At 68.6% G+C, this 230,686-nt stretch carries 191 protein-coding genes and 5 tRNA genes (2 of these 196 only partly in view); 76 read left to right on the forward strand and 120 right to left on the reverse strand.

All coding sequences use genetic code 11. From position 1 onward, the window contains the following. The 3 genes in view from A5705_RS13655 to A5705_RS13665 are tightly spaced (each overlapping or abutting the next) and all read right to left on the reverse strand, a layout consistent with a single transcriptional unit that may run on beyond the window. Positions 1-451, reverse strand: the 5' portion of a protein-coding gene (locus A5705_RS13655; protein ID WP_067876470.1) for a transglutaminase family protein. The gene continues 389 nt to the left of window position 1, outside the view; only the first 451 of its 840 coding nucleotides appear in the window; the start codon lies at positions 449-451; its stop codon lies beyond the left edge, outside the window. Continuing rightward, positions 451-1,428: an alpha-E domain-containing protein gene (locus tag A5705_RS13660; RefSeq protein ID WP_067876467.1), complete on the reverse strand. Its 978-nt coding sequence runs from the start codon at positions 1,426-1,428 to the stop codon at positions 451-453. The genes A5705_RS13655 and A5705_RS13660 overlap by 1 nt, the downstream gene beginning before the upstream one ends. Next, a complete protein-coding gene (locus A5705_RS13665; protein WP_067876463.1) occupies positions 1,428-3,125 on the reverse strand; it encodes a circularly permuted type 2 ATP-grasp protein in 1,698 nt (565 codons plus the stop codon). The genes A5705_RS13660 and A5705_RS13665 overlap by 1 nt, the downstream gene beginning before the upstream one ends. 148 nt (positions 3,126-3,273) lie before the next feature. Between A5705_RS13665 and rpsT the strand changes: the two genes are divergently transcribed. Next, on the forward strand, positions 3,274-3,534 hold the full coding sequence (rpsT, locus tag A5705_RS13670; RefSeq protein WP_067876460.1) for a 30S ribosomal protein S20: 261 nt from the start codon (positions 3,274-3,276) through the stop codon (positions 3,532-3,534). Between the two features lie 25 nt (positions 3,535-3,559). On the opposite strand, the gene holA is transcribed toward rpsT, so the two are convergent. The 3 genes from holA to A5705_RS13685 form a co-directional block, all read right to left on the reverse strand. Further along, positions 3,560-4,528: a DNA polymerase III subunit delta gene (gene holA, locus A5705_RS13675; protein WP_255400436.1), complete on the reverse strand. Its 969-nt coding sequence runs from the start codon at positions 4,526-4,528 to the stop codon at positions 3,560-3,562. Between the two features lie 113 nt (positions 4,529-4,641). After that, on the reverse strand, positions 4,642-6,144 hold the full coding sequence (locus tag A5705_RS13680) for a ComEC/Rec2 family competence protein (protein WP_082956482.1): 1,503 nt from the start codon (positions 6,142-6,144) through the stop codon (positions 4,642-4,644). A gap of 56 nt (positions 6,145-6,200) precedes the next feature. Beyond that, on the reverse strand, positions 6,201-7,058 hold the full coding sequence (locus A5705_RS13685; protein WP_068278134.1) for a ComEA family DNA-binding protein: 858 nt from the start codon (positions 7,056-7,058) through the stop codon (positions 6,201-6,203). A gap of 149 nt (positions 7,059-7,207) precedes the next feature. On the opposite strand from A5705_RS13685, the gene A5705_RS13690 reads away from it, so the two are divergent. The 5 genes from A5705_RS13690 to A5705_RS13710 all read left to right on the forward strand — a co-directional run bounded on the left by A5705_RS13690 (position 7,208) and on the right by A5705_RS13710 (position 10,698). Further along, positions 7,208-7,618 (forward strand): phage holin family protein, encoded by a 411-nt coding sequence (locus tag A5705_RS13690; protein WP_067876453.1) that lies wholly within the window; start codon positions 7,208-7,210, stop codon positions 7,616-7,618. Continuing rightward, complete coding sequence (locus A5705_RS13695; RefSeq protein ID WP_068278136.1) at positions 7,605-7,853, forward strand: DUF3618 domain-containing protein; 249 nt, start codon at positions 7,605-7,607, stop codon at positions 7,851-7,853. The genes A5705_RS13690 and A5705_RS13695 overlap by 14 nt, the downstream gene beginning before the upstream one ends. A gap of 126 nt (positions 7,854-7,979) precedes the next feature. After that, positions 7,980-9,149 (forward strand): acyl-CoA dehydrogenase family protein, encoded by a 1,170-nt coding sequence (locus A5705_RS13700; protein ID WP_067876449.1) that lies wholly within the window; start codon positions 7,980-7,982, stop codon positions 9,147-9,149. A 7-nt stretch (positions 9,150-9,156) separates the two neighbouring features. Then, positions 9,157-10,263 carry an acyl-CoA dehydrogenase family protein gene (locus A5705_RS13705; protein ID WP_068278138.1) on the forward strand — a complete coding sequence of 369 codons (1,107 nt, stop codon included), beginning with the start codon at positions 9,157-9,159 and terminating at the stop codon, positions 10,261-10,263. A 3-nt stretch (positions 10,264-10,266) separates the two neighbouring features. Then, positions 10,267-10,698: a PPOX class F420-dependent oxidoreductase gene (locus A5705_RS13710; protein WP_067876444.1), complete on the forward strand. Its 432-nt coding sequence runs from the start codon at positions 10,267-10,269 to the stop codon at positions 10,696-10,698. A gap of 13 nt (positions 10,699-10,711) precedes the next feature. On the opposite strand, the gene A5705_RS13715 is transcribed toward A5705_RS13710, so the two are convergent. Continuing rightward, positions 10,712-21,886 carry a type I polyketide synthase gene (locus tag A5705_RS13715; RefSeq protein ID WP_082956470.1) on the reverse strand — a complete coding sequence of 3,725 codons (11,175 nt, stop codon included), beginning with the start codon at positions 21,884-21,886 and terminating at the stop codon, positions 10,712-10,714. Between the two features lie 440 nt (positions 21,887-22,326). Between A5705_RS13715 and A5705_RS13720 the strand changes: the two genes are divergently transcribed. The 7 genes from A5705_RS13720 to A5705_RS13750 all read left to right on the forward strand — a co-directional run bounded on the left by A5705_RS13720 (position 22,327) and on the right by A5705_RS13750 (position 34,408). Continuing rightward, positions 22,327-23,748: a condensation domain-containing protein gene (locus A5705_RS13720; RefSeq protein WP_067876440.1), complete on the forward strand. Its 1,422-nt coding sequence runs from the start codon at positions 22,327-22,329 to the stop codon at positions 23,746-23,748. Positions 23,749-23,817: 69 nt separating this feature from the next. Then, entirely contained in the window at positions 23,818-26,817 is a 3,000-nt protein-coding gene (locus A5705_RS13725) for an RND family transporter (protein ID WP_068278140.1), read from the forward strand. Positions 26,818-26,855: 38 nt separating this feature from the next. Then, the gene (gene pe / locus A5705_RS13730) at positions 26,856-27,986 is read left to right on the forward strand and encodes an acyltransferase PE (protein ID WP_067876434.1); all 1,131 of its coding nucleotides are present in this window, start codon (positions 26,856-26,858) and stop codon (positions 27,984-27,986) included. Positions 27,987-28,025: 39 nt separating this feature from the next. Beyond that, positions 28,026-29,774: an AMP-binding protein gene (locus tag A5705_RS13735; RefSeq protein WP_082956471.1), complete on the forward strand. Its 1,749-nt coding sequence runs from the start codon at positions 28,026-28,028 to the stop codon at positions 29,772-29,774. 62 nt (positions 29,775-29,836) lie between these two features. Next, the gene (locus A5705_RS13740) at positions 29,837-30,898 is read left to right on the forward strand and encodes a dihydrodipicolinate reductase (protein ID WP_067876428.1); all 1,062 of its coding nucleotides are present in this window, start codon (positions 29,837-29,839) and stop codon (positions 30,896-30,898) included. A gap of 76 nt (positions 30,899-30,974) precedes the next feature. Beyond that, entirely contained in the window at positions 30,975-31,478 is a 504-nt protein-coding gene (locus tag A5705_RS13745) for an MmpS family transport accessory protein (RefSeq protein WP_197516919.1), read from the forward strand. Continuing rightward, entirely contained in the window at positions 31,475-34,408 is a 2,934-nt protein-coding gene (locus A5705_RS13750; RefSeq protein ID WP_067876424.1) for an RND family transporter, read from the forward strand. Before A5705_RS13745 ends, A5705_RS13750 begins: the two co-directional genes overlap by 4 nt. Here the strand turns inward: A5705_RS13750 and A5705_RS13755 are convergent. From A5705_RS13755 to nadD, 5 genes are read right to left on the reverse strand one after another with little or no spacing between them, the layout of a single operon-like run. After that, on the reverse strand, positions 34,391-35,227 hold the full coding sequence (locus A5705_RS13755; RefSeq protein WP_068278142.1) for a DegV family protein: 837 nt from the start codon (positions 35,225-35,227) through the stop codon (positions 34,391-34,393). The two genes, A5705_RS13750 and A5705_RS13755, sit on opposite strands and share 18 nt — an antisense overlap. A 4-nt stretch (positions 35,228-35,231) precedes the next feature. Further along, positions 35,232-35,999 (reverse strand): diglucosylglycerate octanoyltransferase, encoded by a 768-nt coding sequence (gene octT, locus A5705_RS13760; RefSeq protein WP_067876418.1) that lies wholly within the window; start codon positions 35,997-35,999, stop codon positions 35,232-35,234. After that, entirely contained in the window at positions 35,989-36,669 is a 681-nt protein-coding gene (gpgP, locus tag A5705_RS13765; RefSeq protein WP_067876415.1) for a glucosyl-3-phosphoglycerate phosphatase, read from the reverse strand. Before gpgP ends, octT begins: the two co-directional genes overlap by 11 nt. A 7-nt stretch (positions 36,670-36,676) precedes the next feature. Further along, positions 36,677-37,075, reverse strand: coding sequence for a ribosome silencing factor (rsfS, locus tag A5705_RS13770; RefSeq protein WP_067876412.1), 399 nt, complete (start codon positions 37,073-37,075; stop codon positions 36,677-36,679). After that, positions 37,072-37,716, reverse strand: coding sequence for a nicotinate-nucleotide adenylyltransferase (nadD, locus tag A5705_RS13775; RefSeq protein ID WP_082956472.1), 645 nt, complete (start codon positions 37,714-37,716; stop codon positions 37,072-37,074). The genes rsfS and nadD overlap by 4 nt, the downstream gene beginning before the upstream one ends. Positions 37,717-37,787: 71 nt before the next feature. On the opposite strand from nadD, the gene A5705_RS13780 reads away from it, so the two are divergent. Continuing rightward, positions 37,788-38,021, forward strand: a complete 234-nt coding sequence (locus A5705_RS13780) for an AbrB/MazE/SpoVT family DNA-binding domain-containing protein (RefSeq protein ID WP_082956473.1) — start codon at positions 37,788-37,790, stop codon at positions 38,019-38,021. Further along, complete coding sequence (locus tag A5705_RS13785; protein WP_067876403.1) at positions 38,005-38,433, forward strand: type II toxin-antitoxin system VapC family toxin; 429 nt, start codon at positions 38,005-38,007, stop codon at positions 38,431-38,433. Before A5705_RS13780 ends, A5705_RS13785 begins: the two co-directional genes overlap by 17 nt. A 22-nt stretch (positions 38,434-38,455) precedes the next feature. On the opposite strand, the gene A5705_RS13790 is transcribed toward A5705_RS13785, so the two are convergent. The 5 genes from A5705_RS13790 to A5705_RS13810 all read right to left on the reverse strand — a co-directional run bounded on the left by A5705_RS13790 (position 38,456) and on the right by A5705_RS13810 (position 45,632). Further along, complete coding sequence (locus A5705_RS13790; protein ID WP_067876400.1) at positions 38,456-39,898, reverse strand: VWA domain-containing protein; 1,443 nt, start codon at positions 39,896-39,898, stop codon at positions 38,456-38,458. Continuing rightward, on the reverse strand, positions 39,898-40,773 hold the full coding sequence (locus tag A5705_RS13795) for a MoxR family ATPase (protein ID WP_067876397.1): 876 nt from the start codon (positions 40,771-40,773) through the stop codon (positions 39,898-39,900). The genes A5705_RS13790 and A5705_RS13795 overlap by 1 nt, the downstream gene beginning before the upstream one ends. Before the next feature lie 36 nt (positions 40,774-40,809). Beyond that, a complete protein-coding gene (locus A5705_RS13800; protein WP_067876394.1) occupies positions 40,810-42,057 on the reverse strand; it encodes a glutamate-5-semialdehyde dehydrogenase in 1,248 nt (415 codons plus the stop codon). A gap of 111 nt (positions 42,058-42,168) precedes the next feature. Then, complete coding sequence (locus A5705_RS13805; RefSeq protein ID WP_067876390.1) at positions 42,169-43,572, reverse strand: mechanosensitive ion channel domain-containing protein; 1,404 nt, start codon at positions 43,570-43,572, stop codon at positions 42,169-42,171. Then, the gene (locus A5705_RS13810; protein ID WP_369803312.1) at positions 43,572-45,632 is read right to left on the reverse strand and encodes an adenylate/guanylate cyclase domain-containing protein; all 2,061 of its coding nucleotides are present in this window, start codon (positions 45,630-45,632) and stop codon (positions 43,572-43,574) included. The genes A5705_RS13805 and A5705_RS13810 overlap by 1 nt, the downstream gene beginning before the upstream one ends. Before the next feature lie 340 nt (positions 45,633-45,972). Here A5705_RS13810 and A5705_RS13815 point away from each other — a divergent pair, with 340 nt between their 5' ends. Both A5705_RS13815 and A5705_RS13820 read left to right on the forward strand, forming a co-directional pair. Further along, positions 45,973-46,866 (forward strand): PfkB family carbohydrate kinase, encoded by an 894-nt coding sequence (locus tag A5705_RS13815; protein WP_067876638.1) that lies wholly within the window; start codon positions 45,973-45,975, stop codon positions 46,864-46,866. Between the two features lie 53 nt (positions 46,867-46,919). Then, positions 46,920-47,537 (forward strand): isoprenylcysteine carboxylmethyltransferase family protein, encoded by a 618-nt coding sequence (locus tag A5705_RS13820; protein ID WP_068278349.1) that lies wholly within the window; start codon positions 46,920-46,922, stop codon positions 47,535-47,537. Here A5705_RS13820 and A5705_RS13825 read toward each other — a convergent pair. After that, on the reverse strand, positions 47,534-48,352 hold the full coding sequence (locus A5705_RS13825) for a GntR family transcriptional regulator (RefSeq protein ID WP_067876384.1): 819 nt from the start codon (positions 48,350-48,352) through the stop codon (positions 47,534-47,536). The two genes, A5705_RS13820 and A5705_RS13825, sit on opposite strands and share 4 nt — an antisense overlap. Before the next feature lie 75 nt (positions 48,353-48,427). Here A5705_RS13825 and A5705_RS13830 point away from each other — a divergent pair, with 75 nt between their 5' ends. The 6 genes from A5705_RS13830 (at position 48,428) to A5705_RS13855 (ending at position 54,329) form a co-directional block, all read left to right on the forward strand. After that, positions 48,428-49,858: an MmgE/PrpD family protein gene (locus A5705_RS13830; protein ID WP_067876381.1), complete on the forward strand. Its 1,431-nt coding sequence runs from the start codon at positions 48,428-48,430 to the stop codon at positions 49,856-49,858. A gap of 10 nt (positions 49,859-49,868) precedes the next feature. Then, the gene (locus tag A5705_RS13835) at positions 49,869-50,753 is read left to right on the forward strand and encodes an oxaloacetate decarboxylase (RefSeq protein ID WP_067876378.1); all 885 of its coding nucleotides are present in this window, start codon (positions 49,869-49,871) and stop codon (positions 50,751-50,753) included. Continuing rightward, positions 50,744-51,991, forward strand: coding sequence for an aconitase/3-isopropylmalate dehydratase large subunit family protein (locus tag A5705_RS13840; RefSeq protein ID WP_067876364.1), 1,248 nt, complete (start codon positions 50,744-50,746; stop codon positions 51,989-51,991). Before A5705_RS13835 ends, A5705_RS13840 begins: the two co-directional genes overlap by 10 nt. Beyond that, the gene (locus A5705_RS13845; RefSeq protein WP_067876362.1) at positions 51,988-52,557 is read left to right on the forward strand and encodes a 3-isopropylmalate dehydratase; all 570 of its coding nucleotides are present in this window, start codon (positions 51,988-51,990) and stop codon (positions 52,555-52,557) included. The genes A5705_RS13840 and A5705_RS13845 overlap by 4 nt, the downstream gene beginning before the upstream one ends. Next, positions 52,557-53,102: a YbhB/YbcL family Raf kinase inhibitor-like protein gene (locus tag A5705_RS13850; protein WP_068278144.1), complete on the forward strand. Its 546-nt coding sequence runs from the start codon at positions 52,557-52,559 to the stop codon at positions 53,100-53,102. The genes A5705_RS13845 and A5705_RS13850 overlap by 1 nt, the downstream gene beginning before the upstream one ends. A gap of 129 nt (positions 53,103-53,231) precedes the next feature. Further along, positions 53,232-54,329, forward strand: a complete 1,098-nt coding sequence (locus A5705_RS13855; protein WP_068278350.1) for a diguanylate cyclase — start codon at positions 53,232-53,234, stop codon at positions 54,327-54,329. Positions 54,330-54,344: 15 nt separating this feature from the next. Here A5705_RS13855 and A5705_RS13860 read toward each other — a convergent pair whose 3' ends face one another. Further along, complete coding sequence (locus A5705_RS13860) at positions 54,345-56,411, reverse strand: NAD(+) synthase (protein WP_068278146.1); 2,067 nt, start codon at positions 56,409-56,411, stop codon at positions 54,345-54,347. Between the two features lie 57 nt (positions 56,412-56,468). On the opposite strand from A5705_RS13860, the gene A5705_RS13865 reads away from it, so the two are divergent. Next, complete coding sequence (locus A5705_RS13865) at positions 56,469-57,008, forward strand: cysteine hydrolase family protein (protein ID WP_068278148.1); 540 nt, start codon at positions 56,469-56,471, stop codon at positions 57,006-57,008. A 90-nt stretch (positions 57,009-57,098) separates the two neighbouring features. After that, positions 57,099-57,932, forward strand: a complete 834-nt coding sequence (locus tag A5705_RS13870; protein WP_067876352.1) for an NAD-dependent deacetylase — start codon at positions 57,099-57,101, stop codon at positions 57,930-57,932. Here the strand turns inward: A5705_RS13870 and A5705_RS13875 are convergent. Next, complete coding sequence (locus A5705_RS13875) at positions 57,929-59,197, reverse strand: cytochrome P450 (protein ID WP_068278154.1); 1,269 nt, start codon at positions 59,195-59,197, stop codon at positions 57,929-57,931. The genes A5705_RS13870 and A5705_RS13875 overlap by 4 nt on opposite strands. Before the next feature lie 102 nt (positions 59,198-59,299). Here A5705_RS13875 and A5705_RS13880 point away from each other — a divergent pair, with 102 nt between their 5' ends. The 3 genes from A5705_RS13880 to A5705_RS13890 all read left to right on the forward strand — a co-directional run bounded on the left by A5705_RS13880 (position 59,300) and on the right by A5705_RS13890 (position 60,970). After that, complete coding sequence (locus A5705_RS13880) at positions 59,300-59,950, forward strand: TetR/AcrR family transcriptional regulator (RefSeq protein ID WP_067876345.1); 651 nt, start codon at positions 59,300-59,302, stop codon at positions 59,948-59,950. An 89-nt stretch (positions 59,951-60,039) separates the two neighbouring features. Then, positions 60,040-60,531: a MarR family winged helix-turn-helix transcriptional regulator gene (locus tag A5705_RS13885; protein ID WP_067876342.1), complete on the forward strand. Its 492-nt coding sequence runs from the start codon at positions 60,040-60,042 to the stop codon at positions 60,529-60,531. A gap of 19 nt (positions 60,532-60,550) precedes the next feature. Further along, the gene (locus A5705_RS13890; RefSeq protein WP_067876339.1) at positions 60,551-60,970 is read left to right on the forward strand and encodes a DUF5313 domain-containing protein; all 420 of its coding nucleotides are present in this window, start codon (positions 60,551-60,553) and stop codon (positions 60,968-60,970) included. 4 nt (positions 60,971-60,974) lie between these two features. On the opposite strand, the gene proB is transcribed toward A5705_RS13890, so the two are convergent. From proB to clpX, 18 genes are all read right to left on the reverse strand, one after another. Then, positions 60,975-62,078: a glutamate 5-kinase gene (proB, locus tag A5705_RS13895; protein WP_067876336.1), complete on the reverse strand. Its 1,104-nt coding sequence runs from the start codon at positions 62,076-62,078 to the stop codon at positions 60,975-60,977. Next, complete coding sequence (gene obgE, locus A5705_RS13900) at positions 62,075-63,517, reverse strand: GTPase ObgE (RefSeq protein WP_068278155.1); 1,443 nt, start codon at positions 63,515-63,517, stop codon at positions 62,075-62,077. The genes proB and obgE overlap by 4 nt, the downstream gene beginning before the upstream one ends. A 63-nt stretch (positions 63,518-63,580) precedes the next feature. Next, positions 63,581-63,847, reverse strand: a complete 267-nt coding sequence (gene rpmA, locus A5705_RS13905; protein WP_067876332.1) for a 50S ribosomal protein L27 — start codon at positions 63,845-63,847, stop codon at positions 63,581-63,583. Between the two features lie 13 nt (positions 63,848-63,860). Beyond that, positions 63,861-64,172 carry a 50S ribosomal protein L21 gene (gene rplU, locus A5705_RS13910; RefSeq protein WP_067007977.1) on the reverse strand — a complete coding sequence of 104 codons (312 nt, stop codon included), beginning with the start codon at positions 64,170-64,172 and terminating at the stop codon, positions 63,861-63,863. Between the two features lie 209 nt (positions 64,173-64,381). After that, positions 64,382-67,102 (reverse strand): Rne/Rng family ribonuclease, encoded by a 2,721-nt coding sequence (locus A5705_RS13915; RefSeq protein WP_068278158.1) that lies wholly within the window; start codon positions 67,100-67,102, stop codon positions 64,382-64,384. A gap of 340 nt (positions 67,103-67,442) precedes the next feature. Further along, positions 67,443-67,853 (reverse strand): nucleoside-diphosphate kinase, encoded by a 411-nt coding sequence (gene ndk, locus A5705_RS13920; RefSeq protein WP_067876326.1) that lies wholly within the window; start codon positions 67,851-67,853, stop codon positions 67,443-67,445. A 35-nt stretch (positions 67,854-67,888) separates the two neighbouring features. Continuing rightward, a complete protein-coding gene (locus A5705_RS13925; RefSeq protein ID WP_067876322.1) occupies positions 67,889-68,248 on the reverse strand; it encodes a DUF4233 domain-containing protein in 360 nt (119 codons plus the stop codon). Further along, positions 68,245-69,687: a folylpolyglutamate synthase/dihydrofolate synthase family protein gene (locus A5705_RS13930; protein ID WP_067876319.1), complete on the reverse strand. Its 1,443-nt coding sequence runs from the start codon at positions 69,685-69,687 to the stop codon at positions 68,245-68,247. The genes A5705_RS13925 and A5705_RS13930 overlap by 4 nt, the downstream gene beginning before the upstream one ends. Beyond that, the gene (locus tag A5705_RS13935) at positions 69,684-72,341 is read right to left on the reverse strand and encodes a valine--tRNA ligase (protein ID WP_067876316.1); all 2,658 of its coding nucleotides are present in this window, start codon (positions 72,339-72,341) and stop codon (positions 69,684-69,686) included. The genes A5705_RS13930 and A5705_RS13935 overlap by 4 nt, the downstream gene beginning before the upstream one ends. A 90-nt stretch (positions 72,342-72,431) precedes the next feature. After that, complete coding sequence (locus A5705_RS13940; protein WP_067876313.1) at positions 72,432-73,043, reverse strand: LysM peptidoglycan-binding domain-containing protein; 612 nt, start codon at positions 73,041-73,043, stop codon at positions 72,432-72,434. A gap of 172 nt (positions 73,044-73,215) precedes the next feature. After that, positions 73,216-73,779 (reverse strand): DUF937 domain-containing protein, encoded by a 564-nt coding sequence (locus A5705_RS13945; protein ID WP_067876310.1) that lies wholly within the window; start codon positions 73,777-73,779, stop codon positions 73,216-73,218. An 89-nt stretch (positions 73,780-73,868) separates the two neighbouring features. Then, positions 73,869-75,125, reverse strand: a complete 1,257-nt coding sequence (locus A5705_RS13950) for a trans-acting enoyl reductase family protein (protein ID WP_067876307.1) — start codon at positions 75,123-75,125, stop codon at positions 73,869-73,871. A gap of 74 nt (positions 75,126-75,199) precedes the next feature. After that, positions 75,200-75,736: a transglycosylase family protein gene (locus A5705_RS13955; protein ID WP_068278159.1), complete on the reverse strand. Its 537-nt coding sequence runs from the start codon at positions 75,734-75,736 to the stop codon at positions 75,200-75,202. 947 nt (positions 75,737-76,683) lie between these two features. Then, the gene (gene mobA / locus A5705_RS13960) at positions 76,684-77,277 is read right to left on the reverse strand and encodes a molybdenum cofactor guanylyltransferase (protein ID WP_067876626.1); all 594 of its coding nucleotides are present in this window, start codon (positions 77,275-77,277) and stop codon (positions 76,684-76,686) included. Between the two features lie 13 nt (positions 77,278-77,290). Next, on the reverse strand, positions 77,291-78,379 hold the full coding sequence (locus A5705_RS13965; RefSeq protein ID WP_067876302.1) for a 2-oxoacid:ferredoxin oxidoreductase subunit beta: 1,089 nt from the start codon (positions 78,377-78,379) through the stop codon (positions 77,291-77,293). Continuing rightward, positions 78,376-80,340: a 2-oxoacid:acceptor oxidoreductase subunit alpha gene (locus A5705_RS13970; RefSeq protein ID WP_156738302.1), complete on the reverse strand. Its 1,965-nt coding sequence runs from the start codon at positions 80,338-80,340 to the stop codon at positions 78,376-78,378. Before A5705_RS13970 ends, A5705_RS13965 begins: the two co-directional genes overlap by 4 nt. Positions 80,341-80,570: 230 nt before the next feature. Then, on the reverse strand, positions 80,571-81,827 hold the full coding sequence (locus A5705_RS13975) for an MFS transporter (RefSeq protein WP_067876296.1): 1,257 nt from the start codon (positions 81,825-81,827) through the stop codon (positions 80,571-80,573). A 44-nt stretch (positions 81,828-81,871) separates the two neighbouring features. Beyond that, positions 81,872-83,152: an ATP-dependent Clp protease ATP-binding subunit ClpX gene (gene clpX, locus A5705_RS13980; protein WP_067876293.1), complete on the reverse strand. Its 1,281-nt coding sequence runs from the start codon at positions 83,150-83,152 to the stop codon at positions 81,872-81,874. Positions 83,153-83,428: 276 nt separating this feature from the next. On the opposite strand from clpX, the gene mmuM reads away from it, so the two are divergent. Further along, positions 83,429-84,349 (forward strand): homocysteine S-methyltransferase, encoded by a 921-nt coding sequence (gene mmuM, locus A5705_RS13985; protein ID WP_067876290.1) that lies wholly within the window; start codon positions 83,429-83,431, stop codon positions 84,347-84,349. Between the two features lie 21 nt (positions 84,350-84,370). On the opposite strand, the gene clpP2 is transcribed toward mmuM, so the two are convergent. The 4 genes from clpP2 to A5705_RS14005 form a co-directional block, all read right to left on the reverse strand. Continuing rightward, positions 84,371-85,015 (reverse strand): ATP-dependent CLP protease proteolytic subunit ClpP2, encoded by a 645-nt coding sequence (gene clpP2 / locus A5705_RS13990; protein ID WP_067876287.1) that lies wholly within the window; start codon positions 85,013-85,015, stop codon positions 84,371-84,373. Further along, complete coding sequence (gene clpP1, locus A5705_RS13995; RefSeq protein WP_067876284.1) at positions 85,012-85,602, reverse strand: ATP-dependent CLP protease proteolytic subunit ClpP1; 591 nt, start codon at positions 85,600-85,602, stop codon at positions 85,012-85,014. The genes clpP2 and clpP1 overlap by 4 nt, the downstream gene beginning before the upstream one ends. Before the next feature lie 126 nt (positions 85,603-85,728). After that, entirely contained in the window at positions 85,729-87,210 is a 1,482-nt protein-coding gene (gene tig, locus A5705_RS14000) for a trigger factor (protein WP_068278163.1), read from the reverse strand. Between the two features lie 38 nt (positions 87,211-87,248). After that, positions 87,249-87,325: transfer RNA gene (locus A5705_RS14005), tRNA-Pro, on the reverse strand. Between the two features lie 143 nt (positions 87,326-87,468). On the opposite strand from A5705_RS14005, the gene A5705_RS14010 reads away from it, so the two are divergent. Together A5705_RS14010 and A5705_RS14015 are read left to right on the forward strand one after the other, a co-directional pair. Continuing rightward, positions 87,469-87,539, forward strand: a tRNA-Gly gene (locus A5705_RS14010). A 31-nt stretch (positions 87,540-87,570) separates the two neighbouring features. Further along, positions 87,571-88,764 (forward strand): serine hydrolase domain-containing protein, encoded by a 1,194-nt coding sequence (locus tag A5705_RS14015; RefSeq protein ID WP_068278353.1) that lies wholly within the window; start codon positions 87,571-87,573, stop codon positions 88,762-88,764. A 52-nt stretch (positions 88,765-88,816) separates the two neighbouring features. Here the strand turns inward: A5705_RS14015 and A5705_RS27250 are convergent, their stop codons facing one another. The 4 genes from A5705_RS27250 to A5705_RS14030 form a co-directional block, all read right to left on the reverse strand. Then, entirely contained in the window at positions 88,817-89,083 is a 267-nt protein-coding gene (locus A5705_RS27250) for a hypothetical protein (protein ID WP_082956475.1), read from the reverse strand. 133 nt (positions 89,084-89,216) lie between these two features. Beyond that, a complete protein-coding gene (locus A5705_RS14020; RefSeq protein WP_068278165.1) occupies positions 89,217-90,023 on the reverse strand; it encodes an Fpg/Nei family DNA glycosylase in 807 nt (268 codons plus the stop codon). A gap of 2 nt (positions 90,024-90,025) precedes the next feature. Further along, a complete protein-coding gene (locus tag A5705_RS14025; RefSeq protein ID WP_068278167.1) occupies positions 90,026-90,505 on the reverse strand; it encodes a ribose-5-phosphate isomerase in 480 nt (159 codons plus the stop codon). Positions 90,506-90,542: 37 nt separating this feature from the next. Then, positions 90,543-91,154: an Rv2466c family mycothiol-dependent reductase gene (locus tag A5705_RS14030; RefSeq protein WP_068278169.1), complete on the reverse strand. Its 612-nt coding sequence runs from the start codon at positions 91,152-91,154 to the stop codon at positions 90,543-90,545. 90 nt (positions 91,155-91,244) lie between these two features. Here A5705_RS14030 and pepN point away from each other — a divergent pair, with 90 nt between their 5' ends. Next, a complete protein-coding gene (gene pepN / locus A5705_RS14035; RefSeq protein ID WP_068278171.1) occupies positions 91,245-93,827 on the forward strand; it encodes an aminopeptidase N in 2,583 nt (860 codons plus the stop codon). Between the two features lie 67 nt (positions 93,828-93,894). Here the strand turns inward: pepN and A5705_RS14040 are convergent, their stop codons facing one another. Genes A5705_RS14040 through A5705_RS14050 form a run of 3 tightly spaced genes read right to left on the reverse strand, consistent with a single transcriptional unit; the run spans position 93,895 to position 95,289 of the window. After that, positions 93,895-94,362 (reverse strand): DUF5130 domain-containing protein, encoded by a 468-nt coding sequence (locus A5705_RS14040; protein ID WP_068278172.1) that lies wholly within the window; start codon positions 94,360-94,362, stop codon positions 93,895-93,897. Further along, a complete protein-coding gene (locus tag A5705_RS14045; RefSeq protein WP_067876263.1) occupies positions 94,349-94,585 on the reverse strand; it encodes a hypothetical protein in 237 nt (78 codons plus the stop codon). Before A5705_RS14045 ends, A5705_RS14040 begins: the two co-directional genes overlap by 14 nt. A gap of 56 nt (positions 94,586-94,641) precedes the next feature. Further along, positions 94,642-95,289, reverse strand: coding sequence for an HNH endonuclease (locus tag A5705_RS14050; protein ID WP_067876260.1), 648 nt, complete (start codon positions 95,287-95,289; stop codon positions 94,642-94,644). 133 nt (positions 95,290-95,422) lie between these two features. Here A5705_RS14050 and A5705_RS14055 point away from each other — a divergent pair, with 133 nt between their 5' ends. Continuing rightward, on the forward strand, positions 95,423-95,812 hold the full coding sequence (locus A5705_RS14055; protein WP_068278173.1) for a globin: 390 nt from the start codon (positions 95,423-95,425) through the stop codon (positions 95,810-95,812). A 24-nt stretch (positions 95,813-95,836) separates the two neighbouring features. Continuing rightward, positions 95,837-97,399, forward strand: a complete 1,563-nt coding sequence (locus tag A5705_RS14060; RefSeq protein WP_068278174.1) for a glycoside hydrolase family 13 protein — start codon at positions 95,837-95,839, stop codon at positions 97,397-97,399. 13 nt (positions 97,400-97,412) lie between these two features. Here A5705_RS14060 and A5705_RS14065 read toward each other — a convergent pair whose 3' ends face one another. From A5705_RS14065 to A5705_RS14085, 5 genes are all read right to left on the reverse strand, one after another. Beyond that, complete coding sequence (locus A5705_RS14065; RefSeq protein WP_068278176.1) at positions 97,413-98,093, reverse strand: hypothetical protein; 681 nt, start codon at positions 98,091-98,093, stop codon at positions 97,413-97,415. Next, positions 98,078-98,494: a thioesterase family protein gene (locus A5705_RS14070; RefSeq protein WP_068278178.1), complete on the reverse strand. Its 417-nt coding sequence runs from the start codon at positions 98,492-98,494 to the stop codon at positions 98,078-98,080. The genes A5705_RS14065 and A5705_RS14070 overlap by 16 nt, the downstream gene beginning before the upstream one ends. Beyond that, complete coding sequence (locus A5705_RS14075) at positions 98,491-103,329, reverse strand: NAD-glutamate dehydrogenase (RefSeq protein WP_068278181.1); 4,839 nt, start codon at positions 103,327-103,329, stop codon at positions 98,491-98,493. The genes A5705_RS14070 and A5705_RS14075 overlap by 4 nt, the downstream gene beginning before the upstream one ends. A gap of 76 nt (positions 103,330-103,405) precedes the next feature. Further along, entirely contained in the window at positions 103,406-105,082 is a 1,677-nt protein-coding gene (gene ettA, locus A5705_RS14080) for an energy-dependent translational throttle protein EttA (RefSeq protein ID WP_068278182.1), read from the reverse strand. 79 nt (positions 105,083-105,161) lie between these two features. Next, the gene (locus A5705_RS14085) at positions 105,162-105,644 is read right to left on the reverse strand and encodes a single-stranded DNA-binding protein (protein ID WP_068278183.1); all 483 of its coding nucleotides are present in this window, start codon (positions 105,642-105,644) and stop codon (positions 105,162-105,164) included. Between the two features lie 139 nt (positions 105,645-105,783). Here A5705_RS14085 and A5705_RS28555 point away from each other — a divergent pair, with 139 nt between their 5' ends. Together A5705_RS28555 and A5705_RS14095 are read left to right on the forward strand one after the other, a co-directional pair. Beyond that, the gene (locus A5705_RS28555) at positions 105,784-106,221 is read left to right on the forward strand and encodes a helix-turn-helix transcriptional regulator (RefSeq protein ID WP_231982439.1); all 438 of its coding nucleotides are present in this window, start codon (positions 105,784-105,786) and stop codon (positions 106,219-106,221) included. After that, entirely contained in the window at positions 106,211-107,512 is a 1,302-nt protein-coding gene (locus A5705_RS14095; RefSeq protein WP_068278186.1) for a type II toxin-antitoxin system HipA family toxin, read from the forward strand. Before A5705_RS28555 ends, A5705_RS14095 begins: the two co-directional genes overlap by 11 nt. 68 nt (positions 107,513-107,580) lie before the next feature. Here the strand turns inward: A5705_RS14095 and A5705_RS14100 are convergent, their stop codons facing one another. From A5705_RS14100 to A5705_RS14125, 6 genes are all read right to left on the reverse strand, one after another. After that, the gene (locus A5705_RS14100) at positions 107,581-108,363 is read right to left on the reverse strand and encodes a PhzF family phenazine biosynthesis protein (protein WP_068278189.1); all 783 of its coding nucleotides are present in this window, start codon (positions 108,361-108,363) and stop codon (positions 107,581-107,583) included. A 117-nt stretch (positions 108,364-108,480) separates the two neighbouring features. Continuing rightward, positions 108,481-110,505 (reverse strand): cytochrome c oxidase assembly protein, encoded by a 2,025-nt coding sequence (locus A5705_RS14105; RefSeq protein WP_067876227.1) that lies wholly within the window; start codon positions 110,503-110,505, stop codon positions 108,481-108,483. A 27-nt stretch (positions 110,506-110,532) separates the two neighbouring features. Beyond that, entirely contained in the window at positions 110,533-112,884 is a 2,352-nt protein-coding gene (locus A5705_RS14110; protein WP_067876224.1) for a glycerol-3-phosphate 1-O-acyltransferase, read from the reverse strand. Next, complete coding sequence (locus tag A5705_RS14115; protein WP_067876222.1) at positions 112,881-114,551, reverse strand: HAD-IB family hydrolase/lysophospholipid acyltransferase family protein; 1,671 nt, start codon at positions 114,549-114,551, stop codon at positions 112,881-112,883. The genes A5705_RS14110 and A5705_RS14115 overlap by 4 nt, the downstream gene beginning before the upstream one ends. Further along, positions 114,548-116,017: a wax ester/triacylglycerol synthase family O-acyltransferase gene (locus A5705_RS14120; RefSeq protein ID WP_067876219.1), complete on the reverse strand. Its 1,470-nt coding sequence runs from the start codon at positions 116,015-116,017 to the stop codon at positions 114,548-114,550. Before A5705_RS14120 ends, A5705_RS14115 begins: the two co-directional genes overlap by 4 nt. Positions 116,018-116,159: 142 nt before the next feature. Then, positions 116,160-117,407, reverse strand: a complete 1,248-nt coding sequence (locus tag A5705_RS14125; protein WP_068278190.1) for an alpha/beta hydrolase — start codon at positions 117,405-117,407, stop codon at positions 116,160-116,162. Positions 117,408-117,591: 184 nt separating this feature from the next. Between A5705_RS14125 and A5705_RS14130 the strand changes: the two genes are divergently transcribed. Further along, a tRNA-Arg gene (locus tag A5705_RS14130) sits at positions 117,592-117,665 on the forward strand. A 106-nt stretch (positions 117,666-117,771) separates the two neighbouring features. On the opposite strand, the gene A5705_RS14135 is transcribed toward A5705_RS14130, so the two are convergent. After that, entirely contained in the window at positions 117,772-118,923 is a 1,152-nt protein-coding gene (locus tag A5705_RS14135; protein WP_156738300.1) for a cytochrome P450, read from the reverse strand. Between the two features lie 313 nt (positions 118,924-119,236). Here A5705_RS14135 and A5705_RS14140 point away from each other — a divergent pair, with 313 nt between their 5' ends. The 3 genes from A5705_RS14140 to A5705_RS14150 all read left to right on the forward strand — a co-directional run bounded on the left by A5705_RS14140 (position 119,237) and on the right by A5705_RS14150 (position 122,040). Continuing rightward, positions 119,237-120,499, forward strand: a complete 1,263-nt coding sequence (locus A5705_RS14140; protein ID WP_067876213.1) for an AarF/ABC1/UbiB kinase family protein — start codon at positions 119,237-119,239, stop codon at positions 120,497-120,499. A 126-nt stretch (positions 120,500-120,625) separates the two neighbouring features. Beyond that, positions 120,626-121,219 (forward strand): TetR/AcrR family transcriptional regulator, encoded by a 594-nt coding sequence (locus tag A5705_RS14145; RefSeq protein ID WP_067876210.1) that lies wholly within the window; start codon positions 120,626-120,628, stop codon positions 121,217-121,219. After that, entirely contained in the window at positions 121,216-122,040 is an 825-nt protein-coding gene (locus tag A5705_RS14150) for a hypothetical protein (RefSeq protein WP_067876206.1), read from the forward strand. Before A5705_RS14145 ends, A5705_RS14150 begins: the two co-directional genes overlap by 4 nt. A gap of 44 nt (positions 122,041-122,084) precedes the next feature. Here A5705_RS14150 and A5705_RS14155 read toward each other — a convergent pair whose 3' ends face one another. Further along, positions 122,085-122,423: a hypothetical protein gene (locus tag A5705_RS14155; protein WP_231964261.1), complete on the reverse strand. Its 339-nt coding sequence runs from the start codon at positions 122,421-122,423 to the stop codon at positions 122,085-122,087. Between the two features lie 133 nt (positions 122,424-122,556). Here A5705_RS14155 and A5705_RS14160 point away from each other — a divergent pair, with 133 nt between their 5' ends. Then, the gene (locus tag A5705_RS14160) at positions 122,557-122,838 is read left to right on the forward strand and encodes a hypothetical protein (protein ID WP_156738299.1); all 282 of its coding nucleotides are present in this window, start codon (positions 122,557-122,559) and stop codon (positions 122,836-122,838) included. A gap of 147 nt (positions 122,839-122,985) precedes the next feature. After that, positions 122,986-123,417 carry an Hsp20/alpha crystallin family protein gene (locus A5705_RS14165; RefSeq protein WP_067876200.1) on the forward strand — a complete coding sequence of 144 codons (432 nt, stop codon included), beginning with the start codon at positions 122,986-122,988 and terminating at the stop codon, positions 123,415-123,417. A 19-nt stretch (positions 123,418-123,436) separates the two neighbouring features. On the opposite strand, the gene A5705_RS14170 is transcribed toward A5705_RS14165, so the two are convergent. After that, entirely contained in the window at positions 123,437-123,781 is a 345-nt protein-coding gene (locus A5705_RS14170) for a hypothetical protein (protein WP_067876197.1), read from the reverse strand. A 510-nt stretch (positions 123,782-124,291) separates the two neighbouring features. Between A5705_RS14170 and A5705_RS14175 the strand changes: the two genes are divergently transcribed. Further along, the gene (locus tag A5705_RS14175; protein WP_067876193.1) at positions 124,292-124,744 is read left to right on the forward strand and encodes a hypothetical protein; all 453 of its coding nucleotides are present in this window, start codon (positions 124,292-124,294) and stop codon (positions 124,742-124,744) included. Here A5705_RS14175 and A5705_RS14180 read toward each other — a convergent pair. Continuing rightward, the gene (locus A5705_RS14180) at positions 124,685-125,320 is read right to left on the reverse strand and encodes a cutinase family protein (RefSeq protein WP_067876190.1); all 636 of its coding nucleotides are present in this window, start codon (positions 125,318-125,320) and stop codon (positions 124,685-124,687) included. The two genes, A5705_RS14175 and A5705_RS14180, sit on opposite strands and share 60 nt — an antisense overlap. Before the next feature lie 129 nt (positions 125,321-125,449). Here A5705_RS14180 and A5705_RS14185 point away from each other — a divergent pair, with 129 nt between their 5' ends. Beyond that, positions 125,450-126,142, forward strand: a complete 693-nt coding sequence (locus tag A5705_RS14185; RefSeq protein WP_304442249.1) for a cutinase family protein — start codon at positions 125,450-125,452, stop codon at positions 126,140-126,142. Between the two features lie 166 nt (positions 126,143-126,308). Here the strand turns inward: A5705_RS14185 and A5705_RS14190 are convergent, their stop codons facing one another. The 3 genes from A5705_RS14190 to A5705_RS14200 all read right to left on the reverse strand — a co-directional run bounded on the left by A5705_RS14190 (position 126,309) and on the right by A5705_RS14200 (position 137,696). Continuing rightward, positions 126,309-127,061, reverse strand: a complete 753-nt coding sequence (locus A5705_RS14190; RefSeq protein WP_067876616.1) for a DUF732 domain-containing protein — start codon at positions 127,059-127,061, stop codon at positions 126,309-126,311. Between the two features lie 274 nt (positions 127,062-127,335). Then, on the reverse strand, positions 127,336-136,938 hold the full coding sequence (locus tag A5705_RS14195) for a type I polyketide synthase (RefSeq protein WP_068278192.1): 9,603 nt from the start codon (positions 136,936-136,938) through the stop codon (positions 127,336-127,338). A 191-nt stretch (positions 136,939-137,129) separates the two neighbouring features. Continuing rightward, positions 137,130-137,696 (reverse strand): TetR/AcrR family transcriptional regulator, encoded by a 567-nt coding sequence (locus tag A5705_RS14200; protein ID WP_067876612.1) that lies wholly within the window; start codon positions 137,694-137,696, stop codon positions 137,130-137,132. Between the two features lie 95 nt (positions 137,697-137,791). On the opposite strand from A5705_RS14200, the gene A5705_RS14205 reads away from it, so the two are divergent. Then, positions 137,792-138,220 carry a nitroreductase family deazaflavin-dependent oxidoreductase gene (locus tag A5705_RS14205; protein WP_067876608.1) on the forward strand — a complete coding sequence of 143 codons (429 nt, stop codon included), beginning with the start codon at positions 137,792-137,794 and terminating at the stop codon, positions 138,218-138,220. Here A5705_RS14205 and A5705_RS14210 read toward each other — a convergent pair. Then, entirely contained in the window at positions 138,217-138,465 is a 249-nt protein-coding gene (locus A5705_RS14210; RefSeq protein WP_067876182.1) for a hypothetical protein, read from the reverse strand. The genes A5705_RS14205 and A5705_RS14210 overlap by 4 nt on opposite strands. 125 nt (positions 138,466-138,590) lie before the next feature. Between A5705_RS14210 and A5705_RS14215 the strand changes: the two genes are divergently transcribed. Then, positions 138,591-139,361: an enoyl-CoA hydratase gene (locus A5705_RS14215; protein WP_067876179.1), complete on the forward strand. Its 771-nt coding sequence runs from the start codon at positions 138,591-138,593 to the stop codon at positions 139,359-139,361. A gap of 87 nt (positions 139,362-139,448) precedes the next feature. Here the strand turns inward: A5705_RS14215 and A5705_RS14220 are convergent, their stop codons facing one another. From A5705_RS14220 to A5705_RS14265, 10 genes are all read right to left on the reverse strand, one after another. Beyond that, positions 139,449-140,588, reverse strand: a complete 1,140-nt coding sequence (locus A5705_RS14220) for a dihydrolipoamide acetyltransferase family protein (protein ID WP_068278196.1) — start codon at positions 140,586-140,588, stop codon at positions 139,449-139,451. Next, complete coding sequence (gene bkdB, locus A5705_RS14225; protein WP_067876174.1) at positions 140,585-141,607, reverse strand: 3-methyl-2-oxobutanoate dehydrogenase subunit beta; 1,023 nt, start codon at positions 141,605-141,607, stop codon at positions 140,585-140,587. The genes A5705_RS14220 and bkdB overlap by 4 nt, the downstream gene beginning before the upstream one ends. Next, entirely contained in the window at positions 141,604-142,695 is a 1,092-nt protein-coding gene (gene pdhA, locus A5705_RS14230) for a pyruvate dehydrogenase (acetyl-transferring) E1 component subunit alpha (RefSeq protein ID WP_068278198.1), read from the reverse strand. Before pdhA ends, bkdB begins: the two co-directional genes overlap by 4 nt. A 126-nt stretch (positions 142,696-142,821) precedes the next feature. Continuing rightward, positions 142,822-143,646 carry a CoA ester lyase gene (locus tag A5705_RS14235; protein WP_068278200.1) on the reverse strand — a complete coding sequence of 275 codons (825 nt, stop codon included), beginning with the start codon at positions 143,644-143,646 and terminating at the stop codon, positions 142,822-142,824. Further along, positions 143,646-144,152, reverse strand: a complete 507-nt coding sequence (locus A5705_RS14240; protein WP_068278208.1) for a MaoC family dehydratase — start codon at positions 144,150-144,152, stop codon at positions 143,646-143,648. The genes A5705_RS14235 and A5705_RS14240 overlap by 1 nt, the downstream gene beginning before the upstream one ends. A gap of 52 nt (positions 144,153-144,204) precedes the next feature. Beyond that, positions 144,205-145,368, reverse strand: coding sequence for an acyl-CoA dehydrogenase family protein (locus A5705_RS14245; protein WP_068278216.1), 1,164 nt, complete (start codon positions 145,366-145,368; stop codon positions 144,205-144,207). Continuing rightward, a complete protein-coding gene (locus A5705_RS14250; protein ID WP_068278219.1) occupies positions 145,365-147,353 on the reverse strand; it encodes an acetyl/propionyl/methylcrotonyl-CoA carboxylase subunit alpha in 1,989 nt (662 codons plus the stop codon). The genes A5705_RS14245 and A5705_RS14250 overlap by 4 nt, the downstream gene beginning before the upstream one ends. Positions 147,354-147,357: 4 nt before the next feature. After that, on the reverse strand, positions 147,358-148,944 hold the full coding sequence (locus A5705_RS14255) for a carboxyl transferase domain-containing protein (RefSeq protein ID WP_068278223.1): 1,587 nt from the start codon (positions 148,942-148,944) through the stop codon (positions 147,358-147,360). Further along, positions 148,941-149,585: a 3-oxoacid CoA-transferase subunit B gene (locus A5705_RS14260; RefSeq protein ID WP_068278225.1), complete on the reverse strand. Its 645-nt coding sequence runs from the start codon at positions 149,583-149,585 to the stop codon at positions 148,941-148,943. The genes A5705_RS14255 and A5705_RS14260 overlap by 4 nt, the downstream gene beginning before the upstream one ends. Beyond that, positions 149,582-150,328, reverse strand: coding sequence for a CoA transferase subunit A (locus A5705_RS14265; protein ID WP_068278227.1), 747 nt, complete (start codon positions 150,326-150,328; stop codon positions 149,582-149,584). Before A5705_RS14265 ends, A5705_RS14260 begins: the two co-directional genes overlap by 4 nt. Before the next feature lie 168 nt (positions 150,329-150,496). Here A5705_RS14265 and A5705_RS14270 point away from each other — a divergent pair, with 168 nt between their 5' ends. Next, on the forward strand, positions 150,497-151,138 hold the full coding sequence (locus A5705_RS14270; RefSeq protein ID WP_068278229.1) for a TetR/AcrR family transcriptional regulator: 642 nt from the start codon (positions 150,497-150,499) through the stop codon (positions 151,136-151,138). 69 nt (positions 151,139-151,207) lie between these two features. Next, on the forward strand, positions 151,208-151,996 hold the full coding sequence (locus A5705_RS14275) for a hypothetical protein (protein ID WP_068278355.1): 789 nt from the start codon (positions 151,208-151,210) through the stop codon (positions 151,994-151,996). Between the two features lie 8 nt (positions 151,997-152,004). Here the strand turns inward: A5705_RS14275 and A5705_RS14280 are convergent, their stop codons facing one another. Beyond that, the gene (locus A5705_RS14280; RefSeq protein WP_068278231.1) at positions 152,005-153,321 is read right to left on the reverse strand and encodes an MFS transporter; all 1,317 of its coding nucleotides are present in this window, start codon (positions 153,319-153,321) and stop codon (positions 152,005-152,007) included. Between the two features lie 43 nt (positions 153,322-153,364). On the opposite strand from A5705_RS14280, the gene cmrA reads away from it, so the two are divergent. Next, a complete protein-coding gene (cmrA, locus tag A5705_RS14285; protein ID WP_067876143.1) occupies positions 153,365-154,171 on the forward strand; it encodes a mycolate reductase in 807 nt (268 codons plus the stop codon). Positions 154,172-154,174: 3 nt separating this feature from the next. Here cmrA and A5705_RS14290 read toward each other — a convergent pair whose 3' ends face one another. Beyond that, a complete protein-coding gene (locus A5705_RS14290) occupies positions 154,175-155,722 on the reverse strand; it encodes a helicase HerA-like domain-containing protein (RefSeq protein WP_067876140.1) in 1,548 nt (515 codons plus the stop codon). Positions 155,723-155,820: 98 nt separating this feature from the next. Here A5705_RS14290 and orn point away from each other — a divergent pair, with 98 nt between their 5' ends. After that, complete coding sequence (orn, locus tag A5705_RS14295; protein WP_067876137.1) at positions 155,821-156,468, forward strand: oligoribonuclease; 648 nt, start codon at positions 155,821-155,823, stop codon at positions 156,466-156,468. Between the two features lie 46 nt (positions 156,469-156,514). Then, positions 156,515-156,590: transfer RNA gene (locus tag A5705_RS14300), tRNA-His, on the forward strand. Positions 156,591-156,633: 43 nt separating this feature from the next. Here the strand turns inward: A5705_RS14300 and A5705_RS14305 are convergent. From A5705_RS14305 to A5705_RS14330, 6 genes are all read right to left on the reverse strand, one after another. Next, complete coding sequence (locus A5705_RS14305) at positions 156,634-157,014, reverse strand: MmpS family transport accessory protein (protein WP_067876134.1); 381 nt, start codon at positions 157,012-157,014, stop codon at positions 156,634-156,636. A gap of 42 nt (positions 157,015-157,056) precedes the next feature. After that, the gene (locus tag A5705_RS14310) at positions 157,057-157,374 is read right to left on the reverse strand and encodes a hypothetical protein (RefSeq protein ID WP_156738298.1); all 318 of its coding nucleotides are present in this window, start codon (positions 157,372-157,374) and stop codon (positions 157,057-157,059) included. A 170-nt stretch (positions 157,375-157,544) separates the two neighbouring features. Beyond that, positions 157,545-157,868, reverse strand: coding sequence for a hypothetical protein (locus A5705_RS14315; protein WP_067876128.1), 324 nt, complete (start codon positions 157,866-157,868; stop codon positions 157,545-157,547). A 67-nt stretch (positions 157,869-157,935) separates the two neighbouring features. Continuing rightward, complete coding sequence (locus A5705_RS14320) at positions 157,936-159,159, reverse strand: Ig-like domain-containing protein (RefSeq protein WP_156738306.1); 1,224 nt, start codon at positions 159,157-159,159, stop codon at positions 157,936-157,938. A gap of 92 nt (positions 159,160-159,251) precedes the next feature. Then, a complete protein-coding gene (locus tag A5705_RS14325; RefSeq protein WP_068278233.1) occupies positions 159,252-160,145 on the reverse strand; it encodes a DMT family transporter in 894 nt (297 codons plus the stop codon). Continuing rightward, the gene (locus tag A5705_RS14330) at positions 160,138-162,528 is read right to left on the reverse strand and encodes an MMPL family transporter (protein WP_068278235.1); all 2,391 of its coding nucleotides are present in this window, start codon (positions 162,526-162,528) and stop codon (positions 160,138-160,140) included. The genes A5705_RS14325 and A5705_RS14330 overlap by 8 nt, the downstream gene beginning before the upstream one ends. Positions 162,529-162,688: 160 nt before the next feature. Here A5705_RS14330 and A5705_RS14335 point away from each other — a divergent pair, with 160 nt between their 5' ends. Together A5705_RS14335 and A5705_RS14340 are read left to right on the forward strand one after the other, a co-directional pair. Continuing rightward, positions 162,689-163,927 (forward strand): GNAT family N-acetyltransferase, encoded by a 1,239-nt coding sequence (locus tag A5705_RS14335; protein WP_068278236.1) that lies wholly within the window; start codon positions 162,689-162,691, stop codon positions 163,925-163,927. 145 nt (positions 163,928-164,072) lie between these two features. Further along, a tRNA-Lys gene (locus A5705_RS14340) sits at positions 164,073-164,145 on the forward strand. A 37-nt stretch (positions 164,146-164,182) separates the two neighbouring features. Here A5705_RS14340 and A5705_RS14345 read toward each other — a convergent pair. The 3 genes from A5705_RS14345 to A5705_RS14355 all read right to left on the reverse strand — a co-directional run bounded on the left by A5705_RS14345 (position 164,183) and on the right by A5705_RS14355 (position 168,533). After that, on the reverse strand, positions 164,183-167,128 hold the full coding sequence (locus tag A5705_RS14345) for an RND family transporter (protein WP_068278237.1): 2,946 nt from the start codon (positions 167,126-167,128) through the stop codon (positions 164,183-164,185). Beyond that, positions 167,125-167,547, reverse strand: a complete 423-nt coding sequence (locus A5705_RS14350; protein ID WP_197516917.1) for an MmpS family transport accessory protein — start codon at positions 167,545-167,547, stop codon at positions 167,125-167,127. Before A5705_RS14350 ends, A5705_RS14345 begins: the two co-directional genes overlap by 4 nt. A gap of 758 nt (positions 167,548-168,305) precedes the next feature. Then, on the reverse strand, positions 168,306-168,533 hold the full coding sequence (locus tag A5705_RS14355; protein WP_067876598.1) for a DUF3618 domain-containing protein: 228 nt from the start codon (positions 168,531-168,533) through the stop codon (positions 168,306-168,308). Positions 168,534-168,638: 105 nt separating this feature from the next. On the opposite strand from A5705_RS14355, the gene bcp reads away from it, so the two are divergent. Both bcp and A5705_RS14365 read left to right on the forward strand, forming a co-directional pair. Then, a complete protein-coding gene (gene bcp / locus A5705_RS14360; RefSeq protein WP_068278238.1) occupies positions 168,639-169,112 on the forward strand; it encodes a thioredoxin-dependent thiol peroxidase in 474 nt (157 codons plus the stop codon). A gap of 158 nt (positions 169,113-169,270) precedes the next feature. After that, entirely contained in the window at positions 169,271-170,683 is a 1,413-nt protein-coding gene (locus A5705_RS14365) for a PE domain-containing protein (RefSeq protein ID WP_068278240.1), read from the forward strand. A gap of 65 nt (positions 170,684-170,748) precedes the next feature. Here the strand turns inward: A5705_RS14365 and A5705_RS14370 are convergent, their stop codons facing one another. The 5 genes from A5705_RS14370 to A5705_RS14390 form a co-directional block, all read right to left on the reverse strand. Then, positions 170,749-172,143, reverse strand: coding sequence for a dipeptidase (locus A5705_RS14370; RefSeq protein WP_197521271.1), 1,395 nt, complete (start codon positions 172,141-172,143; stop codon positions 170,749-170,751). Beyond that, positions 172,140-172,532: a holo-ACP synthase gene (locus A5705_RS14375; protein WP_067876104.1), complete on the reverse strand. Its 393-nt coding sequence runs from the start codon at positions 172,530-172,532 to the stop codon at positions 172,140-172,142. The genes A5705_RS14370 and A5705_RS14375 overlap by 4 nt, the downstream gene beginning before the upstream one ends. 28 nt (positions 172,533-172,560) lie before the next feature. Further along, positions 172,561-181,788, reverse strand: a complete 9,228-nt coding sequence (locus tag A5705_RS14380) for a type I polyketide synthase (RefSeq protein ID WP_068278243.1) — start codon at positions 181,786-181,788, stop codon at positions 172,561-172,563. A 494-nt stretch (positions 181,789-182,282) separates the two neighbouring features. Continuing rightward, positions 182,283-183,002, reverse strand: coding sequence for a DUF1906 domain-containing protein (locus A5705_RS14385; protein WP_067876097.1), 720 nt, complete (start codon positions 183,000-183,002; stop codon positions 182,283-182,285). 60 nt (positions 183,003-183,062) lie between these two features. Then, entirely contained in the window at positions 183,063-183,935 is an 873-nt protein-coding gene (locus A5705_RS14390) for a MerR family transcriptional regulator (protein ID WP_068278244.1), read from the reverse strand. A gap of 40 nt (positions 183,936-183,975) precedes the next feature. Here A5705_RS14390 and A5705_RS14395 point away from each other — a divergent pair, with 40 nt between their 5' ends. Next, entirely contained in the window at positions 183,976-185,118 is a 1,143-nt protein-coding gene (locus A5705_RS14395; protein ID WP_068278248.1) for an aromatic ring-hydroxylating dioxygenase subunit alpha, read from the forward strand. Here the strand turns inward: A5705_RS14395 and A5705_RS14400 are convergent. Beyond that, positions 185,084-186,436 (reverse strand): secreted hydrolase, encoded by a 1,353-nt coding sequence (locus tag A5705_RS14400; RefSeq protein ID WP_068278250.1) that lies wholly within the window; start codon positions 186,434-186,436, stop codon positions 185,084-185,086. The genes A5705_RS14395 and A5705_RS14400 overlap by 35 nt on opposite strands. An 82-nt stretch (positions 186,437-186,518) precedes the next feature. On the opposite strand from A5705_RS14400, the gene A5705_RS14405 reads away from it, so the two are divergent. Beyond that, positions 186,519-187,985 (forward strand): aldehyde dehydrogenase, encoded by a 1,467-nt coding sequence (locus A5705_RS14405; RefSeq protein ID WP_068278252.1) that lies wholly within the window; start codon positions 186,519-186,521, stop codon positions 187,983-187,985. A gap of 10 nt (positions 187,986-187,995) precedes the next feature. On the opposite strand, the gene A5705_RS14410 is transcribed toward A5705_RS14405, so the two are convergent. From A5705_RS14410 to A5705_RS14430, 5 genes are all read right to left on the reverse strand, one after another. Further along, positions 187,996-188,436: a MaoC family dehydratase gene (locus A5705_RS14410; RefSeq protein WP_068278254.1), complete on the reverse strand. Its 441-nt coding sequence runs from the start codon at positions 188,434-188,436 to the stop codon at positions 187,996-187,998. After that, entirely contained in the window at positions 188,433-188,906 is a 474-nt protein-coding gene (locus A5705_RS14415; protein WP_197521279.1) for a MaoC family dehydratase N-terminal domain-containing protein, read from the reverse strand. The genes A5705_RS14410 and A5705_RS14415 overlap by 4 nt, the downstream gene beginning before the upstream one ends. Before the next feature lie 70 nt (positions 188,907-188,976). After that, on the reverse strand, positions 188,977-189,402 hold the full coding sequence (locus tag A5705_RS14420) for a nuclear transport factor 2 family protein (protein ID WP_068278258.1): 426 nt from the start codon (positions 189,400-189,402) through the stop codon (positions 188,977-188,979). A 63-nt stretch (positions 189,403-189,465) separates the two neighbouring features. Beyond that, complete coding sequence (locus tag A5705_RS14425; RefSeq protein WP_067876072.1) at positions 189,466-191,031, reverse strand: AMP-binding protein; 1,566 nt, start codon at positions 191,029-191,031, stop codon at positions 189,466-189,468. Next, positions 191,031-192,158 carry an aromatic ring-hydroxylating dioxygenase subunit alpha gene (locus tag A5705_RS14430; protein WP_197516915.1) on the reverse strand — a complete coding sequence of 376 codons (1,128 nt, stop codon included), beginning with the start codon at positions 192,156-192,158 and terminating at the stop codon, positions 191,031-191,033. The genes A5705_RS14425 and A5705_RS14430 overlap by 1 nt, the downstream gene beginning before the upstream one ends. A gap of 96 nt (positions 192,159-192,254) precedes the next feature. On the opposite strand from A5705_RS14430, the gene A5705_RS14435 reads away from it, so the two are divergent. Next, on the forward strand, positions 192,255-193,493 hold the full coding sequence (locus tag A5705_RS14435; RefSeq protein ID WP_067876066.1) for a cytochrome P450: 1,239 nt from the start codon (positions 192,255-192,257) through the stop codon (positions 193,491-193,493). 1 nt (position 193,494) lies between these two features. Here A5705_RS14435 and A5705_RS14440 read toward each other — a convergent pair whose 3' ends face one another. Both A5705_RS14440 and A5705_RS14445 read right to left on the reverse strand, forming a co-directional pair. Continuing rightward, complete coding sequence (locus A5705_RS14440) at positions 193,495-193,686, reverse strand: ferredoxin (RefSeq protein WP_046185638.1); 192 nt, start codon at positions 193,684-193,686, stop codon at positions 193,495-193,497. A 19-nt stretch (positions 193,687-193,705) separates the two neighbouring features. Next, on the reverse strand, positions 193,706-196,093 hold the full coding sequence (locus A5705_RS14445; protein WP_068278260.1) for a CoA transferase: 2,388 nt from the start codon (positions 196,091-196,093) through the stop codon (positions 193,706-193,708). A gap of 59 nt (positions 196,094-196,152) precedes the next feature. On the opposite strand from A5705_RS14445, the gene A5705_RS14450 reads away from it, so the two are divergent. Continuing rightward, complete coding sequence (locus tag A5705_RS14450; RefSeq protein ID WP_067876060.1) at positions 196,153-196,986, forward strand: FadR/GntR family transcriptional regulator; 834 nt, start codon at positions 196,153-196,155, stop codon at positions 196,984-196,986. 5 nt (positions 196,987-196,991) lie between these two features. Further along, complete coding sequence (locus A5705_RS14455; protein WP_067876596.1) at positions 196,992-197,711, forward strand: SDR family oxidoreductase; 720 nt, start codon at positions 196,992-196,994, stop codon at positions 197,709-197,711. Here the strand turns inward: A5705_RS14455 and A5705_RS14460 are convergent. Then, entirely contained in the window at positions 197,674-198,540 is an 867-nt protein-coding gene (locus A5705_RS14460) for an LLM class flavin-dependent oxidoreductase (RefSeq protein WP_068278261.1), read from the reverse strand. The two genes, A5705_RS14455 and A5705_RS14460, sit on opposite strands and share 38 nt — an antisense overlap. A 70-nt stretch (positions 198,541-198,610) precedes the next feature. Between A5705_RS14460 and A5705_RS14465 the strand changes: the two genes are divergently transcribed. The 5 genes from A5705_RS14465 to A5705_RS14485 are packed head-to-tail and all read left to right on the forward strand — an operon-like array spanning position 198,611 to position 204,360. Next, positions 198,611-199,675, forward strand: a complete 1,065-nt coding sequence (locus tag A5705_RS14465; protein ID WP_068278262.1) for an acyl-CoA dehydrogenase family protein — start codon at positions 198,611-198,613, stop codon at positions 199,673-199,675. Further along, positions 199,672-200,778 carry an acyl-CoA dehydrogenase family protein gene (locus A5705_RS14470; protein WP_067876050.1) on the forward strand — a complete coding sequence of 369 codons (1,107 nt, stop codon included), beginning with the start codon at positions 199,672-199,674 and terminating at the stop codon, positions 200,776-200,778. Before A5705_RS14465 ends, A5705_RS14470 begins: the two co-directional genes overlap by 4 nt. Then, a complete protein-coding gene (locus A5705_RS14475) occupies positions 200,775-201,932 on the forward strand; it encodes an acyl-CoA dehydrogenase family protein (protein WP_197521272.1) in 1,158 nt (385 codons plus the stop codon). The genes A5705_RS14470 and A5705_RS14475 overlap by 4 nt, the downstream gene beginning before the upstream one ends. Then, complete coding sequence (locus tag A5705_RS14480) at positions 201,929-202,864, forward strand: acyl-CoA dehydrogenase family protein (RefSeq protein ID WP_067876046.1); 936 nt, start codon at positions 201,929-201,931, stop codon at positions 202,862-202,864. Before A5705_RS14475 ends, A5705_RS14480 begins: the two co-directional genes overlap by 4 nt. Beyond that, positions 202,861-204,360, forward strand: a complete 1,500-nt coding sequence (locus A5705_RS14485; protein ID WP_067876042.1) for a class I adenylate-forming enzyme family protein — start codon at positions 202,861-202,863, stop codon at positions 204,358-204,360. Before A5705_RS14480 ends, A5705_RS14485 begins: the two co-directional genes overlap by 4 nt. Before the next feature lie 120 nt (positions 204,361-204,480). Here A5705_RS14485 and A5705_RS27265 read toward each other — a convergent pair whose 3' ends face one another. From A5705_RS27265 to A5705_RS14500, 4 genes are all read right to left on the reverse strand, one after another. Continuing rightward, the gene (locus A5705_RS27265) at positions 204,481-204,897 is read right to left on the reverse strand and encodes a barstar family protein (RefSeq protein WP_082956479.1); all 417 of its coding nucleotides are present in this window, start codon (positions 204,895-204,897) and stop codon (positions 204,481-204,483) included. Positions 204,898-205,183: 286 nt separating this feature from the next. Further along, complete coding sequence (locus A5705_RS14490) at positions 205,184-205,600, reverse strand: barstar family protein (RefSeq protein WP_197521274.1); 417 nt, start codon at positions 205,598-205,600, stop codon at positions 205,184-205,186. Positions 205,601-205,693: 93 nt separating this feature from the next. Continuing rightward, positions 205,694-207,730 (reverse strand): ribonuclease domain-containing protein, encoded by a 2,037-nt coding sequence (locus tag A5705_RS29180; RefSeq protein ID WP_082956480.1) that lies wholly within the window; start codon positions 207,728-207,730, stop codon positions 205,694-205,696. Positions 207,731-207,746: 16 nt separating this feature from the next. After that, positions 207,747-208,046 (reverse strand): PE domain-containing protein, encoded by a 300-nt coding sequence (locus tag A5705_RS14500; protein ID WP_068278267.1) that lies wholly within the window; start codon positions 208,044-208,046, stop codon positions 207,747-207,749. Positions 208,047-208,194: 148 nt separating this feature from the next. On the opposite strand from A5705_RS14500, the gene A5705_RS14505 reads away from it, so the two are divergent. The 4 genes from A5705_RS14505 to A5705_RS14520 all read left to right on the forward strand — a co-directional run bounded on the left by A5705_RS14505 (position 208,195) and on the right by A5705_RS14520 (position 212,526). Beyond that, positions 208,195-209,706, forward strand: coding sequence for an HNH endonuclease signature motif containing protein (locus A5705_RS14505; protein WP_068278269.1), 1,512 nt, complete (start codon positions 208,195-208,197; stop codon positions 209,704-209,706). A 94-nt stretch (positions 209,707-209,800) separates the two neighbouring features. Next, positions 209,801-210,163 (forward strand): hypothetical protein, encoded by a 363-nt coding sequence (locus A5705_RS14510; protein WP_156763122.1) that lies wholly within the window; start codon positions 209,801-209,803, stop codon positions 210,161-210,163. Positions 210,164-210,211: 48 nt separating this feature from the next. After that, positions 210,212-211,240, forward strand: coding sequence for a hotdog fold thioesterase (locus tag A5705_RS14515; protein WP_068278273.1), 1,029 nt, complete (start codon positions 210,212-210,214; stop codon positions 211,238-211,240). Positions 211,241-211,320: 80 nt separating this feature from the next. Beyond that, the gene (locus A5705_RS14520) at positions 211,321-212,526 is read left to right on the forward strand and encodes an amidohydrolase family protein (protein WP_067876022.1); all 1,206 of its coding nucleotides are present in this window, start codon (positions 211,321-211,323) and stop codon (positions 212,524-212,526) included. On the opposite strand, the gene A5705_RS27825 is transcribed toward A5705_RS14520, so the two are convergent. After that, positions 212,518-212,664: a hypothetical protein gene (locus A5705_RS27825; protein ID WP_197521275.1), complete on the reverse strand. Its 147-nt coding sequence runs from the start codon at positions 212,662-212,664 to the stop codon at positions 212,518-212,520. The genes A5705_RS14520 and A5705_RS27825 overlap by 9 nt on opposite strands. 152 nt (positions 212,665-212,816) lie before the next feature. On the opposite strand from A5705_RS27825, the gene A5705_RS14525 reads away from it, so the two are divergent. Next, complete coding sequence (locus A5705_RS14525; RefSeq protein WP_068278274.1) at positions 212,817-214,805, forward strand: SpoIIE family protein phosphatase; 1,989 nt, start codon at positions 212,817-212,819, stop codon at positions 214,803-214,805. Here the strand turns inward: A5705_RS14525 and A5705_RS14530 are convergent. Then, the gene (locus tag A5705_RS14530; RefSeq protein ID WP_067876016.1) at positions 214,765-216,009 is read right to left on the reverse strand and encodes an acyl-CoA dehydrogenase family protein; all 1,245 of its coding nucleotides are present in this window, start codon (positions 216,007-216,009) and stop codon (positions 214,765-214,767) included. The genes A5705_RS14525 and A5705_RS14530 overlap by 41 nt on opposite strands. Beyond that, positions 216,006-217,157, reverse strand: a complete 1,152-nt coding sequence (locus tag A5705_RS14535; RefSeq protein WP_068278275.1) for an acyl-CoA dehydrogenase family protein — start codon at positions 217,155-217,157, stop codon at positions 216,006-216,008. The genes A5705_RS14530 and A5705_RS14535 overlap by 4 nt, the downstream gene beginning before the upstream one ends. Positions 217,158-217,311: 154 nt before the next feature. On the opposite strand from A5705_RS14535, the gene A5705_RS14540 reads away from it, so the two are divergent. After that, positions 217,312-218,064, forward strand: coding sequence for a hypothetical protein (locus tag A5705_RS14540; protein WP_067876010.1), 753 nt, complete (start codon positions 217,312-217,314; stop codon positions 218,062-218,064). After that, on the forward strand, positions 218,061-218,675 hold the full coding sequence (locus A5705_RS14545) for a hypothetical protein (RefSeq protein WP_067876008.1): 615 nt from the start codon (positions 218,061-218,063) through the stop codon (positions 218,673-218,675). Before A5705_RS14540 ends, A5705_RS14545 begins: the two co-directional genes overlap by 4 nt. 4 nt (positions 218,676-218,679) lie before the next feature. Here A5705_RS14545 and A5705_RS14550 read toward each other — a convergent pair whose 3' ends face one another. From A5705_RS14550 to A5705_RS14565, 4 genes are read right to left on the reverse strand one after another with little or no spacing between them, the layout of a single operon-like run. After that, positions 218,680-219,639, reverse strand: a complete 960-nt coding sequence (locus A5705_RS14550; RefSeq protein ID WP_067876591.1) for an alpha/beta hydrolase — start codon at positions 219,637-219,639, stop codon at positions 218,680-218,682. Between the two features lie 13 nt (positions 219,640-219,652). After that, positions 219,653-220,795 (reverse strand): amidohydrolase family protein, encoded by a 1,143-nt coding sequence (locus A5705_RS14555; RefSeq protein WP_067876006.1) that lies wholly within the window; start codon positions 220,793-220,795, stop codon positions 219,653-219,655. Then, the gene (locus tag A5705_RS14560; RefSeq protein ID WP_067876004.1) at positions 220,792-221,844 is read right to left on the reverse strand and encodes an amidohydrolase family protein; all 1,053 of its coding nucleotides are present in this window, start codon (positions 221,842-221,844) and stop codon (positions 220,792-220,794) included. Before A5705_RS14560 ends, A5705_RS14555 begins: the two co-directional genes overlap by 4 nt. 5 nt (positions 221,845-221,849) lie before the next feature. Next, positions 221,850-222,209 carry a Rieske (2Fe-2S) protein gene (locus A5705_RS14565; RefSeq protein ID WP_068278277.1) on the reverse strand — a complete coding sequence of 120 codons (360 nt, stop codon included), beginning with the start codon at positions 222,207-222,209 and terminating at the stop codon, positions 221,850-221,852. 124 nt (positions 222,210-222,333) lie between these two features. On the opposite strand from A5705_RS14565, the gene A5705_RS14570 reads away from it, so the two are divergent. Together A5705_RS14570 and A5705_RS14575 are read left to right on the forward strand one after the other, a co-directional pair. Further along, positions 222,334-223,560, forward strand: a complete 1,227-nt coding sequence (locus A5705_RS14570) for a cytochrome P450 (RefSeq protein ID WP_067875999.1) — start codon at positions 222,334-222,336, stop codon at positions 223,558-223,560. Next, entirely contained in the window at positions 223,557-224,714 is a 1,158-nt protein-coding gene (locus A5705_RS14575; protein WP_067875996.1) for a Zn-dependent alcohol dehydrogenase, read from the forward strand. Before A5705_RS14570 ends, A5705_RS14575 begins: the two co-directional genes overlap by 4 nt. On the opposite strand, the gene A5705_RS14580 is transcribed toward A5705_RS14575, so the two are convergent. Both A5705_RS14580 and A5705_RS14585 read right to left on the reverse strand, forming a co-directional pair. Further along, positions 224,692-225,444: an SDR family NAD(P)-dependent oxidoreductase gene (locus tag A5705_RS14580; protein WP_067875993.1), complete on the reverse strand. Its 753-nt coding sequence runs from the start codon at positions 225,442-225,444 to the stop codon at positions 224,692-224,694. The two genes, A5705_RS14575 and A5705_RS14580, sit on opposite strands and share 23 nt — an antisense overlap. After that, on the reverse strand, positions 225,441-225,881 hold the full coding sequence (locus A5705_RS14585; RefSeq protein ID WP_067875990.1) for a VOC family protein: 441 nt from the start codon (positions 225,879-225,881) through the stop codon (positions 225,441-225,443). Before A5705_RS14585 ends, A5705_RS14580 begins: the two co-directional genes overlap by 4 nt. On the opposite strand from A5705_RS14585, the gene A5705_RS14590 reads away from it, so the two are divergent. Next, on the forward strand, positions 225,880-226,317 hold the full coding sequence (locus A5705_RS14590) for a DUF6264 family protein (protein WP_369803309.1): 438 nt from the start codon (positions 225,880-225,882) through the stop codon (positions 226,315-226,317). The two genes, A5705_RS14585 and A5705_RS14590, sit on opposite strands and share 2 nt — an antisense overlap. On the opposite strand, the gene A5705_RS14595 is transcribed toward A5705_RS14590, so the two are convergent. The 4 genes from A5705_RS14595 to A5705_RS14610 all read right to left on the reverse strand — a co-directional run bounded on the left by A5705_RS14595 (position 226,314) and on the right by A5705_RS14610 (position 229,770). Beyond that, complete coding sequence (locus A5705_RS14595) at positions 226,314-226,562, reverse strand: dsRBD fold-containing protein (protein ID WP_067875985.1); 249 nt, start codon at positions 226,560-226,562, stop codon at positions 226,314-226,316. The two genes, A5705_RS14590 and A5705_RS14595, sit on opposite strands and share 4 nt — an antisense overlap. A gap of 107 nt (positions 226,563-226,669) precedes the next feature. Continuing rightward, complete coding sequence (locus tag A5705_RS14600) at positions 226,670-227,497, reverse strand: SDR family NAD(P)-dependent oxidoreductase (RefSeq protein WP_067875982.1); 828 nt, start codon at positions 227,495-227,497, stop codon at positions 226,670-226,672. Between the two features lie 18 nt (positions 227,498-227,515). After that, positions 227,516-228,736: a cytochrome P450 gene (locus A5705_RS14605; RefSeq protein ID WP_067875979.1), complete on the reverse strand. Its 1,221-nt coding sequence runs from the start codon at positions 228,734-228,736 to the stop codon at positions 227,516-227,518. An 11-nt stretch (positions 228,737-228,747) separates the two neighbouring features. Then, positions 228,748-229,770 carry an LLM class F420-dependent oxidoreductase gene (locus tag A5705_RS14610; protein WP_067875976.1) on the reverse strand — a complete coding sequence of 341 codons (1,023 nt, stop codon included), beginning with the start codon at positions 229,768-229,770 and terminating at the stop codon, positions 228,748-228,750. 70 nt (positions 229,771-229,840) lie between these two features. Here A5705_RS14610 and A5705_RS14615 point away from each other — a divergent pair, with 70 nt between their 5' ends. Next, positions 229,841-230,686: the 5' portion of an acyl-CoA carboxylase subunit beta gene (locus A5705_RS14615; protein WP_067875974.1), read on the forward strand. It continues 651 nt past the right edge of the window; 846 of the gene's 1,497 nt are visible here — the first part of the coding sequence; its start codon is at positions 229,841-229,843; its stop codon lies off the right edge, out of view.

Here is a 230,686-nt window from a genome sequence, read left to right on the forward strand (position 1 = left end):
GCTCGCCGCGCACCCACTTGCCCGCCGCGACGACGGCCTCGGCCGGATCGTAGGACTTGGCGATCTTCTTGGCCACGGACGCGACGCGCTTGCTGGTCGGGGTGTGCGGCGTGGGACGCAGCAATTCGTCGAAGCGATCGATCACCGCCGCGGAGTGCAGGTCGCTCCAGCTGACCCCAGCCACCGCCGGCTCGCCGCGTTCGGTCTCGACCACCGAGGACGACGTCACCGTGAGGTCGGTGTGCGGCGCGTGCAGGTCGAACGCCGTGACGGCGGTGCCCCAGTAGTCGATGTAGCGGTAGGACCGCGTCGCGGGAATGGTCTCGACCCGGTTGAGGATGACGTTCTGCCTGGCGTCCGAGCGCGGGGTCAGCCGAGCCTCGTTGTAGGAGGCGGTCACCGGCGATTGGTAGGCATAGCCGGTGGTGTGCACGACGCGTAGCCGCCACATCAGGATTCGCCCGGCCTGCTGACCAGCCGGGCGCGCTGGCCCGCGTCCGACCATGCCACCCACGGGGTGACGTGAAAGTACTGCAGCGACAACGCTTCTCCGACATCGCTACAGGTCCGCTGCAGGGCCGCCAGACGGCTCTCCAACGACTCGAGCAGCACGCCGGGTTGCACGAATTCCAGTTCGCTGCGCGCCTTCCCGAGCAACCGCTGCGCCTCGGTCGTGGACCCGATCCGGCTCTGCGGATTGTGCAGCAGTTCCTCGAGATTGTGTTCGGCCAGCCGCAGCGAGTAGAACACCGAACGCGGAAACAGCCGGTCCAGCAACATGAATTCGACCACCCGGCCGGCGTCCAGCACCCCGCGGTAGGTGCGCAGATAGGTGTCGTGCGCGCCCGCCGAACGCAACAGCGTCACCCACGCCGGCGACGACGCGCTGTCCCCGACCCGCGACAGCAGCAGCCGCACCGTCATGTCGACCCGCTCGATCGCCCGGCCCAGCAGCATGAAGCGATATCCGTCGTCGCGCGACAACGTCGAGTCGGCCAGGCCGGCGAACATCGCCGCGCGGCCCTCGATGAACGACAGGAATTCGTGTGGCCCAAGGCGTTTGGCGGCACGCTCGCGTTCGGCCAGGGCGTGGTAGGTGGTGTTGAGACATTCCCAGATCTCGATGGACGTCACCTCCCGGGCCGACTTCGCGTTTTCCCGCGCCGCCGTGATGGCGTCGACGATCGAACAGCCTCCCGAAGCGTTGGTGCTGAAGGCCACCATGTCGGTCAGCGACCAGACATCCAGGTCGTGGTCGGGGGGGTCGATGCCCAGCACCCGCAGCAGCAGCCGGGACGCATGGTCCGGGTCGACGCTGGAATCCTCGAGCAGTTGGTGCAGCGCGACGTCCAGGATCCGTGCCGTGTCGTCGGCGCGCTCGACGTAGCGACCGATCCAGTAGAGCGCCTCGGCGTTGCGGGCGAGCATCAGTGCAGCCTCTGCTGTTGCTGTTGCTGGGGTTGTTCGTCCGGGACCTGGGTCGGCTGCGTCTGCTGCTGCGACAACCGCGGCCCGCCCTCGAGCACCGGGTCGGGAATGGATTTCGGCAGCGCGCGCACCACCTCCGCGCGGCCCAGCTCCCGCGGGCCGGACGCGGCGCGCGGCGCCAGCACCCAGGTGTCCTTCGACCCGCCGCCCTGGCTGGAGTTGACCACCCGCGAGCCCTCGACCAGGGCGACCCTGGTCAAACCCCCGGGCAGGACCCACACCTCGTCGCCGTCGTTGACCGCGAACGGCCGCAGGTCGACGTAGCGCGGCGCCAGCGTGCTCCCGACCTGTGTCGGCACGGTGGACAGTTCCATCATCGGCTGCGCGATCCAGCTGCGCGGGTCGTCGCGGATCTTCTTGGCGACGGCGGCGAGCTCCTTGTCGGACGCCTCCGGTCCGAAGACGATGCCGTAGCCGCCGGAGCCCTCGACCGGCTTGAGTACCAGCTCGTCGATGCGGTCCAGGACCTCTTCGCGTTCGTCGTCCAGCCAGCACCGGTAGGTCTCGACGTTGGCCAGCAGCGGCTTCTCGCCCAGGTAGTACTCGATCATGGTCGGCACGTAGGTGTAGACGAGCTTGTCGTCGCCGACGCCGTTGCCGATCGCGCTGGAGATGACGACATTGCCGGCGCGGGCGGCGTTGACCAGGCCCGCCACCCCCAGCACCGAGTCCGCGCGGAATTGCAGCGGGTCCAGGAAGGCGTCGTCGATGCGCCGGTAGATGACGTCGACCTGGCGCTCGCCCTCGGTGGTGCGCATGTACACCTGGTTGTCGCGGCAGAACAGGTCGCGGCCCTCGACGAGCTCGACGCCCATCTGCCGGGCCAGCAGCGAATGCTCGAAATAGGCCGAGTTCGCAACGCCCGGCGTCAGGACGACGACGGTGGGGTCGGCCTCGTTCGTCGCCGCCGAGTTGCGCAGCGCGCGCAGCAGGTGCGACGCGTAGTCGTCCACGGCGCGCACCCGGTGGGTGGCGAACAGGTTGGGAAAGACCCGCGCCATCGTGCGCCGGTTCTCCATCACATAGGACACGCCCGAGGGGGAGCGCAGGTTGTCCTCGAGGACACGGAAGTTGCCCTTCTCGTCGCGGATCAGGTCGATGCCGGCCACGTGGATCCGGACGCCGTTGGGCGGGACGATGCCGAAGGCCTGACGGTGGAAGTGCTCGCAGGAGGTGATCAGGCGGCGCGGGATGATGTCGTCGTTCAGGATTTCCTGGTCGCCGTAGATGTCATCGAGATACAGCTCGAGGGCTTTGACGCGCTGGGTGATGCCGCGCTCCAACCGGCTCCACTCGGCGGCGGAGATCACCCGCGGCACCAGGTCGAGCGGGAACGGCCGCTCCTGGCCGGACAGCGAGAACGTGATGCCCTGGTCGATGAACGCGCGGCCCAGCGCCTCGGCGCGGGCCTTCAGGTCGGAGGCGTCCGACGGCGCAAGCTCGGCGTAGATGCCCTTGTACGGACCGCGCACGGTGCCCTGCGCGTCGAACATCTCGTCGAAGGCCTTCGAATAAACGCCGGCGTAGGCGTCCGACTCGTCATAGCCGCCGAAGATGCGCTCGGCACGCGCGTCCGGGCGCCCCGAAGCGCCGCGCGGTCCCCGCCTGGTTTCCTCAAGCTGGCTCGTAAGACTCACTCGCTAGATGGTGCCTCAAAATGACGTTCTGGCCGGCCACGGTTTCCCCTTTTGGGAGAAAACGTAACCGACTGCTAACCTGGGCAGTCGCAATCGGGTGTGGGGCGCCCGAGCAAAGCAACGACTTTTTTGACGAAGGAACTCACGCGTGGCCAACATCAAGTCGCAGCAGAAGCGCATCAAGACGAACGAGCGCGCCCGCCTGCGCAACAAGTCGGTAAAGTCCTCGCTGCGCACGGCCGTGCGCGCGTTCCGCGAGGCCGCCCACTCCGGCGACAAGGAGAAGGCCGCCGAGCTGCTGGTGTCGACCAACCGCAAGCTGGACAAGGCGGCCAGCAAGGGCGTGATCCACAAGAACCAGGCGGCCAACAAGAAGTCGGCGCTGGCGCGGGCCCTCAACAAGATCTGAGCCCGTTCGGGTCCCTCTCGGCCGTTCAGCGGCCCCGGTCGGCCAATTCGGCGACCTGTCTGACCGCCGATTCCAGCGCGTAATCCGCATCGGCGACGGCACCCTTGACGTTGGCGTTGAGCGTCGCTACCACCCTCATCGCGGTCGCGACGGTGTCACGCGACCAGCGCCGCGCCTGTTTCTGCGCCTTCTGCACGCGCCAGGGCGGCATTCCCAGCTGTGCGGCCAGGCGGTACGGGTCGCCGGACAGCGGGCCCACCCGGCCGATGCTGTGCACGGCCTCGGCCAGCGCGTCGGCGAGTACCACCAGCGGTTCGCCGCGCAGCATCGCCCACCGCAGCGACTCGGTTGCGCCCGCGACGTCGCCGGTCACCGCCTTGTCGGCGATGTCGAAGCCCTTCACCTCCGCCTTGCCGCTGTGATAGCGGCGCACCGCGGCGGCATCGACCTGACCCGCGGTGTCGGCGACCAGCTGTGAACACGCGGCGGCCAGCTCGCGCACGTCGGAGCCGACGGCGTCCAGCAAGGCGGTCACGGTCTCCTCGTCGACCTTGACCCGCAGCTCGCGGAACTCCCTGCGGATGAAGTCGACGCGCTCGCTGAGCTTGGTGATCCGCGCACACGGATGCACCTGGGCGCCCAGTGACTGCAGCTGGCCGGCCAGCGCCTTGGCCCGCCCGCCGCCGGAGTGCACGACCACCAGCACCGTGCCGGTCGGGACGTCGGCGGCGGCCGCGGCGATCATCGTGGCCGCGTCCTTGCCCGCTTCCCCAGCCGCCTCCAGCACGACGATGCGTTCGTCGGCGAACAGCGACGGGCTCAGCAGTTCGGCGAGTTCGTAGGTGCTCACGTCGCCGGCCCGCATCCGGCTGACCGGAACATCGTCGGTGCCGGCGCGTGCGCGCGCCGACCGCAGCACGTCGCCGACCGCCCGTTCGACCAGCAGTTCCTCGTCGCCCAGGACCAGGTGCAGGTGGTGCGCATCCTCGCTCACCCCACGATGGTGTCACGTGGGTGCGACGGGTTTGATGGTGGCGACCCGCAGCACCCGGCTACGCCGCGCTCGCGATCGCCACGAGGTTGATGGTGGCGACCCGCAGCGCCCGGCTACGCCGCGCTCGCGATCGCCACGAGGCCCGAAATCGACCAGGCCAGCCACGACAGGACGACCGCCGACCCGGCGAGCCCGAGCGCCCCACGAAACCAGCGCCGGCGCCACAGCAGCGCCGCCGCCAGAATCGCCAGCGCCGTGCCGGCGCCGACCACCACCACGCCGGGCGCACCGGCCGGCACGGGCACCGTCGCCGCGGGCACGTCGGCCGACCACTGCGCCACGCGCAACACCCACCACAGTTCGGGCCCGCTGAACCGAATCAACAGCTGCGCACCGGCGGGCCACAGCAGGCAGCCCACGGCCGCCGCGCTGCCGAGCACGGTGATCGGCGCTACCACGGGAGCCACCGCGAGGTTGGCCACCGCGGCCACCAGGCTGAACCGGCCCGAGATCCCCGCGACCAGCGGGGCGGTCACCACGTGGGCGGCGCACGCAACGGCGAACGCGTCCGCCAGCGGTTTGGGCCAGCCCCTGCCGACCAGGCGCCGCGACCACGAGGGCGCGATGACGACCAGCGCGGCCGTCGCCAGCACCGACAGCGCAAAACCCACGTCGACGGCCAGATGCGGAGCGAGGGCCAGCACGATCAGCACCGTGGCGGACAGTGCCGGAATCGCTTGCCGCCGGCGCGAAGACAGCATCCCGGTCAACGCGATCGCGCCCATCACCGCCGCGCGCAGGACGCTCGCGGTCGGCTGCACGACGATGACGAACGCCACCAGGGCGACGGCCGCGAGCACGACGGCGGCGCGGGGGCCGATCAACCGCGCTGAGAACAGCACCGCCGCGCACACGATCGTGACGTTGGCCCCGGACACCGCCGTCAGGTGCGTCATGCCCGCGGCCCGAAACTCCCGGCTGGTCTCGCTGGCGACCGCCGCGGTGTCGCCGAGGACCAGCGCCGGCAGCATCGCGGCCTCGTCCGCGGGCAGTGCGTCGCGGGCCGCGGCCGCGAACCGGCGGCGCACGGCGTGGGCGGCCCGCTGCACCGCACCCGCGGTCCCCATGGTCGGCCGGCCCGTCGCGTTGAGCACCGCGACCGTCAAGTCGCGGTGGCCCGGGCGGCTGATGCGGGCGGTGAAGCGCACCGGCTGTCCGACCATCAGGCCGCCGAAGTCCGACGCCCGGGCGAAGACGACCACCCTGCCGGACATCTCATCGTCACGCAGGCGCTGCAGGGTGGCGCGAAACATCAGCCGGCCGGAGCCCAGCGACAGCGCGGTCTCGGTCGGGGTGACCGTTACGGGGGCGGCCGTGCCGAACGCCGCAGTGATCGGGTGGCGACCTACCGCGTCGGCGCGCAGCGCGATCGCCAGCCCGAAACCGGCGCCCACCACGCCGATCGCCACCAGGCCCGCGCCGACCGCCGGAAGCCGCGGCGTCCGGCCGGAGCGGCGCGCGGCGTAACCGGCCGGCGCGCCCAGGGCGGCCAACACGAGGCAGCCGCACGCCACCACGCGCCCGACCGGCCACCAGATCCCGGCGGCGGTCACCATCCAGGCGGCGAGCGCCGGTGCCACCAGCCGCACATCGACGTGGCGGCGCACCGGTGTCAGACACGGACCAGCGGGCGCAGTTTCTCCAGCCGCGCCGGGCCGATGCCGTCGACGTCGGCGAGCTGGTCGACACTGGTGAACTTGCCGTTCGCCTGCCGCCACGCCACGATCGCGGCGGCGGTGACCGGTCCCACGCCCGGCAGCGCGTCCAGCTGCTCGACGGTCGCCGTGTTGAGGTCGAGCACCTCACCCGGCTTCGGCTTCACCGTCCCCGAGCCCGGCCCCGGCGCCCCGGACGCAGGCGCGCTCCCGGAGGCCACCGAGCTGCCCAGCGCCGTCGGCTGCCCCGCCGCCGGAGCCAGGCCGACCACGATCTGCTCCCCGTCGCCCACCGGGCGGGCCATGTTGAGCCCGATGGTGTCGGCGCCGTTCACCGCGCCCCCGGCGGCCTGCAGCGCGTCGGCGATGCGAGCGCCGGGCGCCAGGGTCACCAAACCCGGGGTGTGCACGAGGCCGACGACGCTCACCACCACAGGTCGGTCGGGCGCGGCCGGCTGGCCGGCACCCGGGCTCGCCGAGGATCTCGCGCCGGCGGTGGCGGCCTTGTCCACGGGTGGCAGCTTGGCCGACATCACCGGCGCGGGGCGGTCGCGGATCAGGGTGAACACCGTCACCAGCACGGCCAGCGCAGCCACGACCGCCAGCGCGATCGCACCGGCGCGGCCGGGGTCGGCGCGCATCTTCGCCAGCCACCCGCGGCCCTCTCCCGCATCCGGAACCCACCGCGGCAGCAGCGAATTCTGGTCATCCTGGATCTCGGGGTCCGATCCGTCCGCGGCCCCGGTGTCCGAATCGGCCTCTGGGTCCGCTCCGAGCCTGCGTTGCAGGCGCGCGGCGGGCAGTTCTGTTCGCATGCGCCGACCGTAGGCGCGTCGACCGCCGAAACGGCCGTGCGACGGTGTGTACCGCGCCCGGCTGTGGAGCGAGGCGGGGCTGTGCAATACGCGGGCGCCGGGGGTGTCCGCCAGGTTTGGCGTCCGCATGCGGGGGTAGCCAGCCGCGTATGAGCACGGAGGCAAAGCCGACGTCCGACGCCTCGATCGGCGAGCTGATGAGTCAGCTTTCGTCGCAGCTGTCACGGCTGGTTCGCGACGAAATGCAGTTGGCGCAGAAGGAAATCGAACGATCGGCGAAACACGCGGGCGTTGGCGCGGGACTGTTCGGTGCGGCCGGGATACTCGCGCTATCGGGCCTTGCCAGCCTGATCGCGGCGGCCATTGCCGCGGTGGCGCTGGCCGTGCCGGTGTGGGCGGCCGCCCTGATCGTCGGCGCGGCGTTGTTCGCCGCGGCCGGGGCGGCGACGCTGCTCAGTAAGCACCAGGTCGAAGAGGTCGCACCGGCGGCGCCCCTCACCGTCGCCAATGTCAAGAAAGACGTCCAGAAAGTGAAGGACGCCCGCCATGACCCGAGCTGAACGGCCACGGGGTCCCGGCACCCCCGCAGTCGGGCCTGACGCCAGCATCCATGACCTGCAGGCCGACATCGAGCAGACGCGCGAGCAACTCGGCGCCACCGTCGAAGCGATCGCCGGCAAGGCCGACAAGGCGAGGTCCGCGGCATCGCGCCTGGCGATAGCGGCCGTCCTCGGCGGGATCACGATCACCTGCTTTGCCTGGTGGCGGCGCCGGCGGGGGACAGCCCCGCGGTGACGGGGCTGCGCCCCGCGCCCCCGATTAAAGTTGAATGGCGTTCTGCGCTTAACGTGCAGGACGAGACCCCCGGTCCCCCGCTGACAGCTGCGCCCCTCCGGTGGTCCCCGACGACAGGAGGCTGCCATGCAGTTGGCACTCACACCGGAGGAAGCCGCGTTCCGCGATGAGCTCCGCACCTTCTACACCACGAAGATCCCCGAGGAGCTGCGCGAGCGGGTGCGCGCGGGCTCGGCGTCGGTGCGCCGCGAGGACATCGTCACCAGCCACAAGATCCTGCACGAGCACGGCCTCGCGGTGCCGAGTTGGCCCGTCGAATGGGGTGGCAAGGACTGGACGCCCACCCAGCACCAGATCTGGGCCGACGAAATGCAACTGGCGTGCGTGCCCGAGCCGCTGAACTTCAACACCAAGATGGTCGGGCCGGTGATCGCCGAATTCGGTTCCGAGGAGATCAAACAACGGTTCCTGCCGCCGACGGCCAGCCTCGACATCTGGTGGTGCCAGGGATTCTCGGAGCCCGAGGCCGGCTCGGACCTGGCGTCCCTGCGCACCACGGCGGTCCGGGACGGCGACAGTTACATCGTCAACGGACAGAAGACCTGGACGACGCTGGGCCAGTACGCGGACTGGATTTTCTGCCTGGTGCGCACCGACCCGCAGGCCCCCAAGCGCCAGGCCGGCATCTCGTTTCTGCTCTTCGACATGAAGACGCCGGGCATAACGCTGCGGCCCATCAAGACCATCGACGGCGGCCAGGAGATCAACGAATTGTTCTTCTCCGACGTCCGGGTGCCCGCCAATCAGCTTGTCGGACAAGAGAATCAGGGCTGGACCTACGCGAAGTTCCTGCTGGGCAACGAGCGCACCGGCATCGCCGGCGTCGGACGGACCAAGGTGCGCCTCGCCGAAGTGAAGAAGCGCGCCGCCGAAACCGGGCTGCTCGACGATCCCCTGTTCGCGGCGCGGCTCGCCGAGGCCGAGAACGAGGTGCTGGCGCTGGAACTCACGCAGTCGCGGGTCGTCTCGGACTCCGCCGACGGGCAGCCCAACCCGGCGTCCTCGGTGCTCAAGCTTCGCGGCAGCCAGCTGCAGCAGATCGCCACCGAGCTGCTCGTCGAGGTGGCCGGTCCCGACGCGCTCCCCGCCGACGGTGACGGAGCGATCCAGATCGCGTCTCCCGAATGGGCGCAACACAGCGCGCCGCACTACCTCAACTACCGCAAGACGACGATCTACGGCGGCAGCAGCGAGGTGCAGCGCAACATCATCGCGTCCACCATTCTGGGATTGTGAGGCAGCAATGGACTTTCAGTTGAGCGACGAGCAGGCCCTGCTCCGCGACACCACCCGCGACCTCCTGTCGCGCACCTACGACCCGGAGAGCCGCAACAAGGTGATCGGCTCCGAGCTCGGCTGGAGCCGTGACGTCTGGAGCCAGCTCGCCGACACCGGGATCCTGGGGCTCGGGTTCGAGCCGGACGAGGCGGGTCAGATCGAGATCATGGTGGTGCTCACCGAGGTCGGCCGCCGGTTGGCCCCCGAACCGATCCTGCACGGCGCGCTCGCGCCGGGCGCGCTGATCGCCGAGCTGGGCAGCGACGCCCAGAAACAACAGCTCGACGAGGTCGCGGCCGGGCAACGCCTGCTCGCCTTCGCGCACCTGGAACCCGGCCAGCGCACGCCCACCGCCGCGGTGACGACTCGGGCCGTGCCGCAAGGCGATTCGTGGGCGCTGACCGGACGCAAGAACCCGGTGCTGGCCGGCGACTCCGCCGACGCGCTGGTAGTCAGCGCCGCGTTGCCGGACGGCGGGACCGGCCTGTTCCTGGTCGAGGCGGCCGCCTTGCGACGGCACCCCTACCGCACGTTCGACGGTCAGCGCGGCGCCCAGATCGACCTGGACGCCGCGACCGCCGAACCCCTCGGCGAAGCGGTCGATGTCTCGCTTGCCATCCGGAACGCCGTCATCCGCATCCAGTCGGCGTTGTGCGCCGAAGCCGTCGGGGCGATGGAGGAGGCGCTGCGCCTGACCACCGATTACCTCAAGACGCGTAAGCAATTCGGCGTCACGCTGAACAAGTTCCAGGCGCTCACCCAGCGGGCCGCCGACATGTACGTGTCGCTGGAAGTGGCGCGCAGCATGAGCTTCTACGCCGCGTTGTCGATCGCCGACGGCAACCTGGACCCGCTGATCGCGTCACGCGCCAAGGTGCAGATCGGCCGGTCCGGCCGGCACATCGCGCAGGAATCGATCCAGATGCACGGCGGAATCGGCGTGACCGCGGAGTATCCGGTCAGCCACTACGCCGCACGGCTCACCGCGATCGAGCACACCCTGGGCACCTCCAGCGACCACCTGCACAACCTGATCGACCACCTCGGCGACTACGACCTGGCCCGGCTGTAGCTCATGGCCGAGCCCGCGAAACTGACGGAGCGGGTGGTCGGGTTCCTCTCGCAAGGCACGCGCACCGGCATGCTCGGTTACGTCGCCGCCGACGGCCGGCCGCTGGTGGCGCCGGTGTGGTTTGTGGTCGACGATGGCCAGCTGGTGTTCACCACCGGCCGGGACACCTCGAAAGGCCGTGCGCTGAAACGTGATTCGCGGGTCGTGATGTGCGTCGACGATCCGCATCCGCCGTACTCGTTCGTCCAGGTCCAGGGCCTGGCGTCGGTGGGCGAGGACGCCCGCGACGTGCTGGACGTCGCGACGCGCACCGGTGCGCGCTACATGGGCGCCGAGCGCGCCGAGGAGTTCGGCCGCCGCAACGCGGTTCCCGGCGAGCTGGTGGTGCGGGTGCGCCCGACGAAGGTCATCGCCGGATTCGACATCAGCGACTGACCCAAGCCGGGCGTCAGCTCGACTGTGCCCCCGCCGCCGATTCGGGGCTCGACTCCGCCTGCGCCGCAGGGGCTTCCGGCTCGGCCGCCTCCGCTTGCGGCTCGGCCGCCTCCGCTTGCGGCTCAGCCGCCTCCGCTTCGGGCTCGGCCGCCTCCGTTTCCGGCCCGGCCGCCGCGGGTTCCGCCTTGGCCGAGTCGGACTCCGGCAGCTGACCGGCGAGGTACTCGGCGAGTCCCCCGATGGTCGGATAGTCGAAGACCGCGGTTGCATTGATCGTGAACGCGCCACCGAACTGGCTGTGCAACCGGTTGCGGAGTTCGACCGCCATCAGCGAATCCGTGCCCAGGTCCAAGAACCGACTGGTCGCCGCGGGCGGTTGCGCGAGCCGCAGGAAGCCCTGCACTTCGCGCTGCAGGAATTCGGTGATGAAACCGGCGCGCTGCGCCACCGGTATCTCCTGCAGCTGCCGGAGCAACTCGCTGTCGCCGGCGGCCTCCGTGGCGGCGCTGGGCAGCACGAGGTCGAGAATCGGTGGGCGGGAACTGCCCAGCACCTTCGCGGCACGCTGCCAGTTGGCCTTGATCACGGTCGCCTGCGCGGACCCGTTGGCGACCGCCTCGGCCAGCGCGCTCAGCGCCGCCGACGGCTCCAGCGGAATGAGGCCTTGCGCACTGATATTGGCGCGCGCGGCCTCCGACGAGGCCATGCCGCCCTTGGCCCAGGGACCGAAGTTGACGCCGGTCGCCGGCAGGCCGTGCGCCTGTCGTTCCGCGACCAGCCCGTCGAGCAGCGCGTTGGCCGTCGAGTAGTTGGCCTGGCCCGGCGAACCGAGCAGGCTGGACACCGACGACGACACGATGAAGAAGTCGAGATCGTCTTCCCGAGTCAACCGGTCCAGGTAGCACGCGCCGAACGCCTTGGGCGCCAACGTCGTCCGGAAGCGCTCCAGGCTCTGCTGGGCCAGCAGCGCGTCGTCGAGCACACCCGCCAGATGCACCACTCCCCCGAGCGGCGGCAACTCCGCGCGGATCCGGGCCAGCAGCTCCTCGACCTGCGCCTCGTCGCCGACGTCGGCCGCGAAGGTGTGGACGCGGCACCGGTAACGCTCGGTGATGTCGTCGATCGCCCGCTGCGCGTCCGGGTCGGGCGCGCGCCGGCTGGTCAACACGATGTCACCCGCGCCGAGTTGGGCCAGATACGACGCCGTGTGCAGGCCGATCGCGCCGAGCCCACCGGTGACCAGATAGCTCCGATCACCGCGCGGATGCAGCGGATTCGGCATCCGCAGCACGATCTTGCCGATATGGCGCGCCTGCTGCATGCGGCGAAACGCCGTCTTCGCCTCCGTGAGCGGGTAGATCTCGGCGGGCAGCGGGGTCCACTCGCCCCTGGCCAACCCGTCGGACACCTCGCCCAGCAAGCCGCGGATGCGCTCGGGCTCTTGGAAGGTGACCGTGTCCAGCGCGACGATCTCGTAGGCGATGTCGGGACGGGCCGCCGCCATCTGCTCGTGCGTCCAGATGTCCCGCTTGGCGATCTCGGCGAACCGGCCGTTCTGGGCGGTGGCCCGCACGGTCGCCTCGACGAAGCCCTCGTTGGTCAGGCTGTTGAGCACCACGTCGACGCCGGCGCCGTCGGTGTCGGCGAGGATCTGATCGGCGAAATCCGTACTGCGCGAATCGTAGACATATTCGACACCCAACTTGCGCAGTGTCGCGCGCTTGTAGGTGCTCGCCGTGGCGAAGACGGTCGCACCGTGCTGCTGCGCCAGCTGGATGGCGGCCAACCCGACGCCACCGCTGGCGGCGTGGATGAGCACCCGGTCACCGGGCTTCAGCTGCGCCCAGTCGAAGGCGAGCCGGGCCGTCAGCGCCGCGGCGGGAATGGTCGCGGCGTCCACCGCGCTCACCCGGGCGGGAACCGGCGCCACCAACTGGGCGGGCACGTTGAACCGGCTGGCGAACGCGCCCTGCATGAAGCCGTAGACGCGCTGGCCGACCTCGAGTCCGGTGACGCCGCTTCCCAATTGGGTTACGGTGCCGGCGAAGTCGCCGCCGATCGGACCCGGATCACCCGGGTAGAGGCCCAACACGTTGAGCACATCCCGGAAGTTCAACCCGGCGGCCTCGACCCGGACCTGCACATAGCCATCGTCCGGCGGCGGCACCTCCGCCTCGGTCAGGCGCAGGTTGTCGATCGCGCCTCGTTCGGTGGGCGCCAGCACGTAATCGGCTGCCCGCGGCACCGCGAGGTGACCGCTGCGCGACCACTGCAGCAACCGGGACGCCAAGAATTTGCCTTGGCGCACAGCGAGTTCGGGTTCGTCAATCGGTTCACCGAGCAAGCCGGCCAGCGCGCGCACGGCCTGCTCCGATCCGTCGCAGTCGACCAACCTGCAGCGCAGACCGGGCTCCTCGTTGACGATGGTCCGGCCCAGCCCCCACAGTGCCGCTTGCACCGGGTCGACCGGCTCGCCGGACTCGGTCGCCACGGCCCGTTCGGTGACGATCCACAGCCCGCCGGGCAGTTTCACCGCCCCGTCACCCTGCAGGGTGTGCACGGCACTGAGCAGCTGCGCGATCTCGGTCTCCAGTCGCGCGACGGATTCGGCGCCCGACTCCCCGGCGCCGGCTCCGGTGGCGCGCCAGACGATGCCGGAGAACGGCATGCCCCGCTCGTGAGCCTGTGCCAACAGCTGTCCCAACGGCTCCGGGTCCGCATTCCTATCGAACGAGACGCACCCCGGCACGGTGGCCGCGAGGTCCTCGAATCCGGCGATTAGCCAGGTGCCGATCGCGTTTGGGGCCCCCTCGCCATCGTCGCCCGATGCCGGCGGCGGCAGCTCGTGCCAGCCGAGGCTGTAGAGCAGCCGCGTGGCATCGCCGCCGAGCCCGCGCAGCAACGCCTCTCGGGGCGCGCGTTTGACAGTGAACTCGCGAATCCCGCCCAGGCGGCGGCCATCCCGGTCGACGAAGTCGAGATCGAAGACCTGTGTCTCGCTGTCCAGCCCGCTGGTGTGCCACCTCGCGCGGCAATAAAACCGCCTCGGCATCTTCTCCCGCAGCTCCACCCGCCCGTACCGCAGGGGCAGGAACAGATCGTTCACTCCCTGTTCCGCGGCACGAAGCGCCGGGAACGCGGGGAAGGCGACGCCGGTGCACAGGTCGAGCAGCACCGGGTGCATCGGCTCGGTGCCGAGATGCTCGGCGAGTTCGTCGCCGACGGTGATGTCGCCGATCGCCTCACCCTCGCCCAGCCACAGCGACTTCAGGGAACCGGACCAGTTGGGCCCCCAGGCCAGCTCCATGTCGGCGAAGGTGTCGAACAGCTCCTGCGGGCGCATGCGGTTCATCCGCTCGATCACCGCGTCGATGGGATCCGCGGAGTCCGCCGGGTCGGGCGACGGCTCCGCCTCGATTCCGGTGACGACCGTGCCGTCGGCGTTCAGTGACCATTCGGCGTCCCGGACACCGTACGGGCGGCTGTGCACCCGGAAGCTCCAGCCGCCGTCCTCCAGCGGATGCAAGGTGAGCTGCACCTCGCGAGAAGCCTTCTCGGGCAGGATGATCGGCTCGTAGAAGAAGACGTCTTGCACCCGCCCCGGCGTCCCCACGGCGGTCAGGGCCATCGCGGCATACGTCGCCCCGGGCACCACAACGGTGCCGTAGATGACGTGATCGGAGAGCCACGGCTGCGACTTGACCGACAGCCGGCTGGTGTAGACCGAGTCCCCTGAGGCGAGATCCTTTGCGCTACCGAGGATTCCGGATACGGCGGCGCCCTGTCCGTCGATGCCGCTGATACCGGAAGTCTTCGGCCAGAAGCTTCGCCGCTGGAACGGATAGGTCGGCAGTTCGAGTTTGCGGCGAGGCTGACGATGCAGCGCAGCGAACCTGGGTCGATGACCGCTGACATAGGCTCCGGCCAGCGCCTCGGCGATCTGGCGCCGGTCGGCGATGCCCTTGCGCAGGGAAACGATCGCCCGCGGCGCGGCCAGGTGTTCCGGCCAGACCTGCACCGCGGCCCCGGTCAGAACCGGTTGCGGACCGATCTCCATCAACACCGAGCAGCCCAGCGCCGCCACGGTGCGCACGCTTTCGGCGAACTGCACCGGCTGGCGGGAATGCCGCCGCCAGTATTGCGCGTCCAGCGGGGTTTCCGCCGTGAGCACGGCGCCGGTGCGGTTGCAGACCAAGGGCAACGTCGGCACGGCGAACTGCAGACGCGCGGCATACGACTCGAACTCGTCGAGCACCGGTTCGAGCAACTCGGAATGGAATGCGTGGCTGGTTTCCAGCCAGCTGCACCGGATCCCGTCGTTGCCGCCCCTGGCGACGATTTGTTCGAGATCCGCACCGGGACCCGACAGCACTGTGTTGGGTCCGTTGTAGGCGGCGACCGACACCCGGGGGAACCCGCCCGCGATCTCCTCGACGTACTTGGCGTCGGCGAATACCGCCACCATTCGTCCCCCGTCGGGCAGGCTGCCGAACAGCCGGCCACGCTCGGCCATCAGCCGGGCCCCGTCCTCGAGGCTGAACACCCCGGCGACGCACGCCGCCGCGTACTGGCCCACGCTGTGCCCCAACACGACGTCGGGTGTGACGCCCCACGACTGCCACAACCGGGCCAGGCCCATCTCGATGGCGAAAAGCGCGGGCTGCGCAAAAGAGGTGTGCCGCACCGCTTCCGCGGTTTCCCTGTCGGTCGCGAACAGCACCTCGAGCAGCGGGCGCGGCAGCATGCCCTCGACCGCTTCCGCGCAGCGTGTCACGGTGTCAGCGAAAACCGGCTCGGTGTCGAACAACTCGCGCGCCATCCCCGGGTACTGGCTGCCCTGCCCGGTGAACAACCACGCCGTGGTCGGCGGGTCGGTGCACTCGCCGCGTACCACCCCCGGCCGTATCCGGTTCTCGGCCAACTCGGCCAGCACCTCGCGGGCGCCCTGAACCGAATCGACCACCAGCGCGGCCCGGTGCTCGAAGTGCGTGCGCCCCACCCCGGCCGTGAAGCACACGTCCGCGACATCGACCTTGGGGTGGGCGTTGAGCCACTCCTCGTATCGCCGCGCCAACGCCACCAGCGCCTCCGGTGTCCGGGCGGACAGCGGCAGCACGTCGACCAGTTCCTCTTGAGCGTCCGACTCCGGCGCCGCGGCGGCGTCGGGCAGGACCGCGCCGGTGGAGTATTCGTCGGGGGTCGCCGGTTGCGCCGGCGCCTCCTCGATCAGCACGTGCGCGTTCGTGCCGGTGAACCCGAACGAACTGATGCCGGCACGTCGCGGTTTGCCATTGGCCTGCCAGGGAGTGGCCTTGTCGACGACGCGCACGGGCAGCGAGTCCCACGGGATATGCGGCGACGGCTTCTCGAAATGCAGGCTCTGCGGCAGCATTTCGTGCTGCAGCGACAACACGACCTTGATCAGGCCGGCGACGCCGGACGCCGACTCGAGGTGGCCGATGTTGGTCTTCACCGATCCCATCAGCAACGGTCGGTCCGCGTCACGGGCGGCACCGTAGACGGCACCGGCCGCCTGCACCTCGATCGGATCACCCAGCGGGGTGCCCGTCCCGTGCGCCTCGAGGTAGTCGACGTCTCCGCCGGCAAGGCCGGCGCGGGCCAGCGCCGCGCTGATAAGCCGTTGCTGCGCACCACCATTGGGCACCGTCAAACCGCTGGAGGCGCCGTCCTGGTTGACCGCGGTGCTTGGGATGACGGCGCTGACCCGATCGCCGTCGCGGACCGCGTCGCTGAGCCGCTTGAGCACCAGGATGCCGCAGCCCTCGCTGCGCACGTAGCCGTCAGCGGAGGCGTCGAAGGTCTTGCATCGCCCGACGGGGGACAGCATCCTGGCGCGCGATGCGGCGATGATGGACACCGGGCTGAGCAGCACGTTCACCCCGCCGGCCAGCGCGAGATCGCAGTCACCGGCGTGCAGCGCCTGGCAGGCCTGGTGGACCGCCACCAGCGACGAGCTGCATGCCGTGTCGACCGCGACCGCCGGTCCCTCCAGCCCGAGCGCGAAGGCCACCCGGCCCGAGATCGCATTGAGCGCATTGCCGGTGATGAAGTGCGGCTCGAGCTTCTCCACGGAGTCGGAGGACAGCAGGTGCGAGTACTCGTTGGCGCCCACACCCACGAAGATGCCGCTGCGGCTGCCGCGCAACGCCCCGGGGGAATACCCGGCCCTTTCCAAGGCCTCCCAGGCGGTTTCCAGCATCAACCGCTGCTGCGGATCCATCCAGATGGCCTCGCGCGGCGAGATGCCGAAGAATTCCGGGTCGAATCCGTCGATCTCGTCGAGGAATCCGCCGAAGCGGCTGTAGATCTTGCCCGGGGCGTCCGGGTCGGGGTCGTAGTACTCGTCGATGTCGAAGCGGTCCTCCGGGACTTCCCGGATCGCGTCGACACCGCCGGACAACACCTCCCAGAAGGCTTCGGGATTGGACGCGCCGGGGAAGTGGCACGCCACCGCGACGATCGCGATCGGCTCATCGGTGCGCGTCGTCACCGCCGAGGCCGGCTGCGGCCCCGACGGGGCCACCTCGCCGAGGCCGAGCACGTCGCCCAGCAGGTAGTCGACCACGTCGGACAGCCGTGGGTGGTCCATCGCCAGGGTGGCCGGCACCTCCTTGCCCACCGCTTGCTCGATGCGCCGCCGCAACTCGACGGCCATCAGCGAATCCATGCCGAGATCGAAGAATCCCGCGTCCTCGCGGATCTCGGCGGCGTCGACCCGCGTCACCTCCGCGACCGCGTCGCGCAGGTAGTCCGTGAGCAGTTTCTTGCGCTGCTGCACCGGGGCGTTGGTGAGTCGCTCGACCAGTTGGGTCTTCCCGGACGGCGCCACCCCCGTGGTCTCGGTGGGCACCTCGCGCTCCAGCTCCGCCAGGAAAGCCCGCCGTCCCGCTTGGGAGTAGAGCGGCAGGAAGCGGTCCCAGCCGATCCGGGCCACCACCCCCTGCGCTGACGAAGCCGCCAGCAGATCCGCCATGCCCGCCAGCGCATCGGCGGGCGACAGCGTCCGGACCCCGCGCTGATCCAGCCGGGCGCGGGCCTGCTCGTCGGCCATGCCGGCCGACCAGGGACCGAAGTTGGCGCTGATTCCGGGGACGCCCTGCTCGCGCAGCCGCCAGGCCAACCCGTCGAGGAAGGCGTTGGCCGCGGCATAGGCGGTCTGACCGAAGCCGCCCCAGACCGAAGCGATCGAGGAGGTGCTCAGGAAGAAGTCCAGCTGCAAGTCGGCAGTCGCTTCGCTCAAATGCCAAGCGCCCCAAACCTTCCCGGCGAACACCCGATCCACCTCGGCGTCTTCCAGGCTGCGCAGCGGGGTGGTGCCGATCTCGCCGGCGGCATGGACGATGCCGGCAAGCGGTGGCAGTTCGTCCTGCACGGTGGCCAGCAGGCGCGCGACGTCGTGCGCATCGGCAACATCGGCCGTGACCACCCGGACTTCGCAGCCGTGCTGGTCGCGGATGGCTTCGATGCGCGCCTGCGCGGCGGCGCTGGGCGTGCGGCGGCCGGTCAGCACCAGATGCCGGGCGCCGTGCGCGGCCAGGTATCCGGCGATTTCCAGTCCGACCGAACCCAGTCCGCCGGTCACCAGATACGTGGCGTCGTCGCGGAGCGCGGGCGGCGTCGCGATCGGCTGCCCGACCCTGCGCACCAGCCGCGGCACGTAGACCGCTTGGTCCCGCACGGCCAGTTGGTCTTCGCCGACGGCCGACCCGCCCGGGGTCGCCGACACCTGGTCGATCAGCCGCGACCATTCCGCAGTCGTCGACACGGCGGTTCCTGCGGCCAGATCCGCCAGTCCGCCCCACACCTGGGGGTGTTCCAGCGAAGCGGCGCGGCCGAACCCCCACAGGCAACTCTGGTCCGGGGACACGGTATCGGCATCGATGACTCTTTGCGCGCCGCGGGTGACCATCCAGATCGGGCGGCGCAGCTCGGTGGCGACGGCCGCGCGGAAGAGCCGACGCGTTCCTCCGAGGACCCGGTGTTGCATCCGCAACAGCGACCGCATCGACGGCGCGGAGCCGGAGTCCAGCGCCGCGACATGCAGTATCCGGAGCTCCGGGTCGTCCGCCGCCGCGGCGAGCAATGTGACCTCGAGCTGTTCCTCGTCGGCGTCGGTCACGGGCAACCCGACGATCCGATGCTGGTGCCCATGCGCGGTCAGGGCGTCGACCAGTGGCGCAAGTATGTCGGCGTCGTCGCCGATGAGGAGCCAGGACGAGCCCTCCCCGGCGCCGGCAGCTGAGACCGCCGCCGTGGACTTCTCCCAGCTGATCTCGTAGCGCGCATCGGCGATCGACTGGGTTTTGCGCTGTTGATTGTGTTGTGCGGCAAGCTTTGTCAGCACAGTCAGGGTCTGCTGGTCGGCACCCGCACCGTCGATCAGCGCGGCGAGTTCCTCGATCCGGCCGTCCTCGAGCAGCCGGACCGCCTCGGTGCTCGCGACCTCGTTCTGATGTTGGTTGGGCCGGACGCGATTGTCCCGGTACCAATACTGGCGATGCTGGAACGGGTAGGTGGGCAGGTCGAGCTTGCGCGCCGGTCCGGCGGCGGCGCCGAAGTCGGGCAGGTGGCCCAGGACGTACGCGTCGGCGAGAGCCTCGGTGAGCTGGCGGTGGTCCGCGGTGTTGCGGCGCAGTGACGCGATCGCCCGCGGCGCGGTGGCCGGGTCGGGCCAGGCGCGCAGCGCGGCGGCGGTCAGCACCGGCTGGGGGCCGACCTCGAGCAACACCTTGCAGCCCAGGTCGGCGAGCGTGCGAACGCTCTTGGCGAATTCCACGGGCTGGCGCGCGTGGCGGCGCCAGTACGCGCCGTCCAGTTTCACGCTCCTGCCCAGCGCGGCACCGGTGCGGTTGCACACCAGCATCCGTTGTGGCGGAATGAAATCGAACCGGTTCGCGTACGACTCGAACTCGTCGAGGATCGGATCCAGCAGCGCCGAGTGGAACGCGTGGCTGGTGTCCAGCCACTCACAGCGGACGCCGTCGGCCGTCAACCCGGCCACCGCCTCGTCCAGATCCTGCGCCGGTCCCGACAGCACGGTGTTGGCGCCGTTGTAGGCGGCAACCGACAGACTCGGGAACTCGTCGGTGAGGCCCTCGACCCGCTCGGCGGCGGCGAAGACCGCCACCATCCGCCCGCCGGCGGGCAAGCTGCCGAACAGGCGGCCGCGCTCGGCCATCAGCAGCATTCCGTCCTCGAGGCTGAACACCCCCGCGACGCAGGCCGCGGTGTATTGGCCGACGCTGTGGCCCAGCACCACGTCGGGTTCGAAACCCCAGGACTGCCAGAGCCGGGCCAGGCCCATCCCCACCGCGAACAAGGCGGGCTGCGCGTAGGCGGTCTGCCGCAACGTTTCGTCGCCGTCCGGGTCGAAAATCACGTCCAGCAAAGGCTTTTCGAGCACGTCCGCGACCACCGCCGCGCAGCGGGTCACCGTCTCGGCGAACACCGGTTCGGTGTCGAACAACTCGCGGGCCATGCCCGCGTACTGGCTGCCCTGACCCGTGAACAACCACGCCGTCTTCGGCGTGTCGTCGGATATTCCGCGCACCAGACCGGGCGCCGGGCGGTCGTCTGCGAGGGCACCGAGCAACTCACCGGCCGATTCCTTCGAATTGACCACCAACGCGGCCCGGTGCTCGAAGTGGGCCCGCCCCACCCCGGCGGTGAAGCACACGTCGGCCAGGGTGGCCTGCGGGTGCGCGCTCAACCAGCTGCGGTAGTCGTCAGCGAGTTGCGCCAGGGCGGTGGGCGTGCGCGCCGAGAGCGGAAGAAGGCGGAACCGCCGGTCGGCCGGCGCCTCGACCGGACCCGGCGCGACGGCGGCCTCACCGGCCTGCTCGGGCGCCACCGGAGCTTCTTCGAGGATGACGTGCGCGTTGGTCCCGGCGAACCCGAACGAGCTGACGCCGGCGATGCGCGGCCGGCCATTGCGTTCCCAGGCGGTGGCCTCCTGCACCACCTGAACGGGAAGCCGGTCCCACGGGATGTGCGGCGACGGGTTGCGGAAGTGCAGGTGCTGCGGCAGCAGCTCGTGCTCGAGCGACAGGATGACCTTGATGACGCCCGCGATCCCCGCGGCCGCTTCCAGGTGCCCGATGTTCGTCTTCACCGAGCCGATCAGCAGCGGCCGGCTCGCCTCGCGCCCGGCGCCGAGCACCTCCCCCGCCGCCTGGGCCTCGATCGGATCGCCCAGCGACGTCCCGGTCCCGTGCGCCTCCAGGTATCCGACGTCGCCGGGTGCGATGCCGGCACGCTTCAGCGCCGCGGCAATAACCCGTTGCTGGGCAACGCCGTTCGGCACGGTCAGACCGCCCGATGCGCCGTCCTGGTTGATCGCGCTGCCGCGGATCACGGCCCGGATCCGGTCGCCGTCGCGGATCGCGTCCGCGAGCCGCTTCACGACGATGACACCGCAACCCTCGCCGCGCACATAGCCGTCGGCGGCCGCGTCGAACGTCTTGCACCGGCCGTCGGGCGCGAGCATGTGCGCGTGGGAGAAGGTGATCATGGTCGCCGGTGTGAGCAGGACGTTCGCGCCGCCGGCCAGCGCGAGGTCACATTCGCCCAGGCGCAGCGCCTGGCACGCCTGATGGATCGCCACCAACGACGAACTGCACGCGGTGTCCACGGCGACCGACGGGCCCTGTAGCCCCAACCGGTAGCTGATCCGGCCCGCGGCGGCGGCATTCGACGTCCCGATGGCCATGTAGGCCTCGATCTCGGGGTAGGTCAGCTCGTCCGATGCCATCCCCAGGTAGTCGTGGGTGGCCAAACCGACGAACACACCGGTGTTGGTGTTCGCCAAAGCCGTTGGCGCGGTACCGGAATGCTCCACCGCCCGCCACGCCGTCTCGAGCAAGAGGCGGTGCTGCGGGTCCATCAACCTGACCTCGCGCGTGGACATGCCGAAAAATGGCGCGTCGAAACCGGTTACGTCCTCGACGAAGCCCGCTCGACGGGTCACCACCTTTCCCGGCGTGTCGGGATCGGGGTCGAAGAATTCGTCGGCGTCCCAACGCTCCGCGGGAACCTCCGATATCGCGTCCCGGCCTTCCCGCAGCACCTGCCAGAATTCGTCGGCGTCGGCGGCGCCGGGAAAGCGCGCCGCGTAGCCGACGATCGCAAAACTCGATGCCCCCCGCATCGGGTCTTCGGCGGATGTCATGGGGTTGTCCTCCCTGTTCGGCTCGGAAGATTCGATGCCCGCGGAGGCCTCGCGGCGCCGGGGTGGTGGTTGCTGTTTAACCACGCGCTTGGCCGCTACGGCACACACCAGGACCAGACCTGGCGGAATTCCCCCCGGCGTACTGCCTCCAGCGACCGTCGTGGCGAATGTACACATGCCGGACCGGTTGCCGCAGCCGAATCACCTCCGACGGCAAGTATGCCAAGTACGGGGCCTTGCGGCGGCGCATCGGGCAAGTCTCGTCCGGCGTGGCGGCCGGTCGCCGGGCCTGCCCGCGACCACGCCCGCCGCGTCGATGAGCCGTTGCGGCCCCTATCCGCGCATGTCGGCGCCGGTGCCAGCCACAAGGGTTATCTTGGTGTCGCTACAGCGCGGCCGAACCGCAGCCACGGGATGCCGCAGAAACCGGGGAGAAAATATTGCGAATCGGGAAGATCACGATCGGCTCACTAGGGGATTGGGCGCCGATCCCAGGAGCAGTCATCTCCTGGCACCCGACAACCACGTCCGCCGACAAGGTCCGGCAGGCGCCGGCCAGTCCCGTACCGGTCAGCTACATGCAGGGCCAACATCTGCGTAACTATCACGAACGGACGGCCGCGGGCCTCGACTTCTCCCGGCAGATCATCGCGACCTGTGAAGTACCCGGTCAGTGCGATCTCTCTGCGATGCACCACGCCGTCAACGCCTACCTGCGCCGGCATGACACATTCCGCAGCTGGTTCGACCACGCCGGTAATGGCGAGTTCGTCAGGCACACCCTCACCGATCCCGCCGACATCGAATTCGTCCCGATCGAACACGGCGCCATGACGGTCGACGAGATACGCGCTCACGTCGTGGCCATACCGAATCCGCTGGAGTGGGGCTGCTTCACCTTCGGGATCGTCCAGAACGAGGATCATTTCACTTTTTTCGCCGCCATGGATCACGTCCACGGGGACGCCACGTTGATCGGCACGACGATGCTCGAGGCGAATGGGATGTATGCGGCGTTGAGTGGGGGCGGTGAACCACTTGCGCTTCCCGACGCGGGCAGTTTTGACGATTTCTGCGCCCGCGAGCGCCACTACACGTCGACGCTGACCGTGGATTCACCCGGGGTTCGCGCATGGATCGACTTCGCGGAGAACAACAATGGCGGCTTCCCCGAATTCCCGCTTCCGCTCGGTAACCCGTCGGAGCCGGCCGGCAGCGAATTGATCTCCGAACTGTTGATGGACGCCGCCCAGACGGAGCGGTTCGAAGCGGCCTGCACCGCGGTCGGCGCACGGTTCATCGGCGGGCTGTTCGCCTGCTTTGCCCTGGTAGAGCACGAGTTCACGGGTGCCCTCACCTATTACGGCCTCACCCCCAGGGACACCCGCAGGACTACCGACAACTTCATGACGCAGGGCTGGTTCACCGGCCTGGTCCCGATCACCGTGCCGATTGCCGCGGCCTCTTTCGGCGACGCCGCATGGGCTGCGCAGTCGTCGTTCGATTCCGGCCTGCACCTGGCGAAGGTGCCGTATTACCGCGTGTTGGAATTGGCGCCGTGGTTGGACTGGCCGCGGCCGAATTTCCCGGTGTCGAACTTCTTGCACGGCGGCGCCGCCCCGCTCAACGCCGTTCTCGCGGCGGCGGACCTGGGCTATGCGAACAATATCGGGATCTACTCCGACGGCCGGTATTCCTATCAACTGACCATCTATGTGTTCCGGTACGGCGAGGGTACCGCGATGGCGGTCATGTACCCCGACAATCCGGTCGCCCAGAAATCGGTTGTCCGCTATATGGAAGCGATGAAGTCCGTGTGCGCGCGGGTCGCGGCGAGCGGGCATTGGGGGCGCGTTGCGTAGCGCGGGCCGATTCGATGGCTTCTAGATGGCTGCGGGTGCGAAATTGCGCGATGTGAGGGTGAGGGCGAAATGCGACGGCTAGCCGATTTCGTGGTGCGGTGGCCCTGGGCGGTGATCGCGGTGTGGGTCGCGATCGCGGTCGCCCTCCCGCTCAGCCTTCCCTCGCTGGGCGAAATGGCCCAGAAGCATCCGCTGTCCATCCTGCCCAGCGATGCGCCGTCGAACGTCACCGCCCGAAAGATGACCGAGGCGTTTCACGAATCGGGCTCGGACAACCTCCTGTTGGTCGTCCTGACCGATGACAAGGGGCTTGGCCCCGCCGACGAAGCCGCGTACCGCAAGGTGGTGGACGCGCTGCACCGGGACACGCGCGACGTCTTGATGGTGCAGGACTTCGTCAGCACGCCGCCGCTGCGTTCGGTCGTGACCAGCAAGGACAACAAGGCTTGGGTGCTGCCGGTCGGCCTTGCCGGCGAGTTGGGCACGCCGCGGTCGTTCGACGCCTTCAACCGGGTCGGTGACATCGTCAAACGCGCCCTGAATCCGGCACCGGCGGGGGCGCATCTGACCGCGAACATCACCGGCCCCGCGGCGACCGTCGCCGACCTCACGGTCGCGGGCGACCGGGACCGGCTGCCGATCGAGCTGGCGATCGCCGTTCTGGTGCTCATCGTCCTGCTGGTGGTTTACCGCAGCGCGGTCACGATGCTGCTGCCGTTGATAACGATCGGGTTGTCCCTGGTGATCGCGCAGGCGGTCGTGGCGGGCTACTCGCAGGTGACCGGCTCGGGCGTGTCGAACCAGTCCATCGTGTTCCTCAGCGCGATCATGGCCGGCGCGGGAACGGACTACGCCGTCTTCCTCATCAGCCGCTATCACGACTATCGACGGTCGGGCGAGGATTTCGATCAGGCGGTCAAGCGGGCGCTGATCTCGATCGGAAAGGTGATCGCAGCGTCTGCGACCACCGTGGGAATCACTTTCCTGCTCATCAGCTTCGCCCGCATGGGCGTGTTCGAGACGGTCGGGGTGTCGTCGGCGATCGGGATCGGCGTGGCGTTCCTCGCCGCGGTGACGCTGCTGCCGGCGATTTTGGTGCTCGCCGGGCCGCGCGGCTGGGTCAAGCCGCGGCGCGAACTGACCGCTCGGTTCTGGCGGCGCTCCGGCATCCGCATAGTGCGCCGGCCGAGGGCCCATCTGGTTGCCAGCGTGCTCGTGTTGATCATCCTGGCCAGCTGTGCCGGCCTGGTGCGTTACAACTACGACGACCGCAAGGCGCTTCGGCCCTCCGCGCCCAGTTCCGTCGGGTACGCCGCGCTGGATCGCCATTTCAACGTGAATCAGTCCATCCCGGAGTACATCCTCGTCCAGTCACCGCGGGACCTTCGCACCCCGCAGGCCCTCGCGGACTTGGAGCAGATGGCGGACCGGGTCAGCCAGCTGCCGAACGTCGCCGTCGTCAGCGGCATCACCCGTCCCACCGGGAACGTCCCAGAACAATTCCGGGCCACCTACCAGGCCGGCGCGATCGGCACCATGCTGGCCGGCGGCTCCAACCTGATCAACGACCACACGGGCGACCTCAACCGGCTGGTCGACGGGGCCGGCACGCTGGCCAACAGCCTCCGCGAAGTGCGCGGCCAGGTCAGCCAGCTCACCGCCAGCGTGGAGGAACTTCAGAACGCCTTCTCGTCGACGAAGAACCAGTACAGCGGCGACACGCTGGTCAAAGAGGTCGATCTGGCGGCCCAACTCGTCGACCACGTCAACGCGCTCAGCAATGCCATGGGCTGGAACTTCACGGCCGCCAAGAACATGTTCGCCTGGATGGGCCCGGTGCTGACGGCGCTGCAGGGCAACCCGGTCTGCGACGCCGATCCGTCGTGCAGCGCCACCCGCGGCACGTTCGAGCAGCTGACCGGTGGGCGCGACCAGGCAGACCTCGACGCGATCAATGACCTGGCCCACCAGCTGCAGGAATACCAGGACAAGCGGGCCCTCAAAGCGTCGACGGAACGGCTGCGCGTCGCCCTGACGAAGCTCACCAACGTCCTGCACTCCATGGGAATCGACCAGCCCGGCGGCCTGCAGGCGAACCTGAACAGCCTGCAAAACGGCGCCGACCGATTCGCCGGTGGGAGCCGGCAGGTGGCCGACGCGGTCGCCCAGCTCGTCGACCAGGTCAAACAGCTGGGTGCGGGCCTCAGCGAATCGGCGGAGTTCCTGTTGTCGCTGAAACAGGACGCGGCACAACCGGCGATGGCCGGCTTCAACATCCCGCCGCAGCTGCTGCATTTGAAGGAGTTCCAGCAGGCCGCCAAGGCGTTCATTTCGCCGGACGGCCACTCGGTGCGCTACCTGGTGCAGACCAAGCTCAACCCGTTCAGCACCGACGCCATGGACCAGGTCAACGCGATCAGTGCGACGGCCCGGGGAGCCCAGCCGAACACCACGCTGTCGGACGCCACGGTGTCGATGGCCGGATACACCGTCGGCCTGAAGGACACGCGCGATTACTACGAGCACGACATCCGGTTCATCATCGCGGTGACACTCCTCGTCGTGTTCCTGACCTTGGTCGCGCTGCTGCGGGCGATCGTCGCGCCGCTGTATCTCGTTGCGTCCGTGGTGATTTCCTATTTGTCGGCGGTGGGTATCGGCGTCGTGGTGTTCCAGTTCCTGCTCGGACAGCACCTGCATTGGAGCGTGCCGCCGCTGGCGTTCGTGGTGTTGGTCGCGGTGGGGGCCGACTACAACATGCTGCTCGTCTCGCGGATGCGTGACGAGTCTCCGCGCAGCGTGCGTTACGGCATCGTTCGCACGCTGGGTTCGACGGGCGGGGTGATCACCGCGGCGGGGCTGATCTTCGCCGCCTCGATGGGCGGGCTGTTGTTCTCCAGCATCGGTACCGTGGTCCAGGGCGGCTTCGTGATCGGCGTGGGAATCTTGCTGGACACCTTCCTGGTCCGCACCATCACGGTGCCCGCGGTCGCCGCGCTGTTGGGGCGAGCGAACTGGTGGCCGTCGCGGGCGGCTATGCGCCGCAACCCGGTGAGGACGCGCGCTTGACGTATGTGAGACTAGAGGCCGAGGGGTCAGGGGTAGGGATGAAGAAACTACTCGCAGGAGTGACGGCGCTGGTAACTGTCGGCGCCACAGGATTTTTCGGCGCGGGGAGGGTCTCCGCCGACGACACCCCCGTCGGCGGTCCGCCGACCCCCGGCGCGCCGGGGGACCAGACCGCGTTCGCCCTCGGGGGCGCTCACGTTCTGGGCATCCCCTACGACGAGTACATCCGCCAGGAGGGCGCCCAGTGGTTCCCCGGCCAGAAGCGCGAGATCGTCCGCTACCCGGCGGGCCAGGTTCAGGGCCATGTGCTGGAGCGGCTCTTCCCGGGCATCGGCAAGATCGGCGACGAGACCTTTCCGGGCCTGGGTCTGGACGGCCCCAGCGTCGGGGAGTCGGTCGACGTGGGCGTGGACAACCTCCTCTCGGAGCTCAAAACCGGTCGCCCGGGTACGGCGATCGGCTTGTCCGAGGGCGGCTTCGTGGTGGATGGAGCGCAGGCTCGGCTGGCCGGTGACCCCACCGCTCCGCCGCCGAACACGCTGAACTTCGCCACGTTCGGCGATCCGATCGGGCATCACGCCTTCGGTCAGAGCTTCTTGACCGCGATGTTCCCGGTCGGCAGCACGGTTCCCGCCCTCGACTACACCATGCCGCCGCCCTACGAGAGCCAGTACGACACCAACCGGTTCGTGGCCGCGTACGACTCGATCGCGGACTTCCCGGACCGGCCCGACAACTTGTTCGCCTTCGCCAACACGCTGATGGGCCTTGCCACCGGTCACACCGCGGTGGCCTTCACGAACCCGAGCATGGTGCCGCCGCAGAACATCAGAACCACCATCAACTCCCGGGGTGCGAAAGACACGACGATCATGGTCCCGGAGAAGCACCTCCCGCTGGTCATGCCGCTGAAATACATCGGGATCCCGGAAGACACGCTGAACAAACTCGACGCGATCCTGATCCCGCGGGTGAACGCCGGCTATTCGCGCAACGACGATCCGGCGACGGCCCCCATTCAGGTGGACCCGGTGCACGGCTTCGACCCCGCGGAGGTCACCGCGCCGGCCAACCAGGCGACATTCGGCGGCGGCGCCGACCCGTTCTCGCAGATCCTCGCCGGTGCCACGTCCGTGTTGTCCCACGGCGCGGGACAGGCTGACCACTGAATCCGACGCACGCATCGGACAGATCAGTACGGAAGTAACGTGACACCACCGCCTCAGTCCTCCGTGCTCTCGATGCTGCACGCGCGCGCCAGCCTGCGGCCGAACGACGTAGCGTTCACCTTCACCAACTACGACGACGATTGGGCCGGCGTACCCGAGAGGCTCACGTGGTCGCAGTTGTCCCGCCGCACGTTCAACGTGGCGCGCGAACTGGCCCACCATGGCGCTGCCGGAGACCGGGCGGTGATCCTGGCGCCCCAATCCCTCGATTACATCGCGGCGTTCCTGGGCTCCATGCAGAGCGGGCTCATCGCCGTCCCGCTCCCGTTGCCGCACCGCGGGGCGACCCATGAGCGGGTGGGCGCGGTCCTTGCCGACACGTCACCCGCCATCGTCCTCACGACGTCGGCGGTCGCGGAAGACATCGCCGAATACGTCGATCAGGCACGCCTGGAGGCCGTCCCGAAGATCCTGGAAATCGACGCGCTGAATCTGGACGCCGATGGCGGAACGGGCAGTCGGACAGCCGATTTGCCGAGCACGGCCTATTTGCAGTACAGCTCGGGTTCCACCCGGCTGCCGACCGGGGTGATGATCTCGCACCGCAACCTGCAGGTGAACTTCGAGCAGTTGATGCGCAGCTTCTTCGCGGACTCCAACGTCAAGGTCCCGACGGACACCGCGATCGTTTCGTGGTTGCCCTTTTACCACGACATGGGTTTGGTGCTGGGGGTCTGCGCCCCGATCCTCGGCGGCTATCGCGGCGAGCTGACGAGTCCGGTCGCGTTTCTGGAGCGCCCGGCCAGGTGGGTGCAAGCATTGGCGAGGAACCCGCACACGTTTTCCGCGGCGCCGAACTTCGCGTTCGACCTGGCCGCCCGCAAGACCACCGACGCCGACCTGGCCGGGCTCGACCTCGCGGGGGTGCTGGGCATCATCAGCGGTGCCGAACGGGTGGAGCCGGCGACGTTGCAGCGCTTCGTTGACCGGTTCGCCCACTTCAACTTTCGGGACCACATGGTGCGTCCGTCGTATGGCTTGGCGGAGGCGACCGTCTTCGTGACTGCCGGCACCTGGAGCGACACGTCGGGCGCGGTTGAGTTCGACGCCGAGGAACTGTCCGCCGGCCGCGTCCGGCCGTGCGCGGCCGGGACCGGCACGGCGCTGGTGAAATACACAGTGCCGCAATCGCCCACGCTGCGCATCGTCGACGGCGACACCGGTCGCGAGTCCCCACCTGGCGCGGTCGGTGAGATCTGGATACACGGCCCCAACGTCGCCGACGGCTACTGGCGCAAACCGCCCGAGGAGCAGCGCTGCTTCGGCGCCGTGCTCGTCGACCCGTCGCCGGGCACCCCCGACGGTCCCTGGCTGAGGACCGGCGACCTCGGGTTCATCTTCGAAGGGGATCTGTTCATCGTCGGCCGCATCAAGGATCTGCTGATCATCCGCGGGCGCAATCACTACCCGGAGGACATCGAGGCCACGGTCCAAGCGATCACGGGTGGTCGGGTCGCGGCGATCTCGGTCCCGGTGAACAGCACCGAGACGCTGGTCACGGTGATCGAGCTGAAGAAGCGCGGCGCTTCCGACGAGGAGGCGATGCGCTGGCTCAGCAGCGTCAAGAGCGACGTCACCTCGGCGATATCCAACGCGCACGGGCTGAACGTCGGGGACCTCGTCCTGGTGCCACCGGGGTCGATTCCCACCACGACGAGCGGCAAGATCCGGCGCGCCGCGTGTGTCGAGCAGTACCGCCAGGACCAGTTCGCCCGATTGGACGCCTAGGCCCGAAGTCCGGAGCGCGGTTGCACATAATGAGTCAACCGCACCGGCAAAGGAGCCCCCCGATGAGCACAGCCACCACCGCAGACCGTCCGTTTCGCGTGATCCAATGGACGACCGGCAACATCGGGCGGCGATCGCTGCACGCCATCATCGGCCGGCCGGACATGGAACTGGTCGGGGTGTACGCGCACGGCGCCGAAAAGGTGGGCGTCGACGCCGCCGACCTGTCCGGGTGGCCGGAGCCGACCGGGGTCAAGGCCACCGATGACATCGACGCGCTGCTGGCACTGCGGCCCGACGCCTGTTGCTATAACCCGTTGTGGCCCAACGTCGATGAGCTCGTGCGGTTGCTGGAGTCGGGCGTCAACGTGTGCACCAGCGCCGCCTGGATCACCGGCGGCAAGCAGACTCCGGAGGACCGCAGGCGCATCGTCGACGCCTGCGAACGGGGCGGTTCGACCATATTCGGCAGTGGGGCGCACCCCGGGATGACGAACATGGTCGGCATGGTGCTGTCCGCGTCGTGCGAGCGCGTCGACGAGATCCGCATCACCGAGTCCGTGGACTGCTCCACCTACGAGTCGGCGGAAACCCAGACGGCGATGGGGTTCTCGCAGGATCCTGACACACAGGGGCTGGCCGAGAGCGTCCGGCGAGAGAGCGAGGTCTTCGCGGAATCGGCGGCGATGATGGCCGACGCGATCGGCGCCAAGCTGGACCGGATGACGTTCGACGTCACCTTCACCGCGGCCACCGCCGACTCCGATCTGGGCTTCATGAAGATCCCGGCCGGAACGGTCGGCGGCGTCTACGGCTACCACCGCGGCTGGGAGGGTGACCGCAACGTCGTCAGCGTCGGATTCAACTGGACGATGGGCAATCACGTGGTGCCGCCCAAGCCCCTCGAACACGGCCACGTCATCCAGGTGTTCGGGCTGCCCAACATGCGCACCGTGCTGCACTGCCTGCCGCCGAAGGATTGGCCGGAGCCCGGATTCATGGGGCTGGGCATGATCTACACCGCAATGCCGGTTACCAACGCGGTGCCGGCCGTCGTCGCCGCCAGGCCCGGGATCGTCACGCTCGCCGACCTCCCACCGGTCACCGGCCGGGTGGCCCGCTGACCGGTGTCGGTCGTCACAAAGGCGGCACCCACAGGAACGGTTCCGTGCACTACGGTTTACGATGCTTAGCTGAGCAATGTATCGGCGAACCGGCGTTGTCGGTGACGCCGGCGGTCCGCAGGGCGAGCGGAAGGCGGTCAAGGTGAAGGCCCTAACCCGGGCGCTCAGACGAGCGTGGATTCCGCTGGTGTTGGTGGTCGTGCTCGCCGTCTCGACCCTGGTCGTCTCGCGCCTACACAGAATCTTCGGGTCCCAGGACCTCAACGCGAATGCCGGCAAGGGAATCGAGATCGTGCAGTTCAACCCGAAGGTCGTCGTCTACGACGTCTCCGGCCCGCCGGGATCCACCGCGAACATCAACTACTGGGACGAGAACGCCAACACCCACCAAATCAACAACGCCCCGCTGCCCTGGTCGACCACCATCTCCACCACTCTTCCCTCGGTGAGCGCCAACATCATGGCGCAAAGCGACGGCAGCCGGATCGGTTGCAAGATCACCGTGGACGGCATCGTCCGCGACAGCCAGAATTCCGACGGCCACAACGCCCAGACCTTCTGCCTGGTGAAGTCCGCATGACCGACATCGAAAAGGATTCCGGCGCCAGAAGCGCCGCAGACGACGAAGTCACGGGTCCCATCACGACCAAGAGGCCCAGCATGGCGGATCGCGGCCACCGCCCCTATCTCCCCCACGCGATCCGCATCTTCGCGATACCGATCATCGTGGCCTGGGTGGCCATCACCGTGTTGGTGAACGTCATCGTTCCCACGCTGGAAAAGGTCGGCGAGGCGCATTCGGCGCCGATGGCGCCGCTGGACGCGCCGTCGATGAAGGCGATGATGCGGATGGGCCACAACTTCCGCGAATTCGATTCCAACAGCACGGTGATGATCGTCCTGGAGGGCCAGCAACCCCTTGGGCCCGACGCACACCAGTACTACGACAAGCTGATTCGACAGCTCCGCCAGGACCCCAAGCACATCGAGCACATCCAGGACTTCTGGGGTGACCGGTTGACGGCGGCGGGCGCACAGAGCGCCGACGCCAAGGCCGCCTATGTGCAGATAAACCTTGCCGGTAATCAAGGCACCACCCTGGCCAACGAGTCCGTGGACGCCGTCCGCAAGGTGATCGACGAGAACAGGGCGCCACCCGGCGTGCAGGCCTACGTCACCGGTCCCGCCGCGCTGTCCGACGACATGCACATCATCGGCAACGCCAGCCTGGCCAAGATCACGCTGTTCACGCTGGGCGCCATCGCGATCATGTTGCTGCTGGTGTACCGGTCCATCGTCACCACGCTCGTGCAGCTGTTCATGACCTTTGTCGCCCTGGCGTGTTCGCGGGGAGTGGTCGCTGTTCTGGCCTACCACAACGCATTCGGGCTCACCACCTTCGCCGCCAACATCCTCACCATGCTGGCGATCGCCGCCGGAACGGACTACGGCATCTTCCTCGTCGGCCGCTACCAAGAAGCATTGGCCGCCGGTGAGGATCGAGAAAGCGCGTACTACACCACATTCAAGGGCGTGGCTCCCGTCGTCTTGGGCTCGGGCCTGACGATCGCCGGGGCGACCTATTGCCTGAGTTTCTCGCGGTTGCCCTGGTTCAACACCATGGGCGCCCCCGTGGCGATCGGCATGCTGGTCGTGGTCGCGGCCGGGCTGACGCTGGGGCCCGCCGTTGTCTTCGTCGGCAGCCGCTTCCACCTCTTCGAAAGGCAGGCCAAGCGTGGCCGGCTGTGGCGGCGGGTGGGCACCGCGGTTGTGCGTTGGCCCGCACCGGTTTTGGCCGTCAGTGCCGCGGTCGTCCTGGTCGGCATGATCGCCCTGCCGAGCTACCACACGAGCTACAACGACCGCCATTACCTGCCGTTGTCGGCCCCGTCCAATCAAGGGCAAGAGGCGGCGAACCGGCATTTCTCCGAGGCGCGAATGAATCCCGACCTCTTGATGGTCGAGTCCGACCACGACATGCGAAACCCGGCCGACATGCTGGTGCTGGACCGGGTGGCCAAGAACGAGATGCGCACGCAGGGCATCGCCATGGTCCAGGACATCACGCGGCCACTGGGGATCCCGATCCAGCACAGCTCGATTCCTTTCCAGAACAGCATCCAGAGCCAGACGACGATGCAGAACATGAGCTTCCTCAAGGAGCGGATCGCCGACATCCTGAGGATGGCCGACGATCTGCAGACCCAGATCGACACCACGCAACGCCAGTACGAGGTGTCGCTGGACCTGGCCAACGCCGCCGACGACAGCGCAAAGACCACCGAGGTGACCTCGCAGATCACCGACAAGTTGCGCGACCACATCGCGGATTTCGACGACACCTTCCGGCCGATACGTAGCTACTTCTACTGGGAGCGGCACTGCTACGACATCCCGTTGTGCATCGGCATACGGTCACTCTTCGACACGTTCGACGGCTTCGACCAGCTCGCCGAGCAGTTCCACTACCTCACCGCCGACATCGCGCACACCGCCAAGGCCACACACGACCTGAATGCGCTGTTCCCCGTACTGATCTCGACGCTGAAGAACACCAGGGCCATCACGCTGACGCTCTACCAGACGTTCAAGGCGATGATCGATCAGATGGAGGCGATGAGCAACACCGCCATCGTGATGGGGCAGAGCTTCGATCAGTCCAAGAACGACGACTTCTTCTATTTGCCGCCGGAGGCCTTCGACAACCCCGACTTTCAGACGGGCCTGCGCATGTTCCTGTCGCCGGACGGTAAGTCGGCCCGGTTCTTCATCACCCATCAGGGCGATCCGATGACGCCGGAGGGCATCGCACGGGTCGACGCCGAACGCACCGCAGCGCAGGAGGCGTTGAAACAGTCCTCGCTGTCGGACGCCCGGGTGTATCTCGGCGGAACCGCCGCGACGTTCCGGGACATGGCCGACGGCGAGAAATACGACCTGATGATCGCCGTGGTGTCGGCCCTGACGCTGATCTTCATGATCATGCTGCTGCTCACCCGCAGCGTGGTGGCCGCGCTGGTGATCGTCGGCACCGCGGCCAGTTCGATCGCCGCATCATTCGGGCTCTCGGTGCTGATTTGGCAGGATCTGTTCGGCATCAGGATTCACTGGATCGTGATGGCGCTGTCGGTCATCATCCTGCTGGCCGTCGGATCTGACTACAACCTGCTGCTGGTGTCGCGGTTCAAAGAGGAAATTCATCACGGGCTCAAGACGGGGATCATCCGATCGATGGCCGGCACCGGCGGGGTGGTGACGGCCGCGGGCCTGGTGTTCGCCTTCACGATGGCGTCCATGCTCGGCAGCAACCTACGGGTGCTGGGGCAGTTCGGGTCCACGGTGTGCATCGGTCTGCTGCTCGACACCCTGATCGTGCGCACCCTGCTGATGCCGTCGATCGCCACCCTGCTCGGACGCTGGTTCTGGTGGCCGCTCGTTGTTCACCCGCGCGGTGACTACGGGCGTCCCCGAGCCGTGACGGCGCCGGTGGCGTCAGCCGCCAGGAGCTAGTTCCACGCACACGGCGACGGCGCCGGTGCCGACGTGCAGCGCGAGCACCGGACCCAGCGGGGTGATGATCGCCGGCTCACACGCCGGTAACCGCTCCGCCAGCGCCGCCGCGACCTCCTTCGCGCCGTCCGGATTGGCGACATGGTGCACCGCCAGGGCGGCGGCGCCGTCGCCGACGAGCTCGCAGACCCGGTCGATCATCGCCGACGTCGCGTGGGTGACGGTGCGAACACGTTGGGCCAGAACGAGTTTCCCGTCATCGATGCGCAGCAGCGGCTTGAGCGCCAGGGCGGTGCCGAGCCACGCCTTGGCCCCACCGATCCGCCCGCTGCGACGCAGGTTGTCCAGCCGGTGGACCACCACGAAGGCGTGCCCACGCGACACGGCGGACGTCGCGGCGCCGGCGACCGCCTCCAGGCCGCCGCCCGCGGCCGCCGCGCGGGCGGCGGCCAGCGCGACGAAACCGGTGCCCATCGCCGCCGAGCGCGAGTCGACGACGCGCACTTTCGGGTCGAGGTCGGCGGCCGTCCGCTGGCCGGCGCCACAGGTGCCCGACAGCGCCGAGGAGATGTGCACCGCCACCACACCGTCGCCCGCGCTGTCGGCCAGCGCCTGCTGGTAGGCGTTGGCCAATTCCGCGGGGGTGGCCGCCGCGGTGGTGGCGTGCTGCTTGTAGATGTCCTCGGGGACGTCGTCGATGCCGTCGCGCAGATCGCGACCGTCGAGCAGGATGTGCAGCGGAACCACTCGTATCGACCACTTTTCGAGCAGGTCGGCGGGCAAGCGCGCCGACGCGTCGGTCACCACCACGACGGACATGGCGCTACCCGCGAGGCTTCTCGTTCGATACTTCAGCTTTCTGCAATGCTCCGGCCAGCGCCTTGAGCATCAGCTCGGCGACCGCCTGGTGTGCTTCGAAATTCCAATGGATGCCGTCGGGATTGCCGCGGCCGCTCATGACGTGTTCTGCCACAGCGGCTTTGAGATCGACCAGCGGGATATCGTGTCGCTCCGCCCATTCGGTGATCGCGGCCACCGTCCCGGGCCGGCCGTGATGCGCCTTGCCGTAGGTCTCGGCGATGTGCACCGACGGCAGCGACGCCACGATCGGGATCCCTGGGCGATTGAAATCGATTGCACCGCGGGTCTGTTCGAGGTATTCGGCGCTCAGGTGCGGCGGCAAGGCCGGCCTCGCCACCGGCGAAAGCCGAGGCTGCAGCCAGGCGTAGCCATCGCGGGCCCAGCGGCGCAGCCACGGCGGCCGCACATAGCGGATCAGTTCGCGCAACGCGGTCGGCAATACCGACGGCAGCGAATCCATCCCGCCGGTGGCGAAGATCACCGCGCCCGCCCTGGGCAGCGCCGCCCACGCCCGCGGGTCCTGGGTCGCCGCCCACCAGATGTCACGGCAGGTCCAGCCGATGCGGCCGATCAGCTCGACATCCCAGTCCAGTTGTGCGGCAACGATATTGGGCCAGATGCGCGGATCGTCGGCGGGCAGCCCGCCGGTGGGCCCGTAGTAGGCCAGTGAGTCGGCGAACACCAGCAGGGTGGGCCGGGACCCGCGCTCGGGGGAAGGCTCAGAGGACATCGTTGGACACCTGCGCCGAAGCGTTCCATACATCCAGACGCCAGCGGATGGCATCGAAATCGGCGCCGGCCCCCCAATCCTCGGAGTGGCCGGACAGCTGCACCCAGCTCGCGTTGCCCATGCCGCCCAGAATCGGCCAGTTGGCGACGGGAAGCCGCAGCAGCGCGGCCGACAGGGCGGCGATCAGCCCCCCGTGAGCGACCAGCACCACCGGCCGATCCGGGTGGTTCGGGTCGCCCCACTCCGACTCCCCCGAGACCAGTTCGGCGACCAACGGCAGGCTGCGGGCGGCCACGTCGACCCTGCTCTCCCCGCCGTGCGGCGCCCTCGTCGCGTCCTCCCGCCAGGCCAGTCGGGCACCCGGGGCCTCGACGTCGATCTGCCCGTGCGTCAGGCCCTGCCAATCGCCGAGATGGGTTTCGCGCAGCCGGTCGTCCACCCAGACCTTCAGCCCGGTGCGCTCCCCCAGCCTGATCGCGGTGTCGTAGGCGCGCCGCAGGTCCGACGAAACGATCAGCAGCGGCTGCAGCTTGCCCAGCACCTCGGCGGCGGCCACCGCCTGCGCGCGGCCCAGGTCGCTGAGCTCGGTGTCCAGCTGGCCCTGCATCCGGCTCCCGAGATTGAAATCGGTCTGCCCGTGCCGCAACATCACCAGCCGTCTGATTCTCATTGCGCCCTCACTGCGCGCTCGCCGACTCGTCGGGGCCCCGGTCGGCCTCGTCCAGGTCCACCGGCACCACCGGGCAATCGCCCCACAGCCGGTCCAGGGCGTAGAAGTTGCGATCGTCCTGATGCTGGATGTGCACGACGATGTCGCGGTAGTCCAACAGCGTCCAGCGCCCCTCCCGGGCGCCTTCGCGGCGCGCCGGGCGGTAGCCCGCCTTGCGCATCTTCTCCTCGACCTCGTCGACGATCGCGTTGACCTGCCGTTCGTTGGACGCCGAGGCGATGACGAAGCAGTCCGTGATCACCAACTGGCCCGACACGTCGATGACCAGCACGTCGTCGGCCAGCTTCGAGGCGGCAGCGCTGGCGGCCACGGTCGCCATGTCGATCGCTTCCCGGGTGGCGGTCACGTGTCGTTCCCGGCGGCCAGGGTGGTTTGGCGCGTGCGGTACAGCCGGCGCTTGGAGACGTACTGCACCACACCGTCGGGCATCAGGTACCACAGCGGGCGGCCGTCCTCGGCCCGGGCGCGGCAGTCGGTCGACGAGATCGCCAGCGCCGGGATTTCGACCAGGCTCAGCGCGTCCTCGGTCAGTTCGCCGAGCACGCCGGTGATGTGTTCGCGCCGCAGGTCGTAGCCGGGCCGGCTGACGCCGACGAAGCGCGCCAGCCCGAACAGCTCTTCCCAGCCCTGCCACGACAGGATGGATTCCAGGGCGTCGGCGCCGGTGATGAAATACAGCTGCGATTCCGGGTTGAGGGCGTGCAGATCCCGCAGGGTGTCCCGGGTGTAGGTGGGACCGCCGCGGTCGATGTCGACCCGGCTGACCGAGAACCGGGGATTGGACGCGGTCGCGATCACCGTCATCAGATACCGGTCCTCGGCGGCGGAGACGTGCCGGCTCTTCTGCCACGGCTGGCCGCTGGGCACGAACACCACTTCGTCGAGGTCGAACAGGTCGGCGACCTCACTCGCGGCAACCAGGTGGCCGTAATGGATGGGGTCGAACGTCCCACCCATCACCCCGAGCCTGCGAAGCTGCGTTTGCACGATGTGCCAGCTTACTTGAGCGTTCGAGTCCGGCTCGGATGACGTCAGCCGGACAATGGTAATCTCTGGGCATGCGCGCAACCATCGATAAGGCAGGTAGATTGGTTATCCCCAAGGTGCTGCGCGACCATCTCGGGCTGCAACCCGGCGAAGTGGAGGTGACGGCCGACGGCGCCGGTCTGCGCGTCGAGCCGCTGGCCGATGGCCCCCTGGAAGAGCGAGACGGGCGTCTTGTCATACCCGCGGGCGGCGTCGACATCGACGACGCCCTCGTGCAGGCATTGCGCGATGCCGACCAGCGCTAGCACCACCGCGGTGCTCGTCGACACCAGCGTCGCCGTCGCCCTGGTGGTCGCGGACCACGAACATCACGAGGACACCTTCCAGGCGCTGCGCGGCCGCGCCCTCGGTCTGGCCGGCCACGCCGCATTCGAGACCTTCTCCGTGCTCACCCGGTTACCGCCCCCGGCGCGGCGGACCCCCGCGACGGTCACGCAGCTGCTGACCCGAACGTTCCCCGAGACGAGGTTCCTCGGGGCTCGCGCCGCCGCAGCGCTGCTCGCGGCGCTCGGATCAGCCGGGATCGCCGGCGGCTCGGTTTACGACGGGCTTGTCGGCGCGGCCGCCAACGAGCACCGGCTCACACTCGTGACCCGCGACCGGCGGGCACTCGAGATCTATCGCCGGCTCCAAGTCGAGGTCGAGCTACTGGCCTGACGCGGCGCCGCTGGCGTGCACCTCACACGGGCAGCAGCTGGTCGATCACCGCGGCCAACTGCTTGGCGGACCGGCATTCGTGCATCGTGATGACCTCTTGGTAGCGCGGCACCGCCGAGTCGCCGCTGCCCCACAGGTGCCTGGGTTCGGGGTTGAGCCAGTGCGCGTGCCGGCTCGCGGTCACCATGTGCGCCAGCAGCTCGGTCTCGGGATTGCGGTAGTTGGTGCGGCCGTCGCCGAGCACCAGCAACGAGGCGCGCGGCGACAGCACGTTGGGGAACGCCTGCGCGAACGACGCGAACGCGTTGCCGTAGTCGGAATGCCCGTCGCGGCTGTACACCCCGGCCTCCCGGGTGATCCGCTGGATCGCCACGGCCAGGTCGGCCTCGGGCCCGAACATGTGGGTCACCTCGTCGGTGGTGTCGATGAAGGCGAACACGCGGACCCGCGAGAACTGTTGGCGCAGCGCGTGCACCAGCAACAGGGTGAAGTGGCTGAACCCCGCGACCGACCCCGAGACGTCGCAGAGCACCACCAGTTCCGGGCGCGCCGGGCGGGGCTTGGCCAGCACCACGTCGATCGGCACCCCGCCGGTGGACATCGATTTGCGCAGCGTCTTGCGCAGGTCGATCACCCCGGCGCGCGAGCGTCGCCGGCGGGCCGCCAGCCGGGTCGCCAGGGTGCGGGCCAGCGGCGCCACCACCCGTTGCATCTGGCGGAGTTGTTCGCCCGAAGCGCGCAGGAACTCGACGTTCTCGGAAAGCTGTGGGATGCCGTACATCTGGACGTGGTCGCGGCCGAGCTGTTCGGCGGTGCGGCGTTTGGTCTCGGCGTCGACCATCTTGCGCAGCTGCGTGATCCGCTGCGCGGCAAGGGCTTTGGCGATCTGCTCCTGGCTGGGGGTGGGCTCGTCGCCGTACGGGGCGAGCAGGCCCGCCAGCAGCTTGCCCTCCAGTTCGTCCAGCGCCATCGCCTTGAGCGCCTGATACGACGAGAACGACGGGCCGCGGCTGGAGCTGTACTTGCCGTAGGCCTCCACGATCCGCGCGACCATCGCCACCAGGCGCTCGTCCATGTCCGCGAGGTCGGGGTTCTCGTTGAGCAGGTCCAGCAGCATCTGGCGCATCGCTTCGACGTCATCGGCGGGCAAGGAGTCGTCCTGCGCCCCGCCGGCGTCCTCGTCGGTCACGACGGCGCGGGCGCCCAACGCCGCGGGGAACCACAGGTCGAACATCGCGTCATAGGTGTCGCGATGATCGGGGCGGCGCAACACCGCGCAGGCGATGCCCTCGCGCAGCACCTCGCGATCGGACAGGCCGAGGGTGGCCATCACCCGGCCGGCGTCCACGGTCTCCGACGGCCCCACCGAAATCCCGGCCCCGCGAAGGGCTTCCACGAACCCGACCAGGTGGCCCGGCAGCCCGTGCGGGGCCAGCGGGCGGGTGGGGCGGATGCGGCGGGCCACTAATTGAGCCTCAGTTCCCCGGACGCGCGCTGCTGATCGGACTGGTGCTTGAGGACCACGCCCAGCGTGGCGGCGACGACCGCGTCGTCGATCGTGTCCAGGCCCAGCGCGAGCAGCGTGCGGCCCCAGTCGATCGTCTCGGCGATGGACGGCACCTTCTTCAGTTGCATCCCGCGCAGCACGCCGATGATGCGCACCAATTCCTCGGCCAGGTGCGCCGGCAGCTCGGGGACGCGCGACAGCAGGATGCGCCGCTCCAGGTCGGGGCTGGGGAAGTCGATGTGCAGGAAGAGGCACCGCCGCTTGAGCGCCTCGGACAGTTCGCGGGTGGCGTTGGACGTCAGCAAGACGAACGGGGTCCGCTCCGCGGTGATGGTGCCCAGCTCCGGGACGGTCACTGCGAAGTCGGACAGCACCTCGAGCAGCAGGCCCTCGATCTCGATGTCGGCCTTGTCGGTTTCATCGATGAGCAGCACCGTGGGCTCGGTGCGCCGGATCGCGGTCAGCAGCGGCCGCTGCAGCAGGAATTCCTCGCTGAACACGTCGTCCTTGGTCTGATCCCAGTCCCCGGAGCCGGCCTGGATACGCAAAATCTGCTTGGCGTGGTTCCACTCGTACAGCGCGCGCGCCTCGTCGACGCCCTCGTAGCACTGCAGGCGCACCAGCCCGGAGCCGGTGGCCTGCGCCACGGCGCGGGCCAGCTCGGTCTTGCCGACGCCGGCGGGCCCCTCCACCAGCAGCGGCTTGCCGAGCCGGTCGGCCAGGAACACCGCCGTCGCGGTGGCGGTGTCGGGCAGATAACCGGTGTCGGCCAACCGCCGCGAGACATCGTCGATGTCGGCGAACAGCGGCGCCGGCCGGGCGGGCACACTCACAATCTCAGTTCTCCTCGAGCCTTGGTTCGGAAGGCGTTACGCCGGGCGGATCTGCCCGTCTCCCCACGCGATCCACTTGGTGGAGGTCAGTTCCGGCAATCCCATCGGGCCGCGCGCGTGCAGCTTCTGCGTGGAGATGCCGATCTCGGCGCCGAAACCGAACTGCTCGCCGTCGGTGAACGCCGTCGACGCGTTGACCATCACCGCGGCGGAGTCGACGCCGTCGGTAAAGCGTTGGGCCGCAGCCATGTTCGTGGTCACAATGGCTTCGGTGTGTCCGGTGCCGTACTCGTTGATGTGCGCGATCGCGGCGTCGACGCCGTCGACCACCGCCACCGCGATGTCCATCGACAGGTATTCGCGGCGCAGGTCTTCCTCACCCGCGTCCAGATGCACCGTCACCCCGGCGTCTTCCAGCGCGCCGACCAGCCGGGGCATCGCGGCACCTGCGATCGCGGCGTCGACCAGCAGCGTCTCGGCGGCGTTGCAGACGCTGGGCCGCCGGGTCTTGGAGTTCAGCAGGATCCGTTCCGCCACGTCGAGGTCGGCGGCCTCGTGGACGTATACGTGACAGTTGCCGACACCGGTCTCGATGGTGGGCACCCGGGCGTCGCGGACGACCGCGTCGATCAGGCTCGCTCCCCCGCGCGGGATCACCACGTCGACCAGCCCCCGCGCCTGGATCAGGTGGGTGACCGTGGATCGATCGGCGGCCGACAGCAACTGAACCGCGTCGGCGGGCAGATCCTCACCGATCAGCGACGCGCGCAACACGTCGACGAGGGCCTGATTGGACTTCGCCGCCGACGAGCTGCCGCGCAGCAGCACCGCGTTGCCGGACTTGAGCGCCAGGCCGAAGGCGTCGACGGTGACGTTGGGCCGGCCCTCGTAAATCATGCCGACGACGCCGAGCGGTACCCGTTGCTGGCGCAGATGCAGGCCGTTGGGCAGCGTGTAACCGCGTAGCACCTCCCCGACCGGGTCGGGCAAACCGGCGACCTGCCGCAGGCCGGCCGCGATCCCGTCGACCCGCTGGTGGTCCAGCGCCAACCGGTCGAGCATCGCGGTCGCGGTGCCCGCGGCCCGGGCGGCCTCGAGGTCCTCGGCGTTGGCCGCCAGGATCCGATCGGTGTGGGCGCATATCGCGGCGGCCGCCGACTGCAAAGCGGCGTCCTTGGCAACCGTCGGCAACAACGCCAGCGCGCGGGCCGCGACCCGGGCACGGCGAGCGGCGTCGTGGACATCCCGGCGCAAGTCAGGACGCGAGGGAGCTTGCAGACTCATTGAACCAGGGTATCGGGCCTGCGCCGGCGAAGTCAGGCGACCCGGAGGTCCGATGGTGTCGACCCGCTTCGCCCGGCTACGCCGCGCTTGCGATCGCCCCTCGCGCCCGCCTCAGCCCACCCGTTCCCCGCGCCGCGCCTGACGCACCTTGTTCTGCCGCTCGTCGAGGATGTGGCCGAAGTTCTGCAGCAGCAGCGGTTCACGCGTCACCAGGTGCTCGATGTGCTCCCGGTCGATCTCCAGCGCGGTGACCTCCTCGAGCGCGTACGCGCTCGCCATGTTCGGTTGCCGAGTCAGCGCGGTCAGCCCCAGGAACGAGCCCTCGACCAGCGTGCTGATCGGCACGATCGAGCCGTCGTCGGCCATCGCCGTCAGCTGCACGCGCCCGGCGACCAAGAAGGTCATCCCGCGCGGCACCTGACCGGCGTACTCCACCGTTTCGTCGGCGCCGTAGCGGACGAGTTGCGCGCTCGCCTGCAGCGACCGCTGCTCGTCGGCGTTGAGCCGCAACGCCGGAGCCACCACGGTGCGCAACGCCTTCTCCACCCGTTCGGGGGTCGAGTAGTCGTCGTCGCAGTTGTCCAGGTGCAGGCCGTCCCGTCGCGCCGCGTACCAGACCCAGCGCAGGAAAGTCGACTTCGCGGCGCCGTCGTCCGCGGGTGAGCTCAGCCCGAACGAGGTGCGGTATTCGCCGGCGCCCACCGGTACCGAACGGGGCACGCCGTCGGGCGTGAGCTGCGGCAGCCCGAGGGCGACGCGCGACAGCATGGCGCACACCCGGTCGGGCGCGTCTGCGGGCGCGAACGTCGTCGTGATCGCCAGTTTGTGCGTACCGGCCGGACGGCTGAGATTGGTGAACGCCGTGGTGGCCAGCACGGAGTTGGGCGTCACCCGCATCCCGCTGCCGGTGTCGATGTGCACCGCCCGCCAGTTCACTTCGACGACGCGCCCGCGTGCGGTCCCGGTGTCCAGCCAGTCGTTGATCCGGAACGGTTGCTCGAACAACATGAACAGGCCGGACACGATCTGACCGACGGAGTTCTGCAACATCAGTCCGATGACGACCGAGGTGATGCCCAGCGCGGTGAACAATCCACCGACCCGGACACCCCAGATGTAGGACAGGATCACGACCAGCCCCACGCCGATCACCGCGAAGCGGGCGACGTCCAAAAAGATGGTGGGCAGGCGCGAGCGCCAGCTGTCTTCGGGCGCGCTCTCGAACACGGCGACGTTGAACCCCGACAGCACCAGCACCAGCACCAAAAAGCCGAACACCGTGGTGAGCAGCCGCACCGGGACCTCCCCGGCCGGGACCTGGGATGCCTTGACGAGCAGCAGCAAGAGCGCGGCGAGCGGCAGCAGGTAGTTGCGCACCAGGCCGACCTGCTTGGCCAGGCGGCTGTTCCTGCGGACGAGCGCGTGGTGCAGCTCGGTGAGAAAAATCAGCCCGACGGGAAATCCGATCGCGATGCCGATCGCCCAGTAGAACCACGAGGAGTTCCACGCGTTCATCATCGCTCCGACAGCCGATACATGGGCTGATCGGTTCCGCCGACCGAGATCGTTCCGGCGGGGGTGAACTGCCGCACGTCACGCATCGCCTCATAGACCGGGGCGCTGACATAGATGCCGGGCTGTGGTGCGCCCCTGTGCATTTGGTAGGCCAGGCTCACCGCGGCGCCCCACATGTCGTAGACGAGGCTCGAGCGGCCCACCAGCCCGCTGACGACGTTGCCGGTGTTGATCCCGACCCGAAGGCCCAACTCGTGACCGGTCTGGTGGTTGAACCGGTCGATGATGCGGCGCATCTCGATCGCGAAGTCAACGGTTCGGTGGATGCTGTCCAGTCGCGGGGTGATCACCCCGCAGGTCGCGAGGTAGCCGTTGTGGAACGTCCGAATCCGTTCGACGCCAAGGGTTTCGGCGGCCGAGTCGAATTGCCGGAACAGGTCGTCGACGATTCCCACCAGTTCGTCGCCCGAGAGGACGTTGGACAGCTCGTCGAGCCCGGAGATGTCGGCGAAGATGATCGCGACGTCCTGATGCTTCTGCGCGATGGTTGCCTCGCCCTCGCGATACCGCTGGACGATCGACTCGGGCATCAGCGCCAGCAGCAGGCGGTTGTTCTCGTTGCGCTGCTCGTTGAGCAGTTCCTCTTTGATCGCGAGATTGCGGCTCATCTCGTTGAAAGCCGCGGTGAGATCGCCGATCTCGTCGCGCGACAGGACAGGAATGTTGATCTCGTAGTCGCCGGAGCTGATCTTGCGCGTGCCCTCCTCGAGGCGCCGGACCGGCCGCATCGCGGCCTGCGCGATGAGCATCGAGGCCACGCAGATCACGAACACCAGGGTGGCCACCGCGACCACCAGTGTCTTGCTGAACCTGCCCAGCCGCGCGAAAGCGTCCGAGTCGTCGCGCGTGGCCAGGATCGACCAGTGCAGGTCAGAATGGGCAATGTCCAGCGGCGCGTACGCTTCCAACTCCTTGTTGCCCAGGTAGTCGGTGGCGCTGATGACGCCGGTCTCCCCGCGCTGTGCGGCTTTGAAACCCGCGGTCGCAACCGGCTGCACCAATGTCGTGCCACCCAATCGGAGCGCCCTTTCCACGACGTCGGGCGCGGTGCCGGCGGCGATGGCGTCGCGGCGGTATTCCTCGGGATCTTCGAGGAATTCCCGCGAGTCGGAACGCATCAGGCCGTCCGGGCCCGCCAGGTATGTCTCGGTCGAGGGGCCCATGCCGGCGGCCTCCCAGTGCTTGTTCGCGGTCATGATGTTGTTGATCTTCGCGATCGGCACCGGGAAGGCCATCACACCAACCACTTTGCCGTTCATCCCGACCGGTGAGACCACCCACGCGGTGGGCGCGTCGAGCGCCGGCTGATACGGCTGGAAGTCGGTGACCCAGACGAAATCCACGTCGTTGGAGCGCAGCGCCTTCTGATAGGCGTCCCGCAGATTCGATTCGCGATACGGGCCGGTGAGGATATTCGTCCCGAGGTCGGGTCCCTTCCGTACGGAATAGACGATATTGCCCTGCATGTCCAACAGCAGCGCGTCGCGATAATCGAAGCGGGTGACGATGCCGCGGATGTAGAAATCGAAGCGGGCATTGGCCGCCGTCCATGCACTCCCGTCGCCGGCGTCTTCGACGGGTAGCGAATCGGCGTTCGGCCTCGGCGGCGCCGTGTAGTAGGCCTGAATGTATCTTTGCGCCGGCGAACTCGGCAGAACCGCATGGAGGTCGATGGCGTCGCCCGTCGCCCTCTTGATCGGTGCGATCATCTGGTTCTCGTAGTAGTCGACCAGCGACTGCTGCTGGGCGGGACTGATCGTCGAGTTGGCCAGTTGGTCAAAGCCCGTGGTGAGCGATGTCGTGGCCTCGTTGATGCTGAATCCGCCGCTGTAGACGATCAGGGAATTCGTCACCTCGCGGAACAGCGCCTGGACCTGCCTTTTCTGCGACTCGCGCAACTCGATCAACCGCTCGGACTCGACTTGCCGCAGCGCGTTGCGGCCGGAGATGGCCCCGATGAGTCCGATCACGCTCACGCCGAGGATGCCGGACAGCAGCATCGCCACCAGGATCTTGGACTGGATGCCGAACCGGAAACGGTGCCAGACCAGGGGCCCGCGCGTTTTCTTGCGCGCCTTTTCCCCCGGGCCGGATTCCGGGCCGGATTCGGGCGCGTTTTCAGGCTTGTTCGCCGTTCCCGAGTCAGCGGCCGCGTCGGCCGCTTTCAGCTGGGTCGATGTCAATCGCCTTTCCCTCCCTGTGACGGGATGCAGCACCGATCACGCAGCAGACTAACGCGCCTGCATCACGATATTGGCGATTGCCGCAAAAGGATCGGCGTCAATATGCCGAGCGTGGGGGTGCTTTGTGCCGGAATCCGGCCCGGCTAACCTCGCCGTCATGGCACGGGTCTGCGTCGTCGGCAGCGTGAACATGGACCTGACGTTCGGCGTCGATGCCCTTCCGCGCCCGGGCGAGACGGTGCTGGGGTCGACGTTGAGCTCCGCGCCCGGCGGCAAGGGCGGCAATCAGGCCGTGGCCGCGGCGCGCGCCGGCGCGCGCGTGCAGCTCGTCGGTGCCCTCGGCGACGACGCGGCCGCCGCACGCTTGCGGACCCACCTGAAGGCCAACGGTGTTGGGCTCGACGGGACGGTCATGCTGCCCGGGCCGAGCGGCACGGCGGTCATCGTGGTCGATGCCAACGCCGAGAACACCATCGTGGTGGCGCCCGGCGCCAACGGGCGGCTGACGCTGGCCGCCGCCGGTGCGCGCGAGGTGATCGCGGGCTGCGATGTGCTGTTGACCCAGTTGGAGATTCCGGTGCCGACGGCGGTGGCGGCGGCGCACGAGGCCCGCTCGGTGGGGGCGGCCGTCATCGTCAACGCCTCCCCCGCCGGCCGGGACGACCGCGGCTTGGCCGAACTCGCCGCCGCCGCGGACGTGGTGATCGCGAACGAGGCCGAGGCCGAACAGTGGCCCTGGCGGCCAAACCATTTGGTGGTCACCCTCGGCGCGGGCGGCGCCCGCTACGCCGGCGCCGACGGCGAGTTCGTCGTGCCCGCCCCGGCGGTCAAGGCGGTGGACACCACTGGTGCCGGCGACGTCTTCGCCGGGGTGCTGGCAGCGAACTGGCCGAGCGGCCGGGACCCGGATCCGGCCGCACGTGCCGAGCGGCTGGCGGCGCTGCGGCGCGCCTGCGCCGCGGGCGCGCTGGCCACCCTGGTGCCCGGCGCCGGCGACTGCGCGCCGCGGGCCGAGGCGATCGACGCGGCCCTGCGGGAAGGCTTTCGGTGACCAACGCCGGTGATGTAGCCTCGCTGGCGATGACTGCGGTCATGGGAGTTCGCATGCCAGCGACAGCCGCCGCCGACATGGCCCTGGTGCTCTTCGCGATATTCGGAGTGCTCGGATTGGGCTGGCGCAGCTGGCTGCAGTATCGGCGCACCGGATCTACCGGCTTTCGCGGGATCAAGGCCGGTGGCTTGGTGGAACGCGTCGCCGGGATCGGCTTCGTCGTCGCGCTGGCCGTCGCGGTGTGCGCCCCAATCCTGCAGGAGGCCAAGGTGGTTGGCCCCCTGCGCATTCTCAACGAGGTGTGCATCCAGACCGTCGGCATCGTGGTGGCGACGGCCGGCATCGCGGCAACGGTGTACGCGCAACTCGAGATGGGCGATTCCTGGCGGATCGGGGTCGACACCAAAGAGACCACCACGCTGGTGCACACCGGCGTCTTCGGCCGGATACGCAATCCCATCTACGCCGCCATGTTCATCTTCGGCATCGGGATCGCCCTGGTGACGCCGAACGTCGTTGCCCTGGCGGGCGTTATCCTCCTCGTCGCCACGATCGAGCTGCAGGTCCGTCGCGTCGAGGAGCCATACCTGCTGCGGACGCACGGCGACGCCTACCGCGCTTACGCCGCCGAAGTCGGTCGATTCGTCCCGGGGGTCGGACTCCTCCGCTAGCGCGGCGTGGCCACGTCGTGGGCGATCGTCAAACCATCGGCCATTTCCAGTTCGTCCGCCGTCTGCGTGAGCAGCAGGCGGCTGCGGTTCGGCGATAGCAGGACCGACAGGTGGTGATGCGGCGCGTCGGCCACGAACGCCAGGCGGTTGACGCGCAGGAGCGCAGCACCGATCGGCGAGTCGAGCAGATGCGCATTGCGTGGGCCCGCGATCTCGGCGGTGATTTCGTGCCGGATGCGGTCCACCACAATGCCGGCGTCCGCCAGCAACCCGTAGAGCGGCGACCGCCGCAGCGCGGACTCGGTCAACGCGCCGGCCAATTCGGGCGGTAGCCACGCGTCACTGACCATCAACGGCTCGCCGGTCCTGCGCTGCCGGCGCACCCGAACGATCTGCAGCAGCTCGCCGGGCGCTTCGAGCGCCTCGGCTACGGCCCGCGGGGGACGTCGCGTGCCGAGTTCGACCACCTCGACATCGGTCTCGAATTGCGTCTGGCGCAGTCCCTCCATGTACGAGCCGCCCACCGCAGGATCCGACGGACTGTGGTCGCGCACGAACGAGCCGACGCCGTGCCTGCGCTCGATGTATCCCTGATCGGCCAGGTCCGCCAGCGCCCGGCGGACCGTGATGCGGGAAACGCCGAACTGATCGCACAGCGTCTGTTCGGTGGGCAACGCCTCGCCGGGCGCGATGACGCCCCGGTCGATCTCGTCGTGCAGCACCAGGAACAACTGCCGGTGCAATGGCACCCCGGCAACGGCGGACACAGGCCCCGCCTTGCCGCCGCCGCCCCGCACGGTCGTCAATGCTTCCACACCGCCTCCCTTGCGCCCGGCCGATCAGTTGTTATATGTATATAACAACTGATCCCAACCGCGCAGGGAAGGCCGATGACCGCCGTGCAACAGCAGCCCGCCACCGATCCGGCGGGGCCGACCGGCCGCCTGGCCACCTGGGTCGCCGGTCTCACGCTCGACGATGTCCCCCAGGCCGTCGTCGAGCGTGCCAAACACCTGCTGCTCGACGGCCTCGGTTGCGCGCTGGTGGGGGCCCAACTGCCGTGGTCACGCATCGCGACTGCGGCCGTACTCGGCCTGGAGGGCCCCGGCGACACTGTGCTCATCGGGACCGGACGCACCGCCGGCGCACCCGCGGCCGCCGTCCTCAACGGCACCTTCATCCAGGGCTTCGAGCTCGACGACTTCCATCCCCTGGCCCCGCTGCACAGCTGCTCGCTGCTGATCCCGGCGCTGCTGTCGACGGCGTCGACGCGGCCGGCAGCCACGCGGGGCGCCGACCTACTGCTCGCGGCGATCGCCGGCTTCGAAGTCGGCCCCCGCGTCGGTTACACGCTGCACGGCACGCAGATGCTCGACCGCGGCTGGCACTCGGGCTCGGTCTTCGGTACCCACCCGGCGGCCATGGCGTCCGGCAAGCTGCGCGGGCTGTCGCCCGCGCAACTCGAGGACGCCCTCGGCCTCGCCGGCACCCAGTCGGCGGGCCTGATGGCCGCGCAGTACGAGGCCATGAGCAAGCGCATGCACCACGGCCTGGCGGCGCGCAACGGCTTCTACGCCGCGGGTCTCGCGGCGGCCGGCTATACCGGCATCAAGCGGGTGTTCGAACGCGAATACGGCGGGTTTCTCAGCGTTTTCGGGGAGGGCCACGACCCCGACGCCTCGCTGCTGACCGGGCAACTCGGCCAGCGGTGGGAGACCACCATCATCATGGTCAAGTCCTACGCCGCGATGGGCGGGCTGCACGGCGCGATCGACGCCGCCAAATTGCTGCGCAGTTCGGTTGCGCCACAAGATATCTCGAAGATCGACATCACCGTCGGCGAAACCATCTACAAGCATGGTTGGTGGCGCCCGCAGCGGCCGCTCAGCCCGATCGGCGCCCAGATGAACATCGGTTACGCGACGGCCGCGGCGCTGCTCGACGGCGACGTGCTGCCCGAGCAGTTCACCCCCGGCCGCCTGGATGCCGACGACATCTGGTCACTGATTGCGGCGACGACCGTGCACCTGGACGAATCGTTGACCGACGCCGATATCACCGAGAAGTTCCGCACGGATGTCGCGGTCACCACGCGCGACGGTGCCGTGCACCGCGCCCGGGTGGACCTGCCGCACGGCGCGCCCAACGATCCGGTCACCAACGACGAGCTCGTCGCCAAGTTCCATGCCCTGGCCGACCGCGTCACCAGCCGAGGTCGCGCCGAAGCGATCGAGCGGGCAGTGGTGCGGCTCGACGAGCTGGACGACAACGACAACCTCGTAGACCTGCTCGCCGCCCCCGTCGCGGGGGCGCTGGACTGAAAGGACGGACATGGTCACAACCCCCGCCCGCCAGCGGCTCCAAGACCTGCTGGCCAAACGCGAACTCATTGTTGCGCCAGGTGTTTTCGACGGCATCTCCGCGCAGCTGACCAAACGGACCGGCCACATCGCGGCGTACATGACCGGCGCCGGCGTCGCGGCGTCGGGCTTCGGGCTGCCCGACATCGGGCTGGTCACCGCCACCGAGATGGCCGACCGGGCCCGGATGATCACCGGCGTTTTGGGCGACGTTCCGCTGATCGCCGACGCCGATACGGGCTACGGCGCCGCCATGAACGTGGTGCGCACCGTCCGGTCCTACGACGCGGCCGGGGTGGCGGCGATCCAGTTGGAAGACCAGGTGTTTCCCAAACGGTGCGGTCACCTGCCGGACAAGCAGGTCGTCGACGCCGCGGTGTTCGAACAGACGCTCGCCGCCGCGTTGGACGCCCGGTCGGATGAGGGGCTGCTGGTGGTCGCCCGCACCGACGCGCGCGCCCCGCTGGGCCTGGACGCCGCCATCGAACGCGCCAACCGGTACGCGCAAGCCGGGGCCGACGTCATCTTCGTCGAGGCGCCCCGGGACGCCGGCGAAATCGAGCGCATCGCGCGTGAAGTGGACGCTCCCCTGCTGATCAATCTGGTGCTCGGCGGCATGACGCCGCTGCAGTCGGCTGCACGGCTGCAGGAGTTGGGTTACGCGATCGCGATCCATCCGGGCAACCTGCTGATGCAGGCGACATTCGGAATGCTGCAAAGCCTTTGCGAACTCAACGGCACGGACATCACCCCGCACCTGCCTGCCGGCCCCGGGGACTTCTTCAACCTCGTCGGCATGGCGGAGTGGCTGGAACTGGACACCAGGTACGCGCGTAGGGACCCGTCATGGGCATGACCGTCATCGAGAAGATCCTCGCCCGCAAGGCCGGCCGCGACTCGGTGTCACCGGGCGACACCGTCGTGGTCGACGTCGACATGACCGTCCTGATCGACCTGCAGTTCGCCACCATGTGGATACCGCCCAACCGGATCCACGACCCCGACAAACTCGCGGTGGTCATGGATCACGCCGTGCCCGCGCCGACGATCAGGGATGCCGCCGGCGGCGGACACGCGCGAAAGTTCGTCGCCGACTTCGGCATCGAGCGCTTCTACGACGTCGGGCGGCACGGCATCTGCCACCAGGTCATCGCCGAGAACGGGCTGGCGCGCCCAGGCGAGATCCTGGCCTGCACCGACTCCCACACGTGCGCCGCCGGCGCCTACAACACCGCGGCCCGCGGGCTGGGGCCCGCCGAGGTGTACTCGATCATGTGCACCGGCACGACGTGGTTCCAGGTCGCGCCGACGATCCGCTACGAGCTCGACGGCGTCAAACCAAAAGCGGTGAGCGGCAAGGACATCTTCCTGCACATCGCCGCCGAGTACGGCGACGCCGCCAACCTGAACCTGGAGTTCGGCGGGCCCGGGCTCGCCGGCATCCCGATGCACGACCGTCGCACCATCGCCACCCAGGGCGCCGAGGTGTCGGCCGATTTCAGCACCTTCGAACCCGACGCGGTCCTGGACCGCTTCCTCAACGACGCCGGCGTCACCGGATACGACGCTGCGGCACCGGATCCCGACGCCGCTTACCGCGACGTCCGGCGCGTCGACCTTGCGACGCTGGAACCCTACGTCGCGCGGCCGGGCACCGTCAGCCGCAACGGGCTGCCCGTCTCGCAGCTGGATCGGCAGAAGGTGGACCAGGCGTTCATCGGGTCCTGCGCGAACGGCCAACTCGAGGACCTCGAGATCGCCACTGAAGTGTTGCGCGGCAACACCGTCGCGCCCGGCGTGCGGCTGCTCGTCACGCCCGCCTCACAGGCGGTGTACCGGGAGGCCATGCGGCTGGGCTACCTGCAGGACCTCGCGGACGCCGGCGCGGTGATCACGAACTCGACGTGCGGCGCGTGTTTCGGCTACCACATGGGTGTGGTGGGCCCCGGCGAGGTGTGCATCACGTCCAGCACCCGCAACTTCACCGGCCGGATGGGCAGCACCGAGGCGGAGATCTTCATGGCCTCGCCGGCGACCGTTGCCGCGTCCGCCGTCACCGGATACATCACCGACCCGAGGAACGTGACGGCATGACGATCCGCTCGCTGAAATTTCACGGCAAGCTCTGGGTGTTCGGCGACAGCCTCAACACCGACGCCATGTACCCGGCCTTCGCCATGAAGATGGATCCGCCCGAGGCGGCCAAGCACATCTTCTACGAGGTGCGCCCCGGCTGGACCGAGCAGGTCTCGCCGGGCGATATCGTCGTGGCGGGCAAGAACTTCGGGGTGGGCTCGTCGCGCCCTGTCGCGGCGTTGTTCACCGAGCTCGGCGTCGCCGGTCTGGTCGCCGAGGAATTCAATTCGCTGTTCTTCCGCAACGCCGTCAACGCCGGCCTGCCGGCGATGACCGTGCCCAACGCCACCGAGGTGTTTCGCGAGGGCGACACCGGAACCTTCGATCTGGCCGCCGGCACCTGGCGAAACGACACCACGGGAGCCTCGGGCAATGTCCCCCCACTGCCCGATCTGATCCTCGAGATCATCGAAAGCGGCGGCGTGCTCCCCCGGTTGGCCGAACAGGGATACCTGCCGGCCGAACTCGGGGACGCCCTGCGGTCGAGCACGGTCGCCATGCGCGGCGCCGGAAGCGGCGCCTGATGGCGCTGCTGGGACCGCTGCTGCGGGGCGTCCGGGCGGGCGCCCGGCGAAGCCCGTTGGCCGGCGGCGCTTTCGACGCGCCTGAGTCCCTCATCGTGAGCAGCACGGCGTTCGCGGACGGCGGCGCGATGCCACGGGCCACGGCGGGAAAGGGCGTCGGCGACAACGCCTCGCCGCCGTTGCGCTGGAACGGCCTGCCGCCTGGCGCCCGGCAGCTGGTGCTCATCATCGACGATGTCGACGTTCCGCTGCCGCGACCCCTGCTGCACACCATCGCGGTGCTGGAACCGACGCTTGACGGCTTGGCGCCCGGCTCCTTGCGGCCGGGAACCGCCGGGATCCGGTTCATTCGGGCGGACCTGGGTCGCCGCGGCTACGCGGGACCACGCCCTATTCCCGGCCACGGGCCGCACCGCTACCGGTTTCAGGTGTTCGCGATCGATGAGCGCGTCTCCGACACCGTCACCACGGCCAGGGCGTTGCTTTCCACGATGAGCGGCCACGTGCTGGCCCGCGGCACGCTGACCGGCACCTACGAGCGCTAGCCCGCTAGCGCCGACCTGCGCGCGGCCCCTAGGCGCTAGAACCCGGGCGGCGACTGCGATTCCGGTAAACTGGGCGGCCTGCTTGTCGGCAGCTGGCTGGGGGTGTGGCCGGTCTCCACGGAGGTGCGCATGAACGCCCAGCTCATGAGGTCATCGCCGGCCGTCCCCCGGGGCGGCGGCTTCGGCGATGCCGACTACGTCCGCGGCATGGAACGCCTGCTGCACGCCGTCCAGGAACTGTCGCTGGCGCGCAGCCTGCACGACATCCAGCGCATAGTCAGCGCCGGCGCGCGCGAGCTCACCGGGTGTGATGGCGCCACCCTGGTGCTGCGCGACAACGACGAGTGCTACTACGCCGACGAGGATGCGATCGCCCCGTTGTGGAAGGGGAGCCGATTCCCCATGGCAGCCTGCATCAGCGGCTGGGCGATGCTGCACCGCGAAGCGGCCGTGATCCCTGACATCTACCGCGACCCGCGCATCCCGCACGCCATCTACCGCCCGACGTTCGTGCAGAGCCTGGTGATGGTCCCGATCCGCAAGCTCGACCCGATCGGGGCGATCGGCAACTACTGGGCTGAGCGCCATCAGCCGTGCGGCCAGGAGGTGTCGTTGCTGCAGGCCCTGGCCGATTCGACCTCGATCGCGATCGAGCACGTCCGGGTCTACTCCGAACTCGAACAGCGGGTACGCGACCGCACCGCCGCCCTCGAGCACGCCAACGAGGAGATCCACCAGCTTTCCGTCACCGACGAACTGACCAAGCTCAACAATCGCCGCGGCTTCTACCTGCTGGCCGAGCCGGCGCTCGACGCGGCGCGCCGACGTGGCAGCGATTTCCAACTCGCCTTCCTGGATGTCGACGGGCTCAAGCGGGTCAACGACGAACACGGCCACGACGTCGGCGACATGCTCATCGCCGACGTGGCCGGGGCGCTGCGCGACACGCTGCGCGAGTCCGACATCCTCGCCCGCATGGGCGGCGATGAATTCTGCGTACTGCTCACCGAGCCCGAGGACGACCCGGCGACGCTGAAAAAGCGGCTCGTCGAAGCGTTTCGGCGCTTCAACGACCCCGGCGACCGCCCCTACCGGCTGTCGGCCAGCATCGGCATCGTGCAGGGACCGGCCACCGAAGCCAGCTGCGTCGACGCGCTGCTCGCGCGCGCCGACGAGCTGATGTACCAGGAGAAGAAGGCCACTCCCGGTGCGCGGCTGAGGAACTGACCCGCCAGGCTCCCGCTAGTCTTCGGGGATGTCGCGCTGGATCTCGTCGAGCCAGATGCGTGCGGACATGTCCGATGGGGCGCGCCAATCCCCGCGCGGCGACAACGCGCCGCCGTGCGACACCTTGGGCCCGTTGGGCAACGCCGATCGCTTGAACTGACTGAACGAGTAAAACCGCTGCACGAAGACCCCGAGCCAGTGCCGAATCTCCTTGAGCGAGTAAGACGGTCGCTTGTCCTCGGGGAATCCCGCCGGCCAGTTGCCCTGCTCGGGGTCACTCCACGCATGCCACGCCAGGAACGCGATCTTCGACGGCCGAAAGCCGAACCGCAGCACGTGGAACAGCGAGAAGTCTTGCAGTGCAAAGGGTCCCACCTTGGCCTCGCTGCTCTGCAGCTCCTCCTCCTCGCCGCTGGGAACGAGCTCCGGGGTGATCTCCGTGTCGAGCACCGACTGCAGCACATCGGTCACGTCGGATTCGAACTGCCCGGACGAGATCACCCAGCGGATCAGGTGCTGGATCAGCGTCTTGGGCACGCCCCCGTTGACGTTGTAGTGCGACATCTGGTCGCCGACCCCGTAGGTGGACCAGCCCAGCCCCAGCTCGGAGAGGTCCCCGGTGCCCAACACGATCCCGCCGCGCTGGTTGGCCAGCCGGAACAGGTAATCGGTGCGCAGCCCGGCCTGGACGTTCTCGAAGGTGACGTCGTACACCTTCTCCCCCCGGGAGAACGGGTGGTCGATCTCCTTGAGCATCAGCTTGGCGGTCTCGGTGATGTCGATCTCGGCGAAGGTGACGCCGAGCGCGCGGCACAGCTCGATCGCGTTGCGCTTGGTACGGTCGCCCGTCGCGAAGCCGGGCAGCGTGAACGCCAGGATGTCGCTGCGCGGCCGTCCTTCGCGGTCCATCGCGCGCGCGGCGACGATCAGCGCGTGCGTCGAGTCCAGCCCGCCCGAGATGCCGATGACGATCTTCGGGTAGTCCAGGGCGCGCAGCCGCTGCTCGAGCCCCGAGACCTGGATGTTGTAGGCCTCGTAGCAATCCTGTTCCAGGCGTTGCGGATCGGCCGGCACGAACGGGAAGCGCTCGATCTCGCGGCGCAGGCCGATGTCGCCGCCCGGCGGGTCGAGCCGGAACTCGATGCGCCGGAACGACTCCGCGGTCGCCCGGTGGTGGCGCCGGTTGTCGTCAAAGGTCCCCATCCGCAGCCGTTCGGCGCGAAGCAGGTCCATGTCGACGTCGGCGACGCTGCGTCGCTCCCCCTTGGGGAAGCGTTCGGACGAGGCGAGCAGGACGCCGTTCTCCCAGATCATGGTCTGCCCGTCCCAGGCCAGGTCGGTGGTGGACTCGCCCTCCCCCGCGGCGGCGTAGACGTAGGCGGCCAGGCAGCGCGACGACGCCGAGCGGGCCAGCAGGCAACGGTCCTCGGCGCGGCCGATCGTGATCGGGCTGCCCGACAGGTTCGCCAGCACCGTGGCCCCCGCCAGCGCCGCCTCCGCGCTGGGCGGGATCGGCACGAACATGTCCTCGCAGATTTCGACGTGCAACACGAAGCCGGGCAGGTCGGATGCGGCGAACAGCAGATCGGGACCGAACGGGGCCTCTATCGAGCCGGACCCGTCGCCCATGCGGATCAGGCCGCGCTCGTCGTCCCCGGGCGCCATCTGGCGGCGCTCGTAGAACTCCCGATAGGTGGGCAGGTACGACTTGGGGGCGACACCGAGTACCGCGCCGCGGTGGATCACCACGGCGCTGTTGTAGATGCGGTGCCGGTGGCGCAGCGGGGCGCCGACGACCAGCACCGGCAACAGGTCGGCCGACGCCGCGACGATGTCCGTGACGGCTGCTTCGACGTCGTCGAGCAAGAGGTCTTGCAGCACGATGTCCTCGATCGAGTACCCGGACAGCGTCAATTCCGGGAACACGGCCACGGCGACGCCGTCGTCGTGGCATTCGCGTGCCAGCCGCAGCACCGACTCGGCGTTGGCCGCCGGGTCGCCGAGCGTGGTGTGGTGGGTGCACGCGGCGACGCGGACAAAGCCCTGGCCGTAGCTGTTGTAGAAGTCCTTGGAAGACACCATCCCTCCCATTGTCGCCCGAGCAGTGTCAACCCCTGCCCGTCGGGTATCCCCAACGGTATGAGCGATACCGCTGTCCTAGTGGTCGACATGATGAACACGTATCAGCATCCCGACGCTGAAGAACTCATACCCAATGTCGAGAAAATCATGGACCCGCTCGCCGACCTGGTCCGCCGCGCGCGGCAGGCCGACGGCGTCGACCTGGTCTACGTCAACGACAACTACGGCGATTTCACCGCTCAGTTCTCCGACATCGTCGGCTCCGCACTCGACGGGGCGCGGCCCGATCTGGTCAAGCCGATCCTGCCGTCCGACGAGTGTCGGGTCATGACCAAGGTGCGCCACAGCGCCTTCTACGCGACGGCGCTGGCGTATCTGCTCGGCCGCCTGGAAACCAAGCGGTTGATCCTCACCGGCCAGGTCACCGAGCAGTGCATCCTCTACACCGCGCTCGACGCCTACGTGCGCCACTTCCCCGTCGTGATCCCCACCGACGCCGTCGCCCACATCGACGCGGACCTGGGCCAGGCGGCACTGCGGATGATGGAGCAGAACATGTCCGCCGGGCTCACCACCGCGGCCGACTGCCTCGGCTGACGATCCGCCGCGAGCGTGCGCACAATGCCGGCTTCGTCGGCGTGTCGGCGGACGAACACGCACGCTCGCCCGGGGCACTACCCTCGAGGCGTGGACGCTCCCGAACTCGTCGCGCTGCTGACCGGTCGCCGGGTCGCGGTGCTGACCGGGGCCGGGATGTCGACCGACTCCGGCATTCCCGACTACCGCGGTCCCGATTCGCCGCCGAGCAATCCCATGACCATCCGCCAGTTCACGTCGGATCCGGTGTTCCGGCAGCGGTATTGGGCGCGCAACCACGTCGGGTGGCGGCACATGGACGAGACCCGGCCCAACGCCGGGCACCGGGCGCTGGCCGCGCTCGAGCAGGCGTCGATCGTGACGGGCGTGATCACCCAGAACGTCGACCTGCTGCACACCAAGGCCGGCAGCCGAAACGTCGTCAACCTGCACGGCAGCTACGCACGGGTGGTCTGCCTGGGCTGCGGGTACGCGCTGAGCCGCGCCGCGCTCGCCACGCAACTCGAGGCGCTCAACCCCGGATTCGTCGAGCGCGCCGAGGCCGTCGGCGGGCTGGCGGTGGCTCCCGACGCCGACGCCGTCCTCGCCGACACCGCGTCGTTCCGCTACCTCGACTGCCCGCGCTGCGCGGGCATGCTCAAGCCGGACATCGTCTACTTCGGCGAGAGCGTTCCCAAAGATATTGTGGCCGAGTCGTTTTCGCTGGTCGATCGGTCCGAGGCGCTCCTGGTGGCCGGCTCGTCGCTGACGGTGTTCTCCGGCTACCGATTCGTGCGCCATGCCGCGGCGCGGGGCATGCCGATCGCCATCGTCAACCGCGGTGCCACCCGGGGCGACGACCTGGCCACCGTCAAGGTCGACGGCGGTTGCTCGGAGTTGTTGACCCTGCTTGCCGACGAACTGGCGCCGCTGGCCGTCCGCTAGAACGTGCAGGGCATGCTACGCACGGCGTGGATGAAATTGCCTGCCACGTAGGTCGGATCGCCCGCCTGAATGCCCGGCAGCTGACGGAGGAGTTCGCCGAAGATCGCGCGCAGCTGCGCGCGGGCGACGTGGGCGCCGAGGCAGAAGTGCACCCCGCCACCACCGAACCCGACGTGCGGGTTGGGGTTGCGGCTCAGGTCGAAACGCTCCGGATGGTCGAACGCCTCGGTGTCCCAGTTGCCCGACGGGTAGAACATCACCACCTTCTCGCCCGCGCGGATGGTCTGGCCGCCCAGCTCGAAATCCGTTGCGGCCGTGCGGCGAAAGGTCATGACCGGCGAGGCCCACCGGACGAATTCCTCGACCGCGGTGCCGATCCGGTTGTCGAAATCCTCGAGCAGCCATTCCCTTTGCTCTCCGAAGTCGGTGAGCGCCCTCAGCGCGTGGCTGGTGGTCTGGCGGGTGGTGTCGTTGGCCGCCACGGAGAGCAGCACGAAGAACGCCGCCACGTCGGCGTCGGACAGCCGGTCACCGTCCACCTCGGCGTTCACCAGGCCGCTGATCAGATCGTCCCCGGGGCGCTCACGGCGCTCCGCGGCGAGGGCGCCGGCCACCTGATGCACGTACGTCTGGTTCTCGACCAACACCTGCATCGGGTGGCGGCCGTCGAGATAGTCGGGGTCGGCCCACGACACCATGGCGTCGGTCGCGTGCGCCATGAGCTCGCGTTCGGATTCCGGGATCCCCACCATGTCCGACAGCGTGCGGATGGGCAGTTCCTTGGCGCAGCGGTCGACAAAGTCCGCCCCGCTGCCGGCCGCCCGAAGCTCCTCGACGATGGTCCTGGCGTTCGCCCTGATCGAATCCTCGATGCGGCGGACCTGCCTCGGGGTGAACGCGGCGCTGACGAGCTTGCGCAGCTTGGTGTGCCGCGGCGGGTCCATCGCCAGGAAGGACTGCGACGCCTCGAGCAGCTCCACCGGGATGCTCTCGAACATCACGCCCCTGCCGGACAAGAACGCGTCGTTGTTGCGGCTGACCGTGACGATGTCGGAGCGCCGGGTGACGGCCCAATATCCCGCGTCGTCCGGGTCGGGCATCAGCGCGTCTTCGACGGGAGGATGCCAGCTCACCGGCCGCTCGGCCCGCAGCACGGCGAACGAGCGTTCCCGCTCCGCCGCGGTCGTGGACCAGAACGCGCGCGACGACAGATCGATCGGGTCGTACGCCCGCGGACCGCCGGACCTCTCCACCAACACCGCCATCGCTGCTCCTCCTCGTTATGACCCCGGTCACAGACTGTGAATGACAGTATGCCTAGACATGATGTCTAGTCAATGCGTCGAGTGCTGGACTATGCTGGCCGAATGCCGTCGGTCACCCGAAAGGCGCAGGCCAATCGCGAGCAGGGACGCCAGCAGCGGCGGGAGCAGCTCGAGCGGCGGTTGCTGGACGCCACCGAGCGGCTGATGCGCGACGGCGCCAGTTTCACCGAGCTCAGCGTCGACCGGCTCTCGGGCGAGGCCGGCATTTCGCGGGCCAGCTTCTACATCTACTTCGAGGACAAGGGCCACCTGCTGCGCCGGCTGGCCGGTCAGGTGTTCGCCGACCTCGCCGACCGGGCCGACCGCTGGTGGAGCGTGGCGTGGCGGCACGACCCCGCCGACGTCCGCGCCGCGACGGCGGGCATTGTCGCCGGGTATCGGCGTCATCAACCGGTGCTCGTCGCCCTGAACGAGATGGCCGGCTACGACGCGGTGGTCGGGGCGACCTATCAAAACCTGCTGACCGCCATCACCGGGCGGGTGACCCGCGTCATTCAGGACGGCCAGGCGGACGGCTCCATCCGGCCCGAGCTCCCCGCGACCGCCACGGCGAGCGCGCTGACGTGGATGGTCGAGCGCGCATGCCAGCAGAATCTTCCGACCGCCCCGGACTCCTACGATGCCGAGCTGGCCGAGGCGCTGGCCCAGATCATCTGGGGCAGCCTGTATCTGACGGCGATGCCGCCGGCCTGACGCATCGGCACGCTGCGGTCGCATCGCCACCAAATCCAGTGATCAACGCAACATAGTTAGGGCCCTAACTATTAGCGTACGGTGAAAGTGTGGCCGCACCGACCGCCCCCGAAATCGACCCGCTCGCCCTCGAACAGCAGGTCTGCTTCGCACTGAGCGTGACCAACCGCGCCGTGTTGGCCGTCTACCGGCCGCTGTTGGAACCGCTGGGACTGACCCATCCCCAGTATCTGGTGATGCTGACCCTCTGGGATCATCAGAAAACACCAGCGGGACGGCAAAAACCGCTGGCGGTCAAGGAGATCGCGGCCACGCTGCAGATGGATTCGGCCACACTGTCGCCGATGCTCAAGCGCCTGGAGGCGCTCGGGCTGATCACCCGCACCCGAAACGCCGTCGATGAGCGCTCGACCGACGTCAGACTCACCGCCGGCGGCACCGCGCTGCGCCGGCGCGCGCTGCAGATTCCGCCCGCCGTGGTCGAACGCCTGGGCGTCGACATGGACGAACTGCGGCACCTGCACCGGGTGCTCAGCCGGATCAACGCGGCCGCCCTGGCCGCCGGTGCCCTACAGACCTGACCCCCGAAGGAGCGCCACCATGGCCAGCACCAGACCCAACCTCTGGCAATACATCGCCTACTCCTACGGGCGATGCCTTCCCGACTCGATGCGCGACTGGGTCGCCAACGACCTGGCCGGCAAGGGAGCCGTGCGCCGGCACATGATCCGGTGGGCCATACCGCCGCTGTTCGTCCTGGCGCCCTTCTGGCTACTGCCCGCCTCGCTGTACGTGCACAGCGAGATGACGGTGCCCCTCTACATCTGGGCCCTGCTGATTTCGCTTGCGCTGAACAAGGTCTGGCGCCGGCACCGGCTGGCGCAGCATGGCCTCGACCCGAACCTGGTCGACGTGCTCAAGAACAAGAAGCAGGCCAAGATGCACGAGGACTACGCCCGCCGTTACGGACCGCGTCCCGAATCGGCCGCGTGGCAGGACAACAGCAACCCCTTCACCTGACCGGCTACACGGCCACCAGGTCGTCGGCGTGCACCGCCGGCCGGCGCAACTCGCCGGGCAGGTCGGACGTCGACCGGCCCATCATGGTGGCCAGCTCGCCCGCGTCGTAGGCGACCACGCCGCGGGCCACCATGGTCGCGTCCGGTCCGCGCAGTTCGACAACGTCCCCGGCGTAGAACCGCCCCGAGACCGTGGTGATGCCCGCGGCCAGCAACGAGCGGCGTTGCCGCAGCACGGCGCGCACCGCCCCCTCGTCCAGCGTCAGGGAACCGGCCGCCTCGGCGGCATAACGCACCCAGAACCGCCGGGCCGACATTCGATCCGGCCGCGCGGCGAACACCGTCCCGGTTGAGGCGTCGGTGAGCGCGGTCGCGGCGTCGGTGGCGGCGGCCAGCAGCACCGGGACCCCGGCGTCCGCGGCCAGCAGCGCCGAGGACATTTTCGAACCCATGCCGCCGGTGCCCAGGTCGCTGCCCGGGCCGGCGACCACACCGTCGAGATCCGCGGAGCCGGAAACCTCGGGGATGAACCTGGCGCCCTTGGTCTTTCGCGGATCGGAGTCGTAGAGCCCGTCGATGTCCGAGAGCAGCACCAAAGCCTCGGCTCCGACCAGGTGGGCCACCAGCGCCGAGAGCCGGTCGTTGTCGCCGAAGCGGATCTCGTTGGTGGCCACCGTGTCGTTTTCGTTGACGATCGCCACCGCGTGCAGCGCGCGCAGCCGGTCCAGGGTGCGCTGAGCGTTGGTGTGCGACGCGCGCACCGAGACGTCGTGCGCCGTCAGCAGCACCTGCCCGACCGTGCGCCCGTAGCGGGCGAACGCCGCGCTCCACGAGTTCACCAGCGCGACCTGGCCGACGCTGGCCGCGGCCTGCTTGGTCGCCAAATCCTTCGGGCGACGAGGCAATCCGAGCGGCTCGATGCCGGCAGCGATGGCGCCCGACGACACGATGACCACGTCGGTGCCCGCCTTCATCCGCGCCTCGATCGCGTCGGCCAGCCCGGCCAGCCGGCCGGCGTCGAACACCCCCGACGGCGTGGTCAGCGCGTTGGTCCCGACCTTGACCACGAGACTGCGCGCGGTCCGGATGGCTTCGCGGTGGGCGCTCACGGCTGGTCACCACGTTCCCGGCGCTGACGGCGGGCGGCCTTGCGCTCGGCGGCGCCGGGCCGCTCGGTGCGCTCCAACCGCGCATCGGTGCCCCGGCCCGACAACGCGACGTGCTGGCCCGCCGGAGTCTGCGGCTCCCAGTCGAACGTCATCTCCCCGATGGTCACCGCGCAGCCCGGCCGCGCGCCCAGCCGCAGCAGTTCCTCCTCGACTCCGAGGCGCGCCAGCCGGTCGGCCAGATAACCCACCGCTTCGTCGTTGTCGAAGTTGGTCTGGCCCACCCAGCGCTCGGGCCGCGCGCCGGTGACCACGAAGCCACCCTCCCCGTCCGGCTCGACGGCGAACCCGCTGTCGTCGACGGGGACCGGACGGATCACCGGGCGGCGTGGCACGATCTGCGGCCGCGACGCGTTGTAGTCCGAGATCATCTTCCACAGCCCAAAGATCAAGGGCTGCAGGCCCTCCCGCGCGACCGTCGACACCAGATACACCGGCCAGCCGCGCTCGGCGATCTCGTCGCGCACGAATTCGGCGAGCTCACGGCCCTCGGGGACGTCGATCTTGTTGAGCACCACCGCGCGCGGCCGCTCGGCGAGGTCGCCCAGCGCCGTGTCGCCCTGCAGCGTCGGGGTGTACGCGGCGAGTTCGGCTTCCAGCGCGTCGATGTCGGAGATGGGGTCGCGGCCGGGTTCTGCCGTGGCGCAGTCGACGACGTGCACCAGCACGGCGCACCGCTCGATGTGCCGGAGGAATTCCAGCCCGAGGCCGCGGCCCTGGGACGCGCCCGGGATCAGGCCCGGCACATCGGCGATGGTGAAGGTGTGCTCCCCCGCCGAGACGACGCCGAGATTGGGCACCAGCGTGGTGAACGGGTAGTCGGCGACCTTCGGTTTGGCCGCCGAGATCGCGGACACCAGCGAGGATTTGCCGGCCGAGGGGAACCCGATCAGGCCGACGTCGGCGACGGTCTTGAGCTCCAGCGTCAGGTCACGTGACTGGCCCGGCTCGCCGAGCAGCGCGAAGCCCGGGGCCTTGCGGGCGCGCGACGCCAGCGCGGCGTTGCCCAGGCCGCCGCGGCCGCCGGCGGCCGCCTCAAACCGCGTGCCCGCGCCCACCAGATCGGCGAGCAGCCGGCCGTTTTCGTCCAGCACCACGGTGCCGTCGGGAACCTTGACCTCCAGGTCCGCACCGGCGGCGCCGTCGCGGTTGTTGCCCATCCCCTGTTTGCCCGAAGGGGCGGTGACGTGCGGATGGAAATGAAAGTCCAGCAGGGTGTGCACCTGCGGGTCGACGACCAGCACAATGCTGCCGCCGCGGCCCCCGTTGCCCCCGTCGGGTCCGCCCAGCGGCTTGAATTTCTCGCGGTGAACCGAGGCGCAGCCGTTACCGCCGGAACCCGCCCGAGCGTGGATGACGACGCGATCGACAAACCGAGGCATCGAGGGTCCTCTCAACTACCGCGGGCGTGATGCGGGCCGCGCATCCGGCCCGGGCGTCGACGCCTAGTCGGCGGTCTGTCCGGCCGCGACGATGCTGACGGTCTTGCGTCCGCGCTTGACCCCGAACTCGACGGCTCCTGCTTCCTTGGCGAACAACGTGTCGTCGCCGCCGCGCCCGACGCCGGCGCCGGGGTGGAATTTGGTGCCGCGCTGGCGGATCAGGATTTCGCCGGCCTTGACGACCTGGCCGCCGAATCGCTTCACGCCCAGCCGCTGTGCGGCGGAGTCGCGACCGTTGCGCGAGCTGGAAGCGCCCTTCTTGTGTGCCATGTCTGTCGCCTTACTACTTGATGCCGGTGACCTTCAGGACCGTCAGCTGCTGACGGTGGCCCTGACGCTTGTGGTAGCCGGTCTTGTTCTTGAACTTGTGGATGCGGATCTTGGGGCCCTTGGTGTGCTCGAGCACCTCACCGGTGACCGCGACCTTGGCCAGCGCGGCCGCGTCGCTGGTGACCTTGGCGCCGTCGACGACAAGGGCCACCGGCAGTGTCACGTTCGAACCCGGCTCGGAGTCCAGCTTCTCGACCTTGACCACGTCTCCGACGGCGACTTTGTACTGCTTGCCGCCGGTCTTGACGATTGCGTAGGTCGCCATCGTTGCTCCTGCCTCTTTCTGCTGGCCGCGCGCGTGCCACCGGCCTGCGCGGGGTGGGTCTGGGGTGCGGGTCCGCCCCCGGCAAAAACCCGGGCCCGGCGGTCCCGCCGCCGCCGGCCACGGTCGGCCTGACGACAACTGTCCAAGGGTACTTGACCAGCGGCTACAGGGTCAAACCGGCCCTCGGAAAGGCCCGGCGTCGGCGCAGGTCAGTCCACGTGGATCGGCGGGCCGGCCGGCCTGCCCGCGGCGCGGCGGCGGCGTGGGTGTCCCCCGGGCGAGCCGCCGTTTCCTGCGGAGTTCCGTGTGGTCTCGTCGTCGGAGTCGGCGTCCTCGTCGTCCAGATCGTCTTCGTCGTCGTCCAGGTCCAGGTCCTCGTCGTCGCCGAGATCCTCGTCGTCGAGGTCGTCGTCGCTGTCGTCGTCGCTGTCGTCGTCCGCGTCGAACTCGTCCTCGTCTTCGTCGGCATCCTCGAAGTCATCGGTGTCGGTGTCCTCGAGGCCGGCGGCACCCCGCTCCTCGGTCTCCTTGTCGACGGTAGCGGTGAGCACCTCGCCGGCCTCGTCGGGCTCGCCCTCGCCCTCGTCGTCCTGGCCGGCACCGGACGAGCCGGCGGCCATCGCCTTGAACATCGGGTGTTCGCCGGGTGCGTGCGCGGGCACCTTCGCCACGGTGGGCTGGTCGGCGGCCTCTTCGGTCCCCTTCTTCTTCGAGCGCCGGCCCCGTCGACCACCGGACTCGGACTTGCGGCCGTTCGACGGGGCGGAATCGACCGGGTCGCTGTGCAGCAGGATGCCGCGGCCGCCGCAGTTGGGGCACGACGACGAGAACGCCTCGATCAGCCCCGTGCCCAACCGCTTGCGCGTCAGTTGCACCAGGCCCAGGGACGTCACCTCGGAAACCTGATGGCGGGTGCGGTCGCGCGCCAGCGCCTCGGTGAGCCGCCGCAGCACCAGGTCCCGGTTGGACTCCAGCACCATGTCGATGAAGTCGATGACCACGATGCCGCCGATGTCGCGCAGCCGTAATTGGCGCACGATCTCCTCGGCCGCCTCGAGGTTGTTCTTGGTGACGGTCTGCTCGAGGTTGCCGCCGGACCCGGTGAACTTGCCGGTGTTGACGTCGACCACCGTCATGGCCTCGGTGCGGTCGATCACCAGCGTGCCGCCCGACGGCAGCCACACCTTCCGCTCCATCGCCTTGGCGAGTTGCTCGTCGATGCGGTGCACCGCGAACACGTCCGGGCCGCTCGCATCATCCGGGCCGGAGGCCGGCTCGTACTTGGTCAGCTTCGAAACCAGCTCCGGGGCAACGGAATTCACGTACTCGTTGATCGTGCTCCAGGCCTCGTCGCCGGAGACGATGAGGCCGGCGAAGTCCTCGTTGAACAAGTCGCGGATGACCTTGACCAACACGTCCGGCTCTTCGTAGAGCGACACCGCGGCACCCGCGGCCTTTTCCTTGGTCTCGGCCGCCTTGGCTTCGATCTGCTGCCAGCGCTCCTGCAGGCGGGTGACGTCCTTGCGGATGTCGTCCTCCTTGACGCCCTCCGACGCGGTGCGGATGATCACTCCGGCGTCGGACGGCACCACCTCGCGCAGGATCTCCTTGAGCCGCTGGCGTTCGGTATCGGGCAGCTTGCGGCTGATCCCGGTCGACGACGCGCCCGGCACATAGACCAGGTAGCGACCCGCCAGCGACACCTGCGTGGTGAGCCGGGCGCCCTTGTGCCCCACCGGGTCCTTGCTGACCTGGACGACGACATAGTCGCCGGGCTTGAGGGCCTGCTCGATCTTGCGGTCGGACCCGCCCAGTCCGGCGGCCTCCCAGTTGACTTCGCCGGCGTAGAGCACGCCGTTGCGGCCGCGACCGATGTCGACGAACGCCGCCTCCATCGAGGGCAGCACGTTCTGCACGATCCCGAGGTAGATGTTGCCCACCAGGGACGCCGACGCCGCCGAGGTCACGAAGTGCTCGACGACGATGCCGTCCTCGAGCACCGCGATCTGGGTGTAACGCGCGCCGGGGTGCGGCGGCTCGGTGCGCACCCGGTCGCGGACGACCATCACCCGTTCGACGGCCTCGCGGCGCGCCAGGAATTCGGCCTCGGTCAGCACCGGCGGGCGGCGCCGCCCGGCGTCCCGCCCGTCGCGGCGGCGTTGCCGCTTGGCCTCCAGCCGGGTGGAGCCGTCGATGCCCTTGATCTCGGCGTTGCCGGAGCCCTCGCCGTTCTTGCCGGCGCGCGACGGCCGCTCGTGCACCACGGTGTTGGGCGGGTCGTCGGGCGACAGCCCCTCGTCGTTGTCGTCACCGGCTGCCGATTTGCGCCGCCTGCGCCTGCGGCGGCGGCGAGTGGCCCCGTCCGGCGAACCGTTCTCGTCGTCGGAGTCGTCGTCGGACTCGTCGGAGTCGCTGTCCTCGTCGCCGGTGTCGTCGTCGCCGTCGGGTCCGCCCTGTTCGCCGCGTCCGCGGCCACGCCCCCGACGCCCGCGGCGCCGGCGGCGGTTGGCCGGTCGATCGGCCTGGTCATCGTCTTCGTCGTCGGCTTCGTCCGAGTAGTCGCTCTCGTCGGCGGCAACGCCGGGACCGACCTCCACCGGCTGCGGCGCCACGAACAGCGGCAGATACTCCGCCGGCTCGGTGGAGCTCCGCAGCAGCAGCGGTTGCTGTTTGGCCGCCGCATGGCTGAACCCCGGGATGTTGGGCAGGGGTTTGGCGAAGATCAGGTCACGGACCCGGAGAGCGTCCTCGCGGTCGACGCCGGAATGCACGTTGCGGGTGCGCCCGTCGAGCGCGGTGAGCGCCTCGAGCACCTCTCTGTTGGTGCTGCCCAGCGCTCGCGCCAGCTGGTGCACCCTCAGGCGGTCCGGCAGGTCCTCGTGCTGCGCCGGCTCGTTGGCGGGATTCGAAGGCGGTGCACTGTCTACCACGTACTCTCCTCAAGCCCCCGGGCGCGTCGTTTCGACGCGGCCACGCGAGGGCTTCACTATGGGCCCGGGTCGCTTCTCCCAGGCTTGTGATGGTCTTGCCCCGAGCGGCTCGGGGAGAACTCACTCGGCGCCGTGCTGAATGTCGGCCTGACATGCGGCGCAACATCGCGGCGATGGCGATGGTCGCGCTTGTCCAAGTCTTCATTCGGGTGTCCGAAGCCGGTCCGGCGACGTTCACCCGCTGTCAGTATCCCACATCACCGCCCGTGCCCAACCGCAGCCGATACACGAACCTCAGCAAACGCCGTCGGGAGCCCGTGCGGCGGCTATCCCGCCAGCGCTAAATGCCTGGAAACCAGAGGCCGATCTCGCGCTTCGCGGAATCGGCCGAATCGGACCCATGCACCAGGTTGAACTGCGTTTCCAGCCCGAAGTCGCCCCGGATCGTGCCCGGGGATGCCTTGTCGACCGGGTCGGTACCCCCGGCGACCTGCCGGAATGCCGCAATCGCCCGCGGCCCCTCCACGACCGCGGCCACCACCGGCCCCGAGGTGATGAATTCCAGCAACGATCCGAAGAACGGCTTGCCCTCGTGTTCGGCGTAATGCTGGGCCGCCAGTTCTTCGCTGACGTGCCGGAGCTCCAGCGCCGCGATGGTGAGGCCTTTTCGCTCGATGCGGCTGATGATCTCGCCGATCAGGTGCCGCTCGACGGCGTCGGGCTTGATCAGTACCAGGGTCCGTTCGGTCACGGCGCACAGCGTACAGAACCCTTTGCCGATCGGCCCTACTCCTGCCTGCGGCGGACCTCGGCGCGGAAGTAGGCGATCAACGCCCACAATGCGGTGAAGAGCACCCCGATGAACCCCACCCCGGGGTAGACCGCGAAGCCGGCCAGCAGCACCACCTGGACGCCCAGGTTCACCCAGATCGCCCAGGGCCTGCGCTGGACCGCGGCAAGCAGGATCAGCACGACCGCCAGGCCGATCAGGTAGGCCAGCGACGCGGCGGTCAGTCCGCCACCGACGGCGCCCACCACCGGTATCGCGAGCAGCACCACGATCGCCTCGAGGATCAGCGTCGCGGCCATCACCGCGGCGAAGCTGCGCCACGGGTCGGCGGGCGGGGCCGGGTTCTGATCGGTCATTCCGGATCCCTGCCGAACAGGGTCCGGGCGGCCCCGGCGGTGACGACGGAACCGGTGACGACGATCCCGGTCCCCGAAAACGATTCCGCCGCATCACTTTCCGTGGCCGCCTCGTCGACCAGTGCGGTCGCGACGTCGATGGCGTCGCGCAGGTTCTCGGCGGTGGTGACGCGGTCCGGCCCGAACCGCTCGCCCGCGGCCAGCGCCAGCGCCTCGACGTCCAGGGCCCGCGGCGAGCCGTTGTGGGTGACGACGACGGAGTCGAAGGCCGGCTCCAGCGCGGCGAGGATGCCGTCTACGTCTTTGTCGGCCATCACGCTGATCACCCCGACCAGGTAGCGGAAGTCGAACTCGTCGGCCAGCGTCTGCGCCAGCGCCGCGGCGCCGGCGGGGTTGTGCGCCGCGTCGATGAACACCGTGGGCGCGCTGCGCATCCGCTCCAGCCGCCCGGGGCTTTTGACGGCGGCGAAGCCGGCCCGTACCGCGTCGACGTCGAGCTGGCGCTGCGCGCCGGCGCCGAAGAAGGCCTCGACCGCCGCCAGGGCCACCGCCGCGTTGTGCGCCTGGTGTTCGCCGTGCAGCGGCAGGTAGACGTCGGAGTACACCCCCCCGAGGCCCTGCAGCTGCAGCACCTGGCCGCCGATCGCGACCTGACGGCCCAGCACCGCGAACTCCGAATCCTCGCGGGCGACGGCGGCGTCGGCGCGCACGGCCTGGGCCAGCAGCACCTCCATGGCCTCGGAGACCTGGCGCGCGATGACGGCGACGGTGTCCGGTGCGCCGTCGGGCGCTTTGCCGATGATGCCGGCCTTCTCGCCGGCGATCCCGGCGATGTCGTCGCCGAGGTAGTCGACGTGGTCGATGCCGATCGGGGTGATCACCGCCACCGGCGCGTTGACCACGTTGGTGGCATCCCAGCGCCCGCCCATGCCGACCTCGACGACCGCGACGTCGACGGGCGCGTCGGCGAACGCGGCGAACGCCATCGCGGTGAGGACCTCGAACTTGCTCATCGCCGGTCCCCCGTCGGCCTGCGATTGCGCGTCGACCATCTGCACGAACGGCTCGATCTCGCGGTACGTCGCCACGTACCGCGCGGGGCTGATCGGTTGCCCGTCGATCGCGATGCGCTCGACGGCCGATTGCAGGTGCGGGCTGGTGGTTCGGCCGGTGCGCCGACCCAGCGCGGTCACCAGCGCGTCGACCATCCGCGCCACCGAAGTCTTGCCGTTGGTGCCCGCGATGTGGATCGACGGATAGCCCAGTTGCGGCGACCCGAGCAGGTCCATCAGGGCGCTGATCCGGGTCAGGCTCGGCTCGATCTTGGTCTCGGGCCAGCGTTGATCCAGCAGATGCTCGACCTGCAGCAGGGACGCGATCTCATCCGGTGTGGGATCCGCGCTGATGCGCGGTCCCCACTCGGGCTGCTCCAAAGTCATTGCAGCGCAGCCAGCCTCGCGTTGATCCGGTCGGTTTCCTCCTGGGCCACGCGCTGGCGGTCGCGGATCTTGGCGACGACCTGCTCGGGCGCCTTGGCCAGGAAGTCGGCGTTGCCGAGCTTGTCGGCCGTCGACGCGAGCTCCTTTTGCGCTGCGGCCAGGTCCTTTTCCAGGCGGCGGCGCTCCGCGGCGACGTCGATGGTGCCCGAAGTGTCCAGCTCGACGACGACGGTGCGGTCCATGGCGGGGCCCAGCCGAACCTCCAACGAGACCGAAGCGCTGAACTCGGGGGTGGGCTCTGTGAGCCACGCCAGTGCCGTCACCGCGCTCACCTGGCGGTCCAGGTCCGCGCTCCCGATACCGCCCAATCGGGCCGGCACCTTCTGCCGGTCGGCCAAGCCCTGTTCGCTGCGAAACCGGCGAACCTCGGTGACGAGCCGCTGCATGTCCGTGATCCGCTGCGCCGCAACGGGATCCAGAGCGACACCCGAGGGTTTCGGCCATTCGGCGATCACCAGCGACTCCTGGCCGGTCAACGCCTGCCAGAGCGCCTCGGTGAGGAACGGGATGACCGGATGCAGCAGCCGCAGCAGCGTGTCGAGCACCGCGGCCAGCACCGCGGTGGTGTGAGTGAGCCCATCGGCGAGCTGCGTCTTGGCCAATTCGACGTACCAGTCGCAGAATTCGTCCCAGGCGAAGTGGTAGAGCGATTCGCAGGCCCGGCTGAACTCGTAGCCGTCGAAGGCCGAATCGACCTCGGCGCGAACCTCTTCCAGCCGGCCGAGGATCCAGCGATCGGCGTCGGTGAGCCCGGCGCGCGCCGGTAGTGGCGCCGGCGCGGCGCCGTTCATCAGCGCGTAGCGGGTGGCGTTGAACAGCTTGGTGCAGAAGTTGCGCGAGGCCCGGACGGCGTCCTCCCCGACGGACAGGTCACCGCCGGGGCTGGCGCCGCGGGCCAGCGTGAACCGCAGGGCGTCGGCGCCGAACGCGTCAATCCAGTCCAGCGGGTCGATGACGTTGCCCCTGGACTTGCTCATCTTGCGTCCGTATTCGTCCCGGATCAGCCCGTGCAGAAAGACATCGGTGAACGGCACCTGCGGGCCGCGGCGGCCGCGGAGCGTGATGGCTTCGTCGTCGCCGACAAACGTGCCGAACATCATCATCCGCGCAACCCAGAAGAACAGGATGTCGTACCCGGTGACCAGAACGCTTGTCGGATAAAATTTTTCCAGCTCCGGGGTCGCTTCGGGCCAGCCCAGTGTGGAGAACGGCCACAGCCCGGACGAGAACCAGGTATCCAGCACGTCGGGGTCCTGCTCCCAGCCCTCCGGCGGCGCCTCGTCGGGACCGACGCACACCTGTTCGCCATCGGGCCCGTACCAGATCGGGATGCGGTGGCCCCACCACAGCTGGCGCGAGATGCACCAGTCGCGCATGTCGTCGACCCAGCCGAACCAACGCGGTTCCAGGCTGGCGGGGTGAATCACGGTGTCCCCGTTGCGAACCGCATCGCCGGCGGCCTTCGCCAGCGATTCGACCCTGACCCACCATTGCAGCGACAGGCGCGGTTCGATGACTTCACCGCTGCGCTCCGAATGTCCGACGCTGTGCAGGTAGGGCCGTTTCTCCTGCACGACGCGGCCCTGCGCGGCCAGTGCTTCGCGCACCGCGACGCGGGCCTCGAATCGGTCCATGCCGTCGAATTCGGTTCCCGTGCCGGTGATGACGGCCCTGGTGTCCATGATGCTCGGCATCGGAAGGTTGTGCCGCAGCCCGATTTCGAAGTCGTTGGGATCATGCGCGGGCGTGACTTTGACCGCACCGGTGCCGAACTCGGGGTCGACGTGCTCGTCGGCGACGATGACGAGCTCGCGGTCCACGAACGGGTGCGGCAGCCTGGTCCCGACCAGATGTGTGTAGCGCTTGTCGTCGGGATGCACGGCGATGGCCGTGTCGCCCAGCATGGTCTCCACCCGGGTGGTCGCGACCACGATGTGCGGCTCGTCGTCGCGCATCGACCCGTAGCGGAACGAGACCAGCTCGCCCTCGACCTCCTCGTGTACGACCTCGATGTCGGAGATCGCCGTCTGCAGCACCGGAGACCAGTTCACCAGCCGCTCGGCCCGATAGATCAGCCCGGCGTCGTAGAGCCGCTTGAAGATGGTGCGCACCGCCCGCGACAGGCCCTCGTCCATGGTGAACCGGTCGCGGCTCCAGTCCACGCCGTCGCCGAGCCGGCGCATCTGCCCGCCGATGGCGCCCCCGGACTCGCGCTTCCAGTCCCACACCTTCTCGACGAACAGCTCCCGGCCGAAGTCCTCCTTGGTCTTGCCGTCGACCGCGAGCTGCTTTTCCACCACGCTTTGCGTCGCGATGCCCGCGTGGTCCATGCCCGGCTGCCACAGCACCTCGAAGCCCTGCATGCGCTTGCGGCGGGTCAGCGCGTCCATCATCGTGTGTTCCAGCGCGTGGCCCATGTGCAGGCTGCCGGTCACGTTCGGCGGCGGCAGGACGATCGAATACGCCGGCTTCGCGCTGCTCGCGTCCGCCGTGAAGTAGCCCGCGTCCAGCCACCTCTGGTAGATGGCGCCCTCCATCGCGGCCGGATCCCACGACTTGGGCAGGTCGGCGGTGGGGCGGGGGCTGGCGGTCACCGGTCAATTCTAGGGAGACACGTTTGCCCGCGTGTAAGCGGCCGAATCCGCCTGGTCACACGGATTCGACCGCTGTCACCGCCCCGACGGTCAGGGAATGGTCAGCACTTGACCGGGCTGAATCAGGTCCGGGTTGGGGACACCGCTGGCATCCGCGATCACCTGGAATTTGCTTCCGTCACCGTAGAAGCGCTCCGCGATGGCCCACAGGCTGTCGCCCGGCTCGACGGTGTACGTCCGAACGGCGGGCTCTTCGGGCACGGCGGGCTCTTCGGCCGCGGCTTCGGCGACCGGTTCCTCGGCGGCGGCTTCCTCGGCTGCCGGCTCCTCGGGGGCCGTGGCGGCCTCGGGCGCCGGCGGCGGCGGGGCGTCCGTCTCAGTCTTTGTCGACCAGGCCGGCCCGTCGGCGGCGTACAGGACCAGATTGCGATCGTCCTGTAGCACCAGTTTGACGTCCTTCTTGCCCTCGGTGTCGCTGTGCCACACCGGTTTGTCCGCGGTGTACACCACGAAATTGCCGTCGGGCTGCACCTCGGCGCGCACGACGTCCTGGCCGTCGGTCCCGGTGGCCCAGAGCGCCTGGCCGCGAGATGCCAGCACCAGGTTGCCGTCGTCTTGCAATGTGAGGGTGTAGGCACCGTTGTGCGAGGTGAGCGACTCCCCTCGCACCAGCTTCTGCCCCGCGGTGAGCGTGTCCGACATTGCATTCCCCTCTCGTCGTCGTCCGGCCGATTGGGGTCAGACGTCATTTGCCTTGTCCGATAAGGACGAACCTACTCATCTTGGTTCGTTTAAGGCAGCCCCGAAATCGACGCAATCGAAACCATCCGCTAAGTGCCCGTGAACAATGCGGACAATTGCGATGGGAGCCGCGCTACTTCTTGCCGCCGAGCAGGCTGCCGAGGAGATCGCCGAGCGCGCCCCCCTTGCCGCCTAACACGTCGCCGAGAATTCCGCCAAGGGATTTGTCACCGGAGCCGCCACCGAGGATGCTGCCCAGCACCTCGCCGAGCCCGCCACCGGAGGCCGCCTCCGTCGGTTTCGATGCGCCGGCCTCGCCGCCTGGGCCGAGCCGTTTTCCGATGTATGCCAGCACGATTGGGAGCACTATCGGCAGCAACTGCTTGAGCAGGTCACGGTTGCCGGCCCCCCGATCGGCCAGCGCGGATGCGACCTGGTCGGCATCGGCACCGCCGAAGAGCGTCGCGACCGCCTGCTGACCGCCGCCGACGTCGAGCAGGCCCGGCGCGGCGTGACTGGTAGCCATGGATTCGATCCTGCTCGCGTGCTCGGGGTCTTGGGAGTTCTGCTGCAGGCCGCCGAGCAGGAGCGGCACCAACGTGTGAACGGCGTTGTCGACGTCGTCTTCGTCGGCGCCCAGCCTGCTTGCGATTTCAGAAGTGGGAATCTGGGCGTAGAGATCGTCGAGACCGGCCATCGGTGTGTCCACCTTCGTTGAGTAGAGCCAAGTCGCTTATGACAGTAGACCCATCAGGTGGGGACCGAAAGCCGTTGGGGCGGCCCGGGTCAGCCCAGCCGTTCGGTCTGCAAAGACACGCCGGCGGCGGGGAATCGCGCCAGCAAGGCGTCGCCCATCGCGGCCGCCGGGGTCAGCACGCCGAGCAGGTCGGAGAGTGTGTCGCGATCCAGCGCGAGCGCCAGGCCGCACTCGCCCAGCAGCACCGCGGTCGCCTTGTAGCCGGGGTCTCCTTGCTGCTCCATGCGCGCGACGTAGCGGGCGCCGGTGGTCGTGGTGGTGTAGGTCTCGATGCGGTAGTACCCGCGCTCGCGGGCCGCCTCGCTCGGACCCGTACCCGGTTTGGGCAGAACCCTCTCCACCAGGCGGCGCGGCAGGAACCGGAAGTAGCGGCTGCCCAGGCCCAGCATCGCGTTGCCGACGCCGCTGACGAGGGCCGAGGCCACCGGCGCGAGCGCGGACGACCCGACGCTCATGTTCTCGTCGTAGCGGAACCGCCGGCCGTACGCCCAGTCCAGCAGCGCGTTGCTGCGCCGCACGATGCGAGTGTTGTAGGGCGCCATCATGAATCCCGCGGTCCACACCCCGCCCAGCTCCGGCGCGATGTATCGACCGCGACGCCAGGGCAGATCCGGCTGCCGGCCGAGTTCGGGTTCCGCGCCGCGGTCCGTGGACAACGTGTAGGGGTCGGCGAGCTGGCGGCGCGCCTCGGGGTCGCGCGACGCGGTGTCCATGATTTCCACTCCGGACGCGATGGTGCCGCCGGACAACCCACCGGACAACGAGCGCACCACCAGGTGCGTGTCGGCGAGCTCGCCCGTGTCATCCCGCCGTGTGGCCCGGTACAGCGCGTATACGGTGAGATCCGAGGGGACCGAGTCGAAGCCGCAGGAGTGCACGATGCGGGCGCCGGTATCGGCGGCCTGCTTGTGGTGGCGATCGATGCTTTCCCGCACGAACGTCGCCTCGCCGGTCAGGTCGGCGTAATCGGTGCCCGCCGCGGCGCAGGCGGCGACCAGGGGCAAGCCGTAGCGGCTGTAGGGCCCGACGGTGGTGATCACGACCCGCGTCCGAGTCGCCATCTCGTCCAGCGTCGACGGCTGTGCGGCGTCGGCGGCCAGTATCGGCCAGTCCCGGGCGGATTCGCCCAGGGTGTCGCGGACGGCGCGCAGCCGGTCCGGCGACCTGCCGGCCAACGCGATCCGCGCGCCCGCGCCGGCGCGGGCCAGATAGTCGGCGGTCAGCTTCCCGACGAAGCCGGTCGCGCCGTACAGCACGATGTCGAACTCGCGCGGCGTTGCGGTCACCGGCCCGACGCTACCCGCGGACAAGTAATGCCGGGCGCAAGGCCCGGCATTACTTACCCCTCAAGAGGTGATGGTCAGCCGCGCCGACCGCACACCGGCCACGCGCCGATGCCCTGCGTGTGCAGCACGTTCTCGGCCACCCGGATCTGCTCCTCGCGGCTGGCGCTGGCCGGCGACCCCGACCCACCGTTGGCGTGCCAGGTGCTCGAGGTGAACTGCAGGCCACCGGCGAAGCCGTTACCGGTGCTGATCCCCCAGTTGCCGCCCGACTCGCACTGCGCGATGGCGTCCCAGTTCACGCTGTACGCCTTGTGCACCGGCGGAGGCGGCGGGGCGTCCGGCGCCGGGGGCGGCGGCGGAACGTTCGGGTCGAAGCCGACCGGGGCCGGCGGCGGGGCGTCCGGCGCCGGGGGCGGCGGCGGAACGTTCGGGTCGAAACCCGCGGGCGCCGGCGCGGGAGGCACGTCAACCGGCGCCAGGGCGTCCGGCACCGGGGGGGGGGGAACGTTCGGGTCAAAGCCCATCGGTTCCGCGGTGGCGGTGGCGGAGGGCACCGTCACCAGCGTGCCGGTGATCGCGGCGAGGATGAGCGTCTTGCGGACGTTCTTCAAATTTCTTCCTTTCGCGGTGCGCGCGCGCCAAAGCAGACCCACCGGGGTGGGTCGAAGGTCGTGATTGGTGCTCGAAGGTGCTCTAGGGACGTGCCGTCTCGTTCTGGCACGACAGCGGCGGGCGCTCGATATGCCCGGCGGGGTAGAACCCCGGGCCGCGGCGCGGCGCATGCCGCCCGCAGCCCCGCTCGCACGCGGGTCCGTGATTCGATTGTTGATTACTTTTCCGTCAACCCGTTTTCGGGCTACCAGGGACCGTACGAAACCTGGCCGCGTTCGTCATCTTCGGAAAATCGATATCTCGGATCGATAACGAGCCGATCACACAGCGATCGCATAATCGAATCCGCAGGTCAGCAATGCGTTTTTGGCCGGTGCCCAGTACTGGCCATAACAACCAGATCGTGAGCCGAATCACGGCCTTTTTGTGACCTGGCACACGCGCTTGCGGCGGCCACCGCGGGTCGACGGAACCGTCGACGACATTCATGCGCCTGCGGCGAACCGGCGCAAAATACAACAAGATACGCATCGCGGAGGGCCGACATGCCGGAAAAGAGTGAACGGGGCGATGGTTAGGACGAAAGCGTCTGCGCCACCAGGGTTTCCGCCAAATACAGCTTGTCTTAACTCGAATTAGCTTATCTATCAATGCCTTTCAGATGCGCGGCAAATCGCCGCACGACTGAATCGTCCGCTCCCGGCAGATGTTTCCCAACGTTCCGTCGGCGCTCCTTTTCCGCGCGTCGGGGCCGAAAAGCGCGCTGCGGCAAGGCGATACGGCACACCGATAACGGCCGCCGGCACTTCGCCATTATCGAGACGGCCGAAAAGTAAGTGTTGTAAATGGCCTTAACATTCAAAAGAATGGCAGAGACGAAAAAATTGCCCGCCCCACATGATCAATGGGACGGCTTGAGCCGATGCAACAATGCGGGCGCCGGCGCTCAGGCGCCGGTTCCCACCGCCGCGCGCAGTTCGGCGTCGGTGTTGACGTTGGTCAGCGGGCGCGAATCGGGCAGCACGATCTGCTGGGCGTCGGATGCGTCGATCAGGGCGCTCATCTTGCGCTCGCCGGCGGCGACCAGCGCCTCGATCCGATCGGCCAGGTCGGTGCGATACACCGCCGCCAGGTAGTGGCTGCGACCGTCCCACGGCAACACCACCTCGGCGTTGGTCTCGGTGGCGAGGCGGACGAGGTCGTCGATCACATCGGCGCTCAGCAGCGGCATGTCGACGGCACACACGAAGGCCAACCGCGCGCCCGCCTCCGCGGCCGCGCGCAGTCCCCGCCCGGTGGCCGGCAGCGGTCCCAGCCCGCGCACGTCGTCGCGGATGATCCGGGCCTGCAGGGCCGGCAACGGTTGTCCCGGGGCGGCCATCACGAACACCGGTTCGCAGCGCTGCGCGACGATGCCGACGACATACTCGGCCATCGTGGCGGTTCCCCCGGGGCCCGGCAAGGTGGCCTTGTCGCGGCCCATGCGCCGCGACTCTCCCCCAGCGACTATCACCCCGGCCAGTGACACTGCGTCGGGCATCTGCTCGCCCACGTCAGTCGACGGTCCAGGTGTCGCGCCCGGTCAGCAGCGACTGCAGGGCGGCGGAGTCGAACGGCTTCGATGCCTGCGCGGCGCGGACCTGGGAGCGTGCCGCGTCGTCGTAGGTGGGCCGGCTGATGTTACGGAAGATGCCCAGCACGGTGTGGTCGAGGTTCTGATCCGACAGCCGCGACAGGGCGAACGCGTAGGCCGAGTCGTCGGCGTGCGCGTCGTGCACGACGATCTCGTCGACGCTCACGTCGGCGGTTTTGGCCACCTCCAGGCTGAAGCCGGACTTGACCACGCAGTATTCGCCGTTGGCGCCGAACACAATTGGCTCGCCGTGGTGGACGTTGATCACCCGCTCCTCCGCGCCCTCCTTGCGCAGCGCGTCGAAGGAGCCGTCGTTGAAGATCGGGCAGTCCTGCAGGATTTCGACGACCGCGGCGCCGCGGTGTCCGGCGGCGGCGCGCAGCACCTCGGTCAGCCCGGTGCGGTCGGAGTCCAGCGCGCGACCGACGAACGTCGCCTCGGCGCCCAGCGCGAGTGACACCGGGTTGAACGGCTGGTCGAGCGAACCCATCGGCGTCGACTTGGTGACCTTGCCGACCTCCGAGGTGGGCGAGTACTGGCCCTTGGTCAGGCCGTAGATCCGGTTGTTGAACAGCAGGATGGTGATGTTGACGTTGCGGCGCAGCGCGTGGATCAGGTGGTTGCCGCCGATCGACAGCGCGTCGCCGTCGCCGGTGACCACCCACACCGACAGGTCCTCCCGGGCCAGCGCCAAACCGGTCGCGATCGCCGGCGCGCGGCCGTGGATCGAATGGAACCCGTAGGTCTCCAGGTAGTAGGGGAACCGGCTGGAGCAGCCGATGCCGCTGATGAAGACGATGTTCTCGCGGCGCAGCCCGAGGTCCGGCAGGAAGTTGCGGATCGTGTTGAGGATGACGTAGTCACCGCAGCCCGGGCACCAACGCACCTCCTGGTCGCTGGTGAAGTCCTTGGCCTTCTGGGGCGGGTCCCCGGCAGACACCGTCGGAACCCCGTCGTTCTTGGTCAGCCTCGGGGTGACCCCGAGGTCTGCGCCAACCAGGTCGGTCATTCGCTAGCTCCCGCTCCCACCGTTGCTGCCGCCATTCTGGCGACCATCTTCTTGTCTTGCTCGATTTCGGCCAACGTGCCGCCCAGCGCGGCTCGGATGAGGCGCCCGATCTCGTCGGCGAGGAACGCGACGCCCTGAACCTTGGTGACCGATTGCACCTCGACCAGGTACTTGCCGCGCAGGATCAGCGCCAGCTGGCCCAGGTTCATCTCCGGGCACACCACCATCGGGTAGCGCCGCAGCACGTCGCCGAGGTTCGCCGGGAACGGGCTGAGGTGGCGCAGATGGGCGTGGGCGACCTTGATGCCCTTGCGCCGCGCGCGCCGGCAGGCCTCGCCGATCGGACCGTACGAGCTGCCCCAGCCGATCAGCAGCAGCTCGGCGTCACCGGTCGGGTCGTCGACCTCCAGGTCGGGGACGGCGATGCCGTCGATCTTGGCCTGGCGGATGCGAACCATGAGGTCGTGGTTGACCGGCTCGTAGGAGATGTTGCCGGAGCCGTTGGCGGCCTCCAGCCCGCCGATGCGGTGCTCGAGCCCGGGGGTGCCCGGGACGGCGAACTGCCGGGCCAGCGTCTCCGGGTCACGGTTGTACGGCTGGAAGGGCTCGCCGGGCTTGGCGAAGGTGTGCGTGATGGGCTGCAGCGAGCCGACGTCCGGGATCCGCCACGGCTCGGAACCGTTGGCGATCGCGCCGTCGGACAGCACGATCACCGGCGTGTGGTACGACACCGCGATGCGCACCGCCTCGATGGCGGTCTCGAAGCAGTCCGACGGCGACCGCGGCGCCACCACCGCGACGGGCGATTCCCCGTTGCGGCCGTACAGCGCCTGCAGCAAATCGGCCTGCTCGGTCTTGGTGGGCAGCCCCGTCGACGGCCCGCCCCGCTGAACGTCGATGACCAGCAGCGGCAGCTCGGTCATCACCGCCAGGCCCAGCGCCTCGGATTTCAGCGAGATGCCGGGTCCCGACGTGCTGGTGACGCCGAGGGCTCCGCCGTAGGAGGCGCCGATCGCCGCGCAGATGCCGCCGATCTCGTCCTCGGCCTGGAAGGTGATCACGTTGAAGTTCTTGTGCTTGGACAGCTCGTGCAGGATGTCGGAGGCGGGTGTGATCGGGTAGCTGCCCAGCACGACCTGGATGCCGGCCAGCTGACCGGCGGTGACGATGCCGTAGGCCAGCGCGGTGTTGCCGGAGATCTGGCGGTATTCGCCCGACGGCAGGGACGCCCGGGAGACCTCGTAGGTGGTGCCGAACGCCTCGGTGGTCTCGCCGTAGTTCCAGCCCGCCTTCAGCGCGAGCACGTTGGCCTCGGCGATGTCGGGCTTGCGGGCGAACTTCTCGCGGATGAATTTCTCGCTGGCTTCGATCGGCCGCCCGTACATCCACGACAACAGGCCGAGGGCGAACATGTTCTTGGCCCGCTGGCCGTCCTTCTTCGACGCCCCGATCGTCTCGACGGCGCCGAGCGTCAGCGTCGTCATCGCGACGGAGTGCACGACGTAGTCGGACAGCTCGTCGGACTCCAGCGGGTTCGTTACGTAGCCCACCTTCGTCAGGTTGCGCTTGGTGAACTCGTCGGAGTTCGCGATGACCATTCCGCCGCGGGGCAAGTCGCCGATGTTGGCCTTCAGCGCCGCGGGGTTCATGGCGACCAGCACGTCGGGGCGGTCGCCGGCGGTCAGGATGTCGTAATCGGCGATCTGGATCTGGAAGGACGAGACCCCGGGCAATGTGCCTGCGGGGGCGCGGATCTCGGCGGGGTAGTTCGGCTGGGTCGCCAGGTCGTTTCCGAACAGGGCTGCCTCCGAGGTGAACCGGTCACCGGTCAGCTGCATGCCGTCGCCTGAGTCCCCGGCGAATCGAATGACGACCTGTTCTATGCGCTGACGATCGGACGACCCATTCCCAGAGGAGCCATTGCGAGAATCAGACCCGGCTCCGCTGCCGTTCGGATCCACGTATCCGCCTTCCATTCGTTATCCGGATAGGCACCGCGCTGGAGCTTCACGTTACGCGCCATTTTGGCCGCTCCCGCGCCGTCAAGCTTGTGTGTCACTAGTAGTACCAATTATGGCACTCCTTTTAGGCGAGCATGGACGTCTCGAAAGCATTGCACGCAGCGGTTTTGCACCCGATGCCGAAGTCAGCCAGCGCCGGCGGTGCGGTCAGGCCAAAACTGTGGTATTGGTCACGTTCGTTGCGCGGAAGCGACGGCTGGTTGCCGGGGGGCCGTCTCCGGCATCGCGACGAGATAGAGGACGAACCCCGCGGCCGCCAAGACGCCGAGGAAGGCGAAGGCGGCGTTGTAGCCGGCCGCGACCACGATCGAGCCCGCGACGAGGTTCGACACCGAGGCGCCGATGCCCGTCGCGGCCGTCACCGCCCCCAGGCTGACGTTGAACCGGCCGGTCCCGTGCGTCACGTCCTGCACGACGAGCGGAAACAGCGCGCCGAACACACCGGCGCCGACGCCGTCGAGCAGTTGCACGCCGACCAGCCAATAGGAGTTGCCCGACAGCGTGTAGAGGAAGCCGCGCGCGGCGAGCACCGCGAATCCGGCCAGGAAGATCGGCTTGCGCCCCCAGGAATCGGCCTTGGCCCCGGCAACGTAGGCGACCGGCACCATCACCACCTGCGCGGCCACGATGCAGCCAGCCATCAGCGCGGTCCCGACGTCCTTGTTGTGCAGCGCCAGCAGCTGACCGACCAGCGGGAGCATCGCCGCGTTGGCGAAGTGAAAGGCGACGACCGTCGCGGCGAAGATCAGCAGCCTGCGGTTGTGCAGCAGCACGGCCAGCCCGGACGGTTGCCGGTGCGGCTCGCCGGGGGCGTGGTCCATGCCGCGCGCGACGTCGTGATCGATCGCGTCGGCCGGGATGCGCAGCGTCGCGATCACGCTGCCGGCCGCCATCGCGGCAAGCACCCAGAACACCACGACCGGTCCGAAGAAATAGGCCAGGCCGCCGGTGACAGCCGCCGCGGACGCGTTGCCGGTGTGGTTGAACGCCTCGTTTCGGCCGACCCGCCGGGAGAAGAGGCGGGGACCGACCACGCCCAGGGTGATCGCGGCCAAGGCCGGCGCGAAAACCGAACCGGCGATCCCGGTCAGGGCCTGTAGGACCGAGATCGAGTAGAAGCCGGGGAACAACGGCATCGCCAGCGATCCGGCGGTGACCGCCAGCGCGCCGGCGATGATCACCGCCCGCTTGGCGGTCGTCCGGTCCACCAGCGCGCCGGCCGGCGCCTGGGCGATGATCGCCCCGATGCCGCCGACCGCCATGACGAACCCGATCGAGCCCTGGTCCCAATGGTGGGTCAGCAGAAGGTAAATGGAGAGGTACGGGCCCAGCCCGTCGCGAACGTCGGCCAGCAGAAAATTCAGTACGTCCAGCGCGCGCGCCAGTCGGCGCGGAACTGCGACGGGGTGCTCAACACCGGGCGGCATGCGCATCTAATACCCAGATGCGCGGCCCGCCGACCGGCGAGTTGTCAGGCGCTCTTGTCGCGGCGCTCGCTGCGCGACGGCTTGCGCGGCACGATCGTCGGCAGCACGTTGTCCTGCACGGTCTCCTTGGTCACCACGACCTTGGCGACGTCGTCGCGGCTCGGGATGTCGTACATCACCGGCAGCAGGACCTCTTCCATGATCGCCCGCAGGCCGCGCGCGCCGGTGCCGCGGTGGATCGCCTGATCGGCGATGGCCTCCAGCGCGTCGTCGGTGAATTCCAGTTCCACGCCGTCCATTTCGAACAGACGGGTGTACTGCTTGACCAGAGCGTTCTTCGGCTCGGACAGGATCTTGACCAACGACTCCATGTCCAGGTTGGTGACCGACGCGACGACCGGGAGCCGTCCGATGAACTCGGGGATCAGGCCGAACTTGATCAGGTCCTCGGGCATCACTTCGGCGAAGTGATCGGTGGTGTCGATCTCGGCCTTGGAGCGGACCTCGGCGCCGAAGCCCAGGCCGCGCTTGCCGACGCGCTCGTAGATGATCTTTTCCAGCCCGGCGAACGCACCCGCGACGATGAACAGCACGTTGGTGGTGTCGATCTGGATGAATTCCTGGTGCGGGTGCTTGCGGCCGCCCTGCGGGGGCACCGACGCCTGGGTGCCCTCCAGGATCTTCAGCAGCGCCTGCTGGACGCCCTCGCCGGAGACGTCACGGGTGATCGACGGGTTCTCGCTCTTGCGGGCGATCTTGTCGACCTCGTCGATGTAGATGATGCCGGTCTCGGCGCGCTTGACGTCGTAGTCGGCGGCCTGGATGAGTTTGAGGAGGATGTTCTCGACGTCCTCGCCGACGTAGCCGGCCTCGGTCAGCGCGGTGGCGTCGGCGATGGCGAAGGGGACGTTGAGCATCTTGGCCAGCGTCTGCGCCAGGTAGGTCTTGCCGCAGCCGGTGGGCCCGAGCATCAGGATGTTGGACTTGGTCAGCTCCACCGGCTCGGACCGGGAGTCGCGGCCCTTCTCGCCGGCCTGGATCCGCTTGTAGTGGTTGTAGACGGCGACGGCCAGCGTGCGCTTCGCGGTGTCCTGCCCGATGACGTAGCCCTCCAGGAATTCCCGGATCTCGGCGGGCTTGGGCAGTTCGTCGAGCTTGACGTCGTCGGCGTCGGCGAGTTCCTCTTCGATGATCTCGTTGCAGAGGTCGATGCACTCATCGCAGATGTAGACACCGGGGCCAGCAATGAGTTTCTTTACCTGCTTTTGGCTCTTCCCGCAGAAGGAGCACTTAAGCAGGTCACCGCCGTCTCCGATGCGCGCCATGGTGCTGAGGGCCTACTTCCTTATTCGCCGTTCGTCTTGCTGTGCCGCATGTATTCCCCGACGCTACCCGCTTGCTCGTGCCCCCCGCGACCATTACCGCCGAATCGCGTCGTTGATATTCGAGGGAGTTCGTGGGACCTTCATGCTCTTCTGTCTGAAGAAACATATAGCCAGACGGCCCCCGTCACTCGCCGAGACGCGCATTCCGTGCCTTTGGCGTGTCGCGGTCGTGACCCGAGCGAGTCCGGTCCGCTCCAACAACCCTACATTTACCGGGTGGGGTTGGCAGTCGGGTTTGGCGAGCCCAGCGAGTCCGTGGTCATCAGCGACGGCGGGTTGGCCACCGAGCTGGAGGCGCGCGGTTTCGACCTTTCCGACCCGCTGTGGTCGGCCAGGCTGCTGGCCGACGCGCCACGCGAGATCATCGCCGCGCACGCCGCGTACTTTCAGGCCGGCGCCACGATCGCGACGACGGCCAGCTACCAGGCGTCGTTCGCGGGCTTCGCGGCGCACGGGCTCGGCCGGCGCGAGGCCGAGACCCTCTTGCGCCGCAGCGTGGAGCTCGCGAAGGCCGCGCGCGAGCAGGCCGGCGCCGACGGGCTCGTCGTAGCCGCGTCGGTCGGCCCGTACGGCGCCGCGCTGGCCGACGGGTCCGAATACCGGGGCCGCTACGGCCTGTCGGTCGCGGACTTGACGCGGTGGCACCGGCCCCGGCTGGAGGTTTTGGCGGACGCCGGGGCCGACGTGCTGGCGTGCGAAACGGTGCCCGACGCCGACGAGGCCGAGGCGCTGGTGAACCTGGTCCGCTCCGCGGGCGTGCCGGCCTGGCTGAGCTACACGATCGACGGGACCCGGACCCGCGCCGGCCAACCGTTGGCCGACGCATTCGCCGTGGCGGCCGGGGTCCCCGAGATCGTCGCGATCGGCGTCAACTGCTGCGCGCCCGACGACGTGGTGCCGGCGATCGGCGTGGCCGCGAGCGTCGGCAAGCCGGTGATCGTCTACCCGAACAGCGGGGAGCGCTGGGATGGCCGTGGTTGGGTTGGTGCGCGGCGCTTCTCCGCGCAGCTGGCGCGGGAGTGGGTGGCGGCCGGGGCGCGGATTGTCGGCGGATGTTGCCGGGTGGGCCCCTCTGATATCGCCGACGTTCGCCGAGCGTGTCGTCAGGGCGAAAAATCAGCCGAAAACTCGCCGTGAGTTCACGCTCGGCGAATGTCGCTAAGCGGTTTGCGCCGAGAGCTTGCGGTACTCCAGCACGGTGTCGATGATCCCGTAGTCCTTGGCCTCTTCGGCGGTCAGGATCTTGTCGCGGTCGGTGTCCTTGCGGATGGTCGCGGCGTCCTTGCCGGTGTGGCGGGCCAGCGTGGTCTCCATCAGCGTGCGCATGCGCTCGATCTCGGCGGCCTGGATCTCCAGGTCGGAGAACTGTCCCTGGATCACGCCCGACAGCGACGGCTGATGGATCAGCACACGCGCGTTGGGCAGTGCCATCCGCTTGCCGGGGGTCCCGGCGGCCAGCAGCACCGCGGCGGCCGAGGCGGCCTGGCCCAGGCACACCGTCTGGATGTCAGCGCGCACGTACTGCATGGTGTCGTAGATCGCCATCAGCGACGTGAACCCGCCGCCGGGCGAGTTGATGTACATGGTGATGTCGCGGTCGGGGTCCAGCGACTCCAGCACCAGCAGCTGCGCCATGATGTCGTTGGCCGACGCGTCGTCGACCTGCACGCCGAGGAAGATGATGCGTTCCTCGAACAGCTTGTTGTAGGGGTTCGACTCCTTCACACCGAAACTGGAGTGCTCGATGAACGACGGCAGGATGTACCGCGCCTGGGGCTGGAGCTGAGGGTCTAGAGGATTCACTGGGCTTCTCCGTTGGTGAAGTGAGCGGCGCGGGTGATGATGTGGTCGACGAAACCGTATTCGAGGGCTTCCTGCGCGGTGAACCAGCGATCGCGGTCGGAGTCGGCCTCGATTCGCTCGATCGGCTGCCCGGTGAATTCGGCGTTGAGCCGGAACATCTCTTTCTTGATGACGGCGAATTGCTCGGCCTGGATGGCGATGTCGGCCGCGCTGCCGGTCACCCCGCCCAGCGGCTGGTGCATCAGGATCCGGGCGTGCGGCAGCGCGTACCGCTTACCCTTGGTGCCGGCCGCCAGAAGGAACTCACCCATCGAGGCGGCCATGCCCATCGCGTAGGTGGCGATGTCGCAGGGCGCCAAGACCATGGTGTCGTAGATGGCCATCCCGGCGCTGATGGACCCGCCGGGCGAGTTGATGTACAGCGAAATGTCCTTGTCCGCGTCCTCGGCGGCGAGCAACAAGATCTGCGCACACAGCCGGTTCGCGACCTCGTCATTGACTTCCGAACCCAGGAAGATGATGCGCTCGGAGAGCAAGCGCTCATAGACCGAGTCCGTGAGGTTGAGACCCTGCGAGGGCGAACGCATGTCAGTCACGACTGGGTTACCTGCTTTCTCGAGTTCTTCTCTGTTCCGACCCTAACCAACCAGGTCCGCTGTTGGGCGGCCGCGCAGCCCTGAAATGGGCGCGTTCGCTCACAGCGTCATGACGGGTCACTCCGCTTCGTCGTCGGCGGCGCCGGCCTCCTCGGCCTTAGCCTCCTCGGCCTCCGCCTCCTCCTCGGCCTCCGCCTCCGGCTCGGCCTCGTCGCCCTCCGGGCCCGATTTGTCGGCCTCCTCGGCCTCCGCCTCCGGCTCGGCCTCGTCGCCCTCCGGGCGCCTGCCGAAGAACTCGCTCGTGTCGATGGCGTTGCCGTCGGTGTCGGTCACCGTCGCGGCCTCGACGACGGCGGCGATGGCCAGCCCGCGGCGCACGTCGGCGAACATGGCGGGCAGCTGGTTGTTCTCCTGCAGATAGGCGAACAGCTGCTGCGGCTCGATGCCGTACTGCCGGGCGGTCATCAGCAGCCGCTCGGTCAGGTCCTGCTGGCCGACCTGGATTTCCAGCTCGTCGGCCACCGCATCCAACAAGAGCTGCTTCTTGACGTCCGACTCGGCGGCGTTATGGGCGTCGACCTCGAACTGCTGGCGTGACTTGCCCTGCTCGCGGAGCGCCTCGGCGAACTTGGCCTCGTCATGGTCGAAGCCGTGCAGCGCGTTGTGCACGGCGGTGTCGGCCTGGGCCTGAACGATCGACTCGGGCAGCGGAACGTCGACCCGCTCGAGCAGGGCGTCGATCGCGGCGTCGCGAATCTGCTCCGCCTGCTGGGCGCGCTTGGCTCGCCCGACCTGCTCGCGCAGGTTGGACCGCAGCTCGTCGATCGTGTCGAATTCGCTGGCCAATTGGGCGAATTCGTCGTCGGGCTCGGGAAGTTCGCGTTCCTTGATCGACCTGACCGTGACGGTGACCTGCGCGTCTTTGCCGGCGTGCTCGCCGGTCGCCAACTGCGCGGTGAATACCCGTGACTCGTCGACGGACAGGCCGACCAGTGCGTCGTCCAGGCCCGCGATGAGCCGTCCGGAACCGACCTCGTGCGAGAGTCCCTCGGCGGTCGCGTTCGGCACCTCCTCGCCGTCGACGGTGGCCGACAGGTCGATCGAGACGAAGTCGCCGTCGGCCACCGGCCGCTCGACCCCCGTCAGCGTGCCGAACCGGGCGCGCAACGACTCCAGCTCGGCCTCGACGTCGTCTTCGCTGACGTCGACCGGGGCGACCGACACCTTCAGCGAGCCCAGGTCCGGAAGGGCGATCTTGGGGCGGACGTCGACCTCGGCGGTGAACGTCAGCTCCCCGCCGTACTCCTTCTTGGTGACCTCGATCTCCGGCTGTCCCAGGGGGTGGACTTCCGACTCCGCGACCGCCTGCCCATACCGAGCGGGCAAAGCGTCGTTGACGACCTGGTCGAGCATCGCCTCCCGGCCGAACCGGGCCTCGAGCAGCTTCGCGGGCGCCTTGCCGGGCCGGAACCCGGGCAGCCGCACCTGCTTGGCCAGCTCTTTGTAGGCCCGCTGGAAATCGGGCTCGAGCTCGGTGAACGGCACCTCCACGTTGATGCGCACCCGGGTGGGGCTCAACTGCTCGACGCTGCTCTTCACGGGTTTGCTCCTCGGTGTTTCGGTGGATCGGCGCAGTGTGGTCGGGGTGACAGGATTTGAACCTGCGGCCTTCCGCTCCCAAAGCGGATGCGCTACCAAGCTGCGCTACACCCCGCGCTGACCTCGAAATCCTACGGCCCGGGGGCGTCGGCTTCGCAGGGGACCTGCACGAGCCCCGGACCTCACGGAGCCATCACGAAACCGCTTCGATTAGATTTGATGTTCGCCGCCAGATACAGTCTCGCTCGACTAAAGCTTGCGGGCGTAGCTCAATGGTAGAGCCCTAGTCTTCCAAACTAGCTACGCGGGTTCGATTCCCGTCGCCCGCTCGGGAAGGTACCTGTGCAACCGGGGGAGGCCATGCGCCACGCCGACATCCATGGCTCGTGCGCGACCGACTTCGTCGGGGTCCGCGACGCATTCGAGCGCAACTTTGCGCAGGGCAAAGAGGTCGGCGCGGCCGTGGCGGTGTGGGTGGACGGCGACCTCGTCGTCAACCTCTGGGGCGGCTGGGCCGACGCCGCCGGCACCCGGCCCTGGCGACAAGACACCCTGACGACGGTGCTGTCCGGCACCAAGGGCCTGTCGGCCACCTGCGTGCACCAGCTGGCCGACCGCGGCGAGCTGGACCTGCACGCGCCGGTGGCGCGCTACTGGCCCGAGTTCGGTCAGGCGGGCAAGGAAGCCATCACGTTGGCGATGGTGATGGGCCATCGCTCCGGCGTCATCGGGCCGCGCACCCGCATGCGCTGGGAAGACGTCGCCGACTGGGACTTCGTCTGCGAGCAACTGGCCGCTGCCGACCCCTGGTGGGAGCCCGGCACCGCACAGGGCTACCACATGACCACGTTCGGCTTCATCCTCGGCGAGGTCTTCCGCCGCGTAACGGGCCGCACCATCGGCCACTACCTGCGCACCGAGATCGCCGAACCCCTGGGCGCCGACGTCCACATCGGACTGCCCCTTGCCGAGCAGCGCCGCTGCGCCGAGCGGGTGAACAAGCCGCACGCTAGGGACCTGCTGGCCGAGGCACAAGCCCCCGGCTACCCGACCAGCCTGGCCGAACACCCGAAGGCGGGGCTGTCCATCGCGATGGGGTTCGCGCCCGACGACGAACTGGGCTCTCACGACCTGGGGCTGTGGCGTGAGCTGGAGTTCCCCGGCACCAACGGCCAGGTGTCGGCGCTGGGGTTGGCGACCTTCTACAACGCGCTCGCGCAGGAGAAGCTCCTCAGCCGTGAGCACATGGAACTGGTCAGGGTCGCGCAGGGCGGTTTCGACACCGACTTGGTGCTGGGCCCGCGGGTCGCCGACCACGGGTGGGGTCTGGGCTACATGCTCAACCAGCGCTGCGTCAACGGACCCAACCCCCGGATCTTCGGTCACGGTGGCCTCGGCGGTTCGTTCGGGTTCGTCGACCTGGAACACGGGATCGGCTACGCCTACGTGGCGAATCGCTTCGACGCCACCAAGGCGAATGCCGATCCGCGCAGCCTCGCATTGAGCGACGAGGTCTACGCCGCGCTCGGCCTCGTCGAGCGCGCCTCGGCATAAACCCGCGCCCTGCCGAACGGTCATCGGCAGGGCGCGGTTGATCGGATAAGTGTCAGCGATGATCCCAGCCGGGACCGCCCGGACCGCCCGGTCCGCGCCAGGGCTCGGGGTGCGGGTTCGGGCCGGGACCGCGCCAGTTGTCGTGGCAATGCCCGCGGTCCCAGTTGTCGCCCCAGCCCGGATCCCAGAAGTCGCCGGGGCACCATTGCGGGAACGGCCCGGGCTGCGCGTGGGCCTCGGTGGCGGCGCCGAGGCCGCCCAGCCCGAGACCGACGATTATCGCGAAAACGGTTGCAGCTAAAAGTGGAAGAGGTTTCACGGTCGCTACCAATACCCCCGCCGGAGCGGCCCTCAAACAATAGACGCCAGCGTTTCTTGCTGAGCGTTTCCTGTCAGCCGGCGCCGGCCCCGCCGACCTGGCGATTCCTCGATCCGCGCCGCGGTGAGGTTGGTCACGTCTGGCAGGCCGGGCACCAGAACACGTTTCGCCCCTCCAGCACCTCCGTACGGATCGGGCCGCCGCACACCCGGCAGGCCTCCCCCGCGCGCCGGTACACGTATGTCCGTGGCCGCCCCGGCCGGTATGACGGCGGACCGTGGTCGTGTTCGGGCAGCACCACGACGATCTTGCCGCGGCGCAGGCCGACCTTCATCAACGCCACCAGATCGGTCCAGGCCGCGTCGAACTCCGCCTCCCCGATCCCCCGGCCGGGCCGGAAGGGATCGATGCGGTGGCGGAAGAGCAACTCGTTGCGGTAGACGTTGCCCACGCCGGCCATGACCGTCTGGTCCATCAGCAGTGCCGCAATGGGCCTGCGGGACTTGGTGATTCGCGCCCACGCCCAGGACGGGTCGGCGTCGCTGCGTAACGGGTCGGGACCGAGCCTGGCCACCACGTCGCTGACCTGGCCCTCGTCGATGACTTCGCACACGGTCGGACCGCGCAAGTCGGTGCCGTAGCCCTCCCCGACCATCCGCATCCGCACCTGCCCGACCGGAGGGGGTGGCGGCTCCCCGGCGGCGCGCTCCCACTCGGTGAATGCGCCGTAGAGGCCCAGATGCACGTGCACGATCGGGCCGCCCTCGTAGTGATGAAACAGGTGCTTGCCCCAGGCGCTGGTCCGTCGCAGCACCCGGCCGTCCACGACGGCCGCCGCTCCCGCGAACCGGCCCTGCGGGCTCGACACCGCGACCGGCGCGCCGCCGTACCGCCGTTGATGCAGCCGGGCCAGCCGGTGCAGGGTGTGCCCCTCGGGCACGCTCAGCCCGGCGCGCCGGGCACCGGCGGCGCTTGGTGGGTGCGTTCGTACTCCGCGAGGATGTCGATACGGCGTTGGTGGCGTTCAGCTTTCGACCATTGCGCGCTGAGGAAGGCGTCGACGATCTCCAGCGCCTCGGACACGGTGTGCATGCGGCCGCCGATGCCGATCAACTGCGCGTTGTTGTGCTCGCGGGCCAGCGTCGCGGTCTCGACGCTCCACGCCAGCGCGCAGCGGGCCCCCGGCACCTTGTTGGCCGCGATCTGCTCACCGTTGCCCGAACCGCCCAGGACGATGCCGAGGCTGTCCGGGTCGGCGACGGTGCGCGTGGCTGCCGCGATGCAGAACGCGGGGTAGTCGTCCTCGGCGTCATAGGTGAAGGCGCCGCAATCAATCGGCTCGTGCCCGGCCTCTTTGAGATGGGAGATGATCTGCTGCTTGAGCTCAAATCCGGCGTGGTCGGAGCCGAGGTAGACGCGCATGCCCGCAATCCTTACACAGCGGCGCCCACCGCATCGGCTAGTCGAATTCGGGCTTCTCGGTGCGGGTCCGCTTGAGCTCGAAGAAGTGCGGGTACGACGCGAACGTCACCGACGCGTCCCACAGCTTGCCGGCCTCCTCGCCGCGCGGGATCTTCGACAGCACCGGCCCGAAGAACGCCACCCCGTTGACGTGGATGGTCGGCGTGCCGACGTCGTCGCCGACGGCGTCCATGCCGGCGTGGTGGCTCTTGCGCAGGGCGTCGTCGTAGGCGTCGCTGTGCGCCGCCTCGGCGAGCTCGGCGGGCAGGCCTGCGTCGGCCAGCGACAGCTTGATGACCTCGTCGAGGTTCTTGTTGTCCTCGTTGTGAATCCGGGTGCCCATCGCGGTGTACAGCGGGTCCAGCACTTTGGCGCCGTGAGCCTGCTCGGCGGCGATCGCCACCCGCACCGGGCCCCAGGCGTGCTTCATCATCTCGCGGTATTTGTCCGGCAAGCCTTCGCGGTTCTCGTTGAGGATCGCGAGGCTCATCACGTGGAAGTGCACGTCGATGTCCCGGACCTTCTCCACCTCGAGGATCCAGCGCGACGTGATCCAGCACCAAGGGCACAGCGGATCGAACCAGAAGTCGGCTCGGTTCTTCTCGGGCATAGCGCAGTCCTTTCGTCGGTCAAGACACCTTCAGCACAACCGTAGGCCGCTCGCGGCTGTTCCCGTCCTGCGCGGGACTAAGTTGTACGCGTGGCCCTTCCTAATCTGACCCGGGACCAGGCCGTCGAACGCGCCGCCCTGATCACCGTCGACAGCTACCAGATCGCCCTCGATGTCACCGACGGCAAGGGGGCGCCGGGCGAGCGAACCTTCCGGTCCACCACGACCGTGGTGTTCGACGCGCTGCCCGGTGCCGACACGTACATCGACCTGGCCGCCGAGACGGTGCGCAGCGCGACACTCAACGGCCGCGAGCTCGACGTGTCCGGATACGACGAGTCGCTCGGCATCCCGCTCACCGGGCTCGACAAACGGAACACCCTCGTCGTCGACGCCGACTGCCGCTATTCGAACACCGGCGAGGGGCTGCACCACTTCGTCGACCCGGTGGACGACGAGACATATCTGTATTCGCAATTCGAAACCGCCGACGCCAAGCGCATGTTCGCCTGCTTCGACCAGCCCGACCTCAAGGCGACGTTCGACGTGCGGGTGGTCGCCCCCCGGCATTGGAAGGTGGTGTCCAACGGCGCGCCCGAGTCGGTGCAGGACGGCGTGCACACCTTTGCCACCACGCCGCGAATGAGCACCTACCTGGTGGCGCTGATCGCCGGGCCGTACGCGGAGTGGAGGGACAGCTACACCGACGAGCACGGCGAGATCCCGCTGGGCATCTACTGCCGGGCATCGCTGGCGCAATACATGGACGCCGAGCGATTGTTCACCCAGACCAAGCAGGGATTTGGCTTCTACCACAAGAACTTTGGCCTGCCCTACGCGTTCGGCAAGTACGACCAGCTGTTCGTCCCCGAGTTCAACGCCGGCGCCATGGAAAACGCCGGGGCGGTGACCTTCCTCGAGGACTACGTCTTCCGCAGCAAGGTCACGCGCGCCTCGTACGAGCGGCGCGCCGAGACCGTGCTGCACGAGATGGCGCACATGTGGTTCGGGGACCTGGTCACCATGACGTGGTGGGACGACCTGTGGCTCAACGAGTCGTTCGCCACCTTCGCGTCGGTGCTGTGTCAAAGCGAGGCAACCGAATTCACCGAGGCCTGGACGACGTTCGCCACCGTCGAGAAGTCGTGGGCGTACCGTCAGGACCAGTTGCCGTCGACGCACCCGATCGCCGCCGAGATCCCCGACCTGGCCGCCGTCGAGGTGAACTTCGACGGGATCACCTACGCCAAGGGCGCTTCGGTACTCAAGCAGCTGGTCGCCTACGTCGGGCTGGAGCACTTCCTGGCCGGGCTGCGCGACTACTTCCGCACGCACGCCTACGGCAACGCCACGTTCGACGATCTGATCGCCGCGCTGGAGCAGGCGTCCGGTCGCGACCTGTCCGATTGGGGCCGGCAGTGGCTGAAGACCACCGGGCTCAACACGCTGCGACCCGACTTCGACGTCGACGCCGACGGCAGGTTCACCAGGTTCGCGGTAACTCAGAGCGGCGCCGAGCCGGGGGCCGGTGAGACGCGGGTGCACCGGCTGGCGGTGGGCATCTACGACGACGACGCTTCAAACGGCGCCGGCAAGCTGGTGCGCGTGCACCGGGAGGAGCTCGACGTCGAGGGTGCACAGACGGAAGTCCCTGCGCTGGTTGGGGTTTCGCGGGGCAAGCTGATCCTGGTCAACGACGACGACCTGACCTATTGCTCGTTGCGGCTCGATGCCCAGTCGTTGCAGACCGCGCTGGAGCGCATCGCCGACATCGCCGAGCCGCTGCCCCGCTCGCTGGTGTGGTCGGCGGCCTGGGAGATGACCCGCGAGGCCGAGCTGCGCGCCCGCGACTTCGTGGCACTGGTCTCCGGCGGCGTGCCGGCCGAAACCGAGGTCGGGGTGGCCCAACGGCTGCTGATGCAGGCGCAGACGGCACTGGCGTCCTACGCCGAGCCGGGGTGGGCGCGCGAGCACGGCTGGCCGCAGTTCGCCGACCGGCTGCTGGAGTTGGCGCGCGCGGCGCAACCGGGATCGGATCACCAGCTCGCGTTCGTCAACACGCTGTGCACGTCGGTGCTGTCCACCAAGCACGTCGTGGTGCTGGCCGACCTGCTCGACCGCGACCCCGCCGACCTCGGCCTGCCCGGCCTCGACATCGACACCGACCTGCGCTGGCGGATCGTGACCGCGCTGGCCGCCGCCGGCGAGATCGACGCCGACGGGCCCGCCACACCGTTCATCGACGCCGAGGTGCGGCGCGACCCGACCGCCGCGGGGAAACGCCACGGCGCCCAGGCGGCGGCGGCGCGGCCCCAGCTGGCGGTCAAGGAGGAGGCCTGGACCACCGTGGTCGAGGACGACACCCTGGCCAACATCACGGCGCGCTCGATGATCGCCGGCATCGCGCCGCCCGGGCAGCACGAGTTGCTCGAGCCGTTCACCGCGCGCTACTTCGCGGCGATCCTCGGCGTCTGGACGCGGCGATCCAGCGAGGTCGCCCAGACCGTGGTGATCGGGCTCTACCCGCACTGGGACATCAGCGAGGCCGCCATCGCGGCCGCCGACCAGTTCCTCGCCGACCCGGATATTCCGCCCGCGCTGCGCCGCCTGGTGCTGGAAGGCCAGGCCGGGATCAAGCGTTCGCTGCGCGCCCGCCAGTTCGACGCGTCCTGATCGAGCCTGCGCTCAGCGTGTCGAAAAGGAGCCAACCTTCGCTCTGGTCGCAGTCTCGGCGCCGGAACTAGGCCGGCGAGATGCCGGCGCTGAGCACCCGGATCGCGCTGACCAACCCGTCTACAAGGCTGCCCTGCTCGAACGCCGACGCGGCGGCGGCGACCCCGAGCGGCACGGCCGACTCGGCGCCGCGCCCCCGGACCGCCGACCCGTAGACCACCTCGATGGCGCGCTGGTTGGGCGAGACGGCGAGCAGCACCGCGTTGTCGGGCGTCGGCACGTCGGCCAGGATCTCGCGGGCCCGCGCGGCGGTGTCGTTGCCGAGGTCGCCGAGGTAGATGGCGAACCGCGCCCGCGACGCCCGCGAGCCGTACTTCAGCGCGTCGTCGATGGCCACCAGGTCCTTCGTCGGGAACGGGTAGTGCACCGACAGCTCGCCCGGCTCGGTCACGGCCGAGACCCGTCCGCTGGTGGTGATCACCGAACCCCGGGGCAGCCCGGCGTGCTCGACCGTCGCGACCTCACCACGTGCCACTGGCGCCACCTCCAACCGAGAACTCCGATGCCCCGTGACCGCCGTGCGCGCGCCCGACGTCTTCGTCGATGGCGGCCCACAGGATCGGCGGGTGGGTCCACTTCTCCGACATCTTGTACGTCGCGGGGTGGGGTCCCTTGTGCGACCAGATCAGCGCCGACAGCACGACGACCAACACCAGCGGAATCCCGATGAAGTACAGGTGAATCTCTGCAAGGCTCACGACGCAAACCGTATCCCACCGGGTGAGCCGCCCGCACACTCGGACATGAGATTTGGTCAGGCCGCGCCTTCGCCGAGGTACCGGGCCCAGGCCGGGTCCAGTTCCTTGACCGTCGACAACAGCCGCCAGTGCTGGCCCGTCGGCGGCAGGGGCGCCCGGCGCAGCGTCCAGCCGAGCTCGGCGAGCAGCTTGTCGCCCTTGCGATGGTTGCAGGTCGAGCAGCACGCGACGCAGTTCTCCCAGGAGTGGTCGCCGCCGCGGCTGCGGGGCACCACGTGGTCGACGGTGTCGGCCTTGGCCCCGCAGTAGGCGCAGCAGAAACGGTCGCGGTGCATGAGCGCGGCGCGGGTCATCGGCACCCGCGCCCGGTACGGGACCCGCACGTAGGACCGCAGCTGGATCACCGACGGCACCACGATCGACGTGCTGGCCGAGTGGATGACCGGCGCGGCCGGGTCGTCGTGCACCACGTCGGCCTTGCCGCAGATCACCATGACGATGGCCCGCCGCATCGGCAGCGCGGTCAGCGGCTCGTAGGTGGAGTTCAGCAGCAGCACCCGCCGTCGGCTCCAAATCGAGGCGCTGTCGTGGCGGGTGGGCGGATGGGTCTCGACGCTGTGCAGGCACGACGCGGTTGGGGGCCCGGTCAACCCTGCCGCGGCACCGGAACTGCGGTGGCTGCGGCGTCTCTTGCCATGCGCCATAGATCCTCCGCGGATAGTCCACCATGATTCGCCGCCAAACGCACCCTTATTGCTGGTGCGCGCCGTGTCAATCCGGTGAACACAAGGGGCGGCCCGCGGTTGCCCTCGGGGCGATGCACCACAATGGTGGGCGATGGACCAGGTGAGCTTTTACGACGCTGTCGGCGGTGCCGAAACCTTCAACGCGATCGTGTCGCGGTTTTACGAGCAGGTCCCCGAGGACGAGATCCTGAGTCGGCTGTATCCCGCGGACGACCTCGCCGGCGCCGAGGAGCGACTGCGGATGTTCCTCGAGCAGTACTGGGGTGGGCCCCGCACCTACTCCGAGCGCCGCGGGCACCCGCGGCTGCGGATGCGGCATGCCCCGTTCCGGATCACGCCCATCGAGCGCGACGCCTGGCTGCGGTGCATGCACACCGCGGTCGCCTCCATCGACTCGGAAACCCTCGACGACGCGCACCGTCGCGAGTTGCTTGAATACCTCGAAATGGCCGCGCATTCCTTGGTCAATTCATCGTTCTGACGCCCAGTTACCGAACGGAGCAGTATGAGCCACGAGCCGTGGTGGTCGAGCGCGGTCTTCTACCAGGTCTATCCGAGGTCGTTCGCCGACAGCGACGGCGACGGGATCGGTGACCTGGACGGCCTGACCGCACGGCTGGAACACCTGTCGTACCTGGGTGTCGACGCGATCTGGCTGAACCCGGTCACCGTCTCGCCGATGGCCGACCACGGCTACGACGTGGCGGATCCGCGTGACATCGATCCGGTGTTCGGCGGCATGGCCGCGGTCGAGCGACTGATCGCGGCGGCGCATCAGCGGGGCCTCAAGGTCACCATGGACGTGGTGCCCAACCACACCAGCTCGCAGCACCCCTGGTTTCAGGCGGCGCTGGCCGCGGGGCCGGGCACCGACGCGCGGCAGCGCTATTACTTTCGCGACGGCCGCGGTCCCCTCGGCGAGCTGCCGCCGAACAACTGGACGTCGGTGTTCGGCGGACCGGCCTGGACGCGCATCGTCGAACCCGACGGCAACCCGGGCCAGTGGTATCTGCACCTGTTCGACGCCGAGCAACCGGACCTGAACTGGGAACACCCGGAGGTGTTCGACGACTTCGAGAAGACGCTGCGGTTCTGGCTGGAACGCGGCGTGGACGGCTTCCGCATCGACGTCGCGCACGGGATGGCCAAGCCGTCGGAACTTCCCGACGCGAAGGACGACATCAAGGTGTTGAGCCACAGCGACGACGACCCGCGCTTCAACCACCCGAGCGTGCACGAGATTCATCGCGGCATCCGCGCGATCGTCGACGACTATCCCGGGGCGGTGACCATCGGCGAGGTGTGGGTCATGGACAACGCCCGGTGGGCCGAGTATCTGCGGCCCGACGAACTGCATCTCGGCTTCAACTTCCGGCTGACCAAGATCGACTTCGACGCGACCCAGGTGCACGACGCGATCGACAACTCGTTGGCGGCCACGGCCATCGAAGACGCCACACCGACGTGGACGCTGTCCAACCACGACGTGGGCCGGGAGGTCACCCGGTACGGCGGCGGCGAGGTCGGCCTGCGCCGGGCGCGGGCGATGGCGATGGTGATGCTCGCCCTGCCGGGCGCGGTGTTCATCTACAACGGTGAGGAGCTTGGTCTGCCCGATGTAGACCTGCCCGACGAGGTGTTGCAGGACCCGACGTGGGAACGCTCCGGGCACACCGAACGCGGCCGCGACAAGTGCCGGGTCCCGATGCCCTGGTCGGGTGACGCGCCGCCGTTCGGGTTCTCGACGTCGACCGACACCTGGCTGCCGATGCCGGCGGACTGGGCGGCGCTGACCGTGGAAAAGCAGCGCGAAGATCCCGACTCGACGCTGTCTTTTTTCCGGCGCGCAATCGGAATGCGCAGGGAGCGGGCCGAATTCGAGGGCGGCGGCCTGGATTGGCAGGCGGCGACGCGCGACACGCTGATTTTTCGGCGGCGCGGTGGCCTGGTGTGCGCCCTGAACGCCGGCCGCCGCCCGATGGTGTTGCCACCGGGCGAACTCCTGCTGGCGAGCGCGCCGTTGGTGGACGGCAAGTTGCCGCCCGACGCGGCGGCCTGGCTGGTCTGAGCGTCGCAGCAAGTCAGCGCACCACGAGCGCCGCGTGGGCACGGCGCCGGTACACCGAGCCGAACTTCGCGTCGACCCGCAGCCACGACGGCACTACCCGCACCCGCACCATCTCGTCGGCGCCGATCGCGTCGGGTGAGGTCGGCAGGAAACCCATTGCGGTCAAAGCGAACACGCAGCGCATCGGCAGCCCGACGCTGACATTGGCCCCTTCAGAGGCCGCGCTGACCCGGACGACCTCTTGGTCGAGCAACGAAACCGGCGGGCCGTGCGAACTGCCGTGTTCCTTGGCGAGTCGCGCGCCGCGCTGCGCCAGGTCCAGCATCACCCGGGCCGGCAGGTCTTCGAGGTGGGTGAACCCGGATTCGGGGGGCAGCGCGCCCCGCCACGCGGAGTCCATCGCGAAGCCCGGGTCGACGTAGCCCGAGGCGTCCGCAGCCGACAGGCCGCGCGCCAGCGCGTCCGCGGCCACCGACAGGTCGTCGGGGCGCACCCGCCCGACGACCACCCGGCTGGCCAGCACGTCGAAACCCGTTGCCACCCAGGCGGTAAGCAGGCCGGACGATCGGGCCCGCAGCCGGATGACCGCGGCGTCGTCGAGGCGCATCGCGTGGTCGACGAACGCGGCGAGGTCCGCGCGGTGCGCCGTATCAGGCAACCACAGGCCGCGCTCGGCGGTCACTCCCTGAGCCATCGTTGCAAGTACTCCCGATGGTGCGGCGAGAGTCGCACCAGCCGCTGCTCCTCGATGTGGACGGCGGCCAACTGCGTCTCGGCGATGACGGCGGGCCTCGACCCCGCATCGGCGCTGACCGATCGCACGTCGTAGCCCAGCGTGAAGTCCACCGTCCGCACCCGCTTGGTCCAGATGGTCACCTGCAGAGGCGAATCGATCAGGCGCAGCTGACCCTTGTAGGTGACCCGCACGTCGGCGATCAGCAGGCCGATGGTCGTGATGTCGGCCGCGAACGGTTCGTGCAGGAACTGCACCCGCGCCTCCTCCAGGATGGTGACCATGGTGGCGTGGTTGATGTGCTGGTACATGTCGATGTCCGACCAGCGCACCGGCACGGGCGCGACGAAACCGACGCTCAACTCGACGATCCCCGTCCACTGGTGCGGGTCATGCGGCGAATCTGCCGGGCGGCCACCGAAAGCGTCGCGAGATCCTTTGCCCCGCTTTCCTGTATCTCACTGAGCGTGCGACGCGCCCGCTCCACCCGTGACGCGCTCATCTGTTCCCACTCACCGATCTTCTCCTCGCCGCTTTCGTCGGGCTCCCCCACGGCGAGCACGTCGAACGTCAGCGATCGCAGCGAGGCGTAGATGTCGTCGCGAATCGCCAAGCGCGCCAACGATTGCCAGCGGTCGTGTCGGGGTAGCTCGGAGACCGCGGTCAGCAGGCCGTCGGTGCCCAGCCGGTCCATCAGCGCGAAGTAGGTGTCGGCGACCTCGGCGGTGTCGATTTCGGTGATGTCGCCGACGTCGATGATGTCGAGCAGGCTGAAGCGGTAGAGGCCCGCGGCGACCATGTACGCCAAGTCTTCCGGTGTGCCCTCCGACGCGAATTCCGCCGCTTCCTTTTCGACGATGGCCTTGTCGTCACCGCGCAGCCACTGCGACATCCGCGGCGTGAGCTCCCTGACCTTCGCGGCGAACCGGTTGATCTCGGCGCCCACGGCCAGCGGTTGCGGGCGGTAGTTGAGCAGCCAGCGCCCGGAGCGGTCGATCAGCCGCCGGGTGTCCAGCGTCAACCGGTCCGACAGCGCGACCGGGATGTCCGCCGCCCGGATCTGCCGCCAGATCTGGCTCACCCCGAAGATCGCGTCGGTGGCGACGTAGGTGCGCACCGCGTCGATCGGCCCGACTCCGACGTCTTCGGTGATCCGGAATGCGTAGCTGATGCCCGCGGCGTCGACAAGATCGTTGATCAACATGGTGGTCACGATTTCCCGGCGCAGCTGGTGGGTCCGGATCTCGGGGGTGAACCGTTCGCGCAGCGGCCTCGGGAAGTACAGCGGCAGCCGGGACGCGAACACGTCCTGCTCCGGCAGTTCGGTGGTCAGCATGTCCTCTTTGAGCGCCAGCTTGACGTGGGCCATCAGGGTGCACAGCTCGGGAGAGGTGAGCCCGATGCCGACGTCGGTGCGCCGGTGAATCTCCTTCTCCGACGGCAGCGCCTCCAATTCCCGGTTGAGGCCGCGCTCCTCGAGGTATTTGATCTGCATCGCGTGCACCGGCAGCAGGCTGGCCGCGTTGGCGCGGCTGGTGCCGATCAGGTCGTTCTGGTCCTCGTTGTCCTTGAGCACCAGGCGCGCGACCTCGTCGGTCATCGACTCCAGCAACTCCTTGCGCTCTTCGGGCTTGACCTTGCCGGCGGTGACCAGCGAGTCGATCAGGATCTTGATGTTGACCTCGTGGTCGGAACAGTCAACCCCGGCGGAGTTGTCCATCGCGTCGGTGTTGATGCGCCCGCCGGACAGGTCGAACTCGACGCGGCCCAGGGCCGTCACGCCGAGGTTGCCGCCCTCCCCGATCACCTTGGCGCGCACCTGGTTTGCGTTCACCCGCACCGGGTCGTTGGCGCGATCGCCCACGTCGGCGTCGGATTCGGACTCGGCCTTGATGTACGTGCCGATGCCGCCGTTGAAGAGCAGGTCGACCGGCGCCTGCAGGATCGCCCTGATCAGGTCGGGCGGGGACATTTCGGTGGCGTCACCCTGGAGGCCGAGGGCCTCGCGGACCTGCGGGCTGACCGGAATCGCCTTGTGTTCGCGGCTGTACACCCCACCGCCCTCGCTGATCAACGACTTGTCGTAGTCGTCCCAGCTGGATCGCGGCAGCCCGAACATCCGCTTGCGCTCCCGCCACGACGACGCGGCGTCGGGTTCCGGGTCGAGAAAGATGTGCCGGTGGTCGAAGGCGGCGATGAGCCGGATGTGCTCGCTCAGCAGCATGCCGTTGCCGAACACGTCGCCGCTCATGTCTCCGATGCCGACGACGGTGAAGTCCTCGGTCTGGGTGTCGACGCCCATCTCCCGGAAGTGCCGTTTGACGGCCTCCCACGCGCCCTTGGCGGTGATGCCCATGGCCTTGTGGTCGTAGCCCACCGATCCGCCGGACGCGAACGCGTCGCCCAGCCAGAACCCATAGGACTTGGCGACGTCGTTGGCGATGTCGGAGAACGTGGCGGTGCCCTTGTCCGCGGCCACCACCAGGTAGGCGTCGTCGCCGTCCCGCCGGATCACCTCGGGCGGCGGGCTGACCTGTTTCGTTGCGTGGTCGACGTTGTCGGTGACGTCGAGCAGCCCGGAGATGAACAGCTGATAGCAGGCGACACCCTCGGCGCGGCCGGCGTCGCGGTCGGCGGCCGCGTCGCCGGTGGGCAGTGGCGGTCGCTTGACGACGAAACCGCCTTTGGCCCCGACCGGCACGATGACGGCGTTCTTCACCGCCTGCGCCTTGACCAGGCCCAGGATCTCGGTGCGGAAGTCGTCGCGGCGGTCCGACCACCGCAGGCCCCCGCGCGCCACCGGGCCGAACCGCAGGTGCACGCCCTCGACCCGGGGCGAGTAGACGAAGATCTCGTACTTGGGCCGCGGCAGCGGAAGCTCGTCGATCAGCTGGGCATCCAGCTTGAGCGCCAACACGTTTCGGGCCCGGGCCGAACCTTCCCGTGTCACAAAGTAATTCGTGCGCAGGGTGGCCTGCACCAGCGACGCGAACGCGCGCAGGATGCGGTCGGTGTCCAGGCTCACCAACGCGTCGATGTCCGCGGCGACCGCGGCGGCGGCCGCCTGCGCGTCCCGGCTCGTGGGCGACCCCTTGAGAGAGGATGCCCTCGGGTCGAAGAGCGCCTCGAACAGCGTGACCAGCGACCGCACCGTCGAGGGATGGTCGTTGAGCACCGACTCGATGTAGGACTGGCTGTACGGAAAGCCGGCCTGGCGCAGGTATTTTGCGTAGGCGCGCATGAGCACCACCTGCTGCCAGGTCAGCCTCGCGCGCATCACCAGCTCGTTGAACCGGTCGACCTCGACGCGGCCCTGCCAGATGGCGGTGACGGCGTCGGCGAACCGCTCCGCCGTGGCGTTGCGCTCGGACGCCGACGTCGCGAACGGGATCGTCGGATGCGGCTGGATCTTGAACTGGTAGATCCACACCGGCAGCCCGTCCGGCCGGGTGACGGTGAACGGCCGCTCCTCGAGCACGACGACGCCCATGCTCTGCAGCATCGGCAGCAGCTGGCTCAGCGACGCGGTGTGTCCGCCGAGAAACCAGGTCAGCTGGGCGGCGCCGTCCTCGCCGCGGTCGGAGAACACCAGCTTGACCGAATCATCGGAGAGCTCATTGATGATCGCGATGTGCTCGATGGCGTCCTCGGGCGTGACGGCCTGCTTGTACACCTCCGAGAAGGCGGTGGCGTAGTGCTCGGCGTCGGCGTGGGCGGGTGTGCCGACCGCCGTGGCGGCGATCAGGCGGTCCCCCCAGGTGCGCGCGGCCTCGCTCAGCAGCCCCTGGATCCGGACGCGGGTGTCTTCCGAAACGTCGACCGGCGCGGCGGATTCGGGTAGCCGGACCATGAAATGCATCAGCGCCCAAGGCGATTCGCTGACCCGGGCGGTGAATTCCAGGCGGGTGCCCCCGAATTCGCGGACCAGGATGTCCTCGATCTGCAACCGCACCGCGGTGGTGTAGCGGTCGCGGGGCACGTAGACCAGGCACGAGACGAAGTACTGGAGCCGGTCGGCGCGCAGGAACAGCAATGCGCGGCGTTGGGATCCCAGGTCCACCACCGCCTTGGCCATCGCCAGCAGCCGTTCGGCGCTGAGTGTGAACAGCTCCGAGCGCGGGACGGTCTGGATGACGTCGAGCAGCAGCTGGCCCGGGTGGATGGGGTCGCTGTCGGCCATCGTGAGCGCTTCGCGCACCCGGCGCGAAATCATGGGGATTTCCAGCACGTCCGCGTTCATGGCGGCGACCGTGAAGAGCCCGACGAAGCGGTGCTCGGTCACCCCGCCTTCGTCGCCGTATTCGCGAACCGCGATCGCGTACGGGTAGGCGCCGTAGCGCAGGTAGCTGCCGACGACGGACTGCGCCAGCACCAGCAGGTGGTCGTCGTCGGTCAGCCGGGGCCGCGAGCCGGTGCGCGTGCGCAGCACGCCGAGGCCGGGCGACCCGTCGGGGGAAACCTGGCTGTCGTGCACCCGGCAGCGTTGGTAGCCCAGCAGCAGGAAATTTCCGTTGCCCAGCCAGCGCAACAGCTCGGCGACGTCCTCGCGGTCGGGCGCCGAATAGCGGTCGCCGCCGTTGGCCTGGACGGCCGCTTCGAGATCGCCCAGCGCGGTGATCATCGCCGAAGCGTCGGTGGCGACCTGCTCGACGTCGGTCAGCACCTTGGGCAGCAGCCGCTCGACCTCGGCGAGGGCGTTGCTGTCGACGGACGGCGACAGCGGAACGTATATCCATGCCTCGCCGTCGAATTGCGACGTGCCGGGCGCCTTGGGTTCGACGCTGATCAGGTCGCCCTCGGCGTTGCGATGGACGTCGAACACCGGGGTCATGATGCCGCCGTAGCCGACGCCGAGCCGGTGCAGCAGCACCGTGACGGAGTCGAGCAGCATGCTGCCGTGGGCGGTGACGACCTGCAGTGCGGGCCCGAACCCGTCGGAATCGTCGGCCGGGTGGACGCAGACGCAACTGCCGCGTTCCGGGCGGCATTCACCGAGGCGGTAGTGCGCGCGCAGCATCGCGGGGGTCACCATGGCCGCGGGGTCGACGCGATCGGATCCCGCGGCGCCCGGTTCGTCGCCGCGCGGACCGCGATAGCTCTCGATGTAGGCATTCGCGACCCAGTCGGGAATGTCGTCACTCGTGCTGAACGTGGTCCACGGCTTGAAACCCTGCTTGGCACCGGGATCGATCGCCATGCCGATTGCTCCCAACTCGCATCGTCGCGGGGCGCTGCGCCCGATCGCCCCGCTGCTCAGCGGGGCAGCCCTGACACTAGTCGCGCGTCAGCTTGCGGTGGGTCACCCTGTGCGGCCTGGCGGCGTCAGCGCCGAGCCGCTCCACCTTGTTCTCCTCGTATGCCCCGAAGTTGCCCTCGAACCAGAACCACTTGGCCTCGTTGTCCTCGTCGCCTTCCCACGCCAGGATGTGCGTGCAGGTCCGGTCGAGGAACCAGCGGTCGTGCGAAATCACCACCGCGCAGCCGGGGAATTTCTCCAGCGCGTTCTCCAGCGAGCTCAAGGTCTCGACGTCCAGGTCGTTGGTCGGCTCGTCCAGCAGGATGAGGTTGCCGCCCTCCTTCAACGTGAGCGCCAGGTTGAGGCGGTTGCGCTCACCACCGGACAGCACACCCGCCGGCTTCTGCTGGTCGGGACCCTTGAAACCGAACGCCGATACGTAGGCCCGCGACGGGATCTCGTTCTGGCCGACCTCGATGTAGTCCAGCCCGTCGGAGACCACTTCCCACACCGTTTTCTTCGGGTCGATGCCGGCGCGGGACTGGTCCACGTAGCTCAGCTTGACGGTCTCCCCGACCTTGACCGTGCCGCTGTCCGGCTGCTCGAGCCCGACGATGGTCTTGAACAGCGTGGTCTTGCCGACGCCGTTGGGGCCGATGACCCCGACGATGCCGTTGCGCGGCAGGGTGAACGACAGGTCCTTGATGAGGGTGCGACCGCCGAAGCCCTTGTCGAGGTGTTCCACCTCGACGACGAGGTTGCCCAGCCGCGGCCCGACCGGGATCTGGATTTCCTCGAAATCGAGCTTGCGCGTCTTCTCGGCCTCCGCGGCCATCTCCTCGTAGCGCTGCAGGCGGGCCTTGCTCTTGGCCTGACGCGCCTTGGCCCCGGACCGGACCCAGGCCAGCTCCTCGGTCAGCCGCTTCTGCAGCTTGGCGTCCTTGCGGCCCTGCACCGCCAGCCGCTCGGCCTTTTTCTCCAGATAGGTCGAGTAGTTGCCCTCGTAGGGGTAGGCGCGGCCGCGGTCCAGCTCGAGGATCCACTCGGCGACGTTGTCCAGGAAGTACCGGTCGTGGGTCACCGCCAGGATCGCGCCCGGGTACGCCGCCAGGTGCTGCTCGAGCCACTGCACGCTTTCGGCGTCCAGGTGGTTGGTCGGCTCGTCCAGGAGCAGCAGGTCCGGTTTGGACAGCAGTAGCTTGCACAGCGCCACTCGCCGGCGCTCACCGCCGGACAGGTTGGTGACCGGCTCGTCGGGCGGCGGGCAGCGCAGCGCGTCCATCGCCTGCTCCAGCTGGGAGTCGAGGTCCCACGCGTCGGCGTGGTCGAGTTCCTCCTGCAGCCGACCCATCTCCTCCATCAGCTCGTCGGAGTAGTCCGTGGCCATCAGTTCGGCGACCTCGTTGAAGCGGTCGAGCTTGACCTTGATGTCGCCCAGGCCCTCTTCGACGTTGCCGCGGACCGTCTTCGCCTCGTTCAGCGGCGGCTCCTGCTGCAGGATGCCAACGGTCGCCTCGGGGGCCAGGAAGGCCTCGCCGTTGTTGGGCTTGTCCAGACCGGCCATGATCCGCAAGACGCTCGACTTACCGGCGCCGTTGGGCCCGACGACACCGATCTTGGCGCCCGGAAAGAAGCTCAACGTGACGTCGTCCAGGATCACCTTGTCGCCGTGCGCCTTGCGGACCTTCTTCATCGTGTAGATGAACTCAGCCATGCCGCGGTTGTGCCTTTCTGGTCTTCGAGAGAGTTCTCGCGACCATCCTAGGCACCGCGCCGCGGCGCTGATCCCGCAGCTAAGCCGACAGCGGCAGCGGCCCGGTGTCGGCGGCCTCGGCGCCGTCCCCGGCGTCGGCGTCCACGCCGGGGGTGTCCGTCGCGTCCGCCGGCGGCGCAGTGGCGTCGTCGGTCGTCGGGCCGGTGTAGCCGGGCCGCTCGATGCGCACGATCGCGCGGGACACGTCGGGCCCGACGGACGTCGCGCGCATCTCCAACGACGAGCGGCGGTTGCCGTCGCGGTCTTCGTACTCGCTTGTGTAGACGTGACCCACCACGATCACCGGTGCGCCTTTGCCCAGCGCGGCGCCCACGCCGGTGACCAGCTTGCCCCAGCAGTTGACGTTGATGAACAGCGAGTTGCCCGGCTCCCAGCCGCCGTCGGCGGTGCGCCGCCGGGAATTGCTGGCGACGCGGAACTTGATGACCTCCTGGGTGCCGACCTGTCGGCGTTCGGGGTTGTTGACGATGTGGCCGACCACGGTAAGCGGGGTTTCGAACATGGGCTGATCCCTTCTCGGTTGCATTTCTCTGTTGGCGCGGTGAGCGCCTCACCGCCCTATCCGATCGCCATTCAGCCGGGCACCAGAGACGGATTCTGAGTTGAGACGACGTCCATCCGCGGCTCCTGTGGAGAAAACCGTGGCTGTGGATCAGTTCGTCGGCTGGTCCGGAGCGTTTTCCATGCAGGCCCTTGGCCGGGGGGCGGCTACATATTTCGATCAGAAGGACCATGATCTGCCATGCTCGAAATATCGATCATCTGGCGCTCAGCGCCCTGTGATTGAAATATTGAGCATTCCGGCAAATGCCTCGTATGATCAAAATATGAATCATCCTGTCGCGCTGGTGTACGACACCGTCGAACTCGGCGAACGCCTGCGTCGGGCGCGCCAGGCTCGAGGCTTTCACCAGGGTGAGCTCGCTGACCGTATCGGGGTCACTCGTATGACCATCTCCCGCCTTGAGCGGGGGGAATCTGTCAGCGTCGATATAGCGCTGCGCGCATTGTCGGAGTGCGGAATGGCGCTCGCGCTGGTACCGAAGTTTTCCCGCGTGGCGGTGATCGATGGCGCGTAAGGCGCTTGACGTCTGGTTGTACGGCGTGCACATCGCGAGGCTGACCGAGCCACGCCGATTCCGCCTGCGGTTGGAATTCACCGAGGAGGCGCTCGACACCTTCGGCGACGGGAGTCGAGTCCTGTCTTTGGCTCTGCCCATTTCACCACGTCCAATCCAAGACAGGGACGGCGCGTTGCAGGTGTCGGCGTTCATCGAAGGTCTCCTGCCGGAGGGCAACCTGCGCCGTCACATCGCCACAGAAGCCGGCGTACCAATCAACGACACGATGACGCTGTTAGAACGGGTCGGCGCGGAATGTGCCGGCGCCGTGCAGGTCCTCGCCGCCGAGACAAAGCCCGGCGCCGGGCAGGTCCGCCGGTTGACCAAGCGGGAGGTAGAGAGTCTTATCGCGGACCTGCCGACGTACCACCTGCCCGAGGGCGCCACACCGCAGGCATCGCTGGCCGGCATCCAGGACAAAGTGCTGTTGGTAGCTCTCCCCGACGGCGGATGGGGCTGGCCTGAAGCGGGCGCGGCCTCGACGCACATCGTCAAGCCCGAGCCGCTGGCTGGCGCCGTGAAGCATCTCGTCCAGACGGAAGACTGGGCACTACGAGTGGCGCGGGCAACGGGCATAAACGCTGCGGCGTCCCGTTTAGAGCGGTTCGCAGGGCGCGAGGCCGTCGTCGTTGTCCGGTACGACCGAAGACCTGACGGTTACCGCCTGCATCAGGAGGATTTCTGTCAAGCGCTGGGTCTCGATCCTCAGGCCAAGTACGAAAGCACCAGCGAAGCAGCACGTTTGGGGTCGAGGCTACGTCGCGTAGCGCGGGCGGCCGCACCTAGGGCGCTGGACCCCGACCAGTTTCGGTTGGCCTTGCTGCAGGCTGTGACGTTCAACGTGGTGATCGGTAACGCCGACGCCCACTCCAAAAATTATTCAGTGATGATCAGCCTCGATGGCAGCGTTTCCCTGGCCCCGATCTACGATGCCGCGCCGGTGATGTACCTGGATCCCGCATTCAGAAGCACAGCCCATGTGATCAACGGTAAGACGAGGATTGACAACATCAACGTCGATGACCTGGCCGCCGAAGCCGCATCCTGGGGCATGGGGGTGCGACGAGCACGTGCGGTTGTGCAGTCATGCATGGAGGCCGTATACAGCTCGGTGGAACGCGCCCCGCTTCCATCGGGAGCCGAGTCGGTCAAGTCAAACCTCGATCAAGTGTGGACCCGATGCTCGTGGCCGACAGCGTCCTTGACATGCGGAGGTTCCGACTCCACCTCGGACGACGCCGGCCCGTAAAGCCGCCGCGTTTCGGTACACGTCTCGACTTCCCGGTACGGGCTTCGTTCTCGACCCGGCTTATTGACTCAGATCGCCAGCCGGCCACGGGTGATTGTGACCGCGCGACCGGTCAGGTCAACCCGGCCGTCGCGGAGTTGCAGGTCGATGCGCACACCACGAGGTGATACTTGCAGGCCGACCAAGGCTGTCTTTGCCAGTTTCTTCGACCAGTAGGCTCCGAGAGTGCAATGCGCGGACGCAGTCACTGGGTCCTCGTCGATACCGGCAGCGGGCGCAAAGAAGCGGGACACGAAGTCGCTTTCGTCCTCGCCGCGCGCGGTGACGATGAGACCACGGGCGTCGAGGGCGGCCACCGCCGCCAGGTCTGGGGTCAACCCGCGCACGCTTTGCGGGGAATCTAGTTCGGCGAGCAGGTCGAGCCTTCCGCGCGCCGAATCACAGGGCGTAACACCAAGTGCTGCAACGAGTTTTGACGATACTCGCAACGGATGAGGATTGTCGGCGGGGAAGTCCAACGTGATTCGTCGGTCGCGTTCCAGGCGCGCGCCGAGGATGCCTCCACGAGAAGCGAACTCCAGAGCATCGGCCCGGTCGCCGGTCTCCCACACGATGTGCGCGGCGGCGAGGGTTCCGCTGCCGCACAACGCCAGTTCGGTTTGCGGGCTGAACCATCGCAGCTCCGACTGTGGCTGATCACGACGAACAAATGCGGTGGCGGGCAGGTTTAACTCGGCCGCCAGTTGTTGGAGCCACTCAGCCTCAGGCCAACCCGATTCGAGTACACAGACCGCAGCCGGGCCCCCGGCGAAAGGACGGTCAGTGAAGCAATCCACCGAGTAGATGCGCATCGACCAATCTTGACCGACGACATCGCACCCTGAATACGAGGTCGCACGCCGGCGCGCGAGCGCAACCTCACCGCGAGAATTGGTCGCGGATTTCGCAGTGGCGTTACGCTCGCGGACTCAACGCGGCGAACGCCCCGGCGTTTCCCGCCCCGCCAGCTCGGCCAGCATCGCGTTGTAGGCGGTCAGCTCGGCGTCGTCGTCGAGTTCGGCCGCGCGGTCCAGCCGCCGGGCGGTGCGCTTGTCGCTGCGCGCCCACTGCACCAGCAGCGCGATCATCACGATCACCAGCGGGACTTCGCCTGCGGCCCAAGCGATTCCGCCGCCCAAATGCTGGTCGCCGATCAGGTCGGTGTGCCAGGGCAATCCGAGCGAGCGGTAGTAGTCGGCGCCGAGCACCTTTCGGGTGCCCATCAGCACCACCCCGAAGAACGCGTGCAGCGGCAGGGACGCGAACACCACGCCGACCTTGGCCAGCGGTGGGATCGGCCGCGGCGTGGGGTCGACGCCGATGACGATCCAATAGAACACGTAGCCGCTGACCAGGAAGTGCACGTTCATCGCCAGGTGCCCGGCGTGACTGCTGACCGCGGTGTCGAACAGGTTCGACAGATACAGCCCGTAAAAGCCGGCGACGAACAGCACGGTGGCGACGATCGGGTTGGTGACGAATCGTGAATAGCGGCTGTGCAGCGCGGCCAGCAGCCACTCCCGCACGCCGGGCGGATCGTCGCGGCCGGCGGCGGGCAGGGCCCGCAGCGCCAGGCTGACCGGGGCGCCCAGCACCAGCAGGATCGGCACCAGCATCGAGAGCCCCATGTGGGCGACCATGTGCATGCTGAACATCGCCGGCATGTAGCGGCCGACGCCCGACGAGGTGACGAAGAGCAACGCCAGGCAGCCCAGCAGCCAGGCCGCGGTCCGCCCCGGCGGCCAGCGATCCCCGCGGCGGCGCAGCCGCACGACCCCCGCCACGTAAAGCGCGGCGAACACGATCGCGGCGGTGCCGAAGATCAGGTCGAAGCGCCAGTCGAACAGGATGCGCGCCACGGTGGGCGGGCCGTCGAAGTCGTAGCCGATCTCGGCCTCGGGAATCGTGGGCAGCCGGGCGGGCGGCGGCGGCGGCGCGGTGCGGCCCAGCCCGACCGCGATGCCGAAGGTGAGGCCGAACACCGCGGCCTCGATCAGCGCGAGCCTGATCAGCGCCCGGCGCCCTCGGGACCGGCTCTCGTCGGCTTGCAACGCCGCCACCGCCGAGCGGCGCTGGCGCCACCCGAGGGCGCCCAGCGCGCACAGCGCGACGAACTTGGCGACCACCAGCCGCCCGTAATCGGTGGTCAGCAGGTCCGACGGCAGCACCCGCACCAGCGCGTTCACCAATCCGCTGAGCGCCATCGCCACCCAGCACCACAGCGCAACCCTCGAGAAGCGCCGCACCGCCAGCCCGATGTGCTCACCGCGGCGCAGCGCGTGGGCGAGCAGCGCGAGCAGGCCGCCCGCCCACAGGCTGGCGGCGACGAGGTGGATCAGCAGGCTGTTGGTGGCCAGGTCGTGCGAGCCGCCGGCCGACGAGTGACCGGTCAGCCCGAGCGGAATCAGCGTCACCAGCGACGCGGCGAGCAGCACCGGCACCCAGGACCAGCGCAGCACCGGCAGGCTCGCCAGCGTGACCACCGCGGCCAGGATCGCGGTCCAGCGCCAGGCGGAGGCGGTGTTGATCAGGCCGGCCAGCGACCAGATCGCGCCGGGGTCGAGGTCGGTCAGCCGGTGCCCCGACACGTCCGAGATGGTCAGCGGGACCAGCAGCGCGGCGCACACCGCCCACGCACCCGAGGCGACCGTCCCGACCCGGAGCGCGCGGTACCCCCCGGCGTCGAGCACCCCGCTGGTCTGCGGGGGCACCATGAACGCCGCGAAGAGAAACGACCCGACGGCCAGGACGGCGGCGATCTCCCCCGCCGCCCGGACGAAAGGCAGCCCCAGCGTGGTCGCCGGCCCCGGATCGGGCAATCCGGTGGCGGACAGGGCGTCGGCCAGCGAGAGCGCCCCGATCCCCGCGGCCGTGCAGCCCGCCAGCACGGCGACGCCGATCAGCACCGGCCACACCAACGCGCGGCGTGCGGCTACCTGCTGGTCGATCGTCATGCACCCAGCGTATTGCGCGCACCCCGACTAGCGAGTGTGACCGTCCAGACGCGCCTTGGCCTCGCGCGCGACGAACTGGTTCCGCGCGATCCGTGCCACGTAGTCGGAATCATGCAGGATGTCCCGCAGCTCCCGCCGGAATGCGATCCGCCGGTCGGCGAGATCGTCGGCGGGCGCGATCAGGCCTTGGTCGACCACAACCTGGTACGCGGTGGCGAACAGCAGCGTCGACACCGATTCGCTGCTGCGGACCCGGGTCTGGGCCACGTATTGCCGGCCGACCCCCAGCGCCAACGCCGTCAGCTCCTTCTGGCCGACGTCGGCCGGGGCATCGCGCAACACGTCGGCGACGATCTCGTACGCCTCGAAGAAGACCCGCAGCATGGCGTCGGACATCAACGGACGCTTGGCGAACAGCATCGCCTCGATGGCGTCGCCGCCGGCGGCAACCTGGGCCTCCCAATTGTCGTGCCACGCCATCTCTTCGGCGATGTTGTCGCGGAACGTCGCCGAGTCGGCGAAATAGAAGTCGAACTTCAGCAGGTCGCGCAGCCGCATCGCCTGGACCCAGAACGCCTGGACGCGATCGCCGTCGACCCGCCTCGCGTGAGCGAGCGCGAGTTCGACGATCGAGGTCTCCAGGAAGGCGTGGATCACCGAGTTGCGGTAGAAGGCCGCGGCGTGTTGCTCGTTGGGCCTGATGAGCCACACCGGCTCCCGGCCGCCGTCGACCCGGGTGATGGGATGCCCGTTGGACAGCGTGTCGACCGCGGCCAGCACCCCGTCGCGGGTGCGCAGCCGCAGGGCGCTCGTCGACATCGGGTTGTGCTTGCGCTCGAGATAGTCCAGCGAGTCCTGCAAGGTGTGGTGCAGCTGTCCGAGCGTCAGCGCGGCGCCGCGGGTGGTCAGCAGCAACGCGCACACCAAGCCCGTGGCCGTGACCGGCGTCGCCTGCAGGATCCGCCACGCCACCTCGAACGACATCTTCTGCAGCGCAAGGCGTTTGGCGTCCTGATCCTGCGCGAGCGGGCCGTGCGGCGGGCCGAGGTACTGCCGCATCGAGACCGCCTCGGGGAAGCGGACGTAGATCTTGCCGTAGTTGCGTTCGCCTTGGGCCCGGATGAAGTTGTAGAGCCAGACGACGCCCTCGGGCGTCTTCTCACCGCCGCGGGCGTAGGCGGCGTATTCGGCGGTCTCGTGCAGCTGATCGAATCCGATCGACACCGGCTGCAGCAGGATGTCCTCGCTGCGGCCGTCCAGGTATGCGTCGGCAACGTAGGACAGCAGACCGAGCTTGGGCGGCAACATCTTTCCGGTCCGGGAACGGGTGCCCTCGATGGACCAGCTCAGGTTGAACCGCTTCTCGACGATGTAGCCGACGTACTCGCGCAGCACGTACTTGTAGAGCGGGTCGCCGCCGATGTTGCGGCGGATGAAGATGACTCCGGATCGGCGCAGCAGCGGCCCCATCACCCCGAAAGACAGGTTGATGCCTGCGAACACGTGCACCGGCGGGAGCCGGTTCTCCTGCATCGCCACCGGCACCACCGCGCCGTCGATGTAGGAGCGGTGCGAGAACAGCAGCACGGCCGGATGGGTTTCCAGCGCGGCGCGCATGGCCGCGATTTGATACTCGTCGTAGTCGATGTCCGGGTCGAATCCGCGGCTGAGCGCCCGGCCGAGCACGCCGACGAGGTCGACGGACACCCGGCTCCAGCCGGTGGCGAGTTCGTCGAGCATCTTGGCGGCTTCCTCGACGGTGGCGCCCGGGATCCGCTTCAGGCCCGCGCGAAAACGCGTGGACGCCAAGATCTCCGGCTTCACCAGCCGCGGCGACTTGTATTGCGGTCCGAGGATCCGGTACTCGGCGCGCTCGAGCGCCAGGATGGCGCGGCGGGTGACGAAATGCGCAAAGTCGTGCGTGTCCTCGCCGACGGTGGTGTCGCGCCACTGCTGGCGGAGTTCGGAAACCTTGGCCGGCTCGCCGGCCACCACCCGCGCGCGTTGCGGGTCGTTGCGCACGATGTGTCGTTGCTGACGTTGGTTGGGGTGGTAGGGATCCTGGCCGGGGAGCAACCCGGCCAACTGTGCGACCCTGCCGCGATTGGCCGGCGGCAGCCAGAACACCCGCACCGGGACGACCGACCGGTCGTCGTTCGATTCGGACTCCAGCCGCTGGGCAAGCTCCGACAGCGCCGCCGGCGGTGCATCGGGTTGCGGCAACGTCAACACGTCGAAGGCGATCTCGGGGGCGGCGGCGCGCTGCCGGCTGACCCAGGCCATGACCAGTTCCCGCTCGACCGGCGAGGTCATGGACGCCAATATCAGCGAATCTTGGGCGGCCAGGACTGCGCTGACATTCACGGCCGGTTTGGTCACGGCCGCCCTCGAGGCTGTTGTGCCTCACCGTCTTTCAGCGAGACCTCGGATGCGTTGGGGTTCGACTTCGCCGGCTTTGGTTTGGCCGGCGCCTTCTTCGCGGCAGCCTTCTTGGCCGGCGCCTTCTTCGCGGGGGGCTTGGCCTTTTTCGCGGCATTCTTCTCCGCGTACAGGTCGGCCTTCGGCAGTTCGTCGACCGGCCAGTTGGCCAGCGTGTCCAGGTAGAGCTGACGCACCTCGGCGATGTGCTCGGGCAGGTTCTCAATCGTCCAGTCCTGCACCGAAATCGGCGGGAACACCGCGACGTCGACGGTGCCGGGGTTGATCACGGTGGAGTTTCGGGCGGCGACGATCTCGGCGTTGCGGATCACGATCGGCACGATCGGGATGCCCACCGCCATCGCGATGCGGAAGGGGCCCTTCTTGAACGGCCCGACTTCGGTGGTGTCGACCCGGGTGCCCTCGGGGGCGATGACGATCGACAGCCCGTTGCGGGCGCGGTCTTCGACCGTGTGCATCGTCTCCACGGCGGCGACCGGGTCGTCGCGGTCGATGAACACGCCGTCGAGCAGCTTGCCGAGCGTTCCCATGATCGGGTCTTTTTGCAGTTCCTTCTTTCCCACGGCAACCCAGTTGTCGCGCACCAGCGCGCCGGCGATGACGGGGTCAACCTGGTTGCGGTGATTGAAGATGAAGACCGCGGGACGCTGTGCGTTCAGGTTCTCCTCGCCGATCACGTTGAGCTGCACCCCGGCGATCGCGAGCGACAACTGGGAGAAGGTCGAGGTGAAGAAGTTCACGCCGCGGCGTCGGCTGCGGGTCAGCACGCCGATGCCCACCGCGCCGGCGGCGACGGGAAACATCGAGCCGAAGCCGGCAAGGGTTCGTATCTGCCGCCGCAGGCCGAGGCGACCCCGGCTGTCGAATCGCAGGATCGGCCAGCCGCGGCGCTTGGCCACGGCGGCCATCTTGCCCTCGGGGTTGGTCGGCCTCGGATTGCCGACCAGATACATCAGGGCGACGTCCTCGTCGCCGTCGGCGTAGAAGTAGCTGTCCTTGAGGTCGATGCCGTTCTCGGCCGCAAATCGTTGCACCGCAGCGGCTTTCCCCGGGCCCCACAGGATCGGTTTCTGCACGCCGCCGGTGAGCATGCCGTCCTCGTTGGTCTCGAACTTGTTGGTGAGCATGTTGGAGATCCCGAGGAACCGCGCCACCGGGTTGACCTGGATGGTCAGCGCCGACGAACTCAACACCACGGTGTGTCCGCGGGCCACGTGGGCCCGCACCAGCTCGCGCATTTCGGGATAGATCCGCGATTCGATGCGTTGGACGAACAGCCGCTCGCCGATCTCCTCCAGATCGTCCAGCAGTCGCCCGGCCAGCGCCGCGGCGGCCTTGCCGATGAGGTCCTCGAATTCGATGCGGCCGAGGGTGTGGCTCAGCCCGGCCTGCACCATGCTGAGCAGTTCGCCCACGCCCATGTCGCGGCGCAGCAGCCGCTCCTGGGTCAGGATGACGGCGGTGAAGCCCGCGACCAGCGTCCCGTCCAGGTCGAAAAACGCGCCGATCTTCGGGCCGGGCGGGCTGGCCATGATCTCGGCGACCGAGCCGGGCAACCGCATGTCCTGCCCCGGCTTTGGGGCGCCCCGCTCGTCGGACGCGCTCATGAGCCCGCCGCCGATCGCGACGAAACGGCCGGTTCGGTGAACGAGGCGGGCACCGCGTGCGGCGCCGGATCACCGGCCAGCGCCAGGATCTCGTCGAAACCCTCCAGCAGGCACTGGGCGAACAACGCCTCGTTGCGCACGGCCGCGCGGTCGTAGCGCACGGTGATCGTGCACCAGCCGCCGCGGGAGATCAGCACCACCATCATCGCCACACCGGGCAGCGGGCCAATGCCATACTGCCGCAACACCTTTGCACCCGCGATGTAGGTGTCACCGGGATAGACGGGAACGTTGCTGGCCTGCACGTCCGAGCCGATCACCGAGCCGGTGATCCCCTCGAGCACCGCGGTGGGCAGCACGCTCAGCACCGGGGCGATCGAACCGATGATGTTCATCGCCGGCTCGTCGCGGCGCTGTGTCATCTGGGCGCGGATCTTCTTCATCCTGGCGACGGGATCGGCGGTGCCCAGGGGCGCCGCCAGGTTGACGCCGGTGAACCGGTTGCCGCCGGCCGTGTCGGCCTCGGCCCTCAGGTTGACCGGCACCGCCATCGGCAGGGTGCTGATCGGCACGCCGAGGGCCACGTGGTAGCGGCGCAGGGCGCCCGACAGGCCGGCGAGGTAGGCGTCGTTGATCGATCCGCCACCCGCCTTGGCGGCCTTGTGCAGGTCGGAGAGCGGGATGTCGATCGCTTCGGTGCGGGTGGCCAGGCTGCGCCGGCGCAGCAGCGGCGACGGCTCGGCGGCGCGGTTCATCACCCGCACCCCGGACATGGCGTAACCAACCGCTCCCCCGACGGTGGAAACGGGGTCGAGCACCGCTTTGCCGGCCGCCGACACCGCCCCCGCCACCGCGCCGACGACGCCGTTGACGAGGGCGAAGGGCAGGCGGCTGATGCCCTGCCGCATCAGGTCGTTGGGCGTCAGGTCCTGCGGAATGGGTTGTGGCGGCGTCGGCCTCGGCGGTGGGTCGCGCTCGAGGTCGTAGATCTCGGCGAACATCTCGACGCCACCGACGCCGTCGGTGACGGCGTGGCTGACGTGCAGCAGCGTCGCCGCCTTGCCGTCGGCCAGGCCCTCCACCAGGGTGGCCGTCCACAACGGCCGGGAGATGTCCAACGGCGACTGCAGGATCACTTCGGCGAGGTCGAACACCTCGCGCAACGTTCCGGCCCCGGACACGCGGACCCGGCGCACGTGGAAGTCCAGGTTGAAATCGGGATCGACCACCCAACGCGGAGAGGCCGTCGGCAGCGTCGGCACGACAACCTTTTGCCGCAGCCGCAGCACACGTCGGGAGGCGTTTTCGAACCGGGTGCGGAACCGGGTCCAGTCCGGCGTCGAGTCCAGGATCTCCAGCGCCATGATCCCCGACCGGGTCCGGGGATTCGCCTCACCCCGATGCATCAGATAGTCGACGGGTCCGAGCTCGTCGGACAATGTGACGCCCCCGCCCGACTCAGCCATGTTCAACCCGACGCGCCAACGTTGTCACCGCCGACCAAGCCTCCTGCCCCGGACCTGCCTCTTACCGGATCGTTCACCCAACGCTAGTCGGGTTGCCGCGGGGGTGAAAGGCGCGATCCGCCGCGCGAAGCTTGGCGACCGCTCAGCTGGCGGACTTTGCCGGCACCGGCACCGAATCCGTCAATGGGTAAGCGCGCCGCCCGTAAACGACGCCCAGGAAGTCGGCGACGGCGCCGGCGGCCAGCCGCGACCGGACCGTCGGGGTGATGTCGAAGGCGTGGTGCGCGTTGGCGAGTTCGGCGTAGCCCACGGTGGCGGCCCCGGCCTCCCGCAAGGCCGTGCAGAAGGCACGGGCCTGCCCGCTGGGCACCAGTTCGTCCTTGTCGCCGTGCAGCACGAAGAACGGCGGAGCCTGGTGGTGCACGTAGGTGATCGGCGACGCCGCCCGGAACCGGTCCGGGTTTTCGTGGTAGCGGGTCTTCAGGACGAAGTGCTCGAGGAACGGCAGCATCAACTCGTGCATGTTCTCGGCGTCGGTGAAGTCGTACACGCCGTAATACGGCGCGACGGCCTGCACGCTGGTGTCGGCGTCCTCGAAGCCCGGTTGGAACCGCGGGTCGTTCGGCGTGAGCGCGGCCAGCGACGCCAGGTGTCCGCCCGCCGACCCGCCGGTGATCGCCATGAAGTCGGGATCGCCGCCGTAGTCGGCGATGTTCTCGCGGACCCACGCGATCGCCCTCTTGACGTCGATGAGGTGCGTCGGGAAGGTGCAGCGCGGGCTCCTGCTGTAGTTGATCGAGACGCAGATCCAGCCGAGTTCGACCATCTGGCTCATCAGGGTGTAGGCCTGATGACGCTTGCCGTTGACCGCCCACGCGCCTCCGGGGACCTGGATCAGTACCGGCGCGCGGCGCCCGGGCGCGGTGTCCTCCCGCCGCCAGATGTCGAGCAGGTGTTCGCTGCCGCCCGGGCCGTAGGGGATGTCGGAGGTCTGCGCCGCGTAGCGGCGGTGCGGCCCGGGCCTGCGCAGCAGGCCGCCCCGCGAGGCGCACGGGGACGGGCCGCAGGCCGGGTGGCGCACCAGGTCCCGGAAGTCCGGCCCGAAGCATTCCTCGAGCGCGGCGGTGAGGGCCTCATCGGCCTTCTGCGCGGCCCAGGTGGCGCCGACACGCCCGATGGAGGGCCGCGAGACCCGGGTCAACGCATGCCCGGTGACGACGTGCGGGGGAAACTCCGTGGACAGCCAGCCGGCCACCCAGCCGACCGCGAACGGCGAGCCGCGCAGCAACAACGCCCCGGCTCGGTAGGTGTCCCGGGCGTCGGCGGCCAGCCGCAGTGCCTGGGCGCCGGCCCACGAGCACCGCGAAGTCAAGTTCAAGGCCACGCTCATTCAACGCACCCCTCGACGTTATGCACACGCTTCGTTGCGGTGAACGGTTGTTTATCAACCGGTGTTCTACGTGTGTCGAGGCTCACACGATATCCGATAAGCGCTCCGCTGGAAGACCTTTCGGGCGCGTCGCGTTCGGCGAGTCCTTCGGGCGTGTCGCGTTCGATAGACTGACCTGCACATTGCCTCCGTAGCTCAGGTGGATAGAGCAAGGGCCTTCTAATCCCTAGGTCGCACGTTCGAGTCGTGCCGGGGGCACTGCAAGCGTGTATGACCTCGGCTGATGCGTGACAGTTCGTCTTCGGCTGATGGGTGACAGTGTTTCCGAGTCGAGCGGTGTGCGGTTGAGGGCTGCCCCGACCGCCTACGCCGCCACCTCCAGGCTCGTGAGCCCGCGCAGCACCGGATTCGCCCGGTACACGGGGAGGTCCTCCACGAGCGAGAGCCCCGGGAACCGCTTCGTCAGCGCGTCGAACGCGAGCTGCGCCTCGAGCCTTGCAAGCGGCGCCCCGAGGCAGAAGTGGGTGCCGAATCCGAACGCGAGGTGCGGGTTTGGGTTGCGCGCGAGGTGAAGCTGGTCGGGGTCGTCGAACATGTCGGGGTCGTGGTTCGCCGAGCCGATGCTCACGAGCACGAGTGCGCCCTCCGGGATCACCTGGTCGTCGATCGCGACGTCTTCGAGCGCGACACGCACCGTCGCCTGCACGGGTCCGTCGTAGCGGAGCAGCTCTTCGATCGCGGTCGGGAGCAGCGCGCGATCGTTGCACAGCCGCGTCCACTGATCGGGCTCGCGCAACAGGGCGAGCGTGCCGTTGCCGATCAGGTTCGTCGTCGTCTCATGGCCGGCAAGCAGCAGCAGGTTACCGGTTGCGAGCAGCTCGGCGTCGGTGAGCGCGTCGCGCTCCTCCTGAGCCGCGATCATCGCGCTGATCAGGTCCTCGCGCGGGGCGCGGCGGCGGGCGGCGATGATGTCGGCGAGATAGTCGAAGATCTGCCGCGCCGCCTCGGCGCCGGTTGCGCGCGCCTCCGCGCTCGTCGACCCGACGCCGTTGATCATCGCGCTCGACCAACTACGGAACTGACGGTGGTCCTCGACCGGGACGCCGAGCAGCTCGGCGATGACGATTGCCGGGAGCGGCTCGGCAAGGTCGTGGATCAGGTCGAAGATGCCCTTGGCGTGCGCTTCGTCGACGAGCTCGCGGACGATCGCCTCGACGTGACCGCGCAGCGCGGCGATGCGCTTGGGTGTGAAGGCCTTGTTGACGAGCTTGCGGACGCGCGTGTGGTCGGGCGGGTCCATGACCAGCATCGAGCGCCTGCCAGTCGCGCTCTGGCGCAGGAACTCCGGCATGCGGTCGAGGTTTTCGCGCATGAGCGGCGCGCGCAGGCGCTCGACCGAGAAGCGCGGGTCACGCAGCACCGAGTGGACGTCGCGGTAGCGCGTGAGCATCCACATGCCGGGGCCGGCGTAGTCCGGGACCGGCACCTCGAGCACGGGCCGCACGGTGCGGATCACGGAGTAGATCGGGTAGGGATTCTCGAGCGAGCCGGCGCTGCGCAGCGGCAGGAGCAGGTCGAACTCAGCGGAGCCGTTAGAAGAAGCATGGGGTGACGACCGGTCGGGAGAGGGCGCCGAGCGCTGCCAGGTACGAGACGTCATGGCGGGATCCCCTGGACGAGCGCAATGTTGAGAATGACCGGGTGACCGGCAACAATAACACCGTGCCAACGATCGCCTCAAGCGAAGCGCACCCTGCATCTTCAGCTCGATAGCAAAGGCGCGCTGCTGCTTCGTGATCCGACACTTCCGAGCCGTCCGAGTCCTGCGCGTGGTGCTTGCCGTCGTGCGCGTCATGCCCCGCTACCTGCTGCTCCTGGCGCGCGATCGCACGGCTCGATGGCCGACGACCGACGCCGACTGGCAGCGCGCCCACCGCGCGGCGGCCCGCGAGATCAAGCACGTCGCGCTCTCGCTGGCCGGCGCCTTCACGAAGGCCGCCCAGATCCAGGGCGCACGGGCCGACTTCTTACCGGCGCCCTTCATCGAGGAACTGAGCCAATTCCACGATGCGGTGCCGCCGCGGCCCTTCGAGACGCTGCGGCCGCTCGTCGAGCGCGACCTCGGCCGCCCCCTCGACGAGGTGTTCGCGACGGTCGATCGCCGGGCCCTCGCCGCCGCTTCGTTGGCGCAGGTGCACCGCGCGACGCTGCGCGACGGCAGCCAGGTCGTCCTGAAGATCCGCTACCCCGAGATCCCGAAGATCATCCCGCTCGACCTCGGCATGCTGCGCCGCGTGGTCGGGATTGTCATGCTCGTGCAGCGGCGCATCGACCTGCGAGCGCTCGTCACCGAGACGACGCGTTTCATCGAGCTCGAGCTCGACTTCGCGCGTGAGGCGCGCTCGACCGAGCGGCTCGCGGAAAGCCTCACCGACATGGACTTCGTGGTCGTCCCGCGCGTGCATCCGGAGCTGTGCGGCGACAACATGATTGTGCTCGAGTACCTGGAGGGCATCCAGGTCGCGCGCACGAAGGAGCTGGTCGCGGCGGGCCACAAGCTCACGGAGATCGCGCGCAAGATCGGCGCGCTCTACGGCACGATGATCTTCGAGCAGGGCTTCTTCCACGGCGATCCGCACCCCGGGAACCTGCTGATCCTCCCCGACGGCCGGATCGGCCTCCTCGACTTCGGTTTGGCCAAGGAGCTGCCGCCCGGCTTCGCGCGGCTCGTCGCGACGATGATGGTCTGTTCGATGATTGGCGACTCGCGATCCGCGTTCGCCGCGGCCGAGCAGCTCGGCTTCGACGTCGCCTCGATGAAACCCGACAACCTGCGCACGCTGATGCTGATGACGATCGGCGACAGCGATACCGAGGCCGGCTTCTTCGAGATCCTGGGCGAGACGAGCCTGCGCAAGATCCCGGAGGACTTCGCGCTCGTCGGGCGCACGCTGATCCTGCTGAACGGGCTCTCGCATCGGCTCGCGCCCGGGCGCCGGCTCATCCAGGCCGAGCTACTCAAGCACCTCGCCGCGGGCGCGGCCCGAGCGGACCGCGACGAGCCGGTCTCAGCGGCGCGCAGGTCGATGTAGCAAGCAAGGAGGACGAGCCCCGGGACAGTTCTCCGAACTAGTCCCCGCACAGCTCGGCAGGAGCCTTTTCTGTCGCTGACGCCTGTCATTGACAGCTGTCAGCGAGTGAGCGTAGCGTTCCGACGTATGGAGTCGGTGGCTGAGTCACCAGCCAGAAGCGTCCGCGAAGCGCGGAGACTCGAGACGCGAGAGCGCCTGTTCGACGCAGCGCTGGACGAGATTTCGCGGCGCGGGCTCGCCGCCGCCGATGTCAGCGCGATCGCGACCGTGGCGGGTGTCGTACGAGGAACCTTCTATTTCCACTTCCCGACAAAGGAACACGTCCTCGTCGAAGTGGAGCGCAAAGAGGAGGTTCGGATTGTCGACGACCTTGGTGAGGCCGAGGGCGACCTGGAATCCGTTCTGACACGAGTGGTGCGGCACATCCTCGACGCGGAACGGCGACTCGGCGCAGTGGTGTTTCGCGACATGCTCGGACTGCACTTCTCCTCGACCCGCCCAGTTGAAGAGGAGTTGGGACAACACCCGCTCGCGGAGTTTGTGGTGGGCGAAATCAGCCGGGCACAACAAGCAGGGCAAGTTCCCCCGCAGGCGGACCCCCAGGAGCTTGGCACCTTCTTCCTCACCGGCCTCTTCGCGCTGCTGGCCACCGGGGCGCACGATGCCGGGTTCCTGGACCGATACGTCACCACCATTGTCAAAGGAATGGAGAACCGATGAGACGCGGAGGAATAGAGGGCTACCGGGACTTTTTGGCTGAGCGTGACGGTGAGGCCGATCTGCTCAACCGACGGCTGGCCAAGCGCGAGAAGTTCTTCAACGAACTTGAAGCCAATCCCGTACGGTCGGCCCATCCCGCCGACCGGCCGACCTTCCTGCGCAACTTGCGGCGTAGGCGTCCCGAGCCCGGCTTGGACGACAAAATGTTGTTCCTGTTGGCGACGGCCAAATTGAACCAGGCGGAACGATTCGGGGTGGGGTTGGGCGAAACCTACGGGCGCAACAGTGATGAGAGCCTGCCGCCCGAGAACGTCTACCTCGAGCTTGAAGAGCACTACCACACCAGGCTGCTGGCATATGCGCTGGACGTGTTCGATCTGACCTTCCAGGTGGTCCCGCCGCCGTTTGTGATGCGGCAGTTCGTCAAGACGGGCGTGTTCCTGCCCCCGCGGCTCGGCTTCATGTTCGTCGGAGCCGCTGAGATGGCGGGCTGCATCATGTTTGACGAATTGCGTCGCGTCGGCATCAAACTGTTCGCCGATGAACCCGCGGTCGCCGAACGAATTGAATTGCTTTACAGCGAGATTCTCACAGACGAGATCGGCCATGTCGGCTACTGCGCCTCACGGTGCACATCCGCGGAGCGGGCGATCATGCGTCGCATCTACCCGCTCATCGGACGACTCTTCGCGCGGCAAACCGCAGAAATCAGCCTCTTGCTCGAGCCGAAAGCGTTGCACGCGCGACTCGACCGCCCCTTCAACGTCGACGAACTCACGGCAGGGTTGAACAACGAGACATATCTCGTGACGCATCCCTGACTTGCACGGCGTGACCGCAAGGTGTGCGCGACGGCCCTTCGCTGTCACCCGTCAGCGGCGTCCGCGGCGGCGATCAACGCCCTGCCCAGCTTGCGCGCTTCGGAAGGCGTGATGACCGGAGCGTCGGCGCCGTCGATGATGATCTCGCGCTCAGCGTGCCCATCCGCGTACTGCCGGCCGATGACGGACACGACGATATGGCCGACGTCGGCGCGCCGACCACGCTTGGTGACGTGCTCGATTCTCCACTCCGGGCCGTCGAACACCCTGAAGCCCGCGCCGATGCTTTCCCAGTCGCCGACGCAGGTTGCACCGCTGGGTGCTGCAAGGGCGAAGTTCATGGCGAGATCGCTTCCGCGATCCCGCGCGGCTGCTGTGGTCATGGTTCGTTCTCCTCGGGAGGCGTAGTCACTTGACTACACCACAGGCGGAGCACTGTAGTCAAGTGACTACACCATGGAGGCGCCCGCAGCGGCCGTGATTGTGGTCACGCCGTTGCGAGGGAGAATGGCGGCCATGAACGAGAACCTCGGAATCGATGTTTCGCTCTTCTGCCCGGAACAGCATCACGTCGGCAACCTCAGGAAGTTCGCCGACGAGATCGGCTATCAGCCCAGAGGCGGACAGCTCGGGGCGTGGCCGCCACACCGGTCTGACTCATGGTGGGAAGTCCGGTGCCCGGACGGCTGCCCCGGCGTGTTGGGCGGCGCCGTGGAACCCATCCGCCAGGAGGTGAAGAGGCTCGCCGACGACCCCAAACGGACGATGGCCCACTACACCCTGAAGAGGGTGGGCTGAACACGCCGACGGCGCCGCGTGGGACACCGCCGCCCGGTTTAACGCGCAATGAATCTCTTGGCAACATCGACGCGCGCCGTCTGGCACCGCGGACGGCATAGTGGTTCGATCGAAATCGAAAGCGATGCAACGATTTCAGGAGATTCCATGGCAACTCTGCCAGTCCAGCGTCAACCCAGAACATTGGTGCCCGATCTCGCCGAGCTCTTCAGCGGCACTCCCCTGCTGGCCGGCCTGCGTCCGCTGTTCGACCGCAACCTCCTCCGCGTCGAGGACGAGATCAACGATGGCCGCTACGAGGTGCGCGCCGAGATTCCCGGCGTCGACCCCGCGAAGGACATCGACATCACCGTGCACGACGGAATGCTCACCATCAAGGCGGTGCGCAGCCAGGCCGTCGAGTCCCACGGCCGGTCCGAGTTCAGCTATGGAGCCTTCGCGCGCTCGGTTCCGCTGCCCGCCGGTGCCAACGTCGACGACGTCCATGCCACCTACGAAAAGGGCATCCTGGCGATCTCGGTGCCGGTGCCCAACGGTGGCCCGACGGCCAAGCGCATCGAGGTCGAAACTCGGGAGTGATTCGCGGCCGCTGCGCCGATCACGTCGGGGGCGGGGCCGGCTGGCCGGTAGGAATCGCACCGTTGCAGCCACCCGGCGGCGGCGGGCCGGGGAGAGGTTCGTCGCCGCCGACACAGTCGTAGTAAAACTGCGGGCCGACAAGCCAGGTCTTCATCCACTGGTGCCAAAATGACCCGTCGGGATACTTTTCGCCATCGCACACCGCCAAATTGCCGTAGCCCCATCGCCCACCCGGGCAGTAGCCCTTCGTCATGTCCGGCTGATGCGGGTCGGGTGGATCGGCGCTGGCGACCGCGGTCGAAAACACGCACGCCGCAGCACAACCCACTACCGCAGCGCCAAGGCGGGTAAGCGTCAACTTCATTCCGACTCCCTTAACCGTTGAATCAATCCAGCCGATCTGCCGATGAGACGTAGTTGGATGGAGCTTCCCGAGGAAATCTAAAGTCCGCTTCGTCCTGATCAAGAGCCGACATTTCTGTTAGCTGACGATCTGATTTCGATAGTTTACGACGCGGCGGATTGGCGATGTCAACGTCGAAAAAGTGTGTGCTCACCGCGAACGTGAGTCGGGATCGAGGGATCGTTCAATCCACGTCGAGTGGTCCCGACGACAAAGGCCGTTCGCCGAAATCCACCGGCCGCCTGCCCGAGTCAAATCCGTTATCTCCAAACGGGTTAGAAATCCTTCGTTCGCGTCGCGTCGGAAGCGTCGAGACAGACCCGATCGGCAACTCCGCGTGTGGTCGCGACCGTCACCCGGTCACTGGTTGAAAAAGTTCCGGAAAAAGTGTCTGCGTAAGACCCTTTCGACTCTCCTACCGGTGACCGGGGCGCGCTCGGGTCGCGCCCCACGACGGAAACGGAGCAGAGCATGAATACCACCCGCGGCCTCGACCTGATCGCCCCCGCGGCGCCAAAACAAAGGGCCACCGGGCGCCCCGCGCTGGTCGAACACCTGCGCCGGCTGCGCGAGAACGCCGCGCTCTTCGCGAGGCTGGCGCAAGAAGCCGGCATCCACACCGGTGACAGCGAGGGCGCCAACAAGATCCCCTGCATCGTCGGCAGCTCGATCACAGCGCTGCGACTGTCGGACGCTCTGGTGCGGCGCGGCATCTATGCCGACCCGGTCCTTTTCCCCGCCGCGCCGGAAGATCAGGCCCGTCTGCGTTTCTTCGTCACCAGCTGCCACTCGTCCGAACAGATCCGGTTCATGATCGACGTGCTGGCCGAGGAGCTGAAGCTGCTGAACGCCGTCAGCCCTGCCCTAGAGCCTCCCGGCGACGAAGCCGGCGGCCTGGTCCACCAGCCCGGAACCGATGTATGAGGGCTGCAGGTGCGACGGCCAATTCGTGCCTCTCCCGCAGATGGGGTCGCCGGCGGCGCACTGGTCGATCGTCTTGCCGGCGAACGCGGGGGCCAGCCCGTGGGTGCCATTACCGAACAACGCGACCGCTGCGATGTGCTGATCCACACCCGGCGGCAGCCCAGCCCACATCGCACGGTCAACCACCTCAGCGCCCAACGAGTAGCCGCCGAGCACGATGCGGGTGTTCGGGCAACTTCTGGCCATCGATTCGACGTGGGCGCCGATATCGTTCGCGCCGCTGCCCGTGGTGATGTTGGCGGGGTAATTCACCCCATAGACCCCGATCGACATTCGCGTCTTGCCGCGCAGCGAATTGACGAATGCGTCTCCGACTGCGCCGACGCCGGGTGGCTCCTCTCGCCCGCGAGCGAAAACCACCTCGGCGTCGGGGCAGGCCGCGGATGCCGCGGGAATCAGTCCCGCGATCGGGGAAGGCGTCGCCGCCTGGGCAATAGCCAATGCGGCCGCTAGCGGAGTGGCGGCCGTCAGGCTGAGGACACGCTGCGCGCCTGGTGTTATCCCGACAAGCCTCATGACGCGATATTACGGACTTGGTATGTGAGGCCGCTTTGGCTTTTCGGTTTGCTGGCGGCCAAAGCGGCGCTCGAATAATCAGACGCTCAGGGGTGTCGCGCAATGCACTGCGCGTGTCAGCATTGGGACGTGAAAGCACACCGATTCTCCCATTTGCTGGGTACCGCCGTGGTCACCGCCTCGGCGGCGCTGCTGAGCGCACCGATCCTCGCTGGGCCGGCCTCCGCCGCTGCATGCCCTGATGCCGAGGTGACTTTCGCCCGCGGCACCGACGAGGCACCCGGTGTTGGCGCGGTCGGACAGCAATTCATCGATGCCCTGCGCTCGCAGGTCGGGGGCCGGTCTGTTGGGGTGTACCCGGTCAACTACCCCGCCGGCGACGATCTCGCCCCCTCCGCGTCGGCCGGCGCCAACGACGCGCACGCTCACGTTCGGTCCATGGTTGCGACCTGTCCGAACACCAAGCTGGTCCTCGGCGGGTATTCCCAAGGCGCGGGCGTGATCGATCTGACCACTATCGCCCGTGCGCCGGTCGCGGGCTTGGTCCCCGACATTCTCACGTCCGACGAGGCCGATCACGTTGCCGCGGTCGCCACGTTCGGCAATCCGTCCGGGAGATTTTTGGGAGCGCCGATAACTGAGCTCAGCCCGTGGTACGGGGCGAAGGCCGTTGACTTGTGTGCGCCCGGTGATCCGGTATGCGCTCCGGGCGCGCTGCTGACGCTGCCGACGCACGACGAGTTGTTCTCCCCCGAGCACCTTTCCTACACCCACAACGGAATGCCCAGTCAGGCAGCGACTTTCGTGGCGGGGCGGCTCTGACGCACGTCTTGGGGGACGGGTTCCCGCTGATCGTTTTTCATCGCCAATGACCACGATGCGGCGTCAGGTGACGCCGATGCTACTTCTGTCCTAAATGCGTTGCGGTGCAACGAATTCATTACTGCGGACCGCCGCGAGGGTTGGCAGACGCGCCCACCGACGTCCGTCACGGCGCGAGCCGGACGAACCCGGGCGACGAATCGACCGGACCGCCGCCGGCCGTGCCAGCACCGCCGGTGCCGACGCCGCCGACACCGCCGGCATTGCCGGGTGAGCCCCCCGGCTGCGGACTTGGAGCAGGAGGCTCCGCCTGGTCCGGTGCGGGCGGCGGCTGCTCCGGCGGAGGCTGCACCTGTTGTGGTGGAGGTGGCGGTCGTTTCGGTGGTGGCGGCGCCGCCACGGGCTGGCGCGGCGCGCGGATCTGCGCCGCCGGCGGCGGTGCTGCCGGGGTCGGCGGCGGGTTGGGATCGGTGATCTCGCCGGAGGGAACTACGACGACCCGGCGCGCCGACCCCTCCCATCCCGCGCGGTTGGCCCGGATCGAGGCGATCTTGCCTTGGTTGTGGGGGCAGTACGCCCCCACCGCTGCGGTGATGAAGCGGGCCTCCGTCCGCGCGAGGCGACCGGGCGCGTATTGGCGTTCGCTCGGGTCGATGCCGAACGCGTTGTCCACCATCGCGTCCACCAGACCGGAAGCCGACATGCCGGCATCGAGTGTGCGACAAACGTCGTGGGCCGTGTCGATGAGGCTGGGCACGCCCTGCAATGCGGGGATTCCCTGCTGATCGAGCAACGCCAAGAACTGGTCGTCCTGGTTCGAGTCGGCCGCTGCGGCACCGCCGCGCAGAATCGCGGCGCCGGTGAGCGCCACGATCGCGACGCCCGCAGCACTGGGGTGGCCGGTCCTGCCGGTGAACATCGGGCGGATTCCGTTCTGATAGGGCCGTCGCATGACGGAGGTCGGGTCGTGATCGTCACCCCCCCAACGCGCACCGGCCGGGTCGCCGGCGCGGCGCTGCAAGCCAAGCAGCTCGTTCACCCTGTATTCATTTTGCGTTCATCGTAGATCCACACGATCCCGCGGTAAAGAACGAGCTTTCTCGGACCGCGCTGTACAGCTGCGCGGAGATTCCCACGCGCGGGTGGAACAGAAGCACCGCACCATGGCAATGGCGCGCCCCGAAAACCTGCCGTCAGCCGTCGATCTCCGCGTGCAGGTCGAATTCGGCGAAGGCGGCCGAAACGCTTTCCCGCAACACGTCTTTGGTGTTCGGCCGGCCGAGCAGATAGGCCGAGATCCTGATGAACATCTTCCCGCCGCCCCGCCCCGAACCCAGGAACAGCTGCCCCCCCATTGCCTCGAGCGTGCTCCTCTTGATGTCCGGTTCGAGGTTCCTCAGGTACGCGTAGTCGGCATCGGTGCCGTCGGGCCGGTTCGCCGCCGGGGACAGGTCACCCACGTTGGAGCAGGTGACCGGCAAGGTGGAGCCGCCGGCCGCCATCCCGGCGACCTTCCGGGCCGCCCACACCGGTGTCAACGCGGCCAGCGGCAGCGGCGCCAGCCACTCGTTGTCGGGGTCCTCCATCGCCGCCAGGATTCCGTGCGTGATCTTGGCTTGCATGTCCGCGAGGTTCGTCGGCGCGTGGCTGGGGTCGACGGTGACGTCGACACTGGTGAGGGCATTTCCACGCGTATCGCCGTCGGTGCGCAACGAGACGAGGAATCGCAGCGTGACCGTCCCGTCGTCCTGAACGCGCCCGACCCGCACCGCGAGCCTGCACGCGATCCCCGCCACCAGCGAGTTGCTGCTCACACCAAGGCTTTTGGCGCGGGCATCCCATTCCGCCAGGTCCACGAAGGCGGTCAGGGCGGGCACATCCACCGTCTGATCGCCATTCGAGGTCCTCGGCGCCGGCGGTGCCGCCTTCATCGACGATCTGAGCTCATGTCGGTCGCGCCGGGCCCGTCGGGCTACGGCGCCCAACGCGTGCGCCACGTCGGGCAGGTCTTTGACGGTCTGCCGCAGGTCCTCGCGCAACGCCCGCCCCAGCGGGCGCGATCCCGCAGGCGGATAACCGAATTCGCGCGTCCTGCCCTCGGCGGCATCCTCGATCGCCTGCCCGAAAGCGATCGCGTCGACGATCGTGTGCGACGCGACCAGGCTCACCGCGGTACCGCCGTCCTGCAGCGGAAGCACCCCGAGATGCCAGGCCGGTCCCCACTCCGGATCGATGGGCAGGCGCGCCCGCTCATCGGCCCAGGCGTTCACGTCGGCGCGCGGCCGCGGCGTCGCGGCGAAATCGATGTCGGCCGGCGCCGGGGCCATGACCCAGCGATCACGCGCGAACGGCAGCGCGGACCGCTCGATCCTGCGCCCCAGCAACCCGCGTCCCAGGTTGCGGTGGAAGCGCCGCAGCCCCTCGACGTCGACGGGACGGTTGTAGATCCACGTGACCTGAATCAACGCGCCGTGCACCGCGCGCAGCGCGAGAAACGCGGCCTGGTCCAGGTACGCGAGCCTATCGTCCACCGGCTCAACGCCATTGGTGCTGACCTGCGCCAACGGAGCGGCGGGCGCCGCGGTGCCGGTGAGCAGCTCGGCGAGGTGGGACGCGAGCGCGGTGGGGCTGGGGTGATCGAGCGCGAGCGTCGCCGGCAAGGCGAGGCCGGTGCGCTGGTTGAGGGTGTTACGCAGCTCCAGTGCGGTCAGCGAGTCGATGCCGAGGTCCTTGAAGGGACGGTCGGGGTCGAGCGCGGCCGGGTCGGGGTGGGCCAACACCGCGGCGGTGGTCGCGGTGACCATCGCGGTGAGGGTGTCGAGCCGTTGCCGGGGTGTTTCGGCGGCCAGGCGGGCGGCCAGTGTGCGGGGGCTGGCGGCGGCGGCGCGGGGGCGGATGTGGGTCAGGGCGGACAAAATCGGGTCCAGCGTGTTGTGGCGGGCCTGGCGCGCCAACGCGCCGGTGTTGAGCGGGCTGGCAACAACATTGGGTCGTTGACTCATGAGCACGGCGTCGAAGAGGGCCAGACCTTGCTCGTCGGTGATGGGGGTCAGACCGCTGCCGGCGAGGCGGGTCAGGTCGCTCGTGGTGAGGTGGGCGGTCATGCCGCTGCGGGTTTGCCAATAGCCCCAGGCCACGCTGGTGGCCTCGCGCTGGGTGTGGTGGCGGTGGCGGGCCAGCGCGTCCAGGAATGCGTTGGCGGCCGCGTAGTTGGCCTGCCCCGGGCCGCCCAGTATTCCGGCGGCCGAGGAGAACAACACGAACGCGGCCAGGTCGCGGTCGGCGGTCAGGCGATGCAGGTGCCAGGCGGCGTCGGCCTTGGCGGCCAGGACCGAATCGAGTTGCCGGGGGCTCAGTTCGGTGATCACGGCGTCGTCGAGGACGCCGGCGGCGTGAATGACCGCGGTCAACGGGTGGCCGTCGGCGACGGAGTCGAGGGCCGCGGCCAACTCGGCGGGGTCGCCGGTGTCGCACGCGGTGATGGCGACCTGGGCGCCCAGCCGCGCCAGACGTTGTTGCAGTTCGCCGGCCCCGGGGGCGTCGGGTCCGCTGCGGGACAGCAGGAGCAGGTGCTCGATGCCGTACCGGGTGACCAGATGTTCGGCGAAGAGCGCGCCCAGCGTCCCGGTGCCACCGGTGATCAGCACCGTGCCTTCGGGGTCCGGCACGGCGGGCGGAATCAGGACGATCTTTCCGGTGTGGCGGGCTTGGCTCATGTCGCGGAAGGCTGCTGGGGCGTTCACCATGCCATAGCTCGTGGCGGGCAACGGCTTGAGCGCACCGGCGGCGAACAACTCGGTCAGCGCGGCCCAGGCCGGTCGCAGGGATTCTGGTGGGGCGCTGGACAAGTCGTACACCCGATAGTCGACCCCGGGATGGGACGCGGCGACGTCGGCCGCCATGCGGATGTCGGTCTTGCCGATCTCCACGAAGCTGCCCCCGCGCGGCAGCAGTTGCAGTGAGCCATCGACGAAATCGCCGGCGAGGCTGTTGAGCACGACGTCCATGCCCCGCCCGTCCGTTGCCGTCTTGAAGGTGTCGACGAAATCCAGCGTCCGCGACGACGCGATGCGCCCGGGGTCGACCCCCATCTCGGTGAGCACGCGATGCTTGTCCGGGTGGGCGGTGGCGTAGACCTCGGCGCCGAGGTGGCGCGCGATCTGGATGGCAGCCTGACCGACGCCACCGGCGCCGGCGTGGATGAGCACCCGCTGCCCGGCCGACAGCCCGGCGATCTCGACCAGAGCGATATAGGCGGTCAGATACACGATCGGCGCGGATGCGGCCTGGGTGAACGACCATCCGGTCGGGACGGGCACCACCATCCGCTCGTCGGCGATCGCGGTGGGCGCGAAGGCGTTGTGCGGGAACAGGCCCATGACTGCGTCACCGCGCCGCAACGATGTCCCGGGGGCCGCGTCGATGACCACCCCGGCGGCCTCGCTGCCCAGGCCGTCGTCGGGGATGGCGCCCAACGCCACGACGACGTCGCGGAAGTTCAGTCCTGCCGCGCGGACCTGAACGCGAACCTGCCCCGGCGCCAACGTCTTTGGCGGCTCGGTGGGCAGCAGGGCCAGGTTGGCCAAGTCGCCCTTGCGGGTGATGCCCAGCTGCCAGGTGGGGGCATCCGGCGGGACCAGGGTTCCGGCGCGGGTCAGGCGGGGAATGTGGACGACGCCGTTGCGCAGCGCCAGCTGCGGCTCGCCGGCCGGCCGCGTCGAGGCGACGGTCGACAGTTTCTCCTCGGTCGCGGCCGATTCATCGATGTCGAGCAAAGTAATGCGACCAGGGTGCTCGTTCTGAGCGGTGTGGATCAGCGCCCAGGCGGCGGCATGAGCCAGATCGGGGTCACCGTCATAGGCGCCGACGCTGACCGCGTGGCGGGTGACGATCACCAGATGGCCGTCGGGCCCGGCCAGCCAGCTCTGTAGCCGGGCCAGGACGTGCTGGGTCAGGGCGTGCGCACGCCGCAGCGGATCGGCATCCGCTAGCTCCTCCTCGGCCTGCGACAGCCGCCATATCACCGGGTCCGGGGATTGATCATCCGCGGAACCGGCCAGATCCGGCGCCAACGGCCAGGTCAGCTCGAACAGGCTGTCGGAGAGCCCGGCCATCGGGGTCGGCCGGCCGATCTGGTCGGAGACGGCGCGCATGGTCAACGCGCCGATGGTGATCACCGGTGCGCCGGTGGGGTCGGTGGCGCGCAGCTCAAACGTGTCCTCGCCGGTGCGGGTCAACTGAACGAGCAGCTGGGTGGCCGCGGTGGCATACAGGCTGATACCGGTGAAGGCGTAGGGAATTCGCAGCGAGGCGGGGTCGGCCTCGCCGGTGCGGTCCAGCATCGCGGCCAACGGGTGCAGGGCGGCGTCGAGCAGGGCGGGGTGGATGCCGTAGCCGGCGACATCGGTCCCCGCGGGCAACGCCACTTCGGCATAGACGACGTCGGGCCGGGCGGGGTCGGTGCCGATCCCGCGCACCGACCGGAACAGACCGCCGTAGCGGTAGCCCCGCTCGGCCAGCCCCTCGTAGAAGTCGTCCTGGTCGAGGGCCTCCACGGCCGGTGCCGCGAGAGGGGGCCCGCCGGCGGGCTGGTCGGCGGTCAGCGCGCCGCTGGCGTGCAGCGTCCACGCGTCGGCGTGCCGGCCGCCGGTGCGCGAGTGCACGGTGAACGGGCGCCGCCCGTCCTCGTCGAACGGTTGCACCAGGATCTGCAGGTCGGCGGGCGCCTGCTCCGACAGGGTCAGGGCCGTGTGCAGGACCAGCTCGTCGATCACCGGGCAACCTGCGAACTCGCCGGCCCGCAGGACGACCTCGATGAACCCCGTCGCCGGGAACAGCACGGTGTCGTTGACCCCATGGCCCGCCAGCCAGCCCTGGGTGCCGGTGGACAGCCGCCCGGTGACCATGACCTCGTCCTGGCCGGCCAGCGCGACCACCGCGCCCAGCAGCGGATGTTCGGCTCGGTCCAGGCCGAGTCCGCCGGCGTCGCCGGTCGGGGCCGGGGAAAGCCAGAAGCGGCGGTGTTCGAAGGGGTAGGTGGGCAGGGCGACGGTGTGCGCGTGCGGATACAGCGCCGGCCACGACGGGCTGTGACCGTGGTTGTGCAGCTGCGCCAGCGCGATGGCCAGGCTGTCCTGGTCGGGGCGGTCGCGGTGCAACATGATCACCACCGCCGACTGCGTGCGCCCCGTGGCCTGGGCCAGGGTGTCGGTGATCGCCGGGGCCAGCACCGGGTGCGGGGACAGCTCCACGAATGTGCACTCGCCCGCGGCCAGACGCTCGATGACCCGGTCATGGAACCGCACCGGCTCACGCAGATTCCGATACCAGTAGTCGGCGTCCATCGTGGTGGTGTCCAGCGGATCGGACGAAAGGGCTTGCCCCACTGTGGAATACAGCGCGACGCGGGCGGGCGCCGGAGTAAGGTCGGCCAGCCCGGCCAGCAGCCGCTCCCGTGCCGGTTCGACCTGGGCCGAGTGCGAGGCGTAATCGACCGCGATCTGGCGGATGTGGACTCCGTCGCGCTCGCAGGCCGCGGCGAACTCCTCGAGGGCCGCGGGGTCGCCGCTGATGATGGTGTGTGACGGGCCGTTGATCGCGGCGATGCTCAACGCCGCACCCCACGGTTGCAGGCGTGGCGTGAGTTGCTCGGCGTCCAGCAGGACCGAGGCCATGCCCCCGGTGCCGCGCAAATCGCTGAGCGCCTGGCTGCGCAACGCCACCACCTTGGCCGCCTCGGGCAAGGACAGCACCCCGGCGATGTACGCGGCGGCGATCTCGCCCTGGGAGTGACCGATCACCGCGTCGGGAAGGACGCCGTAGCCGGCCAGCGCCTCGGCCAGCGACACCATCATCGTGAACAGCACCGGCTGGACCACCTCGACGCGGTCCAGCGCCGGGGCGCCCGGGTCCTGTAGCAGCACGTCGCGCACCGACCAGTCGGTGAACGGGCGCAGCGCCTCGTCGCAGGCATCGACGGTGTCGGCGAACACGCGGTGGTGTTCATAGAGCTCGCGACCCATGCCCGGATACTGGGCGCCCTGTCCGGGCAAGACGAACACGGTCTTGCCCCGAAGGTGGGCCAGGTGATGATGCTGGGTCAGTTGCGGGTGGGGTTGGCCGTCACGCAGCGCCTGCAGCGCGTCGAGCAGGTCTTTGCGCGGATCGGCGCTGTCCACCGCGCCGGTGATCACGGCCCGATGCGGGTGATGGGTGCGGGTGGTGCCCAGGCTGTAGGCCACATCGGTGAGATCGAGTTCGGGGTGGCAGACGAGGTGGTGATGCAGCCGGTCGGCCTGCGCGGACAACGCCGCGCCGGTGCGCGCCGACACGGGCCACAACCGCACACCAAACCGGGCATCGGGCTCGGGTGATTCGGGCAGTTCGGCTGCCGGGCCGGGGGATTGTTGGAGGATCAGGTGCGCGTTGGTGCCGCTGATCCCGAACGACGACACCGCCGCGGTGCGCGGATGGCCGGTGTGCGGCCACGCCACCGGCTCGGTGAGCAGCCGCACCGTGCCGGCCGACCAATCCACGTGCGGGCTGGGCCGATCGACGTTCAGCGTCGGCGGCAGGCTGTCGTGGTTGAGAGCCTCGATCATCTTGATCATCCCGGCCACCCCGGCCGCGGCCTGGGTGTGGCCGATGTTCGACTTGATCGAACCCAACCACAACGGGTGCTCTTTGGTGCGAGCGGCGCCGTAGGTGGCGATCAGAGCACCGGCCTCGATCGGGTCGCCCAGCGCGGTGCCGGTGCCGTGCGCCTCCACCACGTCGACTTGGTCGAGCCCGATCCCGGCGTTGGCCGCCGCCTGAGCGATGACGCGTTGTTGCGCGGGCCCGTTCGGGGCGGTCAACCCGTTGGAGGCGCCGTCCTGGTTGATCGCCGATCCCGCGATGACCGCCAATACCGGATGGTTGTTGCGCTCGGCGTCGCTGAGCCTCTCCAGCACCAGCACCGCCGCGCCTTCGCCCCAACCGGTGCCATCGGCGTTGGCCGAGAACGCTTTACAACGGCCGTCGGCGGCCAACCCACGTTGCCGGGCGAACTCGGTGAACACCGAGGGCGTGGTCATCACCGTCGCACCGCCGGCCAGGGCGAGAACCGACTCGCCGTTGCGCAGGGACTGACACGCCAGGTGCGCGGCCACCAACGACGACGAGCACGCCGTGTCGATCGTGATGGCGGGGCCCTGCAACCCCAGCGCGTACGCGACACGGCCGGAGGCCACACTCGTGGACAGACCCGTCAGCGCGTAGCCCTCCACCCCCTCCGAACCGCCCGAACCGTAAGACTGTGACCACGCCCCGACGAACACCCCGGTCTGCGAACCCGCCAGTCCCGCCGGATCAATCCGGGCCGCCTCCAACGCTTCCCAGCACACTTCCAGCAGCAACCGCTGCTGAGGATCCATGGTTTGGGCCTCGCGCGCCGAGATGCCGAAGAAGTCCGCGTCGAAGTCGGCGGCGTCGGCCAGAAACCCCCCCACGCGGGTGTAGGTCTTGCCCACCGCGTCCGGATCGGGATCGAACAGCTCCGCCAGGTTCCAGCCTCGGTCGGCCGGAAAATTCCCCAGCGCCTCGGTGCCGCCGGCCACCAAGTCCCACAACGCCGCCGGCGAATCCACCCCACCCGGGAACCGACAAGCCATGCCCACCACCGCGATCGGCTCGTCGGACTCCACCCGCGAACCCGCCGCCGGAGCCGCCGCAACCGACCCGCTCAGCAGCTGGCCCAGGTGGGCGGCCAACTCGTCCGGCGTCGGGTAATCGAAGGCCAGCGTGGGCGGCAATGCCAGCTCGGTTTCGGTTCTGAGCCGGTCGAGCAATTCGGTGGCCTTAACCGAGTCGAATCCAAGATCCTGGAACGGACACTCGGGGTCGATGTCGTCAGGGCTGGGGTTGCCCAACACCGTTGCCACCTGGCGGCACACCATCCCCAACAGCAGGTCGTGTCGCTGCTGCTGCATGGTGCGCAGGCGTTGGGCCCATCCCGAGTCGGACCCGGGGGCCGCGGCAGTATCTTCGGGCACGCGCCGCTTCGGCCGGCGCATCGCCGCATCCAAGCGGGTGAACGAGCCCTGCTGATACAGCTTCAGACAGTCCCGGCGCCTCACCTTGCCGCTCGTGGTGAGCGGAATCGAATGAGGCGGCACCAGAACGAGATCCGCGACGCTCAAGCCGTGCGTCCTCGCAATCGCCGCGGTGATCTCCCGCCTGGTGGAGGTCAGCTTCCGCATCTCGGCTTCTTCGGAGTCGCCGCCGGGCTTGAGCTCCACGATGGTGACCAGCTGCTCAACGCCGTCGTCGTCGGAAACCGCCACCGCCACGCAGCGGCCTTTGGTGATCTCCTGGATCGTCGCCTCGATGTCGTCGGGAGAATGGTTGCGCCCGTAGACGATCAGGAGATCCTTGATGCGGCCGACGATGAACATCTCGCCGCCGGCGAAGAAGCCCAAGTCCCCGGTCCGCAGCCAGGGCCCTTCGGGTGTGCCGGCCGACGGACCGACGATCTTTGCGCCGAAGACGCGTTCGGTCTCCTCGGGCTTCTGCCAATAGCCGGCGCAGACGTTCTCGCCGATCGTCCAGATCTCGCCGACCGTTCCCTCCGGGCACTCGATGCTCGTCTCGGGGTCGACGATGCGCACGATCGGCCACTTGGGTGTGCCGTAGCTGACCAGCGGGATGCCTTCCCCGTCCGCGCACCGCTCCGCATGGCCGTCGGTCATCTGCTCCGACTCGAAACACACGGTTACCGGCGGGTGACCGGCTTCGCGGGTCGCCACCACGAGCGTGGCCTCCGCGAGCCCGTAGGACGGACGCAGCGCCTCGGGGCGGAAGTTGAAGCGGGCAAAGCGGTCGGCAAAGCGCCACAGCGTCGGGGGGTTCACGCGTTCGGCGCCATTGAGGATGGTGTGGACGCCTCCCAGGTCGAGCCCGGCCAGGTCGTCGTCCGACGTCTTGCGCGTCGCGAGTTCGAAGGCGATGTTGGGCGCTGCCGAGAAGGCGTGCGGGTTGCTCGCCAGCATCTGCATCCACCGCGCCGGCCGCTGCAGGAACGCCGGCGGGCTGGTGAGCACCGTGGGGAATCCCCACAGCACCGGGAACGCGATGCCCAGGATCAACCCCATGTCGTGGAACAACGGCAGCCACGACACCACCGTGGTGTCGGGCGGCGCCATCCCCCCGTCCGCCTCGTAGTACATCGCCATGATCTGCTCGCAGTTGACCCGAATGTTCTTGTGCGAGACCACAACTCCCGCAGGGGTGCGGGTCGACCCGGAGGTGTACTGCAGGTGCGCAATGCCGGTCAGGCTGTCGTTGTCGTCGGCGGTTGCTCGCTGCGCGTCGAGGTCAAGCAGGTCGACCGCGATGAGCGACGGCGCGCTCTCCCCGGGCTCGCCCTGCGCGTACTCGGCGAGGGCGCCGACGGCAGCGGATGCCGTCAGGATCGTCGACGGCGACGCGTCGCGGAGGACGGCGCTGACACGCTCGTCGCTGGCGCCCCCCACCGGCATCGACAGCGGAACGGCGACCTGGCCGGCCTGCAACGCGCCCAGAAACCCGACGACATACTCGAGTCCTTGCGGCGCCAGAATCACGGCGCGGTCCCCGGTTGACCCGCGAGCCCTGAGCTCGTCGGCGAGGTTCAGCGTCCGCCGATACAGCTGCGACCACGTCAGGCTGTGCGCGACACCGTCCCCGTCGTGCTCGTAATCGACGTAAGTGAACGCTGTCTCGTCGGGCCGCACGCCGGCATGGTGCCGCAGCGCCGCGGGGATGGAAGACTCAACCACAGCGCTTGACGATACCCATGAACCGGCAGGGCGTCGGCGAAACCGGCGCAGCCAGGCACCGGCCGCCACCGGCCGGCGGGGGCCGGCGCCGAGCACGGGCGTTTTCAGAGCGTTGGGCTCGGTGACGAGGGTGCGTTCAATCGGCGTCAAACACGTTGCGGTACAAGGGTCCTTGCGGACGCGGACGGCGCCTACCGGTCGGGCAGGTGGAGCCTGATGACTTCGATCAGGTGGCGCCCGACATCGTCGAGTGCGGCCGTCGACTGGGTCGCCAGCGCAAGGATGACCGCGCCTTCGATGGCGGCGACGGTGAGCGTCGCCAACGAGCGCGCACTGGCGGGAGCGGCGCCGGCGCTGACCAGCCGCTCGGCGAGGATCGCCCGCCACCCGTCGACGGCCTCGCGAGCCGCCTCCGCGGCCGCCGGCGCCTCCGACCGGCCGAGGATCGCGGCGACGATGGGGCAGCCCGCCTCCAGCTGCGTCGCCGTCAGCTGGGCCTTCCACTCGTCGATGAAGCTCTGGACCGTCTGCGCGGGATCGCCCCCCTCGTCCGCCGACCCGATCACCGTGGTCAACTCCCGTCCCGCCAGGCGGGTGGCTTCAGCGATCAGTTCGGCTTTGCCGCCGGGAAAGTTCAGGTAAACGGTTCTGCGCGCGACGCCGCTGTCCTCCAAGAGCGCATTGAGGCCCGTACCGGCGACACCTCGCCGTCGCACCAATCCCGTGACACTCGCGATGAGGGCGTCTCGCGCGGACATGGTCGCCACCTTCCGGCTTAGCACAGCTGTTCGCTTGTACTATACCGATCGGTCTACTAACCTGCTGGGAAGCACCCCGACTTTTGGAGACCGCCATGACGAGCACCAACCCGGACAAAACGCTGCGAAAGTTCCGCCGAGAGCGCGCGCTCGGACGCTATCTGCTCAATCCGGCGGTGAAGGGGTTGAGCAGATTGGGGGTGCGCACCGCCTTGGCCACCGAGCTCGAGACGATCGGCCGCAAGACGGGACAGCCACGCCGGGTCCCCGTGTCGGCCCAATTCGACAACGACGGGGCGTGGGTGATCTGCCAGCACGGCATGCGCTCCGGTTGGGGCAGAAATATCGCCGACAACGCCAATGTCCGTGTGCGACAGGGCGGTCGGTGGCGCACCGGGGTCGCGACATTCAGGCCGGACGACGACGTCGTCGCGCGGGGCCGCAAGTTCGGGCGACTGGGGGCCACGATGGTGAGGGCGCTGGAGACGGCTCCCGTGTCGGTTCGAATCGACTTCACCGACTAGGAGCCGGCCGCGTACTGCCAAACCGCGGCCCCGCCTGAGGACGTCGACGGGTTGCACCACATGGTGCGGCCGGCCGCGTCGCGGGTGCTGGCGTTGCGGTCCGAGCACAACTGGCCCGCGGACGGAGTGCTGATGTAGGCGGCACCCATCCCGAGCGCGATGAGCACGGCCGTAACGGAAGAGACCATCGCCAGCCGGAGGTATCCGAGTTTCCTGTTCGCCTTCTGCTCCGCCGCGGTGCGCATGGGTCCCTCCTCCTGTCGGATGCGTCGTGGGTCGCCTCGAGCCTCAGCGGGCGGGCTGGAGGGATCCTCAACGGATTCTTGGCGGGCATCCGCGCTGGTGAGCAAGCCAAGTACCTTAGGTAGCCATGAACCAGCCCGATCCCGTCCTGTTCAGCGTCGACGCTCACGTCGCGCTGATCACCGTGAACGATCCCGACCGGCGCAATGCCCTGACCGACGAGATGTCGACGCTGCTGCGGTCCGCCGTGGAGCGGGCCGAGGCCGATCACGACGTGCACGCCGTCGTGGTCACCGGCGCCGGCAAGGCGTTTTGCGCCGGGGCCGACCTCAGCGCCTTGGGCGCCGCCGGCGGCGGGTCCGCCGAGGCGGGGCTGCGGCGGCTCTATGACGGCTTCATGGCCGTCGGCAATTGCCGGTTGCCCACGATCGCCGCGGTCAACGGCGCCGCCGTCGGCGCGGGCCTGAACCTCGCGCTGGCCGCCGACGTCCGCATCGCCGGGCCCGGCGCGCTGTTCGACGCCCGGTTCCAGAAGCTCGGGCTGCATCCGGGCGGCGGCGCGACCTGGATGCTGCAGCGCGCGGTCGGCCCGCAGGTGGCGCGGGCGGCGTTGCTGTTCGGGATGCGCTTCGACGCCGAATCCGCTGTGCGGCACGGCCTGGCGCTGAGCGTCGCGGACGACCCGGTCGCGGCGGCCCTGGAGCTGGCCGCGGGTCCCGCGGCGGCCCCCCGGGAGGTGGTGCTGGCGACCAAAGCGACCATGCGCGCCACGATCAGCCCGGGGGCGCTGGACAGCGAGCAGCACGACCTCGCCATGCGCACCGAGCTCGGCCCCCAGGCGTCCTCCATCCAATCGCCGGAATTCGCAAGCAGATTGGCCGCGGCGCGACGCAAATAGGCGGGCCGGAGCGCGCGACACATAAATTACGCACACGACACGCCGGCGCGCATCGCACAGGCTTACATCTCGGGGAAACCGACGACGCTACAGGTCAAGCACGGCGGTCTCGGGAGACTCAATGAGATCCCTCAGCTCGCAAAGGAACCGCGCCACCTGAGCGCCGTCGGCGACGCGGTGGTCGAACACGCACGCCAGCGCCATCGTCGACCGGACGGCAACCTCACCGCCGACGACCACCGGGCGCGGCCTGATCGCCCCCATGCCCAGGATCGCCGCTTCGGGGTGGTTGATCACCGGCACGCCGTCGTCGACGCCAAGGGCCCCGAAGTTCGACACCGTGAAGGTCGAGCCCGTCAGCTCGGCGGGCATCAGGGTGCCCTCCCGCGCACCCCTGATCAATTCCGCCGTCCGGCCGGCCAACTCGCGCGTCGTCATCTTCTGGGCGTCGGCGATCACCGGGACCAGCAGCCCGCGCTCGGTGGCCACGCCGAACCCCAGATGCACCGCCCGATGGACGTGCACCCGTGGTCCTTCGGGCGAGTCGACCCAGGTCGAATTGAGAATCGTGTTGTGGCGCAGGGCGATAACGAGCAGCCGCAGCGTCAGCGCGAACGGCGTGAGCTCCGGATCGCCAGCCCGGTCGCCGAGCCGCAGCAGCGCCGTGCAATCCACCTCGACGCCGGCTTTCGCCGCGGGAATCTCCCTGTGCGACAACGCCATCTTCTCCGCCATCCGGGCCTGCACGCCGCGGACCGGCCGAACGTCGTCTCCCGCCCCGTGGGCGGCCGCGAGCACGTCTGCACGGGTGATCAACTCACCCGCGTCACGCCGCAGCGAGGCGAGATCGACCGTAAGCTCCTTGGCCAGCTTGCGCACCGGCGGGGCGGCCAGCGGCCGGCCGGTCCGCCGGCTGGCGTCGATGCCCGCGTCGGCGCCGTAGCCGACCAGCGTCGGCGCCGCGGCCTGGCCGGGTGCGGTGTCGATCCGGACCAGCACCGCGCCGACCTTGAGCACGTCGCCTTCGGCGCCATTGGTTTCCACGATTCGCCCGGCGTAGGGGCTCGGGATCTCGACCTCGGCCTTGGCGGTCTCCACCGAACACAACACCTGGTTGAGTTCGACGTCGGCCCCGACCTCGACGTACCAGCACGACACGGTCACCTCTTCGAGTCCCTCGCCGAGATCGGGAACCCGGAAGGCCTCAACCCGGTGATCGGTGCTCACGGCAGGCTCAGCGCGCGCTCGACGCAGTCCAGCAGCCGGTCGGGGCCCGGCAACCACAAGCCCTCCAACCGTGCCGGCGGGTAAGGCGTGTCAAAACCGCAGGCGCGCAACACCGGCGCCTCCAGCTCGTAGAACATCTCCTCCTGGATCCGCGCGGCCAGCCCCGCCCCGTAGCCCAGGCTGCGCGGCCCCTCGTGCAACACCACGCAGCGCCCGGTCCGGTGGATCGAGGCTGCGACGGTGTCGAAATCCAGCGGAACCAGCGACCGCAGGTCGATCACCTCGAGGCTCCAATCGCGCCGGCGCTGAGCATCTTCCGCGGTGGCCACCGCGGTGTTCACCAGGCTGCCGTAGGTCACGACGGTGACGTCACGGCCGGGCCGGCGCACCACGGCCCGCCCGATCGGCGGTTCGGGCCGGCCGGTGTCGACAGAGCCGCGGCCCTGGTAGCGCCGCTTGGGCTCCAGGTACATCACCGGGTCGGGGCAGGCGATGGAGTGGCGAAGCAGCCAATAGGCGTCGGCCGGGTTGGACGGCACCACCACCTTCAACCCGGCGGTGTGCGCCCAATAGGACTCGGTGGAATCCGAATGGTGCTCGGCCGCACCGATCCCGCCAAACGACGGGATGCGGACGGTGACCGGCATGTTGACCTCGCCGCGGGTGCGGGTGCGGTACTTCGCCAGATGGCTGACCACCTGGTCGAAGGCCGGGTAGGAGAATCCGTCGAATTGGATCTCCGGCACCGGCACGAAGCCGCGCAGCGCCAGGCCGATCGCGATGCCGACGATCGCGGACTCGGCCAGTGGCGTGTCGAAACACCTTGCTTCACCAAATGTTTCGGCCAGCCCCTCGGTGACCCGGAACACCCCGCCCTCGACCGAGACGTCCTCGCCGAACACCAGGACCCGATCGTCGGCGGCCATCGCGTCGCGCAGCGCGCGGTTTAGCGCCTGCACCATGGTCAACGGTGGCGCGCCGAGCGCGACGCCGGCCGGGGAGTCGGCGAGCTGGGTCATTCGAGCCTCCCCAGCTCGGCCCGCAGCTGTTGGCGCTGCGCCTGCAGTCCCGGCGTGATCTCGGCGTACACCGTGGTGAACACGTCGTCGACGTCGAAGTCGGGCGCATCGAACACCGCGTCGCGCAGTTCGGTTCGCATGCGCTTCGCCCGGGCGGCGACCCGCTCGTCCAGGCGTTCCGACCACAGCCCCTGACACCGAAGGTAGTTGCGGTAGCGCGGGATCGGGTCCAGTGCCGCCCACCGGTCCACCTCGTCCTGTGTCCGGTAGCGACTCGGATCGTCGGAGGTGGTGTGCGGGCCGAGCCGGTAGGTGACCGCCTCGATCAACGTCGGGCCGCCACCTGCCCGGGCGCGGGCGGCGGCCTCGGCCGTCACCGCGTAGCACGCCAGCACGTCGTTGCCGTCCACCCGGATTCCGGGCATCCCGTAGCCGATCGCCTTGTGCGCGATGGACGGCGCGGCGGTCTGTTTGGACACCGGCACCGAGATCGCCCATTGGTTGTTCTGCACGTAAAACACGCACGGCGCGACGAAGACTGCCGCGAAGTTCAGCGCCTCGTGCACGTCGCCCTCGCTGGTTGCGCCGTCGCCCAGGAACGCCACCGTCACCGAATCCTCGCCCAGGCGTTGCGCGGCCATCGCCGCGCCGACGGCGTGCAGGGTCTGGGTGCCGATTGGAATCGACATCGGGGCGCAGCATTTCCTGGTGAATTCCAGCCCGCCGTGCCACGTTCCGCGCCACGCCGCGCCGACGTGTCCGGGCGGGATGCCGCGCACCAGATACGCGCCGAGTTCGCGGTACTGGGGAAACAGCCAGTCGGTCTTGCGCAGGCAGGCCGCGGCGCCGACCTGCGCGGCCTCCTGGCCACGGCACGACGCGAACAGCGCCAGTTGCCCCTGGCGCTTCAGGTTGACGAATTCGGTGTCCAGCTCACGGGTGACCACCATCATCTCGTAGAGCCAGCACAGAGTTTCCGGCGGAAGGTCGCGGCCGTAGCGGTTTTCGGGCGTCGGCGTGCCGTCGGAGGCGACGAGTTGCACCGGCTCGAGGTCGACGGTCATCGGCGTCTGAGTCACATCCGCCATGCCGCCTCCTTGGCGCCCGCCAGCTACCCGGAAGCCTCCGCTCGACGCGAGACTGGCGTATTCCCCATTATGCGCCCAAATGCGAAGACGCCGCGTTGATCACGGTCGAGGCGACAGCGTGTCGCTTTAGCCGGACGCGGGCTGCTCCCCCGCCCGCCGCAGCAACATCGCGGCGTGCTTGAGCACCGGCGAGTCGACCATCCGCCCTTCGAACGCGAACACCCCGCGTTCCGACCGCGCCGCCGCCAGCACCCGGCGCGCCCAGTCCAGCTTCTCCTCGCTGGGGCGATAGGCCTCGCGGACGACGGGTATCTGGGTCGGGTGGATGCAGACAGTGCCGTCGAACCCCACGGCGACGGCGTCGTCGGCCTCGGCCCGCAGGCCGTCGATGTCGCGGATGTCCAGGTGCACGGCGTCCAGCGCAATCCGGCCGAAGGCGGACGCCGCCAGCAGGGTCGCGGACCGGACGTGGCGGGCGACGTCGCGGTAGGTGCCGTCGGCCAGCCGGCTGGAGCTGCCGCCGAGCGTGGCGACCAGGTCCTCGGCGCCCCACATCAGGGCCGCGGTGCCCTGCGCGGCGGCGATCTCGGAGACGAAGACCGCGCCTCGCGGGGTCTCGATCAGCGCGACCACGTCGCGTGGCGCGAGCGCGGTCACCTGCGCGGCGGATTCGGTTTTGGAGAGCATCACCGTCGTGTAGGCGGTGTCGGCCAGGGCGTCCAGGTCGCGGGCGTGCTCGTCGGTGTCCGCGGCGTTGATGCGCACCACGGTGCGCGCGGGGTCCAGCGGGGTCTCCCGCAGCGCCTTGCGGGCGGCGGGCTTGTCCGCCTCCGCCACGCCGTCCTCGAGGTCGAGGATCACGACGTCGGCGGCCGCGGCGGCCTTGGCGAAACGCTCCGGGCGGTCGGCCGGGCAGAACAGCCAGCCGGGTCCGACGTCACGCAGATCCATTACGACTCCCCCGGGCTTGTTTCTGGGGAGGGCCGCTTCTGCACCAGCGTGGTCCGCACCGCGCGCGCCACCACGTCGCCGTTCTGGTTGCGGCCGGTGTGCTCCAGGGTGACGATGCCTTCTCCCGGCCGGCTCTTCGACTCGCGCTTGTCCGTGCACACGGTCTCCGCGTACAGGGTGTCGCCGTGGAAGACCGGCTTGGGGAACGACACCTCGGAGAAGCCGAGGTTGGCGACGATGGTGCCGAGGGTCAGCTGCGTCACCGAGAGCCCCACCAGCGTGGAGAGGGTGAACATCGAGTTCACCAGCCGCTCGCCCCGAAACCCGGGCTGCTCGGCGGCCCAGGCCGCATCGAGGTGCAGCGACTGGGTGTTCATCGTCAGCGTGGTGAACAGCACGTTGTCGGCCTCGGTGACGGTGCGGCCGGGCCGGTGCAGGTAGGTCGTGCCGACCTCGAACTCCTCAAACCACAAGCCCCGCTGGACAATCGACTTGCCGTCCGTCATGGGCGCCACTCCTCGATCCCGGCTACGCCGGCATCATCGTCGCCGGCGCGGCTCACGACAGCCCCAGCGATCGCGCGATGAGCATCAGCTGCACCTCCGTGGTCCCTTCCCCGATCTCCAGGATCTTGCTGTCGCGGTAGTGGCGCGCCACCGGATACTCGTTCATGAAGCCGTAGCCGCCGTGAATTTGCGTGGCGTCGCGGGCGTTGTCCATCGCCGCCTCGGAGGAGATCATCTTCGCGATCGCCGCCTCCTTCTTGAAGGGCTTGCCCGCCAACATCTTTGCGGCCGCCTCGTAATACGCCGTGCGCGCCACGTGGGCGCGGGCCTCCATCCGGGCGATCTTGAAGCTGATCGCCTGGTAGGAACCGATCGGCTGGCCGAACGACTGGCGCTCCTTGGCGTACTTGACGCTTTCGTCGACACACCCCTGTGCGACGCCCGTCGCCAGCGCGGCGATCGCGATGCGGCCCTCGTCGAGGATGGACAGAAAGTTGGCGTAGCCGGTGCCGCGGGCGCCCAGCAGATGGTCCTCCGGGACGCGGGCGTCGGCGAAGGTCAGCGGGTGAGTGTCGGATGCGTTCCAGCCGACCTTGTTGTAGACCGGTTCGACGGTGAAACCCGTTGTGCCGCTGGGTACGATGATCGTCGAGATCTCCTTCTTGCCACCGGCGAGTGTTCCGGTGACCGCGGTGACGGTGACCAGCGAGGTGATGTCGGTGCCCGAGTTGGTGATGAACTGCTTGGTGCCGTTGATCACCCACTCGCCGTCGTCGAGCCGCGCGGTGGTGCGGGTGGCGCCCGCGTCGGAACCGGCTCCCGGCTCGGTGAGCCCGAAACCCGCGAGCGCCCGGCCCGCCGTCAGGTCCGGCAGCCACTTGTGTTTCTGCTCCTCGGTGCCGAACCGGTAGATCGGCATCGCGCCGAGGCCGACGCCGGCCTCGAGCGTGATCGCCACCGACTGGTCGACCTTGCCGAGCTCCTCGAGCGCCAGCGCCAGCGCGAAGTAGTCGCCGCCCATGCCGCCGTACTCCTCCGGGAACGGCAGGCCGAACAGGCCCATCTCGCCCATCTTGGCGACGACCTCGTACGGAAAGCTGTGCTCCTCATCGTGTTTGGCCGACACCGGTGCGACGACGGTGCGCGCGAAGTCGGCCACCGTGTCGCGAAGGTCCTCGTACTCCTTGGGCGGCGTCCCTGTAATGGATGTCGTCATGTCTCGTCCTTGCTTTCGCTTTCTTCACTGAGCCGGGCCAGCACCTGGTCCACCGTCACCTGGTCGCCGACGGAGACCAGCACCTCCACCCGCCCCGAAACCGGTGCGGCCAGCGAATGTTCCATCTTCATCGCCTCGACGACCACCACCACGTCACCTTCGGAGACCTCGGCGCCGGATTCGGCCTGCACGGCGATCACGTTGCCGGGCATCGGGCTCACGATCTCGGCCTGCCGCGCCCCTGCGGCGCGGTGGATCTTGTGCTCCTCGGCCTCGCGCAGGTGCCAGGTCCCCCGCTCGTCGGCGATCCACAGGTGCCGGTCGGCCTCGGCCCACCAGTACTCGCGTCGCGTCCCGTCCAACGTCACGCTGATGCGTGCTTCGTCAAGTTGCGCACGGGCGAAACGGATCTCACCGTCGCCGACCTGCACCCTGGCGGCCTCGGGGGTGCCCCAGACCGACACGGTCTCGCTGCGCAGCGGGGTCTGCATGTCGGTGCGCACCGGCGCCGCGCCCCCGCCGACCCGCCATCCGGTCGGCACCGCCCACGGGTCGCCCCCGGCGCGCCGGGCCAAGACCACCTGGCGGAACAGGCCGCCCGCGGCGAGCACGTCGTCGGGCGCCGGGGCCGGCGCGAAGTCCGCCAGCCGTGCGTCCAGCAGCGCGGTGTCCAGGTCGCCGGCGCGCACCCGCTCGTCGGCCAACAGGAAGCGCAGGAATTCGACGTTGGTCTGCACGCCCAGGACCACCGTGTCCGCCAGCGCCCGATCGAGTTTCGCGAGCGCCTCCTCGCGGTCGTCCCCGTGGGCGATCACCTTGCTCAGCATCGGGTCGTAGTCGCTGCCGACCACCGTGCCGGCCAGCAGCGAAGAGTCCACCCGTACCCCGGCGCCGGACGGTTCGAACACCTGCAGCACCCGGCCGCCGGTGGGCAGGAACCCGCGGGCCGGGTCCTCGGCGTACACGCGGGCCTCGATCGCGTGCCCGCTCAATTCGATGTCGTCCTGGGCGAATCCGAGCTTCTCGCCGGCGGCGACCCGCAGCTGCCACTCGACCAGGTCGAGGCCGGTGACCGCCTCGGTGACCGGATGTTCCACCTGCAGGCGGGTGTTCATCTCCATGAAGAAGAATTCGCCGGGGCGGTCGGCCGAGACGATGAACTCCACCGTCCCGGCCCCGACGTAGTCGACGCTGCGGGCTGTGTTGCAGGCCGCCGCCCCGATCCGGGCGCGCGTCTCGGTGTCGAGCAGCGGCGAGGGCGCCTCCTCGATGACCTTCTGGTGGCGCCGCTGCAGGCTGCACTCGCGCTCGCCCAGATGAATCACGTTGCCGTGCGTGTCGGCGAGCACCTGCACCTCGATGTGCCTGGGCCGCAACACGAACCGCTCGAGAAAAAGCGTGTCGTCGCCGAACGAGGAGCCGGCCTCGCGACGGGCGCTCACCAGCGCCTCGCGCAGCCGCGACGGGTCCTCCACCAGCCGCATGCCCTTGCCGCCGCCGCCCGCCGACGGCTTGATCAGCACCGGATAGCCGACCTCGTCGGCCGCCGCGACGAGTTCGTCGTCGGTCAGGCCCGGCCTGGCCACGCCCGGCACCACCGGCACGTCGAAGGCGGCGACGGCGTTCTTGGCGGTGATCTTGTCGCCCATCACTTCGATCGCCCGCGCGGGCGGTCCCAGGAACACCACCCCGGCGCGCTCGCAGGCCGCGGCGAAATGCGCGTTCTCCGAGAGGAAGCCGTAGCCCGGGTGGACCGCCTGGGAGCCGGTGCGCACCGCGGCGTCGACCACCTTGTCGATGTCGAGGTAGCTGTCGCGCGCCGCGGCGGGGCCGAGCCGGACGGCCTCGTCGGCCTCGAGCACGTGTCGCGCGCCGGCGTCGGGGTCGCTGTAGACGGCGACCGAGCGGATGCCCAGCCGGCGCAGGGTCCGGATCACCCGCACGGCGATCTCGCCGCGGTTGGCCACTAAGACGGTGTCGAACATAGCCTCACATCCGGAATACGCCGTAGGAGACCGGTTCCAGCGGCGCGTGGGCGCACGCCGAAAGGGCAAGCCCCAGAACCGTTCTGGTATCGGCCGGATCGATGATGCCGTCGTCCCACAAGCGCGCCGTCGAGTAGTACGGGTTGCCCTGATCCTCGTATTGCGCCCGGATGGGCGCCTTGAACGCCTCCTCTTCGTCGCCCGACCACGGCGTGCCCGCCGCGGTCAGCTGCTCGCCGCGCACGGTCGCCAGCACCGACGCGGCCTGCTCGCCGCCCATCACCGAGATCCGAGCGTTGGGCCACATCCACAGGAAGCGCGGCGAATATGCCCGCCCGCACATCGAATAGTTGCCCGCGCCGTAGGATCCCCCGATCACCACGGTCAGCTTGGGCACCCGCGCGCAGGCCACGGCGGTAACCATCTTGGCGCCGTGCTTGGCGATGCCACCGGCCTCGTAGTCGCGGCCGACCATGAAGCCGGCGATGTTCTGCAGAAACAGCAGCGGGATCCTGCGCTTGTCGCACAGCTCGATGAAATGGGCTCCCTTCAAGGCGGATTCGCTGAACAGCACGCCGTTGTTGGCAACGATGCCGACGGGGTGGCCGTGGATGCGCGCGAAGGCAGTCACCAGCGTTTTGCCGTAGTTGGCCTTGAATTCGCTGAATTCGCTGCGGTCGACCAGCCGGACGATCACCTCGTGTACGTCGTAGGGCACGCGCGGATCCGGCGGCACGACGTCGTAGAGCTCGGTCTGCGCGTGCTTCGGTTCGATCGACGGCAGCACCTCCCATTGGCGGGCCTCGCTGAGGCCGAAGGTGGCCACGATCGAGCGGACGATGCGCAGTGCGTGCTCGTCGTCGTCGGCCAGGTGGTCGGTGACGCCCGAAACACGCGAATGCAGGTCGCCGCCGCCGAGTTCCTCGGCCGAAACGATCTCGCCGGTGGCGGCTTTCACCAGCGGCGGGCCGCCCAGAAAGATGGTGCCCTGCTCGCGGACGATGACGGCCTCGTCGCTCATCGCCGGCACGTAGGCGCCGCCCGCCGTGCACGAACCGAGGACCGCGGCCACCTGCGGGATTTCCTTGGCGCTCATGGTCGCCTGGTTGTAGAAGATCCGCCCGAAGTGCTCACGGTCGGGAAAGACCTCGTCCTGGCGCGGCAGGAACGCGCCGCCGGAGTCCACCAGGTAGATGCACGGCAGCCGGTTCTGCAGCGCGACCTCCTGCGCGCGCAGGTGTTTTTTGACCGTCATCGGATAGTAGGTGCCGCCCTTGACCGTCGCGTCGTTGGCGACGACCATGCACTCGCGCCCCGACACCCGGCCGATCCCGGTGATGATCCCGGCGCCCGGGGACTCGTCGTCGTACATGCCGTTGGCGGCCAGCGGGGCCAGCTCCAAAAACGGGCTGCCCGGGTCGAGCAGGCGATCCACCCGCTCGCGGGGCAGCAGCTTGCCGCGGCTGACGTGGCGCTCCCGCGCGCGCTCGTTGCCGCCTAACGCCGCGGCCGCCAGCTTGGCGTTCAACTCGGCGACCAGCCGCCGGTGTTCGTCGGCGAACGACGGCGCGGTTCTGACAGCAGTGCTCACGGCTGCCTCCCGGTCAGCAAAAGGGGCGGTTCGGTTTTGGCGAGCACCTCGTCGACCGACACCTCGGGGGCCGTCTCGACGAGGTGCAGGCCGTCGTCGCACACGTCGATGACGGCGAGGTCGGTGATGATGCGGTCGACACACCCCACGCCGGTCAGCGGAAGGGTGCACCGCTCAACGATTTTCGGGGTGCCGTCGCGTGCGGTGTGGCCCATCATGACGATCACCTTACGGGCGCCGTGCACCAGGTCCATCGCGCCGCCCATGCCCTTGACCAGCTTTCCCGGAATCATCCAATTGGCGAGGTCGCCGGCGGCCGAAACCTGCATCGCCCCAAGCACCGCGACATCGAGGTGCCCGCCGCGGATGATTCCGAACGAGGCCGAGGAGCCGAAGAACGCCGCGCCGGGCATCGTGGTGATGGTCTCCTTGCCAGCATTGATCAGGTCGGCGTCGACATCCCCGGCCCGCGGATAAGGCCCGACGCCGAGCACCCCGTTCTCCGAATGGATGACGACGGTGACGCCGTCGGGGATATGGTTCGGAACCAGCGTGGGCATCCCGATCCCGAGGTTGACATATTGGCCGTCCTCGAATTCGGCGGCCACCCGGGCGGCCAGGCCCTCCCTCGTCCAGCTCACGGGCGCACCGTCACCTTCTCGATGGGCTTGGCGGGGTTGGGCACATGGACGACCCGGTGAACGAAGACGCCGGGGGTGTGCACCGCGGCCGGATCGATCTCCCCTGGCTCGACGAGGTGTTCGACCTCGGCGATGGTGATCCTGCCGGCCATCGCGCAGTCGGGATTGAAGTTGGCGGCGGACGCCCGGTAGACCAGGTTTCCGTGCCGGTCGCCCTTCCAGGCGTGCACCAGCGCGAATTCGGTGCGGATCGCGCGCTCGAGAACGTAGGTCACGCCGTCGAATTCGCGGGTCTCCTTGGGGGACGACATCACCGCCACCGCGCCGGCCGCGTCGTAGCGCCACGGCAAGCCGCCGTCGGCGACCGGGGTGCCGACTCCGGCGGGCGTGTAGAAAGCCGGGATTCCCGCGCCACCGGCGCGCAGTCGCTCCGCCAGCGTGCCCTGCGGGGTCAGCTCCACCTCGAGTTCACCGGCGAGGATCTGGCGGGCGAATTCCTTATTGTCGCCCACGTACGAGGCGACGGCCCGGCGAATTCGCTTGTGGTGCAACAGCGCTTCCAGCCCCACCCCGTAGCCGCCGCAGTTGTTGGACACCGTCTCGAGGTCGCGGACGCCGCTGTCGACCAGCGCCGCGATGAGTGCCTCCGGGATGCCGCAGAACCCGAATCCCCCGACCGCCAAGGACGACCCGTCGGTTATGTCGGCGACCGCTTCGGCGGCACTCGCCACCACCTTGTCCATCGCCCAGCAGCCTCCGATTTCAGTTAATCTTCATTAACTCAGTGCGAGGATACCATCGCCCGCGCCGCCGAGTCCAGCGCGCCGACGGCGCTCAGTCCCGGTCACGCACGAGCCGATAACCCGTGCTAAGTTAGTGGCGATTAACCGAACGGGCAGACGGAGGGCGCCATGACCACGTCCGCGCCACAGCCCGATCGCCCAAATCGCCGCAGCCGGTTGAAATCCGATCGGCGCCAGCAGCTCCTGTCGGCCGCCGAGCGCCTCTTCGCCGAGCGCGGTTTCCTCGCCGTCCGCCTGGAGGACATCGGCGCGGCCGCCGGTGTCAGCGGCCCCGCGATCTACCGCCACTTCCCCAACAAGGAGTCGCTGCTGGTCGAGTTGCTCGTCGGAATCAGCACCCGCCTGCTCGCCGGGGCGCGGGATGCGCGGGCCCGCAATGTCGACGCGGCCGCCGCGCTGGACGACCTCATCGACTTCCACCTCGACTTCGCGCTGGGCGAGCCGGACCTGATCCGCATCCAGGACCGCGACCTGGCACACCTCCCGGAAGCCGCCGAGAAGCAGGTGCGCAAAGCGCAGCGCCAATACGTCGAGGTGTGGGTCGGGGTGCTGCGGGAGCTCAACCCCAAGCTGGCCGAGGCCGACGCCCGGCTGGCGGCGCACGCGATATTCGGCCTGCTCAATTCGACGCCGCACAGCATGAAGTCCCCGGACGATTCGCGCGGCAAGGCCGCCGGTGCGGCGCGGTCGCGCGCCGTCATGCGGGCCATGACCGTCGCCGCGCTGACCGCCGGCCATCAGTGCCCCTGAATTTGGCATCAACAGGAAGGCGCTCACGCAGGGCCCGCGCTTAGGTACCCTGCAAGCCATGAGGTGGACATGAACGATCCACGTCGAACCGAGCGGTTTAGTCCCCCTCTGTCGGGGTCAGGACCCGCCGGATCGCCGGGTTCTCCGTATCCGCCGCCCGCCGATCCGGCGTACGCCGACCAGACGGGGCCCTACGCATCCACCTACGGCGGGTACAGCCCGCAGTGGGCGTCGAACCTTAACGACACCAAGCAGCTCCCGGCGTACTGGCAACAGGAGCTGCCCCCGTCGGGCGAGGCGCCGGCCGGGGGCCTGCCTCCGCCGCCGCCCGGGGGCCCCAAGTCATCGCGATGGTTGTGGTTGGCCGCCGGTGCTGCGGTGCTGTTGGTCGTCGCGCTGGTGATCGCGCTGGTCCTCGCCAACAACGCGATCAAGACCCAGACCGCGGTCCCGCCGCTGCCCACCATGCCCGAAACGAGCGAGACCCCGACGCCGACCCCGTCGACGCGGACGTCGCCGCCGTCGCGCACCTTCCGGCCGTTGCCGCCGCCGACCGCGTCGGGTCCGCCGACCGACACGACCGGCCCGGGCGCGATGCAGGACGTCGTCTACAGCGTGACCGGCGAAGGCCGCGCGCTCAGCATCGTGTACATCGGCACCGGCGACGTCGTCCAGACCGAGTTCAACGTCGCGCTGCCCTGGACCAAAGAGGTCAGTCTGTCGAAGTCGGCCGCGCACCCCGCGAATGTCACCATCGTCAACTTCGGCCACGAAGTCAGCTGCTCCGTCACCATCGCCGGGGTCCAGGTGAGCCAGCGCACCGGGGCGGGCCTGACGATTTGCGACGCGCGGGGCTAGCTAGATAACTAGGCCTGCGCGTGCTGTTGGTCGCGCGCCGGAACACGAACCGCCAGCATCGCCAACAACCCGGCGATCAGGACCAGGCAGATCCCGCCGACGCCGGCGCGCACGGCGCCGAACGCGTCGACGAACACCGAGAACAGCCACGGCGCCACGAACGACACCGCCCGCCCCGTCATCGTGTAGAGCCCGAACGCGACGCCCTCACCGCCGTGCTTGGCCAGCTGCAGCAACAGGGCGCGCGACGACGACAGGGACGGACCGACGAACACGGCCAGCAGCAGTCCGCACAGCCAGAAGGCATGCGCGCCGGACGACGCCATCAGGGTGGCCGACACGGCGATGAGCGCCACCAGCGATCCCACGATGACCGGTTTGGATCCGATCCGGTGGTCGACGAACCCGCCGGTCACCGCGCCGATTGCGGCCACGACGCTCGCCGCCACGCCGAACACCAGCACATCGGCCTGCGACAGGCCGTAGACGTTGACGCCGAGAACCGCGCCGAAGCCGAAGATGGCCGCCAGCCCGTCGCGGAACAGCGCGCTGGCCCCCAGGAAGTAGACCAGGTTGCGGTTGCGGCGCCATTCCGCGCTCACCTCTGCCCACAGCTTGCGATAGCCGCCGAGCATGCCGGTCGGACGCGAAGTCTCGCCGACGTCCGTCAGCCGGTGGGCGACAAACAGCAACGGCAGCGCCAGCACCGCAAACCACGCCGCGGTCAGCAGCATCGCCGTCCGGACGTAGAGTCCGTCATGGACGGGCACGTGCAGCAGCCCGCGCACCGGGCCGGTGCCGGAGATGAAACCGAAATAGACCAGCAGCAACAAAACCACGCTGCCGGTGAACCCTGCGGCCGCGCCCAGGCCGGAGATGCGGCCCGCCGTCTGCGGCGTCGAGACCTGACGCAGCATGGCGTTGTACGGCACCCCGGCCAGGTCGCCGCACGCGGCCGTGGTCGACAGCAGCACCAGACCCGCCCACAGATAGCTCGGGTCGTCGCGGATCAGGAACATCGAACTCGTTGAAGCGACGGCGAGACCGCTCAACACCGTGAGCGCCACCCGCCGACGGTGCGGGGCCTCTACCCATACCCCGACGAGCGGCGCCAACACCGCGATGGTCAACCCCGCGATGGCGAGCGAGCGACCCAGCCAACTCGCGGGTGACGTACTGCCGGACATGCCCGCTCCCACGCTGCCGGTCAGGTAGACCGAGAAGACGAAGGTCGCCACGATGGCGTTCATGCCCAGGGAGCCGCAGTCCCACAGCGCCCACGCCGCCACCTGCGATGGCACGGGTGCGCCCGGACGCTGACTCATGCCCCGAACTGTATAAGTCTCGTCGCTGTCTACCATTGGCCGCATGCCGGTACCAGCTCCCAGTCCCGACGCTCGCGCCGTTGTCACCGGGGCTTCGCAAAACATCGGCGCGGCGCTGGCCACCGAACTCGCCGCGCGCGGGCACCACCTGATCGTCACGGCGCGACGCGAGGACCTGCTCAACGACCTGGCGGCCCGGCTGACCGAGAAGTTCGGTGTGACCGTCGAGGTGCGGCCCGCCGATCTGGCCGACCCGACGGAACGGGCGAAGCTGTGCGACGAGTTGGCGGCCCGGCCCATCTCGATCCTGTGCGCCAATGCGGGTACCGCGACGTTCGGTCCCGTCGCGGGCCTCGACCCGGCGGGCGAAAAGGCCCAGGTGCAACTGAATGCTGTTGCGGTGCATGATCTTACGCTTGCCGTGCTGCCGGGCATGGTCGAGCGCGGGGCCGGCGGCATCCTGATTTCCGGTTCGGCGGCGGGCAATTCGCCGATCCCCTACAACGCCACCTATGCGGCCACCAAGGCGTTCGCGAACACCTTCAGCGAATCGTTGCGCGGTGAACTGCGCGGCTCCGGCGTGCACGTCACGCTGCTGGCGCCGGGCCCGGTGCGCACCGATCTGCCCGACGACGCCGAACGGTCGCTGGTCGAAAAGCTGGTGCCGGACTTCCTGTGGATCTCGACCGAGCACACCGCCCGCGTATCGCTGGATGCGTTGGAACGCAACAAGATGCGGATCGTCCCCGGCCTGACGTCCAAGGCCATGTCGGTGGCCAGCGGGTACGCGCCGCGCGCGATCGTGGCGCCGATCGTGGGCAGCTTCTACAAGAAGCTCGGCGGCGGTTAGGCGCTACTTCCGGCTGCCGCCGCCGCGGCCGAACTTGGCTCTGATGACCTCGCGGAGTCCCGTGTCAACGGCTCTTTGCACTTCCGGGTCGCGCCACAGCCGTTCCAGCAAGCCGGGCCCCTTCGGCTCGAAGGGCTCCGGCATGGCAGGGGGCACCGAGTCCGCGGGCACGGGCGGATAGCCGGACTGGGCCTGCGGAACTGGCGACCCGGCCTGGGGCTGCGCCGGTTCGTGTTCAACAGTTCGACCGTACTTCGCCTGCAGCGGACTGTTTTTGGCCGCCGCTACGATCTCCTCGGTGCCGATCGAGGCCATCAGCGACCGCGGGACTCGCATGCGGGTCCACGCGACGGGCGTCGGCGCGCCCTTCTCGGACAACACGGTGACGACGGCCTCCCCGATGCCGAGCGAGGTCAGCGCCGATTCCAGGTCGTACACATCGGTTTTCGGGTAGGTGCGGACGGTCTTGGCGAGCGCCGCCTGGTCGTCGGGGGTGAACGCCCGCAGCGCGTGCTGGACCCGCGCGCCCAGCTGGGACAGCACGTCGTTGGGTATGTCGGTGGGCAACTGGGTGCAGAAGAAGACCCCGACGCCCTTGGAGCGGATCAGCTTGACGGTCTGTTCGACCTGCTCGAGGAAGGCCTTGGAGGCGTCGGCGAACAACAGGTGCGCCTCGTCGAAGAAAAACACCAGCTTGGGCCTGTCGATGTCGCCGACCTCGGGCAGTTTGGCGTACAGGTCGGCCAGCAGCCACATCAGGAAGGTGGAGAAGATGACGGGCCGCACCGACTGGCCGCTGAACTCCAGCAGCGAGATGATGCCGTGCCCGCCGTCGACGCGCAGCAGATCCTGCGGGTCGAGCTTCGGCTCGCCGAAGAACGTGTCCCCGCCCTCGCCGGCGAGGTTGACCAGCGCCCGCAGGATGACCCCCGCCGTCGTCGACGACACCCCGCCCAGATCCTTCAGGTCGGCCTTGCCCTCGTCGCCGGCCAGGTGGCTGATGACGCCGCGCAGATCCCCCAGGGTGACCAGCGGTCGCCCGGCCTGCTGGGCCCAATGGAAGATCAGCCCCAGCGTCGACTCCTGAGTGGCGTTGAGCCCCAACACCTTCGACAACAGCACCGGCCCGAAGCTGTCAACGGTCGCCCGCACCGGCACGCCCACTCCCCCGGTGCCCAGCGACAAGAACTCCACCGGGAATCCGGCCGGCCGCCAGTCGTCGCCGGTGTCCTTCGCGCGCGCTGCGGTCTTGTCGTTGGCCTCGCCGGGGCGGGCCAGACCGGACAGGTCGCCCTTCACGTCGGCCATCAACACCGCCACGCCGGCGGCGCTGAGCTGCTCGGCGATCAGTTGCAGCGTCTTGGTCTTGCCGGTTCCGGTCGCGCCCGCCACCAGGCCGTGCCGGTTGACAGTCGCCAGCGGGATGCGAATCTGCGCAGTCGGGTCCGCCACGCCGTCGACGACGACCGTGCCCAACTCCAGCGCCTGGCCTTCGACGGCGTAGCCGTTGGCGATTCGCTGTGCGGGTGTCGCCGCTGAATCGGTGGTCATCGCTCGCCCTTCGTCCCGGTCGCAACGCTCACCCTACTTGCCGGGAGCGGGCGGGGGCAGGGCTCGCGCGGGCCCGATGCACGCCTACGCTGAGCGCTGTGCGCGACGAATTGGTGTGGATCGACTGCGAGATGACCGGGCTGGATCTGAGCTCGGACAAGCTGATCGAGATCGCGGTCCTGGTCACCGACGCCGAGCTGAACGTGCTCGGCGACGGAGTCGATGTGGTGATCCACGCCGAGGACGCCGCGCTGTCGTCGATGATCGAAGTGGTCGCCGAGATGCACTCGCGCTCGGGGCTGGTCGAGGAGGTCAGGGCCTCCACCGTCGACGTGGCGACCGCCGAGGCGATGGTGCTCGACTACGTCACCGCCCACGTCAAGCAACCCAAGACCGCACCGCTGGCGGGCAACTCGATCGCCACGGATCGGGCCTTCATCACCCGCGACATGCCAAAGCTGGACTCCTACCTGCACTACCGGATGATCGACGTCAGCTCGATCAAGGAACTCTGCCGGCGCTGGTACCCACGCATCTACTACGGCCAGCCGGCCAAGGGGCTCGCGCACCGGGCGCTGGCCGATATCCACGAGTCCATCCGCGAACTGCGCTACTACCGGCGCACCGCGTTCGTGCCGCCGCCGGGTCCGTCCATCAGCGAAATCGAGACCGTGGTCACCGACCTCCAAGGCCCAGCGAACGCCACGAGAGCAATCGATTCGGACTCCGAGCCACCGACCGGCTAGTATCGGTGGTCGCCGCTCATTGGCCGGATGCCGGCTCGCGGCAATGGTGGCTGTAGTTCAGCTGGTAGAGCACCAGGTTGTGATCCTGGGTGTCGCGGGTTCGAGTCCCGTCAGCCACCCCACCGCGTCAGAAGTGGTAGTTGGCCCCTCCACTTCCTGGCCCCCCTAGTCTCCGGGCAGTCCGAGCGACGTGCAGTTGACGTGAGCGTTCTGACCGGAGGCGGATTTTTGTTCCTTGACCGATCCATTCACGGTGATCTGGCAAGACACCTGCCGGCCGGTCGTGGTCCCGGAAACCGACAACGTGCCGTAGCTGTACGTTCCTCCGGACGGTGTCGTCGTAAACGTCAGGGACCACGGATTGGGCGGGTTGCTCACCAACTGCAGGTTGGCGGCCGCGTCGAAGTACGACACATCCGCCAGCGGGGCGTCCGAGTTCACGGTGTAGACGACGGCGTAGGCGGGAGGATCGGCCGCGGCTCCCGGGGCGGTCATCAGCGGGATCCCGGCTACCAGGGCAGCAACGGCGGCGCGTTGCGATTTCATCGGCAGATTTTAATCTTTTCCTACTCGCGGGCGGCGAATCGATTAACTGCGTTCATGGTCGTCGTTGCGCCATTCTCCGTGCGCGCGCATATCGTCTTCGTACGCCCGGGCTTCCGCCGCCATCTGCCGGTAAGCGGCGGCGCTCTCGGGGCTTGCGAACTGTTCCCCTACTTCGGCCGTGAGCAGCCGGACCAACTCCAGGACGAATTGCAGGTTCCGTCCGCTGTTCAGCGCGTCCTCGATCGAGTCGATCATGTCTTGGAACCGCATGTCGCTGTCGGCGGCCGCGGCTAGCGCGAGTGTCACGGCGGCGCGGCGGGTGTCGTCGGGCCAGATGGAATCGTCGTGCGGTGGTTTCATTTCCACTTCCTCCCATCCCGGGCGCCCTCAACCGGCGAGACGAAAGCCACGTCGATCGCTACCAAATCCGTTGCAGCGAAACAATGATGACCAAACCGCCGCCGCCAATGAACTTCCGCGCCGACTGGGCGTCTTCGCCGGCGAGCAGGTCGCGGTTCGAGTCGCCCGACTCAACCCAACGAGCCGGAGGACCCTTCGGCGGCCTGCCCGGGTGCCAGAGGCCGCTTCAGGGTGCAGACGATGCTCCACTCGAAATAATGATCCCCGCCGCTGTCGTACTCCTTGAACCGGCGGGCGACCTGACTGCGCTGCACCGAGGAGCCGACGATCTCCCAGCCCTGTTCTCCATAAACCTTCGACTGGCGACTCGCCTCGTCGATCACCGCCGCGAGGGACTCGTTCGTGTAGTGCACGAAGGTGGTTTCCCACCGCTGCGGATACCAGTTGCCGTCGGAGGCCAGCCACCACCCTGGCCCGGGCGAAGGAGTATTCATGGGCCGGCACCTTACGCCACACAGGTCGCCAATTCGTGAATGAAACGTGACCTGCGCCGAAAGCTCGTCAGGTGTCGGCGTTCCCGGCCTTCCACACCGGCCACGGGACGTTCCAGTCGCCCAGTCCCTCGGTGCCCGGCAGCGTCGGCCCCACAGTGTGGACGACCTCGACGATGTCGCCGCTCTTGCTGTGGTCGTAGAACCACTCCGCGTTGCTCGGGCTGACGTTCAAACACCCGTGGCTGGTGTTGGTGTGACCCTGCGCGCCGACCGACCAGGGCGCCGAATGCACGAAGACGCCGCTGTACGACATCTGCGTGGCCCACTCGACCTCGGTGCGATACCCGTTGGGCGAGTTGACCGGAACGCCATACGTCGACGAATCCATGATGATGTGCTTGAAGCGTCCACCGATGATGTAGACGCCGTTGGCGGTCGGGGTGCTGTCCTTGCCCATCGACGTCGGCATGGTCTTGACCACTTCGCCGTTGACCCGCACGGTCACCATCTTGGTGGTGTCGTCGGCGGTCGAGATCACCTCGTCGCCGATCGTGAAGTGCGTCTTGACGTTGTCCTCGCCGAACATCCCGTCGCCCAGATCGACGCCATAGGTGTTGACCGCCACGTCGATGGCCGTGCCCGGCTTCCAGTAATGCTCTGGGCGCCAACGCACTTCGCGATTGTTCAGCCAGTAGAACGCACCCTCGACGGGCGGGTTGGTGGTGATGACGATGGCCTTCTGGGCCGCGGCGCGGTTGGCGATGTTCTCGTCGAAGCGGATCGCCACGGGCTCGCCGATGCCGACGACCTCGCCGTCGCCGGGGTTGACGTAGGGCATCGTCAGGTGGGCCGGCGAGCTGGTCTGGAAGGTCATCTGGCGGGTCGCGGCGCCACCCAGGCCCAGCGCCTTGACGTTGAGCGTGTAGCGCCTGTTGTAGCCCAGCTGCTCGGTCGTCGACCAGCGCAGCCCGTCGGGGCTGAGCTGACCGCTGATCGACCTGCCGTTCTCGTTGACCATGGTGACCGAGCCGAGCACGCCGTCGGCGACGCTCACCGTCACCGGCGCATCCACGGTGACGCCGACGGCCCCATCGTTGACCGAGGAGGTCAGCTTCGGCACCAGCAGGTCGCCGAACGGCGTCCCCTTGTCGAAGATGACCTTCGCCGGCGCGGCGGTGTGGGTGCTGCTGCACGCAACGCCGACGACAGCAAACACGACCATGGCGGCAACCAGCCACGGTCGGCGTTTGCGCAAAGGGGTCATCGAGTGACCTTCCAATTCGATCGGCATCGTGTGGTCACCGCTGACCAGAAACAGTGGAAGCATTGTAATGGCTTTTCGGCCGCCCACGACGCGACATGGGCGGTTCAGCGATTCAACCGTTACACCGGTTGGCTGACCGCGTGTCGCCGCCGGGCGTCGACCCGATCGCGGGTCGCGACGGCCTCGACGCGCGCGAGTTTGACGATGGCTGCCGTCATCACCACCGCGGCCGCGCCCAGGGCGATCATTCCGGCGCGACCGTTGTCGAGCGTCTCGTCGAGGACGACAACGCCCAGGACCGCGGCCACCACGGGCTGCGACACCTGCAGGGTCGGCATCGAGGCGGTCAGGGGCCCCGCCCGGAACGCCGCCTGGCTCCACACCACACCGCCCACCGCCGCCAGCACGCAGGCGTAGAACTCGGGGGTTCGGGCCGCCGCCCATCCGCCGTCGCCAAGCCGGGCGACGACCTCTTTGGTCAGCACCGCGAAAACCCCCCACAGCGATCCCGACACGAAAGCGAACAGCGTGGCGGCCACGGCACCACCCCGAATTCGGCCTGCCGACACGCACGTCACGAGCAGCGGCGCCAGGACCGCGGCCACCACGGCCCACGCTCCCAGGGCGGCACTCGACCGTCCGGCCTGCGGATTGCCGACGATGACGACCACGATCACGGCGGCGGTCAGCAACCCGGCCCAGATCCACTCGCGGGCGCTCACCGTGCGATGCCACAACCTGGCATTGACGGGCAGCGCGAACAGCAGCGAAAGCATCAACAGCGCCTGCACCAGCAGCACCGATCCCCGCCCCAGCGCGGCCGCCTGCAACGCGATGCTCGCGACGAGCAGCAGGGCTCCCCACCACCACCGCCGGTTGCGCAGCAGCCGGGCGAACAATTCGATGTGGCCCACCGACCTGTCGGTGATGCAGTGCGCTGCCCGCTGCTGCAGGACGTCGCCGACGGCGATGCACAGCGCGGAACCCGTGGCGAGCAGGGCGGCGCTAACCACGGTCGGTCACGGCCCTCGTGGGCCACCGCTTGATCAGGGGCTGCCGCGGGTCGTGCTCATCGGCGGCCAAGCGCCGCCGCCCCACCGCGGCCGCGGCCGCTTCACCGGTCGTCAACCGTTCGCGCAGCCAGAACAGCGGCCTGGGCGCCCACCACGTCCATCGGCCAAGCGCGTGGATGAATGCCGGAACCAGCACCATCCGGACCAGGGTTGCGTCGGCCAGCACCGCAAGTGTCAGGCCGAGACCGAGCATGCGCATGAAGGACACGTGCGCGGGGATCAGCGCGGCGAACGAAATCGACATCACCACCGCGGCGGTGGTGACCACCCGGCCGATGCCGGCCAGTCCCAGCGCCGTGCTCTCGTCGGTCACGGCGTGCGCCTCGGCGGGATTCGGGCGCGCTTCCCGGGCGAGCGGAGAGGCGAGCCAGTACTCGTGGATCCGCGAGACCAGGAAAACCTCGTAGTCCATGGCCAGCCCGAACGCGATGCAGAACAACAACACCGGGATGTTGGCGTTCAGGGTCCCGTTGGGTGTGGTCCCGAGCGCGCCGAGGTGGCCGTCCTGGAAGATCCACACCATCGCGCCGAACGCCGCCGTCAACGACAACACGTTGCACACCAGCGCCTGCAGCGGCAGCACCGCGCTGCCGGTGAGCAAGAACAGCAGCGTGAAGGTGATGAGGGCGATCAGTGCAAGCACCATCGGAAGCCGAGTGGTGATCGCGTTGACACTGTCGCGGTTGATCTGCGCCAGACCGGTCATCTCGACGGATCGCCCCGCCGGCCCGGGGACCGCGTGCAAGCGGTCGAGCTGGGTGCTCGAGGCCTGCGAATACAGCGGCGCGGTGGTGGCCACGGTCAGGAACGCGCTGCCGTCGGCCATGCCGGTGGCCGCGGCTGGCGGCCCCGCCGGGGATCCGCCGACGAATGTCCCGGTCGGCGCGGTGACCGCGGAGACGTCGGGCACCCGGGACAGGTCCGCGGCGTAGCGCTCCAGGTCGGCGGGCGTCACGCCCTGGGCGTCGGGGACGACGACGGACACCGAGGTTCCGAACCCGTTGCCGAAATCGTTGTCCAGCATGTCGGCGACCTGGCGCGCCGACGCGGACCGGGGCAGTACGCGCTCATCCGGAAAGCCCCACTTCACCCCGAGGAACGGGACGCCCAGCAACAGCAGCAACGCGACGACGCTGAGCCCGACCGGCAGGGCGTGGCACAGCACGAACTTGGTCGATCGGTACCAGAACAGCGAGTAGACCGGCTTGTGCGCGTGGTCGCGCCACGACGGCGCCCGGGGCGGCACCCGGCGAGCGAACCACCGGCGCAAATCCAGCGCGTCCAGCCGGGGACCTAGCAGCGCAATCGCCGCCGGCGTCACCACGACGGAGGCGAGCGCGACGATGACCGCGGCGGCAACGATGGTGTAGGCGGACGACTTCAGGAAGTACATCGGGAACAGCGCCATCACCGCCATCGACAACCCCACGGTGGTCGCCGAGAACAGCACGGTGCGGCCGGCGGTGGCCATGGTCCGGAACAGCGCCCGGTCTCGAGCCATGGCCCGCAACAGCTCCTGCTCCCCGTCGGCGGCCCGTGCCAGCTCCTCGCGGTAGCGGCTGATGATCAGCAGGTTGTAGTCGATCGCCAGGGCCAGGCCCATCGCGATGCTCAGGTCCAGGGCGTACGTCGAGACGTCGGTGGCGAAACTGATCAGCCGCAATACCGACATGGTGCAGACGATGACGAGGGCGCCCATGCCGACCGGGAGCGCCGCCGCCACCACACCGCCCAGCACCCACACCAGCACCGCGAAGCTCAGCGGAATCGCGATGGACTCCATCAGCATCAAGTCGCGCGCGTTCTGGTCGTTGATCTGGGCATACGCAACGGCCATGCCGCCCGCGCGCACGGTGACGCCGGCGCGGTCGTGCACCAGTTCGCGGGTGAGCGTGCCGGCGTAATTCTGGGCGTCGTTCTCCCCGCCCTTCAGGCCGGCCACGATCAGCCCGGACGTGTGGTCCTTGCTGATCAGCTGGGCGGCGACCCGCGGCGCGTCCGTCCACGCCGAGGACACGTTCAAGACCCACGGCGACCGTTTCAGATGGTCGACGATGTCGCTGGCGACCTGGCGCGCACGATCGCTGCGGGCGCCGGTGGGGTCCGTCACCGCGATCACCATCTGCTGGTCGGTTTGGTTGAATCGGTCCCTGAGCACGGCGGTCGCCCGCGCGGACTCCGACGTCGGGTCCTGAAATCCGCCGCCCGACAGCTTGTTGACCACCGGGATGCCGAAGACTGCCGCCCCCAGCAGGAGCAGGACCGTGACCGCGATGATGCGGCGCGGCGCGGCGATGGCAAGCCGAGTGATTCCTTGCAGCATGGGGTATCGCTATACCCAGACAGGGCCGGTCTGACCCGCCGCGGCGCGACTCGGGGTTTGGCGGCCAACCACCCGGGTATCGGACGCGAGCGATCCCCGGTAAGCGGATTCGGTGGGGGGAGCGCCGGTTCGGCTGGGCTACAAGCAGATTGGATGAGCGATGAACACGAGGGACGACGCCATCACGATCAGACATCCAACCGAAGATGACTGGCAGGCGGTCTATGAGAACCAGGCCCGCACGTTCGGGGATCCGGTGGACCCGCGCGCCGTGGAAGCCTGGAAACGCCGGGTCGAACTCGAGGACATCCTCGTCGCCGAGGATGTGTCCGACCCGGAGAATCCGATCCTGGTGGGGACGTCCATCATCTACCGCGCGCGGCTCACCGTGCCCGGTGGCGGCAGCCTGCGCGCGGCGTGGCTGACGATGATCGCCGTCGCATCGACCCACCAGGGAACGGGCATCTGGGCACAGCTCAGCGCCCAAGGGCTGGGAAAGCTGCTGGAGCGGGGCTACCCGGTCGTCTGTGGCGTGCCGACCCAGACCGCGATGTACGACGGATTTGGCGCCGGTGTGGCGAGCTACACCCGCTCCTACTCCATCGACCGCCGCTTCGCGAAGCTGCGCGCCGCTCCGAGCGGAAGCCGGGCGCGCGAGGTCAACGCCGAGGAGGCGCGACGCCTCCTGCCCGAAATCTACGACCGGTGGTGCGCGGCGACCGCTGGCGCGGTGGAACGCGACGACGCATGGTGGGCCGACTTTTTGGAGGACAGGCCCACGCAGCGCGGCAATGGATCCGCCCTGAACTTCACCGTCCATCCGGACGGCTTTCTGGCCTACCGCGTCATCGGCGCGGGCAAACACGCCTTTCGGCCGCCATTCGGCTCGGTGATCGTCGAGGACTTCTTCTCGATCACGGGCGAGGCCCACAGCGAGCTGCTGCAGAGTCTGCTGGCGCTGGAGATGTTCGACAACATCGAGATCGACGTGCCGGTCGACGACGCGCTGCCCCTCAAGCTGCGCGACCAGCGCGCCGCGCAGACCGCCGGCGTGAGCGATTTTCTGTGGGTGCGGATCAACGATGTGCCCGAAGTCCTTGGCGCACGGGTTTACTCCGCCGACACCGACGTCGTGCTGGACGTCACAGACCCGCTCAACCTCGCGGGAGGGCGATTCCTGCTCCAGACCCGCGACGGCACGGGTAAATGCACGCCGCATGACGGGCCCGCGGACATCGAGATCGGTCTGGCCGAATTGGCGACGATCTATATGGGCGCGCACCGCGTGTCCCAACTGGCGCGAGCCGACCGCATCACCGAGCTGCGTCCCGGTGCGCTGCGGGACCTCGATGCCGCGTTCAGCGTCGAGCGCGCCCCTTATTGCGGGACGCTTTTTTGACAGTCCTTGGCGAACAAGACCTTTCCCGCGCCACCCGGGTAGGGGCCGTCGACCCGCCGCTCGACGGGTATCCTGGACGACATCGGGATTTCGCTTGGCGGCAGGACGCCTGTTATTGTCGCCTACGCGGTCTCGGCCGTACACGGCGCCGTTAGCTCAGTTGGTAGAGCAGCTGACTCTTAATCAGCGGGTCCGGGGTTCGAAACCCTGACGGCGCACTTGACAGGCGCATCTCGGCGGGTCCTGTGCCGGATGCTAGGTTTGCGGACCCGGCGGCACCGCGTGCCGGGGCTGGTGGAGCAGAGCACGAACCAGCGGGCGCGGCCCGACGGACCGAAGCATCTGGCTGGCCGGGCGGACTCGTACGCGCTTCGGCCACCAGAACCAGCGTCCCATCACCGTCATGATCGACGGCGTGATGAGCGATCGCACGACGAAGGTGTCGAACATCAGGCCGAGCCCGATCGTCGTGCCGAACTGGCCGATCGCCCGGAGATCGCTGGTGATCATCGTGGCCATGGTGACCGCGAACACCAGACCGGCGGCGGTCACCACCGGGCCGGTGAGACCCATGCCGCGGATCAATCCCGTTTTCAGGCCCGCCCCGATCTCCTCCTCGATTCGGGACACCAGCATCAAGTTGTAGTCCGAACCCACGGCCAACAACACGATCAGCGCGAATTCGGTTGCCACCCAGTGTAACTGGAAATGAAGAAGGTGCTGCCAGATCAGTGTCGAGAACCCGAACGCGGCCCCCAGCGACATCACGATCGTGCCGACGATCACGCCCGCGGCGACCAAGGCGCGGGTGACGAGCACCATGATGATGAAGATCAGCACGATCGAGGCCACCCCGGCGATCATCAGGTCGAACTTCGCGCCGTTGGCGATGTCGTTGAACGTCGCGGCCGTACCGCCGAGGTAGATGTCGGCGTTCTGCAACGAGGTGAGTTTCAGCGCCTCCTTGGCCGCTTGGCGTTCCTTGTCGACGGACGAGATTCCTTGCGTCGTCGCCGGATCCACCGCGTGAGTGATGATGAAGCGGGCGGCCTTGCCGTCCGGTGACACCATCAACCGCAGTCCCAGCTGGAAGTCCGGGTTGCCGAAGATCTCGGGCGGCAGGTAGAACAGGCTCTCGATCTGAGAGTCGTTGAACGACTTGCCCATCACGGCGTTCGTATCGGTCAGCCGGTCGAATTGATCGATGAGGCTGTCGAATGTGCTGTAAATGGTCAGGGTGGTATCCCTGATTGCCTTCGAGGTCGCGATATTCTCCGGAATGATGGCCAGCAATTCGCGTGTGGCCGCAGCCGTGTGGTTGAGGTCGCCGGTGAGGGCGTGAAACTTTTCGGCCAGTTGATCGAACCCGTCCACGGCGTCGAACAGGCTCCGTAACGACCAGCAGATCGGGATGTCGTAGCAGTGCCGCTCCCAGTAGAAGTAGCTGCGGATCGGTCTCCAGAAGTCGTCGAAATCCGCTATGTGGTCCCGGATCTCGTCCGTGATGGCCGCCGTCTCCGCCGTGGTTTTCGAGCTGTCGTCCGCGGCGTCCGCGAGCTTCTGGGTCACCGCGTACTGGCGCTCCAACAGGGCGATCTGGGTGTCGAGGAAGCCCGTGATTTTCTTGATGTCGCCGACGCGGGCCTTCAGGTAGTCGAGGTTGTCGCGGATCGGCGCGGTTTGCACACTGAGCTGGAACGGCACGGACCCATCTTGGATCGGTGGCCCGAGGGGCCTGGTGATGCTCTGCACCCGTTCGATGCCGGGCACTCGGAAAATGGCTCCGGCGATCTTGTCCAGCACCAGCATGTCGGTGGGGTTGCGCAGATCGTGGTCCGATTCGATCATCAGAATATCCGGGTTCAGCCGCGCCTGGGTGAAGTGTTGATCGGCCGCGTCGTACGCCTGGACCGACGAGGCACTCTTGGGCAGGTAGTACAAGTCGTTGTAGCGGGGGTTGAAGCCCATCAACCCAATGGCGCCGACGATCGCCAGGATGACGGAGCTGGCGAGGATGGGTGCCGGCCACCGCACGATGGCCGTCGCCAGGCGACGCCACCGGGTGTAGTTGAACTTCCGCTTCGGATCGAATAATCCGAAGCCGCTCGCGACCACGATCAGGGCCGGCGTCAGGGTCACCCCGGCGGCCACCACCACCAGCAGACCGATCGCGCACGGAAACGCCAGCGAACTGAAGTAGGGCAGCCGCGTGAAATGCAGACATGCCAGCGCCCCGACGATCGTCAAACCCGAACCCAGCACTACCTTGCTGACCCCGGCGAAGGTGTCGTAGTAGGCGGCTTCACGGTCCAGTCCCCGCTCGCGGGCCTCCTGGTAGCGGCCGACCATGAAGATCGCGTAGTCGGTACCCGCGGCAATGGCCAGTGCCGTCAGCAGGTTGACGGCAAAGGTCGACAGCCCCATGATGCCGGTGTCGCCCAGCAGCGCCACCACGCCTCGGCCGGTGGCCAGTCCGACGAACAGAATCACCATCGTCAGCAGCACAGTGCCGACGGACCGATAGACGAACATCAGCATCACCGCGATGATCACGATGGTGATGATCGTCATCTTGAACAGGCTCGCGTTGCCCACGACGATCGTGTCGTCGGTCAGGGCTCCCTGACCCGCGACGTAGGCCTTCACCCCCGGCGGCGGCTTGGAGTCCCCGACGATCTTGCGAACCGAGTCAACCGACTTGTCGCCGACGGCGCCGCCCTGGTCACCGCGCAGGTTGACCTGGACGTAGGCGGACTTGTGGTCATAGCTCTCGACACCCGAGGCGGTGAACCGCTGCCCCCAGAAGTCGAGCGCATGCTCGACATGTTCGGTGTCCTGCTTCAGCTTCTTGACCAGATCGTCGTAATACCGGTGGGCGTCTTGGCCCAGAGGCTTGTCGCCGACCAAGGTCACCAGGACGAGGTTGTCGGAGTCGTACTCCTTGAATTTCTCCCCGATGTGCTTCATCCCGGTCACCGACGGCGCGTCGGATGGCGAGAGTGGCACCGAGACATCCTCGGCGACCTTCTCCAACTGTGGGACGAAGACGTTGACGCCGACCGCGATCAGCAGCCAGATCACCACGATCGGCAGCGCCAGGACCCGGATGGTGCGGGCCAGGCGCGGTTTGTGCTCGACTTCGGCGCGCTGCGCGACGGGTATTTGGTCCGTGTCGCTCGTGTCGCTCGTGTCGACGGTCACGCGGATTTGTCCAAGCAGGAAACCTGCGCATCACGCGTGTTGACCTGTTGGTGATCGACCAATTTGCCGTCGACGGTGATCCGGCAGCCGATGGAGGGACTGTCGCCCTGGGCGACCACGTAGGCGAAGATGCCGGGCATTTCCGCAACGATCGTCTGCGACCACGGCAACGTGGTGAAGTTCGCCTGCTGCGGCTGGGCGTCGGCATCCATCCAGTTGACGACGCCGGTTGTCCCGGGTGGTCCCAGGATTTCGTAGACCGCGGTCTTGGCCGCGTAGGGCGGGGTCGCATCGCGCGGGTCGGGCTTGGGTAGGCCGGGTCCGGGAAAGACGCCGCTGAGACGGTCCACCGCGACGCCGCCGATGACCACCGCCACGACGACGACCAGCCCAACCCATGCCCGCTTGAGAAGCGTCAACACCGTCCCCCCCGATAGGAATGCGCGACGGGCTAATTATTTAGGCATCTCGTCGCCCGCACCACCGCTAGCCAACGCGATGCCTGCCGCGTTAATTCCTGCGCGGTGCGCCGTCACCACGGATCGGCGCGCCACCACGCCACTTGTCCCGCACAGACAGCACATGGCGACGCTCTACAAGGGACACACACGATCGTGCGGTGAGGCGGAAAGCTCTCGGGGACGGTCGTTTGAGTCGGCGGCATTGAATCATGCCGCGCCACAATCGATTTCGCTGCACAGCACTGGTCTTGCTGTGTGTCGACCTCATGGCCGTCGGTGTCATCGAGATGGCCGCGCGGTCGTGTCGAACCGCGGCGACAGCGAGGATCGAACCAGGCTGATTTGGTTTCAGAAAGGATTCGCTAGGGGCAGCCGGTTTGCACGGACGCCGGTTGTTCGCCGCGGGTCTGAAACCAGCACAGATTCAGGGCCTCGGCGCGTACGCTGACCGACATGGCTACCAAGACCAAGGTCAAGACCTGCGTACATTGCGGCCATACTTTCGATCCCAACGACCGACGGCGTGACTTGTCCGACCCGGATTGGCTTCCGGCCGCATCAGTCTATTGTTCGCATGAATGCAGTGACCGGTTCCATTGCGATCTGGGACATTGCTGCTCGGCCCACGTGAAAGAGAAGGCTCGGCGCGAAGCCGCCAAAGCGGCGCGATAATCAACACCCGCTACTTGCTGCACTGGGAGCGGGATATCCCGACCTCAGCGGTCCCTGATCCTGCGCACCGCCACGATCACGACGACCGAGGAGATGCCGACCAGCGAGGCGATCACCACCGGCTTCTTCACGAATTCCACCGCCCGCGCCTTGAGGTCGTCGGCGAGGCGGCGAGGGTTGGCCCGCTCGGCGAGTGAATCGACGGTGGCCGCCAGCTGGTCGCGGGCCACATCGATGTCCCGCTTGATGGCCTCGGGGTCCCGGTCCGCCACGTGTCTGTCCTCCAAGTCACCCATTTCCGGCTAGTGCACCTGCCGGAACTACCCTAGATCAGCCGGGGATAACCCCGACGCCGCGGTGAACAGAAGGGACTTACGTTGACCGAGACCACGCGACTCGCCCCTGGCGACAAGGCGCCTTCGTTCAGCCTGCCGGACGCCGATGGCAACAAGGTGTCACTGGCCGACTTCAAGGGACGCCGCGTCATCGTGTACTTCTATCCCGCCGCCTCCACCCCCGGATGCACCAAGGAGGCCTGCGACTTTCGCGACAACCTCCGTGACCTCAACGACGCCGGCGTGGACGTGGTGGGCATCTCGCCGGACAAGCCGGAGAAGCTCGCCAAGTTCCGGGATGCCGAAAAGTTGACGTTTCCGCTGCTGTCGGATCCCGACCGCAAAGTGCTGACGGCCTGGGGCGCGTACGGCGAAAAACAGATGTACGGCAAGACCGTCACCGGCGTGATTCGCTCGACGTTCCTGGTCGACGAGAAGGGCAAAATCGCCGTCGCGCAGTACAACGTCAAGGCCACCGGCCACGTCGCCAAACTTCGGCGCGACCTTTCGCTCTAGTCGAGTTACGGCCACCGCCGCGCCGGCGCGAGGAAATCGAGTAGCCGTTTACTCTATGCCGCATCGCAGCACCGCGGGACAATTGAGCATCCTGTTCTGACGGGTGGAGGACCGCCGGGGCTAGCGACAACCAGGGGCTGGCTCGAAGGTGGACCGACATGTCGTACGTCATCGCGGCGCCGGAGATAATGACTTCGGCCGCAACGGATTTGGCGACAATAGGCTCGGCGCTCAGCGCAGCGCACGCGGCGGCGGCGGCCCAGACTACGGGGGTGCTGGCCGCGGCCGAGGATGAGGTGTCGGCGGCCATTGCGGCGGTGTTCTCCGCCCACGGCCGGCAGTTTCAGGCACTGGGTGCGCAGGCGGCGGCGTTTCACGACCAGTTTGTGCGGGCGGTGCAGGCGACTGCGGGCTCCTACGCCGGCGCCGAGGCCGCCGGCGTGGTGGCGCTGGCGGCCGGCCCCGCGCAGACCCTCGAACAGGAGATCCAGGCCCTGCTCAACGCGCCCGCCCTCGGAAACACCTTCGTCCTCGTTCAGCAGGAAATTCAGCTGGCGAGAAACACGCTGGTCACCGGTATTTTCGGGACGCCGGCTGAACCGCCATTCTCGGCAACGCAGCCAGGGACCTTCACCGGCACACCGTCACCGCTGACCAGGTTGGAAGACGCGGTGATATTGCGGGCGGTGGGGGCTTTCATGAACCTGCCCGTGATCGACAGCCAGTTTGTGATGCCGAATTCGCCCCTTCTCGCGCTGCTTGCCAGCAACGCCCCGCCACTATCGCTGTTGGTTGGCAATTCCCCACCGAAGCTGTTGACGCTGCTGCTCGGTGAAACCGTCCAGCACACCACGTATGACGGCATGAGCGTCGTGCAGATCACCCCGGCCCATCCAGACGGCAACTACGTGGTGGCCATTCACGGCGGTGCGGGTATCTTTCCGCCCTTGATCTTCCACTGGCTCGCCTACACGGCGATGGCCCACCAGACCGGCGCGACCATCGAAGTGCCGATCTACCCGTTGGTGCAGCAGGGCGGCACCGCCGGTGTGGTGGTGCCCAAGATGGCGGGCCTGATCTCCTCGGAAATCGCCGCCCACGGCGCGTCCCACGTCAGCGTGCTCGGGGACTCGGCGGGAGCAAACATCGCGCTCGCGTCTGTCGAGTACCTGGTGGTCAACAACGAGACGGTGCCGGCATCGATGGTGTTGCTGTCTCCCCCGGTAGACCTATCCTGGAGCAATCCGAGCATCGGGTCGATCCGGGGTTCCTGGCTGCCCCCCGTCTCGACCATTCAACAGATCGCCAAGCAGTGGGCGGGCAATCTGCCCGCCAACAACTATGAGGTGAGCCCGCTGAACGGGCCGCTCAACGGGCTCCCGCCCACCACGGTCTACGCGGGCACCCAGGACATCACCGCACCCGACGTGTTGGTCCTGCAGCAAGAAGCCGCCGCCCAAGGGGCTCCGATCAGTTTCGTACTGGCCGCCGGCGAAACACACGACTGGGCCTTCATCACTCCGGACGCGTTTGGCTATTGGCCGCAGATCAAACAGGAACTCGGTATCTGAAGGCGCGCCGCGGAAAGCGCTCAGCAGAAACAAAACTCGTGGTCACCGGCCACGGCTGCGCTGCTCTAACTCAGGCCCGCCAGCAGCAGCGCCTCGGCGACCGCCGCGCGTTCCAGCACGCCCAGATGCAGGCTCTCGTTGATGCTGTGCGCCTGCGTCGCGGGATCTTCGACGCCGGTGACCAGGATCTTGGCCTGCGGGAACGCGGCGGCGAACTCGGCGATGAAGGGGATGGAGCCACCCATCCCCATGTCGATCGGCTCGGCGCCCCACGCCTCGCGGAACGCGGCCCGCGCGGCGTCGTAGACCTTGCCGGTGGGCTCGATGGCATAGGGCTGGCCGATTTCTCCACGGGTCACGGTGACCCGCGCGCCCCAGGGGGCGTGCCGCTGAAGGTGCGCGGTCAGTGCGTCCAGATGCGCCGCCGCGTCGCCGCCGGGCGCCACGCGCATGCTGACCTTGGCCCGCGCCCGCGGGATCAGGGTGTTGGACGCGGCGTCGACGGGAGTGGTGTCGATGCCGATCACGGTGATCGCCGGTTTGGCCCAGAGCCGTTGCGGCACCGGGCCCGAGCCGATCTCGGACACGCCGTCCAACAGGCCCGAGTCGGCGCGAACCCGCTCGGCCGGAAAGTCCGGGAAATTCAGTGCGGCGACGTCGGTTTCGTGCAGGCCTTCCACCGCCACGTTGCCGTCGTCGTCGTGCAGGCTGGCCAGCAGCCGCACCAGCGCGCTGAGCGCGTCGGGAATCACGCCACCCCACAGGCCGGAGTGCAGCCCGTGGTCGAGGGTGGCGACCTCGACGACGCAGTCGGCCAGCCCGCGCAGCGACACGGTCAGCGCCGGGGCGTCGGTGCTCCAGTTGTCGGAGTCGGCGATGACGATCACGTCGGCGGCCAGCGCGTCCCGGTGGGCGGCGAGCAACCGGCCCAGCGACGGCGAGCCGGATTCCTCCTCGCCCTCGACGAAGACCGTCACGCCTACCGGCGGCCGGCCGCCGTGCGCCCGGAACGCCGCCAAATGCGTTGCGATGCCGGCCTTGTCGTCGGCGCTGCCGCGGCCGTAGAGCCGCCCGCCGCGTTCGGTGGGCTCGAAGGGCGGCGACGCCCACTGGCCGGGGTCGCCCTCGGGCTGCACGTCGTGATGCGCGTACAGCAGCACGGTCGGCGCCCCGGGCGGCGCCGGATGCCGCGCGATGACGGCCGGCGCGCCGCCCTCGCTGACGATGCGCACGTCCCCAAAACCCGCCTGCGACAACAGGTCCGCCACCGCCCGCGCGCTGCGGTGCACCTCGTCGCGCCGGCCCGGGTCGGCCCAGACCGATTCGATGCGCACCAGGTCCTCGAGATCGCGGCGCACCGACGGCAACACGTCGCGCACGCGCTCCGTTATCTCGCGAGCAGACACAAAAGCCCCTGCTTCCCGGCGTGTCGCGGCGCTTTTGTGTCTGCTCGCGCTCAAGGAGTCTCCAAGATGGCGACCGCGGCCGCGGTATCCCCTTCGTGCGTCAGCGACACGTGGATCGTCACGTCGGCCAGGTGCTTGGCGATGTCACCGGTCAACCGCACCCGCGGCCTGCCCCACATGTCGGTGACCACCTCGATGTCGCGGTGGATGTCCTCCGGCAGCATGGGCCGCTGGGCGAACCGGGAGCCCGACCACGCCTTGATCACCGCCTCCTTCGCAGCCCAGCGGGCGGCCAGGTGACGCGCGGCCGACGAGCTCTTGTCCGAGGCGTCGCGCCGCTCGCCCGGCGTGAACGTCTCGGAGAAGACGGTGCCCGGCTGGTCGACCTGCTCGGCGAAATCAGGAATGGAGACGAGATCGATCCCCACTCCGACAATGCCCATGGCTGGCCAGGTTATCGGATCGGCGACGTCATACGACAAAAGCCTCGTCTTCGCCGAGCCGGGCGGCCGGATTCAGCAGCATCGCCGCCTCCTGGCGCTTCTCCGGCGCGTCGTGGTCGAAGCGACGGCCCGGCGGCCGCTGGTACATCGGCGGGCCGCCGGCCATGGCCGAGACCAGCCGGCGCTGCCCGGCGAGCAGCCGGGCATCCGCGCGCCGCTGGTAATCGGCGCGCTGATCCGCGTCCAGCGCGGCGATGAACGCCTGCGGGTGCACCAGCGCCACCAGGCCGGACACGTGGCCGAACCCGAGGCTGGTCAGCATCCCCGCCTTCAGCGGGAACTTCTCGCCGAGCCGCAGCGTGTCACGCACCCACACGAAGTGGGCGGAGCCGGACAGTTCGTCGTCGACGCAGTCCAGGCTGCGGTTGGGCGGGATCACCCCGTCGCGCAACATCTGGCACAGCCCCATCATCTGGAAGACCGCCGCGCCGCCCTTGGCGTGACCGGTGAGGCTCTTCTGCGACACCACGAACAGCGGCGCGCCCTCGGAGCGGCCCAGCGAGTCCGCCAGCCGCTCGTGCAGCTCGGTCTCGTTGGGATCGTTGGCCAGCGTCGACGTGTCGTGCTTGGAGATCACCGCGACGTCGTCGGCGCCCACGCCGAGCTTGGCCAGCGCCCGCGCCAACGGCGACTCCTTGCCGCCGCGGCCCGCGCCCAGCGCCCCGAGGCCCGGGGCCGGGATCGAGGTGTGCACGCCGTCGCCGAAGGACTGCGCGAAGGCCACCACCGCCAGCACCGGCAGCCCCATCTTCAGCGCCAGGTCGCCGCGCGCCAGCAGGATGGTGCCGCCGCCCTGAGCCTCGACGAAGCCGAGCCGGCGACGGTCGTTGGGTCGCGAGAACTTCGAGTCGTGAATGCCCCGGCCGCGCATCATGCCGGTGTCGGCGGTGGCCGCCATGTCACCGAAGCCGATGATGCCCTCCAGCGTGAGGTCGTCGATGCCGCCGGCGACCACCATTTCGGCCTTGCCGAGCCGGATCTTGTCGACGCCCTCCTCGACCGACACCGCCGCGGTCGCGCACGCGGCGACCGGGTGGATCATGGCGCCGTAGCTGCCGATGTAGGACTGGACCACATGCGCGGCAACGATATTCGGCAGGACCTCCTGGAAGATGTCGTTCGGCTTGTTACGGCCCAACAGGTTTCCGTGGTACATCGTCTGCATCGACGTGCCACCGCCCATGCCGGTGCCCATCGTGTTGGCCACCATGCTGGGGTGGACGTAGCGCATCACCTCGGCCGGGCTGAAGCCGGCGGACAGGAACGCGTCGACGGTCGCGACGATGTTCCAGACCGCAAGGCGGTCAATGGAACTCGCCATGTCGGGACTGATGCCCCACACCGTCGGGTCGAACCCGGTCGGCACCTGGCCGCCGACGACCCGCGACAGCTTGGTCTTGCGCGGCACCCGGATCTCGGTGCCGGCCTTGCGGATGACCTGCCAGTCACTCGAGTCGGGCACCGGCCGGATGATCGTGTGCTCCGGATCGAACTCGGCGAAGGCGCGCGCGTCGGCCTCCGACGAGACCACGAACGCGAAGTCCTTCTCCAGGAACACCGACACCAGCAGCGGCGACGCGTGATCCGGGTCGATCGCGCCGTCGTCGACGAACTCACGAATGCCGCAGCGCTCCACCACGGTGTCGCGGTAGCGCTCGACCAGTTCCGCCTCGTCGACCAGCTCGCCGGATGCGGTGTCGTACCAACCGGGTTGGGGATCGTCCTCCCAGCGGATCAGCCCGGTGGTCCACGCCAGCTCGAGCACGCCGGCCGCCGACAGCTCGTTGTCGACCTCCATCTCGAATCGGGTGCGCGACGAACCGTACGGGCCGAGCTCGGCGCCGCCGACGATCACCACCAAATCGGCGGGGTCGACGTCGAGGTCGTCCCACTCCGGCGGGGGCGCCGGGGTGAATCCCCGCGGCGGCGACGGCAGCGCGGCGATGGTGCCCTCGGCCGGGCCGTCGTCGTCGGCGGCCGCTTCGACCGACATCTCCTCGCGCGCCTTGGCGGCCAACTCGGCCATGTCCAGCTGGGCGTCGCCCAGCCCGCCGGTCAGGTCGGCCTCGATCGGCTTGCTCGCCGCGGCCACCTTGGACTCCACGTCGCACAGGGCGAGCAGCATCGCGGCCATCTCGTCGGTGGAGTAGGTGGTGACGCCCGCCTCCTCGACGGCGTCGACGATGGCGTCGTTGTGGCCCATCAACCCTGTGCCGCGGGTCCAGCCGATCAGCGCGTGCGCCAGGCTGACTCGGGCCGCCCACGACGATTCGGCGTGCCAGCGGCTCACCAGCGCGTCGAGTGCCGACTTGGCTTCCCCGTAGGCGCCGTCGCCGCCGAACATTCCGCGGTTGGGCGAACCGGGCAGCACCACGTGCAGCCGCGACGCGATGTCGCGCTCGGCGCCGATCTTCGACAGCCCGCCGATCAGTCGCTGCACGGCCCACAGCAGCACCTTCATCTCCATCTCGGAGCGCGAACCCGCCTCCGACATGTCCCCGACCACGCGCGGCGCCGCGAACGGGAACAGCAGCGTCGGTGTCTGCGCGTCCTTGATGTGAATGGACTGCGGCCCAAGGCTTTCGGTTTGCTCGGTGCCGACCCATTCGACCAGCGCGTCGATGTCGGAGTAGGACGCCATGTTGGCCGCCACCACCCACAGCGCGGCGCCGTAGCGGGCGTGGTCGCGGTACAGCCCGCGGTAGAACGCCAGCCGTTCGTCGTCGAGCTTCGACGTCGTTGCGATGACGGTGGCGCCGCCGTCGAGCAGTCGCGCAACCACCGACGCGGCGATCGAACCCTTGGAAGCCCCTGTCACCACGGCGGTTTCGCCGCTGTAGGGGCCCGGGTTCGGGTTCTCCGCGCCGGCGGCGATCCGGCCGTACAGCGACGCGTGGATCTGACGCCCGGCGGCCAGCGACTTGCCCTGCCACCAGGTGGCCTGGGTCGCGACGACGTGCCCGGCACCCTCGAATCGCTCGGAGAGCCGCACCCAGTCGGCATCGATGTCGCCCTCGTCGGCCAGCCACAGCCTGACCAGGTCCTCGCGGGCGCTGGCCCAGCGATCGTCGAACACGACGGCCTTCTTCGAGTCGAACACCGGCGCCACCAAACGCGGCCAGTCCGCGCCCAATTCGGCGGTGACCAGGTCGATGAGCTCGGCATCGGTGGCAGCCGGTGACACGCTCACCGGATCGTCGAGGCCCAGCTGGCCCAGCACCAGGCGGGCGGCCGAGGCCAGCACGCCGTCGCGACCGGTGATCTGGTCGGTGAATTCGCTCAGCGCCGCCGCGTCGATGGTCGCGCCACCGCCCGCGCCGCCGGCCGACGGCAGCGCCACCGAGACGCCGCGCCGTGCAGCGACCGAGGCGACCGCGGCATCGATCACCTTGTCGACGGAGGCGGCGTCGGCCAGCGCGCCCTCGTGCAGGTGGCCCATCGCGCCGCCGCGAACGCTGGCGCCCTCGCGGGTGCCCAGCGCCACCTCGACGGTGACGTGCTTGGCCCAGCCGTCGCCGAGCTCCCAGGTCTTCTTGACCCGTTCGGCGATGGCGGCGGGACGCTTGCCCGAGGGGCCGAGAACCGTCCGCAGCTGATCGTTGATCGCGTCGGAAAGCACCGGGCCGTAAGGCTTGTACGTTCGCGCCAGCTTGGTGACCTGTGCCCGCAGCCCGGCCAGGTCGGCCTCGGCGGCACCGTCGATGGCGCCGAGATTCAGCTCCGAACCCAGGTCGACCAGCAGCTGGTTGCGCCGCGAGGACGCGCCGTCGGTGATGGACTCGATGGAGTCGAGTTCCTCGATCTGGTCGATGCGCATCTTGGCCGACAGCGCGATCAACGCCAGGGTGGCGTCGGCGGCGTCGAACCCGATGTCGTCGGGGCGGGCGGCTCCGGACGGCGCGGTCGGCACCGGCGCGGGCGCGGCCTCCACGGCGGCGTCGGTCGCGACAGCCTCGGCGACCGGCTCCGCCGCCTCCTCCGGCTCCGGCTCGGGGTCGGTGTCGGTGGCGAACAGCACGGCGGCGTCGCGCTCGGCGTTGAGCACTTCCACTGTGCTGTGCGCGTATTCGGGCAGCTTCAGCGTGTTGGTGGCCAGCCCGGCGACGGTCGGTGCGGACTTCACACCGATCTCGACGAACCGCTCGACGCCCAGACCGCCCGCGGCCTCCTCGATGAACAGCAGGTCCTGGGTTTCGATCCAGCGCACGGGGCTGGCGAACTGCCACGCCAGCAGCTCGATGAACACGGTGCGCGCCATTTCGGCCGGCCGCTCGCGCCGCCAGGTGTCGTAGTCGGCCAGGATCTCGTCGAGCGGCTCGGCCGGCACCAGATCCCTTATCTCCTGGATGAAGTCACGGTCGAGCGTGAACGGCCGCGGCACCAGGTTCGGGATGTAGCGCCCGATGATGAGGTCGGGGTCCGCGTCGCGCGGCATGACCCGCTCCAGCGAACGACGGAACTCGGCGACGCCGACGCGCAGCACCCGCGAGTGGAACGGCACGTCGATGCCGGGCACCAGGATGAACGATCGCCGCCCACCCGTCAGCTCGCGGCGGCGTTCGACCTCGGCCTCCAGGGCCTCCAAACCGCGCACCGTGCCGGCGATCGCATACTGCGACCCACGGAGGTTGAAGTTCACGATCTCGAGGAATTCACCTGTGCTCTCGGCGATTCCGGCGACGAAAGCCGAAACCTCGTCGTCGGGCAGGTCGATCTGCGAGGGCCGGATCGCCGCCAATCGGTAATTGGAGCGGCCGAGCTCGTCGCGCGGCACGATGTCGTGCATCTTCGAGCCGCGGTGAAACACCATCTCCAGCAAGGCTTCCAGCTCATAGATGCCCGTCACGCAGGCCAGGGCGGTGTACTCGCCGACGGAGTGGCCGCAGGCGATGGCGCCCTCGACGAAGGCGCCCTGCTCGCGCATCTCGGCGACCTGGGCGGCCGCCACGGTGGCCATAGCGACCTGGGTGAACTGCGTCAGGTAGAGCACGCCCTCGGGGTGGTTGTAGTGCACACCGCTGGCGATGATGCTGGTCGGGTTGTCGCGCACCACGTGCAGCACCGAGAAGCCCAGCGTGTCACGGGTGAACTTGTCGGCGGCGTCCCACACCTTGCGGGCGGCCTTGGAGCGGGCCCGGACCTCCATTCCCATGCCCTTGTGCTGGATGCCCTGGCCGGGGAACGCGTAGACCGTCTTCGGGGCGGCCAGCCGCGCGGTCGCCGACATGACCAGATCCGAGCCGACGCGCGCGGCCACCTCCAAAACCTCTGCGCCCCGGTCGATTCCGACGCGGTCCACCCGGAAGTCGACCTCGTCGCCGGGACGCACCATGCCCAGGAATCGCGCGGTCCAGCCGATCAGGCGCGCGGGCGGGCGGGCCTGACCGTCGGTGGCGGTCGCGGCGTGCTGCGCGGCGGCCGACAGCCACATGCCGTGCACGATCGGCGATTCCAGGCCGGCCAGCAGCGCGGCCGCCCGATCGGTGTGGATGGGGTTGTGGTCACCGGAGACCACCGCGAAGGGGCGCATGTCGACCGGCGCGGCCAGCGTGACGTCCCGGCGGCGGCGCCGCGGGGTGTCGGTCGCGTTCTCGGACACCGCTCCGCCGGCCCGGACCGGATCGGTCAGCTCGGCGGTACCGGTGCGCCCGAGAATCGCGAAACGCTCAGTCAGCGCGGCGATCAGGTCCCCCTCGGCCGACTTGATCGTCACCGATACTCCGACCACGCGGCCCATGTCGGTGTCGACGGCCCGCGCAGCCGTTGCCGTCACGGTGAATTGCGCCGGCACCGTCGGCAACTTGCCAACGACGTGGGCGGCGTGGTCCAGGTGCACCAGGCTCAGCAGGCCCTCTACCACCGGCACGCCGGCGTCGGTGACCGCCGACCCGATCGCCGCGAAAACCGCCGGCCAGCAGAGGCCGACCAGCGCGTCGGGCACCGTGGTGAGGCTGGGCGCCAGCGGCTCGCCGAACGTGGCCGTGACGCCGGTGTGGTCCGCGACCCGCTCGGGGTCCCAGTCCACCGTCGCGGTGGCCGTCCCGTCGGTGACCGCGGGCAGGAAGTCCGGCCCGTCGACCCCCGCGGCGATCGCCAGGACCGCGCGCATGGCGATCGTGGCGTCCTCGGTGGAAACCACCGGGGTGCCGCCGTCGGCGGTGTTGGCGGGCAGTTGGAAGGGGATGTCGATCCAGGTGCCCGACAGCGGCACGCTCAGGACGACGCGCTCGCCGTCGACGGAAAGCTGCGCGCCCGTGGAAGAGTGTGTGGCGCGGCGGCTTTGGGGCCCGTCGTGCACCAGCCAGTCAGCGGGGTCGGCGATGCGATGCACCGGGTTGGTGGTCGTGCGCCCGGCCCACTGCACGTCCGGCGCGTCCAGTACGACGGCCAGCGGCCCGGTCACGTCCGGGCGGCCCAGCCGGCGCGAGGTGACGGACCGGGGCTGACCGTTGGACGCCAGCACCTCGTCGATGGCGGCCTGCTCGAAGCGGTCCAGCAGCTCGCCGACGGGCTCGTCCATCCGGGTGATCCCGGCCACGGCCGCCGTGCCCGGGATGATGCAGACCTGGTCGGCGTCGTAGCGGGCGTCGTGGGCCTGCCACAGCGAGTCGCTGCGCCACCAGCGCCGCACGTCCTTGTCGATGACGGGCACGAAGTTGACCGGCTTGCCCAGCGTCTTGCACAGCGTGACGAAGAACGGAACATCTGCCGGATGCAGCTGCACCGATTCCGCGTCGGGATAGTGCGCAAGCAGCGTCGCGATCGCCTCGTCGGGGTTCTGCAGCAGGTCGGAGTCGGTCGAACCAGAAAACAATGTCTCGATGGGGCCGAAATCCTTTGCGTGCAGGCGCGCTTCGGCCCGCTGCAGCATCTGCTGGAATCGGTCGCGCCACGTGTCGGCGAGCCAGGGGCTGCCCGGTGCGGCGGTGTCGGCGGTCGAATTGCCCTCGCCGATGGTCAGTTCGACGTAGCGCCGCAACCACTGCAGGTAGGTCATCTCCGCGACGTCGCCGAAATACGGCTTGGCGGTGTTGGCCATCGCCGCGATGATCTCGTCGCGCCGCTCGGCGACCGCCTCGGCGTCACCGGCGACCTCGTCGAGCAACCGGCCGCAACGGGAGGCGCTGTTGTCGATCTCGTGGATGTCGGCCCCGAGTTGGCTGCGGCTGGAAGCCATGCCGCCCTGGGCTTTTCCGGCGCTGATCCACTGGTCGGTGCCGGTGGTGTCGACGAGAATCCGCTTGACCGACGGGGAGGTGGTGGCCTCCAGCGTCGCCATCGCCGCGGTGCCGACCAGGATGCCGTCGATCGGCATCAGCGGGAAGCCGTAGGACTCGGCCCAGCGCCCCGACAGGTACTCGACCGCCCGCTCGGGGGTGCCGATGCCGCCGCCGACGCAGACGGTGATGTTGGGACGCGAGCGCAGTTCCGAGTAGGTCGCCAGCAGCAGGTCGTCGAGGTCTTCCCAGGAGTGGTGGCCGCCGGCGCGGCCGCCCTCGATGTGCACGATCACTGGCTTGGTCGGCACCTCGGTCGCGATGCGGATGACCGAGCGGATCTGCTCGACCGTGCCGGGCTTGAACACCACGTGGCTGATGCCGACATCGTTGAGCTCGCCGATCAGCTCGACGGCCTCCTCGAGGTCCGGGATGCCGGCGCTGATCACCAGACCGTCGATCGCCGCGCCGGACTGGCGCGCCTTCTGCACCAGCCGCTTGCCGCCGACCTGGAGCTTCCACAGGTACGGGTCGAGGAACAGCGCATTGAACTGATAGGTGCGTCCGGGCTCGAGCAACCCCGACAGCTCCTCGATGCGATCGGCGAAGATCTGTTCGGTCACCTGCCCGCCGCCGGCCAGCTCGGCCCAGTGCCCGGCGTTGGCCGCGGCGGCGACGATCTTGGCGTCGACGGTGGTCGGTGTCATGCCCGCGAGCAGGATCGGCGACCGCCCGGTCAGCCGGGTGAACTTCGTGGACAGCTTGACACGGCCGTCGGGCAGCGAGACCACGGTCGGGGCGTAAGTCGACCAGGCGCGCGCGACCTCGGGCACGGCCCCGACGGTGAACAGGTTGCGCTGACCGCCGCGGGTCGCCGCGGGCACGATGCCGATGCCGAGGCCGCGGATGACCGGCGCAGTCAGCCGGGTCAGGATGTCGCCGGGCCCGAGGTCGAGGATCCACCGCGCGCCGGCCTGGTGAACGCGCGTGATCTCGTCGACCCAGTCGACGCCGTCGACCAGGATGGCCTCGGTCAGCTTCCGGGCCAGCTCGACATCGAGGCCGACCTTCTCGGCCCAGCCGGCGACGATGTCGATGCCGTCGGACAGCCGCGGGGTGTGGAAGCCCACCTCCACCCGGACCGGGTCGAAGACCGGCGCGAAGACGTCGCCGCCGCGGATCTTGTTCTTGCGGTCGGCCTCCTCCTTCTCGGAGATCTGCCGGCAGTACAGCTCGAAGCGCGAGAGCTGCTCCGGGGTGCCGGTGATGACCACCGACCGCCGGCCGTTGCGAATCGACAGCACCGGGGGCAGCACGGTGCGCACGTCCTGCGCGAACTCGTCGAGCAGCCGGCGAATGCGGTCCGGGTCGGCATTGGTCACCGACACCATCGGCGGCCGGTCACCCAGCACGGAGATCCCGCGCCGGCGGGCCACCAGCGTCCCGGCAGCACCGATGAGCTGCGCCAGGGCCAGCAGTTCGACGTCGCGGGCCCCCGCGGCCCGGAAGGCCTCGACGGCCAGCACACCCTGCGAGTGCCCGACGACCGCCACCGGCGGCGTCGCGGTCCAGTCCATACCCTGCCGGGCGAGGGCACGCGCGGCCGCGATCTGGGTGAGCAGCACGCCGGGGATCGACACCGCCGCCGACGTCAGATGCTTGTCCGACGGGACGGGATCCTCGGCCGCCAGAGCGCGGACCCAGTTCAGCGGTTCGAAACCGATCGGACGCACCACGACCAGCTCTTTGGCCACCGGCTCCAGCAGGAGTTCCACCTCGCCGACCAGGGTCGCCAGGTCGGATTCGATCCCCGCGGAGGACACCAGCTCCTCGAGGGTCTCCAGCCAGGCGCTGCCCTGGCCACCGAAGGCGATGGCGTAGGACTCGCCGGCCGTCAGGCGGTCGACCAGAGCATCCGTGTTGTGCGGGCCAGTCCCGTCGCGGTCGGCGGACACCCGGTCGTGCTCGTGGATCGTCACCTTCTGTATCTCCCCTGCTTGCGTCTTTACATCTCGGTCGTTCGGCCGGTCCCGACGGATGGGCCTGCTTACATAACGCGATTCCCCGTCGAATCACAGCCGGAGGACGGCTGGCCGGTGTGTTGCCGGCGGCCGCCCCGATGGCGCGGGAGGGGCGGCGGACCGCATCGGCTGTACTAAGAGTGTCATAAGGATCAGTGCCCTTTTTGCATGTCGATCGGTTACTGGCGAGTTCTACGCACGGGTAACCGTGTCCTGGGTAACACGGCGTTGAACCGGCCGCGCGGGCGCCGTGAACAAACCTGCTGCATGCAGGTGGTTACGGTCGAGTAGCCATAACTGCGCTGTTCAAGGCATGATTGTTATGTAATCGTTATGTTAAAAAATTCGCGTCGCTTGGCCGCCCCCGGTGCCGCGTCAGGCGCGTGGCGCCGGTCCGCCGCCCCCGAAGATGAGCGAACGAGTGTTTGCTGGGATTTGGGCGGTTGCGGCCCCTAGGCCCACTGCCCGAATTCGGGTTTGAGGATTTCGTTGATGTCCACCCCGACCCCGCCGACGCTGCGCTTGTCGATCTCGACCTGGTGCAGGCTCGCGGCCGGATGGGTGAAACCTTTGGGTGAGCCCCAGTTGTGCTGCCAGAAGTATGAACCCAGGCCGTCGTGCAGCGCCCAGTCGATGGTTTTCGAGTTGGCGTACACGCCGGTCCGCTGGTGCCCGATCACCGACTCCCACGACCGCAGGTAGGGAACGACCTGCTGCTTGTACTGGTCGTATGACGGGTCGTCGTCGATCGATGCGTAGATCGGGGCGTTCGCCGGACCGCCGGCGGCGGCGTGCAACTGCATGCCGCGCTGCGCGTGTTGCAGCCCCGCGGCGGCCCCGCCCAGCCAGTCGGCGGTGCTGCCCTTGCCGTACTGGTAGCAGGAGACGATCTTGAGGCCGTTGCTGCTCAGGTCGCGGGCTTCGCCGACCTGAATCGGCTTGCCGAGCATCCAGTTGCCGCCCGGGCGGCGGTCGGAGACGTACCGGATGGATCCCACCGCCCCGGCCGCCCTGATCTGGCTGGCCGGGATGACGCCGGCCGCGTAGTCGAGCAAGGTGCCGAGCGAAGCCTGGGCCGGCGCGGCGCGCAGCGAGGCGGCCGCGACGCCCAGCCCTAGCAGAGCGGGGCTCGCGGCCGCGAATTTGAGCACGTCGCGGCGCGAGACCGACACATGCCACAGGGTACGACACACGTATCAAATAGCACACTCGCCACAGCAGTCACATCTGCATCACATTGCCGCATCGGCGGGCAGCACGATGACGCTGACGGTCTCGAGACCGCGCCGGGCGGTCTGCTGGACGATCTCATCGAGGAACCGCTCGGCCGCCGGGCTGATCGATCCGGCCCAGGCCCGGAATCCCTGGACGATCACCGGGTCGTGCCTCAAGAGCGGCTGAACACCGCGCAGCACGCTGACCACGTCGTCGGGCAACGGGTCGGCCAGCTGTTCATCGATCCATCTTCGCGCGAGTTCCGTTGCGGCAGAGTCGCTTTCGCCCAACGCGACAACATCGCCGGCGAGTGTGCGCAATCTGTCGAACAGAACCTGATGCCCGGGAGTCTCGGCCAGTCGCTCGAGCAGCGTGCTGGCGGCCGGCGGCAGCGCCATCTGCCCGAACAGCGGGGGAACCGGCAAATCCCACTCGTCGAACAGGTCGGCGTACATCGTGGTGACGGGCGCGGACAGCGGGGCGGTGAGCCTGCCGATGACGCCGATGCTGTCGCGATGCCGCGTCGCCAGCCGGCGTAGCAGGCGTTCGTTACCGTCGGGAGCGGCGGTGCCGGTGGCCGCGTCGATCGCGGCGATCAGCTGGTCCAACCGGTCGCGCTCGCGCACCAGCAGGGCGCGGTGGTCGTCGAGCAAATCGGCCAGGGTGGTGTTGCCGCCGTCGAGCAACCGCTGAATGTCGTTGATGCCGACCCCGAGGCTTCTCATCAGGTCGATGCGCAACAGCTCGAGCACCTGGTCGACGTCGAAGACCCGATAGCCGTTGCTGAGGTAATCGGCGCGCAGCAACCCGATCTTCTCGTAGTGGCGGATGCGGCCCGACGCGATCCCGGTCAGGGCCGCGACGTCGCCGATGAGCAACTGCTCAACCACGGCTTGACCTTACAACCGTGGCAAGGTCTGTACTGAGCGTATGGATCGCGACCAGCTCATCGACCTGACACGGCGTGCCCTGAAGCTGGCCCGTGACAAGACGACCGACCTCGCGCCGGGCGTGCACATGGTTGACGCGGCCGACTACACCTCGATCGAGCGCCACGACCGGGAGCGCGCGATGCTGATGGCGAGTCCCCAACTGGTCGGCTACGTTTCGGAGCTGCCCGGTCCGGGCGCGTACTGCACCAAGACGGTGCTGGGACGGTCGATCCTGCTGACCCGCACCTCCGCCGGATCGGTCAAGGCGTTCGACAACGTCTGCCTGCACCGCCAGTCGCAGGTGGTGACCGGTTGTGGCACCGCGAAGCGGTTCACCTGCCCGTACCACGCGTGGACGTACGACAACAATGGGCGCTTGGTGGCGCTTCCGGGACGCGAGGGTTTTCCTGACGTGGCGATCGAGTCCGATGGCTTGACCGAGCTGCCGGCCACCGAATATGCGGGATTCCTCTGGGTCGCACTGGATCCCGGCGCGCACCTGGACGTCGCCGCGCACCTGGGACCGCTGGCCGACGAGCTCGATTCGTGGGGCATCGGGCGGTGGTCCCCACTGGGCGAGAAGGTGCTCGACTGCCCGATCAACTGGAAGCTCGCGGTCGACACGTTCTCGGAGAACTATCATTTCGCCACGGTGCACCGGCAGACCTTCGCCACCATCGCCCGCAGCAACTGCACGGTGTTCGACTCGTACGGCCTGCACCAACGGCTGATCTTCCCGCTCAACACGATTCAGGAACTCGACGGCGTCCCGGAGGAGCGCTGGGACCCGTTGCACAACATGGTCGTCATCTACGCGCTGTTCCCCAACATCGTGTTGTCGGTGACCATCGCGAACGGCGAGCTGTTCCGGATCTATCCGGCCGACCGCCCGGGCAGGTCGATTACCGTGCACCAGAACTCGACACCGTTGGACCTCTCCGACGAGTCGGTCGCCGCCGGCGCCCAGGCCGTCTTCGACTACGCGCACGCCACGGTGCGCGACGAGGACTACCGGCTGGTCGAGGGCCTGCAAACCAATCTCGGATCGGGCGTCCGCGATCACCTGCTGTTCGGGCGCAACGAACCCGGGCTACAGCATCGCCACCTCAGCTGGCACCAGGCGCTGAAAGCACCGCGATAAGGTCCTCGAGAAGGGTTGCCAGTGCGGCGTTTTCGACGGGCGTGACCCCGGTCAGCAGCTCAACCGCCTCGCCGCGGCGGCCGGCCCCCACCAACTCCACCAACCTGTCCACCGCCGCCTGCAGGTCCGGGGCGGGTGGTTCGACGCTGGCGACGGTGGTGGCCAGCACCTCGACCAGCTCCCAATCCCGGTACAGCGCCAGCGAGCGCTCGTTGAACGCAAATCCGGCCACGGGTTTTCCCCATAGCGTTCCGTGGTAGCGGTAGGGGCCCTCCATGTATTCGATCGGCAGGCCGTGCGCCGGGGCCGGCACCATCGGCTCCCCCACGATGTCCAACCGCAATGTGGCGCAGGTGATCCGGTGCCGGTCCGGCATGTATCGGGCCGGGGCCACCGGGCGCACCAGCGGCCGCACCGCTTCCGGCCAGCGTACGTAGCTGCTGATCGTGACCTCGACGTCCTCGGCGCACTCGGGTGCTATCGCCGGGTCGGGATGGCTCGTCGTCACTCCGGTGAACGGCTGCAGCGCATTGCCGTTCGTGCGGTCGAACTGGCGCCAGATGCTCAGATCCACGCCGTTGTCGAAGCTGATGGTGCGCCACTCGTGCGACCTGGCGCGCGGGTCGCCGCCCGATCCCCCGCCACCGGCGTACTTCGGGAACCACTGCCGGTCGACGTGCCCGCCGCTGCCGAACACCTGCTCGACAACGCCGCCCCAGCGCAGGGTTCCGGTCATCGTCATTCCGGTCTGGAAATACGAGTACGTCTCGCTCTGGCCGAAGCAGACGATCTTCCCGTTGTACGTCGATGCGCCCACCGGTGTCGGTGCGCGCGTGGGGGTCACGGCGAGGTCCAGCCGCATCGGCCGGCCGGAGTGGTCCACGCCCACCAGGCTGACCCGGTAGGTGAACGGCAGCAGGTTCCCGTCGGCGCCGCGGCAGGTGATCCACGACGCGGTGCCGGCGTCGCCGTGGTAGCTGATGTCGAGATGACCCGACGCCGTCTCCAGCTTGCGCCGCGCCCCGGGCTCCATGTTGGCCGGCGGCATGTCGTAGTCCGTATAGGTGCCGTAGTCGCCGGTGTCCAGATCGAACAGCGCCATGGTGTAGAAGTCCGCAACCACCGTCCCACCGGGACGGTTCTTGTTGAAGATGGTCAAAAAGGCGAACGACCGGTCGCTGCCGGTCGCATCGAGCCGGCCGGCGAGGAACCAGGTGTCGGATTCCTGGTCGGGGTGTTCGCCTTCGGCCGCCGGGAAATCCAGCTGGGAATCGCCGGGCACCAACCGGAACGGGTAACTGCGCCAATCGCTGCTCATGTCAGGCCTCGCTGCTTTTTTAGCTATGTTAGCGTCAATAGCGCAGTCACGGTCGCGGCCCCAACCCTCGAGGAAGTGCGCGATGACAGAAAATTCCCGCCATCGCTCCTACGACGAGATCTTCATCGGCGGGCAGTGGCGCAAACCCGTCAACCCGCAGCAGCTCGCGGTGATCTCCCCGCACTCCGAGGAACCGGTCGGCCACGTCCAGGCGGCCGGGCCCGGGGACGTGGACGCCGCCGTCGCCACCGCGCGGCACGCCTTCGACCACGGCCCCTGGCCGCGCATGACGCACGCCGAGCGGATGGCCAAGGTCGAACAGCTCGCCGCGATCTACGCCGGTCATATGGACGGGATGGCCGACCTGATCACCGACGAGATGGGGTCGCCGCGCAGTTTCAGCCGGCTCGGCCAAGGGGCGGCCGCCGCATCGCTGATCCACCTCTCGCTGGCCGCCGCGCGCGACTTCCCGTGGACCGAACGCCGCCAGGGCGTGCTCGGCGAGGTGCACCTGAACAGAGCCCCCGTCGGCGTGGTCGGCGCGATCGTGCCGTGGAACGTGCCGCAATTCCTGATCATGCCCAAGCTCATCCCGGCCCTGATCGCCGGCTGCACGGTCATCGTCAAACCCGCGCCCGAAACGCCCTTGGACGCTTTGTGGTTGGCGGAGATGATCGAACAGCTCGGTCTGCCCGACGGGGTGGTGTCCGTGCTTCCCGGGGGCACCGACGTCGGCGAGGCGCTGGTGCGCCACCCGGGCGTGGACAAGATCGCGTTCACCGGGTCCAGCGCGGTCGGGCGCCGGATCGCCACGCTCTGCGGCGAGCAGCTGAAGCGCTACAGCCTCGAACTGGGCGGCAAGTCGGCGGCGATCGTCCTCGACGACGCCGACATCGCCAAGACGGCGGCCGGGCTGAAAACCGCCGGGCTGATGAACAACGGCCAGGCGTGCGTCGCCCAGACCCGCATCCTGGTCAGCGACCGCCGCCACGACGAGGTCGTCGACGCGCTGGCCGACATGATGTCGGCGCTGACCGTCGGCGACCCGGCCGACGAGGCCACCGACATCGGACCCCTTGTGGCGCAACGGCAACAGCGCCGGGTCCAGGATTACATCAAGTCCGGCCGCGCCGAGGGCGCCCGCATCGTGCTCGGCGGCGACGACAGCCCGTCGGAGCGCGGCTGGTACGTGCGGCCGACGCTGTTCGCCGACGCCACCAACGACATGCGCATCGCCCGGGAGGAGATCTTCGGCCCGGTCCTGACCGTGCTGCGCTACCGCGACGAGGAGGACGCGATCCGAATCGCCAACGAGAGCGACTACGGCCTGGCCGGTTCGGTGTGGACCTCCGATGTCGCGCACGGCCTGGAGATCGCGTCCGGCGTGCGCACCGGCACCTACGGCATCAACATGTACACGCTCGACATCGGCGCGCCGTTCGGCGGCTTCAAGCAGTCGGGCATCGGTCGCGAGTTCGGCCCGGAGGGTCTGCACGAGTACGTCGAGCTGCAGACGCTGGTGTGCAAGGGGAAGTTGCCGCCGCTATAGCGGCTGACTATCAACGATTTTCGGGCAGCTGCAGGGTGAGCTCGACCGGACAGCACAGCGCGCCATGCTGATTGGTCACCTGAATTTCGATGTCGACCAGGCAGCGCGGCGGGTCCGCCGAGGTGTCGCGCCGCTTGGCCACCGCGCGGCCCCGCCCGATCATGGTGTCCCCGGCGTAGATCGACCCGGCCAGCCGCATCGAGCGGCGCACCACGCGGCTGCCCGGCCCGGCCCAGTCGGTCGCGACGCGGTCGGCGAATCCCGCGAGGTGCATGGTGTTGACGTAGATCGTGGGATTGCCCTGGCTTTGAGCGTAGGCGGGATCGAAATGGCCCGGAAAGTAGTCCCAGGTCGCTCCGGCGTTCTCCACCACCCGTTGGTAGCTGATGTGATCGACCACCTCGGGCAGGTCGACGGGAACGGCGATCTCGTCCCAGGCCAGGTCGGTCACGACGGCGCCGCGGGCGTGAAGCGGAACAAGGTATTGCGGCACGTGGCCACCACGGCACCGTCTTGGCGGCGATAGGTCTCCAGGGTCTCGACGAAATGACCGACGCCCAACCGGGTCCGCTTCTCCGGCGACACCGACACCAGTTCCTCGACGACGGTGAGCAGATCCCCCTCGACGATGGGCCGCAGAAGCTCGACGTCGTTGGCCGCGTTGATGAACGTCGTGCCCGGCAACGGCACCCGCAGCACCACCGACGCCACCGGTGGCCGACCGGCCGGCTCCCAGGGCGGGGGTATCAGCCAACCCATCAACAGAGCCGGCGGCGCGAGCAGCCCGCCCCATCGCTCCCGGGCGAACTCGGCGTCCCAATACGAACGATTCCCGTCGTGGACCATCGCGGCGAACAGTTGAATGCGCGCGCCGCTGACCGGGGTCGCCGCGGTGCGCGGTTCGCTCTTGGCGCCGACCATGCGCAGCGCGTCTTCGTAGCTGCCGAAGGCCAGCTGGTAGCTGAGGTCCGGATCCACGTAGCGGTGTCGCTCACATGACGAGCGGGTGCCGGCTCGGCACCGAATCCCAGGCGAGCACACGGGAAGTGAAGTACCAGCCGCCGCGTTCGTAGATCAGCGTGTCCCGGAAGGTCCCGGTGGCCCGGAGCGTGGTGTCGCCATACATGGCGGCGAACAACACCGCGACGCAGCGCTGGCTGGCGTTGACGCCGTCGATGTGGATCTCGTGATCGAGGGTGACAAGGCGCTGCCCGTCGCCGCCGTCGAAGGCCGCGCGCAGATCGGTGAACAGATCGCCGTCGCGGGTGTAGCTGGCGCCGGAATGGCGGAAGGTGGCGATCCAGCGATCGCGGTCGCCGTCGGAGTAGGCCCGGTTGTGCCGGGCGCTCAGGTCGAGGATGGCAGCGCGCCCCGTCGCGGCGTGGAGGAACTGCTCTTGTTGATAGGTCAGCGTCATCGTGGCTCTCCAGCCTCTGTAGGGAAATGACGGAAAAATTGTCTCATGTAACACTAACTTAACTTAGCGACTAACGATATAACCGTGTTCTTCGCGATCCCAAGTGGCCTCATTTAAGCCACGACTACGCAACAAATCTTTACGTATCCGTCCGATGACGTTCTTCGGGAGTTCATCGACCGTCTCCACGTATCGCGGCACGCAGAAGTACGGCATCCGGGCCGCGCAGAAATCGAGCAACTCGGCGCAATCCAGTGTGGCGCCAGGTCGCAACGTCGCGACCAACAGGATGTCGTCCTCGCCCAACTCGCTGGGTACCCCGACCGCCGCGGCTTCGGCCACGGCCGGGTGGCGCATGACGACGGCCTCCACTTCCACCGAGGAGACATTTTCGCCGCGCCTGCGCAACGAGTCTTTGACGCGGTCCACATATGTCAAATTCTGGTCGGCATCGAGTCTGCCCAAATCGCCGGTGCGAAACCACTCCGGGTGCGGCTCCACCCGCGAATCGGCACCGACGTAGCCTTCGCTCATCACGTGCGGGGACCTGGGGCGGCACGCGATCTCGCCGACGGTCCCCGGCGGCAGCGGATCGCCGTGCTCGTCGACGATGCGAACGTCGAAATCGGGATTCGGCCGCCCCGACGTCCCGGGCACCCCCTCGTCGGACACGCCTTTGACGGCGATCGGGAACGCCTCGGTCATCCCGTACATCGTGACGATCCGGCAGCCGTAACGCTTTTCGATGTCGCGGTAGGACTTGGCGTCGATGGGCGCCGCCGAGATGAACCGCAGCGGCAGCTGCGCGTCCCGCGGGTCCGGGGGCAAATTCTGCAGCATCGACACCATCGCGCCGGCGCCGGCGAAACCGACGGCGCCGCGGGCGCGGATGTCGTCCCACACCTGGCCCGGGTGAAAGGCCTTGGCCAACACGGTCGTTCCCCCCACCAGCATCGGGGCCAGCACGCTTGGCGCCGCGCTGAGGTGGAACAGCGGCATCGCCGTCCACAGCGCCTCCCCGGGGCCGAACTCCCAGGCCGACGCGGCGGTCGCGGCCACCGAGAACAGGTAATGCCAGGTCGTGGCAACGGCTTTCGAGGGCCCGGTGGTGCCCGACGTGTAAAACAGCACCCCCACTTCCGTCGGGCCGGCGGGGGTGTCGGACACCGGAACCTCGGCGTCCAGGTGCAACGTCGCGGTCAGCGAATCGTCTTGCACCACAACGCCGGTCACGGTGTCGAGCTGGTCGACGACCTCGTCGACGCGGGGCCGCCGTTCGGGATCGGTGAGGATCACCTTTGCCCGCGCCAGCCGCAGCGTGTGCAGCAGGAATTCTCCCTTGTTCGCCGCGTTCACCGCCGCGCTCACCGCGCCGATGCGCGCCGCGCCCAGCCAGAAGTACACCCATTCCGGGCAGGTGGCGGTGAACAACGCCACGCAGTCGCCGCGACCGACGCCCAGCCCGACCAGCATGTTCGCCGCCGCGCGGGAACGCTGCCGCATCTGTTCGAAGGTGACGTCCACGCCGGCGATCGACATCATCACCCGGTCGGGGTGCTGCCGGGCCCGCCGATCGAGCACGGCCGGCACGGTGAAGCTGTCGACCCCGAAGTCGGTGGGCCGCGGCATCAGGCCTTCGCGGCCGCCGGGTCCGGCTCACCGTCGGCGGTGTAGCCGAAGTCCGACGACGAGGGCTGTGGGCCCGGGTAGAAGCGGTGCGCCCAGCGCCGAAGTGCGGCGTAGTCGTGCGCCTCTTCGGGAGCCAGGTTCGGCTTCTCGAGGTACTTCATGTTCTCCCAGGTGAAGAAGTCCTGCTTGATGACCTCTTGCTGCAGCGCCAGGAACCTGGCGGCGCGGCCGGTGGGCACGTCGCCGGTGTCGCCGGGCTCGCGGATGGAGGCCTGCGTATAGAAGTAGTCGGTGTAGTCCTCGTCGACCGGGGTCTGCCCGGTCACCTGGACGGTCGCCACCAGTTCGCTCGGGAAGCGGACCAGTCCCAGGCCCAACGAGTAGTTGTCGTAGATGATCTTGGCGTCGACCGGCCCGTTCGGGGTCAACCAGGTCGACGCGCGCCCGCCGCCGAAATGCGCGTGGACGGTGGCGTGCAGGTGGTAGCCGGACACCTCGAACGAGGCGGTGGTGGCGGGGTTGGCGGCCTTGTGCACGTATTGAACGTGGTACGGGTCGGCGGCGTTCTCGATGATCATCTGCGGGTGCACCTTGACCCGGTTGAGCATCTGGGTGTGCGGGTGCAGCGGGTAGTACTCGTTGGTTTCCAGCTCGGGCAGGACCGGGGGCTGCCAGTACGGGGCCCGGCCGTGCCGCTCGTGCCACGCGAGGATGAACCCGTACCACTCCACGCTCGGGTAGGTGCGGATCCGGACGTTGTTCTTGCAGCCGATCTTGCTGTACGGGATCAGCGCGTTGGTGCCGTCGCCGCGCCACCGCCAGCCGTGCCACGGGCAGACGATGTTCTCGCCCTCCACGGTGCCGCCGACGCCCAGGTTGGCGCCGAGGTGCTGGCAGTAGGCGTCCATGACATGCACCCGGCCGGACTCCGTGCGGAACAGCACGAGCTCCTCGCCGAAGTAGTGCGCGCGCTTGACCTGGCCGGCGGCCAGGTCGGAGGCGAAGGCGACGATGAACCAGCCGGTCGGGAAGCGGTAGGTCGACAGCGCGATGCCGGCCTGCCCGAATTCGCGTTCCGAGGGATCCGCGGCCGAATCCGATGCCGAGTCCGAAAGAGTGTCCGTCACGAGTGCTCCAAGTTCGACGACCGGATCTATTTTTACTATCTTAAGCATAGAACGTCAACGCGCGCACAGCCATGTCCGCGCAGAGCGGGGTTACAGATGACGGCTACGGCAGTCGACCTATCCGATTTCGCCTTGTGGCGCAACGGTTTTCCCGACGAGCTGTTCGCCGAGCTGCGACGAAGCAGGCCCCTGTTCCGCCACGACCTGACGCCGGGGGTCGCCGAGGCGGTCCAGCGCGACTTCTGGGTGGCGACCAAGCACCGGCACGCGGTCCGGCTGCACCGCGACACCGAGTCCTTCACCGCGGTGGACGGCCCGCTCATCCAGCCCGTCGGGATGTTCGCGTCCTATCCGACGATCATCAACATGGACCCGCCGGGGCTGAACAAGCGCCGCAAGCTGATCTCCGGTGCGTTCAACCCCCGCGCGGTGGGCAAACTCGAGGACGGTATCCGGGCGCGCGCAGCGGCGATGATCGACCGGCTGCTCGAGCGGGGCGGCGGCGACTGGATCGAGGACGTGGCCGACGCCCTGCCGATGACGGTCATCGGCGACATCATCGGCATACCGGAGGCGGACCGGCCGCGAATCTTCGATTCCCTGGACCGCATCCTGAAGGCCAACTCCCCTGGGGCGCGGCCGACTTGGCAGGACTATACGGATCTCTACGCCACCGTCTTCGGCTACGCGATGGAGCTCACCGCGGAGAAACGGCGCAATCCCGGCGATGACATCTGGAGCACACTGGCCACGGCGGTTATCACGGGCGAGGACGGGGATGAATTCAGCCTGCCCCCTAACGAATTGGAGTTCTTCTTCTTCGTGCTGACCTTCGCCGGCAGCGACACCACCAAGAACGCGCTGGCCATCGGGGTGCAGGCGTTCGTGGAGAACTCGGAGCAGATCGAGCGGTACCGCGAGCAGGAAGCGTTGCGTCCGAGCGCAGTCGAGGAGGTGTTGCGCTGGGCGTCACCGGTCGCCTACTGGACGCGCACCGCGAAGGTCGACGTCGAGATGGACGGTCAGCACATCGCGAAGGGCGAGCGGGTGGTCTCGATGCTGCGTTCGGCGAACCGCGACGAGGAGGTGTTCTCCTCGCCCTTCACCTTCGACATCGGACGCCAGCCCAATCCGCAGGTCGCCTTCGGGGGCGGCGGACCGCATCACTGCCTGGGGGCCATGCTGGCCCGCGCGGAGCTTCGCGCCGTGCTCGACGAACTGCTGCTGCGCTGCGACGACATCGCCCTCGGCCCGGCCACCGTCGCCTACCCGAACCTGCTCACCAACATGTCGATCTACGACGAGATGGCGATATCGCTGAACGAGCGCCGCTAGCTCAATCGATCAGCCGCAGCGCGGCCTTGGGGCACTGGTCCACCGCGGCCCGCACGTCGATCTCGAGCCGCGGCGGCACCGGGCCGTCGGCGATCTGCACCACGTCCTCGTCGCCCAGTTCGAACACCTCCGGGGCGAGCGACTCGCAGAAACCATTTGCCTCACACAGGTTTTCGTCGACCGTCACGCGCATCGCACGCCCTCCTCAACGCTCATTTCTCGAGGCCCTTCGGACGGGTCCCGATCACTCCGCTGCTTGCCAGCCTGGCCAGTTCTTCGTCGGTCAGCCCGCACCGATCGCGCAGCACCTCCCCATTGTGCTCGCCGAGCCTCGGCGGTGGGCGCAGCAGCCACCTGTCCTGGCCGGTCAGCTTGGCGAACGGCGGGCAGGGATACAGGCCCGCGCCGGTGCTCGGGTGGTCCAGTGCCTCGAGGAATCCGCGGTCCCGCAGTTGCGGGTTCCCGGTCACCGCCGACGGCGACACCACGGGCGCGGCGGGAACGCCGGCTCCGGCCAGCCGCTCCACCGTCGACTCCAGCGGCTGCCCGGCGAACCAATCCCGCAGCCGGCCATCGACCTCGTCGGCCCGCTCGCGCCGTCCGGCGGCGGTGGCCAGCCGCTCGTCGGACCAGGCAGGCCGGCCCATCACCCCGACCAGGGCCAGCCATTGCCGGTCGTCGCGCACGGTGACGGCGATCCAGTCGTCCTCACCGGCGCACCGGTAGAGGTTCTGGATGGCGTCGCAGTGGCCCCTGTTGCCTCGCCTGCCCAGCGTCACCCCGAACACCTCGGCCTCGATCGCCTGTATCGCGGTGGCGTTGAGCACCGTTTCCAGCATCGGCAGCTCGACCTGCTGGCCCGATCCGGTCCGTTCGGCGAAGCTCAGCGCGGCCAGCACGGCGAAGGCGGCGTGCACGCCGGCCAGCGGATCGCAGGCCCCGCGCGGCGTCACCGGCGGGGCCTCCGGCAACCCCGTCACCCAGGCCAGCCCGGCGATCTGCTCCATGGTCGGGGCGAATCCGACCCGGTCACGCCACGGGCCGTCCAGCCCGAACGCCGGCATCCGGGCGAGGACGAGCCTGGGGTTCACGTTCAACAACACGTCGGCGGTGAGGCCGAACTGCTCCATCACCCGCGGTGAGAAGTTCTCGATCACGACGTCCGCGCCGGCCGCCAGGTTCTTGAACAGCTCGCGTCCCTCAGCGGAACCCAAATCCAGTGTGACGGAACGTTTGTTGGTGTTCATCGCGTGGAACACCCAGCCGTACTCCCACCAGTCGTCCACGTCGGTGCGCATCCCGCCGGAGTAGCGGATGCCGTCGGGCCGCTGGATCGACTCCACCTTGACCACGTCGGCGCCGAACGCGGCCAGCAGGTGTGTCGCGGCCGGTCCGGCCCAGAACGCGGTGAGGTCGACGATGCGCACCCCTTCGAGCGGCAGCCCCCGCGGCGCCAAGTCCCCGGACTCTCTTCTCTCCCAGGGCTCCTCGGCGTTGGCGTCACCAAGCGCCGGTGTGGTGCCCGGCGGCGCGGGGGCGCACGCCGACATCAGCCACGGCGGCCGGGGTTGGTGAAAGCCGGCGGGGTTGCGGGCGAACACGTTTCGTTGCTTGACGTACTCGAGATCACGGATGGTTGAGCCGTTGCCCAGCGCCGCGATCGGCAGCCGGAACAGCTGCCCGAGCTCGACGATCTCCGCGACGGTCCGTTCGGCCAGCCACGGGCCGATCTGTTCCCGGATCAGGTCGCGGTAGGCCCACCTGCCGATCTGGAAACGCAGCTGTTCGATCTCTTCCAGCTGGGGGCACTCGACCATCGCGCAGAAGTCGAGCCACTGCTGGCCCGTGACCATCGTGATCCCGACGTAGCCGTCCTTGGCCGGTTCGATGGAAGGCACCTCGAGGGTCCGGCGGATCGGCGGGACGCGCAGCAACTGCGAATGCAACCATTCGCTGCTCTGCATCGCGGTCAACGCCTCGAGCATGGACAGGTCGAGGTGCTCGCCGGGTCCGCCGCGTTCGACGCGTCGGCGCACCGCCAGTGCGCCGAACGCCGCGTACACCCCGCCCATGTACTCCCCCAGGTCGCCGCCGATCGCGATCGGGGGCCCCGCGGGATCGCCGCGAAAGCCCGGCGAGCCGGCCCAGGCCTGCAGGGTGAATTCGCTGGCGGCGCGGTCGGCATGCGGTCCGTCCCAACCGAAGTCGGAGATGGTGACGACGATCGCTTGCGGCGATTCGGCGAGCAACCGTTGCGGATCGACGCCCAGCGCCGCCGCCCGCGACCGGCCCGCGGTGACGACCACGACGTCGGCGGCGGCCAGCATGGCGCGGTATCGCTCGGAGTTTGCCGCGACGGTCAGGCTGCGCTTGCCGGCGTTGAGATAGTCGAAGAACGGCGAGGGGTCGCCGTCGGGCACCGGAGAACAGGTGGCCGAGTACCGACGCAGCCAATCCCCTTGCTGCGGCTCGACTTTGCGCACCTGCGCCCCGGCATCGACCAGGAGCTTGCCGCAATAGCTGCCGGCTATCCGGTCGCTGATCTCGACGACACGCAACGCGTCGAGCGGTGTCGGCCGACGGCCGGGCTCGCGCCTCACCCGGCTATTTATACCATTACTGCTAAAATAGCTAAGCCAGCCGAGCACGCGAGGATTGGATGACCACCCTGGGAATTGGCCAAGACGCCCGTCGCCGACTCTCGGCGCCGAGGATCGCCGAAATCGTAGCCGACGAGTTGCGCCGCCAGATCATCGACGGCGAACTCGCCGATGGCGATCTTCTGCCGCGCCAGGAGGTGCTCGTCGAGCAGTTCAACGTCAGCCTGGTGTCTCTGCGCGAGGCGCTGCGAATCCTGGAGACGGAGGGGCTCGTCTCGGTCCGGCGCGGCAACCGCGGCGGCGCCGTGGTGCACGCGCCCGCCAAGACCAGCGCGGCCTACATGCTCGGCCTGTTGCTGCAGAGCGAGTCCGTCGAGGTCGCCGACCTGGGCTTCGCGCTGCGGGAGCTCGAACCGGCCTGCGCCGCCCTGGCGGCCCAGAGGCCCGACCGGGCGGACACACTGGTGCCGGATCTCAAGCGGGTCAACGAGTCGATGGCAGAAAATCTCGACGACGGCCGGCTCTTTACCGAAATCGGCCGTGAATTCCACGATCTCGTGGTCCGCGGGTGCGGGAATCACACCATCATCGCCGTGGTGGGCAGCCTGGAGACCCTGTGGACGAGTCACGAGCAGCGTTGGGCGGATGAGAGCGCGGCCAGCGGCACCTACCCCTCGCTGGCGCAACGCCGCGCGGTGCTCGCCACCCACGTCAAGCTGACCGAGACCATCGCGGAGGGCGACGTCGACCGCGCGCGCCGCATCGCCGGCCGCCACCTCGCCGACACGCAGACCTATGTGCTGTCGGGCCGGCCCGACCAACGCATCTATGCGCTGTCGCCGCAGGCCCTTTCGCGTTCGGGGTCCCGCTCGCGGGACATCCGGCGTCCCTGACGTTGATGCGAACCGCACTAGTCACCGGCGGCAGCGGCGGGATCGGGAAGGGCTGCGGCCGCAAGCTGAGCGAGCTCGGTTACGACGTGGTGCTCGCGGCGCGGCGCGAAGCCCCGCTGCGCGCGGCCGCGGCGGAGCTGGGCGCCCGCCACCTCGTGGCCGACGCGTCCGACCCCGACGGATTCGCCTCCGCCATAAGCGGTTTGGGGAGGATCGACCTCGTCGTGCACGCGGCCGGCACGCTGGGCGGAACCTACGCGCGCAAGCAGACGTTCGAGCAGTGGCGGACCATCCTCTCGGCGAACCTGGATTCGTGTTTCGTGGTGACCGCCGCCGCGCTGCCGCTGATGCGCGCGGGCTCCCGGTTCGTGTTCATCTCTTCCTCGGCGGCGCATGAGCCGATGATGGCGCGGACGGCCTACTCGGCGTCGAAGGCCGGCATGAACGCGTTTGCCCGCGCCCTGGCGCTCGAGGTCGACCGCGACGGCATCGCGGTGCACATCGTGACGCCCGGCCCGGTGGAAACCGAGATGCTGCAGGACGTTCCCTTCGAGATGTACGCGATCCAGGTGTCCGACGTCGCCGAGGCGGTCGCCTGGCTCGACACGGTCGACCCGTCCGTCGACCTGCCGGAGATCCGGCTGTCCGCCGTGCAACGCGGTCCGTACGCCCGGCCGCCGGTGGTGCCTACGGAAGCCCGGCGCCGGCGCCAGCGAACGCCTTGATCACCGACTCCCCGAACTCGTGCAGCGAATCCGGGACCGCGAAATCGGCGAACCACACGTAGAACCGCTGCACGCCCTGGGCGGCCAGGCCGGCGAAGTGCCCGATCAATTCGTCGGCGTCCCCGCAGAACAGGCCCGACCCCAGGTTGCCGAATCGCCGGGCACTCACCTCGCGCACCTTGTCCGGGTCGCTGCCTGTCCGGACAAATCCCACCATCTGCTGGACCGACACGCGCGCCGGCCCCGCTGCGGGTGCCAGCTCGGGCAACCTGTCCAGGTGGTTGGCCGGCACGTTCCACCAATCCGCGTATCTGCGAACGAGTTCCATCATCCGGGGCCCGGTGCCACCCAGGACCAGCGGTATGGGATGGGATCTGCGCGGAGCCTGCGCGGCGTCGCCCTCGTCGTCGCCCCAGTACTGCCTGATCAGCTCGAGGTGCCGCCCGAGCTCGGCGACCCTAGCCTTCGGATCCTGCTGGCCTACATGGAATCTGGTGAATTCGGCGGGCCAGGACCCTGCGCCGAGGCCGAGCTCGAACCTGCCCCCCGACGCGTCCGAGAGGGTGACGGCCTGCTTGGCGAGCACGGCGGGGTGCCGGAAGGCGTCGCACAGCACCAGGTGGCCGATCCGCAACCGCTCCGTTTTGGCCGCCACCCAGGTGGCGATGCCCATTGCCTCCCAAATGTTTTCGTCGGCCAGCCCCGGCGCCTCGAGGTGATCGATGAACGCCACCCCGTCGAAACCGCCGGCCTCGGCATGGCGGGCCCGCTCCGCGATGTCGGCCGGAGACAACCGCACCTGCGGCAGGAACAGATACCACTCCACCATGGGGCCACCTATGCTCGCGCCGATTGCAACAAAGCCGCTAGTTTACTATTTTTATTATGTTAGGGGTCTTATGGATGTCGGTCTGACTTCGGAGCAGCTGTCGCTGCGCGACACCGTGCGCGGCATCCTGCGCACCGAGTGTCCCCCCGACGCCGCCCGCCAGGCCCTGACGGACCCCGAACGCTGGCGTGCCCCGTGGAAGACGGTCGTCGACCTGGGCTGGACGGAACTCGCCTTGCCCGACGGCGGCGACTACGGGCCCGTCGAGACCGCGGTGGTCCTCGAGGAATGCGGGGCCGCGCTCGCGCCGATCCCGTTGCTCAGCAGCGTCGGCATGGCCGCGGGCGCCCTGCGGTCCAGCGGCCTGGACGCGGTGCTCGCCGACATCGCCGGCGGCGTCGTCGCCACTCTCGCCGTCCACGCGAAAGGGTCCCGCCTGCCGGGCGCACCGATGACCTTGCGCGGCGGACGCCTGCGCGGACGGGCCGTTGCGGTTCCGAACCTGACCCGCGCCGAACTGGTCGTCACGCTGGCGCACGCCGACAACGGTGTGATGGTCGCGGTCGCGCGCTGCGACAGTGCCAGCGGCGTGACCGTGGTGCCGGTCGAGTCGACCGACCCCCCCCAACCGGTGGCCGACGTCGAGATCGAGGCCGAGCCGGTGGCCGCCGCGGCGGTGGAGCTCGAAGCGGCGCTGGCCGCGCCGCTGGTGGCCGCGGCCGCCGACCTGGTCGGCGTGGCGAGCGGCGCGCTGCACCGCGCGGTCGAGCACGCCAAGGCGCGCCGCCAGTTCGGCGCGCCGATCGGCGCCTTCCAGGGGGTCAAACACGCGCTGGCCGACAACCACGTCGCCGTGGAACGCGCGCGCAGTCTCACCTATGCGGCCGCGGCCCGGCTCGCCGATCCGGACGCCCGGGACGCCTGGACCGCCGCGGCGCTGGCCAAGGCGGCGGCCGGCGATGCGGCGGTGAATTGCGCTCGCACCGCGGTGCAGGTGCACGGCGCGCTCGGTCAAACCTGGGAGCACGACATCCACCTCTACGTCCGGCACGCCTGGCAGGGCGCCGCGCTGCTGGGCGACAGCCGCGCGCTCTACCACGAGGTGGGCCGCCGGTTCGCGGGAGGCGCGGGATGACGGCTGTCGTTGAGGAATTCGGCAGGTGGCTGTCCGACTTTCTGCCGAAGGACTACTACGAGCGGTATCGCGAGTACCGCTGGGACCTGACGCTGCGGCGGGACTACCAGCGGGCCGCGTTCGAGGCCGGATGGCTCCAGCCGACCTGGCCCCGCGAGCACGGCGGTCGGTCGCTGGGTCTGCGCGACGCGATGGAGGTCCGGATCGAGGGCGCGCTGCGCTCCGCGCCCAAGCTGCCCAACATCCAGGGACCCGGCGTTGCCGCGCCGGGCATCCGTCAGTTCGGCACACCCGCCCAGATCGACCGGCTACTGGTTCCCCTGCTGCGCGGCGACGAATGGTGGGCGCTGGGCATGTCCGAGCCGGAGGCGGGATCCGATTTCGCCGGGCTGCGCACCCGGGCCGAGCGCGATGGCCCCAATGGTCAAGTCTTCCGCGTCAACGGCCACAAGATCTGGACCACGCAGGCCCACCTGTCGCGGTGGTGCACCCTGTATGCCCGCACCGATCCCGAGGCACCCAAGCACCGCGGCATCTCCTGCCTGATCCTCGACCTGCAGGCGCCCGGGGTGCGGGTCGAACCAATCCGCATGGCGTCGATCTCCGACGAGACGTTCTGCGAGGTCTTCCTCGACGACGTCGAGGTGCCGGTCGAGAACCTGCTCGGGCCGCTGCATGGCGGCTGGAACGTGGCGCTGTCGTCGCTGCACCACGAACGACAGATGATCTGGATCATGAACTGGGTCGAGATCAAGCGCGGGCTCGACGCGGTGCGCCGGGCGCGGCCGACCGACGACATCTGCGCCGAGCTCGGCTCGCTGCTCGCCGACGCCGAGGCGCTGCGGGCCACCGGATACCGCGCGCTCGGCAACGAGCTGGCGGGCCGGCCCAGCCCCGAGGCCGACATCCTCAAGCTGCTTGGATCCGTTACCTTGCAACGGGTTTGGGAGCTGGCCGCGGTCGCTCAGGGACAGGATGGGGTGAGCGATCCGGATCTGCTGTTCGAACGCCAGGACGCGCTCGCCGCGACCATCTACGGCGGAACGTCGGAAGTGCAGCGCAACATCATCGCCGAGCGGCTGCTCGGGCTGCCGAAGGGATGACGACGATGGATTATGACCTCGGCGAGGACGCCGCACAACTGCGAAACCATCTGCGCGAGCTGGTTTCTCAGCACATCCCCGCCGACTTTCTCGGCGCCTGCACCGAGAATCCGCAGGACCTGGCCACCACCGAGACGTTCTGCAAGCTGCTGGCCGCCGAGGGCCTGCTGGCGCTGGCGTGGCCGAAAGAGCATGGCGGCGGCGGTGGTTCGGTGTGGCAGCAGACGGTGTTGCGCGAGGAGATGTGGGCGCAGCACGAGCCGCGCGGCCCGCAGTACATGGGGATCAACTGGGTCGGCCCCGCGCTGATGCGCTACGGCACGGCGGAGCAGAAGGCCAAGCACCTGGCGGCCATCGCCTCCGGCGACGTGATCTGGTGCCAGGGCTTTTCCGAGCCGGAGGCCGGGACCGACCTCGCCTCGCTGCGCACCCGCGCGGTCAAAGACGGCGACGGCTGGCGCATCACCGGCCAGAAGGTGTGGACGTCGTACGCGCTGATGGCATCGTGGTGCGTGCTGGCCGCCTGCACCGATCTGGAGGCCCCAAAACCAAAGCGGCTCACCCTCTTTCTGATCCCGATGGACCGGCCCGGCTTCACCGTGCGGCCCATCGGGTCGATGCTGGGACCCCATCACCTCAACGAGATGTTCCTCGACGACGTGCAGGCCTTCCCCGGCGACGTCCTCGGCGAGGTCGGCGACGGGTGGCGGGTGATGCGCGAGGCGCTGGCGTTCGAGCGGGTCGGCATCGCGCGCTACGCGCGGTGCGAGTCGCTGCTGGACCGGATGCGCAGGCAGCTCGGCGAGGACTGGGACTCGTTGCCCGAGTCCATTCGCGCCCGCTGGGTGCGCGCGCTCGCCGACTTACGGGTGGCCAGGCTGCTGGCGTACCGGGCCATCTCGCTGCAGGACGACCCGTCGGCCGGCGCGGCGGCCAGCGCCGCCCGCATCGCCACCACCACCTGCGACCAACAGGTTGCCGAGCTGCTCTTCGACGTGCTGGGTCCCACGGCACTCGACAGCGGCACGTCGGCGCCGCTACACGGGGCCATCGAGGACCATTGGCGCTACGCACAGGCCGCCACCGTGGCATCGGGCACCATCGAGGTGCAGCGAATGCTGGTGGCACGCGACGTTCTGGGAGAGCACAGGTGAAAACCGAACTGCCGCAGGATATCAGCGACTTCGCCGCCGTCGCCGCGAAGCGACTCACCCGGTTGGGCGGTCCCCCGGCGGCGCTGCGCGCCGAGGCCGACGACGGTGTGCGGGATGCGGCGCGCATGGCCCTGAGTGACGTCGGCGCGTTCGACCTCGACGTGCGGTCGTCGAACGATGACCTGTTGGCCGCCGCGGTACTCTGCCAGGCCGCCGGCGCCAGCGCCCTGCCCTATCCCGTCGTCGAAGAGCTGCTGGCGATCGACGGCGCCCGCCTGGCGCTGGTCAACCCCGAGGCGCCGCGCATCGACCACGGCGACCTGCCGGGCGAGTGGGTCGCCGCCGACCTGGACGGTCACCGCTACCGCCTGCGGGCGGCGTCGCGCACCACCTCCAAGCTGGGTCCGTTTCTGGTGCCGGCCACGTTGAGCGCACCCGACGGGACCGTTCCGGTCGGCGACGTTAACCTTCATCTCGTGCTGGGATCATGGCGGATTCTGGGAGCCCTGCAGCAGTCGCTGCACATCGTCACCGACCACGTACGCGCCCGGGTGCAGTTCGGTAAGCCGCTGGCGGACTTCCAGGCCGTCAGGTTCGCCGTCGCGGACGCCGCTGTCGGGGTGCGGGGCCTCTACGAACTCGCGAAATACACCGTTTCCCGACCGGAATCGCTACCGGTGCAGGTGCATTCGGCCGACGCGCTCCTGCTCCGGTACAAGGCCGCCGACACCGCGCGACAGGTGCTGCGCACCTCGCACCAGCTCCTCGGCGCCCTGGGCTTCTGCGACGAGTCCGACGTCAGCGTTCTCGACCGGCACACCCAGCCGCTGATCCGGTTGCCGCTGAGCGCCGAGGCGCTGGCGCTGCGCCTGATTCCCGACGTGCGCGACGGCCACCTGGAGACGCTGTTCAGCGGGCCGGTACCCGCATGACGACCGAGCCTGTTGAATCGGGCGTCGCTCTTAACCCGCTCGAAGACGGCATCCCGTTCGGAACCAAACTCCAGCAGCTCGCCGAAGAACGGCGCGACGCTCCGGCGGTGACCGTCGTCGCGCTCGACGGCACCTCCGAGTCACTGACCTTCGGTGAACTCGACGCCCGCGCCAACCAGTGGGGGCGTGCGCTGGCGGCCAACGGTGCCGGCCCGGGTTCCCTTGTCGCCCTTGCTATCCCGAACTCAGTGCACCTGATGCTCGCCGCGCTGGGGTGCTGGAAGATCGGCGCGGTTCCCGTCCCCATGCATTGGGATCTGCCCGAATGGGAACGCGACCGGGTACGCGACGTGATCTCCCCCGCCGTCGTCGTCGACGAACGAACCCGGTGGGAGCTGCAGTCGCGCGCGGCCGGCGAATCCGCGAGCCCGCTGCCCGCGGCGGTCTCCCCCCACGCCAACGGGATCTGCAGCAGCGGGTCCACCGGTGTCCCCAAGGTGATCCTCAGCTTGGCGCCGTCGCTGTGGACGCCGCAGCACGGCGAGCCGTTCCTGTCGAACTGGACACCGGTCGCGCAGCCGCAGACCATCATGGTGCCCGCGCCCATGTACCACACCAACGGCTTCGCCACCTTCTTCTTCCTCCTGGCCGGTGACCACCTGGTCGTGCTCGAAAAGTTCGACGCGGCACTGGTTTTGGACGTGATCGAGCGCTTCCGGATCACCAACTTCACGGCCACGCCCACGATGCTGGCGCGTATCGCGGCGCGGCCCGACATCCGGCAGCGCGACCTGTCCAGCGTCGTGTTCATCCTGCAGGGCGCCGCGGTGATGCCGCCGTCGCTCATGCACACCTGGTTCGAGCTGCTGAGCCCCGAACAGATCGTGTCCGCCTACGGCATGACCGAGAACCTCGGACTCACCGCATTGCGCGGCGACGAGTGGCTCGCCCATCCTGGCAGCGTCGGACGCGGGTTCCGGGACACCGAGATCCGGATCCTGGACGCCGGCAGGACACCTCTGGGGCCCGGCGAACACGGCGAGGTCTACCTGCGTTCACCGATGGCCGCGGGATCGCGATACCTGGGCGGGGCGGCGCCGCTGCCGTCGACCGACGACGGCTTCCGTTCCGCCGGCGACATCGGGTACCTCGACGAGGACGGCTACCTCTACATCGTCGACCGCCGCGTCGACATGATCGTCACCGGCGGCGCCAATGTCTTTCCGGCGGAGGTGGAGTCGGCGCTGGCGGGCCATCCGGACATCGCCGACGTGGTGGTCATCGGGCTCGTCGACGCGCGGTGGGGCCGACGCGTGCACGCGGTGGTTCAGCTCGCCGACGGCGCGTCACTGACCGAAGAACAGGTGATCGAGTACGCCAAGAGCCGGCTCGCGCACTATAAGGCGCCGAAAACCGTCGAGTTCGTCGACGCGATCCCGCGCACCGCGGCCACGAAGGTCAATCGTTCGGCGATGATCGAGGCGCGGGGCGGCTAGCGGCCCGAAGTCGGCTCATCGCCCTGCACTTCGGCGCGGGGCCGGGCGACAGTCTGCCGCACGCGGGCGATCGCGGGAACCCGCTTCGATGTCCAATGCGCAGTTCTAGCCAAACCGTGCTCAGACGGTAACGGTCACGACAGGGATGCCGGCGGTATGCCACCGCTCGCGAACTGCGCCGAGTTCACTGGTCGGAGCCGAAAGCAATAGGCCGAACACTGCTGGCGGGTCAGCTTCGTCGCGATAGTAATCTCGATAGAAAGCGATTTTTTTGGCAAACCAGGAAAATGCTTCGGGTTGATCAACGAGAAGCAACTGCGCGTCAGTTATATCAGTTAGGTAACCGGTCGCGGGCGGTTTACCTTCGGCCGTATTAATCATGTTGTCCAAGTCGCGCATGAAGTCATTAAATGCGTTCATATTGCGTCCGAACCATGGCGGGAAGTGCCACGCTTTGGCGAAGGCGTCGAAGAGAGCATCGAGCGTTTTCATGTGCGCTGCGTCGACCGTTCGAAGCTCGACGCCGGCCTGAGGCACCAAAGGCGTTGGTATTGCGCGGTGTAGACCAACGCACGCCTCGTGAGCTGCGGCCCCTGAGATAAATTCGTCTAGGTTTATGGTCGTCCCCCTGAGGCTAACGAATTCGAGTCATTACATATTCGTTCACAGCGGATTTAGGGATGCCCGAGTCTCAGTAGATCGAAGAAAACAGGAACAATCTCGAAATGAATCGCGCACCGTAATCTTCCCCATTCCATGAGAATTCATATTCTCGTATGCGGGAAGAAACTCGCCGAAGAGGCCATTTGCCACCAAACCGCGCTCAGACGGTAACGGTCACGACAGGGATGCCGGCGGTTTGCCATCGTTCGCGGACCTCGTTGACGTGGGCGGCGGAAGTGGAAAGCAACAATGCGAAGGCGGCCGGCGGCCTGAGTTCGTCACGGTAGTAATCCCTGTAGAAGGGCATGGTGTTGGCGAACCAAGAGAAGAGGTCGGGTTGTTCGGCGAGGATGAAATGCGCATTGGTTATCAGTGTGAGGTAGCCGGGAGCCTGTGGCCTTCCCGTAGCTGTAGTCACCATGTTGTCCAAGTCGCGCATGACATCATCGAAGGCGTCCATGTTGCGCCCGAACCACGGCGGGAAGTGCCATGCCTCGGCGAAGGCGTCGTAAAGCGCATCGCGAGTCTTCGTGCGCGAGCCTTCGATTTTTCGAAGCTCGAATCCGTCAGGGGGCACCAACGGTAGCGCTGTCTCCCCAACGATGCCAACGCAAGCTCCATGCTCAGCCTGAGATATGAATTGTTCTAAGTTCATGGTCTCTGTCATTTCTTAGCGGACCCGCCGAAATGATCCATAGTGTCCATCCGTATACCACGCCGATCCGTCAGAGCCGGTGACGATGCGCTGCGGGTCGCGGTTCTGGCCCGGCACCTTTGGATTGACGTCCCACTCTTGATAGGTGATGGGCTTGCCAGACGAGTCCGTTGGCGGCAGAAGCCCTTCCCGATTCTGGAAATTGCTCCCGCCCTTGGTGCCAGGCGCGTTGGCTGATCCTGGCCATTTTCCAGCGTCGATCTGTTGCAGTACGTCTCGCACGTTTTGCGGTATTTGTGGTTGACCACCGGACGTATGGGGCTGCTCTGGCGCTGGCTGTGTCCAGGACGGTATGTCAGTCCGGACGGCCTCTTTGCCGGGCGTGAATTGCGTGTTCGCAGAATTCAATCGCCCTTCAAGCTGCGACTTCCACGAATTGTAGGTCCAGGCTTCTTGGTTGTAGGCGTTCACCGCATCCAAATTGGTGGGGTCAGGCCGCCAAGAATTGTGGCGCTCGATGTCTTTCATCAACTGCTCGTATGCCCGTTGCGCTGCCTCCACCGATTTCGGTACCGGTGGGCTGGCCCACGAAGGGGTAGGCGGCGGCCGTAGCGGCGGCTCGCCCGGTGACGGAGGGGGAGGCGGCGGAACGGGCGGTGTCGGAGCAAGCGGCATCGGGGTGGGTGGCGCCTGCGGCATTTCGCCCGGACCGGAGCCGAGCATTTGGGCGCCGGGGCCACCGGGTCCACCAGGGCCTGCACTATTGGGCGGCGGCGGCCCGGGCGGACCGCTTTGCGGCGCGGCAGGCTCGGGGCTCGGCGGCGCGGCTGGCTCCGGGCTCGGCGGCGGCGGTGGCTGCGGCGGGGACTTCAGCTTCTGGGCGGTGTCGCCAAGGTCCAGCTGCGGTGGTTGCGGTGAGGTGGCGACGGTGGGCCGGGGCGGTTCGGGATGGACGTAGGCCAGCGGCTGCGCGGCCGTCGTCGGTGAGCTGGTGGTCAGGAGGGCGGCGGCGACCGGCCCCGGCAGCGCCGCTGCATTGAGCATGCCGGGGCGCGCGCCGCCGGCCTGCTCGGCGGGTGGTGGGGTGAAGCCGTCGCCCGGGGGCCGCACGAAGCTGGTCAATCCCGCGCCCGGATAACTGCCGACCGAACTCGGCCCAGGCACCGATCCTGGTCGCGGACTTAGGCTTTCGGCCCGCGACGCGAACGCCTGGTCGATCTGGGCAGCGGTCAGCCCCTGACCGCCCGGTGTCGCCACGTTCGGCGCGGAAGGAACCGCGGCCTGCGGGGGCCTGGCGAACATGCCCGAGGGGGCTTGCGGAGCCTTCGCCACCGGCTGGGCAGGGGTGTGTGTGGTCGCCATCGGGGCAGCACGGGACGTCGCGGCCACCTGCGATACCGCCATGGCCGGGGTAATCGCCGCCTGGACGGCTTGCTCGCCGGCCTGCATCGTCGCCCCGGCCGCGCTCATCGCCGCGTTTTCGGCCAACCCCGCCGCAGCCACCGCCGGCGCCCCAGCCACCGCCGGCGGGAACGGCACCATGAGCGCCGCCGTACTCGCGCGCAACACCGCCCCATAGGCCGCACCCGCGGCGGCATTGCGCGGCCACATCTGCCCGTAATACTCCGCATTCAAAGCCGCGATCCGCGGGGTCAACGCCCCCAACACGGTCAAATTGATCTGCTGATCGGCGGCCTCTTCCATCCGATTGGCCACCGCCTGCTCAGCGGTCACCATCGACGCCAACGCCGTCTGATGAGCGGCAGCCGCCGCCGCCACATGCGGCACCTTCTCCAACAACGCCGCGGCCAGCAATTCATGCTGGGTATCCAGCGCGGTCTGCGACGTTGCCGAGGCCGCCGCACCCGCGCCCTGCCAACTCGTGCCGTAGGTTGCTCCGCCGGACACCGTCGAGGTCGCCGCGATCGTCTGCAGATTCGTCGCCTCAGCGCTCAGCGTTTCGGAATACGCCAGCGTGGACGCCGGCCCCGACCCCGACATCAACGCCGTGTAGTTGGCCTCCGGGCTGAACGTCGGCCACGGATGCCCCATTGCAACTCCCCTACCGCTACAGCGAGATCGCCGCCGCGCGGACCGCCTCACTGGCCACCGTCGTCACCCCCGCCAACGACTGGGCATCGGAAAACAGCCCGCGCTGGGCGGCATGCTCGGCAGCCGTCGCCACATAAGCCGCACCCACCGCGGCCAGTGCCGCGGCGAACTCCGCCGAATCGGCATCCGCACCCATCGGCAGAACTCCCAACAACGTCGGCGCGCCCGCGGTCGCACCAGCGCCAGTCTGGGCAGCCAATTCCGCCTGGGCCGCGGCCGCAGCCCCCACTTCCGCCGGCTCCATCGCAAAAACCATCGCCGATTACCTCCCCACGGGCGTATAGCGGCCATCCTATGCCCGCCCCCACCGGCACAGCACCTCACCAATCAGCGCTCGGCCTCGACGCTCGGCGCGACCAGCTGCGGGCCGACCCGTGTCGGCCGCTTTCGGTATACTCGAACACATGTTCGAATCGAAGCGGTTGTCGCGGGAGGCCGTTGCCCGGTTGGACGAGATGATCGAACGGTGCCATCCGTCCAAGACGGCGGAGTCGGCGGCGTTGCTGGAGCAGATCGGTGCGGCGACGCGCGCCGAGAACCGGCAGGCCGCGGTCCAATTGGAGTTGATCGGGCGGTTGTTTGCTTACCGACTGTCGCGGTGTTCGGACACCGAGGACTGGGCCGTCGACACGATGGCGGCGGTGGCCGCGGAGCTCGCCGCGCACCTGCGGATCAGCCAGGGGCAGGCGTGCAGTCGGCTGCGCTATGCCCGCGCGCTGCGCGAACGCCTGCCGAAGGTGGGTGAGGTGTTCAAAGCCGGGGACATCGACTACCGGACGTTTCAGACAGTGGTGTATCGCAGCGATCTGATCACCGATGACGACGTGTTGGCGGCGGTGGATGCCGAACTGGCCGCCGCCGTGACGCGCTGGCCGTCGATGACGCAGGGCCGGTTGGGCGCCCAGGTCGACAAGATCGTGGCCAGAGCTGACGCCGATGCGGTGCGACGACGCCGCGAGCGCGTGGCGGACCGCGAGGTCTGGATCGGTCCGGTGGGCGACGGGCTCTCGGACATCAGCGCGACCGTGTTGACTCCGGATGCCCAGGCGCTCGACCAGCGCCTCACGGCGTTAGCGGCCACGGTGTGCGCCCACGATCCGCGCACTCGCGACCAGCGCCGCGCCGATGCCCTGGGGGCGTTGGCCGCAGGCGCCGACCGGCTGGGCTGCCGGTGCGGGCGAGCTGATTGCGCGGCCGCAAAACGCCCCCCGGCTGCTCCGGTGGTGATTCATGTGATCGCCGAGCAGGCCACCGTTGACGGCCGCTCGCCAGCACCCGCCTCGGCGCTCGGCGCCGACGGGCTGATCACCGCCGACCTGCTCGCCGAGCTTGCCAAGTCGGCCAAGCTGATGCCCCTCGTCCACCCCCTCGACGCCCCACCGGAGAAAGGCTATGTGCCGTCCAAGGCGCTGGCCGATTTCGTACGCTGTCGTGACTTGACGTGCCGCTGGCCCGGTTGTGACCACCCCGCCATCGACTGCGACCTCGACCATACGATCCCCTACGCCGCCGGCGGGCGCACGCACGCATCAAATCTCAAGTGCTACTGCAGAACTCATCATTTAGTAAAGACGTTCTGCGGCTGGACCGACCAGCAGTTGCCCGACGGGACGCTCGTACTGACCTCCCCGGCCGGGCAGACCTACGTCACCACCCCGGGCAGCGCGCTGCTGTTTCCCGCGCTGTGCGTACCGACCGGTGCAATGCCGCCCGCCGAAACACCGGCCCAAAAGCCGTGTGCCGAGCGCACCGCGATGATGCCCAAACGGCGACGGACCCGCGCGCAAGACCACGCCGCGCGGGTGGCCACCGAACGCCGCCACAACCGCAACGCCCGCCTGGCCCGAAAAGCCGCCAGGCCCAACTACTTCAGGCTCCCCCCACCCGCCGACGACGAGGACCCGCCGCCTTTTTAGGACGGCTTTTGGGATCGGTAGCCGGCAGCACACGCGAAGCTTTCGCAAGTCGTCGGCCGTGACCTGCGGCCGCCAAGAGCGAAAGGAACGCGTCGTGCAGTCCGTCCGGAAGTTCAAGAAGGTCTTCGCGGGTGCCCTGCTGTCGGGCGGCCTGGTGGTCGCCGGTCTCGGTCTCGGCGCCGGCACCGCGCAGGCCGACAACCCCGATTGGGGGCCCGCCCATCACTGGTGCCCGGGGCAACCCCTCCCGGCGACCGGTAACCATGTCACCGACCCCTTCCGGGGGTGGAACATGAGCGTCTGCCACACCTACTACTACCTGTATCCCGGCATGGGCAACGTCTCCAACATGATCTGGGACGGCGACAACCCGCCGCCGAAGCCGCCACCCCCACCGGCCCTGATCAACAGAGACAACTGCCAGCAGATACTCGGCATCTTCTGCCCCAAGGCGTGACCGAGCGACGGGTCGTCGGGCGGCGCCGCGCGCGGTAACCTCATTCTCATGGCTGAACCGAACGATGAAGCCGAAGTGACGCGCGGCGACCGCTTCATCAAGACGGCCGTCGAGATACTGGGCGAAACGGGACGCACCGACTTCACCGTGCAGGAGGTCGTCGCGCGCTCGAAGACCTCGCTGCGGGCGTTCTACCAGCATTTCAGCGGCAAGGACGAGCTGCTGCTGGCGCTGTTCGACAGGACCATCGCGCAATCGGTGCAGGGCTGGCGCGCCGAGACCAACGGGCTGGACAGCACGGCCGCGCTGAAGCTGGTGATCGACCGGGTCAGCCAGCAACCGGAGTCCACCACCCAGGACAGCCTGAACAGGGCCCTGACCCTCTACAACCAGCACCTGGCCGAGACGCGACCGCGTGACTACGCCCGGGTGCTGTCCCCCCTGCACCAACTGATCCGCGACATCGTCGGGCAGGGCATCACCGAAGGGGTCTTCAATCCGGGACTCGATGTCGGGTCCGCGGCCGCGATCGTCATGCAGACGATCATGGGCGCGCAGCGATTGCATTGGCTCGGAACGGAATTGATCAGTACACCGATCGACGCCGGCCAGCTGTACGACTTCTGCAGCCGCGCGCTCGGCATCCGGGACACCGACGAGGAGACGGCCCAGCCCTCGCTGGCCGAACTGTTCGCCCAAATCGGCATGCGGCCTGGCACCCACAATGGCGAATTCGCGATGACGATGCCGGTCAGCCCGCACGTGACCAACACTTCCGGCGCCCTGCAGGGCGGCCTGATCGCCACGCTCGTCGACGTCGCGGGCGGACAGTTCGGGCTGGAATACCTGCAGCCGGGAACCACGATGACGACCGCCGACCTCTTCGTCCGCTACCTGCGGCCGATCAAGCAGGGCGCCGCGCGCGCGGTGCCGCGGATGTTGCGAGCCGGTCGCCGGGCGATGGTCATGCAGGTCGACATCTACGGCGACGGCGACGAACTCGCCGCGACCGCGACGGTGAACTTCGCGATCATCAGCGGAACGACCCCGACGGCGGGGCTGCGGGCCGGCGACTAGGCCACTACACGCCGCTCGGCAGAAGTGGTAACGTCATTACCACCTACCGAGAATCCAAGACTTCTCCCAAGGAGATCGCCATGCCGTCTCGCGAACTTTCCTTCCCCGTGTTCGACGCCGACAACCACATGTACGAACCGCAGGAGGCGCTGACCAAGTTCCTGCCGGAGAAGCGCAAGAACGTCATCGACTACGTGCAGGTGCGCGGTCGCACCAAGATCGTCGTGCGCGGCCACATCAGCGAGTACATCCCCAACCCGACGTTCGAGGTGGTGGCACGCCCGGGAGCCCAGGAGGACTATTTCCGCCACGGCGCGCAGGGCAAGAGCTACCGCGAGATCCTGGGCGAGCCGATGAAGGCCATCCCCGCCTTCCGCGAACCGGGCGCGCGACTCGAGGTCATGGACGAACTGGGCATCGACTATGCCCTGATGTTCCCGACGCTGGCCAGCCTGGTCGAGGAGCGCATGAAGGACGACCCGGAGATGACCCACGACGTCATCCACGCGCTCAATCAGTGGATGTACGAGCAGTGGTCGTTCAACTACCAGGACCGCATCTTCGCCACCCCTGTCATCACCCTGCCCATCGTCGAGCGTGCGCTCGAAGAACTCGAGTGGGTCCTGGAGCGCGGCGCCCGCACCGTGCTGGTCCGCCCGGCGCCGGTGCCCGGATACAAGGGCAGCCGGTCGTTCGGCCTCGAGGAGTTCGACCCGTTCTGGCAGGCCTGCATCAAGGCCGAGATCCCGGTGTCGATGCACGCCTCGGACAGCGGCTACTCGGAATTCGCGAACGTGTGGGAGCCCGGCGACGAGTTCCTGCCGTTCAAGCCGACCGCGTTCCGCAGCTTCGCGATGGGCCACCGGCCGATCCTGGACGCAATGGGTGCGCTGGTGTGCCACGGCGCGCTGTCGCGCAACCCGGAACTGCGGATCCTGTCGATCGAGAACGGCGCCGACTGGGTGCCCGACCTGTTCAAGGGCCTCAAGGGCGTCTACAAGAAGATGCCCCAGTCGTTCAGCGAGGACCCCATCGAGGCCTTCAAGCGCTGCGTCTACATCACCCCGTTCTGGGAGGACCGGTTCACCGAGATCGTCCAGATGGTGGGCACCGACCGGGTGCTCTTCGGCTCGGACTGGCCGCACCCCGAGGGCCTGAAGGACCCCATCTCCTTCGTCGACGAGCTGACCGACTTCAGCGAGGAGGACGTTGCCAAGATCATGGGCGGCAACCTCATGAAACTGATGAAGGTTTCCGAGCCCGCGAAAAAGCCGGTCTCAGCCTGAGCGGTCGGCGTCGTCGAGGATGGAGACGACGCCCCTGGTCTCGAATACCGCGAGGCGCACGTCGGCGGGGGTTTGGTGGCCGTGCTGGCGCAAGAGATCGCTTCCAGGTCCTCCGATGACGGCGTCCGGATCGCTCATCTGACTGGAGGTACCCGCACACACCCGGCGTAACCGCCGCGGGCCGCCGACGCTGCGCCGCGTGGCCGCCAAACGAACTGATCGGGTGATTACGTGGCGGGCGTTGATAATCTGATTATCTACGTGTGCAAACACCTCGAAGGGACGGCCAGATGGTCGCCAAAAAGGATTGGGACAAGACCGTTGGTGCGGCGGACGAAGTTCGCCGCGTCTTCGAGAATGTTCCGGCGATGCTGGTCGGCCTGAAAGGCACCGAGCACCGGTTTGTCGCGGTCAACGCGGCCTACCGGGCGTTCAATCCAACGGGCAACCCGGTGGGAAAGCGTGCGGTCGAGGTGTTCCCCGAGCTGGAGAGCCAGCAGATCTATCAGATGTTCGACCAGGTGTACGAAACCGGCGAACCGCAATCCGGGACGGAGTGGCGGCTGCAGGCCGACTACGACGGGTCGGGCATCCAGGAACGATACTTCGACTTCGTGGTCACACCGCGCCGCGGGGACGACGGGTCGGTCGAGGGTGTGCAGATCATTTTCGACGACGTCACCGAGCGGGTGCGGGCACGGGCGGCCGCCGAGGCGCGGATCGATGAGCTCTCCGAGCGCTACCGCAGCGTGCGAGATTCGGCCATCGTCATGCAGCAGGCGCTGCTGGCCCCGTCGGTGCCGGTCGTTCCGGGCGCCGACATCGCCGCGGAGTATCTCGTCGCCGCGGAGGACACCGCGGCCGGCGGCGACTGGTTCGACGCGATGGCCCTCGGGGACCGGCTGGTTCTCGTCGTGGGCGACGTCGTCGGCCATGGCGTCGAGGCCGCGGCGGTCATGTCGCAGTTGCGCACGGCACTGCGGATGCAGATTGCGTTGGGGCACAGCATCATCGAGGCGCTCGAGGCGCTCGATCGGTTCTGTGAACACGTGCCGGGGTCGAAGTCGGCCACCCTGTGCGTGGGTTCCCTCGACCTCGTGACGGGCGAATTCCAGTACTGCACAGCCGGACACCCGCCACCGCTACTGGTGAGCGCCAGCGCCGTCTCGCGGTACGCCGAGCCGTCGGGCGCGGGACCTCTCGGCAGCGGCACGGGATTTCCGGTGCGCACGGAGGTGCTGGAGGTGGGCGACTCGGTCCTGCTGTATTCCGACGGCCTGATCGAACGCCCGGGCCGGCCGCTGGGCGCCAGCACCGCGGAATTCGCCGAATTGGCGGCGAACATCGCCGACGGCAGCGGCGGCTTCGTCATCGGCGCGCCGGGACGCCCGATCGACCGGCTCTGCTCGGAGACACTGGAGTTGCTGCTGCGGTCGACCGGTTACCAGGACGACGTCACCCTGCTTGCGGCGCAACGGCGCACGCCACCGGCACCGCTGCGCGTCACGGTGGACGCGACGATCCAGGCCGCGCGCACGATCCGCACGCGGCTCCGCGGCTGGCTCACGGAGATCGGCGCCGACGCCGACGACATCTGCGACATCGTGCACGCGGTCTCCGAATTCGTGGAAAACGCTGTCGAGCACGGGTATGCGGCGACCGCGGCCCATGGTGCGCCAAATGACGTCATCGTCGAGGCCGCGCTGTCCGGCGACGGCAACCTGCATGCCTCGGTGATCGACCACGGGCACTGGAAGGACTACCGCGAGGGCCAGCAGGGCCGCGGGCGCGGACTCGCGATGGCCGAAGCGCTGGTGTCCCAGGCGCAGGTCACGCACGACGACGGCGGTACGACCGCCAGCCTGACGCACCGCCTGTCGCGCCCGGCCAACTTCATCACCGCCGCGACCGTCAGCCGGTCCACCCGCCGGCGACCCGTCAACTCCGAATTCGTCTCCCTGGTCGGAGGTGCCGGCCACATCGTCGTCAGCGGCGACGTCGACACCACCACCGCATCCACCCTGGACCGGCAGATCGCCGTCGAAAGCCGTTCCGGCATAGGGTCGTTGACCATCGATCTCAGCGGGGTCACCCACCTGGGCTCGGCCGGCGTCAGCGCGCTGGCCGCCGCCCGCGACCGGGCCCAGACGCAGGGTGGCGCCTTGGTGCTGGTGGCCCCTCCGGGCAGCCCGGCCCATCACGTCCTGTCGCTGGTCCAGATGCCCTTTGTCAACAACGTCAGCGTTGATCCAGACCCTGGCCGTGCCGGACCTGGCTGAACGGCACCCCACGGTCGGCGGCGTATTCGCGCGGGAAGCCCAGCACGCGCTCGCCGATGACGTTGCGCGCCATCTCGGTGGTGCCGCCGCCGATGGCGACGTTCTGCCGGGACAGGTACCTCAGCCCAGTCTCCAGTCCCTCGCCGAATTCCCCCACGACTCCGGCACTTCCGGCGATCGCCAGGGCGGTGTCCATGTCCAGGGTCACAGTCTCGGAGTGAAAGAGCCTGATCAACGTTCCGGCGGCGGGTGGCAGCACGCCGTCCCGGACGTTGCGGAACACGTGGTCGATCAGTTGCTCGGCCACCGCGCGGTGCACGAGCACCCGGCCGGCCATCTCGTGGACGCGTTCGTCGTCGGCCCGGCCCGTCTTCTCGGCGAGGGCCACGTAGTCGACGGGCTTGGAAGAGCCGCCCTCGCTGCCGCTGCCACTGGCGAACTCCGAACCCTGCCCGACCGCCCGCCGTTCGTGGTACAGCTGCCGCGAGGCCACCGCCCAGCCGCCGTTGACCTCGCCGACGACGGCGTCGTCGCCCACGTCCACACCGTCCAGGAACTCCTCGCAGAACTCGGTGGATCCGCTCAGCATCGTGATGCGCCGCAACGTGATTCCCGGATGGGCGATGGGCACCAGGAACATGGTCAGCCCTTCGTGCTTGGGCACATCCCAGTCGGTGCGCGCCAGGCACAGTCCGTAGTCGGCGGCGAACGCGCTGGTGCTCCACGTCTTGGCTCCGTCGATCACCCAACGGTCGCCGCGCCGTTCGGCCCGGGTGATCACACCGGCCAGATCCGAGCCGCCGCTGGGTTCGCTCAGCAGCTGCACCAGCACCTCGTCGCCGCGCAGCGCCGCGGCGATGTGGCGCCTCTTTTGCTCCTCGGTGCCGGTGTCGAGCAGCGTGGCGCAGCAGATGGTGAACGTGGGGGTGTTGAGGATCAACGGCATCTCGTAGCCGAAGGACTCGGCGTCGAACGCCTTTTGGTATTCGTAATCCAGGCCCAGTCCACCGTACTCGCGGGGGAAGCAAATGCCCGCGAATCCCGCTTGATAGAGCCGCTTTTGCAATTCTCGGGCGCGCCGCCACGACCGCTCGTCGTCGCGCGGGGCGGGCGGCGGGTGCTCGGGGTCGATCGCGGGCATGTTGTCCGCCAGCCACTCCCGGGCGCGCGCGGCGAACGCCGTAACCGATTCCGTGGTGGTCATCCGGCGTTCGTCATCGATCGGGCCGCCTTCTCCGCCGCGTACACGCGAAGGTTGTGTTCCTCGGGCGTGCCGAACATGGAGCGGTACAACGTAACTCGCCTCAGGTACAGGTGCAGGTCGTGTTCCCACGTGACGCCGATGCCGCCGTGCATCTGCACGCACGCCTGGACGACCCGCACGGCCATCTCACCGACGTAGGACTTGGCGATGCTGGCAGACAGGCCCGCGTTGGGCGAGCGGGCGGCGACGTCGGCGACCGCGGCCGCCGTGGTGGCGCGACACGCTTCCAGCCACAACTTCATGTCGGCGAACCCGTGCTTGAGCACTTGGTAGGACGCCAGCGGGCGGCCGAAGGTGTGCCGGTCCAGCGCCCATTGCGCGGTGAAGTCGAACACCGTCTGCAGGATGCCGACTACCTCGGCGCACTGCAGCACCTGGGCGATCTGGCTCTGCCGGTCGATCAGGGCGGCGGTCTCGGTCGCGCTGCCGACAACCGCGGACGGCCCCACGACCACCGCGTCGAAATGCACGCGCGCGTATTGCTTGACCAGGTCGACCGACTGCTGGGGTTCGATGCGGACGCCCGCTGCGTCCGTCGGGACCAGGAACTGACGAATCTCGCCGCCGCATCGCGCCACGACGAGCAGCACCGCGGCCTGGGCGCCGGCCTCGACCCGGTCCTTGGTGCCGGTGATGGTGAAGCCGGCGTCCGTCCGGGTGGCCGCCACCGACGGGTCCAGCGGCTCCCAGGCCCGGCCCGGCTCGCAGACCGCCCACGACGCGACGGTTGCGCCGGACATCAGCGACTCGATGGTGTCGGCGTGCGACCGCGGGTCGGCGCACTCGGCGAGCGCGGCCAGCACCACGCTGACGGGATACAGCGGTCCCGGCGCGACGGTTTTGCCGAGTTGTTCGGCGACCATGGCCAGGTCCTCGAGACCGCTGCCCGAGACGCTGCCGCCGCCCAGCTCCTCGGGCACCAGCAGGGCCGTCCAGCCGAGTTCGGCGGCGCGTCGCCACCACGCCGGGTCGAAGGACTGGCCGGCCGCGTGCAATTCCCGCACGCGACGCAGCGGCGCTTCTTTTTGTAGAAAGGCCTGGGTCGTGGAAGCGAAGAGTATCTTTTCGGGAGAGTCGACAGCGGTCATGATGCCGGAGCATTCGGGAGAAAGCGTGGGTGGTTGATCATCCGCCTGGTCGGTTCTCGTCGGGATTCGCTGGGGATTCTGATGTTAGCAACGAGCAATACCGTAAGAGATACCGGAGTGCAATCGATAATGGTCGTGACGAGCGGTAATCGCGATGGCTGAGCCGGACCCCGACGCGAAGGCGTTGCTCGAAGAGGCGCAGGCGGCGGAGGCCGCCGCGGCCGAGGCGCTGGCCGCCGCGGCCAAGGCCCGCGCCGCCGCCGCCCGGTTGCGGCGCGAGGCCCTCGGCCGGCCCGCCCATGCCGAGGCATACGACGACGAGGCTTACGAAGGAGACTACGAAGAGGACTACGACGAGGCCGCCGACGAGGAATACGAGACGGACTACGACGAGTCCGTCACGGAGCAAGCGGGCTGGCGACGGCGGCTGCCGGCGATCGCCGCGGTGGCCACCGCGATCGCGGTCGTCGCTTTCGCCGCGGTGAGCGCCTACATGGTGGTTCAACACCGCGACGCCACCCGGCACCAACAGCGGGAAGCCGCGTTCGTCGCCGGGGCCAAGCAGAACGTCCTCAACATGATCTCGCTCGACTACAACAAGGCCAAGGAAGACATCCAGCGCGTGATCGACGGCTCCACAGGCCAATTCAAAGACGACTTCCAGCAACGGGCCAACGACTTCATCTCGGTGGTCACCCAGTCGAAGGCGGTCACCGAGGGAACCGTGAACGCCGCCGCGCTGGAATCCCTCAACGGGAACTCCGCGGTGGTGTTGGTCTCGGCGACCTCGCAGGTCACCAATTCCCCGCCCGGGAAGGACGTGCCGCCCTTGGTCTGGCGGCTGCGCGTGACGGTCGCCAATGTCGCCGGGCAGTACAAGATGTCGAAAGTTGAGTACGTACCGTGACCGAAGATGTGCGCGACATCGATTCGGCTGCACCGGGTGCCGAGCCGGAAGTCGAGGCCGAAGAGACCGCGGAGGAGGAGGACTCCCCCGAGGAGGGCGAGCCGTCGCGCCGCATCCTTTCCCCGGGGCTGCGCAAAGCCATCGCGTCGGTTCTGGTTGTGCTCCTGCTGGTTTCGGGCGGGGTGGCGACGTGGCTGTACTTCGATTGGTACCGGCCCGATCAACAAACCAACGACGACGTCGCCCGAACGGTGGCCGCGGCCGCGTCCGAGGCAACGGTGGCGTTGCTGTCGTACTCGGCCGACTCGCTCGACAAGGACTTCGCGAAGGCCAGGTCGCATCTCACCGGCGATTTCTTGTCCTATTACGACCAATTCAGTCAACAGACCGTGGCCCCGATGGCCAAGCAGAAGTCGATGAAGACCACCGCCAAGGTGACCGGCGCCGCCGTGTCCGAGCTGCATCCCGATTCGGCCGTCGCCCTGGTTTTCGTCGATCAGGTCACCACGACCAAGGACAGCCCGCAGCCGTCCGTGGCGGTCCGCAGCGTGCTGGTGAAGATGAGCCGGGTCGGCGGCAACTGGCTCATCACCAAGTTCAGTCCGGTCTAGCCGCCTACATCGCGAAGACGCGGCGCAGCGTCTGCGCGTGCAACGCACGGTTCTCCCGGGAGACAATCCAATCGGGAACCAGCGAATCGAAGCCGTTGAATGTCGCTGCGATGACGTGTAATTCGGTGTGCACATAGGCGTGTAGCAGCCGGTTGGCATAGTCGATGGCCTCGTCGCGGCACGGGTCGATTTCCGAACAACTGATGAATGCCGGCGGCAGCCCCTCGAGATTGGCCCGGTGGGCGGGAACGTCTTGACCGCCGGCGGACGCGTGACCCAGGTAGTGGCCCCACCCGCGGCTGACTGCAGGGCCGTTCAGGCCCGGAGTGCGCTGGAATTCGCGGCGCGACGGCGTGGTGTCGGAGTCGAGCATCGGCTGGTGCAGGATCTGCACCAGGATCGGCGGTCCTTCTTCGTCGAACATCCGCTGGGCGAGACCCGCGACCAGCGCCGCACCCGCATCCCGGCCCATCACCGCGATGCGGCCGGGGTCGGCGTCGAACTCGGCGGGATTAGCGACGACGTGGCGCAGGGCCGCCTCGACGTCGGCCAGCGCCGCCGGACACGGGTTTTCCGGCGCCAGCCGGTAGTCGACGGACACGAGTAGACAGCCGGCGGCACGGGCCAGCTCCACGCACTCGGCGTGATCCGTGTCCAGGCTGCCCGTCACGAAGCAACCGCCGTGGGCGTACACCACCAGGGGCGCAGGGGATCCCGCGCCCCCGCGGTACAGGCGAAGGTCCAGCCGCCGGCCGTCGGGACCGGCGATGGATCGCGAATCCACTGCGACGCCGTCGGTGTCGACGGCCGCGGCCCGCTCCGCGGCGCGCAGGTTGGCCCGTTGCCGCTCGGCGGGCAGCGTCTCGGCGCGGAACTCCACGACGCCCAAGTCGATTGCGGCCTCCCGCAACGCCGGGTCGATGCGGGTCAGGCCTTGCGGCCGTGTCAGGTTGGTCTGCGTCAGGTCCGCCAACGCGTCACCGTTCTCCGGGCAGCGCCTTGACCGTGGCCGGCAGCCCGTACAGGGCGGTCGCGTTGCCGCGCATGATTCGCTCCCGCTGGTCGGCGGGGAACCGGTTGATCGCGTAGGTGGGCGAGTCGTAGCTCCAGTGCGGGTAGTCCGTCGAGAACATCAGGTTGTCGCCGAGGTCCATCATCTCCAGGTACTCGCGGAACTGCACGGTGTCGACGTCTTCCAGCGGCTGGGTGGTGAACCGGACATGTTCGCGCACGTACTCCGACGGGCGCCGGCGCACGTGCGGCAGGTCGCCGCGGCGGGCCTCCCAGATCCGGTCCATCCGCGACATCACCGGCATCGCCCACGTGAAGCCGCCTTCGACGAAGACCACCCGCAAATCGGGGTGGCGGTCGAAGGCGCCGTCGAACACCAGGCTCATCAGGTGCGAGACGTACAGCAGCGGCCAGGACGCGAAGAAGTCGTGCCAGTGCGCGGGGTTGCCGACCGGGTAGATCGGGATCAGCTCGAACGGTGTCTGGCCCATGAGGTGCGTGGCGACCGGGAAGCCGTTGCGCGAGGCCGCCTCGTAGAGTGGGTCGAAATGCGGGTTCCCGAAAGGGATTCCGCGGGTTTGGGGTGTCATCAGCACCTGGGCCATGTACGGGTGCCCGGCCCACCGCTCCACCTCGCGCGCGGCCAGTTCCGGCGTCTGCGCGCTGATGCTGATCGAGCCGCGCCAGCGGCCGTGCCAGTTGCACTTGTCGAGCCAGACGTCGGCGAGCCAGTCGTTGTGGGTGGACTTGAGCACGTGCTCGGCCTGCGGCAGTTGCGCGTCGCACATGGGTTCCAGCGTCGCGATGCTGACGCCGGCGTCGAGCAGCAACTGTTTGGCGGCGAAATCCGGGTCGCTGCCGGCGACTCCGCCGCCGGGCGGCGCGGCGTCCAGGCGCAGCGACATCGTCTTGTACGAGTCCGGGGTGTCGTAGAAGTGCGGCACCGGGCTGACCGCGTTGCCCGTCGGCCAGATCTTGTCCACCCATTCGGGCGGCGCGTAGGACTTGAGCACCTCGGCCGAGACCGGCAACGGGTGCACGTCGGTATCGACGATGGTGACCGCGATCTCTTGGTTGGTCTCCGGTGCCATCCGCTCGATCGTTGTCATCGCACACGCTCCTTCAGCCCGTAGAGTTCACTGGCGTTGCGCCACAACACCTTTTCGCGCTGGTCGGCGTCCAGCCCCTCGGCGATCGCCTCCGGCGGCGAGGTGGACCAGTGGGGGTAGCCCGATCCGTACATCAGCAGGTCGGACTTGCCGGTGAAGTCCATCCACCGCTGCATCGCGTCGGCCTCCGTGGGGCCGTCCAACGCCGAGGAGCAGAACCGGACGTGGCCGGGCAGGTATTCGCTGGGATAGCGGTCGACCCAAGGCGTCTGGTCGCGCATCGACAACCAGAAGGTGTCCAGCCGCCACATCAGCGGGGTGAGGATGTCGTAGCCGCCGTCGGCGAACACGAACTTCAGGCCCGGGTGCCGGCCGAAGACGCCTTCGATGATGAGGGTGGCCAGGTGCACGAAGTAGTTCAGCGGCATGAACGCCGCATAGCCCGGGTAGGTGTGCGCGTGCCCGGCGAAGGTCGGCGGGTGGTCGACGCCGTTGCCGCCGTTGATGTGGACCGCGACCGGCAACCCGTGCGCGGCGGCGGCCTCCCAGATGGGCTCGAACATCGGCTTGCCGTAAGGCTCGCGCGACTGCAGGGGGACACCGACCTGCACCAGCTTCGGGTGACCGGCGAGGCGCTCGATCTCGGCGACCGCGCCCCTCGGGTCCTCGGGGTTGACGCGGATGGTGCCCAGAAACCGGTCCGTGTATCGGTCGCTGCGGTCGGGCTCCAGCCAACGATCGAGCAGCCAGTCGTTGACCGCCCCGCAGATTCGGCTGTTCAGCAGGTAATCGGCGATGTTGCCCCGGGTCAGCGGGTTCAAAATGGCGTAATTGACGCCCGTGTCGCCGAACAGGTGCCGGCTCACGGTCTCTGGATCCGACCCCGGGTAGTGCTCCCCGTAGAGGTCCTCCCGGTAGTCACCGCCGGGCGCCTGATACCACTGCTGCTCGACGTCGGGGATTGACCGCAGCTGGTGGGCGGGCGGTAGGTAACGCCGTATCTCGGCGTTGTAGCGGAAGTGCGGTTGCACGCATGCGTCAATGATCATGGGGCTCATGCGGTCAAATACACCTCCCCGTCGGTGACATCGACCGGGTAGGTGCGGACACGGCGGCTCGGATCGGCCACGTTTTGGCCCGTGGTGAGATCGAATTCCCAGTTGTGCCAAGGGCATCGAACGATCTGCCCGTCGCGCACGCGGCGCATGCCGTCGGGTGATTCCGGAGCCGGCTCGTTGGTGCCGCCGATCAGGCCAAGGCACAGCGGCGCGCCCTCGTGTGAACAGTAATTGACGATCGCGTACAGCTCACCGCGCACGTTGTAGACGCCGACGCCGAACTTTCCGACGTCGACCAGTTTCATCCCGCCGGGCGGGAGCTCGTCGAGGGAGCACACGAATTGCCGCTGAGGCACCTGAGAGTCACCGCCTCCTGGAAGACACCACAAGCCGTTAAGCTTGGTTGCTATTTATACTATGATAGCGATTATTCCCCCCGCCACCTATCCGGCGTTGAATTGCCGCCCAGGAGGAGCGCGAATGACGCTCAGCACGGATCCCGACGGCCAGCCCGTCACCCTAGACCTCACCGGCGAAACCAGCCCGTATCCGTTCTTCGAATACATGCGGCGCACCGATCCCGTGTGGCACGGTGCGCTGACGGACCACTCGCAGATGCCGGAGGAATTGCGGCCCGCCGACGAGTGGGTTCTGTTCGGCTACGACGGGGTGTTCCAGGCCTTCCGCGACGACCGCGTCTTCACCTCGGCCGCGTACGACAAGACGATCGGGTTGGTGATGGGCCGCACCATCCTGGCGATGGGCGGCAAGGAGCACCACGACCACCGCAGCCTGGTCGCCAAGGCCTTCCGGGCCACCGCGCTGGAGCGCTGGGAGCCGTCGGTCATCGGGCCGGTCTGCGATCGACTGATCGATGAGATCAAGAACGACGGCCACGCCGACCTGGTGAAGGCCCTGACGTTCGAGTTTCCGACGCGGATCATCGCGACGCTGCTCGGCCTGCCCGCCGAGGATCTCGGCATGTTCCGGCGGTTATCCCTCGACCTCATCTCGATCCAGACCGACATCGAGGCCGGGCTCAACGCGGCCACCGAGTTGCACGGCTACTTCCTCGACCAGGTGGAGCAGCGGCGCCGCAAGATCACCGACGACATCATCGGCGACCTGGTCGCCGCCGAGATCGACGGCGAGAAGCTCACCGACGAGGCGATCATCGCGTTCCTGCGACTGCTGCTGCCGGCCGGCCTGGAGACCACCTATCGCTCGTCGGGCAACCTGTTGTACCTGCTGCTGACCCACCCCGAGCAGCTGGCGATGGTCCAGCGGGACCGGTCACTGATCCCGGCCGCCATCGAGGAGGGCCTCCGGGTCGAGACGCCGCTGACCATGGTCATGCGCACCACCACCGAGGAAATCGAAATAGGCGGCAAGACAATACCGGCCGACGCCCAAATCGACATGTGCATGGGCTCGGCCAACCGCGACGAAAGCCGCTGGCCCGACCCCGACACCTTTGACATTCACCGGCCGCGGCACGCCCACATCGCGTTCGCCGCCGGCATCCACATGTGCCTCGGCATGCACCTGGCGCGGCTGGAGACGCGCGTCATGCTGAACAGCCTGTTCGACCGCGTCAGCGAGTTGGCCCTCGTCCCCGACGACGGAACCGGCGAGGACTCCAGGATCGTCGGGCTGACATTCCGGTCACCCAACAAGCTGCCCGTCACGTTCGACCCGGCCGCATGAGAAGCCGCGCCGCAATCCTGCACGACGTCGGCGGCCCTTGGTCTGTCGAGGAATTCGAGCTCGACCCGCCCCGCGCGGGCGAGGTCCTGGTCCAACTGGCCGCCGCCGGGCTGTGCCATTCGGACGACCACATCCTCAAGGGCGACATGTCGGCGCCCAACGAGGTGATGCGATCCCTCGGCCTGCCAACCATGTTCCCGATGATCGGGGGCCACGAGGGCTCCGGCATCGTGCGCGAAGTCGGGCCGGGCGTCGCCGATTTCGCGCCCGGGGATCACGTGGTGATGTCGTTCGTCGCCGTCTGCGGGCAGTGCCGCTGGTGCGCGAGCGGGATCGAGTACCTGTGCGACGTCGGCATCGGCACCATGGTCCCGGGCATGCCCACCGACGGCACCTTCCGCCACCACACCGCCGACGGCCGGAACCTGGGCCACATCGCCAAGGTCGGTGCGTTCGCCGAACACACGGTGGTGTCGACGAATTCGCTCGTCAAGATCGAGCCACACCTGCCACTGGCCCCGAGCGCGCTCCTGTCGTGCGCCATTCCGACCGGCTACGGTTCGGTCGCGAACCGCTCCAACATGCGCGCCGGCGACACCGTCGTGGTGATCGGCGTCGGCGGCATCGGCACCGGCGCGATCCAGGCCGCCCGGATCAACGGAGCGGCGCAGATCGTCGCGGTCGATCCCGTTGAGTTCAAGCAGAAGTCGGCGCTGCGGTTCGGCGCGACGCACAGCGCCGCAAGCGTGGCCGAGGCTTTGGACCTGGTGCGTGGCCTGACGTACGGGGTGATGGCCGACGCGGTGGTGGTCTCGCCGTCCTTGATCAGCCCGGAGGACGTGCGCGACGCGGTGCAGCTGACCCGCAAGGGCGGGACGTGCGTGCTCACCGGCATGACGTCGCAGTTGACCCGGTCGGTCAAGATCGACCTGCAGGACTTCATCCTGATGAACAAGACGCTGGCGGGCACCATCTTCGGCTCGTGCAACCCCAAGGCGGACGTCGCCAGGCTGGCCAGGCTCTACGAGACCGGGCAGCTGCAGCTCGACGAGATGATCACCAGGCGCTATCGCCTCGACGACGTCAACGACGCCTACGCCGACCTGCTCGACGGCAAGATCGTCCGGGGCATCATCGATTTCGGGATCGGCTGACGTCCTCGCCGGCCAGCACCCGCTGGAGTTGGCCGTACGCGTCGATGGGGCTGTGCAACGCCAGGCCGCCGTCAGCGTGCACGATTTGACCTGTGACCCAGGGCAATTCGAGGACGCCCACGATGGCGCCGGCCACATCGGCGGCCTCGCCCAGGCGCCCGAACGCCGTGCGCTCGGACAGGCCCTCCACCCAGCCGGGCAGTTGTTCGGGCTTGGCCAGCATCGGGGTGCGGGTGACGCCGGGTCCCACGGCGTTGACCCGGATGCCGTGCACGCCCCATTCGACGGCGGCGACCCTCACCAGCATGTCGACGCCCGCCTTGGAGACGCAGTAGGCCCCCATGTCGCGATCCGCCAGGGTGCCGCTGATGCTCGATACCGCGACGATCGAGCCGCCCACGCCGGCGTCGATCATGGCCCGTGCCCCCGTCCGGATCGTCAGCCAGGTGCCGGTGAGGTTGACCGCCAAGACCCGTTGCCATTCGGCGGTCGGCTGTTCGAGCAGCAGGCCCGACGCGCCGATCCCGGCGCAGGTCACTATCCGGTTGGGCGCGCCGTGGTCGCGCACGGTTTGTTCCATCGCCGCCGATACCGCGTCGGGATCGCTCACATCGCAGCCGATGTCGCCGCCGGACAGGTCCCACACCACGACGTCGTGACCGGCCTCGCGCAGCCGCGCGGCGACCTCGCGACCGATGCCGGACGCGCCGCCGGTCACCAGCGCGGTCATCGCGCGGGCCCGATCAACTCGACGAGCACGCCGTCGGGCGCGGTGACCACCGCCATCGGGACCGTCGCGCCGCCCGGGGCCGGCACGCTGATGCGGCGCACGCCGTCGGCGAAACCCAGTGCGGCCAGGGCGGAGAGCGTCTGGTCGACCTCACACTGCAGGGAGAGCAGGAAGAACCCGTGCCGGGGCCCCTGGGGTATCGCCGGCGCCTTGTCGGCTCCCTCGAACACGACCAACTCCACGATGCCCGTGTCGGGCGCCTGCGGATCGCCAAGGAACACCGACCGCAGGCGATCGGTCTTTGCGCCAAAGAGTTCAGGCCAGTCCCCGGTGAAGGCGTGGTCGAAAAGTTCGGTGAATCCCAGGCCGTCGCGCCAGAACTTCATCGAGCGTTCGACGTCGGCGGTGCAGATCGCGGCGTGGTGGATACCTGGCATGGGCTTCCCTTCTGCTTCAGGCCGTTCCGCGAGCGTAAATCCCACTGCCGCCGGTTGCCAGGGTGTGGATAATCAGACCATGTCAACCGGCCAGTCTCCCGTCCCCCGACGCTTGGCCGACACAGCCGTGACCGTTCTGCTGCTGGTAGTGCACGGCTTGCTGGTGCTGTACACGATAGGGATGGCGGCCAGCCTCGCCAACGAGCAGGAATACTTGGAGTCGAGGTGCCGGTATCACAATCTCGACTGCAGTAACCCCTGGCGCAGCAATGGGGCCCCGATCGCGATAGGCGTCAGCGTGGTGCTGATGGTCCTCGACCTCGCCCTCGTCATCTGGCGCAGGAGGACGCGAAGACGAGCGTTTTTCGTACCGTTGCTGTGCTGCGTCGGCCAGGTCGTCGTCATAGCGGCACTCGGCTTCGCAGGTAACCCTTAGGCCGTGCCGCGGGACAGCTCGGTGAGCTGGTCCGCCAGGTCCGCCAGCGCCCGAGCCGTCGCCAGTTCGTGGCGGGCCGCCCGTGCCAGGCAGTCGGCCGGATGACGATACGCGACGCCGACACCGGCCAAATGCGCACCGCACCATTGCAACTCGGCCTTCGCGTTGGTCCTGCCGCGGTGCTCGCCGATCGTCACGGTGACCACCGGATGGGTGAGAGATGTCGAGGCGCTGCTGTGCTGCATGTACGAATCATCCTGCGGGACACGGGCACCTTGGTGGTCATGTCCCGGCGTGGCGGATACTGGTGACTTTGGTCCCACCGCCGACTGCCATTGGACACTCCTGGCGGTCACACGATGTTCGAGAGGGTGCGATCCCACAACTCGCGGGCAAGAACGGGGTCGTAGGCCGCGCGGTTGGCCCTGGCGAGCTTGCCCTTCGCGTAGTACTCGCCGGCAGTCCAGTCCACGCCCGGCACGCTCGTCGCCAGCCGGACCAGCTGGTCGGCCGCCTCGTCCGCGGTGACGGTGAACCGGGCCGAGATCGGCACCCGGTACTTCATGAACACCAGAAACCGTGATCCCGACGCCTCGCCGAAATTGGAGTTGACGAAGCCGGGGTGAAACGTCGCGGCTGACAAGCCCTGGTCGTGGTATCGCCGATGTAATTCCCTGGTGAACAAGACGATTGCGAGCTTGGTCAGCGCGTAAGCGGAGCTGGGTCGGCGCCCGCTCGTGTCCTCCAGATCGGAAACTCTCACGCGGGGAACCAGCTTGTGCGATGAGCTGGTGGTGTTGATGACGGTGGCTCGGGATTCGACGAGCAGGTCCAGCAGCCGCGTCGTGAGCAGAAACGGCGCCAGGTAGTTGACCTGGAGGGTCATTTCGTGCCCGTCGACGGTGCGCCGGGCCTTGGTGAACATGCCCCCGGCGTTGTTGGCCAAGACGTCGATACGGGGGCACCGCGCGCGAACCTGGTCCGCGAGGGCCCGCACCTGAGACAGGTCGGCGAAGTCGGCCACGAAGTGGTCGGCGCCCAGTTCCGCGGCCACCGCGGCGGTCTTATCGGGCGCCCGGCCGACGACCACGACGTCGTGGCCGCACCGGCGCAGCCGGCGGGCCGCGGCGGCGCCGAGGCCGTCGCTGGCACCGGTGATGACGATCGTCCTGCGCCCCATTGCCTAGAGGCTAGGGAATCACGTCAGTGAGTAGCGCACCGGCAGGTGTTTGAGCCCGCCGACGAAGGTGGTGGCGGTCAGTTCGGGTTCGCCGGTCAGCTCGATGGATCTCAGCCGCGGCAGCAACTCGGAGAAGAAGCTGTTGACCTCCATGCGGGCCAGGGCCGCCCCCATGCAGAAGTGCACGCCGTAGCCGAAGGCCAGATGCTTGTTGGGATCGCGGCCGACGTCGAAGCGGAACGGGTCGTCGAAGACATCCTCGTCGCGGTTGGCCGACACGTAGGACAGCAACACGGAATCGCCTGCGGCGACGGGTATTCCGCGCACGGTGGTGTCCTTGGCCGCGGTGCGCATGAACTCCTTGACCGGGGTGACCCAGCGGATCATTTCCTCGGTCGCCAAAGGCATCAGGTCGAGGTTGTCGCGCAGGCGCTCCAGCTGGTCCGGGTTCTCGATCAGCGCCTGCATGCCGCCGGAGATGGTCGCGCTGGTCGTGTCGTGCCCCGCGGTGGCCACGATGAGGTAGTACGAGACGGTTTCGATGTCCGAGAGCGGCTCGCCGTCGATGCGGGCGTTGGCGATGGCCGACGCGAGGTCCTCGGTCGGATGCTCGCGGCGCGACGCGGTCACCCCGTTGAAGTACTGGAACATGTCGAACAGCGCGGGCAACTGGTCCTCGTTGGTGGTGCCCCGTTTGAATTCGGCGTCCTCGCTGCCGAACAGCTCCTGGGTCAGTTTCAGCATGCGCGGGAAGTCGGCCTCGGGCAGCCCGAGCAGCGACATGATCACGTAGAGCGGGTAATTGACGGCGACCTCCTGCACGAAGTCGCATTCGGGCCCCGCCGCCAGCATCTTGTCGACGTAGATCCTGGCCAGTTCGTCGACGCGAACCTTCAACGCCCGCATCGCCTTCGGGCGAAACCAATCGGAGCCGATCGCGCGCACCACCCGGTGCTGCGGGTCGTCCAGATGGATCAGGGTGCGAACCCCGGCCGCGAGCGCCTGTTCGTCACCCTCCACGGTGGTCAGCACGGGGCGCGGCCAGTTGGTGAACAGCATGTTGTCGCGTTCGATGTCCATGATGTCGGCGTGCTTGGTGATCGCCCAGAACGGCTTGTAGTTCGGCACGTCGACCCACGACACCGGCGCGCAGGCGCGCAGGTGGGCCAGCGCCGCGTGCAGCCTCCGCTCGTCGGTGTAGGCCAGCGGGTCCGTCAACAGCTTGGCGGCCTCGTCCATCGTCGACGTGCTCACTCGCGAAACTCCTTCACCACGGCAGAGATACAGGCTTGCGAAGCGGTCAAAAAGATGGGCAGGACCCGGTCCACCGCGCCCTCGCAGCGGCTCTTCAGACCGGCCGCGATCGTGTCGACCGGACCGACGACGGCGAAAGCCGCGAGCATCTCGTCGTCGATGAGCGAACCCATGGTGTCCCACTCCCCCGCCAGGGAGAGCCGGTGCAGTTCGGTGTGCAGGTCGTCCCAGCCGTGGAGTTCGAGGACCTTGCGATAGGCCGGCGTCGATCCGTAGAACGCGATCTGCTTGCGCACCGCGGTGCTGGCCGCTGCCAGCTCGTCGTCGTTCCCGCCGGTCGCGACCAGCACCTCGCACGACACCTCGAAGACGCCGCGATCGCGCCCGGAGCGCTGCATCCCGCGCAGCAACGCCGGCAGCGTCACCTCCTCCAGGTAGCGCTTCGACACCATCGGGTGGCCGAGGTGACCGTCGGCAACCTCGCCGCACATCTCGGTCATCGTCTCGCCGACCGCGGCGAGGAACACCTTCGGCGGCGGATAAGGCTGCGGCTCAGGCGTAAACATCGGCGTCATGATCTTGTGCGTGTAGAAGTCGCCCTCGAACCGAAGCTTGGTGCCGTCCTTCCACGCCGACCAGATCGCGTGCAGCGCGGCGACGAATTCGCGCATCCGGGGCGCCGGACGGCTCCACGGCATGCTGAACCGCTTCTCGATGTGGGGCTGGATTTGAGTGCCGAGGCCGAGGATGAACCGGCCCTGCGAATACGCCTGCAGGTCCCAGCCGATGTTGGCGACGATCATCGGGTTGCGGGCGAACGCGACCGCGATGTTGGTGCCCAACTCGAGCCGCGACGTGTGTTCGGCCGCCAACAGCAGCGGAAAGAACGGATCATGGCTGGTTTCGGCGGTCCACCCGGCGTCGTACCCGTCCTTCTCCAGGGCGCCGGCGACGAACGGCACCTCGGCGAGCTGATTGGGGATGCCCCCGTCGAGCTTGAGGCGGGGGCTGCTACCCATGCGGGTAACTTTACAGTAAGCAATCCAGTATGTGACCCTGCCGGTCGAGTGGGCATGGTAGGACATAGGCATGACGAAAGCCCAAGATTGGGGCGAAACGCTCGACGACCTCGAGCGTCGCCGCCAGCATGCGCGCGCAATGGGCGGCCCGGAACGCCTCGGCAAGCATCGCGACAAGGGCAAGCTGGACGCCCGCGCGCGAATCGAGCGACTCCTCGACCCCGGCACCTTCCGCGAGTTCGGCACGCTGGTCGGCGGCGACGTCGCGGCCGACGCACTGATCGTCGGCTCCGGTGAGATCAACGGCTCGCCGGTGATGCTGGGCGCCGAGGACTTCACCACCATGGCCGGCAGCATCGGCCCGGGGGGCAACTCCAAGCGATACCGCATCGCCGAACTGGCGCTGCGGGACAAGATTCCGCTGGTGATGCTGCTCGAAGGCGCCGGATTTCGGCCCACCGGAGGGCATTACGGGCGCAGCCCCACCGACCTGTTGGCCCAGACGCAGTGCTCGGGCCGCGTCCCGACGGTCGCCGCGGTGCTCGGCCCCTCCGCCGGGCACGGCGCGCTGGTGGCCCCGGTCTGCGACTTCCGGATCATGAGCGCCCGGGGCGCGATCTTCACCGCCGGACCGCCCGTCGTCAAAGAGTCGACCGGAGAGGACATCTCGAAGGAGGACCTCGGCGGGCCGGACGTCGCCATACCCAGCGGCGTCATCCACAACGTCGCCGAGGACGACGAGGCTGTCCTCGACGAGATCCGGCGCTACCTGTCGTACTTCCCGCCCAGCGCGTGGTCGTACCCACCCGCACTGCCGGGCTCGGATGCGGCGAAGCCCCGGCCGACGCCGGAGCTGCTCGACATCGTCTCCCGCGACAACCGCCGCGTCTACGACATGCGCGCGGTGCTCGACGCG

This window comes from Mycobacterium sp. E787, from assembly GCF_001668725.1.
Classification (GTDB): domain Bacteria; phylum Actinomycetota; class Actinomycetes; order Mycobacteriales; family Mycobacteriaceae; genus Mycobacterium.

Coding starts and splice junctions, on each gene's coding strand:
- A5705_RS13660 (WP_067876467.1), bottom strand. CDS start 1,428: ATGCTCGCCCGCAACGCCGAGGCGCTCTACTGGATCGGTCGCTACGTC.
- A5705_RS13680 (WP_082956482.1), bottom strand. CDS start 6,144: ATGGTGACCGCCGCCGGGATCTGGTGGCCGGTCGGGCGCGTGGTGGCG.
- A5705_RS13685 (WP_068278134.1), bottom strand. CDS start 7,058: ATGCGAACAGAACTGCCCGCCGCGCGCCTGCAACGCAGGCTCGGAGCG.
- A5705_RS13690 (WP_067876453.1), top strand. CDS start 7,208: ATGAGCACGGAGGCAAAGCCGACGTCCGACGCCTCGATCGGCGAGCTG.
- A5705_RS13695 (WP_068278136.1), top strand. CDS start 7,605: ATGACCCGAGCTGAACGGCCACGGGGTCCCGGCACCCCCGCAGTCGGG.
- A5705_RS13700 (WP_067876449.1), top strand. CDS start 7,980: ATGCAGTTGGCACTCACACCGGAGGAAGCCGCGTTCCGCGATGAGCTC.
- A5705_RS13705 (WP_068278138.1), top strand. CDS start 9,157: ATGGACTTTCAGTTGAGCGACGAGCAGGCCCTGCTCCGCGACACCACC.
- A5705_RS13710 (WP_067876444.1), top strand. CDS start 10,267: ATGGCCGAGCCCGCGAAACTGACGGAGCGGGTGGTCGGGTTCCTCTCG.
- A5705_RS13715 (WP_082956470.1), bottom strand. CDS start 21,886: ATGACATCCGCCGAAGACCCGATGCGGGGGGCATCGAGTTTTGCGATC.
- A5705_RS13725 (WP_068278140.1), top strand. CDS start 23,818: ATGCGACGGCTAGCCGATTTCGTGGTGCGGTGGCCCTGGGCGGTGATC.
- pe (WP_067876434.1), top strand. CDS start 26,856: ATGAAGAAACTACTCGCAGGAGTGACGGCGCTGGTAACTGTCGGCGCC.
- A5705_RS13740 (WP_067876428.1), top strand. CDS start 29,837: ATGAGCACAGCCACCACCGCAGACCGTCCGTTTCGCGTGATCCAATGG.
- A5705_RS13745 (WP_197516919.1), top strand. CDS start 30,975: ATGTATCGGCGAACCGGCGTTGTCGGTGACGCCGGCGGTCCGCAGGGC.
- A5705_RS13750 (WP_067876424.1), top strand. CDS start 31,475: ATGACCGACATCGAAAAGGATTCCGGCGCCAGAAGCGCCGCAGACGAC.
- A5705_RS13755 (WP_068278142.1), bottom strand. CDS start 35,227: ATGTCCGTCGTGGTGGTGACCGACGCGTCGGCGCGCTTGCCCGCCGAC.
- octT (WP_067876418.1), bottom strand. CDS start 35,999: ATGTCCTCTGAGCCTTCCCCCGAGCGCGGGTCCCGGCCCACCCTGCTG.
- gpgP (WP_067876415.1), bottom strand. CDS start 36,669: ATGAGAATCAGACGGCTGGTGATGTTGCGGCACGGGCAGACCGATTTC.
- A5705_RS13780 (WP_082956473.1), top strand. CDS start 37,788: ATGCGCGCAACCATCGATAAGGCAGGTAGATTGGTTATCCCCAAGGTG.
- A5705_RS13785 (WP_067876403.1), top strand. CDS start 38,005: ATGCCGACCAGCGCTAGCACCACCGCGGTGCTCGTCGACACCAGCGTC.
- A5705_RS13800 (WP_067876394.1), bottom strand. CDS start 42,057: ATGAGTCTGCAAGCTCCCTCGCGTCCTGACTTGCGCCGGGATGTCCAC.
- A5705_RS13805 (WP_067876390.1), bottom strand. CDS start 43,572: ATGAACGCGTGGAACTCCTCGTGGTTCTACTGGGCGATCGGCATCGCG.
- A5705_RS13810 (WP_369803312.1), bottom strand. CDS start 45,632: ATGCTGCTGTCCGGCATCCTCGGCGTGAGCGTGATCGGACTCATCGGG.
- A5705_RS13815 (WP_067876638.1), top strand. CDS start 45,973: ATGGCACGGGTCTGCGTCGTCGGCAGCGTGAACATGGACCTGACGTTC.
- A5705_RS13820 (WP_068278349.1), top strand. CDS start 46,920: ATGCCAGCGACAGCCGCCGCCGACATGGCCCTGGTGCTCTTCGCGATA.
- A5705_RS13830 (WP_067876381.1), top strand. CDS start 48,428: ATGACCGCCGTGCAACAGCAGCCCGCCACCGATCCGGCGGGGCCGACC.
- A5705_RS13835 (WP_067876378.1), top strand. CDS start 49,869: ATGGTCACAACCCCCGCCCGCCAGCGGCTCCAAGACCTGCTGGCCAAA.
- A5705_RS13840 (WP_067876364.1), top strand. CDS start 50,744: ATGGGCATGACCGTCATCGAGAAGATCCTCGCCCGCAAGGCCGGCCGC.
- A5705_RS13845 (WP_067876362.1), top strand. CDS start 51,988: ATGACGATCCGCTCGCTGAAATTTCACGGCAAGCTCTGGGTGTTCGGC.
- A5705_RS13850 (WP_068278144.1), top strand. CDS start 52,557: ATGGCGCTGCTGGGACCGCTGCTGCGGGGCGTCCGGGCGGGCGCCCGG.
- A5705_RS13855 (WP_068278350.1), top strand. CDS start 53,232: ATGAACGCCCAGCTCATGAGGTCATCGCCGGCCGTCCCCCGGGGCGGC.
- A5705_RS13860 (WP_068278146.1), bottom strand. CDS start 56,411: ATGGTGTCTTCCAAGGACTTCTACAACAGCTACGGCCAGGGCTTTGTC.
- A5705_RS13865 (WP_068278148.1), top strand. CDS start 56,469: ATGAGCGATACCGCTGTCCTAGTGGTCGACATGATGAACACGTATCAG.
- A5705_RS13875 (WP_068278154.1), bottom strand. CDS start 59,197: ATGGCGGTGTTGGTGGAGAGGTCCGGCGGTCCGCGGGCGTACGACCCG.
- A5705_RS13880 (WP_067876345.1), top strand. CDS start 59,300: ATGCCGTCGGTCACCCGAAAGGCGCAGGCCAATCGCGAGCAGGGACGC.
- A5705_RS13890 (WP_067876339.1), top strand. CDS start 60,551: ATGGCCAGCACCAGACCCAACCTCTGGCAATACATCGCCTACTCCTAC.
- obgE (WP_068278155.1), bottom strand. CDS start 63,517: ATGCCTCGGTTTGTCGATCGCGTCGTCATCCACGCTCGGGCGGGTTCC.
- rpmA (WP_067876332.1), bottom strand. CDS start 63,847: ATGGCACACAAGAAGGGCGCTTCCAGCTCGCGCAACGGTCGCGACTCC.
- rplU (WP_067007977.1), bottom strand. CDS start 64,172: ATGGCGACCTACGCAATCGTCAAGACCGGCGGCAAGCAGTACAAAGTC.
- A5705_RS13925 (WP_067876322.1), bottom strand. CDS start 68,248: ATGACCGATCAGAACCCGGCCCCGCCCGCCGACCCGTGGCGCAGCTTC.
- A5705_RS13930 (WP_067876319.1), bottom strand. CDS start 69,687: ATGACTTTGGAGCAGCCCGAGTGGGGACCGCGCATCAGCGCGGATCCC.
- A5705_RS13940 (WP_067876313.1), bottom strand. CDS start 73,043: ATGTCGGACACGCTCACCGCGGGGCAGAAGCTGGTGCGAGGGGAGTCG.
- A5705_RS13945 (WP_067876310.1), bottom strand. CDS start 73,779: ATGGCCGGTCTCGACGATCTCTACGCCCAGATTCCCACTTCTGAAATC.
- mobA (WP_067876626.1), bottom strand. CDS start 77,277: ATGCCCGACGCAGTGTCACTGGCCGGGGTGATAGTCGCTGGGGGAGAG.
- A5705_RS13965 (WP_067876302.1), bottom strand. CDS start 78,379: ATGACCGACCTGGTTGGCGCAGACCTCGGGGTCACCCCGAGGCTGACC.
- A5705_RS13975 (WP_067876296.1), bottom strand. CDS start 81,827: ATGCCGCCCGGTGTTGAGCACCCCGTCGCAGTTCCGCGCCGACTGGCG.
- clpX (WP_067876293.1), bottom strand. CDS start 83,152: ATGGCGCGCATCGGAGACGGCGGTGACCTGCTTAAGTGCTCCTTCTGC.
- clpP1 (WP_067876284.1), bottom strand. CDS start 85,602: ATGCGTTCGCCCTCGCAGGGTCTCAACCTCACGGACTCGGTCTATGAG.
- A5705_RS14015 (WP_068278353.1), top strand. CDS start 87,571: ATGCGCCACGCCGACATCCATGGCTCGTGCGCGACCGACTTCGTCGGG.
- A5705_RS14025 (WP_068278167.1), bottom strand. CDS start 90,505: ATGCGCGTCTACCTCGGCTCCGACCACGCCGGATTTGAGCTCAAGCAG.
- A5705_RS14030 (WP_068278169.1), bottom strand. CDS start 91,154: ATGCCCGAGAAGAACCGAGCCGACTTCTGGTTCGATCCGCTGTGCCCT.
- A5705_RS14050 (WP_067876260.1), bottom strand. CDS start 95,289: ATGGCGCATGGCAAGAGACGCCGCAGCCACCGCAGTTCCGGTGCCGCG.
- A5705_RS14055 (WP_068278173.1), top strand. CDS start 95,423: ATGGACCAGGTGAGCTTTTACGACGCTGTCGGCGGTGCCGAAACCTTC.
- A5705_RS14060 (WP_068278174.1), top strand. CDS start 95,837: ATGAGCCACGAGCCGTGGTGGTCGAGCGCGGTCTTCTACCAGGTCTAT.
- A5705_RS14065 (WP_068278176.1), bottom strand. CDS start 98,093: ATGGCTCAGGGAGTGACCGCCGAGCGCGGCCTGTGGTTGCCTGATACG.
- A5705_RS14075 (WP_068278181.1), bottom strand. CDS start 103,329: ATGGCGATCGATCCCGGTGCCAAGCAGGGTTTCAAGCCGTGGACCACG.
- ettA (WP_068278182.1), bottom strand. CDS start 105,082: ATGGCTGAGTTCATCTACACGATGAAGAAGGTCCGCAAGGCGCACGGC.
- A5705_RS14085 (WP_068278183.1), bottom strand. CDS start 105,644: ATGTTCGAAACCCCGCTTACCGTGGTCGGCCACATCGTCAACAACCCC.
- A5705_RS14095 (WP_068278186.1), top strand. CDS start 106,211: ATGGCGCGTAAGGCGCTTGACGTCTGGTTGTACGGCGTGCACATCGCG.
- A5705_RS14100 (WP_068278189.1), bottom strand. CDS start 108,363: ATGCGCATCTACTCGGTGGATTGCTTCACTGACCGTCCTTTCGCCGGG.
- A5705_RS14105 (WP_067876227.1), bottom strand. CDS start 110,505: ATGACGATCGACCAGCAGGTAGCCGCACGCCGCGCGTTGGTGTGGCCG.
- A5705_RS14115 (WP_067876222.1), bottom strand. CDS start 114,551: ATGAGCGCGTCCGACGAGCGGGGCGCCCCAAAGCCGGGGCAGGACATG.
- A5705_RS14120 (WP_067876219.1), bottom strand. CDS start 116,017: ATGGCTGAGTCGGGCGGGGGCGTCACATTGTCCGACGAGCTCGGACCC.
- A5705_RS14125 (WP_068278190.1), bottom strand. CDS start 117,407: ATGAGCGTGGCCTTGAACTTGACTTCGCGGTGCTCGTGGGCCGGCGCC.
- A5705_RS14145 (WP_067876210.1), top strand. CDS start 120,626: ATGGAGTCGGTGGCTGAGTCACCAGCCAGAAGCGTCCGCGAAGCGCGG.
- A5705_RS14150 (WP_067876206.1), top strand. CDS start 121,216: ATGAGACGCGGAGGAATAGAGGGCTACCGGGACTTTTTGGCTGAGCGT.
- A5705_RS14155 (WP_231964261.1), bottom strand. CDS start 122,423: ATGACCACAGCAGCCGCGCGGGATCGCGGAAGCGATCTCGCCATGAAC.
- A5705_RS14160 (WP_156738299.1), top strand. CDS start 122,557: ATGAACGAGAACCTCGGAATCGATGTTTCGCTCTTCTGCCCGGAACAG.
- A5705_RS14165 (WP_067876200.1), top strand. CDS start 122,986: ATGGCAACTCTGCCAGTCCAGCGTCAACCCAGAACATTGGTGCCCGAT.
- A5705_RS14170 (WP_067876197.1), bottom strand. CDS start 123,781: ATGAAGTTGACGCTTACCCGCCTTGGCGCTGCGGTAGTGGGTTGTGCT.
- A5705_RS14175 (WP_067876193.1), top strand. CDS start 124,292: ATGAATACCACCCGCGGCCTCGACCTGATCGCCCCCGCGGCGCCAAAA.
- A5705_RS14180 (WP_067876190.1), bottom strand. CDS start 125,320: ATGAGGCTTGTCGGGATAACACCAGGCGCGCAGCGTGTCCTCAGCCTG.
- A5705_RS14190 (WP_067876616.1), bottom strand. CDS start 127,061: ATGTTCACCGGCAGGACCGGCCACCCCAGTGCTGCGGGCGTCGCGATC.
- A5705_RS14200 (WP_067876612.1), bottom strand. CDS start 137,696: ATGTCCGCGCGAGACGCCCTCATCGCGAGTGTCACGGGATTGGTGCGA.
- A5705_RS14205 (WP_067876608.1), top strand. CDS start 137,792: ATGACGAGCACCAACCCGGACAAAACGCTGCGAAAGTTCCGCCGAGAG.
- A5705_RS14210 (WP_067876182.1), bottom strand. CDS start 138,465: ATGCGCACCGCGGCGGAGCAGAAGGCGAACAGGAAACTCGGATACCTC.
- A5705_RS14215 (WP_067876179.1), top strand. CDS start 138,591: ATGAACCAGCCCGATCCCGTCCTGTTCAGCGTCGACGCTCACGTCGCG.
- bkdB (WP_067876174.1), bottom strand. CDS start 141,607: ATGACCCAGCTCGCCGACTCCCCGGCCGGCGTCGCGCTCGGCGCGCCA.
- pdhA (WP_068278198.1), bottom strand. CDS start 142,695: ATGGCGGATGTGACTCAGACGCCGATGACCGTCGACCTCGAGCCGGTG.
- A5705_RS14235 (WP_068278200.1), bottom strand. CDS start 143,646: ATGGATCTGCGTGACGTCGGACCCGGCTGGCTGTTCTGCCCGGCCGAC.
- A5705_RS14240 (WP_068278208.1), bottom strand. CDS start 144,152: ATGACGGACGGCAAGTCGATTGTCCAGCGGGGCTTGTGGTTTGAGGAG.
- A5705_RS14245 (WP_068278216.1), bottom strand. CDS start 145,368: ATGACGACATCCATTACAGGGACGCCGCCCAAGGAGTACGAGGACCTT.
- A5705_RS14250 (WP_068278219.1), bottom strand. CDS start 147,353: ATGTTCGACACCGTCTTAGTGGCCAACCGCGGCGAGATCGCCGTGCGG.
- A5705_RS14265 (WP_068278227.1), bottom strand. CDS start 150,328: ATGGACAAGGTGGTGGCGAGTGCCGCCGAAGCGGTCGCCGACATAACC.
- A5705_RS14270 (WP_068278229.1), top strand. CDS start 150,497: ATGACCACGTCCGCGCCACAGCCCGATCGCCCAAATCGCCGCAGCCGG.
- A5705_RS14275 (WP_068278355.1), top strand. CDS start 151,208: ATGAACGATCCACGTCGAACCGAGCGGTTTAGTCCCCCTCTGTCGGGG.
- A5705_RS14280 (WP_068278231.1), bottom strand. CDS start 153,321: ATGAGTCAGCGTCCGGGCGCACCCGTGCCATCGCAGGTGGCGGCGTGG.
- cmrA (WP_067876143.1), top strand. CDS start 153,365: ATGCCGGTACCAGCTCCCAGTCCCGACGCTCGCGCCGTTGTCACCGGG.
- A5705_RS14290 (WP_067876140.1), bottom strand. CDS start 155,722: ATGACCACCGATTCAGCGGCGACACCCGCACAGCGAATCGCCAACGGC.
- A5705_RS14305 (WP_067876134.1), bottom strand. CDS start 157,014: ATGAAATCGCAACGCGCCGCCGTTGCTGCCCTGGTAGCCGGGATCCCG.
- A5705_RS14310 (WP_156738298.1), bottom strand. CDS start 157,374: ATGAAACCACCGCACGACGATTCCATCTGGCCCGACGACACCCGCCGC.
- A5705_RS14315 (WP_067876128.1), bottom strand. CDS start 157,868: ATGAATACTCCTTCGCCCGGGCCAGGGTGGTGGCTGGCCTCCGACGGC.
- A5705_RS14320 (WP_156738306.1), bottom strand. CDS start 159,159: ATGCCGATCGAATTGGAAGGTCACTCGATGACCCCTTTGCGCAAACGC.
- A5705_RS14330 (WP_068278235.1), bottom strand. CDS start 162,528: ATGCTGCAAGGAATCACTCGGCTTGCCATCGCCGCGCCGCGCCGCATC.
- A5705_RS14335 (WP_068278236.1), top strand. CDS start 162,689: ATGAACACGAGGGACGACGCCATCACGATCAGACATCCAACCGAAGAT.
- A5705_RS14365 (WP_068278240.1), top strand. CDS start 169,271: ATGTCGTACGTCATCGCGGCGCCGGAGATAATGACTTCGGCCGCAACG.
- A5705_RS14375 (WP_067876104.1), bottom strand. CDS start 172,532: ATGGGCATTGTCGGAGTGGGGATCGATCTCGTCTCCATTCCTGATTTC.
- A5705_RS14395 (WP_068278248.1), top strand. CDS start 183,976: ATGGATCGCGACCAGCTCATCGACCTGACACGGCGTGCCCTGAAGCTG.
- A5705_RS14400 (WP_068278250.1), bottom strand. CDS start 186,436: ATGAGCAGCGATTGGCGCAGTTACCCGTTCCGGTTGGTGCCCGGCGAT.
- A5705_RS14405 (WP_068278252.1), top strand. CDS start 186,519: ATGACAGAAAATTCCCGCCATCGCTCCTACGACGAGATCTTCATCGGC.
- A5705_RS14415 (WP_197521279.1), bottom strand. CDS start 188,906: ATGGTCGGCGCCAAGAGCGAACCGCGCACCGCGGCGACCCCGGTCAGC.
- A5705_RS14420 (WP_068278258.1), bottom strand. CDS start 189,402: ATGACGCTGACCTATCAACAAGAGCAGTTCCTCCACGCCGCGACGGGG.
- A5705_RS14425 (WP_067876072.1), bottom strand. CDS start 191,031: ATGCCGCGGCCCACCGACTTCGGGGTCGACAGCTTCACCGTGCCGGCC.
- A5705_RS14435 (WP_067876066.1), top strand. CDS start 192,255: ATGACGGCTACGGCAGTCGACCTATCCGATTTCGCCTTGTGGCGCAAC.
- A5705_RS14440 (WP_046185638.1), bottom strand. CDS start 193,686: ATGCGCGTGACGGTCGACGAAAACCTGTGTGAGGCAAATGGTTTCTGC.
- A5705_RS14450 (WP_067876060.1), top strand. CDS start 196,153: ATGACCACCCTGGGAATTGGCCAAGACGCCCGTCGCCGACTCTCGGCG.
- A5705_RS14455 (WP_067876596.1), top strand. CDS start 196,992: ATGCGAACCGCACTAGTCACCGGCGGCAGCGGCGGGATCGGGAAGGGC.
- A5705_RS14460 (WP_068278261.1), bottom strand. CDS start 198,540: ATGGTGGAGTGGTATCTGTTCCTGCCGCAGGTGCGGTTGTCTCCGGCC.
- A5705_RS14465 (WP_068278262.1), top strand. CDS start 198,611: ATGGATGTCGGTCTGACTTCGGAGCAGCTGTCGCTGCGCGACACCGTG.
- A5705_RS14470 (WP_067876050.1), top strand. CDS start 199,672: ATGACGGCTGTCGTTGAGGAATTCGGCAGGTGGCTGTCCGACTTTCTG.
- A5705_RS14475 (WP_197521272.1), top strand. CDS start 200,775: ATGACGACGATGGATTATGACCTCGGCGAGGACGCCGCACAACTGCGA.
- A5705_RS14485 (WP_067876042.1), top strand. CDS start 202,861: ATGACGACCGAGCCTGTTGAATCGGGCGTCGCTCTTAACCCGCTCGAA.
- A5705_RS29180 (WP_082956480.1), bottom strand. CDS start 207,730: ATGGGGCATCCGTGGCCGACGTTCAGCCCGGAGGCCAACTACACGGCG.
- A5705_RS14500 (WP_068278267.1), bottom strand. CDS start 208,046: ATGGTTTTTGCGATGGAGCCGGCGGAAGTGGGGGCTGCGGCCGCGGCC.
- A5705_RS14505 (WP_068278269.1), top strand. CDS start 208,195: ATGTTCGAATCGAAGCGGTTGTCGCGGGAGGCCGTTGCCCGGTTGGAC.
- A5705_RS14515 (WP_068278273.1), top strand. CDS start 210,212: ATGGCTGAACCGAACGATGAAGCCGAAGTGACGCGCGGCGACCGCTTC.
- A5705_RS14520 (WP_067876022.1), top strand. CDS start 211,321: ATGCCGTCTCGCGAACTTTCCTTCCCCGTGTTCGACGCCGACAACCAC.
- A5705_RS27825 (WP_197521275.1), bottom strand. CDS start 212,664: ATGAGCGATCCGGACGCCGTCATCGGAGGACCTGGAAGCGATCTCTTG.
- A5705_RS14525 (WP_068278274.1), top strand. CDS start 212,817: ATGGTCGCCAAAAAGGATTGGGACAAGACCGTTGGTGCGGCGGACGAA.
- A5705_RS14530 (WP_067876016.1), bottom strand. CDS start 216,009: ATGACCACCACGGAATCGGTTACGGCGTTCGCCGCGCGCGCCCGGGAG.
- A5705_RS14535 (WP_068278275.1), bottom strand. CDS start 217,157: ATGACCGCTGTCGACTCTCCCGAAAAGATACTCTTCGCTTCCACGACC.
- A5705_RS14540 (WP_067876010.1), top strand. CDS start 217,312: ATGGCTGAGCCGGACCCCGACGCGAAGGCGTTGCTCGAAGAGGCGCAG.
- A5705_RS14555 (WP_067876006.1), bottom strand. CDS start 220,795: ATGACAACGATCGAGCGGATGGCACCGGAGACCAACCAAGAGATCGCG.
- A5705_RS14560 (WP_067876004.1), bottom strand. CDS start 221,844: ATGATCATTGACGCATGCGTGCAACCGCACTTCCGCTACAACGCCGAG.
- A5705_RS14570 (WP_067875999.1), top strand. CDS start 222,334: ATGACGCTCAGCACGGATCCCGACGGCCAGCCCGTCACCCTAGACCTC.
- A5705_RS14575 (WP_067875996.1), top strand. CDS start 223,557: ATGAGAAGCCGCGCCGCAATCCTGCACGACGTCGGCGGCCCTTGGTCT.
- A5705_RS14580 (WP_067875993.1), bottom strand. CDS start 225,444: ATGACCGCGCTGGTGACCGGCGGCGCGTCCGGCATCGGTCGCGAGGTC.
- A5705_RS14590 (WP_369803309.1), top strand. CDS start 225,880: ATGGGCTTCCCTTCTGCTTCAGGCCGTTCCGCGAGCGTAAATCCCACT.
- A5705_RS14585 (WP_067875990.1), bottom strand. CDS start 225,881: ATGCCAGGTATCCACCACGCCGCGATCTGCACCGCCGACGTCGAACGC.
- A5705_RS14595 (WP_067875985.1), bottom strand. CDS start 226,562: ATGCAGCACAGCAGCGCCTCGACATCTCTCACCCATCCGGTGGTCACC.
- A5705_RS14600 (WP_067875982.1), bottom strand. CDS start 227,497: ATGGGGCGCAGGACGATCGTCATCACCGGTGCCAGCGACGGCCTCGGC.
- A5705_RS14605 (WP_067875979.1), bottom strand. CDS start 228,736: ATGGACGAGGCCGCCAAGCTGTTGACGGACCCGCTGGCCTACACCGAC.
- A5705_RS14610 (WP_067875976.1), bottom strand. CDS start 229,770: ATGGGTAGCAGCCCCCGCCTCAAGCTCGACGGGGGCATCCCCAATCAG.